Source organism: Roseateles sp. DB2 (assembly GCF_051857535.1).
Classification (GTDB): domain Bacteria; phylum Pseudomonadota; class Gammaproteobacteria; order Burkholderiales; family Burkholderiaceae_C; genus Roseateles_B.
Genome location: NZ_JBPZGY010000002.1, coordinates 170,773 through 396,050, shown reverse-complemented (window position 1 = coordinate 396,050; position 225,278 = coordinate 170,773). Strand labels below are relative to the sequence as shown.

Sequence of the window (225,278 nt, the reverse complement as noted above, 5' to 3'; positions counted from 1 at the left end):
GCCCACACCGGGCCCTGCGCCGAGCGCGCATGCGGTTTTGGTGATCGGTGCTGGCATGGCTGGCCTCGCTGCAGCACGCCGCCTGCGCGATGCGGGTCGAGAAGTGGTCGTCCTGGAGGCCCGACAGCGCCTGGGCGGACGGCTGTTCACCTCCACCCAATGGGCGGATGCGCCGCTGGATGTGGGCGCCACCTGGATCCACGGGGATGGCCCAGGCAACCCGATCTCCGACTTGGCACGTCGGGCCGGTGCTCGCCTGGCCCAGACCAGCTTCGGCCGGGACCAAGCCTTCGAGGCCGACGGCCGCCGGCTTGACGCTGCGGGTGCAGCGCAACTCGACAGCCTGCGCGCCAGCATCCGCAAGGCCATCAGCGACTACCAACGCTCGGAGAGTGACACCACCTTGCGCGACGCCGTCTATCGCGGGCTCGGCTACAGCGAGCGCAGCGGGCTGGAGCAGCAGCGCATCGACTACCTGATCAACACGACCTATGAACACGAGTACAGCGGCGACGCCAGCCAGCTGTCGGCTCTCTGGTTTGACAGCGACAGCCGCTACGAAGGTGTCGAGAGCTTGTTTCTCGATGGCTACCGCGTGCTGATCGACTTCCTGGCCAAGGACCTCGACGTGCGACTCGGACAGGTTGTGCAGAGCATCCGCCACAACGACCAGGGCGTGACCGTCCAGACCAGCCAGGGCAGCTTCTCCGGCGCGGCCGTGGTGGTCACGCTGCCGCTAGGTGTGCTGCAGTCCGGGCAGGTGAGCTTCGATCCCCCACTGCCAGCACGCAAAGCCCAAGCCATCGACAAGCTGGGCATGGGCGTCCTGAACAAGTGCTTCCTGCGCTTCCCCACGGCCTTCTGGGACACCAAGACGGACTGGTTCAACTACATCCCGAGTGCTGAGCGCAATGGCCAGTGGGCCGAGTGGGTGAGCCTTGCACGGCCGACCGGCCAACCGATCCTGCTCGGTTTCAACGCCGCCGCCGTCGGGCAGGCCATGGAGGCGTGGTCAGACCAGGACATCGTCGCCAGTGCCATGCGCACGCTGCGCACGATGTTCGGCGCGGGCATTCCCGATCCGGTCAGCTGGCAAATCTCGCGCTGGGCCTCAGACCCCTTCGCACGTGGCGCGTACTCCTTCAACAAGCTCGGCTCGGCGCCTGGCATGCGAGAGGACCTCGCAGCCGCGGTTGGTCGCACCCTGTACTTCGCAGGCGAGGCAACGGATCCACGCTACTTCCAGTCGGTGCATGGCGCCTACCTGTCCGGGCAGCGCGCGGCAGCAGAGGTACTCGCCCGCTAACGCACACCGGCCGAGTTTCTGGGACACGGCCTGGCCATAGCCTTGACGGCGCCTGCGCTCATTCGTCTACTGATCGAGCCCGCGTCCCTGTCGGGGCCGTCCCCACTCGGGGCTTGAGGCCCTCGATTCGAATGAAAGGTTGAGCAATGAAGCGTCGGACCCTCATGAAAACAGCAGGAATGGGATTGGGAGCCTTCATGGGACTCGGCACTCAGCGGGCGATGGCCTTGACCAGTCGTGCAAGCGACCAGGCCGGCATGACGCCCAGCCAAGGGCCACGCAAGGTGATCGTGATCGGCGCCGGCATCTCGGGCCTCGCCGCGGCCCAGCGCCTCCGGACGGCGGGGCTGGACGTGCTGGTATTGGAAGCACGAGACCGCATCGGCGGTCGGGTGCACACCAGCACGGCATGGCGCGGCCCGGCCATGGACTTAGGGGCCTCGTGGATTCATGGCGCCGGCCCGAGCAACCCTGTTGCCGCGCTGGCCCAGCAGCTCGGCGCGCGTCTGACCTCGACGAGGTCGGAGAACGCGGAAGTCTATGACGGCGAGGGCGGCGAGCTGAGCGACAGCCACAACCGCCGGCTCGAAGCCATTCAGCGCCAAGTCGCCACGGCCATCGCCGAGCGGGATCGTCGAAAGGATCAGTCGCTCAAAGCGCTGGTCTATGACGAGCTGGACTACCAGGACCAACCCGTGCTGGAGCAGCGGATGATCGACTTCGCGCTGAACGGCACGTACGAGCACGAGTACGGCGCCTCTGCCGATCAACTGTCCGCGAAGTGGTTCGATAGCGGCGCGGCCTTCGAGGGGCCAGAGCAACTGTTTCTCGACGGCTATCAGGTGCTGAGCACCCATCTCGCCGCTGGCCTCAACATCAAGCTCAAGCATGAGGTGAGTGCGGTCATCTACCAGGGCCCGAGCAGCGTGACCGTGCAGACCAAGCAGGGCGAGTTTGCCGCGCACCATGTCGTCATCACCCTGCCGCTGGGCGTCCTGAAGTCGGGGCGCGTCAACTTCACCCCGGCTCTGCCCACGAGCAAGCGTGCTGCGATCGAGGGGCTGGGCGTTGGCGTGCTCAACAAGTGCTGTCTGCTGTTCCCCCAGACGTTCTGGAATGGGCGCCTTGACTGGCTGAACCAGCTGCCCAGACAGGGCAAGGCTGGTCAGTGGGCGGAATGGGTGAGCTTCGCCCGCCCCACGGGACGCCCGGTGCTGATGGGCTTCAATGCAGCAGACTTCGGACGCAAGATCGAGAGCTGGGACGACACAGCCATCGTCCAAAGCGCGATGGGCGCCCTGCGGGCCATGTTCGGCCAAGGCATACCCGCCCCCCTCGACGCCCTTGTCACCCGCTGGGCCGCCGACCCCTACGCCCGCGGCGCCTACTCATGCCACGTGGTCGGCTCCACGCCGCAGCAGCGGGACGACCTGGCCCAGAGCGTCAACGGCCGCCTCTTCTTCGCGGGAGAGGCGACCGAGCGGCAGTATTATCAGACGGTCCACGGTGCGTACCTGTCCGGCCTCAGGGCAGCCAATGAAGTGCTGCGGCAGAACACGGGCAGCACGGCCGCGGCGCCGTGGCGTCTGATGGCGTCGCCGTTGGGCTGAACCTGCATCTGGACCCACAGGCGGTGGAGCCGGCTCACAAGGCTGAAGAGGGTCTCCCCCGGGAGCCACTGAAGCAGCTCCCGGTGCAGGCGTTCGGCACCGGCCGCAGGGACGAGCTTGTTCCCGCAATCCGGCTTTCGGTCGCCAGGCCGCATGGGGACTCAGCCCGTGTTTACGACTTTAATTGCCTGTTTACGACTTTAATTGCCAAAAACAGTTGGAGTCAGTGACCTGCCCCCTCACTCCACCGTCACACTCTTCGCCAGGTTGCGCGGCTTGTCCACGTCGGTGCCGCGGGCGCAGGCGGTGTGATAGGCCAGCAGCTGCAGCGGGATGACGTGCAGGATGGGGCTCAGGGCACCGTAGTGCTCGGGCATGCGGATGACGTGCAGGCCTTGCTCGCTCTCGATCTTGGTGTCGCTGTCGGCAAAGACGAAGAGCTCGCCGCCGCGGGCGCGCACTTCCTGCATATTGCTCTTCAGCTTCTCCAGCAGTGCATCGTTCGGCGCCACGGTGACCACCGGCATTTCGGCCGTCACCAGGGCCAGCGGGCCATGCTTGAGTTCGCCAGCCGGGTAGGCTTCGGCGTGGATGTAGCTGATCTCCTTGAGCTTCAGCGCACCCTCCAGGGCAATGGGGTAATGCAGACCTCGGCCCAGGAACAGGGCGTTCTCCTTGCGGGCGAACTCCTCGCTCCAGGCAATGACCTGCGGCTCCAGCGCCACCACGGCCTGCACGGCCACGGGCAGGTGGCGCAAGGCCTTGAGATGCTCGGCTTCCTGGGCCTCTGACAAATGGCCGCGGGTCTGGGCCAGGGCCAGGGTCAGCAGGAACAGACCCACCAGCTGCGTGGTGAAAGCCTTGGTTGACGCCACGCCGATCTCAGCGCCGGCACGGGTGATGAATGCCATCTCGCACTCGCGCACCATGGCACTGGTGGAGACATTGCAGACGGTCAAGGTGTGCGTCATGCCCTGGGCGCGCGCATGCTTGAGCGCAGCCAAGGTATCGGCCGTCTCGCCGCTCTGGCTGATGGTGACGACCAGGGTGCGCGGATTGGGCACGCTGTCGCGGTAACGATATTCGCTGGCGATCTCCACGCTGGTGGGAATCTTGGCGATGCTCTCCAGCCAGTACTTGGCGGTGGAACCGGCATAGAAGCTGGTGCCGCAGGCCAGAATCAGCACGGAGTCGACCTCCTTGAAGGCCCGGTAGGCGCCATCACCGAAGATCTCGGGGCTGATGCCGGTCACGGCGTCAAGCGTGTTGGCGATGGCCACGGGCTGCTCGAAGATCTCCTTCTGCATGTAGTGGCGATAGGGCCCCAGCTCAGCCGCGCCGCTGTGCGCGTGCACGGTGCGGACTTCGCGCTGCACGGTCTCGAAACGCTCGCTGTCAGCCAGGCGATGGGTGATCCAGTAACGACCCAGCTGCATGTCCACCACATCGCCCTCCTCCAAGTAGACGATCTGGTCGGTGACGCCGGCCAGCGCCATGGCATCGGAGGCCAGGAAGAACTCGCCCTGCCCGGCTTCCGTCCCCACGCCCAGCACCAGAGGCGAGCCTTCGCGGGCACCGACCACGCGGTGCGGCTCGTCGCGGCTGAACACGGCGATGGCGTAGGCGCCCTTCAGCCGTTGCACTGCCAGTTGCACGGCAAGCAGCAGGTCGCCCTGGTAGAGGTGGTCGATCAGGTGGGCGATGACCTCGGTGTCGGTCTGGCTGTGGAAGGTGTAGCCGCGGGCCTTGAGCTCGGCGCGCAGCTCATCGTGGTTCTCGATGATGCCGTTGTGGACCAGGGCGATGCGGCCTGCCGCGCCATCCGCGGCATGGGCGCCGTGGGAGAAGTGCGGATGGGCGTTGTGCACTGCCGGCACGCCGTGCGTGGCCCAGCGGGTGTGGGCGATGCCGGTGCCGGAGGCGATGCCGTCCTCGGCCGTCTGGCTGTGCAGCTCGGCCACGCGCGAAGTGCTTCGGGCGCGGCGCAGTTCGCCGTCCTGGTGCACGGCCACACCGCAGGAGTCATAGCCGCGGTATTCCAGGCGCTTCAGGCCTTCGATCAGGATAGGGACGATATTGCGCTTCGAGACGGCGCCGACGATGCCACACATGGATGATTCCTCCGCTGGTGCAACCCCCGTGGGCTGCGATGGGAGCGAATCCTAGGAGGCTGGCACCGGCATGTGCAGCCAAAATTGAGGCAAATGTGAATGAAAATTTCATCAACCAAAAGTTAAGATGAAATCATTCATAAGTGTTGTCATTTTGAAATCTTGATTCAACTCGACGCTACCGATCACCGCATCCTGGGGGTGCTCCAGGACGACGCCTCCCTGTCCAACCTGGACCTGGCGCGCCGCGCCGCCGTCTCACCCGCCACCTGCCTGCGCCGGGTAAAGCGCCTGCGGGAGCTGGGGGTGATCGAGCAGCAGGTGGCCATCCTGAGCCCCGGGCTGCTGGGGGCGGGGCTGATCGCCATCGTGGAGATCACGCTGGAGCGCCAGACTGCCGAAGCCCTCGCCGCCTTCCAGGCCCTGGCGGCGGCACGGGCGGAGGTGCAGCAGTGCTACCAGGTCTCGCCTGGGCCGGACTTCGTGCTGATCGTGCAGGTACCGGACATGGCGGCCTATCACCAGCTGGTACAGACCTTCTACAGCGCTGACAGCAATGTGCGCAATGTGAAGGCCTTCTTCAGCGTGCACCGGGCCAAGTTTTCGCCCCGGCTGCATCTGCCGCCCCCCTGAGGCCCCTCAGCCACGCTGGCAGCCGCACATGGCGCTCAGTCCGAGCACGGCCAGGGCTGGCGTACCCGGCTCGAGGCTATGGCGGCGGATCCGGTCGCAGGGAGTCGGCGCCAGCAAGACCTTCCGGAAATTTCCGTCATTGAACGCCGCGCCCCTGGAGGCCTGCGTCGGAACCCGATCGTGATCGGCCATCACCGAGTAGCCCTCTGAGCGCAAGGTCAAGGGGATGCCCTGACTCGCCCCATTCCTCTGCAGGCCTCCCCCCTGAGCCTATGGTTCAGCGCTTGAGCAGCAGCAGGCCCTTGAGGTACTCCCCTTCCGGGAAGCAGATGGTCTGGGGATGGTCCGGCGTGGCGCCCACGCGGTCGAGGATGAAGCCGTCAACGCCCGCATCCATGCCTGCTCCCGCCACGATCTTGTGAAAAAGCTCCGGCCCCACACCGCCCGAGCAGGAGAAGGTGAAGAGCACGCCACCAGGCTCCAGCAGCTTGAAGGCCAGGCGGTTGATGTCCTTGTAGGCGCGTGCGGCGCGCTCTGCATGGGCGGCCGTGGGCGCGAACTTGGGCGGATCCAGCACGATGGCGTCGAAGGTCCGGCCCTGCTTGACGAAGTCACGCAGGGTCTGGTTGACGTCAGCGTCCAGCGCCGTGTGACGCGCCGGATCGAAGCCGTTGAGCGTGACATGGGCATTGGCCCGAGCCAGGGCCGGTCCGGACGAGTCCACGCTGGTCACCTCGGCGGCGCCTCCAGCAAGGGCGGCCACCGAAAAACCACCGGTGTAGCAGTAGCAGTTGAGTACGCGCTGCAGGCCATACTGGCGCACTGTTTCGGCGAACTTCTTGCGGTTGTCGCGCTGATCCAGGTAGTAGCCGGTCTTGTGGCCTTCCTGCACATCCAGGGTGAGCTTCCACTCATGCTCCTCGATGGTCAGTGTGGTGTGGCCCTCGCCGCGCAACCAGCCGGTCAGCGGCGGCAGGCCCTCCAGCTGGCGCACGCCGGAATCGGAGCGCTCGTAGAGGCGGCTCAGGCCGGTGGCCGCCATCAGGCTGTCGGCAATGGTCTGCTTCCATCGCTCGGTGCCGGCAGACAGGAACTGGGCAACCAAGGTGTCGTCGTAGCGGTCGACGATCAGGCCTGGCAGGCCATCGGCCTCGCCATGGACCAGGCGCCGGGCATTGGAGACGATGGGCATGCGCTCGCGCACAGCGATGGCGCGGCGAACGCGCCGGTCGAAGAACTCGGCATCGACGCGCTCGGACTCATCGAAGCTCCAGGCCCGCACACGGATCATGGAGCTGGGACTGAACGAGGCCCAGCAAAGGAATTGCCCGCTGTCGGACTCCACCCGCACGGTTTCCCCGGCGTCGGCCTTGCCTTTTTCCACGGAACCCTGGAAGACCCAGGGATGGCGGCGGAGCAGCGAACGCTCCTTGCCGGCTCTCAGACGAATGACTTTCATGGCGCGTATTGTCGCCGCGCCGGCCGGTTCAGAGGCTGCCCCACGCGTAGCCGACGGCCAGATTGAGCTGGGTGCTGTCCCCTCCCCTGCCACGCAGGCTGCCCCACTGGCCCAGGCCGGCGCGAAGACGCAGGCGGCTGAGTTCGCCCTGGCCCTGCCACTGCGCCCAGACTTCCGTCTGGCGCAGGGCTCCGCCGCCCAACTGCACGCCACCGCCGCCGCCCGCTCCGGCCAGGATCTCGGCACCCACGCGCCAGCGCCCGTCGGCAAAGGGCTGCGAACGCAGCCCCAGGCCCAGCAGGCCATAGGCATAGGCACCAGCCTTGCCCTGGATGGCCGTACCGGCCTGTGCCAGGCCGTAGAGATGCTCGCCCAGCCCGCGGGTCATGATCAGGCCCTGCTGGGTCATGTCCTGCTTGCTGCCGTCCTTGAAGGGGACCTGGCGCAAGCGCTGCAGACTCACCAACCAGTCCTGCTCCTGCACCGTGCCGGTCTCTATCGCGCCGGCCTGCTGGCGACGCTGCACAGGCTCCAGCGGCAGATCCAGACTGAACCGCGCGTACGGCGCATGGAACGCGCCACGCGACTGCGCCCAGCCCGCATCCAGGCGCCAGCCCCAGCCCTTGGCAGACTGCCAGCGCAGGCTCGGGCCAATCTTCATCAGCCAGCCGCTGCCGGTATCGACATCGCCGCCGCCGGCCAGGCCCAGGGCGGCTTGACCGCCCAGGTGAAAGCCGCTGCGCCCCAGGGCCCAGTCCTGGCCAAGGGCGGCCAGCACTTCCATATAGCCATCAGCCCCGCCCTTGGCCCCGCCTGCGGCCTCCAGGCCCCACCAGGCGCTGGGGGAGATGTACTGGCGCAGGGCCGCGCCCGCCAGCCCCACCTTGCGATTCATGACCTCCCCGCTGCGCCGACGGATGGCACGGGAGGGCGCGTAGGCTCCCGCCACCAGCGACATCTCGTCAAACCCGAGGCCGCCACGATCCCCGGAGGCGCCCTGACGACCGCTGCTGCCGGGATCAAAGGCATGGAACAGGGTCTGCCGGCCCAGCATGAAGCTGAGCTGGGTATCAGCGATATTGCCGCCCGGCACCATGACGCGGGACAGTCCGACCCCGGTGTACCAGGGCCCCACCTCCGTGCGCAGGGACAACTCCGGGCGCCACATGAAGCCGCCGCCAAAGCGCAGCACATCGGAGCTGAGCCCGCCTCCACCACCCACGAACAGGCCTGCAGCCAGGTGAGTGCTGGGCGAGAGGCGCCAGCGCCGCTGGCCGGTGAGTCCCAGCATGAAGATGCCGCCGTAGTTGCCCTTGGCCGACGCGTAGACCGTGGGCCCCAGGCCCCATTCCTCGTTGACGGCCAGCAGGGCGCTCGCGCCGGCCAGCGCCATGCGACCACCCTCCTTGGTGCGCAAGGGGGTCCAGCTGAGCTCCCAGCTGAGGGGCCGCGCCGAACCGGGCACCGCAGGGCCAGCGTCCGGGGACTGAGCATGGATACAGGTGAAACCGGCCGCGAGACTCAGGCACAGCAGGCGCGGCAGCAGGGTGTCAGGGAGAAAGCGAGGCACAGACATGGGCGCCGACCATACCAGGGTTTTGCAGGCCCGCAGGCGTCGTGGTCAGCGCTTGCGGGCGCGTGGATGGGCGGCGTCGTACACCTTGGCCAGATGCTGGAAATCCAGCTTGGTATAGACCTGCGTCGTGCTGATGTTGGCGTGCCCCAGCAGTTCTTGCACTGCGCGCAAGTCGCCGCTGGATTGAAGGACATGCGAGGCAAAGGAGTGCCGCAGCATGTGCGGGTGCACATGACTGGAGGAGCCGGCGGCCATCGCGCGCAGGCTCAGACGCTGGCGCACTTGGGTGGCGCCCATGCGCCCGCCACGCGGGCCGATGAAGAGCGCTGCTTCCGTGCTCCCGGGCGCGAGCCAGTCACCGCGCCACTGCAGCCAGGCACGCACGGCCTCGAGGGCAGCGCGGCCGATGGGGACCATGCGCTGCTTGCTTCCCTTGCCCAGCACATGGGCCTCCGCGGCATCCAGGTCCAGCCAGCCCCGGGCGGCAGCACCCGGCAACAGGTCCAGGCCCACCAGCTCGCTGACACGCAGACCGCAGCCATAGAGCAGCTCGACCAGGGCCGCATCGCTGGCCTCGCGCACCGGGTCTCCGGACTCATCGCGATAGGCGACCAGCTGCACGGCGTCGTCGACTGCCAGCGCCTTGGGCAAGGGCTTGGCGCTCTTGGGAGCACGCAGGCCGTCCACGGGATTCAGATCGACCAGCCCCTGGCGGCCCATCCAGCGATACCAGCTGCGCCAGGCGGACATCATCAACGCCAGGCTGCGCGGGGACAGGTCTTGCCCGTGCAGGCGCGCAACCCAGCGCCGCACCTGCTGGACGCTGACGCGCTCCAGCGCGATGCCCGCCTCGTCAGCCAGCAGGCACAGACGCCGCAGGGCCTGCTCATAGAGGCACAGCGTGCGCAGCGCGAGACGCCGCTCCACCCGCAGATGCTCCAGGTAGCGCCGCTGCGACTCAGGCAGCGGCGACCCGATGGGCTCGCTCTCAGGCGCTGGCGTGGCCATCCGGCAGCAGCCGTGCCAGGGCGGCGCCGGCGAGCTCGCCGATGCGCTGCAGGAACTCGGTGCCCATCTCGGCCGTGTAACGCGTCGGGTCCGGTGAGCCCAGCAGCAGCAGGCCGAAGGGCTCGGCGGCCGCGCCACGGCGCAAGGGGATCAGGGCCAACGAAGCGACGGCCGCGTCATCACCCAGCCAGCGCACAGCCTCGAAGCCGCTGTTCACCCCGCAGTAGGGCTGGGCCAGGCTGGCGGCAAAGCTGCGCAGGTCCTCGCTGACGGCCTGCGCGTAGTCGGCGGCCGCATGCCGGCCATCCAGGCCCCACAGGCGCAGACCGGCGGCGGGGATCAGGAAGTGATGGCGCAGCTCCCGAAGCAGCACCTCGGGCAGGGCCGCGGCCTCGGGCGTCAGCATCAGGCTCAGGGTCCAGGCATGCAGACGGTCAGCGATGGCGACGTTCTCCTGGCCATTGCGGATCATCTCGATCAGCTTGTGCTCCAGGCCCTTGATCTTCTCGCGCAGCATCTCTGCCTGGCGTTCCTGCAGGCTCACCGCCCGCTGGCCGTGCGGGTGGCTCAGTTGCACACTGGCCAGCAGCTCGGCATGGCGCTGGAAGAAACCGGGGTTGCGCAGCAGGTACTGGGCCAGGTCCTGCTCGGTCAGTCCTTGCGGGGCGTCGTCTTGGGTGCTCACAGCGAGATCTCTCCTTCAAACACGGTCTGGGCCGGGCCGGTCATCCAGACCGGTGCCCCCAGGCCCTGGCTCAGGCCTGCCCATTCGATGCGCAACTGGCCGCCGCGCGTCTGTACTTCCACGGCCTCGTCGAGCCAGCCAAGGCGGATGCCAGCCACCACGGCGGCGCAGGCGCCGGTGCCACAGGCCAGGGTTTCGCCGGCATCGCGCTCGTAGACTCGCAGCTTCACATGGCTGCGGTCGATGATCTGAAGAAAGCCCGCGTTGACGCGGCGCGGAAAAGCGCCGTGCTGCTCGACCTGCGGGCCGCGCTGGGCCACCGGCGCATGGTCCGCGTCGGCCACGCGCTGCACGGCGTGCGGGTTGCCCATGGACAGCACGGCGACCTCGCAGGCATCGCCATCGGCCAAGGGCAGTTGCCACAGCGTCATGCCGCCCTCCCGGCGGGCGGTCAGCCCCTCGCCGCTGAAGGGCACGGCGGCCAGTTCGAAAACAGGAGCGCCCATGTCCACGCTGACCCGCCCGTCGTCGCGCAGATGCAGCTCCAGCACCCTGTTCATCGTGCGGACCTTGATGCTGCGCTTGTCAGACAGGCCCTTCTCGGACACGTAGCGCACGAAGCAGCGAGCGCCATTGCCGCAATGCTCGACCTCGTCGCCGGTGTTGTTGAAGATGCGATAGCGAAAGTCCACGCCGGGCTCGTCGCTGCGCTCAATCACCAGGACCTGGTCGCAGCCCACACCGAAACGGCGATCGCCGAGTTGGCGCATCTGTTCGGGGCTCAGGCTCAGGGGCTCGCGGGTGGCGTCAATGACCACGAAGTCGTTGCCAGCGCCCTGCATCTTGGTGAATAACAGCTTCATGCGGCCATTATCAGGGCGTCAGTAGACGGCAGGCTCGCCGGGAGGGCGTGTCTTGAAGCGCTTGTGCACCCAGAAGTACTGGGCCGGATGGCGTCGAACGCGAGCTTCCAGCCAGGCGTTGACGGTCCGTGCGTCGGCCAGTGGGTCGTCACTGGGATAGCCGGGGATGGGCTCGCAGGCCTCGACCTCGTAGCCCTGACCGCCCGGCAGCATGGTCACCACCAGGGGCTGCACCACCATGCCCTGGCTGGCGGCCATGCGGGCCGGGGCCAGCAGGGTGCAGGCCGGCACGCCAAAAAAGGGCACGAAGGCGGAGTCCTTCTCGCCATGGTCAAGGTCCGGCGCATTGAGAAAGGCGTAGCCCTGCTTGATCAGGCGCAGCACCGGGCGGATGCCGTCATGCCTGTCGACGAAGGCGGTGGTGCCGAAGCGGGAGCGGCCGGCCAGGATCTGCGCATCCAGCAGGGGATTGCTCTGCGGCTGGTAGACATCCACGCCGGGGCGCTTCTGATTGAGCATCAGCGCGGGGCCCACCCACTCCAGTCCGACGAAATGCGGCAGCAGCCACATCATGGCCCCGGGGGTCTGCTCGGCCAGGTGGATGTTGCCCTTGATGCGGATCATGCGCTGCAGGCGCTGCGGCGAGGCGAACCACAGCAGGCCTCGCTCCAGCAGGCTGCGGCCGACCATCGCGAAATGCTCGCGTGCCAGGGCTTCACGCTCGCGAGCAGGCAGTGCCGGAAAGCAGAGCTCAAGGTTGCGCAGGGCAATGCGCCGCCGGCTCCCGGCCAGCCACCACAGCAGCCGGCCCAGGCCACGCCCCAGGGCCGCGAGCAGCGCCAGCGGCAGGAAGTGCAGGAGCCACAGCAGGCCGATGAGCAGGCGGGCGCTCATTCGAGCCCGCCCTCGCGCGGCGACTTGTAGCGGTTGTAGCCCCAGAGGTACTGGTCGGGTGCTTCCAGGATCAAGGCTTGCATGGACTGGTTGATGAGCTCGGCCGCGCATTCTGGACTGGAATCAGCCGGGATTTGCGGACCGGGTCGCACATGCACCACATAGCCCCGCCCCCAGGAGAGACGCTCACCCCAGACCAGCAGCACCGAGGCGCCGGTCTGCAGTGCCAGGCGCTGGGCCAAGGTCATGGTGTAGGCAGCCCTGCCAAAGAAGGGGGCCCAGACGCCCTGCCCCTTCGGTGGAACCTGATCAGGCAGCAGGCCCACGGCCTCACCTCGACGCAAGGCACGCAGCATCTGCCGGACGCCGGCCAGCGTGGCGGGTGCGGTGTCCAGACCTGGCCGCTGGCGGGAGGCCGCCACGATCTGGCGCATCCAGGCCTTGCGGGCCGGCCGGTAGAGCACGGTGATGGGGCCGTGGCTCGCGGCAAACTGTTCGGCATAGGCCTGCGCCGTAACCTCGAAACAGCCCATGTGCGGCGTGAGGAAGAGCAGGCCGCGGCCTGGCGGCAGGGCATGGATGTGATTCTCGCCCTCCCAGCGGACCCGGCCCCCCAAGGGGCGATCCGCGGGCCGCAGCCACAACCAGGGCAGCTCGGCAATCATGCGACCAGCCTGGGTCACCGCACCCATGCCCTGCCAGCCCTGCAGGCCGGCCAGGGCCCGGTGGTCCCGGATGCGGCGGCGGTAGGCGGGACTCAATGCCCAGCTCAAGCAGCCCAACAAGGCGCCCAGGCCGTGCAAAAACCACAGGGGACAGCGAGACAGCAAACGCAGCAGGAGCATGTTTCTATAATGAACGGATCGCCGAGTTAACTTGGACAACTTGCGGGGCGATGCGGCTCTCATCGATTGATCGGGAGAGTCGCCGGGCTGAGAAGCTCTACAAATGCCGCTAAAGCGTTCGCCGCCTGACTCCACCAGCACGGCAACGCCGATGGACTAACACACTGGAGTTTAAAAACGTGGCGAACAGCGATTTTCTCTTTACTTCCGAATCGGTCTCGGAAGGGCACCCCGACAAGGTCGCGGACCAGATTTCTGACGCGATCCTTGATGCCATCTTCACCCAGGATCCCCGCTCGCGCGTAGCCGCCGAGACCCTGTGCAACACCGGTCTGGTGGTGCTGGCTGGTGAGATCACCACCAACGCCCATGTCGACTACATCCAGGTCGCACGTGACACGATCAAGCGCATTGGCTACGACAACACCGAGTACGGCATCGACTACAAGGGTTGCGCCGTGCTGGTTGCCTACGACAAGCAGTCCAATGACATCGCCCAGGGCGTGGACCACGCCTCGGACGACCACCTGAACACGGGCGCCGGTGACCAGGGCCTGATGTTCGGCTATGCCTGCGACGAGACACCCGAGCTGATGCCCGCGCCCATCTACTACGCCCATCGCCTCGTGGAACGCCAGGCGCAGCTGCGCAAGGACGGCCGACTGCCCTTCCTGCGCCCGGATGCCAAGAGCCAGGTCACGATGCGCTATGTGGACGGCAAGCCGCACAGCATTGACACCGTGGTGCTCTCCACCCAGCACGCCCCCGAGATGAGCCTGGGCGACAAGATGAAGCCCGAGTTCTACGAGGCCGTCATCGAAGAGATCATCAAGCCCGTGCTGCCCAAGGAATGGCTGCAGGACACGAAGTACCTGGTCAACCCGACCGGCCGTTTCGTCATCGGTGGCCCCCAGGGCGACTGCGGACTGACCGGCCGCAAGATCATCGTCGACACCTACGGCGGTGCCTGCCCGCACGGCGGTGGCGCCTTCTCGGGCAAGGATCCCACGAAGGTGGACCGTTCGGCCGCCTACGCTGCCCGCTATGTGGCCAAGAACATCGTGGCCGCCGGTCTGGCCCGCCAGTGCCAGATCCAGGTCGCCTACGCCATCGGCGTGGCCCGCCCGATGAACGTGACGGTCTACACCGAAGGAACGGGCGTCATCCCCGACGAGCAGATCGCCAAGCTGGTGCAGGAGCATTTTGACCTGCGCCCCAAGGGCATCATCCAGATGCTGGACCTGCTGCGCCCGATCTACTCCAAGACTGCTGCCTATGGCCACTTCGGCCGCGAGGAGCCCGAGTTCACCTGGGAGCGGACTGACAAAGCGGCTGCGCTGCGCGCAGCGGCTGGCCTGTAAAGGCCAGGGGACGCCAAAAGCGGACCAGCCACTTTGGGGCTTCGCTCATATCGCGCAGCGATGTGGGCGAAGACCACAAACCCTCAACACTGCGCGCAGCCGCTGGCCTGTAAAGGCCAGGGGACGCCAAAAGCGGACCAGCCACTTTGGGGCTTCGCTCATATCGCGCAGCGATGTGGGCGAAGACCACAAACCCTCAACGTTGCGCGCAGCCGCTGGCCTGTAAAGGCCAGGGGACGCCAAAAGCGGACCAGCCACTTGGGGGCTTCGCTCATATCGCGCAGCGATGTGGGCGAAGACCACAAACCCTCAACGCTGCGCGCAGCCGCTGGCCTGCAACGGCCAGGGAACACCAAAGTGGCAGCACTACGTGCAGTGCCATGGCTGTAAGCCGACCTCGCCTCAGCGAGGCCTATGTCGTCACAAGCGAAAGCCGCCCGAGGGCGGCTTTTTCATGCGCAAGGCAAGACCCCCTCACGCCATCCCGCACAGCTTCCTGAACGGCCCCAGCACCGCCTCACCCTTGAATGGCTTGACGATCCAGCCAGTCACGCCGATGGCCTTGCCGCGTTCGCGCATGGTCTGGTTGTCTTCCGTGGTCAGCATCACGATGCGGACCTGCTTGTTGCCCAGCTCGCTGCGTATCTTCTCGGCCATGGTCAGGCCGTCCATATTGGGCATGTTCACGTCGCTGACCACCAGGCGGATGCCGGGGTCCTTCTGCAGCTGATGCAGACCGTCGCGACCGTCGGTGGCCACAGCCACCTCGAAGCCGTTCTTGCTCAGGAAGCTGGCGACGATCTCTCGCATGGTGCTGGAATCGTCCACCACGAGAATGTGGGCCATATCGGGGGTCTCCTCGGGAATCTTCGGTCAGTCGCGTTGTTCGGGAAAATCAGTCAGAAGAGTTCCAGCTCGCCCGTGGGCGCCACATCGGGCGGGGCGCTGTCGAACTCTGCAAACTCCTCGGGCGACCAATGCAGGTTGAAGATGAAACGCTGCACGATGGTCAACGGCGGCAGGCCCGGCCGCTTGGGGTCGGAGAGCTGGTAGCGAATGCACAGCTGAGGGTCCTGCGAGCCGAAGGAGATGTACTTGTGCTCGTGGTTGATCACGATGGGCACCTGCGTCTGCTGGTTGGCAAAGGCCTTGGGCGGGATGTAGCGGTTCTTGAAGGCGCCCCAGATCAGGTTGGTGGTCTCGCCCAGCATGTTGTTGAGCTCGCGGAAGTTCAGGTCCCCGCCCACGCCCTCGTAGCCGAAGCCCTGGATCAGGCCCTGGCGCAGGGCGCTCTCCTCGGTCTGCAGCATCATGTAGCCACGGCACCAGGTGCTCTCAATGGCAATCAGCGTGGACACCTCGCCATGAATGATGCGGTCATGCACCACATAGGGCGACTCCGCCATCACCAGCGCATTGGGGAACATGGAGCCCAGCGCCGAGCAGGTCAGTTGCACGATGCCGTTGACCAGGCTGGTCGGGTAGCGCAGGCTGAAGATGGCGCGCTCGACGGCCTCGCGCAGGGGCTCCATCTCACCGGAGCGCCACTCGTGCCGCAGCGTGACCTGCTCCTCGGCACTCAGGAGGCGCTCGCTCGTGCGGCGCAGGAAGATGGGCAGCTCGGGCCGCAGCTTGTGGATGGCGCGGGCCAGGCTCAGGCCGTCCGGGCCGTCGCAAGGCAGGTTCTCAGCCAGCAGCACGCCGCCGAGGTCCTTGTGCTGGGACAGCGTCGGCAGCGCATCGCCCGCCGATCGCGGCAGGGCGACCAGGCCCACCTGGGCGCAAAAGTCGGAGAGCCGCCGGTACTGCTCGGGCTCGTGCTCCAGCAGCAGCACCTTGGCTTCCAGTTGCGTGGTTTCCGTCATGGGCTCAGCAGGGTCGGGCCCTGTCCGCAAAGACCGCCAAGGCGATCGGGCTTGTACGGCGGGCATGCCGGCATGGCGCGGCCAGGAGGGCATGCCCGAGGTTCGAGCGGCGCCAAGCGGCGCCCCACGGACCTCGGTCCATGCTACGCCTGCGGCGGCACTTGAACAGGGGCTGCCTCGTGCAGGATTCACGGCTTTGGTCAGCCCTTCGCGGGCGGCGTCGCCGACAGGCCCCGCCCCCATGACAGCGGGCACGCACAGGCGCTACCCTTGTTGCCTGCCCCCAGCCGGCACCCGCCCATGAGCACGCACTTCCAAGCCGCCCCCCTGACCATCCTGATCGTGGACGACCAGAATGCCACCCGGGTCGCTCTGGCCGCGGAACTGGACCGAGCCGGCCACCGCGTGCTGGAGGCCGACAGCGCGGACTGGGGCGTGCAGCTCTTCGAGCGCTACCGGCCGGACCTCGTGCTGCTGGACGTCGAGATGCCCGGCAAAGACGGCTACTGGGCCGCCCGCGCCATGCGCAGCGCCGAGCCCGGCGGCTGGACGCCCATCATCTTCCTCTCACAGCGCAGCCAGGATGCCGACGTCTGGAAGGGCATTGAGGCCGGCGGCGACGACTACCTCGTCAAACCCGTCACGCCCATGATCCTGCACGCCAAGCTGCGGGCCATGCAGCGGCTCGCGCACATGCGACTGCGCCTGGTGTCGGTGTCCGAGGAGCTGCGTCAGGCCAATGCGCAGCTGCATGAACTCAGCCAGGTCGATTCGTTGACCGGTCTGATGAACCGCCGCGGCCTGGACGGGCGACTGCAGCAGGAGATCGCCGCGGCCCGACGCAACGGCCAGCCCCTGACGCTGATGCTCTGCGACGTCGACCACTTCAAGCGCTACAACGACGCCCTGGGCCATGTGGAGGGGGACCAGTGCCTGCGGCATGTAGCGCGGCTGCTGAAAGACCTCTGCCGCCGCCCGGCAGACTGCGCCGCCCGCTACGGTGGCGAGGAGTTCGCCCTGCTGCTGCCCAACACGCCGCGCTCCGGCGCCATGACCTATGCCCGCGCCCTGCTGCGCACTCTGGCCCAGGGCCAGCTGGCGCATCCGGATTCACCCATCGCCGGCCACATCACGCTCTCCGGCGGCATCACCACCTGCGTCCCCGACGAGACCACCACAGCCGAAGGCCTGCTGATGCGCGCCGACGATGCGCTCTACAACGCCAAGGCCTACGGCAGAAACCGCTTCTTCAGCTACGAGATGCAAATGGACACCGACGAGCAGCGCCAGGCCCTGCGCGGCGGCCGCTGAGCGGCCTCACCCCGGGGCAAACATCACTGTACAAATCCACAGCACTCAAGCAAGCTGCACGGCATTCAGACCGATGCCCCATCACCCATCGTGAGCCGTACCCGCCCGCCCAGTCTCGAGCAGCTCCGCCGCTACGCCATCGCGCGCAGCCTCTTCGCCCCCACCACGCTGCCCCAGGCCATACGCCGCCTGGGCTTTGTGCAGGCCGATCCCATGCGAGCGCCGGCGCGGGCCCAGGACCTGATCCTGGCCTGGCGGGTCAAGGACTACCGCGCCGGTGACCTCGAAGCCCGCTACCGCCGCCTGGCCATCGAGGAGGACTGCTTCGTCAACTACGGCTTCCTGCCCCGCGAGCATCTGGCGCTGATGCATCCGAGGGTCGCCCGCAAGCCCTGGGATCGCCCCACGCAGGCCCGCGCCGCGGAGCTGCTGGCCCATATCGCCGAGGCCGGCCCGCAGCATCCGGCCCAGGTCCAGGCGGTGTTCGACCACGGCCAGGTGCGCGGCTACTGGGGCGGACAGTCCAATGCCGTGACGCACCTGCTGGACGGCATGCACTATCGCGGCCTGCTGCGCGTGCACCGCCGCGACAGCGGCACGCGTGTCTACGAGGCCATTCAGCACCCGCCGCAGGACGACAGCCCGGCGGCCCGCCTGGCCCGCGCCCAGGCGCTGCTGGACATGGTCCTGAAGCTCTACGCCCCCTTGCCCGCGCGCAGCTTCGGCTACCTGGGCACGCTGCTGCGCTATGGCGCACCGCATCTGCAGCCCGAGATCCGCCAGCTGCTCAAGCAGGCCCGGCAGCGCTATCCGCATGCCGAGGTCGAAGGCCAGGTCTGGTTCTGGCCGGCCGATGAAGACCCGCGCTCGCGCCGCCACCAGCCCCATGCATCGCTGCGGCTGCTGGCCCCCTTCGATCCCGTCGTCTGGGACCGCCACCGCTTCGAGCTCTTCTGGGGCTGGCCCTATCGCTTCGAGGCCTACACACCGGCGGCCCGGCGCAAGATGGGCCACTACGCCCTGCCCCTGCTGTGGGGTGAGGAAGTGCCCGGCTGGGCCAATCTGAAGGTGGTGGGCGGCCGGCTGCAGTGCGAAACCGGCTTCGTAGGGGCCCGCCCGCGCGGAGCGCATTTCGAGACCGCGCTGGACGAGGCGCTGGCGCATCTGGCGCGCTTCCTGGGGCTGGAGGACCAGTGCCCGGGCGAAGGCTGAATTGCCGCACCGTCCATGCCCAAATTCACGCACCACACCGCGCGCAGCCCCTACAATCCGCGCTGATCCGAGGAGCGTTGCAACCTTCTTCGCCTGCAAAGGGCGGCAGAAGGCCAGGCTCGGAACCGGTCGAGCGATCCACCCTCTGGATCCCGCCACTCTGCAACCGCGCTCACCCGCTGCCGTCAGGCCTGGGGTGACCGTGTCTTCCTCGACTCCCCGCGCCCGGCGTCAGCGGCTTCAGACCATGAAGGAGCCTGCCCATGAACGCCGCTGCCACCGAAAAGTACAAGATCGCCGACCTGTCGCTCGCCGACTGGGGTCGCAAGGAACTCAACATCGCCGAGCACGAGATGCCCGCGCTGATGGCCATCCGCAAGGAATACGCCGCCAGCCAGCCCCTGAAGGGCGCGCGCATCGCCGGCTCGCTGCACATGACCATCCAGACCGGCGTGCTGGTCGAGACCCTGCAGGCCCTTGGCGCCGAGGTGCGCTGGGCTTCCTGCAACATCTTCTCCACCCAGGACCACGCCGCTGCCGCTCTGGCCGCCCGCGGCACGCCCGTCTTCGCCTACAAGGGCGAGACGCTGGAGGACTACTGGGACTACACCCACCGCATCTTCGAGTTCGGCGCCAAGGGTGAAGCGGGCGAAGGCCCCAACATGATCCTCGATGACGGCGGCGATGCCACGCTGCTGATGCACCTGGGCCAGAAGGCCGAGAAGGACCTCTCCGTGCTGGCCAACCCGGGCAGCGAGGAAGAGCGCATCCTCTTCGCCGCCATCAAGGCCAAGGTGGCGCAGGACCCGACCTGGTACACCCGCAAGAGCGCCGAGATCATCGGCGTGACAGAAGAGACGACCACCGGCGTGCACCGCCTGAAGGAGATGAGCGCCAAGGGCACCCTGCTGTTCCGCGCCATCAACGTCAACGACTCCGTCACCAAGAGCAAGTTCGACAACCTCTACGGCTGCCGCGAGTCCCTGGTGGACGGCATCAAGCGCGCAACCGACGTCATGGTGGCCGGCAAGATCGCCGTGGTGGCCGGCTATGGCGACGTGGGCAAGGGCTCGGCCCAGGCCCTGCGCGCACTGTCGGCCCAGGTGTGGGTGACCGAGATCGACCCCATCTGCGCGCTGCAGGCCGCGATGGAAGGCTACCGCGTGGTGACCATGGAATACGCCGCCGACAAGGCCGACATCTTCGTGACCACCACCGGCAACAAGAGCGTGATCCGCCATGAGCACATGGCCGCGATGAAGAACAACGCCATCGTCTGCAACATCGGCCACTTCGACAACGAGATCGATGTCGCCTCGCTGGAACAGTACCAGTGGGAGGAGATCAAGCCGCAGGTGGACCATGTCATCTTCCCCGACGGCAAGCGCATCATCCTGCTGGCCAAGGGCCGCCTGGTGAACCTGGGCTGCGGCACGGGCCACCCGAGCTATGTGATGAGCTCCTCCTTCGCCAACCAGACCATCGCGCAGATCGAGCTCTTCGCCCACAGGGACGCCTACGACATCGGCAAGGTCTACGTGCTGCCCAAGCACCTGGACGAGAAGGTGGCGCGCCTGCAACTGACCACGCTCAACGCGCAGCTGACCGAGCTGACCGAGGAGCAGGCCGCGTACATCGGTGTGCCCAAGCAAGGCCCCTATAAGCCCGACACCTACCGCTATTGAGCGAGGGCTGCTGCGCGACACGCTGGCGTCGTTGGGCGGTGCTCGGGATCCTCACGACCCGCAAGGTCGTTCTGGTCCCTGCGCTCCGTCCGCCTGGCCAGCGCGCCGCTCGCTACGCCCCGAGACACCGAGCCGGGTTCATCTCGCACCACCGAGCTCTTTGACGACGCCCCAAGCCCCTCACTTCCTCAATGCGCGCCGACCAACGCCTCATGACCCTGCAACTCGCGCCCACGCGCTCGGCCGCCCAGCGGCTGATCGAGCGGGGCGCGGTGCTGCGGGCATCCGGGGCCAAGGTGCGGAAGGCGGGCGAGGACGTGGGCGAGCATGAAGTGCTCGCGGTGACGGACGACGCGGAGCTGCGCTATGTCTCGCGCGGGGGCCTGAAGCTGGAAGGCGCGCTGCAGGCCAGCGGCTTGTCGGTGCAAGGCCTGACTGTGCTGGACATGGGCCAGAGCACCGGCGGCTTCACGGACTGCCTGCTCAAGCATGGCGCCGCCCGTGTCGTGGGCGTGGACGTGGGGCACGGGCAGCTGCACGCCGCGTTGCAAGCCGATGCGCGGGTCACCGCGCTCGAAGGCCTGCATGTGCGCGAGCTGGCCGCATCCGCCCTGTCCTCCCACAGGCCGGACGGCGGCTTCCCGCTGATCGTGGGGGACCTGAGCTTCATCTCCATGATCGGCGCCTTTGCGCAGCTGGACCCCTGGCTGGCGCAGGAGGGTCAGGTCTTGCTCCTGATCAAGCCGCAGTTCGAACTGGGCCCCAAGGCCCTGTCCAGAGGGGGCCTGATCAAGGACCCGGCGCTGTACCCTCAACTGGAACAGCAGGCCCGCACGGCCGCCCAAGAGCTGGGCTGGCTGGTGCAGGGCTACTTCAGCAGCGCCATCACCGGCGGTGATGGCAACACGGAATTCTTTCTGTGGGCCCGCAAGACGAGCGGCCACCCCACAGCCACAGGAAAGGCATCGCCATGAGCCACACGAACACGCCGGCCAAGCCGCCGGTGAGCTTTGAGTTCTTCCCCCCCAACACGCCCGTGGGCGCCGAGAAGCTGCGCACCGTCGTGCAGGAACTCAGTGCCGTTCAGCCGCACTACTTCAGCGTCACCTACGGCGCTGGCGGCTCCACGCGCGAGAAGACCCTGGCCACCGTCAGCGAGATCGCTGCCGCCGGCCACGAAGCCGCACCGCATCTCTCCTGCGTGGGATCGACGCGCGAGAACATCGCCGAGATCCTGGCCACCTACCGCGCGCAGAGCATCCGTCGCGTGGTCGCCCTGCGGGGAGACCTGCCCAGCGGCACGGCCACGGCAGGCGAGTTCCGCTATGCCGCCGAGCTGGTGCAGTTCATCCGCGAAACGCAGGGCGCCGACTGGCAGATCGAGGTGGCCGCCTATCCGGAGTACCACCCACAGCAGCGTTATGCCTCCCGTGACCTGCAGCACTTCGCCGACAAGATGAAGGCCGGCGCCAGTGGCGCCATCACCCAGTTCTTCTTCAACCCGGACGCCTACTTCCACTTCGTGGACGAGGCCCGCCGGCTGGGCGTCACCGCGCCCATCGTGCCGGGCATCATGCCCTTCCACAACTACGGCCGCATCGCGCAGTTCGCGGCCCGCGATGGCATCGAGATCCCGCGCTGGGTCGCGCTGAAGATGGAAGGCTTCATGGACGACACGGCCTCCATCCGCGCCTTCGGGCTGGACGTGGTCACGCGCGTGTGCGAGCGCCTGATCGCTGGCGGCGCACCGGGCATCCACTTCTATACGCTCAACCAGAGCGCCCTGGTGCTGGAGTTGTGCAAACGCCTCGGTCTGGGCGCCTGAGCTTGCGAAAGATCAAGTCCACATAGACACCGAGGACACCGGCTCCCTGGGGTTGCGCCACATCAAGGGATAACCCTGGCGCGACCTCTCCAATAGCTTCATCGGGACACATTCCCATTCTTTGAAGGAGCTATTGAGATGAGCAAGCTTGTTGCACGCACCCTGATCGCCGCCACCCTGGCCGCTGGCGCCTTTGCCGCCCAGGCCGCCGAGAGCCCCTGGATGATGCGCGTGCGCGCCGTGAACCTGGATTCGGCCAACAAGGACACCACGGGCCTGGACCTGAGCGTCAACAACAAGGTCATCCCGGAAGTCGACTTCAGCTATTTCTTCAGCCCCAATCTGGCCGCTGAGCTGATCCTGACCTATCCGCAGAAGCACACCCTGTCGGCCGGTGGCGCCGAGATCGGCACCCTGAAGCACCTGCCGCCCACCCTGAGCCTGCAGTACCACTTCGCGCCCAACGACACCTTCCGTCCCTACGTCGGCGCCGGCCTGAACTACACGATCTTCTCGAACGTGGAATTCGCCCCGGCCGTGGACACCGCCCTGTCGCCCAGCGTGAAGCACACCAGCATGGGCCTGTCCCTGCAGATCGGCTTCGACTACGAGATCAGCAAGAACCTGTACCTGAACGTGGACATCAAGAAGGTGCAGATCGGCACCAAGGTCTACGCCAAGGGCACCGAAGTCGGCAAGTTCAAGGTCGACCCGCTGCTGGTGGGCGTGGGCCTGGGCTTCCGCTTCTGAGCAAGCGACCAGCTTTCTTCTGAGCAATCCTCTTTGTGTTGAGCCGCCGCGCCCTTGGGCACGGCGGTTTTTTTACGTCTGCACACTGCGCACCCTGAGTCGGGCGGTGCAGGCGCCGTGATCGATGGCATAGGATGCGGGGCCATTCACCGCGCCCCGAATCCCCACGCATGCCCGACACGACCCTGCACCAGGCCCCGCAGCCCCCCGCCGGCTGGAACGCATACCTGCAGCGCTTCGGCTATGACGGCTTCCACCTGCGCCAGGAGTGGTCGGCGGTCCTTGGGCAGGCGCTGCGCCATGAGCCGCATTTCCTGTGGCTGACGCGCGGCGAGGCCATCGTCGGTGTGCTGCCGCTGCAACTGGTCGCCGGCCCCATCTTCGGCCGCTACCTGGTCAGCCAGCCCTACCTCAACACGGGTGGCGTGCTGGCCGACAGCCCCGAGGACGAGGCCCGATTGATCGAGGCCGCCGTCGATCTGGCGCGGCGGCTGGAGGTCAAGCATCTGGAGCTGCGCCATGAGCGACAGCTCCAGCACCCGGCCTTCAATGCCCTGGTGACCGAGAAGGTCCATATGCGCCTGCCTCTGCCGGCCACGCCCGAGCTGCTGTGGGAGCGGGGCATCAAGTCCAAGCTGCGCAGCCAGATCCGCAAGCCCCTGGCCGATGCCAGCCTCAGCGTGGTGTTCGGCCGGGAGGCACTGCTGGACGAGTTCTACTGCGTCTTCGCCCGCAATATGCGCGACCTGGGCACGCCGCCCTATGGCCGCGCCCTCTTCGCCCAGATGCTGGCCCAGTTCCCCGCCGAGGCTGAGATTGCCGTGCTGCGCCACGAAGGCCGTGCGGTGGCTGCGGGTTTCCTGCTGCACGCACCGGGCTGCACGCTGATCCCCAGCGCCAGCGCCCTGCGCGAGTACAACCACCTCAGCGTCAACGTGCTGATGTACTGGCGGGTGCTGGAGCGCAGCATTGAGCGCGGCCAGCCGATGTTCGACTTCGGCCGCAGCACCGTGGACAGCGGCACCTACAAATTCAAGCAGCAGTGGGGCGCCGTGGCCCATCCGGCCTACTGGCAGTACCACTCCTTCAAGGGCTCCGTGGGAGACGCCCGCCCCAGCAACGGCAAGTTCGCCCTGCTGGTGCGGGCCTGGCAGAAGCTGCCGGTCTGGCTCAGCAGCCTGTTGGGGCCGCACATCGTGCGCGGCATTCCCTGACCGCAGCCGGGCTCAGGCCAGCGCGGCGAAGGCGTCGCGCGTGAGGTTCTCCGGCGCGCCCTCGGCTCGGCACACCACGTCGTCCTCGATGCGGATGCCGCCGAAGCGGGCCAGGCGCTCCACCTTCGCCCAGTCCACCGCCTTCGCGGCCGGCGTGGCGCGCAGCTTGTTGAGCAAGGTCGGGATGAAGTAGAGGCCCGGTTCGATGGTCACGCACATGCCGGCGGCCAGGTCGCGGGTCAGGCGCAGATAGGGATGTCCCTCGGGCTTGTCCCGCGTACCGCCTGCCTCGCTGGCCATGAAGCCGCCCACGTCGTGCACCTGCAGGCCCAGGAAGTGGCCAATGCCGTGAGGGAAGAAGGTGCTGGTCACGCGCTCCGCCAGCATCGACTCCTCGCTCATGGCCACCAGGCCCTGCGCCTTCAGGATGCGGGCGATATGGCGGTGGGTGCTGAGGTGGATCGCGCGATAGTCCACGCCCTGGCGGACCTCGTCGACCAGCGCCAGCTGGGCGGATTCCATGGCCGCCAGCAGGGCGTCAAACTCGGCGCTGCCGGCATCACCACGGGTCCAGGTGCGGGTGATGTCCGAGGCATAACCGGCCACCTGCGCGCCCGCATCCACCAGCAGGGAGCGCGACTGCGCGGGACGGGCCGCGTCCTGGTACTGGTAGTGCAGCACGGCGGCATGTTCGTTGAGGCCGACGATGTTGCCGTAGGGCAGGTCGCGGTCGGTGTGGCCGGCTGCAATCAGGTAGGCACGATGGATCTCGGCCTCGGAGCCACCCGCCAGGAAGGCGTCGCGTGCGGCCAGATGCGCACGCGCCCCGATCAGCGAGGCCTCGCGCAGGCACTGCAGCTCGTAGGGCGTCTTGCTGGCGCGGGCCCAGTGCAGGCTGTGGATCAGGGCCTCGGGGTTGTTGGGAATCAGGTGCTGCAGGGCCGCATCGGCCTCGCCGACGATGGCCACGCGGCTGATGTCCTTCGGGAGATGCTGCAGGGCCTGCTCGGGTTCGCTGATCACGCGCAGCTCCACCTGATCCACCCAGTAGCCGGCCGGCGGTGCGGGCGGCACATGCCAGTAGTCGTCCGGCTGGTAATACACCAGCAGCGGCTTCACGCCAGGGCGCACCAGCAACCAGCTGTAGGGATGGGCGACCAGGGGCAGCCAGGCCTTGAAGTGTGGGTTGGGCTGGAAGAGGTAGGGGCGGTCATCCAGGAAGGCGTACTTCTCCACGCCCGAAGCGATCAGCAGGGCTTCATGGCCGCTGAGGCTCAGCGCACGTTCGGCACGGGCCTGGCAGGTCTGGATGTGCTCGGCATGAAGCTGGGCGATGCGGGGGTCTTGGGCTGCGTGGCTCATGGCAACGGTGCTGGGCGCGGTGGCGTCCGGTGGCGGTCCTGTGAAGCCCGCATTCTCGGTCAGGCCGCGACGGCTGGCCCCCGGTCATGCCCGTAGTGCGGCGCCGTCAACCTCGCTCGTCCCAGACCACGCCTTCCTCGGTGATCATGGCCTGCAGCGGCACGTCGTGCGGCTCGGCCTTCAGCAGGGGCAGGAAGCCGTGGGCGTATCCCACACCTACGGTGGCCGGGCGCGGCTTCAGCGCCGCGAGCGTGCGGTCCATGAAGCCGCCACCATAGCCCAGGCGCAGGCCGCAGGGCCCGAAGCCCACACAGGGCACGACCAGCAGCTGGGGCTCGAAGACCTCGGTGTCCTTGGGTTTGGGAATGCCGTAGGCGTCTTCCTCCATCGGGCAGCCGGGGTACCAGACATGGAAGCGCAGGGTGCCCTGCGCCTTGTCCACCACCGGCAGGCCGATGCGGCGCTCCTCGTGGGCCTCGCTCCAGCGGTAGAGCGCCGGCAACGGGTCGAACTCGCCCTTGATGGGCCAGTAGGCGCCTATGGTCTGCTCTCGACGCGTCACCAGCCAGACGCGCAGCACCTCCTGCAGGTCTGCCGCGAGTTCGTGACGGCGTGGCAGGTTCAGGCGGTCCTGGATGAGCTTGCGGCGCAGCGCAATCTTGTCATTCAAATCCACAGGCAAGACCCTTGCATGGCAGGAAGCCTGCATCCTAGCCGGGGTCAGGCCTTGCTGCCAGCCTCGGCCTCAGGCTCGGCACTTGCGCCTATCATGGCCCGATGTCCAAGGAACTGCTTGACCACGCGCTGGAGCTGCTGGCTCCGCTGGGGCCCCTGCGCAGCCGGCGCATGTTCGGCGGCTGGGGGATCTATGTCGAGGACCACTTCATCGCCATCATCGCCTTCGACCAGCTGTTCCTGAAAGCGGACGATGTGACCCTCCCCCGCTTCGAGGCGGCCGGCTGCCGGCGGTTCGAGTACGAGCGCGAGGGCAAGGTGGCCGGCCTGCGCTACTTCTGCCCGCCGGAAGAGACCCTGGAATCCCCAGCGCTGATGCGCCCCTGGGCGCAGCTGGCGCTGGAGGCGGCGCTGCGGGCGCGGCAGAAGCCCGCCAAGTCCCCCACGAAGCGTCCGACGCAGCGCCAGGCCAAAGCCAAGAGTCCGGCCACTCCCGCCGTTACGCCATCTGGCCGCAAGCGCTGAGGCCGAGACGAGCGCTGGCTAGGCGCGGCGCACCTCGGTCACATCCACCAGCACCTCTTCCTCGCCGTTCATGTAGAGCCGCTTGCCCTGGTGCGGATAGTCGCAGACGTCCTGCGCCAGGTTCACGCGTGCGGCAAACATCAGGAGCGGCTCGCTGCCGCTGTTGTGGATGCTGTGCGCCTCGCCTCGGGCCGCGAAGCCCAGGAAGTCGCCGGCTTGCAGCGCATGCCACTGGTCCTCAATCAGCACGCGCCCCTCGCCGCTGAGCACATAGAAGCACTGTTCCTCGTACAGGTGCCGGTGGTATTCGGCGGAGGAGCGCCCGGGGGCCAGGCTCATCAGCTGGCAGCCCAGCTGCTGCATTCCTGTGGCCGCGGACAGCAAGCTTGCCTGACGCACGGCGTTGGCATCCAGCAGATGCGTCTTCTCCTGGATAGGCAGGGCCTCGATGGCCGCCCGGCTCAGCAAGGCGAGTGGGGCGCTCGGCGCGGCCATACCCATGCCCGCCTCAGGCGATCACCAGGCCGTGGCTGCGCGTGTCGACCGTTACCGGCCGGCGCTGCACTGCCGGGCAGGCCAGGGGCGGTACCAACAGCTGGAAGCGGGCCTGCGGCCAGGCCTCCAGGACCAGCTCGGCGCCCGAGGGCACGGCCAGGCTGTCGCCGGCCTCCAGCCAGATATCCAGGGCCGGGCGATTCAGGCGGCCGTCGCGAGTCAACCAGACCCGCCCTTCCAGCACCTTCAGCTCGCGCGGGCCTGGGCCAATGGGCAGCTTCAGGGCTTCGCCCTGGGCCAGGCGCCAGTCAGCGCCGTGGTCAGCAGCACGATGGATTGATGCGGATTCTGCGGCAACGATACGGCTCAACATGGTTTTTCCCTCCATCCCCGCCGGCCTGGCATTCACTTGGAGGCCGTAAAAATCGGGAACGTGGAGCGATACTAGGGTCTCTACCGAGCATCGTCCAATGAGATCGCCGCGCCATATTGATGCGTTTCAGTCATGAATCCAAGCCGCCAACGCCCCCTCGCCATCGGCCCGCTGCGAGCCTTCGAGGCTGTCGCGCGCCATCTGAGCTTCCGTGCCGCCGCCGAGGAGCTGCACCTGACGCAATCAGCGATCAGCCGCCAGATCCGCTCGCTGGAAGAGGAGGTCGGCTGCCAGTTGCTGCTGCGCGGCACCCGGCATGTGGAGCTGAGCAGCCACGGCTCCCTGCTGCTGGGCACCGTGCGCGGTGTGCTGGACCGACTGGACACCACGGTGCGGCAGATCCGCCAGAGTCAGGGCCGCAAGGTGGTCAACGTCACCACCTTCGCCTCCTTTGCCTCGCTGTGGCTGCTGCCGCGGCTGGAGGCCTTCCACCGCCTGCATCCCGACATGGACATCCGGGTCTCGGCCCATGACCAGATCATCGACCTGGACGACAGCGAGATGGACCTCGCCCTGCGCTATGACACCACCAGCGCGATGCCTGTCGATGCGCAACGCCTCTTCGGCGAGATCCTGACACCCGTGGCCAGCCCTTGGTTGCTGCAGCAGGCGCAGCAGGGCCAGTTGCCGCCTCTGCGCCAGGCCAGCGACCTGGCCCAGCACACCCTTGCCGAAGAGGACGACCAGCGGCCGTCCGGCGTCTACGTCAGCTGGCGGCGCTGGTTGGCGCAGCAGGGCCAGAAGGACCTGCAGCCGCGACGCTGGATGTACCTCAACTTCACCTACCAGCAGGTGCAGGCAGCGCTGTCGGGCCAGGCCGTCGCGCTGGCCCGACTGGCCTTGGTGAGTGAATCCCTGCAGCGCAAGGAGCTGCTGGAACCCTTCGGCCCGACAGCGCGTATCGATGCGCCCTCGGCCTACTGGCTGCTCATGTCACGCCAAGGCCGGCAGCGGCCTGAGGCGATGGAGTTCGCACGCTGGGTGCAGGAGCAGGCTGCCCTCACCCGCCAGGCCATTGGCGACGGCCCCACGGGCGACGAGGAAGAGGGACTGGGCGGCGACTGAGCACAGGGGCCGCATGCAGGCCGTCAGGGGCCTGTGCCTCAGGGTGCCAGCAGCGCCGATTCCGTCAGGATGATGGTCAGCGCCTGGTCATGGGGCTGCACCTCCAGGGCAATCTCGCCCAGTTGCCAGGCCAGGCCCACCGTGGTCACGCCTGGGTGAGCGGCCAGCCAGCGGTCGTAGTAGCCGCCCCCATAGCCCAGACGATAGCCGGTCGGGCTGAAGCCCACGCAGGGCACCAGGAGGACATCAGGCTGCACGATCGCACCGTTGCTGCTGGGAATGCCGCATTCGTCCTTGATGGCGGGCACTTGCCGGTCCCAGCGACGGAAGTCCATCTGGCGGTCCGCCTTGCGCGCGAAAGGCAGTGCCAGGGTGCAGTCCTCAAGGCCTTCCGCCGCACCGAGCAACGCGGCTGCGTTAAATTCGCCTTCGAGAGGCCAGTAAAGCCCCAGGCACTGCGGCTCCAGTTGCGCCAGCAGGCGCAGCAGGCTCCGGCCCAGCTGCGCTTCGGCGTCGGCATGGGCCGGCGAGACGACGAATTCGCGGCGCTGCCGCAGCAGCTCTTTGCGCAGACTTGCCCGATCGGGCGCGGCATTGGTCGACACGGGACACCCCATCAAGGACACACGTTGAACGCAGTATATGGAGCGCCCGGCACAGCGCCGGGGCGCACGAAGCGGCGCAGGAACGCGGCTCGCCTGGTTTCATGGATGATGGTCGGCCTGCTGGGGCTGACCGGCGCCCAGGCGCGCACGCAGGCCATCCCCCTGCCGCTGAGCACACCGCAGAACGATTTGCTCACCGAGGCACGCGAGGCGCTCAAGACCCGCGACAGGAAACGCCTGCAAGCCGCCGCGCAACAGGCCCACGCCGCCCAGCATCCCCTGGCTGCCTGGGTTGCCTACTGGGACTACGGCCTGCGCCTGGGCGAGCTGAGCCAGGCTGACCTCGAGGACTTCTACGCGCGCTTCCCCGGCACCTATGTGGAAGACCGCCTGCGCAACGACTGGTTGCTGGAGCTGGGCCGCCGTCGCGACTGGGCCAACTTCCAGCGCGAGCTGCCGCGCTTCAAGATGGCGGACGACCGGGAGGTGGTCTGCTACGGCCTGCTGGCCGAACATGCCCAAGGGCGAGAGGTACGCGAGCGCGCCCGAGCGGCCTGGCTCGCCCAGAAGGACGGCGACGAAGGCTGTGCGGCCCTGGCCAGCGCCCTGTTCGAAGCCCGCAAACTCGGAGCGGCAGACATCTGGACCAAGCTGCGCCTGTCTGTCGAGTACGCCCGCCCGCGCGCCATCCGCCAGGCCACGGACCTGCTGCCCAAGCCCGTCCAGCAAGGCATTCAGGACGCGCTGGAGAACAACGCCCGCTTCATGGCCCGCAAGGCGGCCGGCCTGGGCCGCTCGCAGGCCGAACTGGCCACGCTGGGCCTGATCAAGCTGGCCGGCAACGATCCCGCCCAGGCTGCCGACGGCCTGCAGCAGCGCTGGGCCCAGGGCCTGCCACCGGAGCTGGCGGCCTGGGCCTGGGCGCAGGTCGCCAAGCAGGCGGCCTTCCGTCTGCAGCCCGAGGCCGCGGACTACGCCGAGCAGGCGCTCAAGCTGCAAGGCCGCAGCCCGGCCCGCGACTGGAGCGAAGACTCCTGGGCTTGGATGGCCCGCGCCGCGCTGCGTGCCGACCAGGGGCGAGGCCGACCCGCCCTCTTCAACGCGGCCTATGAGGCCCTGCAGGCTTTCGAAGCGAAGGAACCGGTGTGGGCCTATTGGCGCGCCCGCCTGCAGCTGAGCCAGGCACCGGCCGGCGCTGCCGGCGAAGCGCAGCGCCAGCAGGCACGTGCAGCCCTCCAGGCCATTGCCAACCCCCTGCATTTCTACGGTCAACTGGCTGCCGAGGACCTGGGCCTGAAGCTCCCGCTACCGCCGGCCCCGGCACCCTTGACGCCGCACGAGAAGGGCATCGCCTTTGCCCACGGCGGCCTGAACCGGGCCCTGGCCCTGATCAGCCTCGGGCTGCGCAACGAAGGCGTGAGAGAGTGGAACTTCAGCCTGCGCGGCATGGGCGATCGCGAACTCCTGGCCGCGGCCCAGCTGGCCTGCGATCGAGAAGTCTGGGACCGCTGCATCAACAGCAGCGAGCGCACCCGTGGCGAGATCGATCTCAGCCAGCGCTTCCCCCTGCCCCTGCTCAAGGAACTCAGCGCCAAAGCTGCCGAGGCCGGGCTGGACCTGCCCTACGTCTACGGCCTGATCCGCCAGGAGTCGCGCTTCATCCAGGATGCGCGCTCGCATGTGGGTGCCAGCGGCCTGATGCAGGTGATGCCCGCCACGGCCAAGTGGACAGCCCGCAAGCTGGGCCTGGACTACCGCCCCGAGTTCCTGACGGACCGGGACTTCAATCTGCGCGTGGGCACCGGCTACCTCAAGCTGGTGCTGGACGACTTCGGCGGCGCCATGCCGCTGGCGGCCGCGGCCTACAACGCCGGCCCCAACCGCCCCCGCCGCTGGCGTGAAGGCCAGGTGCTGGACGCCTCGCTCTGGACCGAGAACGTGCCCTTCAACGAGACCCGCGACTACGTGAAAAAGGTGCTGGCCAATGCCACGGTCTATGCCAGGCTGATGGGCGCGCCCCATGCCTCGCTGCGCGAGCGACTGGGTGTCACCATCGGGCCGCGAGAAACCTCGGCGCCGCTGTCCAACCAGGACCTGCCCTGAACCTCGACACTCCCCCAACCCTGCCACAGCCATGAACGCCTCCCCTGCCCCGGACACCCGATTGCTGATCTTTGGCGGCAGCGGCTTCGTCGGCCGAGCCCTTTGCCGACAGCTCGTGGCGGCGGGCCATGACCGCATCACCGTGCCCACGCGCCGCCGCGCACATGCCCGTGCGCTCAGCGTGCTGCCAGGCGTCACGGTGGTGGAGCGCTCGATCCATGATGAAGGCGCGCTGAAGGCCCTCGTGGAGCAGGCGGACGTCGTGGTCAATCTGATCGCCATCCTGCAAGGCAGCGAAGAGGCCTTCGAGGCCGCCCATGTGCGCTGGCCGCAGCGCCTGGTGCAGGCCTGCCAGGCGGCCGGCGTGCGGCGGCTGGTCCACGTCAGTGCGCTGGGCGTGGCCCAGGACGCCCCCTCGCGCTATCTGCGCTCCAAGGCGCGGGGCGAGGCGCTGATCCGTGCCAGCGGTCTGGACTGGCGCATCCTGCGCCCCTCGGTGATCTTCGGCGCCGAGGATCGGTTCCTGAATCTCTTCGCCGGCCTGCAGCGCGCCTTCCCTGTCCTGCCATTGGCCGGTTCGTCGGCGCAGTTCCAGCCCGTCTGGGTGGAGGATGTCGCGGGAGCGTTGCGCCAGTTGATCGAGCAGGCCGGCGCGGCTGCCCAGGTGTACGAGGCCGCCGGACCACAGGTGCTGAGCCTGCGTGAACTGGTGCAGTTGGCCGGACAGTTTCTGAGCCGCCCCCGCCCCATCCTGAACCTGCCCGAAGCGCTGGCCTGGCTGCAGGCGCTGTTCATGGAATGCCTGCCGGGCGAGCCGCTGATGTCGCGGGACAACCTCGCCTCCATGCGCATCCCCAACATCGCCAGCGGCCATCTGCCGGGGCTGACGGCATTGGGGCTGCGGCCGCACAGCCTGGCCGCCGTACTGGGCGAGCAACCGCGGGCCGAGCAGCTCAATCGCTGGCGCCGCAATGCGCGCATCTGACGCGCGCGGATGGGCCGTGTCGGCCTGATCCCCCTGCCCCCCGGCAGGCCGCCGATACGCCGCACGCATCAATCCCATGCCGATTTCTCAGCAGTGAAGGCGCCGGCAGGACAGTAAGCTTGCGCGTCCTGAACCCATCGACGCAGAGGAGCGCGCATGAAACTGGTGATCGGCAACAAGAACTACTCTTCCTGGTCCATGCGCCCCTGGGTGCTGGCCAAGGGCCTGGGCATTCCCTTCGAGGAGGTCAAGCTGCGCTTCGACTTCCATGCCGGCTCGCCGTTCTACCAGGCCCTGGCGCAGCACACGCCCGCCGGCAAGGTACCCGTGCTGGTGGAGGACGATGGCTTTGCGGTGTGGGACACCCTGGCCATCGCCGAGTACCTGGCGGAGCGCCACCCGCAAGCCGGCGTCTGGCCACAGGATGCACGGCAGCGCGCGCGGGCCCGCAGCCTCTGCGCCGAGATGCATTCGGGCTTCGGCCAGTTGCGCTCGCACTGTCCCATGAACATCGAGGCGGCGCTGCAGGACAAGGGCGCGGAGCTGATGGCCAGGGAGGCCGGCCTGCGCCAGGACCTCGCTCGCGTCTGCCAGCTGCTGCAGGACGCACTGGCGGAAAGCGGCGGCCCCTTCCTGTTCGGCAGCTTCTGCGCCGCGGACGCCTTCTACGCCCCGGTGGCCATGCGCATCCGCAGTTACGGGCTGCCGGTGCCACCGGTGGTCGGCGCCTACATGGACCGGCTGGCCGCGGCGCCCGGTGTGCGTGAATGGATCAGCGACGCCCTGGCAGAGCACGACTTCATCGCGGACGACGAACCCTATCGGCAAGCGCCGGTGTAAGGCCAGCACGAGGCAGGGCCTCGGGAAGAGTCCTTGCCGGAGCATGGCCGGCAGCGGCCGCTCAGCGTCGCAGGGGATCGGCCTTGAGCCCTGAGGCGGCCAGGGCCGCCCCCCACTCGCTCTGCTGTCGAGCAAACTCGGCCCACTCCGCTGCAGCACGCTCCTGATGATGGGCCGCAGCAGCGGTCTCGCCCACGGCGGCGAAGATCTGAGCCAGTCGGGTGTGCGTGGCCGCGCGGTCGTCGACATCGCACAGCGGATCCAGCTCCACCTCAGCCTCGCGGGCCTGCTGGAGCGCCACCTCGGTCTCGTCACAGTTGAGGCGGCACCAGGCCAGGTCGGACAGCAGACTGCTGCCCAGGCGGGCCAGGCCGCGCGAGATCGCCAGGGGCAGGTGTTCTTCGTAGAGCGCCCTGGCCTGCTGGAAATCGCCCTGGATGGCAAGGATCTGCGCCCGCAGCAGGGGTGTCAGCTCCGCCAGCACCGCTGCGCCCACGGCGGCGTCGTAGTGCTTGACCGAGTCCACGCCAAGCAGCAGCTCAGGCGCCAGCGCGGCAGTGCTGGACAGCGCCTTCCAGCGCACCTGGGCCGTGCGCATCACCGCCATGTTGTACATGAGCGCGGAGATGGTCGCGTCATCGCCATCAGCCGCCGCATAGGCGCGCGAGCGCTGGTACCAGGGCAGTGCCTGGTCCAACTGGCCGGCGTACTGCCAGCACACACCGAGCACCATATGCACGCGCCCCCGCGCCACACGATGCTCGGGCGCGGCCACGCGCAGGCACTCGGCCGCATGGCTGAGCACCACGGGCAGGTCATGCCGCACATAGGCCAGCTGCGTAAGCCAGGCATGCGCCAGGGACTCGACCTCGGACTGACCGATGCTGCGCGAGATGCTGAGGGCGCGCTGGATCTTTTCCTGGGCGCTGCTGCCGAAGTCGGTGTAGTAGCTCATCAGCCCTTCGGCCAGATGCAGCCAGGCGCCCACCTCAGGGTGCGGATGCTGGAAGGCCAGCTGATGCAGCACCGTCAACTGCTCCCGGGCCTCGTTGAGCGCACCATGCCGCGCCAGCAGGATGGCTCGGCGGGCCTTGAGGCAAGCGGCAGGCACCGGGCTCGTGGACGCCGCGATGTCCTTGTCCAGCTGCTTGAGCAGGCGCGACTTGATCTCCATGCAAGACTCCCTCGCTTCGGCGCCCCGTCCGGGGCGCTGGGCGCACCACTGGGTCCGCCGGTTGATTCGATCTGGGTACAGCTTGCCAGACGACGGGCCGCCTGGGCCCGGTCTGGATCAACTTCAGCGCGTCAGGCGTTCCAGGGCTTCCTGGTACTTGGCGGCCGTCTTCTGAATCACCTCGGCGGGCAGTTGGGGCGCCGGCGCTACCTTGCCCCAGGGCTTGCCGTCCACCTGGGCCTGCTCCAGCCAGTCACGCAGGAACTGCTTGTCGTAGCTGGGCGGGTTGCTGCCCACGGCGTAGCTCTCGGCGGGCCAGTAGCGCGAGGAGTCGGGGGTCAGCACCTCGTCCATGAGGGTCAGGGTGCCGTCGGCATCCAGGCCGAACTCGAACTTGGTGTCCGCGATGATGATGCCCTTGGTGAGGGCATAGTCCGCAGCACGCTGGTAGAGCTGGATGGCGATGTCGCGGACCTTCTCAGCCAGTTCACGGCCGATGATGGCCACGCAGCGTTCGAAGTCGATGTTCTCGTCGTGGTCGCCCATCTCGGCCTTGGTGGCCGGGGTGAAGATGGGCTGGGGCAGCTTGGAGGCGTTCTGCAGACCGGGCGGCAACTCGACACCGCAGACCTTGCCGCTGGCCTTGTATTCGGCCCAGCCGCTGCCGGCCAGGTAGCCGCGCACCACGGCCTCGATAGGCAGCGGCTTCAGGCGCTTGACCAGCATGGCGCGGTCACGGACCTGCTCGCGCTCGGCCTCGGTGACGACCGACAGCGGGTCCTCGCCCGTCAGATGGTTGGGGACGATGCCCTGCAGCTTGTCGAACCAGAACAGCGCCATCTTCGTCAGCAGCGCGCCCTTGCCCGGGATGGGCTCGCCCATGATGACGTCGTAGGCAGAGATGCGATCGCTGGCGATCATCAGGATGCGGTCTTCACCGACTGCGTAGTTCTCGCGCACCTTGCCGCGGGCCAGGAGGGGGAGCGAGGTGAGGGAGGAATTCAGCAGGGCAGCAGTCATGGTGGGCATCCGTCGAAGAGGGGACGATTTTACGGGCGCCGCAGGCAAAAAAAGACCCGCGGGTCTGGCGACCTGCGGGTCAAGTTCGTGGAGCTTCGTCTTCGTTAGCGGATCATTGCACGACTTGAGCCAATTCGCCACGCGCATAGGCCTCGGCCACCTGAACAAGGGTCAGGGGCTTGATCTTTGCAGCCTGGCCTTCACAGCCGAATTCCAGGTAGCGGGCCTTGCAGACCTGCTTGGCGGCTTCACGGGCGGGCTTGAGCCATTCGCGGGCGTCGAACTTGTCCGGGTTCTCGAACAGGAACTTGCGCACGGCACCGGTCATGGCCAGGCGGATGTCGGTGTCGATGTTGATCTTGCGCACACCGTGCTTGATGGCTTCCTGGATCTCCTCGACGGGCACGCCGTAGGTTTCCTTCATCTTGCCGCCATACTGGTTGATGATGGCCAGCAGCTCGGCGGGGACCGAGGACGAGCCATGCATCACCAGGTGGGTGTTGGGGATGCGCTTGTGGATTTCCTTGACGCGGCTGATGGCGAGGATGTCGCCCGTGGGCTTGCGCGAGAACTTGTAGGCGCCATGGCTGGTGCCGATGGCGATGGCCAGGGCGTCCAGCTGCGTGGCCTTCACGAAGGTGGCCGCTTCCTCGGGGTCGGTCAGCATCTGGCTGTGGTCGAGCTTGCCGACAGCGCCGATGCCGTCTTCCTCACCGGCGTCGCCGGTTTCCAGATTGCCCAGGCAGCCCAGCTCGCCTTCCACGGTCACGCCGACCTTGTGGGCCATCTCCACGACCTTGCGGGTGACGTCCACGTTGTAGTCGAAGGACGCAGGCGTCTTTCCATCGTCCATGAGAGAGCCGTCCATCATCACCGAGCCAAAGCCCAGGTCGATGGCGCCGGCACAGACCTTGGGGCTGGTGCCATGGTCCTGGTGCATCACCAGCGGGATGTGCGGGTAGGCTTCGACGGCCGCCTGGATCAGGTGTTTGATGAAGCTTTCGCCAGCGTACTTGCGAGCCCCTGCGCTGGCCTGCAGGATCACCGGGGCGCCGACTTCATCGGCAGCCGCCATCACGGCCTGCACCTGCTCCAGGTTGTTGACGTTGAAGGCCGGGATGCCGTAGCCGTGCTCGGCGGCATGGTCCAGCAACTGGCGCATGGAAACGAGGGCCATGATGAAACTCCGAGGAAGTGAAAAATCCTGAGGGCGCGTCTGGCGGCAAGCCTGCGGGCTGTGCAAGCACAAGCATAGGCATGTAACCGCGCCGTAACTGCCCGGGATTCTAGCGGCGAGGGCAGCCAAAACCGGCCTCTCAGCCCGGCAACCCTTGCGCCGGCCCCCGCAACTCGGGTGCGCCCTGAGCGGGTTGGGTCGCTTGCGAAGGGCTCAGGCCCGGGCTAGGCTCGCAACTGGTCCGCCATTGGTGTGTTGCGCCCGCCCCAAGCGTCGGGCTGGACCGCCGCCCCCTCTTGCTGCGCCGCTGCAGGGCGGTTACTTGCGGCGACACTGACAGCCCTCTCATGGAGCGTTCATGACCCGACTGTCCTTCGAGCACCTGACGCTGTGGATCACTGCTGCCGCCCGTGAACATTCGCTGGACCTGCCGGCGCATGTGGAAGAGCGCACCGGTGCCAGCCATCGCGCGGTGCTCTCGGCCCTGCGCCGCCTGGTCGACGCCCAGTGGCTCACGCGCGAGGGCAGCATGCGCCGCCCCGTCTACGGCCCGGGGGTGCTGCGCCAGGTCGTGCGCTCCTACACCTTGCACGGCCTGCAGGAAGACCTGCCCTGGCAACGGGACTTCGCACCCAATTTCGCCCTGCCCAAGCACGTGGCCCGCATGGTGCAGCACGGCTTCACCGAGCTGGTCAACAACGCCGTGGACCACAGCGGCGGCAGCAGCGTGACCGTCTCCCTGCGGCAGACTCCCAGCCATGTGCAGTTGCTGGTATCGGACGACGGCTGCGGTGTCTTCAACAGGATTTGCGAGGCTTTCGACATCACCGATCCTCAGCACGCGATGCTGGAGCTGTCCAAGGGGCGGCTGACCAGCCAGCCGCAGATGCATACCGGGCGTGGGCTCTTCTTCAGCGCTCAACTCGCCGATGTCTTCGACATCCACGCCAACGGCACGGCCTTCCAGCGCCGCGCCTGGGAATCCACCGGCTGGCAAGCCGGTCGACCACTGCCGCGCCAAGGCAGCTCCATCTACATGTCCATCGCACTGGACAGCACCCGCACCCTGGATCAGGTGCTGGAGGCCTGGAGCACGGATGGCTCGGGCATCGAGTTCGACCAGACCAAGATCTACCTGCGCCTGGTGGCCGGGCCGGGCCAGGCCCTGGACTCGCGCGCGCAAGCCCGGCGCGTGGCAGCGCGGCTGCCGCAGTTCAAGCGCGCCGAGGTGAGCTTCGAGGGGGTGGAGGATGTCGGGCACGGCTTCACGGACGAGCTTTTCCGCGTCTTCGCCCGAGCGCACCAGGAGGTGGAGCTGGTGCCCACGCACATGACACCGCGCATCGAGGCCCTGGTGCGCAGCGCACAGAAGTCCTGAGCTGGGGCGAGATTCACAGCTCGCTGTCGACCAGGGCCTGGATGGCAGCGTGCTGGCGCCGCAGCGCCGCATTGAGCAGGGGGAGATGTCGCAGCAGCGGGCTGCCCAGGGCTCCGGCCACATGCACAGGCTCGCTGACCAGGGGCGTGGCGCCCACCTCGATCAGCGCCGAATAGCCGGCCGCACTGCGCAGCCGACGCTCCAGCAGCCAGGGGTCGGCGCTGCGGTGAGTCATCAGCACCACATCACAGCGCTGGGCAGCCAGCATGCGCAAGCGGGTCATGGGGTCGCCATCGGCATACTCGACCTGGAAATCCTGCCCCTTCGCAGCATCGATGGCCGCACCGTAGCTCATGGAGCGAGCCAGGCAGACGGTCAGCCCGCGCAGATCCTCGACGCTGCGCAGGCGCAGACCGCGGTCCCGTCGAACGACAGGCCAGACGCGGGAGCTGAACAGGGGATCACTGTAGGCCAGCACGGCCTCGCGGGCTGCCGTGCGCCCCAGGCCAAAGGCCAGGCTCTGCCCGCGTTCCGCCAGGGCGAGCACGCGGCCCATGGGCGCGAACTGCAGGTCCCAGGCCCAGCCAGCGCCCTGTTGCAGCAGCTGCAGCAAGGGCATCACGAAGGCACGGTTCACATGCTCGCCCACGGCCAGGGGCACTTGCGGCAGGGCCGCTGCACCTGTTGCGCTCCCGACGCCCAGGCCCAGCCGCACGCAAGCGCCCAGCAGGCGCCGCCGCTGCGGGTCTGGCCGCAAGTTCTTCTGGGGGGCGTTCATGCCGGGTGCGTCTCGAACGGTCGCAATGCCGGCCGGCTGAGTCCAAGCATAGTGCAGCGGGGGTGGCCGCCTGCAGGCCGGGCCAGCCGTCGCGCGACTTACTCGACGCGGCAGACCTTCAGCATATTGGTGCCACCGGGGTAGCCCATGGGCTCGCCGCAGGTGATGGCGTAGGTATCGCCGGGCATCAGCACACCGCGCTCGACCAGCAGTTGCTCGGCAGCCTTCAAGGCCACGTCGCGGTCCTCGTACTTGGGCATGAGCAGCGGGCGCACATTGCGGTAGAGCGTCATCTTGCGCTGCGACTGCGGCGTGGTGGTCAGGCCGAAGATGGGCACATGGATGCGATGGCGGCTCATCCACAGCGCGGTGGAGCCGGACTCGGTCAGGGCCAGGATGGCCTTGCAGCCCAGGTGGTGCGCGGTGAACAGCGCACCCATGGCAATCGCCTGGTCGATGCGGCCGAACTGGCGGTTGGTGAAGTCGGTGTCGATGGTGACGAACTCGGCGATCTCGGCCTCCAGCGCGATGGCCGCCATCTGCTCGATGGTCTCCACGGGGAACTTGCCGGCGGCGGTCTCGGCGGAGAGCATCACGGCGTCGGTGCCATCCAGCACGGCATTGGCCACGTCGGACACCTCGGCGCGGGTGGGCACCGGATTGACGATCATGGACTCCATCATCTGGGTGGCCGTGATGGCGACCTTGTCCAGCTCGCGGGCCATGCGGATCATGCGCTTCTGCAGGGCAGGCACGGCGGCGTTGCCCACCTCCACGGCGAGGTCACCGCGGGCCACCATGATGCCGTCGGAGGCCTTCAGGATGGCCTCCAGATGCGGGATGGCCTCGCTGCGCTCGATCTTGGCGATCATGCCGGGCTTGTGACGCCAGGGCTCGCCTGCGACATTGGCCAGCTGGCGGGCCATCTCCATGTCGGTGGCGTTCTTGGGAAAGCTGACGGCCAGGTATTCGCACTGGAAGGACATGGCGGTCTTGATGTCCTCCATGTCCTTGGCGGTCAAGGCCGGCGCCGTGAGACCGCCGCCCTGCTTGTTGATGCCCTTGTTGTTGGACAGCTCGCCGCCCAGCTTGACGATGGTGTGGACCTGCGCGCCGCGCACGGCCTCGACAGTCAGCACCAGCAGGCCGTCATTGAGCAGAAGCGTGTCGCCAGGTTTCACGTCGCGCGGCAGCTCCTTGTAGTCCAGGCCCACGATCTCCTCGTTGCCCAGCTCGGTGCGGTTGGCATCGAGGATGAAGCGGGTGCCGTTGACCAGTTCGATCTTGCCGTTCTCGAACTTGCCGACGCGGATCTTGGGGCCCTGCAGGTCGGCCATGATGGCGACCTCCTTGCCCACCGCCGCGGCCGCCTCGCGCACCATGCGGGCGCGGTCGATGTGGTCCTGCGCCTTGCCATGAGAGAAATTCAGCCGCACCACGTCCACCCCCGCCCGGATCATGCGCTCCAGCACCTCGGGGGTGGAGGATGCGGGACCGAGAGTGGCAACGATCTTGGTGGCACGGGTCATGGGCAGCTCGCTGAAATTAAGTTACAGGAATCGATTATGTGCCGCATTTAGAGCGGGAAGTCGATTTCATGCGGTTACCAAGCGGGGCGGGATGAAGGCATTGACCGCGCGGTGCTTCGAGAGGAGCGAAGGGCTTGAATGCCGATGGCACGACCGCGCATCGCCAGGCTGCACCACCAACACGGCGCCCCTTCAAACAAAGAACCCCGCCGGGGCAACCCGGCGGGGTTCATGCAGAGCGACAGCCGTGGATCCGCCTTTGCCGGGCCGTCGGCTGTGCCCCCTTGAGGGGGCTGAGGTCGGACACAAACGCCCTGGCGTTTGTGACTACCGAAGGGCCGGGTCTCTGGCCCGGTGCGCCCTGCAAGGGGGCGAAGCCGGTAGGGGGTGGTCAATTCCTGGGGTGGTCAACCCTTTCCAGCGCGGACTTCGGCCACGGCCAGCGCCGTCATGTTGACGATGCGCCGCACGGTCGCGGACGGCGTGAGGATATGCACCGGCCGGGCCGCGCCCAGCAGCATCGGGCCCACGGTGACGCCCTGCCCGCTGGTGATCTTCAGCACGTTGAAGAGGATGTTGGCAGCGTCCAGGCTCGGCAGCACCAGCAGGTTGGCCGCGCCCTTGAGGGTGCTGTCCGGCAGGAAGGTGGCGCGCACCGACTCGCTCAGCGCCGCATCGCCATGCATCTCGCCATCGCACTCCACGTCCGGGGCGTGCTGCACGAAGAGTTCGCGTGCACGGCGCATCTTCTGCGCCGAGGCCCGCTTGCTGGAGCCGAACATCGAGTGCGAGAGGAAGGCCACCTTGGGCGGCAGGCCGAAGCGGCGCATCTCCTCCGCAGCCATGGCGGCGATCTCGGCCAACTGCTCGGCAGTCGGGTCCTCGTTGACGAAGGTGTCCGTGATGAAGAGCGTGTGCTGCTCCAGCATCAGCGCATTGAGGGTGGCGAAGTTCTGCACCCCAGCCTTGAGTCCGATGAGGTCGGACACATGCTCCAGGTGCGAATCAAAACGCCCCACCATTCCGCAGATCATGGCGTCGGCGTCGCCCAGCTCGATGGCCAGGGCGCCGATGGTGGTGGCCGAGCGGCGCACCGCCGCCTTGGCCATCTCCGGCGTCACGCCGCGGCGCCCCATGACCTGGTGGTAGCGCTCCCAGTAGTGGCGGAAGCGGGCGTCGTTGTCCGGGTCGATGAGCTGCACGTCCTCGCCCAGCTTCATGCGCAGGCCGGCGCGCTGGAGGCGCATCTGGATGACCTCGGGGCGGCCGATCAGCGTCGGGCGGGTGAGCTTCTCGTCGATGGCCACCTGCACGGCGCGCAGCACGCGCTCGTCCTCGCCCTCGGCGTAGATCACGCGGGCCTGGCCTTCCTGGTACTCGGCCTTGGCGGCGGCGAAGACCGGGCGCATGAACATGCCGGTCTGGTAGACGAAGCGCGAGAGCTGCTCGCGATAGGCCGCCAGGTCGGCGATGGGCCGTGTGGCCACGCCCGACGCCGCGGCCGCTTCAGCCACGGCCGGCGCAATGCGCAGGATCAGGCGGGCGTCGAAGGGCTTGGGAATGAGGTAGTCCGGGCCGAAAGCCAGCTCCTGCCCGGCATAGGCGGCCGCGACCTCATCGCTCATCTCAGCCTTGGCCAGGGCGGCGATCTCGCGCACGCAGGCCAGCTTCATGGCCTCGGTGATCTTGGTGGCGCCGCAGTCCAGCGCACCGCGGAAGATGTAGGGGAAGCACAGGACGTTGTTGACCTGGTTCGGGTAGTCCGAGCGGCCAGTGGCGATGATGCAGTCCGGGCGCACTGCCTTGGCCAGCTCGGGGCGGATCTCGGGTTCGGGGTTGGCCAGGGCGAGGATGATGGGATTGCCGGCCATCGTCGCGACCATGTCCTGCGTCAGCACGCCCGCGGCCGAGCAGCCCAGGAAGACGTCCGCGCCGGCCACCACATCGGCCAGCGTGCGGGCCGTCGTGACCTGGCAGTAGCGCTGCTTGGATTCATCGAGCTTGCCGGCCTGCGCATCGGCGCGTTCGCTCTGGATCAGGCCCTTGGAGTCACAGACGAAGACGTTCTCCCGCTTCACGCCCAGGCCCACCATCACGTCCAGGCAGGCGATGGCCGCGGCGCCCGCACCCGACACCGCCAGCTTCACCTGCCCGATGGCCTTGCCCACCAGCTCCAGGCCGTTGAGCAGGGCGGCGCTGGAGATGATGGCCGTGCCGTGCTGGTCGTCGTGGAAGACGGGAATGTTCATGCGCTCGGAGAGCTTCTTCTCGATGTAGAAGCACTCGGGCGCCTTGATGTCCTCGAGGTTGACGCCGCCCAGCGTGGGCTCCATGGCGGCGATGATGTCGACCAGCTTGTCGGGGTCGCGCTCGGCCAGCTCGATGTCGAAGACGTCAACGCCGGCGAACTTCTTGAACAGGCAGCCCTTGCCCTCCATCACCGGCTTGCCGGCCAGGGGGCCGATGTCGCCCAGGCCCAGCACGGCCGTGCCGTTGGTGATGACGCCGACGAGGTTGGCGCGCGAGGTGTACTCGGCCGCCAGGCTGGGGTCCTCCTCGATGGCCAGGCAGGCATAGGCAACGCCGGGCGAGTAGGCCAGCGAGAGATCACGCTGGTTGGACAGGGCCTTGGTGGGCGTGACGGCGATCTTGCCGCGGGTCGGCGCGCGGTGGTATTCCAGCGCGGCGTCGCGCAGGGCGCGTTCGGCGGGCGACAAGGCCTCTTTCTCAGCCATCCGGGTCTCCTCTTGTTGCTGTGCGGACTGCAGGGCCAGCCAGCTTACTCCCCGGTACATGACGGTTTCATGCGCTGCCGATGCCGAGTCCTTTGCCCCTCATGCACAAATCGCAAACACCGGCCTGACGGCCTTCGCGACGCGGCAAGCGAGCTTCCGCCAGAGCGTCGAGCTGCCAAAGACAAAAGCCCGGACAAGCCGGGCTTTCAAGCAGAGCGAGCCGTCGATCAGCCCTCGGCGCGCCGGGCCAGAATCTCGAAGGCGGGCAGGGTCTTGCCTTCCAGCACTTCCAGGAAGGCGCCGCCGCCGGTGGAGATGTAGCCCACGTTCTTCTCGATGCCGTACTTGGCGATGGCGGCCAGGGTGTCGCCGCCGCCAGCGATGCTGAAGGCGCTGCTCTCGGCGATGGCGCGAGCGATGGTCTCGGTACCGTGCGCGAAGGCATCGAACTCGAACACACCCACCGGGCCGTTCCAGACGATGGTGCCCGCTGCCTTGAGCTGCTCGGCCAGCATCGCGGCAGTCTTGGGGCCGATGTCCAGGATCAGGTCATCGTCGGCCACGTCGGTCGCGGCCTTCACGGTGGCCGGAGCGTCCGCGGCGAAGGTCTTGGCGGTCACCACGTCCACGGGGATGGGCACAGCGGCGCCGCGGGCCTTCATGGACTCGATCACGGCGATGGCCTCGCCCACGAGGTCGGGCTCGGCCAGGGACTTGCCGATCTTCAGGCCGGCGGCCAGCATGAAGGTGTTGGCGATGCCGCCGCCCACCACCAGGCCGTCCACGTTCTTGGACAGGGACTGGAGGATGGTCAGCTTGGTGGAGACCTTGGAGCCGGCCACGATGGCCACCAGCGGGCGCTTCGGGGCGGCCAGGGCCTTGGTGATGGCGTCGATCTCGGCGGCCAGCAGCGGACCGGCGCAGGCAACCTTGGCGAACTGTGCGATGCCGTAGGTCGTGCCCTCGGCGCGGTGGGCGGTGCCGAAGGCGTCGTTGACGTAGATGTCGCACAGGGCGGCCATCTTCTTCGCCAGCTCTTCGTTGTTCTTCTTCTCGCCCTTGTTGACGCGGCAGTTCTCCAGCAGCACCAGTTGGCCCGGCTCGACGCTCACACCGTCGACCCAGTCAGCCAGCACGGGCACCTCACGGCCCATCAACTCGCCCATGCGCTTGGCGATGGGAGCCAGGGAGTCCTCGGGCTTGAACTCACCCTCGGTCGGGCGGCCCAGGTGGGAGGTCACCATCACAGCAGCGCCGGCCTTCAGGGCCATCTCGATCGCCGGGATGGAGGCGCGGATGCGGGTGTCCTCGGTGATGTTGCCGGCATCGTCCTGGGGGACGTTCAGATCGGCACGGATGAAGACACGCTGACCAGCCACCTTGCCGGCGGCCACGAGGTCGGAAAAACGCAGGACGTTCATGAGTCTCTCGGAGTTTGTGTGGAATTCGGGGGCTGCACGGGCAGCGCAAGCCCTCTAGCTTACCAAGCCGCCCCGGCGCGCCCCGGCCGTACCTTGGTGGTACCCGAGCACGCCTCGATTACCAGCCCAGGCCGACGCGCAGGGCCAGCATCACCGCCGTGCCGCTCAGGATGGTGCCCAGGATGCCGCGCTTCCAGAAGAAGTAGGCGGTGCCGACGGTCGCGGCGTAGAGGCGCGCGTCCTGCCAGCTGTGCAGCAACTGGCCGTCCGGCGTCATCACGATCTGGGGCAGCACCACGGCGGCCAGCGCGGCCAGAGGGGCATAGCGCAGGCCCTGCTTGGCCCAGTCGGGCATGGGGATCTCGCGCTCGGGGATCATGAAGAAGCTGCGCGTCAGCACCGTGATCAGGGCCAGGCCGAGGATGGCCAGGGCGGTCATCCAGTCATTCATTTGACAGCCTCCTCGGGCGTCCTGGCATCAGGCATCCAGTGATCCAGCAGCAGGCCCATGGCCACGGCCGCCGCGATGGCCACGACGATGTTGAGCTTCAAGGGCAGGGCGTAGCTCGCAACTGCGGCACAGCCAGCCATGGCGGCAGAGATCCAGCTCTTGCGGTCCGACAGCAGCGAGTAGGTCAAGCCCAGCAGCGCCAGCACGCCGGCAAAGCCCAGCCCCCATTCGGTGGGCACGCGATCGGCCAGCAGGATGCCTGCGATGGAGGGGATCTGCCAGGCGCTCCAGTTCAGCGCCACACCGCCCCAGAAGTAGGCCAGGGCCGGCTCGTCGGCCGGCCGGGGCTCCGGGTAGCGGCGCATGAAGGCCACGTAGTTGAGGTCGGCGGCAAAGTAGCCGGTGAAGAGCCGCCAGCGCAGCGGCAGGTGGCCCAGGTAGTAGCGCCACTGCGCGCTGAAGATCACGAAGCGCAGGTTCACGCAGAAAGCCGTGGCCCATAGCACCCACAGCGGCGCGCCGGCCGCCAGCAGGGGCAGCGCGGCCAGCTGCGAACTGCCGGCGAAGACGGTGAGGCTCATCAGCAGCGCCAGCGGCAATGACAGCCCGCTTTTGATCATGGCCACGCCGGTGACCAGCCCCCAGGCCGAGATGCCCAGGGTGATGCCCAACATGTCGCGGGCGCCCTGGCCGAATTCAGGATGGCGCCTCAACGCCGTCAAAGTGCTGCTCATGCGCGCATTGTCGCCACCAGGCTTTCATCGTGCTGGCACTGGGAGATGTGCCGGCACCCGGCCTGGCTGGACTCAGCCCAGGGCCGACACAACAGGTGGCGCAAGCACAGGCTGCAAGACCTGCTCATCCGCGCCCTCGCCCACGCCCGCCGAGTATCCCGGAGGAGGTGCAGACTCCGCCGCCTGCGGCTGGTACTCCGGCACCAGCAGACGCAACTGTTCCACAGCCCTGGTCACATCGCCGGCCCGAGAGGCCTCCCGGAGCTGGGCCAAGAGGGTGTCCAGCACCTGAGGCTCCAGCATGCGCTCGTGGGCGCACATGATGCGAGGATGGCCGCTGGGCGTCACGCCATCGCCGATCAGCAGCTCCTCGTAAAGCTTCTCGCCCGGCCGCAGTCCCACGAACTCGATGGCGATGTCGCCATCCGGGTGGCTCTTGGTGCGCTCCGTCAGCCCGGACAGGCGAATCAGGGTACGCGCCAGGTCGACGATGCGCACGGGCTCGCCCATGTCCAGCACGAACACCTCGCCTCCGCGGGCCATCGCGCCCGCCTGGATGACGAGCTGGGCCGCTTCAGGAATCAGCATGAAGTAGCGGATGATGTCCGGATGCGTGATGGTGATGGGCCCGCCATCCTGGATCTGCCGCTTGAACAGCGGCACCACGGAGCCGGAGGAGCCCAGCACGTTGCCGAAGCGCACCATCGCAAAAGTGGTTTTGGACTGTGGTGCCGCCGCCGCCCCCTGGAAGATCAGCTCGGCCACGCGCTTGGTCGTGCCCATGATGTTGGTCGGGCGCACGGCCTTGTCGGTGGACACCAGCACGCAGGTCGTGACGCCTGCCGCCGCGGCGCAGCGCGCAACCGCCAGGGAACCGAAGACATTGTTCGTGATGCCTCTCAGCACATTGGCTTCGACCAGCGGCACGTGCTTGTAGGCTGCGGCGTGATAAACGGTATCGACACGATGCTGGCGCATCAGCTGCAGCAGCAGGTCTTCATCCAGCACACTGCCCAGCACCGCCTCCAGGGTGACGTCCTGCGCCTGCGGACGCAGCTCCTGCTCGATGCTGTAGAGCGCGAACTCGGAGTGGTCCAGCAGCAGCAGCACGGCCGGCCGCTGGCTCATGATCTGGCGGCACAACTCGCTGCCGATGGAGCCCCCGGCCCCCGTCACCAGCACGGCCTTGCCGCGGATGTTGCGGCTGAAGAGCTTGGCATCGGGCGGCACCACCTCGCGGCCCAGCAGGTCAGGCAGCGCAACCTCGCGGATGTCGGAGACGCGTACATCGCCCTGGACCAGGTCCACCAGGCCCGGGAGCGTCTTGACCGGCAGGCCCGTGCCTTCGGCCAGCTCGATGATGCGGCGACGCACAGCCGGCGCGGCCGAAGGCACCGCGACCACGATGAGGTCGATCGCCAGCTTGTCGGCCGCGCCACGCAGCGCATCGGCCGGCAGCACGTCCAGGCCGGCCACCTTCTTGCCGCGCAGTGCAGGCTCGTCATCCACGAAGCAGACGGCCCGGTACTCGGGGCTGAACTGCATGCTGTGCGCCAGCTGGGCGCCTGCAGCCCCTGCTCCGTAGATGATGGTCCGGACCAGCGGACGCCCATGCCGCTGCAGGGCCCCCCACAGCAGCGCCCGCGCGAGAAAGCGCGAGATCAGCACGTAGGCAAAGGTGATGAACCAGAAGATCAGCATGGACGAGCGCGGCAGCATGGTGAGGTCCGCGGCTTGCGCCAGCATGTAGACCAGCAGCACCACCGCGGCCAGGGAAGCGCTGCAGCGGGCCAGCACGCGCAGGTCCAGGTAGCGGACCACCGAGCGGTACAGACCTGCGGCGGCCAGCACCGGGATGGCCAGCCACGCGAAGATCACCTGCCCTGCCAGGGCGGTGTGCAGCGCCTCGTCCAGCGTGCCCACCCGCAAGGTCACCGACGCCAGCATGCACAGGGGAAGGAACACAGCATCGACCGCTACCAGCAGGGCGGCCTTGCACCAGGCGGGCAATGCCACCAGGCCACGCAGGCTACGAACGCTCCAGCTACTCATGCGCGGCTCCAGCGCCAGGCCTTGGCCAGTGCGCGCCAGGAGGCTGCCTTGTCGGGGTCCTGGCTGCGGACCTTCGCAACATAGCCGCGACCAAGCACCCAGGCCACGGAACCCATCAGTCCCACGGCGACGAAGCTCAGCGCCAGCAGCCCCAGCCGTGGAGAGGACTTGCGCTCAGGGACACGTGCCACATCGACCTGCTGAAGCGACGGGCTTTCCTTGGCCTCATCCAGCTTGGCAATCTCGTACTGGCGGATCAGGCCCTCCATCAGGGCCTCCTGGATCTTCAGTTCACGTCGGGCACGGACATACTCCACAGCCGCAGCCGGCAGCTTGGCCATCGAGACGCCCACGGCGCTGGGCCCCTGTGCCGACTCGGCCCGCGCCAGTTCCGCCTTCAGGGCCGCCAGCTCGGAACTGAGCTTCACCACGGCCGGGTTGTGCTCGGTGCTGTCCACGCGCAAGACCTTCATCTGCACCTCACGCTCCGTGATAGCGGCCCGCAGCTGGGCCACGCCGATCACGACCGACTCAGCCTGCTTCTCCAGCGCAATCATGCCGGACTTCTCCTGGACGGCACGCAGGCCGGCCTCGGCCTGCACCAGCGCCTCCTTGGCTTCCTTGATCTGCCTCTCATAGAAGACGCGCCGCTGCTGTGCCTCACCAATCGCCAGGCGACCCAGCACCTTGCTGATTTCTTCGGCATGGGCATTGGCCAGCCGGGTCGCGAACTCGGGATCGCGGTCCTCGACGTCCACGCTGATCAGGCCGGACTTCTTGTCAGCCCCGACACGGACGAACTCCGCCACACGGCGGCGCAGGGCCTCATGGCTGCTCACGCCATAGCGTTCACGGAGGCTGAAACGCGTGTCCAGGCCCCGCAGCACGCTGTCACCCGTCAGCAGCGCCACGTACATTTCGTCGGGCGTCTTCACCCCCGCCCCTGCCAGGCCTCCGAGGGAGCCCAGTGCGGCAAGCGCTGCGGCCGAGCCGGCTTGCGGCTGACTTGAAGCCGGCGGCAGGAAGGTCGTGGTGGCCGTGAATTTGGCCGGCAGCACCAAGGCCAGCCCTACACCGAGGACGGCGCAGGCGCCCGCCGTCGCCAACAGGCGCGTCTTGGCTTCGCCCAGCCATGTCAGGGCCTCGAGCAGGGTCACCGCGGGCGCCTCCTGCTCGTCCCATTCATCGCCATAGGCCGCTCGGTCGTCTTGCAAATCTGGATTCATAGCTCGATGAAGGGCTCAGCCCTTGGCAAAAAGATCGCTCAGCACGGCGATCACACGATCCTGCTGCGCTTCCGTCATGTTGGAGCCGGACGGCAGGCAGAAGCCCGATTCGAACAGGTGAGCAGAAACAGAATGCTGCGGCTCGTGGCTGTAGTAGGCCGCCTGCGCGAAGACCGGCTGCAGCTGCATGGGCTTCCAGACCGGTCGCGCCTCGATGCGCTCCGCCATCAGCCGCTGCATGAGGTCCTGGCTGGTCACCCGCGTACGCTCGCTGCGGATGATGCCCGTGCTCAGCCAGCGGTTGGAATAGCTCCAGGCGGGCTCGTCCATCCATTCGATGGCCGTGACGTGCTTGAGCCCGTCCCGGTAGCGCTCAAACACCCGGCGGCGCGCCTGCACGCGGTCCTTCAGCACCCGCAGCTGCCCGCGCCCGACACCGGCGAGGATGTTGCTCATGCGGTAGTTGTAGCCGACGGTGGTGTGCTCGTAATGGGGCACCGGCTCACGGGCCTGGGTGGCCAGGAAGCGGGCCTTCTTGATCAGGGACTCGTCGTCCGACACCAGCATGCCGCCGCCGGAGGTGGTGATGATCTTGTTGCCGTTGAAGGAGAAGATGCCCATGCGGCCCATGGAGCCGCTGGGCCGTTGCTTGTAGCTGGCGCCCAGCGACTCCGCCGAGTCCTCGACCACCGGCACGCCGTAGGCATCGCACAGCTCCAGCAGCGGATCCATGTCGGCGCTCTGGCCATACAGGCTCACCACGATGACGGCCTTGGGCAGACGCCCCTGCGCCTTGGACTCGGCCAGGGCTCGCTCCAGCGCCAACGGCGACATGTTCCAGCTGAAGGGCTCGGAGTCGATGAACACCGGCTCGGCGCCCTGGTAGAGGATGGGATTGGCCGTGGCCACGAAGGTCAGGGCCGAGCAGAACACGCGATCACCCGGACCGACGTCCAGCAGGCGCAGCGCCAGGTGGATGGCGGCGGTGCCAGACGACACCGCCGCCGCATGCTTGACACCGACCTCGGCCGCCAGCTCGCGCTCAAAGGCATCCACGTGCGGCCCCAGCGGCGCGATCCAGTTGGTGCGGAAGGCCTCCTCGACGAATTCGCGCTCGAACTCGCCCAGGTGAGGCGTGGACAGCAGGATCTGCTCGTCCAGCTCCTTGCGTTCCAGCAGGCCGGCCACGCTGCCGGAGTCGTCCAGCACGGGGATGTGGTGGATGGAATGCTGGCCCATCAAGGCCAGGGCCTGCTGGCGCGTGTAGCTGCCGACCTTGACGGTGACGGATGCACGCTGCGGCAGCTGCGTCAGCGTGGACTCCAGCGACGCATTGCCCAGCATCAGGCGGCGCAGGTCGCCGTCGGTGACGGTGCGCTCGAAACAGCCCTCTGCCGACACAAGCAGCAGGAGACCATGGCCGGTACGGTCCAGCCGTGCCAACGCATCCCGGATCGTGCAGCTGCGTGCGACCTGAATGTCCTTCAACAATGTTGCATTATTCATTTCCGTCCCTTTCAGCCCTTGCTAGACAGGCTGTTCATTTCCCGAGCTGGCACGCCAACCACGGTGGCCCCCGGCGCGACATCGTTCAATACCACCGCTCCGGCGCCGATCACCGCTCCGGCACCAACCCTGACTCCTGGCAGGAGGCGGGCCCCCGCACCGACCAGCACCCCGGCGCCCAGCCGGACATCGCCCGCCAGGCTGGCCAGCGGGGCCACATGGCAGAAGTCGTCCAGCACGCAATCGTGATCCACGACCGCGCCATGGTTGAGGATCACGCCCTCCCCCAGCACGGCACTGGGCCCCAGCACCGCGCCGGCGGCCACGAAGCAGCCGAGGCCCACCCGGGCATGGGACGAGACCATGGCGCGCGGATGCTGCACCGTCAGCATCCGCTTGCGATCGAGACCGGCAAAGAGGCGGCGCCGGACCACGTTGCTGCCGATGGCCACATGCACATGGTCGTCGGCCTGGAGCACGGCGCGCAAGGAGCCCAGCACCGGCAATCCGATCAGCGACTGCCCCCACAGGGCCTCGCGATCATCGACAAAGCACAGGGTCCAGGCCGGGCCAGCCGCCTGCAGAGCGTCGGCCACGACCTGGCCCTGCCCGCCCGCGCCCACCAGCAGCGCCCGGGCAAGCGCAGGGTTCCGGGGGCTTGGCAATTCAGTACGCATTGCACTTGTCCATCAGGTCCGGCGTCAGGGCGACTGAGGCCAGGTGGTCGACGATGCGGGGCCCGGTCCGGCCGTCCCCGTACACGTTCACGTGCGGAGGCGCAGGCCTGGGAGGAACGCCGGCCAGGGCGGCACGCAGAGCCGCGGCCTCGATCGGCAGGTCCTGCACGTTCGCATTGCGCTCGCGCATGTTCTGACGGCTGCCCAGATTGATCACCGGGGTGCCGAAGCTCGCGGCCTCGATGATGCCGCTGGAGGAGTTGCCAACCATGACGTCAGCCTGCGCCATCCAGGCGACGAACTCGGGCCGGGGCAGGTGCGTCTTCACGACGAAGCGGCCCGGCGTGGCGAAGGCCTGCAGGGCAGCACGCACCTCGGCGCTGCCGGCGTCGGCGTTGGGCATCAGGGCCAGCACCGCATGGCCCGTGTCGGTCAGGGTCTGGGCGATCAGGCGCATCTGCTCCCCGGCCAGCGCCGCTTCCTGCAGCACCGGGTGGAACACCAGCAGGGCCAGGCGCGCGGCGGGGTCCAACCCTTCCTGCGCGCAGAGCTCAGCGCGACCGCGGTTCGCCAGCGCCGTCAGGCCGTCCAGGCCCGGCGCCCCGACGACGGTGATGCGATCCGGCCTCTCGCCCATTCGGATCAGGCGGTCGCGGGCGTCGGCCGTGGCCGTCAGGTGCAGATGCGAGAGCTTGGAGATGGCATGGCGGACCGGCTCATCCACCGTGCCCGAGCGCTCCCCGCCATGCAGGTGCACGACAGGAATGCCCAGATGGGCCGCGGCCAGGGCCCCCGCCAGCATCTCGCCACGGTCGCCCAGTACCAGCAGGGCCTCGGGGCGGCGCTGCTGCAGGACGTCGACAAAGCCCTGCAGCATCAGGCCGATGTTGCGCGCCATCTGCCCACCGTCCGCGTGGGCCATCTCGCAGGCCACACGGCCCTGGATGTCAAAGCCCTCGGCCTCGATCTCGCGCACCGTCAGCCCGAATTCCGGGGCCAGGTGCATGCCCGTCACCAGCACGCTCAGCGCGAAGCGCGGATCGGCGTCGAGCAGGCGCAGGGTGGAGGCCATCAGGCCGAAGTCGGCCCGGGTGCCCGTCAGGTAGCAGAGGTGTCGCGGTGCGCTCACGGCGTCTCCAGGTCGGCCCAGGCCAGCGTGCTGCCGGCCGGCAGGGCCCGGCTGAGCGCGCGGCCGATCACGGCCTCCAGCTCGGCAGGAGGGATGCCCGTGCCGGGACGCAGCAGGCAGAGGTCCTGGGCGCGCAGTGGCTGCCCCGCAGCCATGTCCCGCGCCAGGCTCACGCTGCGGCGCACCAGCGCACGCACCGGCAGCTCCGACGCCACGGGCGCCTTGACGGCCGAACCCAGCGCCTGCTCGGCGGCACGCACCTGCGCCACCAGCTGGCCCAGTTCCTGCGGATCCAGCGAGGCGGGATGGTCCGGGCCGGGCAGGGCCTTGTCCATGGTGAAGTGTTTCTCGATGACGGTCGCTCCCAGGGCCACGGCGGCCGTGGAGACCGCCAGGCCCAGGGTGTGGTCGGAGTAGCCGACCGGCAGGCCCGTGGCCTGCGCCATGGTCTGCATCGCGCGCAGATTCACGTCCGCAGGACTGGCCGGATAGTTGGAGGTGCAATGCAGCAGCGTCAGCATCTCGCCCAGCGGCTGCGTCAGACCCAGGCGTGCGCGCTCCTGCGCGATCACGGCGACGGCCTGCTCCACCTCCTCCAGCGTGGCCATGCCCGAGGACACGATCAGCGGCACGTTCTTCGCTGCCAGGAAGCGCAGAAAGGGCGTGTTGGTGATTTCGCCCGAGGGCACCTTGATGCGGCGCATGCCCAGCGAAAGCAGGAAGTCCGCCGCCTCCTCGTCGAAGGGGGTGGACATGAACTCGATGCCCACAGCCTCGCAGCGCTGCATCAGCGTCCGGTGCAGCGCAGGCGACATCTCCAGCTGCTTGAGCATGCTGTGCTGATCCCCGTCCCCGGTGGCCTCCTTCTGGTAGGCGGCCTTCTCGGCCCCCTTGCGCACCAGCTTGTCGGCGGTGAAGGTCTGGAACTTGACGGCGTCTGCACCGCAGCGCGCGGCCGTCTCAACCAGCTGCAGGGCCAGGGCCTCGGAACCGTTGTGGTTCACGCCCGCTTCGGCGATGACAAAGGTCTTGGACATCGGAATCACCAGGCTGTCAGGCCGCCATCGACCACGATGTTCTGGCCAGTGACGTAGGAAGACGCGTCGGACATCAGGTACACCAATGCCCCCACCAGATCATCGGCCTGTCCCATGCGACCCATGGGCACGCGCTGGCTGTAGCGATCGGTGAAGGTCTGGTTCTGGCCGCTCTGGATGCCACCCGGCGTCAGGGCGTTGACGCGTACATTGCGCTGCCCCCAGTAACTCGACAGGTAGTGCGTCAAGCCCCAAAGGCCCGCCTTGCTGGCGCTGTAGACCGCCGGGGTGTTGATGGTTCGGCCGAGGTACTCCGAGCCCTCGTAGATGCGCTGGTCCGGCGCCGCAATGCCGTAGATGGACAGCACATTGACGACACTGCCATGGCCTTGCTCGGCCATGACGGCACCGAACTCCTGGCAGCAGACCATGGCGCCCTTGAGGTTCACCGACATCACGTGGTCCCAGTCCTCCAGTGGGAAGGTCTCGAAGGGCTCGAAGAAGTTGGGACTCTTGGTGGCCGCGTTGTTCAGCAGCCCGTCGATGCGGCCATGGCGTGCCATGAGGCTCGCACGGATCTCGGCAATCTGCGCTCGCTCACGGATGTCCGCGCAATGCACTTCCAGCCGGTCCGATGGCAGCTGCTCCCGCAGGGCATCCAGCGCCGCCTGCTGTGCATCGATGGCCACGACATGCGCCCCGCTGTCCAGCAGCTCACGGCAGAACACCTGCCCCAGGATGCCGGCCGCTCCGGTGACCACGACCCGCTTGCCCTCTAGAGAAAAACGATTCATCCCTGTGCTCCCATGCCGGCGGCGCGATCCGCCAGCAGCATTTCAACGATCTTCAAGTCCAGAGGGCTGTCGATGTCGATCGACCGCTCCCGGGGCATCACGTGCAGCTTCAGGCGCCCATTCCACAGGCCCTTCGACAGGGTGTGCCGGTGCCAGACGTAGATCGACGCATTCATCGAGTAGACACGCGGCGCCAGCTGGCGAGCCACGACGCCGCCCTGCTGGTCGCAGACCAGTCCGACATGGCCATCGGCCTTTCTCTCGACCATGTTGAAGTACGGATTCTTCTCGGACTCGAAAGCCGTGATGACGGCGTCCGTCTCGTCGTCCAGCAGCGAGAGGCAGGCCTCGATGTCTTCGATGAGGCGCAGCGGCGAGGTCGGATCCAGGTCGATGAGCCGGTCGAAATGCCCCTCGTTCGCCTCGACCCAATCGCAGAGGTGCTGGATCACCGGAATCTTGGCGGCCGTGCTCGTGGCCAGTTCCGCCGGCCGCAGGAAGGGCACGCGTGCCCCATGCGCCTTCGCGACCTCGGCGATGTCCGGGCAATCGGTCGAGACGTAGACGACGTCAATCCCCGGGACGGCCAGGGCCTGCTCGATGGTGTGGGCGATCAGCGGTTTGCCGCCCACCGGCAGGATGTTCTTGCGAGGCACCCCGACGGAGCCGCCTCTGGCGCAGATGGTTGCAATGGTCTTCATGTTGGGAGGGACGCAGAGGCCTTGGCGCGAAGCACCAGCTCCAGCGAGGCCAGGCCTTCTTCAATCGGTTGAGAGCTTGTCGTACCGGCCTGGATGGCCGACAGCAGCTCCGACATGGCGGCGATGTAGGTCTGGCTGACATCGAAGGCATCCGGCCCCAGTGGCAACTCGCGGCGACCCTGTGCCGTGGACACCGCCACATAGCGGCCAGGCAGGTCCCATTCAGCGCTCGCCTGATCCCCGACCAAGCGATAGCGCCGGAAGGGCTGCCGGCTGACGTAGTCCAGCTGGACCGTCGCCACCGGGCCGCTTGCCGCCTTCATCAGCAAACAGGCGCAGTCCTCGGTCTCGATCTCCAGCGACGATCCGCGCCAGAACTGCCCCGAGACCATCGAAAAGTCGCCCAGCAGCCAGCGCGCCGCATCCACCTCATGGATCAGGTCCAGTGCGACACCACCGCCCAGCGCCGGCTTGGCGCTGTAGCTGGCGCGGTAGTCGCTGGCAGGCCGCCAGTCGGGCAACCATTGGCCGGCCTCGAAGCTGGCGCGAATCACGCGCCCCAGCTCGCCGCTTTCGATCTGCGTCCGCAGGGCCCGCAGTGAGGGCAGGAATCGCAGATTGCAGCCCACCATGCTGGGGACCGTGCCCGGCCGCGCACGGTCGATGCACCGCTTCAGCTCCAGCACATCCGCCTGAGTCGTGAGGACGGGCTTCTCCGCATAGAACGGTATGCGGTGCTCGACGGCCGCCAGCAAATAGCGCAGGTGCAATGCGCTGGGGTTGGCGATGACCATGAGATCGGGGCGCCGGGCCAGAGCCCGGTCCAGATCAGTCACGACCGACACGCCGTCGCCCAGTCCCTCGGTGCTTTGGTCTGCCGCGCGCCCGCCTTCCCGGAGTACGTCGACGAGCAGGTCTCCCCGCAGCCGTCGAAGGCTCGCCAGATGCCGTCGGCCGATCGACCCTGTTCCCACCAGCAGGACTTTCATCACCTACGGTCTCCGTGCGGGTACTTGCATGACGTGAACTGCGGCAAGGCTCGCTCCATCACATGCGGAGGAACTGCCGAACGATGTTCAGCCCGCCATCGCCGCTGCGCTCCGGATGGAACTGCGTGGCCATCACATTGCCGCGCTGCACGGCGGCGCAGATCCGGTGCCCGCCGTAATGGCAGTCAGCCAGCCGATCCTCGTCGCGCTCCGGTGCAGCTGCGAAGGAGTGCACGAAGTACACCGCTGGAGACTGCCCGTCAAAGGGCGCGAGCAGGCTGCCTTGCCACGAGCGCCCCACCGGCGCCTGCAGGTGGTTCCACCCGATGTGCGGCACCCGCTGTGCGGCCCCGTCGACGGTGAGCGCAGGAATCGCTTTGACGCGCCCCGGCAGGATACCCAGGCCGGCGTGTTCGCCAAACTCTTCGCTGGCATCGAAGAGGATCTGCATGCCCACACAGATGCCAAACAGCGGACGCTGCGTCCCCACAAAGTCCTTGATGGCGTCCCCGAAGCCACGTTCGGTGACTTCGCGAATGCTGTCTTTGAAGGCCCCGACGCCGGGCACCACCAGACGCTCGGCGGACAGCGCCTGCCGAGGGTCTTCGGTCACCTGCACATCTGCGCCGCAATGCTCGAAGGCACGCACCACGTTGAAAAGATTGCACATCCCGTAGTCAAGGATCGTGACTTTGGCATTTGAACTCTGGCTCATGGATCAGAACTTTCGAACGGGGAGGCCAGCACCCTGAGCAGCGGTGCGAATCTCTCCCAGTGTGAGGCGCTTGTAGTGAAGCACGTCCGCCATGGCAATCGCGTCGGCCAGGCCCTCCTGAGCCGCCTGAACGAAATGCTGCACGGACCCCATGCCACCGCTGGCGATGACGGGCACCGGAACCGCGGCACTGATCGCGCGCACCAGCTCCAGGTCAAACCCCTGCCGCGTGCCCTCGCGGTCCACCGAAGTGACCAGCACTTCGCCGGCCCCGAGCTCGACGCCCTGAGTCACCCAGGCCAGCACGTCCAGGCCCGTCCGCTCGCGGCCATTGTCGGAATAGGCCTCCCACTTGCCAGGCGCGATCTGCTTGGCTTCGATGGACAGCACCATGGCCTGCGAACCAAAGCGGCGCGCCACTTCGCGGACCAGCTCCGGACGGGCCACCGCAGCGGTATTGATCGCCACCTTGTCGGCGCCTGAGCGGAGAATGTCGCGAGCGTCATCGACCGATCGGATACCGCCCCCCACCGTGATGGGCACGAACACGTCGCGGGCCGCCTTCTTGACGATGTCGCTCAGGTTGTTGCGACCGTACAGGCTCGCCACGATGTCCATGTAGATGAGCTCGTCAGCACCCTCTTCGTAGTAGCGAACGGCGTGCTCCTGGGGATCACCGATGACACGCAGCCCTTCGAGCCGAACACCCTTGATGAGGTTCGGCCCCTTGATGTCGAGGCGCGGAATGATGCGGAGGTTGCTCATGACTTACTTTGTGTCCGGATGCCACACGGCATGACGCAGCTTCCACTGCTCGTCCTCCCACTTCCACAGGTGGGGCGAACGGAAAGAGTCCGCCAGGCGCGTGAAGTACTCGCGCGTCATGATGGGCTGCTCGAACATCTTGCTGGCCTCGGGGAACTCGTTCGCGGGGATGCTCAGGTACTTGAAAATTTCCTCGGCGAAGCGCTCGGGGAACTCATGGTCATAGCGCCTGACCAGCGCGACGCCTTCATCGCGAAGGATGTCTCCCGAGCGGATTTCCTGGGCTGCGTCATAGGTGGCACGGCCCAGGCCAAACTTGACGCCGGTCGTGTAGTAGTGGAAATCGTCGATGCGGTCGTCGATGCTGTTGTACTTGCTGTAGGTGCCGGGCGTGCGCTCAGGCGACGCCTCGAACCCGCCGTGCTCCACCGAGTAGTAGTAGCAGGCCTGAGGGTGCCACTTGAGGTAGTAGCCCAGGTAATGCACCTCGGTCTTCTTTTCCTCAATCTCATTGGGATTCGCCGGCAGATAGGGGGTCAGGTCATGCTGCTCCAGACCGAAGTGCTTCTTCAGGTCCGTGACGGCCACGCCCCCCAGGCTCACCTTGGATTGGTCCTCGGCGGTGAAGTAGGACCAGTCGCGCTTGGCGGACTCAGTGTCGCCGATCGGGTTGCCGTACTCGGCCTCGTTTTCACCGTAGATGACCAGCGGGATGTTGAAGAGCAGGGACATCTTCGGCGCCAAGGCCTTCTGCCCGAACATGAAGGCCTGGAAAGGATGGAAGAGGTTGTCCACGGCCAGACGCGTCAGCAGGCGATGGGCGCGTCCATTCGGGGTCATGAGGTAGTTGTCATGGCCTGCGTGAATCCAGCGCTGGAAATTGCGCCAACCCCACTCGGTGTAGATGTGCGGCGCCCAGGTCACCGTCAGCGGATGCATGCCGTACTTGTGGCGCAGGATGTGCGACGCATAGAAGCTGTCCTTGCCCCCGGAGCCCGGCACGATGCAGTCGTAGCTGCCGTCCTTGCTGCGGTGACGATCCAGCAGATCGCGCAATTGGCGCTCGCGCTCGTCCCAGTCAATGACGCCCTGCTTCTTCTCGGCGAAGCGGCAGGCGTCGCAGATGCCTTCCGCGTCAAAGTGAATCGTCTTCTTTTTGGACTCTTTGGTATGCGAATACTCAACCGCGGAATTGGGACGCTGGTTCGATATCACACACCGCTTGCAGAAAGCCACCTCGGACGGCAGACCATATTTCGTTTCGGTCGCCAAGACGGAGCCAAGATACTTGGACTTATCGATCTCCTGCGGCGCTGCAATTCTTTCCATTCTCACACTCCTTGAAATCAGCAATAAAACATTCAGACCAGGATCGACTCGATGATCCTGACCATCTTCTGGGTCGGGCCGATGTCGGCCATTTCCTCATGCACTTCTTCAGCACCGGCGTGCTCACGCACCTCGGGTGCGATCTCCAGCAGGGCAGCTTCCAGGTCTTCCGGCGCCTGAACCCCGACGGAAATCCCCATACTGCTATAGGGAGCATCCGGCGTGAAGACCGAAGCATCTACAGAAATTACGGGGCGGCCAGCCAGATAGGCCTCCAGGCCCACCGTCGAAGCAGTAACAACCACCATGTCGACGGCATGCAGCAGTGCCGCCAGGTCCTCTGAAGAAGGACTGAAGTCAACACGGTCCTGCCCGGTTGAAAATTCCACCCGCTCGCTGGGGTGATAACGAATCACCAACCGGAATCCTGGATGGCTCGCAACGAAATGCCGCAGTTCGGCTTCGGTCCGGCGGGGCAGCGTGGGATCGCCCCATCGTTCAGCGAACGGATGTTTCTCAGGCTCAATCTGAGAAGCCCAGAGAATGACCCGCTCATCGTCGCCCCAGGCACGCTCGGCACGCAAGGCCAAGCCGGCGCAACGCGCCTGGTCAGTTTGCAGACGCTGGAACGCAGGATTCCCGGTGACGACGACCTCATCTTCACGTCGCCCATGACTCAGGAACATCCTCCGCACCTGCTCATTCAGCACACAAACCCGCTGTCCGTAGCCGGGCTGTCCAATCCATTGCACTTCCTGCAGACCAAAGATATCCACGGCGCAAACCGATGGAATACCCAGGCGCGCAGCAGCGAGAAGCGCCGCCTGCTCGCTGCGCGGTGAATTCGTGGCAATCACCGCGGCAGGCCGCAATTCAGCCAGCCATGACTCAAACAGGTTCACCGGCAGAAATGCTTGCCGCCCTTTGGATGCGTAAAGCGATGCCGCCTGTTCTTGACCATGGGCCCGAACAAGTTCGCGGTAATTCAGCCCCAGATAGGCCACCGTTTCTTCCATGGCCACGGGGCCACCCGCCGGCAGTGACTGGGCCAGCTGATGCCCATAGGCCTGCACATCCTCATCGTCTGCGCCTGGCAGCTGGCGGTAGCCGATGAAGGGAATGTTCAGCCGCGCCAAATGAACGGCAGCCGTCGTCAGCGCCAGAAACACTACCGGCTGCCCCGCGTCCAGCATTGCTTTGGCCACAGGCGCCAGCATGGCAACGTGCCCGCCGCCATAGGAAACAAATAGTATTTTTGACAATGGTGCGCTTCCAGTGTCAATGTTCTTAAAAGCCGTGCTCACCAAAGATGGCGCCATCTGGACGATAGGCGATCCAAAAGGTTTCCCCGACCGGCTGCGAGAGCCCCATCAGCCAGGAAAGCATGCGCGGGGTGCCGGCCTCCGGATCCAAATCCAGCAGTTCGGAAAGCTTCAAGCAAGTGCAAGACTCGCTTTCAACCTGGACGGCCACGGACCGGTCGATTTCACGCCCGAGTATGCGAATCTCACCCGCATTCGAATGGGTCTCCTCGGGAGCATGGGAGTTGTTGCGAAGGAGAATGACCGTGTCATAGCCACCGCCAACGCAACCGTGACCCCAATGACGCCACTTGGCTGGATACACGATCGACTTGGCGCCCGTCGCAATATCCGTGGCGAACCGGCGCGGTGCATTTCGAACGCTGTAGCGATAGGATGCATTGAGCCTTGACGGCACGGAGTCACCCGTCAGATGCAGGACGCGGAACTCCTCGTCCGATTCCAGCGAAAACGTCAGCCCCCTGGACCCAAGCGCCGAAGAAAACTCGAAATGCTGATCCAGTGATGTCAACCGGGCCTCGTTGAATTTCTTGCTGCTCAGGGCAGCCCTGGCATTTCCTTCACAGTTCGTGGGAAACACCTTGACGTCCAGCTCCAGGCCCTCGGCGGTTTGCGCCGCCAGAAACGACGAGGAACTACCGGCTGGCTTATCCGCTCCTGGCACGGGACAGTAATCTGCAAATTCGGAGATCGGGAATGAATGGCCGACCTCAAGAAATTCGATGCTGCGGTGGAAATTCCCGACCACGAGGCGCGGGAAAATATCTCTTGCCGTCAAGGCTACGGAGAGGAAACAGCCCTCCTCCGGCACCTCGTCAAGCGCAAACAACTCGTCGGCATAAAAGATTCGGGAAGAGAACGGTGCCATTGAACCGACGGGCACCGAAGTGGCCGCGATCACCTGCCCGCTTGGGCTGCGCAGGCTGACCTCAATGGTTTCGTCCTGATCCAGAGGCGCCGCCCCGACGAAATAATGGAAGAACGGCACGACCGCATAGCCGTCGGCATTGCGCTCGAACCGGCAGGTCCAGTTCGTTTCCTGCGATTTCAGAGGGCGCTTCAATTCGTCTGCGTTCTTGACGCGGCCGGCAGCATGGACGGCACTGCAGTACCCTGCCGACTGATACACGCCGAGAATTGCCGGAAACGGGAACGCCAGGTTCTTCAGGGAAACGACCTCGACTTCGACCATGCCGTCAAAAGGCGCCTCCACGCCATTGGCCGCGAGGACTTCATCCCGGATCGAGACTTCGTTGTGCAACTCGACCTTCTCAAGGGTCTGCCGCCCAACCAGACGCCCGGACGTGTCATACACGCGCAGGTTGACAGCAACCTCCGGTATTTCCGCCTTGAGCTTCCAGTAATTCAGAAAAACGATCTGCAAGTCGCTTTGCGTCCGAATACGCAATGGAAATACAGCAGAGGCCCGGTGCGCAAAGAAGCTCTTCCGTGCATCGAACGCCTTGGCTAGAGAATTCTGTGTAGTCATAAAAACCCCAAGTATTAGGTGTTGCCGGTCTGCATGGGCTGATTCGCCTGCAAACCGATGCTTCGATTTTTGGATCTCGACTTTGAGGTACGAGTTTCCAGGTCGCGCCTCCATCCAGCGACCAGCCACAGGAGAGGAAAGAAGAGTGCCCACACCCCAGACCCCTCCATGAAAATCCCCGGCAGGCAGCACAGCATCAGGCGAAGCCCCGTCCGAGAGTTGCTCTTGCTCAGCTGCGAGAACAGCTTGACCATGAATATGCTGGCAATACCCAGATATGCAAATGCCCGCAGATGATGGCCCTCGAAAAAGCTCACAATCAATGTGCTTCTACTCAGCACCATCAGCAAGACATTGTCCGTCGAGAACGCATGCGCCGCATAGCCGACATCTGCCCGCGCAAAGCCGTCCATCTTGTCAAGAATGGACGCAGCAAAGGAGAGAAGCAGTATCAGCAAGGCAAAGGTTTTCTGCCTCCGTTGGCCACGAGACATCTTCTTCTCATTTCCCAAGAATATGATCAGAAGAATTGACGCCATCACGGATGCCGAACTCAAATTCACAAACAGTGTACCCAGCCAGAGCGTCCACGAGGGCGCTGAAGGCCTGAGCAAGAAAATCAGAAGATATCCGACCCCAGCTGCGACCAATACGCTTCTTCCGCTCAGCACCAGCGGCAGGAAAAAAGGAAAGTAAATCAGGGGCGATATACCATTTTCGTCCGGGTAGCGAATGAGCGGCACCAGCAGGAGCATGACCAGCGCCAAGGACCCAACCGTACCCACTGCCGTTTCCGCCAGCCAGAAGGGAGAGGCGCTTATCAGACGAGTCAGATGGACCCAAATCAATGGCTCCTTCGTGGAAGCTTCCAGAAAGGTGCCATCAGCGAGCAATAGAGCGACATTGAGTATCTGGGCCTGAAAGCCGTCCTCTGCAGCATCAGCCAGTGGCAGGAACCCCCGATAGAAGAGCACCCCAAGCATCAGAGACACGGCAAGGCCCAGCGCCACACGCCGTGGCACGCCTCGCTGTGGCACCCGTTTGTGCTGGGGTCTGCCTGAATTCAATTGATTCACCAAATGGTTACTTGTTCTGGGACGATCAACGAATCTTCTTTTCTACCAACCCACTGCCTTCAGTCGCCGTTGCATCGGCCGCTCGCCATACATGTCCACCAGAATTGCCAAACCCGCCACCATAGCCGCCGTCACGCCGATCGCGGCGGCCGAATCCATGCGGCCTTTGACGGCAAAATAGATGAGCGGGTGTAGCAGATAGATGGGGTAACTTGCCCCGCCCATCAGCGAGGCCACGGTTGCTGCTGCATCGGGTATATCCAGCTGCGCCCAGGCCGCGACCAAGCCCAGGGAGAAGGCCGTCAGGATCAAGCGCCGCCAACCGGTCACCAATGACAGCTCCGATGCGCCGAGGCTGGCAAACACGAGCACAATTCCGCTGCAAACAAGCAGAAGCAGCGCCGTCATATTTCCCAGCCTTGCACCCTGGCGGCTCAAGCGGTAGATGAGAATGCCGCCAAGAAAGAACACCGCATGATTCGCAGGCTGCACATAGGTACGCCACCCATCCGCCAGAGACGGGAACGGGGACAGGGCCAGAGCATACGAAACCGCAATAAGGGCAGAAGCTAAGAACAGCGCCCAAATCCAGGATCCGAGTCCAAGTGCAACTGGGAATAGCAAATAAAGGACAACCTCGACCCCGATACTCCAGCCACCAATGACAGGCGTGTTGGCAGGATCCACAAAGCCGAATAGAAGCGTCAGATTCAGGACAACATCATGAGGCAAGGGGATGGGGCGACCGACCGCCAGCTTTCCTAGAATGGACGCCAGCACCGTGAGGATGAACAGGGGCGCCAAGCGTCCAATTCGCCTGCGCAGATATGCCAGGAGCGAGTCTCTGTCAATCCCAGCGGAGAACTTGCGCTCATAGGCGAAGGCAAGGCTATATCCACTCAGGACAAAGAATATCGAAACACCATAAGTGCCAATCAGCCCCAGGACCCCCTGCAACTGCTCGCCAATGCTTACATCTGACCAGCGGCAGTAGTGATAAACACATACTCCGAGGGCGCAGAGCCCTCGGAGTATATCCAGGGAGTGAAGGCGACTGCCACGAATCTCGCCATTCATGGGGCAGATTCCTTTTCCGCGCAGGCCCAATGCGACAAGGCAATCACGGCTCGCAGCTCTCGAGTGCGGTTCTCCTGTCCGGCGACATGGGCACTGGCCATGCGCTGCAGCGCCGACGGGTCAAAGACAGGGCTCTCGCCCACTTTGGCGCGGCAATGGCTGTGCACATAGTCAGCCTTGCTGGTCCTGAACCACTCGCCCACCGGCACCGTGAACATCTGCTTGCGGCGGTAAGCCAGATTCTCGCCGATCAGCGGCGCCACGGCCTTCTTGTACAGGTACTTGGTGACCCCGTCCTTGAGCTTGAGCGACCCCGGCATGCGGAAGGCCAGTTCCATCATCCGGTAGTCCAGGAAGGGCGTGCGGGCTTCCAGCGAGACTGCCATGCCCATGCGGTCCGGCTTCACCAGGTTGTTGCCGGACAGCAGGAGCTGCATGTCCAGGTACAGGGCCTGGTTGATTCGGTCCTGGTGGGCGACCTCCTGGAAATAGGGCCGGGCCACGTCGAAGGAATTCACTGCGTCCAGGCGGCGGGCCAGGGCCGGCTCGTACAGGGCCTGCTTGCCGCGGTGGGTGAACAGGGAGATGCTGTCGAAGTAGCGGCGCTGGAACTCGTCGTCGCTCCAGGAGCCGGCCTCGGGCTGGGCGAAGAAGTCCTTGTACTTGTCGTAGCCCGCAAACAGCTCATCACCGCCATCACCGGTCAGCACCACCTTCACATGGCGGGCCGCGAGAGCCGACACGCGGTAGGTGGGCAGGAAGGACACGTCGCCATGCGGCTGGTCGCAGTGGTAGGTGGCCATGGGCCAGAGGTCCAGCATGTCTGGATCCACTTTCTCCATCACATGCTGGGTGCCGAAGCGATCTGCCGCTTCCTGAGCGAAGGCGGATTCGTCGTAGCGCGGATCGTCAAAGCCGATACAGAAGGTCTTCACCGGCTCGGCCATGTGGCGCGCCATCAGGCCCACGATGGTGCTGGAATCGACGCCGCCAGAGAGAAAGGCGCCGAAAGGCACGTCGCTGCGCAGGCGCAGACGCACGGCGTCGTCCAGCACGGCATTGAATTCCTCGATCCAGTCGCCCTCGGAGCGACCATGCTCGGGGGCCACCTCGGCCAGGTTCCACCAGCGGCGCACCTGCGTGCCGGCGGCATCGATCTTTAGCAGATGGCCAGGCATCAGGTGCCGCACACCCTGATAGAGGGTGAAAGGCGCGGGCACATAGTTGAAGCTGAGGAAGTGGTGCAGGGCTTCCTCGTCCATGCCCGGCGTGGGCATGCCCGCCTTGAGCACGGCCTTGATCTCGGAGCCAAAGGTCAGCTGCTGGCCATCGTCATGGAGGTACAGCGGCTTGACGCCGATGCGGTCCCGCACCAGGTACATCGCCTGCTCGCGGGCGTCGTAGATGGCAATGGCGAACATGCCATTGAGCTTGTGGATGAAGCCGATGCCCTCGCGCTCGTAGAGTCGCAGCAGTACCTCGGTGTCCGAATGCGTGCGGCAGGGGTGGCCGGAGCGGGCCAGCTCCTGGGCCAGCTCCACGTGGTTGAAGATCTCGCCGTTCTGCACCACCACGATGCGGCCGTCATCCGACAGGAAGGGTTGGTGTCCGCCAGCCAGGTCGATGATGGAGAGACGCTGGTTGCCCAGGCCGACGCCAGGCGCGCTGAAGATGCCCTGGTCATCCGGCCCACGATGACGGATGGACTCGCCCATGGCGCGCAGCGCGTCGGCGGGCATGGAGTGCCCATCCCGATGAAAGTAGCCAAAAATGCCGCACACCTCAGTTACCGCCTTTTCCAAAAACTTGTTTGAACGTCATCGCAATGATCTGCATGTCCAGCGCAAGAGACGCCTCGCGTGCGTATCGCAGGTCCATCTGTTTTCGCTGCTCGACGGTCGCCTCCGAGCGCAGGGTGGCCTGCGCCAGGCCAGTGATGCCCGGCCGTACGCGGTGGCGCGCCTGCCATTCCTCATCGGTGTACAGCCCGCGCTGGGCAGGCACATCAGGGCGCGGTCCGACAAGGCTCATATCCCCCAGCAGCACATTGAAAAGCTGCGGCAGCTCGTCCAGGCTGGTCCGGCGGATGAATCGGCCCACCCGGGTGATGCGGGGATCGCCGTCGGCCGTAGAGAAGCTCCCCAGGCGCTCGGCATTGAGCACCATGCTACGGAACTTGTAGATTGAGAACTCGCGTCCGTCCCGGCCCACTCGGCGCTGCCGGAAGAGCACAGGGCCGAAGTCGCCGGCAAATACGGCCAGCGCCACACCGAGCAGCAGCGGTGAGAGCAACAGTAGCGCCACCAGGGAGGCGCCCACATCAAGCAGTCGTTTCATTGTTCTGTTCTTTCGAGGCCGTGGGCATCCAATGCAGCGCGCGCAGGCCAGCCGCGATGGCCACGCCAAAGACGCTGCCAGCCAGTGCGATCCGGAGCAGCGCCTGGGTCATCGCCGGCCAGTCCCCGAGGACGGAGATCAGCCAGCCATCCGCCCAGAGGCCCACCGCACACGGCAGGGAGACGGCCAGCAAGGGCGCCGAGATTTTAGAAGCGAAGCGGGACACCCCCCCCATCCAGGGGACACCCAGGGCTCGGGTTAGCAGCAAGACCAGCAGCAGTTGCACCAGCGGTAAGGCCCACATCAGGGCCTGGGCCGAGCGCAACAGCAGGCCAGGCAGGCAGAGCAGCGGGAGCGCCAGCAGGGCCAGGGCCGTGCAGCGCAGCACGGCGCCCGCTTGCTGCTGGGCATTCAGCGCGGCGGCCAGCAGGCCGGACACCCCTACCCAGGGCACGCCCAGCAGCGCAAGCCGCATCAAGCCCAGCACATGAGCCTGCTCCTGCGGCCCCAGCCGGCCATGGCCCAGCAGCAGGGCCACCAGAGCATCGCCGAACTGCCAACCACACAGCACAACAGCCAGGGACAGCACTAGGCTGCGCCGCAGGCTGTCGCCCAGCAAGCCGTCGAAGCCCGCCCGGTTGCCCTGAAGGTAGGCCTCGCTCAGGCGTGGATAGGCCACCGTGGCCAAGGTGGTGATAAGGATGCCTAGGGGCAGCTCCACCAGCTTGATTGCATAGTTGAAGGCTGCCAGTTGGCCAGCCCCAAGCCACGATGCACAGGCACGGATTAGCACCGGCACCAGCACAAGAAGAGAGGCCGAGGCCAGCCCGGCGCCAAAGCTGCGCAGCAGTGTGCGGTCCAGCAGGCTTCGCCTCCATAGGCCCGCGAGCGAATGCCCCAGCTGCGCACGCAGCGCCGCCAACTGGCTCAGCCATCGCAGCATGGCCCCCAGGGCGATGCCCAGCCCCAGGATCAGCAGGGTCGTGGCCGTCTCATAGCCCCGTGTCAGGCCCAGTCCCAGGGCGGCGATCACACATAGATTGAAGACCAGCGTGCCACAACCGGCCACGAAGAAGCGGTCCTGCGCATTCAAGGCAGCACTGCTGACGCCCGACAGGGCCGTCAGCGGCAGGGCAACGGCGATGGCAGCCCACAGCCTGGTCGCCGAGGAAAGACCATCCAGGGACACGCCCGGCGCCAGCAGACCTAGCCACAGCGCCGGCCAGCCGACGAAGGCCAATGCCAGCGCGCCGAACACGGCGGTGACGGCCAGCGAAGCCTGCGCAAACAGCTGGGCATGGCGAACGCCGTCTGCCCCTCGGAGTGCCGGCACCAGGGCCACGCCCAAGCCACCGGCCAGCAGCAGGTTGACCAGCAGATCGGGCAAGGTCAGCAGGACGATGGCGACGTCCGCCTGCGTGGACAGGCCGAAGACCGAGGCGAGCAGCAGTTCACGAGCGAAGCCGGCCAGGCGGCCCGCCATCAAGGCAAGACTCAGCACCAGACCGGAACGCAGCAGACCACGCTGCAGGACCGACATGGCTAGGCCCCGGCCTTTCGGGCGCGCACGGCAGCGACCACGGCACGCACACCCTGCTGCACGGCTTCCCGCCCCTGCTGCAATTCTTCGGGGCCAGCCTGAAGATGCCCAGCATAGGCGGCGCGCAGCTTGGCGACCTCAGCGGGGAAGTCCATCTGCGCCTGAATCTCGGCCACGGAGCTCGCCTGGCGGTGAAAGGTGCGCGACAGGATAGCGCCGGTCGAGCCCAGCCGCGCATGCTCGGAGAGGATCGCCTCCGCAGGCAGCAGGCCCTCGCCGACGCGCGCCACACCACCAATGCCGAAGGGCAGGCCCGCGGCGCGCAGCACGTCGCACAGCTCGTCCACCATGCCGTTGGCCAGCGGCTCGAACATGAAGTCCAGGCCCAGCTCCAGGTGGAGGTCATTCAGGCCGATGTGCACCTCGTCCACCCCCGGCACGCGCACGCAATCCTGAAGATGCATGGAAGCACCCAGCGTCTCCACCAACAGGCAGCAGCGCGCGCGCCCGCCCACAGCGGTGGTGAACGCGGCAACCTCGGCAGGCGTGCGGAACATGGGCAGCATCAGGATGTCTGCCCCGGCTTCCACCACCTGGTCGATCTCCTGCTGGCTACCCGCATGGATGGGATTGATGCGGACCAGCAGCCGGCCCGCCGGCACCACCGGACGCAGCCGCTGGACGTCGGCCAGCTCATGCCGGCTGATGACGGTGTTGAGATGCCCCTGGCGCTCCTGCTTCCCCAGCATTTCCAGGTCGACGAAGATGCGGTCCACACCGCCTTCAACAGCGAACCGGGCGATATCCGGGCTGTCGGTGATCATCATGAACTTCATAGCTGTTGTTCCGGGTGGCTGAGCCACCTCTCCCTTGCGTTTTGATTGGGCCTCTGCCATAGCAGCCACTCAATGCAACTGACTGAACGGAATCACCCGGACCGGGTGGTTGATGCCAGTGATCGCCCCCCAGAACTGCCCGTCAACGAAGAGCGCCACGCGATGGTTGTCGGCGTCGGCTACCCAGATGCGGCCATTGCCTTCATCGAAGAAGCCGTTAGGGGCGTAGAGGGTCTGATCGCCGGCGATGTCGGCGGAGCAGATCTGCCTAGGGGGTGACTCATTCGAGCGAGTGCGGGGCTCTTCGACTTGAATCTGCTGCGGGCGAGTTCGCCAGTCACTGAACAGAGGGGCCGGACAAGACAAGAGCACCTGGCCCCTGTTCCGGTCAAGGTCCCAGTTGATGAGGCGATTCGCGTGCTCGGACAGCACTGTCAGCCTCCCATCGCGCCAATCCAGCATGTTGGGGTAGTACTCAACCAGCCTTTTTCCAATGCGCCAGCCGGCACCCGTCCGCCAATAGAACGCCACCGAGTTTCCGAAGGTGTCTGCCACTGCAAGCAAATCAGGCGCGAGGAAAAGTGCATCACGCGGTGCCGCCATTTCCGTCTGAATCCGGTCGATGATCGACACCTTCGGCCGCCCATCTGCCGTGAAGTCCAGCTGGCCGATCAATATCTGGGCATTGGGCGTGGGATGGGAGTCGGCAATCACAATCCGTCGACCTTGAACACGCACCATGTTCAGGGCAGCCTCACTGCCAGGCGGAAGAATTCGAATCCTGGCAGCCACGCGGCCACTCTGTGGCTCGATGAACAGCAGATCGCTGTCAAAGCAGACGATGGCGTAGCCGTTTGCCATCGAGAGTCCGTAGGCCCCGCCGCCGCCCTTCAGGTCGAGCAACCACCGAGGACGCCCTTCTGGAGATATCCGCGCCAAAGTACGGCTGAACGAAGTCAGCACAAGAAAGTCATCACTCAACGGCCGGCCCCGAGCCGTGAACAGTTGAGGTTCGAACTTTGTATTGTCCCGATTGACCGTCCCATTGGTGGGGCTGAAGTAGGAGTATCGCTGCGGGAAGCGCGCGTCTTGACTGCTTGAGCCATTATGCGGTTCTGCAAACGATATCCCCCCGACCAGCACCATCACAAGGCTGGCCAGGGAGTGAATCAATCGCTTCACGATGCTCAAAGGTCCTTGGCGACCTTGGCCCCGATCAGCATCTGCACCAGCACCTGCGACCAGTCCTTCAGGCCGGTCATCCATGCGGAGGTGAGGCTCAGTCGCACGGGTTCCTCGGGCACGAACACCGTGTCGCCCGGATAGGCCTTCGCCGTGCCGGAGCTGAACATGCCGCTGGAGACATGCTCGGCCATGCCATTGGCACGAATGACGAACAACTCACCCAGGTCCGCCGTGCGCTTGGGTTGAGCGGCACGCACATAGCTGTGCAGATCGCGCCGGCTGTCATAGACGGCGGTCAGGGGATTGCTGACGGCGCCATAGACAGACACCTCGGAAGGCATGGCAGGCACGTGCACGGTGTCGCCGTCTTCCAGGGGCAGATCCGGCAGCTGGGCCAGCTTGGCATCGACCGGAATTTCAAGGGCAACGCGGCCGTCAGGCACCTGGCGGCGCAGTTGGTCTGCCCGGCGTCGGATCTCCTGCGCCAGGCTTTCGTTCAGGGCACGTTGCTCGGCGCCGCCGCTGGAGCTGAGCAGGGCCGCCGACTGCTGGGACACCATGTCCTCCAGCAACTGAGCCGCCTTGCGCAACTGCTGCTTCTGCACGGTCACCTGGCTGCTGCGCGTCAGCTTGAGCCCGTAGAGATAGGCCCGCGTGGTCAAGCCACCAGCGCGCTGCAGGACGTCCTTGAGGGTCTCCCGTGCCGCCAGTTGATACACGCCAGCCTGGCCGACTTCACCCTCAATCTTCACGTAGCGCGTGCGCAGTTCCTCAGGCAGAGCCAGACTTCTGTCGCTGTAGATCACGACATGATCCCCCGGCTGCAGCTCCGGATCATCAGCCCCCAGAGGGTTGGCAAGCGCACGCCCGAGATTGAAGTTGATGAGCTCAACCTGCCCAGTCACCGCATTGAGGCGCTCGACCGAAGCCAGTGTCCAGTTGATGCTTTCCGCCGAGACATGCGATTCCAGCTTCTCGCCAGACAGCTCCTGGCTGTCGTCCTGCACACCAAAGTGGCGCTGCGCGGCATTGGCGCCGCCCGTGCCCGACGTTCCCAGCGCCTGCTGCGTCAGCTGACCGATGCGCTTGCGCGAGCCGCCAGTCTCCCCCATGGCCAACTCGTTGCGGGCCCGGGCGACAGTGGGCGAATACAGGGCCGAGCGATTGGGCACGATGGTCGTCACGCGCATGCCCGGCGTCCAGGGGCGTCGCAAGGGTTGGTAGACGCTGCCGCGCACCACGACCATATTGGCAAAACGCTGCCCCATCTCCTGCAGGCTGACAACGTCACCGTCTTCCAGCTTGAAGTCGGCGCCGGCCTTGGAGAGGTCGACGATCAGCACCTGGCGAGGCGCCTCGGGCCGCTGGCGATCAATGCGATCCACCGTCACCCGTTCGATCCGTGATGAGGCCGAGGCACCGCCGGCCAGTTGCAGCAGGCCGCTCAGCGTCGTGCCGGAGGGCGACAGCTCAAAGATGCCCTGCACATTGGTCGACCCGAGCAGCGCCACACGCCCCCCCGCCGGCGGAATGTGGATGACGTCGCCATTGCGCAGCTGCACATCACCCTCGCTGCTGCCCTTGCCGATCAGTTCGTAGAAATCAAGCTGCGCCACCAGCTTGCCCTGGCGCATCAGGCGAATCGCCCGCAGGGATCCGGTCGGTGCCGCACCTGCGGCAGCGTATACGCCGTTGAGCAGGCTGCTCGTGGCGGGCATGCGGTAGGCCCCTGGACGCATGGCCTGGCCCACCACCAGCACGGAGATGTTCCGCAGCTTGCCAGTGGCGACATGCAGGTTGAATCCGGTGTAGTAGCGCGCCACGGCCTTGTGGATGGCCGCCTGCAGATCATTGCGGCGCACGCCGGCCACCGCCACCGACCCGACTTTGGGCAGGCTGATGAAGCCGGTGTTGTCGACCACCAGCGTGGCATCAAGCTCGACCGGGCCAGTGAGCTTGACGCGCACTTCATCGCCCGGCCCCAGCTCATAGAGCTCGGTCGGCATGGTGCTCACGGGGCTGTCAAAGCCCTGGTCCTCGAAAGAGAAGGAATCGAGGCCATAGACAGGGAGCCACCGGCCGTAGTTGCGGTAAACGAAATCCTGGAAGGCCAGCTCTTGCGAGGACGTCTCCGTCGGGGGCCTGCGCTTGACGGCATTGAGCTCGGCGTCGGGCGCCTCCTTCAGCTGCAGCAAGGTATTGCCGCTGCGATCCAGGCCAGCGCTCGTCGCACCCGGCACCACGGGAGCCGGCGTTGGTGCCTGCTGGGCAAAGGCAGTCGTGCCAAATGCCAGCGTAATAGACAGCGCCACACACGACGCAACCGCGGTCCGAAGCAGACCCATCATCAGCCTTCCCCTCAAAATGTCGCATCCGGTCACAGTCGCGCGGTGGCGTCGCTGTTGGCTTGCTTGCCACCTTGGATACCGAATGAGGGTGACATTCTAGTGTGTCGCAAGTGACACTCTCGGGATTCGCCCCTTGCGTACCCAGCGCAAGGGGCGTTAAGGCTGGCGGATGGAGGCTGGCGTAAAGGCTGACGCAGGACTCGCAGCCCCGGCAAGGGCTCGCTCAGTTGCTAAGCTTGCGCACCTTGCCGCTGCCGGCGGTGGAGAGGCTCAGTTCAGGGTTGCCGACGTAGGCCACATCCCCCGAGCCGGCGATGGAGACCTTGAGCTGCTTGCTGGCTGCCAGTACCACGTCGCCGCTGCCGGCAATGCTGACCTTGGCTTCCTCGACCTGCAGCTCACGGGCCTTGATGTCTCCGGCACCGGCAACCGACACGCTCAAGTTGCCCGCCGTACCGCTGGCGATGATGTCACCGCTGCCCGAGATGCTCATGGCCAAGCGATCGCTCTTGACCCCGTTCAGCGTGATTTCGCCCGAGCCGCTGATGCTGGCCTTGAGTTCGGACGTGTTCATCGGATCCACCTTGATGGTGCCCGAGCCGGCGATGGACACCCCGCGCAGCGTCGGCATCTCGATCTCGATGACCGGGGTCTGCTTGGTGTTGATGTAGTAGCCGCGCTTGGTCTGGATGTCCAGGGTGCGTCCTTTGCTGCCCTCGACCACGCGTGTCTCGATGTAGGGCAGCAGATTGCGCTCGGCACGCAGCTCCAGCTTGTGGCTACTGCCCTGGCGGATCAGCACCTTGAAGCCGCTCTCAAGGGCCACGGCCTCGTAGCCGCTGACATCGCGGCGCTCGCTGGCCACCTCGCCCTCGCCCGTGATGCGCTCGCCGCCGCCCCAGTTCCAGGACCAGGCCTGTGCGGCACCCGTGCCAAGCAGGGCTGCGGCTCCGAGCACGGAGGCGGCGAGGAAGCGGCGCTTGTTGCTGTTCATGGCGGTAATCCTTGTCTCATGCGTTGACGATGGACGCATGATGCAAAGCCCGCTGCACACTGGCGAGCAGGCTAGGACGAACTGCAGGAACTGCGGCACCAGATGCAAGCCCACGGGACTCACGCCGCGGGCCGAAGAAAACAGGCCCTCGGTCCGGCGACTGAAAGCCCGCCACGCAGCGCAGACACTCAGTGACTGGACTTGGCGCCAGGCTTGTCGGCGGACTTGTCTGTCTTGGCGCTCTTGTCTGCAGCCTTGTCTGCAGCCTTGTCTGCACCCTTTTCGGCCCCTTTGTCGGCCGACTTGGCCTCCACGGCAGGCTCCTCGTCCGCAGGTTTGGCCGTCCCCGGCCGCGGCACCACCGGCGCAATGCCCTCGAGCTTGTTCTCCCGCATGTACTCGTCCATCTCCTTCCAGCCCGCGAACACGGCCGCCTTTTGGGCCTTGGGATTGAGCGTGTAGCAGTCCTCGATGGCGCGCTGGGCGTGGCGGCAGGCACTGCCCACAGCCTTGCCTTCGGCTTCCTTGGCGGCCGCCAGCTTGGCCGGGTCATCAATGCCCAGCCACTCGCAGCCAGCCAGCGGCAGGAGCAGCAGGCCGACAGCGAGGCGCCAGCGCAAAAGGGGAGAAATGCGCGTCATGCCCGGCATATCGGCCGATCCGCGGCAGTCTTGAGTCAGCGCTGGCGCGCCAGTTCCATCAGGCGCGCAATGCGCTCCTCGGTAGGCGGATGGGTGGAGAACAGGCTCTTGATGCCGCTGCCGGACAGCGGATTCATGATCATCATCTGGGCCGTCTCGGGGTGGCGCTCTGTCGTTTCCAGGGGGATGCCCTGAGCGTAGCGGTGGATCTTGTCCAGAGCGGAGGCCAGGGCGGCGGGGTCGCCGGAGATCTCCGCCCCGCCACGATCCGCCTCGAACTCGCGGGCACGGCTGATGGCCATCTGGATCAGGCTGGCCGCAATGGGAGCCAGGATCATCACGATCAGGCCGACCAGCGGATTGGTCTGGCGCCCTTCGCTGTCACGCCCTCCGAACAGCATGGCGAAGTTGCCCAGCATGCCGATGGCACCGGCCATGGTGGCGCTGACGGTGGAGATCAGGATGTCGCGGTGCTGCACATGCGCCAGCTCATGGGCCATCACGCCACGCAGCTCGCGCTCGGAGAGCACGCGCAGGATGCCCGTGGTCGCCGCCACGGCCGCATGCTCCGGGTTGCGTCCGGTGGCGAAGGCATTGGGCGCATCTTCGTCGATCAGATACACCCGCGGCATGGGCAGGCCGGCCCGCTGGGCCAGCTCACGCACCATGCGATAGAACTGCGGCGCACTGCTCTCGTCGACCTCCTGCGCGTTGTACATGCGCAGGACCATCTTGTCCGAGAACCAGTAGCTGAAGAAGTTCATGCCCAGTGCGATCACGAGGGCCAGCATCATGCCCTGACGTCCCCCCAGCACCGAGCCGATCGCCATGAACAGCGCGGTGATGGCGGCCATCAGGATGGCTGTCTTCATCATGTTGAACATTGCTCACTCCTTGCGTGGAACAGACAGACAGGGCTGCGGCTGCAGCAAGCCCGCAGCGCTTCAGTTGGGGCTGTGTGCGCCCGATTTCAAGACTGTGCCCACGGTCACCGGCCGGGACTGCAGAAAGACCGCCGCCGACAGGCGCTTGCCGCCAGCGCGCTGCAGCTCCGTCAGGCGAAGGGCTCCCTCGCCGCAGGCCACGAGCAGGCCGGCCGCATCAGCAGCCAGCACCTCGCCGGGCCTGCCCCGACCCTCGGCCAGCCTGGCCTTCCAGATTTTCAGCGGCTCGGATTCCAGCTGACTCAGTCCGCCAGGGAAGGGATCGAAGGCCCGCAGGCGCCGCTCGATCGCCGCGGCAGGCAGGGTCCAGTCGATCTCGCTCTCGGACTTCTCGATCTTGTGGGCGTAGCAAACACCAGCCTCGGGCTGCTGCTCGGGATGGAAGCCCCCGCAGGCGGCCAGCTCCAGGGCCTCGACGATGAGCCGACCGCCCAGCGCAGCCAGTTTGTCGTGCAAGGTGGCCGTGGTGTCGTCCCCAGCGATGGGCAGGCGCTCGATCAGCAGCATGTCGCCGGTGTCCAGGCCGGCGTCCATCTGCATGATGGTGATGCCAGTCTCGGCATCGCCCGCCTCAATGGCTCGGTGGATGGGCGCCGCACCGCGCCAGCGCGGCAGCAGCGAGGCGTGGATGTTGAGGCATCCCAGGCGCGGCAGGTCCAGCACCCATTGCGGCAGGATCAGTCCATAGGCCGCGACGACCATGAGGTCGGGCTGCGCGGCCAGAAGGGCTTCGCGGGCCCCGGCGGCTTCGTCAGGGTACTTGCCATCCAGGCGCAAGCTCAGCGGTTGACTGAGGGCGATTCCATGCTGCTGAGCCAGTTGCTTGACCGGCGAGGCCTGCAACTTCATGCCGCGGCCGGCCGGGCGATCCGGCTGGGTCAGCACCAGGGGGACCTCGAAGCCGGCCTGCAGCAGCGCTTGCAGCGCAACCGCGGCGAACTCCGGCGTTCCGGCGAAGGCGACGCGCAGGTCCATCAGCGACGCTGCTGGTCTTCGCGGGCCTTCTTGGCCAGCTTGGTCTTGATGCGGTCGCGCTTGAGAGAGCTGAGGTACTCAACAAAAACCTTGCCCTTCAGGTGATCCAGCTCATGCTGAACGCACACCGAGAGCAGCCCTTCAGCCGCGAACTCGTAAGGCTGGCCGTCACGCCCCAGGGCGCGCACCTTCACCCGCTCATGGCGGGGCACCTTGTCATAGATGGTCGGAACGCTGAGGCAACCCTCCTCGCCATCGCGCAGATCACCGCCGGTCTCGATGATCTCGGGATTGATCAGCACGCGCGGTTCATTGCGATCTTCAGAGGTGTCGATCACGACCACGCGCTCGTGCACGTCCACCTGGGTCGCCGCGAGGCCCACCCCTTCGGCGGCGTACATGGTCTCGAGCATGTCGTCCACCAGTTGGCGGATACGGTCGTCCACAACAGCCACAGGCTGAGCCACAGTGTGCAGTCGCGGGTCGGGGTAACGCAGGATATTCAGTTTGGCCATCTCGGAGTTCCAATGCCGTGCTGTGGACAATGCACAACGCGGCTTTGTAAGTGCCTGCAAGAGCGAGGACGCTCCTGCGGGATTCATTGCAACGCATGCCCTCTTTGGGGGCAGAATCGTCTCAAGCTGAGGGGATTTTCGCCGATCTGCTGCAGGACTTCAGCGTCCCGGCCGATCGCCCTTCGAGCCGACGCCCTTCGCAGGCACTCTCTCAGGCACACCTCACAGGCAAATAAATGGCGGCTCCGGCGATTCGCAAGACGCGTCGGCACGCCGCAGGAGAACGACCGATGACTTCATGGCCCATGCTGCGCCCCGCCCCTCTCGCCACCGCCCTGTGGGCTGCGGCTGCCCTCGTCGGCACGACACCAGCACTGGCCACGGATTTCCCGGTTACCCAGACCCAGCGCGACACCGCCCAGAAGGTGGCACAGGCCGGCGTCCCCCTGTCGGAGCTGGCCCCGAATGCCCCTGACAGCTACACCGTCAAGAAAGGCGACACGCTGTGGGCCATCTCTACCATTTTCCTGAAGACCCCCTGGCGCTGGCCCGAGCTGTGGGGCATGAACCAGGACCAGATCCGCAACCCGCACCTGATCTATCCCGGCCAGCATCTGGTGCTGGTCAAGGTCGACGGTCGCGCCCGGCTGGAGCTGGCGCAGGCGGTCAGCGGCCCCACGGGCACCGTCAAGCTGTCGCCTCGCGCCCGCGTCGAGCAGCTCGATGACGGCGGCATTCCCGCCATTCCCCTGAACCTGATCGAGCCCTTCCTGAACGAGGCCGTGGTGCTGGACGAGGACAGTCTGGCCACCGCTCCCCGCGTCGCCGCCACCCAGGAGGGCCGCGTGCTGCTGAGCCGAGGCGATCTGGCCTATGTGCGAGGCACCCTGCCTCACCAGGGCGACTACCGGGTGTTCCGTAGCGCCAAGCCGCTGCGTGATCCCCTCACCAAGGAAGTGCTGGGCTACGAGGCCGCCTACGTGGGCACCATGGAGTTCCTGCGTCCGGGCACGCCATCGGACGGCAAGACCCTGGAAGTGCCTGCCACCTTCCGGGTCAAGCAGGTGCGTCAGGAGGTCAACACCGGTGACCGCCTGGCGCCCGTCCCGCCGCGCAACTTCAACAGCTACGTCCCGCATGCGCCGACCCAGCCCATTGAGGGCCGCGTCATTGCCGTCTATGGCGAGGCGGTGAACGCCGGCCAAAACCAGATCGTCTCCATCAACAAGGGCACACAGGACGGCGTGGAGCGTGGCCACGTGCTGGCTCTGTGGCGCACGGGCCAGGATGCCCGAGACACCACAGGCCCCGGGCGCCCCGAGACCATCCGCCTGCCGGACGAGCGGCACGGCCGGCTCTTCGTGTTCCAGTCCTACCGCCGCGTGTCCTACGCCCTGATCCTGTCAGTGCAGCAGCCCGTCAGCGCCGGCGATCGATTCACCCAGCCCTGAGGCCTGCCCCAGTCCTTCCGCATGCCAGCGCCGCTTCGCGACCCCGGGGAGCTGTCGGCCTGGTTGCGCCTGGTGGAGACACCCGGCCTGGGCCGCTCCTCCCTTCGCCGGTTGCTGGCGGTTTTCGGCGAGCCGCGGGCCATCTTCGAACGCTCGCCCGCTGACTGGGCCCGGGTCGTGGGCCCGCAGGGCGCGCACGCGCTGAGCCGCCCTCCTGAGCAACTCGACGCCCTGCTGACCCACACCCGCCTGTGGCTCAAGGAAGACGCACGACGCAGCCTGCTGCTCCTGGGAGACCCGGACTACCCGCCGGCCCTGCTCGAGACCGCCGATCCCCCACTGCTGATGTATCTCTGGGGCCAACGCGAACTGTTGCGTCGACCCATGCTGGCGATCGTGGGCAGCCGCAACGCCACGCCACAAGGTCAGGACCATGCCCTCACCTTCGCGCGCAGCTTCAGCGAGGGGGGCCATTGCGTGGTTTCAGGCCTGGCCCTTGGCATCGACGCCGCAGCCCACGAGGGCGCGCTTTCGGCCGCTGGCAGCACCATTGCCGTGCTGGGCACAGGGCTCAACGAGATCTATCCCCGCCGCAATGCCGGACTGGCGATGCGCATTGCGGAGCACGGCCTCCTGATGAGCGAATATGCTCTGGACACCCCTGCACTGGCACCCCACTTTCCAGTGCGCAACCGCATCATCGCCGGACTGGCCGAAGGCTGCCTGGTTGTCGAAGCGGCCTTGCAAAGCGGTTCTCTGATCACCGCCCGCTTGGCCGGCGAGGCCGGGCGCGAGGTCTTTGCCATCCCCGGCTCGATCCATTCACCACTGAGCCGCGGCTGCCACGCCCTCATCCGGCAGGGCGCAAAGCTGGTCGAGTCTGCCAACGACGTGCTCGAGGAGCTGCCCCGGCACAGTGCCATCCCCCACGAGGCGCCGATGCCCGCCGAGACCGAGCCGGACCTGGGCGGGGCCAGCGAGCACCAGCGCCTCCTGGCGGCCATGGGCCACGAGCCTGCCAGCCTGGATGCGCTGCAGGCCCGCGGCGGCTGGCCCACTGAGCAGCTCCAGGCCCTGCTGCTGGACCTGGAACTGGACGGCCTCGTAGCCAGGCTCCCTGGCGGCCTGCTGCAGCGGCGGACACGGGCCTGAACGCAGGCCCTCGGACCTGGGTGCCGCGTTCAGCAGGGCAGTAAAAGCCCTGCAGCGCCCGCCCGTTTCCGCGCATCGGCGCGTCGGACGCCTGGGGTATAGTCAGCCCATGTTTGACGTCCTCGTCTATCTCTATGAGACCTACTGGCGGCCGGATGCCTGTCCGGATCACGCCCAGCTGACACGCAAATTGTCAGCCGTAGGGTTCGAGACCGACGAAATCCAGGAGGCCTTGTCCTGGCTGGATGGCTTGGCCGTGGCGGCACAGTCCCATCACGGCGAGCAGGGGGCCTTGAGCCTGCGCATCTATTCCAAGGACGAACTGGAGCATCTGGGCGAAGCGTCCGTGGGCTTCATCAGCTTCCTGGAATCAGCCGGCGTACTGCCCCCCCCCATGCGTGAGATGGTAGTAGACCGCGCCATGGCCATTCCTGGGGCGCCACTGGACCTGGAAGACCTCAAGATCATCGTACTGATGGTGTTCTGGAGCCTGGGAGAAGAGCCCGACGCCCTGATCCTGGACGAGCTTTTCGTCGCCCCTGAGGATCGCCTGATCCACTGAAGCGCTCGGCTGAAGCTGGCCCTCGGAGGCTGGCGCCGGCCATCCTCCGCATCTCTGCCAAGGCCTTCTGGCTGCAAATGCCAAGCGCCCCACTGCCGATGCCGCCGGCCTCGCTGGAGCAGCCCGCAGCTGGACTGATCAACCCAGCAGGCGCTCCGGGTCAGCGTCCAGCTTGGCCAGTGCATTGCGGGTGGCCTTGACCGTGAGCGCCTCGTCCTGTGCCGGCAAGAGCAGGCCGGCCTGCAGGAACGCCGCCAGGCGGCTTTGCTGGAAAAGAACGCCGCGCCCCTGGGGCGAAACAAAGAGGATCAGATGATGGCGCAAGCCGCGCCAGGCCAACTGCACCGGCTCGTTGCGCCCCCGGTAGTCCAGCATGTACCAAGAGCCGACCTGCAGCTCCTGCGCCCAGGCCAGCATGGCCGCAGATGGCGGGGCACCACCTTCGGCCACCACTTCCAGCTCCTCGGATTCGTGGCTGGAGAGGTCACGCATTAGCGTCTCGTCCAGCTCGCCGCCAGCGGTGTCAGGCAGCATGGCCTCCAGGGTCTCAAGCTGGCTCATCAGCTCTTCCAGCCTGTCCGGCGGAATGGTGGCCGTCTTGGCCGTGAAGGCTGCGGCCAGCGAGTTGTTGAGGGCCTTGATCTGCTCGTCCTGCTTCTGAATGGACAAGCCCGCATGGCCCATGCCCTCCCGCAGCACCTTCAGCAAGGGTGGCAGGCGGCGGATGACCTCGGCGCGCTCCTCGCGGGACACCTTGGCGGTGGCAGACCAGATGAGGTCGGCCGCGGCACGCTTCATCTGCTTGGTGACCTCGGCCTGCGCGCCGGCGCGCACTGCCGTCACCGCCAGCACGTCAGCCCAGGTCTGGAACAGGAAATCACGCACGCCCTCCTGCACCGGCACCTCGTTGAGCATCTTGCGCAGCTCAATGGTGTACTGAATGGCCAGGGTCTCCCGCTGCTCCACCTGCTGGGCCAGGGAGACCCCCTTGATGCTGGCGCTGTTTTCCTGCTCGAAATAATGGGCCAGGAACTTCTCGAACTCGGTCAGCACCGTCTGGAAGACGCGTCGGCCGGTGTCGGGATAGGCCTCCACCACCTGCACCACGCGCTTGATCTCGCGCTCCACGGCCTCGCCGACATCGCCGCCCGACGAGGTGTTGAACCCCATCACGCAGGCGCCCATGCGGTCGATCAGGCGACGGGCGGGATGGTCGGTGGTGGCAAAGAAATCGGGCTCGCCGATGGCCACACGCAACACCGGCATCTGCAGCCGCGCAAACCAAACGCGGATCGTGGCGGGGATGCGTTCCTCCGTCAGGATGGACTGGAACAGCAGGGCCACCACCTCGATGGTGGCGCGCTCGGCCGGCGTATCCGCCGCCTGCTTGAGCACCTGCTTGACCGCCAGATTGCGGGCCTTGAGTTCCTCCAGCTGCTGAGGCAGCGGAACCTCGCGCACGGACGCGCCGGTACTGGGAGCCGCGCTGGCCGAGCCGGCACCGGCGACACCCCCCGCCTGAGGTTGCGCGCGGTGACGCAGCATCTCCTGGGCATGGTTGATCGCAGCATGCAAACGACCAGTCAGGGTGACAGGGCCTGCCCGCTCACCACGCGGATCGGCAGGCATGGGCTGCGTGGGGGCATTTGACACCTGAGGAGAGCCCGCCATGCCCGGCACCTGGCGGTTGAGCACCCGCTGTAACTGGGCCATCACCTGCTCGGCGGAGTTGCGAACGGCCGACTTCACCGCCCCCTTTCCGCCACCGGCTGCAGACGCCTGCGCGTCGCGCAACATGCCGCCCCCGCCATGCGGAGGCATGCCTTCGGGCATGGCTCCCATGCCGCGGGCGTAGAGCGTGGTGGGGGCAAAGGCAGGATCCTGGGAAGCGTCGGGCAAGGGCGAGACCGAGCGGCTGCCTGCCGTCCTGCGGATATAGGGCCGCAGGTCCACTTCGGGCATGACACCCTGCTGCATCAGCCAGTGGTTGGTCTCGTGATAGGCCTCCAGCAGCAGGTGGGACATTTCCTCGTGCAGCGGCACGAGGAAGAGCTGCCACTCCGCCCGAGTGAGGCCACTGGCGTACCAACAATCCAGGACAAGCCGGCTCAGGGCCTGTGCGCGCAGCAAATCATTCGTCGCAAGATCCTCATGCCCTTCGAGCAGAAGCATGCGGGTGCGCAGGTCGTTGAACTCCCAGGTAGCCTTGTCCATCATGGCCAGAGCCAGGCGCGAGGCCGTGATCTGGCGCTCGATGGTGTCGTCGTCGACCAGGCTCAGACTTGCACTGCCGCTGACAGTGACGTGGTCCGGCACGCCCTGCGTGGATGCGGAGCGCACGGCGTCGCGCAGCATGCTCAACCAGACCACGCCGCGGCGCTGCCAAAGTCCCACGCAGTCCCGGCGCAACACACTCACCGCATGTTCAGCCGGCTGCAACAGCAGTTGCGCGCCCGCCTCATGGAGCGCGGCCCCGGTCGCGGCAATGCCGCGCACCAGGGCCTCGGTGAAGACGCGCCGCGCTTGTGCCGCTTGGGCATGCCGGCGCGGATCGGTGCCGCTCATGGGCAGGGGAACAGGGAGTCGACCATGCGAACGACTCTACACCACCGCCCCGGCGTTCGGATCGTCCGGATCTTCCTTGGTCGAGGAACCGACCTTGACAAGATCCTCGCGCTTGACGCCCAGCCACATGGCGATGGCCGCGGCCACGAACACGGAGGAATAGATGCCGAAGCAGATGCCAATGGTCAGCGCCACCGCGAAGAACTTCAGCGTGGGGCCGCCGAACAGCAGCATGGACAACACCATCAGCTGAGTACAGCCGTGTGTGATGAAGGTGCGGCTCATGGTGGAGGTGATGGCGTGGTCAATCACCTCGTGCGTACTCAGCTTGCGGTACTTGCGGAAGGCCTCACGCACCCGATCGAAGATCACCACGGACTCATTGACCGAATAGCCCAGCACCGCCAGAACCGCCGCCAGCACCGACAGCGAGAACTCCCACTGGAAGAAGGCGAAGAAGCCCAGGATGATGACCACGTCGTGCAGGTTGGCGATGATGCCGGCCACCGCAAACTTCCACTCGAATCGGAAGGCCAGGTAGACCATGATGCCGATGACGGTCATGGCCAGGGCCTTGGCTGCATCAGCGGCCAGTTCGGCACCCACCGAGGGGCCCACCACCTCGCTGCGCGAGAACTTCAGCGGCTCGGCATTGGCAGCCGTGGTGCAGACCTTCTTGCTGATGGCCTCGCCCTTGTCGGACACGGTCTGGCGCTCGGAGACCTGTCCCTGCTCGGCCGTGCACAGCTCCTTGAAGACCTTGTCCACCACCTCGGTCTGCTTGAACTCCTTGCGGGCCGGCAGGCGGATCATGACGTCATGCGAGGTGCCGAACTTCTGCACCGAGACTTCGCCAAAGCCCATGTGCTCGACGGTCGAGCGGGTCTTCTCGATGTCAGCGCTCTGCGCGTACTCGACCTCGATCACCGTACCGCCGGTGAACTCGATCGAATAGTGCAGCCCACGTGTAATCAGGAAGAAGACCGCGGCGGCGAAGGTGAGGAAGGAGATCGCGTTGAAGACCAACGCGTGCTTCATGAACGGGATGTCCCGCTTGATTCGGAAGAGTTCCATATCGGATTCCTGTCAGGGGGGTCAGGCCTTGCCTTCGGTCACTTCGGTGGCATCGGTCGGTGCGCTGCCGGGTTCGGCTGCAGGCTTCCAGACCTGGCCCACGGAGAGGGACTTCAGCTTCTTCTGCCGGCCATACCAGAGGTTGACCAGGGCGCGAGAGAACATCACCGAGGAAAACATGGAGGTCATGATGCCCAGGCAGTGCACAACGGCAAATCCGCGCACGGCGCCCGAGCCGAAGGCCAGCAGGGCCAGGCCGGCGATCAAGGTGGTGACGTTGGAGTCCAAGATGGTGGCCCAGGCGCGCTCATAGCCCGCGAAGATGGCCGCCTGCGGCGTTGCACCATTGCGCAGCTCTTCCCGGACGCGCTCATTGATCAGCACGTTGGAGTCGATGGCCATGCCCAGCACCAGGGCAATGGCGGCCATGCCTGGCAACGACAGCGTGGCCTGCAGCATGGACAGCACAGCCACCAGCATGAGCAGATTGAAGCCCAGCGCCAGCGTGGAGAACACGCCGAAGAGCACGTAGTACATGCACATGAACAGGGCCACGGCGGCAAAGCCCCAGGCCACGCTGTGCATGCCCTTGGCGATGTTCTCCGCACCCAGGGTCGGGCCGATGGTGCGTTCCTCGATCACCTCCATGGGTGCGGCCAGGCCGCCTGCGCGCAGCAGCAGGGCCAGGTCGGTGGCATTCTCGGTGCTGCCCATGCCGGTGATCTGGAAGTCGGCACTCAGCTCGCTGTTGATGCGGGCGACGGTGAGCACCTCACCCTTGCCCTTCTCGAACAGGATGGCGGCCATGTAGTTGCCCACATTCGCGCGCGACATCTCCTTCATCTGGCGGCCACCCTTGGCGTCCAGACGCACGGACACGGCGGGCTGCTGGTTCTCGTCCTGGCGAGGCTGCGCGTCGGTCAGCATGTCGCCGGTGACGATAGCTTCCTTGTGCACGATCACCGGGGCGCCGCGGCCCACGCCGAAGCGTTCGCGGCCGAAGGGCACGGGGCCGGTGCCGGCCAGTGCGGCCTGGGCTTCTGCCGACATGTCGGCGAGCCGGAACTCCAGATTGGCCGTGCGGCCGATGATGTCCTTGGCCTTGGCGGTGTCCTGCACCCCCGGCAACTGCACGATGACCCGGTCCAGGCCCTGCTGCTGGATCACCGGCTCGGCCACGCCCAGTTCGTTGACCCGGTTCTGCAGGGTGGTGATGTTCTGCTTGAGCGCGGCTTCCTGCACCGCGACCAGGGACTGGGGCTTGAAGCTGCCGCGCAGGCTCAGCTCGCTGCCCTCGCCTTGAGACTGCCACTGGATGTCGGGCAGCTTGTCGGACAACAGGCCCAGCGCGGCCGCGCGAGTCTCGGCGTCACGGAAGGCGATCACCAGGTCGTTGCCGTCCTTGCTGATGCCGGCGTGACGCAGATTCTTCTCGCGCAGCATGCTGCGGGCATCTCCGACCAGGGACTCGACCTTCTTGGCAATGGCCGCCTTCATGTCGACCTGCATGAGGAAGTGCACGCCGCCGCGCAGGTCCAGGCCCAGGTACATGGGGAAGGCATGCAGGCTCTTCAGCCACTCCGGCGACCGCGACACCAGATTCAGGGCCACGATGTAGGACGGGTCCGTCAGGTCGGCGTTGATCGCCTTGTTGATGGCGTCCTTGGCCTTGAGCTGCGTGTCGGTGTCATTGAAGCGGGCGCGAACGGAATTGCCCTCGAAGGCCACCGTGTTCGCCTTGACGCCGGCAGCCTGGATGGCGGCCTCGACGCGAGCCACCATGCCCGCATCCAGCTTGACCGTGGCCTTGCCACTGGAAACCTGCACCGCCGGCGCCTCGCCGAAGAAGTTGGGCAGGGTGTAGATCAGACCGATCAGCAGCGCAACAACCAGCAGCGCGTACTTCCACAAGGGATAACGGTTCATGGAGGCATCCTCAGGAGGTCTGGACCAGACCTGGGCATTCGCCCTGAAAACAGGCCCGGCACCGCACAACGGCGGCCCGGGCTGGATGAGTGATGAGCAGCCCCGGACTGCAGGGCTGCCTGGCTGGATTACTTGACCGAGCCCTTGGGCAGGACCTGAACCACAGCCGAGCGCTGCACCTTGATCTCGACGCCGCTGGCGACTTCCAGGCTCAGGAAGTTGTCGTCCATCTTGGCAACCTTGCCCAGCAGGCCTCCACTGGTGACGACTTCGTCTCCCTTGGCCAGGGCCTCGATCATGGCCTTGTGCTCCTTCTGACGCTTCATCTGGGGACGAATCATCACGAAATACAGCACCACGAACATCAGCACCAAGGGCAGCATGCCCATGAGGCTGGACTCAGGACCTTGGGTTGCCGGAGCGGCGGTCTGGGCAAAAGCAGTAGAAATGAACACGGTCAGAACCCTCTAGGAATGATCCATGGGCGCAACAGCGCCATCATGGACGGATCGCGGATTGTATGCGGCAGCCTGCGTCGCCCGCCCTGGGTCCAGCCCAGCCCTCCCCCAGACTCTGGAGAACGGTGATGGCAGTTCGACTGGCAGGCACGGACTCGGGCGACCGTGCAGGCGTCAGGGCGGCGCAGCCATCCATCTGGGGTTGACAGCGTGATTATCAACGAATATTCTGCAAATATATTTCAACAGGAGATTGCTCGATGAGTTCCCGCCCCCTGCCTCAATGGCGCGGCATCTTCCCCGCCGTGACGACCAAGTTCGACGCCAACGAGAACCTGGACGTCCCCGCCATGGAGCGCCACTTCGAGTTCCTGATCGCCAATGGTGTCGATGGCCTCGTGACTGGCGGCTCTCTGGGCGAGGCCAGCACCCTGACGCTGGAAGAGAAGCTGCAGGTGGCCGAGATCGCGGTAAAGGTGGCCGCCGGCCGCGTGCCGGTGCTGGCCAATGTTTCGGAGACCAGCACCCTCGAGGCCCTGCGCTACGTGGACGGCGCCAACAAGATCGGTGTGCAGGGCCTGATGCTCATGCCCGCGGTGATCTACGCGGCGGACGCCCGCGAGGCCATGGCCAATGTGCGCACCATCGCCAACGCCGCGCAACTGCCCACCATGGTCTACAACAACCCGGTGGCCTATCGCGTGGACCTGACGCCCGACAACTTCGTCGAGCTGGCCGACTGCGAATGGCTGGTTGCCATCAAGGAGTCGACAGACAACATCCGCCGCCTGACCGACCTGCGCAATGCCCTGGGCACGCGCTACCAGCTCTTCATCGGCGTGGACGACCTCAGCTTCGAGGGACTGGCCCTGGGTTGCGACGGCCTGCTGGCCGGCCTGTGCGTAGCCTTCCCGGCCGAGACCGTGGCGCTGTACCGTCTGATGCAGGCCAAGCGCTATGACGAAGCTCTGAAGCTCTACCAATGGTTCACCCCCCTGCTGCACCTGGACGTCTCGACCAAGCTGGTCCAGAACATCAAGCTGGTGGAGGCCATGGTGGGCGTCGGCACCGAGCATGTGCGCCGCCCGCGCCTGCCCCTGGTCGGAGCCGAGCGCGAGCGCGTGCAGGCCATCATCCAGAAGGGTCTGGACACCCGCCCGGACCTGCGCCAGTTCTTCTGAGGCTGGCGGCTGTCGCCATTTCGCGTAATCAGGCATAGCCAGGCGGGCATCTGCTGCGAAGATGCGGGCATGAACGCAACAACGTCCTCCCCCATCCCGCACGAGGCGGGCGACGATGCCATCGACAAGCGCCGCGTGGCCGACCAGGCCTATGACGCCATCGAGAACCTCATCGCCACGCTGGCCCTGAAGCCCGGGGCGCCCATTGTCGAAGCCGAGCTGATCGAGCGCATCGGCCTGGGTCGCACGCCCACACGCGAAGCCCTGATGCGCTTGGTCGCCAACGGGTTGATCGTGCAGTTGCCGCGCCGCGGGCTGCTGGTCAGCGACATCCAGTTGGCACAGCACCTGGATCTGCTGGAGGCGCGTCGAGCGCTGGAGCGGCTCATCGCCAGCACCAGTGCCCGCCGCGCGACGCCCCCGCAGCGCGAGGCCCTGCTGGCCTGCGCCGCCGAAATGACCGCTGCTGCCACCGCAGGGAACCTGACGGCCTATCTGCAGGCCGATCAGGCCCTGGACCATGTCAACCACGCCGCCTGCCGCAACCAGGCAGCCGTCGCCGCAGTCATCCCCATGGTGATCCAGTGCCGTCGCTTCTGGACGGCCTACCAGCATCAGGGCGACATGAGCGAAGGCGCGCGCTGCCACCAACTGCTCGCCGAAGCCATCGCCCAGGGGCAGAGTGAGGCAGCGGCGGCGGCGGCAGACCGACTGATGGATTACCTGCGGCAGTTCGCGCAGCAGGTGATCGCCTGAGACCTATCCATTCCCCATGAACCCGATCACGCCGACCCGCATCATCGACTCCCACACCGGCGGCGAGCCGACCCGCACCATCGTCAGCGGCGGCCCGGACCTCGGCCATGGCTCCATGGCGGAGCGCCTGCAGCGCCTGCGCAGCGAGCACGACGCCTGGCGCCGCGCCCTGATGAACGAACCGCGCGGTTCTGACGTGCTGGTGGGCGCCCTGCTCTGCGAGCCCGTCGACCCGACCTGCACTGCGGGCGTGATCTTCTTCAACAACGTGGGCTACCTGGGCATGTGCGGCCACGGCAGCATAGGCCTGATCGCCACGCTGGCCTACCTCGGCCGCGTCCAGCCCGGCGCCCACCGCATCGAGACCCCCGTGGGCGAGATCACCGCCACCCTGCATGAGGACGGCCGTGTGAGCATTGCCAACGTCCCGGCCTACCGTCTGGCGCGGCAGGTGCCAGTGCAGGTCGACACGAGGCGCCTGCATGGAGACATCGCCTGGGGCGGCAACTGGTTCTTCCTCTGCGACGACCACGGGCAAGACCTGACCCCCAGCCAGGCGCAGAACCTGACCACCTTCTCCGAGCAGATCCGCCTGGCCTTGCAATCCCAGGGCATCACCGGGGCAAATGGCGCCGAGATCGACCACATCGAGCTGATTGGCCCAGCGGCCGATCCTGCCAACCACGGCCGCAACTTCGTGTTGTGCCCTGGCAGTGCCTATGACCGTTCACCCTGCGGCACCGGCACCAGCGCCAAGCTGGCCTGCCTGGCGGCCGAGGGAAAGCTCGCGCCAGGTGCCCTGTGGCGGCAGGAAAGCGTGATCGGCAGCGTCTTCGAGGGCTGCTACCAGCCCGCCCCTGAAGGCGCCGAGGGCCACATCCTGCCCACCATCACCGGGCGGGCCTATGTCAACCTGGACGCTCAACTGATCATCCAGCCCCGCGATCCCTTCGCCTGGGGCATCCCCCGCTGAGCCGCACGCCATGCTCCAGGCCGATGTGCTGATCATCGGTGCCGGCATCGTCGGCGCCGCCTGTGCGCGCGAGTTCGCTCGCCGCGGGCTGTCCGTTGCGGTGGCCGAGCAGTCGGCACCAGGCGGCGGTGCCACGGCGGCATCCATGGGCCATCTGCTGGTAGTCGATGCCGAGGGCGCCGCAGACGATCATGAATACCGGCTCTCGCGCCGCTCCATGCAGCTATGGGGCCAGTGGCTGGCCGAATCGGGCGAGCATGAGCATGTGTCCGAATTCCAGCGCTGCGGCACGTTGTGGCTGGCCGCCGATGACGAGGAATGGCAGCTCGCGCAGCGCAAGGCGTGTTGGCTGCAATCCCAGGGCCTGAGCGCCGAGCTGCTGGATGCCCAGGCCCTGCGCCAGGTCGAGCCGCTGCTGCACCACCGACTGGTCGGCGGCCTGCGCGTGCCGGCCGATGGCCGCGTCTACCCACCCAAGGTCGTACAGCACTGGCTGGAAGAGTCGCGCGCCACGCTGATCCGTGGCGAAGTCCGCGAGCTGCAGCCCGGCCGCGTGCGCCTGCAGGACGGACGCCTCTTCAGCGCGGCCATGGTCGTGCTCTGCGGCGGCCTGGCCAGCCAGCGCTTTCTGCCCCCAGGCTGCCTGCTGCCGAAGAAAGGCCAATTGGCCATCACGCAGGCCCGCGAGCAGAGCCTGCGCCACCAACTGGTCGAGCTGGGCTACATCAAGAAGGCGCATCTGGTGGACGAGGACACGGTGTCCTTCAACGTCCAGCCCCGCCCAGCCGGCCAATGGCTGATTGGCTCCTCGCGCCAGATCGGCCGCGAGGACCGCGAGATCGACCTCCCGATGCTGCGACGCATGCTGGCCTGCGCGGCAGACTATCTGCCCTCCCTGCCTCAGCAGAGCCTGCTGCGCTGCTGGAGCGGGATACGCCCCGCCAGCGCCGATGGCCAGCCGCTGATCGGCGCCCACCCAGCGCTGCGCAACACCTGGGTGGCCTGCGGGCACGAGGGCCTGGGCATCACCACCTCGCTGGCCAGTGCCGAGCTGCTGGCGGACCTCAGCCTGGCCCAAACAGCAGGCCTGGACGCCCAGCCCTATGACCCGGCGCGCTTCTACGACGCTGCCCCCGCATGAAGACCCTCACCCTGCACATCAATGGCCGAGCCCACGCCGTGCCCGCCGGCATCACCGTGGCTGCGGCGCTGCGGCGCTGCGAGGTCACCCTGTTCGGCCAGACCATCTACGGCACGGCACGCGACGTGTTCTGCGGCATGGGCCAGTGCCAGGCCTGCCGCGTGCGCATCGACGGGCAGGACGAAGCACTGGCCTGCATGCGAATGGTCGCCGAAGGCATGCGGGTGGAGACGCAGGCATGAGTACGCTGCAAGCGCCCCATCTGGTGATCGGCAGCGGCCCGGCGGGCCTCGCGGCTGTGCAAACGCTGCTGAAGGCCGATGCCGAGGTCCTGTGGCTGGACAACCAGGTCCAGCCCGGCGGTCAGATCTGGCGTGGCGGCCCGGCCGCGCAGGATGCCCATGCGCGGCGCGTGGCGGCCGATCTGCCGCAGCTGCTGACTCACCCGCGGCTGCGTTTTCTGCCCGGACACATGGCCGTCGGCACCACGGCCGACGGGGAAATCCTGGCCCAGGACCTGGCCGGAGGCCGCCTGAGGCAACTGCGCGGAGACAAGACCCTGCTGGCCCTGGGCGCACGCGAGCTGCATGTGCCGGTGCCGGGCTGGGACCTGCCCGGCGTCACCGGCGCTGGCGGCCTGCAGGCCCTGGTCAAGGGCGGCTGGCCGGTCCAAGGCCAGCGCGTGATGCTGGCCGGCAGCGGCCCCCTCCTGCTGGCCACGGCAAAGACCCTGCAGGCCGCGGGCGCAGAGCTGGGCGGCATCGTCGAGTTGCGCCCTTGGCAAGACCTGACCCTCTTCGCCAGCCGGCTGAACCTGGCGCAATGGCAGCAGGCCATAGCCCTGCGCTGGCAACTGCGCCGGGTGCCGTATCGCATTGGCGTGCAGGTGCTGCGGGTGCTGGGTCGATCCAGGGTGGAAGGCGTACGGCTCAGCGACGGCCTGCGCGAATGGGACGAGCCCTGCGAGGCCCTGGGCCTGGGCTTCGGCCTGATTCCCAATAGCGAACTCGCCGCCATGCTGAGCTGCGCCACAGGGGACGACGGACGCATCTTGGTCGACAACACCCTGCACAGCAGCCAGCCCGGCATCTATGCGGCGGGCGAGTGCACCGGCATCGGCGGCATGCGCAAGGCCTGGATCGAAGGCCAGTTGGCCGCCCGGTCCATGCTAGGCCTGGAGATTCCAGGCACGCTGGCGCGTGCGCACCGCCAGGCACTGGCCTTTTCGCACCGGCTAGCTCAGCACTTCGGCCCGACACCGGCGCAGTGGGCGCGTTGCACACCCGAGGTGCGCGTGTGCCGCTGCGAAGGCGTGCGCCTGCGCGAGCTGCAGGGCCATCCCAGCTGGCGTGAGGCCAAGTTGCAGACCCGCTGCGGCATGGGCGCCTGCCAGGGCCGCATCTGCGGCCCAATCAGCCAGCGCTTGCTAGGCTGGCCAGAGGCGCATCCCCAGCGCGGCGTGCGCTTCCCGCTGCACCCCCTGCCGATCGGCAGCCTGCTGGACGAGCGCTGAACGCAGCGATCAGCGTGCCGGTCAGCGCTTGGGCGCCTCAATGCGCACCAGCTGGAAATGCACCTGCTTGCCGCGCTGCTGCAGGGAGACGATGCGATAGGCCTCGGGCTTGCCTGCCTTGAAGAGCAGGCCGCCCTTCTCGGGTTTGTCGTCATCGCAGCCAAGGACCTTGTCATCCTTCTTGCCGCCGCCGGTGTTCTGGCTGCAGTCCAGCACAGGGCCGTACTTGGCGAGCGCGTCCTTGTAGAAGCGGCTGACCGCCTCCAGGCTGTCCTCGCTGGAGAACTTGGTCACCACCAGCTTGAAGCCAAAGGTGCCTCCCCACAGGCCCATGGTGAGCGAGGCCACGTCGTCCTTCTTGTCGTACTGCGGCTGGGAACCGGGATAGGCCGGCAGGCCCACATCGGCAGGCGAGGCCTGCTGCTTGAACTCAATGCCGGCGCTGAAGCCGTTGGAACTCGCCGTGCGCGCGGCCTTGTCCGCCTGCGCATGCACGGCCGGGGCCGACATCAGCAGCGGCACAGACAGCAGCAACGCGGCGACGAGGGAGGACGAGAAGCGCGTGTTCATGGGGCATCTCCTGGACAGATGTTGAAGCTTGCATCCAGGATAGCCAAGCCCCACAGGCCGGCGCCACGGGCGAGCGACAGGCTGCACGAGCGCAGCCCTCAGCGGACTCTCGTGCAGATGAAAGGCGACGGGCGGGCGCTTGGCTCAGCCCGGCTTCTTCGCCGCACCCAGATAGGTCTCGATCACGCGGGGGTCACGGGCCAGGTCGGCGGCCAGGCCCTGCAGGGCGATCTCGCCAGTCTCCAGCACATAGCCGTAATCGGCCACCTCCAGCGCCGCACGAGCGTTCTGCTCGATGAGCAGGATGCTCACGCCGGCATCGCGCAGCTGGGCCACGATGCGGAATACCTCCTTCACGATCAGCGGCGCCAGGCCCAGGCTGGGCTCATCCAGCATCAGCAGCTTGGGGCGGGACATCAGCGCGCGGCCGACGGCAAGCATCTGCCGCTCGCCGCCCGACAACGTACCGGCCAGCTGCTCGCGGCGCTCCTTGAGGCGGGGGAAGATCTGGTAGACGCGCTCCAGCTCCTCGCGCCAGTCCCGCTGGCCCAGGCGCATGGGGCGGAAGCCGCCCAGCACCAGGTTGTCCTGCACACTCATGGTGGTGAAGAGTTCGCGCTTCTCGGGGACCAGGGCCAGACCTTTCATGACCCGGTCCTCCAGGCCGCAGGCCGCCAGGTCCTCGCCATCGAAGACCACCTGCCCTCGCGAGGGCAGCACGCCCATCAGCGCATTGAGCGTGGTGCTCTTGCCCGCGCCGTTGGGGCCGATCACCGTGACCACCTGCCCCTGCGCCAGGTCCAGGTCCAGGCCGCTGAGGACCTCGGCGCGGCCGTAGCCGGCATGCAGTCCGCGCACTTGCAGCAATTGCGTCATCGTCTCTCTCCTGCGCGGGTTCAGTGCTCGGTGCCCAGGTAGGCCGCGCGCACGACAGGGCTGTCCTGCACCTCCTGCGGCGTTCCCTCAATCAGCTTGGTGCCGAACTCCATCACCACCAGGCGGTCGGTCAGGCCCATGACGAATTCCATGTCGTGCTCCACGAGCAGGATGCTCAGGCCCTCGTTCTGCAGCTGACGCAGCACGTCGGCCAAGGCCTGCTTCTCCTTGTGGCGCAGGCCGGCGGCTGGCTCGTCCAGCAGCAGCAGCGCGGGATCGCTGCACAGTGCCCGGGCAATCTCCATCAGGCGCTGGGGCCCTAGGGCAAGGTTGCCCGCCAGCTCATGCATCTGCTCCTCCATGCCGATGCGGCGCAACTGGGCCTCGGCCTCTGCGAAGAGCTGACGCTCCTCGGCCGCATTGAGCCGCAGCATGCTGCGCACAAGGCCTGCGTGGCTGCGCAGGTAGCCGCCCAGCGCCACGTTTTCCAGCACCGTCATGTCGGCAATCATCTTCACGTGCTGGAAGGTGCGAGACATGCCGCGCTCGGCGATCTGGCGTGAGCCCAGGCCGGCCACGGACTGCCCGCGGAACTGCACCCGCCCGCTGGTGGCCGACAGCACACCGCTGATCAGGTTGAAGGTGGTGGACTTGCCCGCGCCGTTGGGGCCGATCAGGCCGATGATCTCGCCGGCCCGGATCTGGAAGCTCACGTCGTTCACCGCCACCAAGCCCCCGAACTGCTTGCGGATGCGGTCCACATCCAGCAGCAGCTCGCCCCGCTGCGGCTTGTCGCGCGCCGGCAAGGGCGCGGCCCCTTCCCAGTCCCGCAGCCGCTGACGGGCAGGATGGCGGCGCTGCCAGGCCGACTGCACGAAGGGCCACAGGCCCTTGGGCGCGTACTTCAGCATCAGCACCAAGATCACGCCCAGCACGATGATCTCGAAGTTGCCATTGCTGCCCAGCAGGCGCGGCAGCAGCTCCTTCAGCTGGTCCTCCAGCAGCTTGACCACGCCGGCGCCCACGAAGGCTCCCGGCACGGTGGCGATGCCGCCCACCACGGCCATGAAGAGGTACTCGATGCCCATCTTCAGAGCGAAGGGACTGGGATTCACCGTGCGCTGGAAGTGCGCAAACAGCCAGCCCGACAGCGAGGCCAGCAAGGCCGCCAGCACGAAGACGCTGAGCTTGTAGCGGAAGGTGGAGACGCCCATGGCCTCGGCCATGGTGGTCCCACCGTTCAGGGCCCGGATGGCGCGGCCGGGGCGCGAGTCGAGCAGATGCTTCACCCCCATCGCCGCCAGCAGTGCACACAGCCAGATCAGCACATACATCGCACGCCCGCTGGCCAGCGAGATTGAGCCGAGCTCCAGCGCCGGCAAGCCCAGCAGGCCGTCGTACTTGCCCAGGAACTCGGTATTGGCAATCAGGTAGTTGAGGCTCAGCGCCCAGGCAATGGTGGCAAGAGGCAGGTAGTGGCCGGACATGCGCAGGGTCAGCAGCCCGAGCAGCAGGGCCACGGCCGCGGTGATGGCCAGGCCAGCGAAGAGACCCAGCCACGGCGACATCCCGTAACGCGTGGACAGCAGGGCCGTGGTGTAGGCCCCCAAGCCCACGAAGGCGGCCTGACCAAAGGAGGTCAGGCCGCCGACGCCGGTCAGCAGCACGAGGCCCAGCGCGACGAGCGCGAACATGCCGACGTAGTTGAGCTGCGTGATCCAGAACTCCGGCACAGGAAGGGCCGGTAGCAGGAAGAACAGCAGCAGGACGAGGGCGGGCAAGACTTTGCTTTGCGACATGACGGTCTCCTGCTCAGTGCTCTTCGCCATGCGGATCGCGCAGGGAGCGCCACAGCAGCACGGGCAGGATGAAGGTGAAGACGATGACCTCCTTGTAGGCACTCGCCCAGAAGGAGCTGAAGGATTCCAACAGTCCCACCAGCACGGCGCCCAGCGCCGCGCCGGGATAGCTCGCCAGTCCAGCGAACACGGCCGCCACGAAACCCTTGAGGCCGATGAGGAAGCCGCTGTCGTAGAAGATGGTGGTGGTCGGGCTGATCAGCAGCCCTGACAAGGCGCCGATGAAGGCCGCCAGCGTGAAGGCCTGCTGCCCCGCCGCCGTGCTGGAAATGCCCATCAGCCTGGCCCCCAGGCGGTTCACCGCCGTAGCCCGCAGCGCCTTGCCGCGCAGGCTGTGCTCGAAGAACAGCCACAGGGCGCTGATCAACGCGACTGCGGCCGCCATGATGATCACGGTCTGGCCGGAAAGACTCAGAGCCCCGGTCGAGAAGCTGGCATCCCAGAAGGCCGGATTGCGCGAGCCCTCCGCGCCAAAGAACACCAGGCCCAGGCCTGTGAGCGCAAAGTGCACGCCCACGGAGACGATGAGCAGCACGAGCACCGAGGCATCGGCCAGCGACTGATAGGCCAGGCGGTAGATCTGTGCGCCCATGGGGGTCACGATGGCCAAGCTCAAGGCAGCCTGCATGGGTAGCGGCCACTGGCGCGGCGCTGCCCAGAAGGCCAGCAGTCCGATAAGCAAGCCCGGCAATGCCTGCAGGAAGACCCGCAGCAGGCCGCGCCCGCCCTGCCTGCTGCGCCAGGCTGCCCATCCGTCAAGAAGAGCCACCAGGGCTGTCATCGCCAGCAGGAAGTGCACCGTTGGCGGCGTCTGACCCTGCTGCATCGCAGCCAGTGTCAAGGCACCAAAGGCCACGAACTCGCCCTGTGGAATGAAGATCACCCGCGTCACCGCAAAGACCAGCACCGTGGCCAGGGCCAGCAGCGCGTAGATGGCGCCGTTGGTAAGCCCGTCCAGCGCGAGAATGCTTGCAATCGTGAAATCCATGGACACCGCCTCTTGTTGCGGCCCACTCTAAACAAAGCGCCTGACACGGCGCTTCGTGCCAACGCGCATTGACAAGGCTCAAGAAATAGTCCGACCGGTCGGTAGATAAATTGTGCGCCCGGAGCAGCAGCACTTAGCATCGACATTGACGCTGCAAGGACATTCCTCAGACCCCGAACCGGACGACCGACGCCGAATATCCCAGTGCAGCACTCGGGGAATATCAAGTGGCATGAGCCCCTACACTGGCTGAGCTCCAGCCTACTGCACCGCCCCATGCCAGCGAACGCCCCCCTCCTGCAGATTGATCAGCACCTCGCACGCATCACCCTGCGTCGACCGCAGGTGGCCAATCGTCTGGAAGTCCAGGACCTGCAAATCCTTGAGCAGCATCTCAACACGGTGAATGCGCAGGGAGAAGTCCGCGTCCTGCTGCTGGAGGGCGAGGGGCGGCATTTCTGCAGCGGATTCAATATCGGGGCCGTTCCCAGCGTGGACGCGGGAGCGCTCTTCGAGCGTCTGACCGATGCTTGGGAGAATGCCCGTCCCGTCACCATCGCAGCCATCCAAGGCGGGGTCTACGGCGGCGCCACAGACCTGGCGCTGGCCTGCGACTTCCGGCTGGGCACCCGCGTCTGCGAGATGTTCGTGCCAGCCGCCCGGCTGGGCCTGCACTTCTACCGCGGCGGCATGGCCCGGTACGTGAATCGGTTGGGGCTGGGCATGGCCAAGCGAATTCTGCTGGCCTGCGAAACGCTGGATGCTCAGGCCATGCTCGATTGCGGCTTCCTTGACCAACTTCATGAAGACGGCGCCCAGCTCCAGGCGCAGGCCGTGGCGCTGGCCCACTCCCTTTGCAGTCTGGCCCCCCTGGCCTTGAGCGGGATGAAGAGGCATCTCAATGCACTGGCTCGCCACGAGTTGGACCCAGCGCAGCTCGCCAGCGACATCGCCCGGGCAGCGGCCTCCGAAGACCTGGCCGAGGGCGTGCGCGCCTGGCAGGAGCGGCGCCCTCCTCGATTCGCCGGCCGCTGACCGCCGAGTTCGACGATCACCTGAGAAATGCTGCCATGCCGCCCCATGAGCGAGGGACTGCGGCGAAATTCTCGCCCCCGGCCCGTGCCGAATGGCGCCTGATGATGGAAAATACGGGGTGTAGAAAGGCCGGTTTCTCGGGCAGAGGAAGCTTGGGAGCCGGATCCCCGTCGTTTACTTACCAGTCAGGACCAGCGTGGCCAAGGACAGTACCAAGACGACCATCGATGCCGATGGTCTGCGCTACCGATCAAAAGCTCCCGGCTCGCCTTTCGCGGCCACCTCTTCCTTTGGCGCGGCCACGATGTCGTGCTTTCTTTGCGGCAAGCATCGCCCCCGCGCCATGCTGAAGTCCAAGAAGTTGCTGGGCAAGTCTCAGCCCGTGTGTGCGCCTTCCTGCAAGGAGCTGGAGGAACAGCTCAGCAACAAGAGCTGAGCCGGTGGCGCCTGGGCTGCCAGGCACGCCAAGCACCCGCACCGGCCTGAGGCATTGCCCAGGCCGTTTTTCTTGCCGAGTCCCCCAGCCGCTCAAAGTGCGGCTTCTGCTCAGCAGGCTTGGCGAAAGCAGCGGCCGCAGACCGCGCGGTAGCGCGCATTCCCGCCAATCTCGACCTGTGCACCTTCGGTGACCTTGCGATGACTCTCATCCACGCGCATGTTCATGGTTGCCTTGCGGCCACAGTCGCAGATGGTCTTCATCTCGTCCATCTCGTCAGCCAGCGCCAGCAGGCTGGCTGATCCAGGGAAGAGTTCCCCCAGAAAGTCGGTACGCAGGCCGTAGCAGATGGCAGGCAGGTTGTGCAGGTGCGCAATCTCGTGAAGCGCATGAACCTGGGATTTGCTGAGGAACTGGGCCTCGTCAACCAGGATGCAGGCAATGCCCGGATCAGCCGAGATCAGGGCCAGGAAGTCCGTCTCCGGCGTGAAGACTTCGGCTGCCCGCCGGGGCCCCAGCCGAGACGTCACATAGCCGCGGCCATAACGGTCATCCAACTGCGCGGTGAAGATGCGCACCCGGTGCCCCCGCTCCTCGTAGTTGTGAGCCACCTGCAGCAAGGCGGTGGACTTGCCGGCATTCATTGCGGCGTAGCGGAAAAACAGTTTGGCCATGGCGGAGACGGGCGCTAGGAAAGCCGGGATTGTGCGTCAAGCCCCCTTCCCCGCGCGCCGGCCGCAGACACCAAGGCATGGGCGGAGCTCCCCTGGGCGTTCAGTCCTGCTTGGCGCGATCACTCACGGCGGAGCCCCGAAACAGGTCCCGAGACTGGACTTCGCGCTCGAAGCGCCGGGCAATATTGCCGCAAACCAAGTCGCAGAGCGCATAGACCGAGTCATCGGCCATGCGGTAGTAAACGCTGTTACCCCGCCCCTCACGCTCCACCAGCCCCTGCTTGGCCAGTTGCGACAGGTGACGGGACACATTGGCAGGGGTCGATGCGCATAGCGCGGCCAACTCGCCGACATTGCGCTCGCCGTCTCTCAGGGCATTGAGCAGCTTGAGCCGGGTCGGCTCAGCCAGCACCTGGAAATAAGCGGCGATCTGCTGAAGCGCTTCAGGCGGCAGGTCTTGCATGGAGGAGGTAGAAAAGCGGGGACATCAAGAGCATCATGATGCATCAAAAGGCGGCCCAGGGACTGACGTGTATCCGCCGCTGCTCGCCAAGCCGCGCCACGCCCCGTGTTCATGGGGGGCATGGATCGAACAACGATGCGCTTTGTGACAAGAGCGTGGGTTTGCGAGGTAGCGGCGGCGCTCGCCGTGTGCCTAAATGGGTACTGAGGGATTTCGACATTCTCGGTTCGCCCTTCACCCTCGCTGTGCATGGCAAGAGGTGGGCCAGGACAAGGACAAGAATGAGCAAAGATACATACACAGCCGTCAGCGAAGACGGCCTGCGCTACGAGTCCAAGCTGGGCGGCTCGCCCTTCCTCGGCAGCGGCCATACACGTTCCTGCTTCAAGTGCGGCAAACATCGCCCACCCAGCGCGCTGCAATCCAAACGAGTCCTGGGCCGCAACGAGGTGGTCTGCAAACCCGGCTGCGCCACCGACACCAAGACCGGCGTCAAGTCCTCGCTCTGAGCGCCTGGGATCACGCGCACCCAGAGCGGATCCGGACGGAAGAATCCGGGCACGGCCTTGGAGCGCAGCGGGGCCCCTCCTGTACCGGCCATCGAGGCGATGGCCGTGTAGGCACTCCCCCCCCCGGATTCAGCCCCTCCAATGGCCGCGCCTCAGACCCTGCACTGATTGATCGAACGCGCGGGACGATTCGTCCCAGCGTTTTACGCCGACACAATGGCCGACGGCACTCTTAGCCATTGCGCGAGATCATGGGCATGTGGTCATCAGCTCACCGCCCCTGGCAAGCAGCAGTTTTGGCCGGCGTAGTCATGGGCCGGCTGTCGGCGGCCAGACAAGGGAGGCCGATCAGGCCTTTTCATCCCCTGTGCCAGGCGTGGCCTGCAATTCAGCAGACACCGCCTGAGCGGATTCAGGGCGAGCGACCGCAGGACCACTGGCTTGCGGGCGAGCGTGCCCGCCCTTACCACCCGCGCCGCGCCCCGACCGACGATCATCTGCCCGCCCTTGACGGGGCCCCCGACGATCCGAGCCCGGCGCGCTACGCCGGTCGCCGGCTGCACCCCGCCCACCGTCCTGGGGACGCGGCCGCGCAGCCCTGGCCTTGACTTCCTCACGGGCCTGAGCCAGCAAGCCATCAAGCTGATCTTCCGCCAGCCCCTTAAGTGCACAGAAATTGGCCCGGGTCAGCGTCGTCGTCTCGAACGCGCGCAGCAACTCAAAGCGCTGACGCTGCGCCGCCTCCTCATGGGCCTGCCGCTCCTGATGCTTGGCTCGGCGCCGGCTCAGTTCGTCGCGCGCAACCTGCTTGTGCTCGGCGGTGATTTCTCCCGCCTCCTTGCCGTCCAGGTCGAAGCGATGGGTGGATTTGATCACCGCATTGAGATAGGCCGTGCTGCCCGTATGGCGACGCAAAAAGCTGGAGAGCTGCTGCTTGCTGAATTGGCCCGGGGCGCGCTCCTGAATATCCGCCTGAATACGCAGCTTCACCGGCTTGGGAGCGCCGGTGAACAGGGCGGGAAACAGCGCCTTGAGCTGCTCGGCACAGGCGGCCTGCAGGGCTTGTTGTTCAGCGCCCGGCTGAGAAGTCGGTTCAGACATGGATTAGATTCAATGGTGCAAAAGGCGAATTGTGCCAAGTCTCGGACGCCGTGCCGCATGGCACATTGAGCAAGGGGGCACAGACCTCCGTCAGATGCGGGACTACCGGCATGGCCGGCGGCAAGAAAAAGGCCCGTGAGCACAGAACTCACGGGCCTCGACTTTCCAAGCATGGTTGCGGGGGCAGGATTTGAACCTACGACCTTTGGGTTATGAGCCCAACGAGCTACCAGACTGCTCCACCCCGCGACTGATCTATCGCCGCTCCATGCAGCACGGTGACTGCACGTACGGCCCCGGCTGGACTCCGGGGAAAAACAAACCGCCAAACACCAAGGCTTTTGACATTGGCCCAGGCTTCTGGCGGCTGGATTGAAGGCATGCAACGAGCTCAAACTGAACTCATATGCATTTCGAATGCTGGTTGCGGGGGCAGGATTTGAACCTACGACCTTTGGGTTATGAGCCCAACGAGCTACCAGACTGCTCCACCCCGCGACTGAAGCTAATAGTGTAGCACGTTTTGGCGGCCCAACTCAAATTCCAGCATCGTCCAGTGATCGAATGAACCTGGCTGCATCCTGGAAGCCGATCACTCGCTTGTCCTGCAGCTCCACCCCTGTCCGGTCAAAAAAGATGGTGCCGGGCGGGCCAAACAGCTTGAAGCGTTTGAGCAGCGCGCGATCTTCCTCATTGTTGGCCGTGACGTCGGCCTTCAGCAGCAGGGCCTTGCTCAGGCGTTGCTGGACCTGCGGATCACTGAAGGTGAAGCGCTCCATTTCCTTGCACGACTTGCACCAGTCGGCATAGAAGTCCAGCATGACCGGCCGACCAGCACTTTTCAACACCGCGTCGAGCTCGGCCACGCTGTGGATCTTCTGGAATACCAGGGGCTGACTCATCGCCCCCGGACCAGCCGAGGCCGCCTGCGCGGGCGAGACCCCAAAGACACCGCGCAAGGGCTTGAGGGGATCGGTACCACCTGCCGCAGCACCCACCCACTGCAAGAGACCGAAGACCAGGGCCGCAAGAGCAGCCGTCTTGCCCATCCATGCGCGAGGGCCGGCATGCGGATGCCAGCTCTTGAAGAGGCCAAGCGCAAGCGCGGATGCCACAGCCAGCCCGCCCATCAACAGCTGCATTGCGGCGTCCGGCAGCAGGGGCTGCACGGTCCACAAGGCCACAGCCAGCAGCAACATGCCGAAGAAGTGCTTGACGCCGTCCATCCACGCACCGGCACGCGGAAGTAAGGAGCCAGCCGAAAGCCCCAGCAACAGCAGCGGCACGCTCATGCCGTTGGCCATGGCGTACAGCGCAGAGCCCCCCAGCACGACATCATGCGTCTTGCTGAGATACAGCAGGGCACTGGCCAGCACACCCGTCACGCAGGGGCTTACCAGCAACGCAGACAGGGCCCCCATCATGAACACGCCAAACAGGCGTCCGCCCTGCAAGCGCTGCGAAGCGTCATTCAGCCGGTTGGCAAAGCGACTGGGCAACTGAAGTTCGTAGGCGCCGAACATGGACAGCGCGAAGAGACACAGCGCCAATCCGAAAGAGCCCAGCACCCAGGGAGACTGAAAGTAGGCAGCCAGGCCCTCGCCAGCCAGACCCGCAGCAATACCCAGCGAGGTGTAGACCAGGGCCATGCCCTGGGAGTAGGCCAGTGCCAGCGCGAAGCCGCGCCCCCGGGACACCTGAGCCCCTCCACCCACAATGATGGAGGCCAGGATGGGCACCATGGGCAAGACGCAAGGCGTCAGTGACAAACCGACGCCACCAATGAAGAACAGCCCAACCACCCACCAGAAGCGCCCGGACTGCAATGCTGCCTCTAGGCCGCCGCCAGCCTTCTCGTTCTGGACTGGCGACGACGCGCCCAAATCTCCACCGGACGCCGCCGAAGAGCCCCCCGGCAAGTCATCACCATCACCGAAGCTACCCAGCCCCTCACCAGGAGGGAGCAGGCTCACCTTCCCGGCGCCGCCAAAGCCCTTCAACTCGACCCGCAAGGGCCGCGTCATGGGTGGATAGCACAGCCCCTTGTCCGCGCAGCCCTGACCTGAGACCTTGAGCTCGAAGCTGGCCGGCGCTTGCGCCACATCCAGCCGGATGCTCAGCCCTTCCCGATAGATCTCGACCTCCTTCTGAAAGGTCTCGTCGAACTTCTTCTTGCCATCAGGCACCCGAGCCTTGAGCTCAACGCCGTCGGAGAGGAACTGGAACTGCTCCCGGTACATGTAGTAGCCGGGCGCGATGCTCACACGCAACTCGACGGACTTCTCCCCTTGCACTCGAGCGGCGAGCTTGAAAGCCTGCTCCGGCTCCAGGAAATCGTCGGAAAAGGCCGCAGAGGCACCGAGCAGCAGGAGTAGCGGCGCGAGCCATGCCCGCAGCCAGCCCGGGACCGCTTGCTTAATCATGTTCATGATGAGTTCTCATTGCGCCAGAGAGGCCTACCACCTGAGGCTGGCAGGCGCCGCAGCGCCCATTGGGAAGCGCGCAGCTTAGCGGCTGCGCGACCTTGCCGCCAGCAGGGATGCGATAGGCCACGGTATGACTGGGCCTGGCCGCGTCTGCCGCATATCTCGCCCTGGAGAATAAAAAAGGCCGGCATAAGCCGGCCTTTCTAAGTGGGCGCGCAGCAGATGCTGCTGCAGCCTGGGATTATTCGGCCTGAGCCGGAGCTTCAGCAGCCTCTTCGGCGCGGTCCACCAGCTCGACATAGGCCATGGGAGCGTTGTCGCCCACTCGGAAGCCCATCTTCAGGATGCGGGTGTAGCCGCCAGGACGGGTCGCGAAACGCGGGCCCAGCTCGTTGAACAGCTTGCTGACGATGTCGCGATCACGCAGCCGGTCAAACGCCAGGCGGCGGTTAGCCAGCGTCGGCTCCTTGGCCAGGGTGATCAGGGGCTCGACAACTCGACGCAGCTCCTTGGCCTTGGGGACCGTGGTCTTGATGGCTTCATGCTGCAGCAGCGAGACTGCCATGTTGCGCAGCATTGCCTTACGGTGTTCGCTGGTGCGGTTCAGCTTGCGGAGGCCGTTACGATGACGCATGGTGCTTTCCTTTCCTACTATGTAATACCAGCAGCCGTATCAGGTACTGCCGGGGCACCGGATGGCGCTTGTCAACACGCCACCCTTTCAAAATACTCTTGCGAAGCCCTCCCCAGCGAAGCTCGTAGATCGGGCATTGCCGCTCTATCGAACTCGCCCCCTGGCGGGAGACGCGTCAGCGCCTAGGGGAGCGCCAGATCAGCGCTTGTCCAGACCTTGCGGCGGCCAGTTTTCCAGGCGGGCGCCCAGAGTCAGGCCACGCGAAGCCAGCACTTCCTTGATTTCGTTGAGCGACTTGCGACCCAGGTTGGGAGTCTTGAGCAGCTCTGTCTCGGTGCGCTGAATCAGATCGCCGATGTAATAGATGTTCTCAGCCTTCAGGCAGTTGGCAGAACGAACCGTCAGTTCCAGCTCGTCCACAGGACGCAGCAGGATCGGGTCGAAGGTGCTGGAGCGCTGGGCTGGTTGATCGAAAGCGTCAACCAGGTCGGTACCCTGCAGCTGCGCGAACACGGCGAGCTGCTCGACCAGGATCTTGGCCGAGGCACGGATCGCTTCCTCCGGCGAAATGGCGCCGTTGGTTTCGATCTCCATCACCAGCTTGTCCAGATCGGTGCGCTGTTCGACGCGGGCGTTCTCAACAGCGTAGCTGACGCGCTTGACCGGCGAGAAAGAGGCATCGAGGACGATGCGGCCAATGGACTTGGTCGGCTCATCGCCATAGCGGCGCATCGTGCCAGGCACATAGCCACGGCCCTTTTCGACCTTGATCTGCATGTCCAGCTTGCCGCCTTGCGACAGATGGGCAATAACGTGCTCAGGATTGATGATCTCGACGTCGTGCGGGGTCTGGATGTCCGCTGCGGTGACGGGGCCTTCGCCCTCCTTGCGCAGCACCAGAGTCACTTCCTCACGGTTGTGCAGGCGGAACACCACGCCCTTGAGGTTCAGCATGATGTGAACCACGTCTTCCTGCACGCCATCGATGGCGGAGTACTCGTGCAGCACCCCTGCGATCGTCACTTCCGTCGGCGCATAACCCACCATCGAGGACAGCAACACACGGCGCAGGGCATTGCCCAGGGTGTGGCCATAGCCGCGTTCGAACGGCTCCAGGGTGACCTTGGCGCGATGACCGCCCAGGGGCTCCACATTGATGGATTTGGGTTTGAGCAGATTGGTTTGCATGAGGTCTTTCTTTCAATACCCTCGGTTCGTTACACCGATAAGGCTGAGGGACCAACCGGATCCAGCGAGAACGCGGGACCCGGACGAGGAAAAGCCGAGCAGGCCCAGGAAGGGCCGCTCGGCAGGCGCGAAAGAATTAACGCGAGTACAGCTCAACGATCAGGGATTCGTTGATCTCAGCGCCGAATTCGTCGCGATCCGGGGCCTTCTTGAAGACGCCTTCCATCTTGGAGGCATCCACCTGCACCCACGCCGGCATACCGATCGACTCGGCCAGCTTCAGGCTGTCAACGATGCGCAGTTGCTTCTTGGCCTTTTCACGGACGGCGACCACGTCGCCGGCCTTCACCAGATAGGAAGCAATGTTCACCACTTCGCCATTCACGGTGATGCTCTTGTGCGAGACCAGCTGACGTGCTTCAGCGCGCGTGGACCCAAAGCCCATGCGATACACGACGTTATCCAGACGGGATTCCAGCAGCGTCAGCAGGTTCACGCCGGTCGAACCCTTGCGGCGCTCGGCTTCGGCGAAATAGCGGCGGAACTGACGTTCCAGCACGCCATACATGCGTTTGACCTTCTGCTTCTCACGCAGCTGCAGACCGAAGTCAGAGGTGCGCTGACCCGAAGTACGACCATGCTGGCCGGGCTTGGTGTCGAACTTGGCCTTGTCGCTGATGGCGCGGCGGGCGCTCTTCAGGAACAGGTCGGTGCCTTCACGGCGGGAAAGTTTGGCCTTGGGGCCGAGGTAACGTGCCACTTTGCGTGTCCTTGTTCAATCTGACGCAAGACCTATGAGGGCGCCTGCGCGAGTCCGGCCCGTTTTTTTGTAGGCTCGAACGGTGGGCTTCATGAGTTGCAACCTGCGTTGCACTCAGCAAAACAGCCGGCGCGGCACTTTCGTGCCCGCCGGCGCGGGAAATGAGTCCGCGATTATCGCAGCAAAATCGCCTTAGATGCGACGACGCTTCTGCGGACGGCAACCGTTGTGCGGGACAGGCGTCACATCCGAAATCGAATTGATGCGGATGCCCAGCGCAGCCAGTGCACGGACGGAGGACTCGCGACCAGGACCGGGGCCCTTGATTTTGACATCCAGGTTCTTGATGCCCTGCTCTTGAGCAGCGCGTCCAGCCACTTCGGCCGCCACCTGGGCTGCGAAGGGGGTCGACTTGCGCGAGCCCTTGAAGCCCTGACCACCCGACGAAGCCCAGGACAGGGCGCCGCCTTGACGGTCGGTGATGGTGATGATGGTGTTGTTGAAAGAAGCGTGGACGTGGGCGATGCCGTCAGCCACGTTCTTGCGAACCTTCTTGCGAACGCGCTGGGCAGCCGAGTTGTTAGGTGCTTTTGCCATGGTGAGCTCTCTTCAGGGTTGCCGCAGGATCACTTCTTGCCGGTCGGCGCAGCCTTGCGCGGACCCTTGCGGGTACGGGCATTGGTGCGCGTACGCTGGCCGCGCAGCGGCAGGCCACGGCGGTGACGGAAACCACGGTAGCAACCCAGGTCCATCAGACGCTTGATGTTGATCGACATCTCACGGCGCAGGTCGCCTTCGATGGTCAGCTTACCCACTTCCTCACGGATCTTTTCCAGATCGGAGTCATTGAGGTCCTTGACCTTCTTGTCGAACGGAATACCGCAAGCGGTGCAGATCTTCTGCGCGGTCGTACGGCCAATGCCGTAGATCGAGGTCAGACCGATCTCCGTGTGCTTTTGCGGCGGAATGTTGATACCAGCAATACGTGCCATTTGCGTCCTCTAATTCGCTCGTGTCGTGCAGCAATCAGCCTTGGCGCTGCTTGTGGCGCGGATCGGTACAGATCACACGCACCACGCCCTTGCGACGGATGATCTTGCAATTGCGGCACATCTTCTTGACGGATGCCGAAACTTTCATGGTCTGCTCCTTGACCTAATCTATTCGCTCAAACAGCGCGTCCGGGGGACAAATTCGCTCACTTCGCCCGGAACACGATGCGAGCACGACTCAAATCGTACGGTGTCAATTCCACAGTCACTTTGTCACCGGGCAGGATGCGGATGTAATGCATACGCATCTTGCCGGAGATGTGGCCGAGAACGACATGACCGTTTTCCAGCTTTACGCGAAACGTGGCATTGGGCAGGTTTTCGAGAATCTCACCCTGCATTTGAATGACGTCGTCTTTCGCCATGCCTCGTTGTCGCTTCGGTTGGTACGGTTGTTAATGGATGGCTCCACTGAGTTGGCACTCAGTTGGCCTTGAAGTTTGCCTTCTTCAGCAGCGATTCGTACTGCTGACTCATCACGTAAGACTGCACCTGGGCCCAGAAATCCATCGTCACCACAACAATGATCAGCAGCGACGTGCCGCCGAAATAGAAGGGAACGTTGTACTTCAGTGTCAGGAACTCAGGCAGCAGGCACACACCGGTGATGTAGATGGCGCCCGCCAGGGTCAAACGCGACAGAATCTTGTCGATGTGCTTCGCGGTCTGCTCACCAGGACGAATCCCGGGGATGAATGCACCACTCTTCTTCAGGTTATCTGCAGTCTCACGGCTGTTGAAAACCAGCGCCGTGTAGAAGAAGCAGAAGAAGACGATCGCGGAAGCGTAGAGCAGCACATAGATAGGCTGACCCGGACGCAACATGTCCGCGATATCTTTCAACCAGCGCATGCTGTCACCCGTCGCAAACCAGCTCACGAGCGTGGTCGGCAGCAGGATGATGGATGACGCGAAGATCGGCGGAATCACACCCGACATGTTCAGCTTGAGCGGCAGGTGCGACGACTGGCCGCCGTACACCTTGTTGCCCACTTGACGCTTGGCGTAGTTCACCAAAATCTTGCGCTGACCACGTTCGACGAAGACCACCAGCCAGGTGACACCGATGACGATCGCCACCACCACAAGGCAGGAGAAGATCGACATTGCACCGGTACGCACCAGCTCCAGCAAGCCACCGATGGCGCCCGGCAGACCCGCAGCGATACCGCCGAAGATCAGGATCGAGATGCCATTGCCCAGGCCGCGCTCGGTGATCTGCTCACCCAGCCACATCAGGAACATGGTGCCAGCGACCAGGCTGCTGACAGCGGTCAGGCGGAAGCCGAAACCGGGAGCCAGTACCAGACCCGGCGAGCTTTCCAGGGCGAGCGCGATGCTGAGGCTCTGGAAGATCGCCAGGCCCAGCGTGCCATAGCGCGTGTACTGCGTGATCTTGCGACGACCGGCTTCGCCTTCCTTCTTCAGCGCTTCCAGGCTCGGAACAACGTAACCCATCAACTGGATCACGATGGAAGCCGAAATGTAGGGCGTGATGCCCAGCGCGAAGACGGTAAAGCGCGACAGCGCACCGCCAGAGAACATGTTGAACAGGCTCAGGATGCCACCCTGCTGGCCCTTGAAGAACTGCTGCAGCTGGACGGGATCGATACCGGGCACGGGGATATGTGCCCCGATGCGGTAGACGACCAGAGCCAGCAACAGGAACACAAGACGGCGACGCAGGTCACCGAACTTGCCGCTCTTGGCCAGTTGATTCGGGTTGGTAGCCACTGTTGCCTGATCCTTGAGCTTTACTCAGCAGCGACGGAGCCGCCAGCGGCTTCGATCGCGGCCTTGGCGCCAGCCGTAGCACCCACGCCCTTCAGCGTGACCTTGCGGCTGATCTCACCCGACAGGATGACCTTGACGGCCTTCGTCAATTCGGGCACCAGGCCGACAGCCTTCAGCGTCAGCAGGTCGATTTCGTCACCGGCCAGGCCTTGCAGATCGCTCAGGGTGATCTCGGCATTGAACGGCAGCGTCAGCGACTTGAAGCCACGCTTGGGCAGGCGACGATGCAGAGGCATCTGGCCGCCTTCGAAGCCGACCTTGTGGAAGCCGCCAGCACGCGACTTCTGGCCCTTGTGGCCGCGGCCGCAAGTCTTGCCCAGACCGGAGCCAATGCCACGGCCCACGCGACGCTTTGCGTGCTTGGCACCAGCGGCGGGCTTGATGGTGTTGAGTTGCATATCTAGTCCTTGATTCGCGCCGTGCTTACAGCACCTGCACGAGGTAGGCGATCTTGTTGATCATGCCGCGCACAGCCGGGGTGTCCTCGAGGACACGGGTGCTGTTCATCTTGCGCAGGCCCAGACCGGTCACGGTGGCACGGTGCGAGGCACGGCAGCCGATCGGGCTGCGCACCAGCTTGACCGTCAGAGTTTTCTTGTCAGACATCTGTCTCTCCAATCCTGGCGACTCAGTTGAAGATATCTTCAACAGTCTTGCCGCGCTTGGCAGCGACTTCAGCGGCCGTGGTCGAGCGCTTCAGGGCGTCCAGGGTGGCGCGAACCATGTTGTAGGGGTTGGTCGAACCGTGGCTCTTGGTCACGATGTCGGTCACACCCATCACTTCGAAGACCGCACGCATCGGGCCGCCAGCGATCACGCCGGTACCGGCAGGGGCCGGAGCCATCATGACGCGCGAAGCACCGTGCTCGCCCACCACGTTGTGATGGATCGTGCCGTTACGCAGGTTCACCTTGACCATGTTACGGCGAGCCGATTCCATGGCCTTTTGCACGGCGACCGGAACTTCCTTCGCCTTGCCCTTGCCCATGCCGATGCGGCCATCACCGTCGCCGACCACGGTCAGTGCTGCGAACGACAGCGTACGGCCGCCCTTCACCACCTTGGTCACGCGGTTCACCGCGATCATCTTCTCGCGCAAACCGTCGTCGCGACCTTCGTCCTGCACGCGGGGTTGAAACTTTGCCATGTTCGTCAATCCTTTATGCGCTTAGAACTGCAGGCCGGCTTCGCGGGCAGCTTCGGCCAGGGCCTTGATACGGCCGTGGTAGGCGAAGCCAGCGCGATCGAACGCCACCTTCTCGACGCCAGCAGCCTTGGCCTTCTCGGCGATACGCTTGCCGATCAGCGTGGCAGCGGCCACGTTGCCACCCTTGCCTTCGCCACCCAGCTGGGCGCGGACATCCTTCTCGGCAGTCGAGGCACTGGCCAGGACGCGAGTGCCATCTTCGGAGATGACGCTGGCGTAGATGTGCAGGTTGGAGCGGAAAACCGTCAGGCGGGCGACGCGTTGCACGGCGATGCGGGCACGGGTCTGGCGCGAGCGACGGATGCGCTGTTCTTTCTTGGTCAACATTGCGCGGCTCCTTACTTCTTCTTGGTCTCTTTGAGGGAGACCTTTTCATCGGCGTAGCGGATGCCCTTGCCCTTGTAGGGCTCGGGAGGACGGATGGCACGCACTTCGGCGGCAATCTGACCCACCACTTGGCGATCGGCACCCTTGATCAGGATTTCGGTCTGGGTCGGGCATTCCACCTTGATCCCAGCCGGCATGTCCTTCACCACGGGGTGAGAGAAACCGATCTGCAGGTTCAGCTTCTGGCCTTGAGCCTGTGCGCGGAAACCCACGCCAACCAGGTTCAGCTTCTTTTCGAAGCCCTTGCTCACGCCGTTGACCATATTGGCCACCAAGGCGCGGAAGGTGCCGCTCATGGCGTCAGCCTCAGCCGATGCGTCCACGGGCGCGAAGCTCAGCTTGCCGCCTTCGTTCTTGATCGCGACCAGGGGGTTGGCTGCACGAACCAGCGTACCCAGGGCGCCCTTCACGCTGATCTGCTCAGCGGAGATCGTCACATCCACGCCTTGCGGGAGTGCGACCGGCATTTTTCCAACGCGGGACATTGTCTGTCTCTCCTTGCGCTTAGGCGACGTAGCAGAGCACTTCGCCGCCGATACCGGCTTGACGTGCCTTGCGGTCGGTCATCACACCCTTGGGGGTGGTGACAATCGCCACACCCAGGCCATTCATGACCTGCGGGATGTCGTGACGGCCCTTGTAAATGCGCAGGCCGGGACGGCTCACGCGTTCGATGCGCTCGATCACCGGGCGACCGGCGTAATACTTCAGCGCGATCTCGAGTTCGGGACGGGCTGCATCGCCACGCACCGCGAAACCGTCGATATAGCCCTCGTCCTTGAGGACCTTGGCGATCGCAACCTTCAGCTTGCTGGAAGGCATCACGACGCTGGCCTTCTCAACGCTCTGGGCGTTGCGAATGCGAGTCAGCATATCGGCGATAGGATCACTCATGCTCATACGAAATCTCCTAAACCTGCCGATTACCAGCTTGCCTTGACGACACCGGGGATGTCGCCCTTGAAAGCCAGTTCACGAATCTTGTTACGGGCCAGACCGAACTTGCGGAAGGTGCCACGGGGACGACCGGTCAGCTCGCAGCGATTGCGCAGACGAGTCGGATTGGCGTTGCGGGGCAGCTTCTGCAGCTCCAGGCGAGCGGCGTAGCGCTCTTCATCGGACTTCTTGGAGTCGTCGATGATGGCCTTCAGTTCTGCATACTTCTTCGAGAACTTGGCGACCAGTTGTTCGCGCTTCAGCTCACGTTGCTTGATCGAGAGTTTTGCCACGGGTCACCTCAGTTCTTGAACGGGAACTTGAACGCGGCCAGCAGGGCCTTCGCTTCGTCGTCCGTCTTGGCAGTCGTCGTGATGCTGATGTTCAGACCACGCAGAGCATCCACCTTGTCGTATTCGATTTCGGGGAAGATGATCTGTTCCTTGACGCCGATGTTGTAGTTGCCACGACCGTCGAAAGAACGGCCGGAGATACCACGGAAGTCACGCACGCGCGGCAGGGCGATGGTCACGAAGCGGTCCAGGAATTCATACATCTGGACGCCACGCAGAGTCACCATGCAACCGATGGGCACGCCGTCACGAATCTTGAAGCCGGCGATGGCCTTCTTGGACTTGGTGACCACAGGCTTCTGGCCGGCGATCTTGGTCAGGTCGCTCACGGCGTGATCCATGACCTTCTTGTCTGCCACGGCTTCACTGACACCCATGTTCAGGGTGATCTTGGTGATGCGCGGCACTTCCATCACGGACTTGTAGCCGAACTTCTCGGTCAGGCCGGGGACGACTTTTTCGCGATAAAACGCTTGCAAACGAGCCATGTCGTACCTCTTAAGCCTTGATCTCTTCGCCGGTCGACTTGTAGACGCGCACCTTCTTGCCGTCGTCGAGCAGCTTGATGCCCACGCGATCGGCCTTGCCGGCTGCAGCGTTGAAAATCGCCACGTTGGATTGATGGATCGGCATCGTCTTGTCGACCACGCCGCCGGTGGTGCCCTTCATGGGGTTGGGCTTGGCGTGCTTCTTCACGACGTTCACGCCTTCCACGATCAGGTGGTCAGCATCGACACGCGAAGCGACAACGCCTCGCTTGCCCTTGTCGCGGCCGGTCAGCACGATGACCTCGTCGCCCTTACGAATCTTGTTCATGGCAGTACCTTTGACTTGACGAGGCTTACAGCACCTCGGGCGCCAGCGACACGATCTTCATGAAGCGCTCGGTACGCAGTTCACGCGTGACCGGGCCAAAGATACGGGTGCCGATCGGCTCCAGCTTGGCGTTCAGCAGCACGGCAGCATTGCCGTCGAACTTCACCAGCGAACCGTCTTGGCGACGCACGCCCTTGGCGGTGCGCACGACCACAGCGCTATAGACCTCGCCCTTCTTGACGCGGCCTCGCGGAGCAGCTTCCTTGATGCTGACCTTGATGATGTCGCCAATGCCGGCATACCGGCGCTTGGAACCACCAAGCACCTTGATGCACTGAACGGACTTGGCGCCAGTGTTGTCCGCGACATCCAGTCGCGATTGCATTTGAATCATGTCTGTCCCCAACTTTTCCCGCCTCCGCCTGCCGCGACCATCGCAGCAGACCGAACCGGTCAGTCTTGGGCCCGTAAGCCTTCAGCACCAACCAACACAGCATGTGTGTCAGCCAACACCTTTGGCGGTTGTGGGCGGATCCGAGGCCGAGACGCACCGCATGATGCGCCCGACATTCGGCGAAGCATTGGATTGTGCCAGCAAAGTGAAAGCAATGTCAAGCTCCCACCGCGCTGAAACTCGGGCGCAGCCCCTAATCGAGGCTACCTACCCTTTGTGGAGGATGCCACGGCCTCGATCGGCCGTCGTCCATCAGGCCCTGAGCTGAGCCAGCATGGTGTCAGCGCCGCTGACTTCGAACTTCCCGGGTGCCTCGATGTTGAGCGTCTTCACGACGCCGTCGACCACCAGCATGCTGTAGCGCTGCGAGCGCAGACCCATGCCGCGCGCCTGCAGGTCCAGGGTGAGGCCGGTAGCGCGGGTGAAGTCGGCGCTGCCGTCAGCGAGGAAGCGTACCTTGCCCGCGGCGCCCAGCTCGCGAGCCCAAGCGCCCATCACGAAGGCGTCGTTGACTGACAGGCACCAGATTTCGTCCGCGCCGGCTGCCTTGAGGGCCTCCGCCTGCTGGATATAGCCGGGCGCATGCTGGGCCGAGCAGGTCGGCGTGAAGGCGCCAGGCAGGGCAAAGATGGCGACGGTCTTGCCTGCAGCCGCAGCGGCAGCATCGAAGCCATTGGGACCGATCGAGCAGCCATTACCCGCCACTTCAACAAATTCCTGGACGGGGGCACTGGGCAGCTTGTCACCGATCTTCAGCATGGGAGTCTCCTCAAAAGGAAAGCCCGGCGCAAAAGGCCGGGCACAAAATAAAAACGGTCGGCCGCCAGTATCACCGGCGTGCCGACCGTTTGCAGGGGCAGCGACGCAAGACCCCATGGATCCTGCGCCTTTGACCAGGGAGGCCTTAGACGGCTTCTGCCTTTTCAACCAGGCGGGTCACGACCCAGCTCTTGGTCTTGGACAGAGGACGGCCTTCGGCGATTTCGACCACATCACCCATCTTGTACTCGCCCTTTTCGTCATGGGCGTGGTACTTGCGGGAACGGGCCACGATCTTGCCGTAGAGCTCGTGCTTGGTGCGACGCTCGACAAGGACCGTGACGGTCTTGGCGCGCTTGTCGCTCACCACGCGACCCACCAGGGTACGGGTGTTCTTTTCTTGAGCTTGCGTCATATCAGGCCCCCTTCTTCTTTTCGGCCAGCACGGTCTTGACGCGAGCGATGTCGCGGCGGATCTTGCCCAGCTGAGTCGTGTCGCTCAGCTGCTGGGTGGCCTTTTGCATGCGCAGGCCGAAGTGGGCCTTGAGCAGATCGGTCACTTCCTTTTCCAAGGCAGCGACATCCTTGCCACGCAGTTCAGATGCTTTCATGGTGATCTCTCCAATCAGAGGCCGACCTGGCGCGCCACGAAGGTGCAACGCAGGGGCAGCTTGGCAGCTGCCAGCGTGAACGCTTCGCGAGCCAGGGCTTCCGGCACACCGTTGATCTCGTAGAGCACCTTGCCAGGCTGGATTTCAGCGACGTAGTACTCCGGATTACCCTTACCGTTACCCATACGGACTTCGGCGGGCTTTTGGGAGATGGGCTTGTCCGGGAAGATGCGGATGAAGATGCGACCACCGCGCTTGATATGGCGCGAGATTGCACGACGAGCCGCTTCGATCTGACGAGCCGTCAGACGGCCGCGCTCAGTGGCCTTCAGGCCGAAGTCACCGAACGACACATTGGCGCCGCGAGTGGCCACGCCAGTGTTACGACCCTTCTGCTCTTTGCGGAATTTGCGACGAGCGGGTTGCAGCATGTTTATTCTCCTTTGGCCTCGCCAGCAGCGGGGGCCTTGCGGACCACGCGCTTGGCGCCGGGCTTGTCGCCACCGTCGGCGGGCTTGTCAGCGCCAGGACGGCCACGGCCACCCGGGGCGCCCGGACGGGCGTTGCGACGCGGACGACGATCGTCTTCAGCGCCAGGGGGCGTGTTGATCACGGGAGCCTCGCCATTGGCCAGGCGGTCACCGCGGTACACCCACACCTTCACACCGATAACGCCGTAGGTCGTCTTGGCCTCGGAGAAGCCATAGTCGATGTCGGCCTTCAGAGTATGCAGAGGCACACGACCTTCGCGATACCACTCGGTACGAGCGATTTCGATGCCATTCAGACGGCCGGCGGACATGATCTTGATGCCCTGGGCACCCAGACGCATCGCGTTCTGCATCGCACGCTTCATGGCGCGACGGAACATGATGCGCTTTTCCAGCTGCTGGGTGATCGAGTCGGCGATCAGCTGAGCATCGATTTCAGGCTTGCGCACTTCTTCGATGTTCACGGCCACCGGCACGCCCAGACGCTTGGTCAGTTCGGCCTTCAGGTTCTCGATGTCCTCGCCCTTCTTGCCGATCACCACGCCCGGACGAGCCGAGAAGATGGTGATGCGGGCGTTCTTGGCAGGACGCTCGATCAGGATGCGCGACACGGCGGCATTCTTCAGACGCTGCTTCAGGTACTCGCGAACCTGCAGATCTTCGGCCAGCATCGTGGCGAAGTTCTGGTTGTTCGCATACCAGCGCGAGGCCCAGTTACGGGTGACAGGCAGGCGGAAGCCGGTCGGATGGATTTTCTGTCCCATAGTCTTCCTCTTGGCCTCAGTTACCGACCGACACGAAGATGTGGCAGGTGGGCTTGCTGATGCGGTTGCCTCGGCCCTTGGCGCGAGCCGAGAAGCGCTTCAGCGTGGTGCCTTGCTCCACATAGATCGAGGTGACCTTCAGCTCATCAATGTCAGCGCCGTCATTGTGCTCGGCGTTGGCGATGGCGCTTTCCAGCGCCTTCTTGATGATGAGTGCCGCCTTCTTCTGGGTGAATTCCAGGATGTTGAGCGCCTGGTCCACCTTCTTGCCGCGGATCAGGTCCGCCACCAGACGGCCCTTATCGGCCGACAGGCGGACACCGCGAACGATTGCACGGGTTTCCATCGTCTCAATCCTTATTTCTTGGCCTTCTTGTCACCAGGGTGACCCTTGAAGGTGCGGGTCAGCGCGAACTCACCCAGCTTGTGGCCGACCATCTGGTCAGACACATAGACCGGCACGTGCTGCTTGCCGTTGTGCACCGCGATCGTCAGACCGATGAACTCGGGCAGGATCGTCGAGCGGCGCGACCAGGTCTTGATGGGCTTCTTGTCCTTGTTGGCCACAGCCTTGTCGACTTTAGCCAGCAGGTGATGGTCCACGAACGGACCCTTCTTGAGGGAACGAGCCATGTTGGTCTACCCCTTACTTCTTGCGACGCGAAACGATGAACGTCTGCGTGCGCTTGTTGTTACGAGTGCGGTAGCCCTTGGTGAGGGTGTTCCACGGCGACACAGGCGCCTGGCCTTCACCGGTACGGCCTTCACCACCACCGTGCGGGTGATCAACCGGGTTCATGGCGGTACCACGGACGGTCGGGCGGATGCCCTTCCAGCGGATCGCGCCGGCCTTGCCGTATTGACGCAGGCTGTGCTCTTCGTTGCTCACTTCACCAATGGTGGCGCGGCAATCGATGTGGACACGGCGAACTTCACCCGAACGCAGGCGGATCTGGGCGTAGACGCCGTCACGAGCCATCAGGACGGCAGAAGCACCTGCCGAGCGCACCATCTGGGCGCCCTTGCCAGGCAGCATCTCCACGCAGTGGATCGTAGAACCCACGGGGATGTTGCGGATCGGCAGGGTGTTACCAGCCTTGATCGGAGCTTCAGCGCCGCTCAGGATGGTCGAACCGACTTCCAGGCCACGCGGAGCGATGATGTAGCGACGCTCGCCGTCGGCGTAGCACACCAGAGCGATGTGGGCCGTACGGTTCGGGTCGTACTCGATACGCTCAACCTTCGCGGGAATAGCGTCCTTGTTGCGACGGAAGTCCACCACGCGGTAGTGGTGCTTGTGACCACCGCCCTTGTGGCGCATCGTGATGTGACCGTTGTTGTTACGGCCGGACTTCTGCTTTTGCGGCTCCAGCAGAGACGCTTCAGGAGCGCCCTTGTGCAGGTGCTTGTGCACAACCTTGACCACGCCACGGCGGCCAGGCGAGGTTGGCTTGACTTTAACGACGGCCATTACGCAGCCTCCCCGGAGAAGTTGAGCTCTTGGCCAGCCTTCAGGGACACATACGCCTTCTTGACGTGGTCGCGACGGCCAACACGGCCGCCAAAGCGCTTGACCTTGCCCTTGGTGTTCACCACGCTCACCGACTCGACTTCAACCTTGAACATCAGTTCAACGGCAGCCTTGATCTCGGGCTTGGTGGCATCACGCAGGACCTTGAACAACACTTGGTTGTGCTTCTCGGCAACCAGGGTGGCCTTTTCGGACACGATGGGAGCCAGCAGCACCTGGGCCAGACGGCCTTCTGCAAACTTCGGGGCGCTCATGCCAGCATCTCCTTGAGTTGCTCCATTGCGGCCTTGGTCACCAGCACCTTCTTGTAGAAGACCAGCGACAGGGGATCGGCGTAACGGGGCTCGACAACCAGCACGTTGGCCAGATTGCGCGAAGCCAGCGCCAGGTTGTCATCCACCTGGTCAGCGATCAGCATCACGGATTCCAGACCCATGGCCTTGAACTTGGCAGCCAGCAGCTTGGTCTTGGGGGCTTCGACGGAGATCGAATCCACCACAGCCAAGCGACCTTCGCGGGCCAGCTGAGAGAGGATGGCGGCCATACCGGCGCGGTACATCTTCTTGTTCAGCTTGTGCGAGAAGTTTTCTTCCGGCAGGTTCGGGAAGATGCGACCACCCCCACGCCACAGCGGCGAGGAAGTCATACCGGCGCGAGCGCGGCCGGTGCCCTTCTGGCGGAAAGGCTTCTTGGTCGAGTGCTTGACCTGTTCGCGGTCCTTTTGAGCACGGGTGCCTTGGCGGGCATTGGCCTGGAAGGCCACGACCACCTGGTGCACCAGGGCTTCGTTGTATTCGCGAGCGAAGACGGTGTCAGGCGCGTCCACCTTGGAGGTGGCCTGACCCTGCTCGTTCAGAAGCTCGAGCTGCATCAGTTGGCCTCCTTCTTGACCTTGACCTTGACAGCAGGACGCACGACCACGTGGCCGTTCTTGGCGCCCGGCACGGCACCCTTGACCAGCAGCAGCTGACGGGCTTCGTCAACGCGCACGATGTCGAGGTTCTGGGTGGTCACGGTCTCGTCGCCCATGTGGCCGGACATCTTCTTGCCCGGGAACACGCGACCCGGATCCTGCGCCATCGAGATGGAGCCCGGGACATTGTGCGAACGGCTGTTACCGTGGGAAGCGCGCTGCGAACCGAAGTTGTGGCGCTTGATGGTGCCGGCAAAGCCCTTACCAATCGAAGTACCTTGCACATCGACCTTCTGGCCGGCGGCAAACAGGGTCACGGGCACCTGAGCGCCAGCCTTGTATTCGGCGGCGACGTCAGCTGCGACGCGGAATTCCTTGAGGATCTCACCGGCTTCCACACCCGCCTTGGCGAGGTGGCCGGCTTCCGGCTTGGTCACGCGAGAGGCCTTGCGTGCACCGAACGCCACTTGAATGGCGCTGTAGCCGTCAGTCTCTTCGGTCTTGACCTGGGTCACGCGGTTGTTGGACACGTCCAGCACGGTCACGGGAATGGCGTCGCCATCGTCCGTGAAGATGCGCATCATGCCCACCTTGCGGCCCAGCAATCCGAGACGATTGCTAAGACTCATGTTTTTTCTCCAGCCCCCTTTGCCGCCAAGCCAAAGCTTCCCAGCGCCAAGAGCCATTTACACATACCCGACAGCGATTGGCCGGGCTGACCAAACACCACTTGGACTCACACCAAGGACCGACCAAAACCGCCCCAAGGCACGCATCCAGGCGATGCACTAAAGCCGCACTGGCCTGAACCAGCGCGGAAAAGTCTGCGAGTATAGCGTCAACCCTGAGCTTTCCGCAAGCAGCGTCACACCGGGGTCAAGAAAAAAGGGCAACCTGCAGGCTGCCCTTCTCACGCTTGGAATGCGGTGCAACTGTGAGCCACCGCATCAGGCCGCAATTACTGCAGCTTGATTTCCACGTCCACGCCAGCCGGCAGGTCCAGCTTCATCAGAGCATCAACCGTCTTGTCGGTCGGGTCGACAATGTCCATCAGACGCTGGTGGGTGCGGATTTCGAACTGGTCGCGCGAGGTCTTGTTGACGTGCGGCGAACGCAGGATGTCGAAACGCTCCAGGCGGGTCGGCAGGGGCACGGGGCCCTTGACGATGGCGCCGGTACGCTTGGCGGTGTCCACGATTTCCAGAGCCGACTGGTCGATCAGCTTGTAATCGAAGGCCTTCAGGCGGATGCGGATCTTTTGCTTTTGCATGACTGTTCCTTCAAAGAGCATGCGGCTGTGAGGCCGCGTAAGTAGTGATGACAGGCGGCCACAGGTGCCGCCCGAGAGTCACGCAGGAATTACTCGATGATGGTCGCAACCACGCCCGAGCCGACGGTACGGCCACCTTCGCGGATAGCGAAGCGCAGACCTTCTTCCATGGCAATCGGAGCGATCAGCTTCACGGTGATGCCGACGTTGTCGCCAGGCATAACCATTTCCTTGTCCTTCGGCAGCTCCACGGCACCGGTCACGTCCGTGGTACGGAAGTAGAACTGGGGACGGTAGTTGTTGAAGAACGGGGTGTGGCGGCCGCCTTCTTCCTTGCTCAGCACATAGATCTCAGCAGTGAAGTGGGTGTGCGGCTTGATGGTGCCGGGCTTGGCCAGCACTTGACCGCGCTCGACGTCTTCACGCTTGGTGCCGCGCAGCAGGATACCGACGTTGTCGCCAGCCTGACCTTGGTCCAGCAGCTTGCGGAACATTTCCACGCCGGTCACGGTGGTCTTTTGCAGATCACGGATACCGACGATTTCGATTTCCTCGCCGACCTTGATGATGCCGCGCTCGACGCGACCGGTCACCACGGTGCCACGGCCAGAGATCGAGAACACGTCCTCCACCGGCAGCAGGAACGCGCCGTCCACGGCACGCTCAGGCTGAGGGATGTAGCTGTCCAGAGCGTCAGCCAGGCGCATGATGGCCTGCTCGCCCAGATCACCCGTGTCGCCTTCCAGCGCCAGCTTGGCCGAACCCTTCACGATCGGGGTGTCATCGCCAGGGAAGTCGTACTTGCTCAGCAGCTCGCGGACTTCCATTTCCACCAGCTCCAGCAGCTCGGCGTCGTCCACCATGTCGCACTTGTTCAGGAAGACGATGATGTACTTCACACCGACCTGACGCGCCAGCAGGATGTGCTCGCGGGTCTGGGGCATCGGGCCGTCAGCGGCCGAGCACACCAGGATCGCGCCGTCCATCTGGGCGGCACCGGTGATCATGTTCTTCACATAGTCAGCGTGGCCAGGGCAGTCCACGTGAGCGTAGTGGCGATTGGCGGTCTCGTACTCGACGTGAGCGGTGTTGATCGTGATGCCACGTGCCTTTTCTTCGGGCGCAGCGTCGATCTGGTCATAGGCCTTGGCCTCGCCACCGAACTTCTTCGACAGCACAGTTGCGATAGCTGCCGTCAGCGTGGTCTTGCCATGGTCAACGTGACCAATCGTGCCCACGTTCACGTGCGGCTTGGTACGTTCAAACTTGCCTTTTGCCATTTCAATTCTCCAAAAAGAGCATTCATCCAGTCTGAGGGTTTAGCGTTTCCGCCGAGGCCTTGATCCCTGCCGGCTGGCAAGCAGGAGGCTCTCGACGAAGACGATTCATGCCCCACCACTGCGGCCCAAGGAAGGCCCAACGGGCCATCACCTTGCATGGAGCCCGAGGATCCGGCTTCGCCGGTCCTACGGGCTCGCCCCCTTGAGGGGGCCGCCGCAGGCGGTAGGGGGTGGTCTTTACTTGGCGCGAGCGGTGATGATCGCGTCGGCCACGTTCTTCGGAGCTTCGCTGTAGTGCTTGAACTCCATCGTGTACGTGGCACGACCTTGCGACATCGAACGCAGGGTGGTCGAGTAGCCGAACATCTCAGACAGAGGAACCTCTGCCTTGATGACCTTGCCACCACCCACCATGTCGTCCATACCCTGGACCATGCCGCGACGGCTGGACAGATCGCCCATCACGTTGCCGGCGTAGTCTTCCGGAGTCTCGACTTCCACAGCCATCATCGGCTCGAGGATGACGGGACTGGCGCGGCGGCAACCTTCCTTGAAGCCCATCGAAGCAGCCATCTTGAAGGCGTTTTCGTTCGAGTCCACGTCATGGTACGAACCGAAGGTCAGGGTGACCTTGACGTCCACGACCGGGAAGCCAGCCAGCACGCCGTTCGGCAGGGAGTCGATGATGCCCTTCTCAACCGCCGGGATGTACTCGCGAGGCACCACGCCGCCCTTGATGGCGTCGACGAACTCGAAGCCCTTGCCGGCTTCTTGCGGCTCGACCGTCAGCACGACGTGACCGTATTGGCCCTTACCACCGGACTGGCGAACGAACTTGCCTTCGACGTCGGTGGCGGTCTTGCGGATGGTTTCGCGGTAGGCCACTTGAGGCTTGCCCACGTTGGCTTCCACGCCGAACTCGCGCTTCATGCGGTCGACAATGATTTCCAGGTGGAGCTCGCCCATGCCGGAGATGATGGTCTGGCCGGATTCTTCGTCGGTGCGCAGGCGGAAGGAAGGATCTTCTGCAGCCAGTCGGCCCAGCGCCAGACCCATCTTCTCCTGGTCAGCCTTGGTCTTGGGTTCCACGGCCTGCGAGATCACGGGCTCGGGGAAGACCATCTTTTCCAGGGTGATCACGGAATCCGGATCGCACAGCGTTTCGCCGGTGGTGACGTCCTTCAGACCCACGCAGGCAGCGATGTCACCAGCCAGAATTTCCTTGATTTCTTCACGCTGGTTGGCGTGCATCTGCAGGATACGGCCGATACGTTCCTTCTTGCCACGGATCGGGTTGTACACGGTAGCGCCGGATTGCAGCACGCCCGAGTACACGCGAACGAAGGTCAGCTGACCGACGTACGGGTCGGTCATCAGCTTGAAGGCCAGCGCGGCGAACTTTTCGCTGTCGTCAGCCTTGCGGGTAGCGGGCTGCTCGTCTTCATCAGTGCCGGTCACCGGGGGGATGTCCACCGGGGAAGGCAGGAAGTCGATCACAGCATCCAGCATGCGCTGCACGCCCTTGTTCTTGAAGGCGGTGCCGCACAGCATGGGCTGGATTTCGGTGGAAATCGTGCGGGTGCGCAGGGCGAGCTTGATTTCTTCCTCGGACAGGTCACCCGTCTCGAGGTACTTGTTCATCAGCTCTTCGGTGGCCTCGGCGGCAGCCTCGACCATCTTCTCGCGCCACTCTTGAGCAACGGAGACCAGATCAGCCGGGATCTCTTCGTAGCCGAACTTCATGCCTTGGGACGCCTCGTCCCAAATGATGGCCTTCATCTTCAGCAGGTCCACGACGCCCTTGAAGTTGTCTTCAGCGCCAATGGGGATCACGATGGGCACAGGATTGGCCTTCAGGCGCGTCTTCATCTGGTCGACGACCTTGAAGAAGTTGGCGCCGGTGCGGTCCATCTTGTTCACAAAGGCCAGGCGAGGCACCTTGTACTTGTTGGCTTGGCGCCAGACGGTTTCCGACTGGGGCTGCACACCACCCACGGCGCAGTAGACCATGCAAGCACCGTCCAGCACACGCATGGAACGCTCCACTTCGATGGTGAAGTCCACGTGCCCCGGGGTGTCGATGATGTTGAAGCGATGCTCCGGATAGGACATGTCCATGCCCTTCCAGAAGCAGGTGGTCGCTGCGGAGGTGATCGTGATGCCACGCTCCTGCTCCTGCTCCATCCAGTCCATGGTGGCGGCGCCATCATGCACTTCACCGATCTTGTGGTTCACACCGGTGTAGTACAGGATGCGCTCGGTCGTCGTGGTCTTGCCGGCATCGATGTGCGCCGAAATACCGATATTGCGGTAGCGCTCGATGGGGGTCTTGCGGGCCATGATCTTGCTCCAGATGCAGTGAGCCGCCAGCGGGTCAGTAGAAACCCGAGGCGGCCAGAAAAGTCGTATTTAGAAGCGGAAGTGCGAGAACGCCTTGTTGGCATCCGCCATACGGTGAACTTCGTCACGCTTCTTCATGGCGCCGCCGCGGCCTTCCGAGGCCTCCAGCAGTTCGTTGGCCAGGCGCTGAGCCATGGACTTCTCGCCACGCTTGCGGGCCGATTCCTTCAGCCAGCGCATGGCCAGAGCCATCCGACGGACGGGGCGAACTTCCACGGGAACTTGGTAGTTCGCACCGCCGACACGGCGGGACTTCACTTCGACCATGGGCTTCACGTTGTTCAAGGCAATCATGAACACTTCCAGCGGATCCTTGCCGGCCTTCTTCTCGACTTGCTCGAGGGCGCCGTAAATGATGCGCTCGGCGACAGCCTTCTTGCCCGATTCCATGATGACGTTCATGAACTTGGACAGATCAACGCTGCCGAACTTCGGATCAGGCAGGATCTCGCGCTTGGGTACTTCGCGACGACGTGGCATGGGTATTTCCTTCTTCGCTTCAGTTGGTCTGGCAATGGCTCGCTGCCATTCGCCGCAACCGGGGATGACCACGCATTCGGGGCATCCACTTACTCGGTCGCTGTGCCCTCAACGGGGTCATGCGCTCCGCAAAAACATCCGACCAGAGCCTGACGGCCGGCCGTGACAACTCAATTAAGCCTTCTTCGGGCGCTTGGCACCGTACTTGGAGCGAGACTGCTTGCGATCCTTGACGCCTTGCAGGTCCAGCGAACCGCGAACGATGTGGTAACGCACACCCGGCAGATCCTTCACACGGCCGCCGCGCACCAGCACGACGCTGTGCTCTTGAAGGTTGTGGCCTTCACCGCCGATGTAAGAAATCACCTCGAAACCGTTGGTCAGGCGCACCTTGGCGACCTTACGCAGAGCGGAGTTCGGCTTCTTGGGGGTCGTGGTGTACACGCGGGTGCACACGCCACGACGCTGGGGGCAAGCCTGCATGGCAGGCGACTTGGACTTCGTGACCTCGGTCTCACGACCTTGGCGCACGAGCTGGTTGATGGTTGGCATAAGTAACTTGTTCCCGTTTGAAGTCACAGACCTCTAGTGACCCGACATGCTTCACCACCTGGTGAAACACCGCTCGAACACCCGTCAACTGAACTTCGCAAGGAAGCACAAAAGCGCGCAACGCCTAAGCGCCGCACGCTGGATTCGAGCTGTCTGCGCCTCTATGGGCGCAGCTAGACCTACTAGAGAGCCTGCGATTGTATGCCAGCGGCCATCTTTTGCACAAGCATCCCCACTCGCAAGCCCGATGGGCAGGGGATTTGCTGAGAAAATGGGCACAAGACAGGGCCTCTCACGCCGCGCTGCGTCACTGGCCAACCGTGCTGCGCCGGGAGCGATCCCGTCTGCGGCATTTCGCGTTCGCACCCGCCCCGCCATAAAGCCATGCTGCCTTGCCGTGACTGCCTCTGAGCTCCCGACAACATCCCTTCGCGCGATTGATCTTCCGGCAGACGCCGAGGCCGCCACGGGCCTCCCCGCGTGCCCCCTGGCGCGCCAGCCGCGTTTGATCCTGGATACACAGGTAGTAATGGAGTGGCTGGTCTTTCGGGACCTCGGCATTCGAGCGCTGGTCGAGCCCATTGAGGCAGGCCAATGGCGCTGGATCGGCTGCCCGGCCATGCGCGACGAACTTCTGCACGTACTCTCCCGAGGGGTGGCGGCGCGCTGGAATCCTGACCTGGAGGCCATCGCCGCCGTGTTCACGCGCCTGTGCCAGATGCAAGAACTGCCGGCCCACGACACGACCGTACCCCTACTCAAATGCCGGGACAGGGACGACCAGAAATTCATCGACCTGGCCTTGGCCCAGCAGGTCGACGCCCTGATCAGCCGCGACGCGGATGTGCTGGCCTTGGCCAAGCGTGCTCGAAAGCAGGGACTCGCCATCCTGAGGCCCGAGCAATGGCTGCAGCAAGTGCAAGGGGCCACGGCTCAGCGTACAGAGGCATGACACCCTAAACAAACCGGCGCCACAAAAGAAAGAGCCGCCGCCCCTTGCGGGTGCGGCGGCTTGTAGGCGCATGGGCCGGGCAGTGCCGGCCTCTGCAGCAGGCCTTACTCGGCGGAACCTTCGCCAGCCGGCTCGTCAAGCGCAGCCAGTTGCACGGCAGCCATTTCCTCGGCTTCCTGCATGGCGATGGCGCGGCGTTCGGCGTCGTCCATCTCCTCCTTGGCGCGGCGGGCCTGGTGGAAGGCCATACCGGTACCGGCGGGGATCAGGCGACCCACGATCACGTTTTCCTTCAGGCCACGCAGCTCGTCGCGCTTGCCCATGATGGCAGCCTCGGTCAGCACGCGGGTCGTTTCCTGGAAGGAAGCGGCCGAGATGAAGGAATCGGTCGACAGCGAGGCCTTGGTGATGCCCAGCAGCACGTCGGCGTGCGTGGCGATCAGCTTGCCCTCGCCGCGCAGGCGGTCGTTGGTGTCCAGCAGCTCGGAACGCTCGACCTGCTCGCCCACGATGTAGGTCGAGTCGCCCGGGTTGACGATCTGCACGCGGCGCAGCATCTGGCGAACGATCACCTCGATGTGCTTGTCGTTGATCTTCACGCCCTGCAGACGGTAGACGTCCTGCACTTCGTCGACGATGTATCGAGCCAGCTCCTCGATGCCCAGCAGGCGCAGGATGTCCTGCGGATCGGCCGGACCGTCGACGATGCCTTCACCCTTGTTGACCACCTGGCCTTCGTGCACCAGGATGTTCTTTTCCTTGGGCACGAGTTCTTCCCAGACCTTGCCGTCCGGATCGGTGATCTGCAGGCGAACCTTGCCCTTGGTTTCCTTGCCGAAGGAAACGGTACCGGTCTGCTCGGCCAGCACACCCTTGTCCTTGGGCGAGCGAGCTTCGAACAGTTCTGCCACACGGGGCAGACCGCCGGTAATGTCTCGGGTCTTCTGACCTTCGACCGGGATACGGGCCAGCACTTCACCAGGGGCCAGGTCCTGACCGTCGCGAATCTGGATCAGCGCGCCGACCTGGAAGCCGATGGTCACCGAGTGGTCGGTGCCGGGGATCTTCACCTCCTGGCCGTTGGCGTCCAGCAGCTTGACCTGCGGACGGACCACCTTGGCGGCGCCACGACGCTTGGGATCGATCACCACCAGGGTGGACAGACCGGTCACCTCGTCGACCTGCTTGGCCACGGTGACGCCTTCCTCGACGTTCTCGAACTTCGCCTGACCGGCGAATTCCGTGATGATCGGGCGGGTCAGCGGGTCCCAGTTCGCCAGCACCGTACCAGCCTTGATGGTCTGGTCGGCCTTGACGTTCAGGGTCGCGCCGTACGGCACCTTGTGACGCTCGCGCTCACGGCCATGCTGGTCGGCGATGATGATTTCGCCGGAACGGGAAATCACCACCAGCTCGCCCTTGCCGTTCGTGACGTAGCGCATCGTGGCGTTGAAGCCGATGATGCCGTCCGACTTGGCTTCCACGCTGGAGGCCACGGCAGCACGCGATGCGGCACCGCCGATGTGGAAGGTACGCATGGTCAGCTGGGTACCCGGCTCACCGATGGACTGTGCAGCGATCACGCCGACGGCTTCACCGGTGTTGACCAGGCCGCCGCGGCCGAGGTCACGGCCATAGCACTTGGCACACAGGCCGAAGCGGGTGCCACAGGTCAGCGGGGTGCGGACCTTGATCTCGTCAACGCCGGCCTGTTCCAGCACGTCCAGGGTGTCTTCATCCAGCATGTTGCCGGCAGGCAGCAGCACGCCTTGCGTTTCCGGATGGACGACATCAATGGCAGCCACGCGGCCCAGCACGCGGTCGCGCAGGGACTCGATGACTTCACCACCCTCGACCAGGGCACGCATATTGATGCCGTTGTCGGTGCCGCAGTCCTCCTCGACCACCACCAGATCCTGGGTCACGTCGACCAGACGACGGGTCAGGTAGCCCGAGTTCGCCGTCTTCAGCGCCGTATCCGCCAGACCCTTACGAGCACCGTGGGTGGAGATGAAGTACTGCAGAACGTTCAGGCCTTCGCGGAAGTTCGCGGTAATAGGCGTCTCGATGATGGAGCCGTCCGGCTTGGCCATCAGGCCCCGCATACCGGCCAGCTGGCGGATCTGGGCCGCGCTACCGCGGGCTCCGGAGTCGGCCATCATGTAGATGGAGTTGAAGGACTCCTGATCCACTTCCTTGCCGTTGCGGTCGATGGTCTTCTGCTTGGACAGCTGCGACATCATGACCTTGCCGACTTCGTCACCGGTCTTGCCCCAGATGTCCACCACCTTGTTGTAGCGCTCACCAGCGGTCACGAGACCCGAGACGTACTGCTGCTCGATCTCCTTGACTTCCTTCTCGGCACGTTCGATCAGTTCGTACTTCTGCTTCGGGACCAGCATGTCGTCGATGGCGATCGAGATGCCAGCGCGCGTAGCCAGGCGGAAGCCGGACTGCAGCAGCTTGTCTGCCAGCACCACGGTTTCCTTCAGGCCGCACTTGCGGAAGGATGTGTTGATCAGTCGTGAGATTTCCTTCTTCTTCAGCGCCTTGTTGATGTTCGAGAAAGGCAGGCCCTTGGGCAGGATCTCGGACAGCAGGGCGCGGCCGACGGTCGTGTCCACCAGCTTGGTCTCGGGGATCCACTCGCCCGAGTCCTTGTCCTTGGTGTACTCGGTCAGGCGCACGCTGATCTTGGCGGTAATCTCGACCACGCCGTTGTCCAAAGCACGCAGCATCTCCGACACGTCGGAGAAGATCATGCCTTCACCCTTGCCGTTGATGCGATCACGGGTGGCGTAGTACAGGCCCAGCACCACGTCTTGCGACGGGACGATGGAGGGCTCGCCGGAAGCCGGGAACAGCACGTTGTTGGAGGCCAGCATCAGGGTGCGGGCTTCCATCTGCGCTTCAATGGACAGCGGCACGTGGACGGCCATCTGGTCACCGTCGAAGTCGGCGTTGAAGGCCGCGCAGACGAGCGGGTGCAGCTGGATGGCCTTGCCTTCGATCAGCACGGGCTCGAAGGCCTGGATGCCGAGGCGGTGCAGGGTCGGTGCGCGGTTCAGCAGCACCGGGTGCTCCTTGATCACCTCTTCCAGGATGTCCCACACCACCGGGGTGCCGGATTCCACTTCCTTCTTGGCCGCCTTGATGGTCGTGGCGATGCCCATGGCTTCCAGGCGCGAGAAGATAAAGGGCTTGAATAGCTCAAGCGCCATCAGCTTCGGCAGGCCGCACTGGTGCAGCTTCAGGGTCGGGCCCACGGTAATCACGGAACGACCGGAGTAGTCCACGCGCTTGCCCAGCAAGTTCTGACGGAAGCGACCGCTCTTGCCCTTGATCATGTCGGCCAGGGACTTCAGGGCGCGCTTGTTGGCGCCCGTCATGGCCTTGCCGCGGCGACCGTTGTCCAGCAGGGAATCAACGGCTTCCTGCAGCATGCGCTTTTCGTTGCGCACGATGATCTCAGGGGCCTTCAGCTCCAGCAGGCGAGCCAGACGGTTGTTGCGGTTGATGACGCGACGGTAGAGGTCGTTCAGGTCGGAAGTGGCGAAGCGGCCGCCGTCCAGCGGCACCAGCGGACGCAGGTCCGGCGGCAGCACGGGCAGCACGTCCATGATCATCCAGTGCGGCTTGATCCCGGACTTCTTGAAGGCTTCCATGACCTTCAGGCGCTTGGAGTTCTTCTTGACCTTGAGCTCGGAGCCGGTCATGTCGTTGCGCAGGCGATCGATCTCGATGTCGAGATCCATCTCCTCCAACAGCTTCTTGATGCCCTCGGCACCCATCAGCGCGATGAACTCGTCACCGTACTCGGCGCGCTTCGCGTCGTAGTCGTCCTCGCTCATGATCGAGAACTTCTTCAGCGGAGTCATGCCGGGATCGACGACCACATAGGCTTCGAAGTACAGGACGCGCTCGATGTCGCGCAGCGTCATGTCCAGCACCAGGCCCAGGCGCGAAGGCAGGGACTTCAGGAACCAGATATGGGCGCAGGGCGCCGCCAGGTCGATGTGGCCCATGCGCTCGCGGCGCACCTTGGTCTGGGTCACTTCGACGCCGCACTTCTCGCAGATCACGCCGCGGTGCTTCAGGCGCTTGTACTTGCCGCACAGGCACTCGTAGTCCTTGATCGGGCCGAAGATCTTGGCGCAGAACAGGCCATCACGCTCGGGCTTGAAGGTCCGGTAGTTGATGGTCTCGGGCTTCTTCACCTCTCCGAAAGACCACGAGCGAATCTTCTCGGGCGATGCGAGCCCGATCTTGATCGCGTCGAAGTGTTCGTCCGGCGTGAACTGCTTGAACAGGTCCAGCAAACCTTTCATGTGTTTCTCCTGTTCCGTGTCTTAGTTGCGCTCGAGCTCGATGTCGATACCGAGCGAACGGATTTCCTTCACCAGCACGTTGAACGACTCCGGCATGCCGGCGTCGATGGCGTGCTCGCCCTTGACGATGTTTTCGTAGACCTTGGTACGGCCGTTCACGTCATCGGACTTGACGGTCAGCATTTCCTGCAGCACGTAGGACGCGCCGTAGGCTTCCAGGGCCCACACTTCCATCTCACCGAAGCGCTGACCACCGAACTGAGCCTTACCACCCAGCGGCTGCTGCGTGACGAGCGAGTACGGGCCAGTCGAGCGGGCGTGCATCTTGTCGTCCACCAGGTGGTGCAGCTTCAGCACGTGCATGTAGCCGATCGTCGTCGGGCGCTCGAACTGCTCGCCGGTGCGACCGTCATACAGATAGGCCTGGGTACGGGTCTCGGTCAGGCCCTTCTTTGCGGCGATGTCGTCCGGGTAGGCCAGCTTCAGCATGCCGCGGATTTCCTCTTCCTTGGCACCGTCGAAGACCGGGGTCGCGAAGGGCACGCCCTTGGAGAGGTTCTGGGCCATCTCGACGACTTCCTTGTCGCTGAGTTCGTCCAGGTTCTCAGACTTACCACCGCTCTTGTTGTAGAGCTCGTCCAGGAACTTGCGCAGCTCGCTGACGGCAGCATGCTGCTGGAGCATGTCGCCGATGCGTTGGCCGATGCCCTTGCCGGCCCAGCCCAGGTGCACTTCCAGGACCTGACCCACGTTCATCCGCGAGGGCACGCCCAGGGGATTCAGCACGATGTCGGCAGGCGTGCCGTCAGCCATGTAGGGCATGTCTTCGATCGGGGTGATCTTGGACACGACACCCTTGTTGCCGTGGCGGCCGGCCATCTTGTCGCCAGGCTGCAGGCGGCGCTTGACGGCCAGGTAGACCTTGACCATCTTCAGCACGCCGGCGGGCAGCTCGTCGCCCTGCGTCAGCTTCTTGCGCTTCTCTTCGAAGGCCAGATCGAAGCTGTGACGGGTCTGCTCCAGCGAGTTCTTGATCGATTCCAGCTGGTTGGCGACATCATCCTCAGCGGGACGGATGTCGAACCAATGGAACTTCTCGACCTCGGCCAGATACTCCTTGGTGATGACCGTGCCCTTGGCAATCTTCTTCGGACCACCGTTGGCGACCTTGCCGTTCAGCAGCTTCTCGATACGGTCGAAGGCGTCGGCCTCCACGATGCGCAGCTGGTCGTTCAGGTCCAGGCGGAAGCGCTTCAGCTCGTCGTCGATGATCTGCTGGGCGCGCTTGTCGCGCTGGATGCCTTCACGGGTGAAGACCTGCACGTCGATGACGGTGCCGGAGGTGCCCTGATCCACGCGCAGCGAGGTGTCCTTCACGTCGGACGCCTTTTCGCCGAAGATGGCGCGCAGCAGCTTCTCTTCCGGGGTCAGGGTGGTTTCGCCCTTCGGGGTCACCTTGCCGACCAGCACATCGCCGGGGCCGACTTCAGCGCCGATGTAGACAATGCCGGACTCGTCCAGGCGAGCCAGCTGCTGCTCGGACAGGTTCGGGATGTCGCGGGTGATTTCCTCGGAGCCCAGCTTGGTGTCGCGGGCCATGACCACCAGCTCCTCGATGTGGATCGAGGTGTAGCGGTCTTCGGCCACCACGCGTTCGGAGATCAGGATCGAATCTTCGAAGTTGTAGCCATTCCAGGGCATGAAGGCGACCAGCATGTTCTGGCCCAGGGCCAGTTCACCGATATCGGTCGAGGCACCATCAGCGATGATGTCCTCGGCCGCCACCTTGTCACCGCGGCGCACGATGGGGCGCTGGTGGATGTTGGTGTTCTGGTTGGAACGCTGGTACTTGATCAGGTTGTAGATGTCGACGCCGACTTCACCGGCCACCGTCTCCTCGTCATTGACGCGGATCACGATGCGGTTGGTGTCGACGTAGTCCACGATGCCACCGCGGCGAGCCGCCACGACAGTGCCCGAGTCCTTGGCCGCCACGCGCTCCACACCGGTACCGACAAAGGCCTTTTCGGGGCGCAGGGTCGGCACAGCCTGACGCTGCATGTTGGCGCCCATCAGTGCGCGGTTCGCATCGTCGTGCTCCAGGAAGGGCACGAGCGAGGCGGCGACGGACACGATCTGCGTCGGAGCCACGTCCATGTACTGGATGCGCTCGGGCGAGGTCAGCACCGATTCGCCGTTCTCACGGGCGGACACCAGTTCATCAACCAGTTGGCCTTCCTTGTTCAGGGTGGCATTGGCCTGGGCGATGACGTACTTGCCTTCCTCGATGGCGGACAGATAGTCGATCTGGTCGGTCACCTTGCCATCAACCACGCGACGGTAAGGCGTTTCCAGGAAGCCGTACTCGTTCAGCTGGGCGTACAGGGCCAGGGAGTTGATCAGACCGATGTTCGGGCCTTCCGGCGTTTCGATCGGGCAGACGCGGCCGTAGTGGGTGGGATGCACGTCACGGACTTCGAAGCCGGCGCGCTCACGGGTCAGACCGCCCGGGCCCAGTGCGGAGACACGACGCTTGTGCGTGATCTCGGACAGGGGATTGGTCTGGTCCATGAACTGGGACAGCTGCGAGGCACCGAAGAACTCCTTGAGCGCCGCGGAAATCGGCTTGGAGTTGATCAGGTCATGCGGCATCAGGGCTTCGGTTTCAGCCTGGCCCAGGCGCTCCTTGACGGCCTTCTCGATGCGGGCGAGGCCCGACCGGTACTGGTTCTCGGCCAGTTCGCCCACGCAGCGCACGCGACGGTTGCCCAGGTGGTCGATGTCATCGACTTCACCGCGGCCGTTGCGCAGCTCGACCAAGATCTTGACCACGTCGAGGATGTCCTCGTTCGACAGGGTCATATTGCCTTCCGGCGTGTCGCGGCCCACGCGGGCGTTGAACTTCATCCGGCCGACGCGCGACAGATCGTAGGTGTCTTCGCTGTAGAACAGGCGGTTGAACAGGGCCTCAACGGCGTCTTCCGTCGGCGGCTCGCCGGGGCGCATCATGCGATAGATGGCAACGCGGGCAGCCAGCTGCTCGGTCGTTTCATCCAGGGCCAGGGTCTGGCTGATGTAGGCGCCTTCATCCAGCTCGTTGGTGTACAGGCACTGGATGTCCTTGATGCCGGCGCTGCGCAGCTTCTTCAGCAGGGCATCGGTCAGCTCGTCATTGGCCTTGGCGATGATCTCGCCGGTATCGCCGTCAACCATGTTCTTGGCCAGCACGCGGCCGACCAGGAAGTCTTCGGGCACCGTGACGTGCTGGGTGCCGGACTGCTCCAGTTGGCGCACATGGCGGGCGGTGATGCGCTTGTCCTTCTCGACCAGCACATTGCCGTTCTTGTCCGTGATGTCGAAACGGGCGACTTCACCCTTCAGGCGGTCAGCCACGAATTCCATCTGGGCACCGGAGTCCATCAGACGGAAGTTATCGAACACGAAGAAGTGAGCCAGGATCTGCTCGGGGTTCAGGCCGATGGCCTTGAGCAGGATGGTGACCGGCATCTTGCGACGGCGGTCGACGCGGAAGTACAGGATGTCCTTCGGGTCGAATTCGAAGTCCAGCCAGGAACCGCGGTAAGGGATGATGCGGGCCGAAAACAGCAGCTTGCCGGACGAGTGGGTCTTGCCCTTGTCGTGCTCGAAGAACACGCCGGGCGAGCGGTGCAGCTGCGAAACGATGACACGCTCGGTGCCATTGACGATGAAGGAACCGTAGTCGGTCATCAAGGGCACTTCGCCCATGTAGACCTCTTGTTCCTTGATTTCCTTGACCGTCTTGGCCTGCGGGCTCTCACGGTCATAGATGATCATCTGCAGGCGGGCACGCACGGCCGCTGCATAGGTCAGGCCACGCTGTTGGCACTCACGGGTGTCAAACGGCGGCTTGGCGATGTTGTATTCGAGGAACTTCATCTCCACGAACCCGTTGTGCGACACGATCGGGAAAGCGGAGAGGAAGGCTGCCTGCAAGCCTTCTGGCTTGCGCTTGGCGGGGGGAAGGTCTTTTTGCAGGAAGGCGACGTAAGAGTCCTTCTGCATGGTCAGCAAATAGGGAACGTTCTGAACGTTCTCGCGCTTGCCGAAGCTCTTGCGGATACGCTTGCGCTCGGTATAGCTGTAGGGGGTTGTTTGCGCCATAAACACTCCGTGGCTAGCCCTCACCTGGCCGTGGCAGGGGCTGCGTCGGCGACTGGCTTCTCAGGCATTGCACCCGAAGCTTGGTGGTTGGCCACTACCAACCGCTGGCGGACAACCCTGGCCGCATGCTCATGCGTAGCCAGAGTCCGACCAAACCGGCTCTCTGCAGTCGGATCAGAGAACACTTGAAAGAACCGCGAATGATACCTCGCGAAGCACTTTCAGCTGTTCTCAATCAAGATAAACCCGCAATGACGAAAAAGGGGAAGCCCAAAGGCAACCCCTTCTCGAATCCAGGTGAACCTGAATTCGTGCGGCGGGCGGCGTAGCGAGCCGGTCGAGGTCGGGCTTGAGACGCGCAGCCGTACTTGGGTACGGCGAGCATCGAAAGCCCGAGATCGGCCGGCGCAGTAGCCGAACGCCGTACGAATTACTTGAGTTCGACCTTGGCGCCGGCTTCTTCCAGCTTCTTCTTGGCGGCGTCGGCGTCAGCCTTGGACACGCCTTCCTTGACAGGCTTCGGAGCGCCGTCGACCAGGTCCTTGGCTTCCTTCAGACCCAGGCCGGTGATTTCACGCACGGCCTTGATCACGCCCACCTTGTTGGAACCGGCTTCAGCCAGCACCACGGTGAACTCGGTCTTTTCTTCAGCAGCGGCAGCAGCACCACCAGCAGCGCCGCCAGCGGCGGGAGCAGCCATGGAAGCGGCGGACACGCCGAACTTCTCTTCGATGGCCTTGACCAGGTCGTTCAGTTCCAGAACGGTCATGCTGTCCAGAGCAGCCAGGAATGCGTCTTTATCGAATGCCATGATGTTTCCTAAATACAGATAAGTTGCAGTTGATGCGGTGATCGTCGTCGATCAGGCAGCAGCGGGTGCTTCGGCTTCTGCGCCGCCACCACGTTGCTGAGCCAGCGCAGCCAGCACGGCAGCGGTACGCTGCACGGGCGACTTGAGCAGGCCGGCCACTTGCGACAGCAGCACTTCCTTGCTCGGCACAGCGGCCAGGGCCTTCACGCCGTTGACGTCCAGGGCCTTGCCACCATAGGCGCCGCCCTTGATCACCAGCTTGTCATTGGTCTTGGCAAAGTCAGCGATGACTTTGGCAGCCGCGACAGCATCTTCCGAAAAGCCGTAGATCAGCGGGCCGACCATGCTCTCCGAAGCGACCTCGAACGAGGTGCCCGCCACAGCGCGACGTGCCAGGGTGTTCTTCAGCACGTGAAGATACACACCTTGGGCACGCGCGGTGACGCGCAGCTTGTTCAAGGCTTCAACGGTGAGGCCACGGTACTCGGCCAGCGCCAGCGTCTGGGCCTTGGCAGCCTGGGCTGCCACGTCCGACACGACGGCTGCTTTCTCGTTGCGATTGAGACTCAAGGTCTACTCCTCACAAAAATGCCTGGGGTCTTTCAACCTTTCGGCACACCGGAATTCAGCGACCTTCTGTCAGGAACTCACACCGGGACAGGCCCGGTACAAAACTTTCCCTTCAGCGGGTTCGCCATCTGCGCTGGCCGCCACGCAAGGTGGCCATTAAGTGTCATCCCCGATACTGCAGGACTTCACGCCAGCGGTCTTGGATGACGCGCCCCCATCAAAAGATGGAAACGCCCCACCAATCTTGTCGCGCGGCACCAGACTCGCGCCGCGCAGATTCTTGACGGCCCGACGCGCAAGGCGTCAGGCCTACACCAACAGCTTAGGCAGCAGCCACAGCGTTGATGCTGGCGATTTCGACGCGAGCGCCGACACCCATGGTCGAGGACACGGCCACCTTGCGCAGGTAGACGCCCTTGCTCGAAGCCGGCTTGGACTTGTTCAGGGCCTCGACCAGCGCGCGCAGGTTGTCCTGCAGCTTGTCGGTGTCGAAGGAGCGACGACCGATAGTGCCGTGGATGATGCCGGCCTTGTCGACGCGGAACTGGACCTGGCCAGCCTTGGCGTTCTTGACAGCGGTGGCGACGTCCGGCGTCACGGTGCCGACCTTCGGGTTCGGCATCAGGCCGCGGGGACCCAGGATCTGACCCAGGGTACCGACGATACGCATGGTGTCGGGCGAGGCGATCACCACGTCGAAGGGCATGTCGCCAGCCTTCACGCGCTCAGCCAGGTCTTCCATGCCGACGACGTCAGCGCCGGCAGCCTTGGCTTCTTCAGCCTTGGCGCCCTGGGCGAACACCGCCACGCGCTTGGTCTTGCCGGTGCCATGGGGCAGCACGACAGCGCCGCGCACCACTTGGTCCGACTTCTTGGCATCGATGCCCAGTTGCACGGCCACGTCGATGGATTCATCGAACTTGGCAGTGGCCAGTTCCTTGACCAGGTTCAGAGCGTCACCCAGCGGGTACAGCTTGGTGGTCTCGACCTTGCCTTGCAGAGCTTTTTGCTTCTTGGTCAGCTTAGCCATGTCACACACCCTCCACGATGATGCCCATCGAACGGGCCGAGCCAGCGATGGTGCGGACGGCGGCGTCCATATCGGCGGCCGTCAGGTCCTTCTGCTTGGTCTTGGCGATCTCTTCCAGCTGGGCGCGGGTCAGCTTGCCGACCTTGTCCAGATGGGGACGCTGAGAACCCTTCTCGATCTTGGCAGCCTTCTTCAGCAGCACGGTCGCCGGCGGCGACTTGATGACGAAGGTGAAGCTCTTGTCTGCGAAGGCGGTGATCACCACCGGCAGCTTCAGGCCCGGCTCATAGCTCTGCGTCTGGGCGTTGAACGCCTTGCAGAATTCCATGATGTTCAGGCCGCGCTGACCCAGCGCGGGACCGACCGGAGGCGAAGGATTTGCCTTGCCAGCCGGAATTTGCAGCTTGATGAAGCCGACAATCTTCTTGGCCATGATTTCTCCTAGAAGCGCCGCGGCGGCCTCGCCGCTGCGCCTGAGTGCTAGCGCCAGGGACTGGGGCTTGCGCCTTTACCCTGGCTCCTCTTGTCCGTGTCTCGTCACAGACTGGCTACGGATGCGTTGTCCAGGCGCCAGAAGCACCTGAAGGGCCGCATCGGGCCCTTGTTCATGACGTCAGACCTTCTCGACCTGCGAGAAGTCCAGCTCCACCGGCGTGGCACGACCGAAGATCGTGACCGAGACGCGCACCTTGGACTTGTCGTAATTGACTTCCTCGATGGCGCCATTGAAGTCGGTGAAGGGGCCTTCCTTGACGCGGACGATTTCGCCGACAGTCCACTCGACCTTGGGCCGGGGCTTCTCGACGCCTTCCTGCATCTGGTTGACGATCTTCATCACCTCGTGCTCGGAGATGGGGGCGGGGCGATTCTTCGCGCCACCCACAAAACCCGTCACCTTGGAGGTATTTTTGACCAGATGCCAGGTGTCGTCGTCCATGAGCATCTCCACCAGCACATAGCCAGGGAAGAAGCGACGTTCGGTCACGGACTTCTTGCCGTTCTTCAGCTCCACCACTTCTTCGGTGGGGACCAGGATGCGGCCGAACTTTTCCTGCATGCCGGCGCGATCAATGCGCTCGCGCAGATTGCGCTCCACGGCCTTCTCCATGCCCGAATAGGCATGGACAACGTACCAACGCTTGGGCAGACCGGCCGGGACGGCTTCGCTTGCGGCGACTTGTTGCTCTTCGCTCATATCAGTCCTTTAGCGCTTCCAACCGAGGATCAGGTCATACAACACCCATTCCAGGGTCTTGTCCGTGAGGAACAGGAAGAGCGCCATCACGACAACAAAGGCAAAGACATAGCCCGTCATCTGCGTCGCTTCCTTGCGGGTAGGCCACACCACCTTGCGCACCTCACGCAGCGAGTCCTGGCCATAGGCGATCAGGGACTTGCCGGACTCGGAGGTAAAGAAGGCCCCCGCCGAGGCGGCCAGCAACACCAGCAGCGCCCCCCACTGGGCCAGCGCACCCTGCTTGGACAGTGCGTAGAAGGCCACCAGTGCGCCGACCAGCAGCAGCACGGCACCGGCCAGCTTGGCCTTGTCGGCGCCGGAGGTGACGGTTTCGACTTGAGGATTGGACATTCGATTCGCTTTCAGCACCCGGATCGGGCAAGGGTCAATGCTGACCCATCAGCAGCAAAGCCCGCCGAGACGAACTCCCGCGGGCTTGGCTTGACCACAAAGACCAACAATCTTGATCAGAGACTGTTGGCAGGGGCAGAGGGTCTCGAACCCCCAACCTTCGGTTTTGGAGACCGACGCTCTGCCAATTGAGCTATGCCCCTGTGGCCTTTTAAAGATTACTCGATGATGGTCGCAACCACGCCCGAGCCGACGGTACGGCCACCTTCGCGGATAGCGAAGCGCAGACCTTCTTCCATGGCGATCGGAGCGATCAGCTTCACGGTGATGCCGACGTTGTCGCCAGGCATGACCATTTCCTTGTCCTTCGGCAGCTCCACAGCACCGGTCACGTCCGTGGTACGGAAGTAGAACTGGGGACGGTAGTTGTTGAAGAACGGGGTGTGGCGGCCGCCTTCTTCCTTGCTCAGCACATAGATCTCAGCAGTGAAGTGGGTGTGCGGCTTGATGGTGCCGGGCTTGGCCAGCACTTGACCACGCTCCACGTCTTCACGCTTGGTGCCGCGCAGCAGGATACCGACGTTGTCGCCAGCCTGACCTTGGTCCAGCAGCTTGCGGAACATTTCCACGCCGGTCACGGTGGTCTTTTGCAGATCACGGATACCGACGATTTCGATTTCCTCGCCGACCTTGATGATGCCGCGCTCGACGCGACCGGTCACCACGGTGCCACGGCCAGAGATCGAGAACACGTCTTCCACCGGCAGCAGGAACGCGCCGTCCACGGCACGCTCAGGCTGGGGGATGTAGCTGTCCAGAGCGTCAGCCAGGCGCATGATGGCCTGCTCGCCCAGATCACCCGTGTCGCCTTCCAGCGCCAGCTTGGCCGAACCCTTCACGATCGGGGTGTCGTCGCCAGGGAAGTCGTACTTGCTCAGCAGCTCGCGGACTTCCATTTCCACCAGCTCCAGCAGCTCGGCGTCGTCCACCATGTCGCACTTGTTCAGGAAGACGATGATGTACTTCACACCGACCTGACGCGCCAGCAGGATGTGCTCGCGGGTCTGGGGCATCGGGCCGTCAGCGGCCGAGCACACCAGGATCGCGCCGTCCATCTGGGCGGCACCGGTGATCATGTTCTTCACATAGTCAGCGTGGCCGGGGCAGTCCACGTGAGCGTAGTGGCGATTGGCGGTCTCGTACTCGACGTGAGCGGTGTTGATCGTGATGCCACGTGCCTTTTCTTCGGGCGCAGCGTCGATCTGGTCATAGGCCTTGGCCTCGCCACCGAACTTCTTCGACAGCACAGTTGCGATAGCTGCCGTCAGCGTGGTCTTGCCATGGTCAACGTGACCAATCGTGCCCACGTTCACGTGCGGCTTGGTACGTTCAAACTTGCCTTTTGCCATCTTGCGCTCCTGGCGATCAGATCAGAAAAGAGAAGGGGGAAGAAAAGCGGTGGTGCCCATGACGCGGATCGAACGCGTGACCTCTCCCTTACCAAGGGAGTGCTCTACCACTGAGCCACATGGGCATCGACACGGGTTTGATGACGAAGCAAGGCCATCAACAAACCGGTGTCGACACGACTTTCAAGCTGCCGCTGGAGCGGGAAACGGGAATCGAACCCGTGTCATTAGCTTGGAAGGCTAAGGTTCTACCATTGAACTACTCCCGCCCGGGAGTTTTCTCTTTGAGCCAGAACCACCGACCCATCGAGTGTGCTTTGCCTTGGTGGAGGAGGCTGGATTCGAACCAGCGTACGCGTAAGCGGGCAGATTTACAGTCTGCTGCCTTTAACCACTCGGCCACCCCTCCGAGGCAAGCCCGCTACTGTAGCACAGCTTTTCAAGCCTTCAAGCAAATTTTGAAAACTCTTTCGAGCACATCTCAATTGCCAAGCCCAATCACTGCACACCAGCCCGCAAACCTGACCCCTGACAGCACCCCAAGCCAGGACTCAAGTCCAGACTCGCTGCACTGCTCGAAATCACGCCTGCATCAGCGGAGCCAATGACTATAGCAGCTTCCAACGCTCCAGATCAAGATGACGCCTGCCTGGCCCGCCTCAGCACTTGAAGACAAACCCTAGCCCCCCCTCCTGTACTCAGACAGCAAGTTCAACAATACCAATCAACTACCAAGGTCACGCCACCCCGCACTGCTCAAGCCCACGTGTCGACCGTTTCACCGCGCAGCCAGACCCGGTCGCAGCAACGCCACAGCAGGGAAAACACGCCCCTCAAAGTGGTAGCAAAGTGGATCTATTGATCGTTATAGTGGCATGGCATTGGTTGCAATTGAGGTGCGTTTGGAGGTGCCTTTGCCTGGTGGAGGAGTCCGCGAGGAGAGGGGCATCGAGTCTTTCAACAGGCCAGACCCATGTTCGCTGGCCACATCGAGGAGCAGTTCATGAAGGTCATCAAGACCCCCGTCGCCGCAGCGGTGAGCATTACCCTGCTGAGCGTTGCAATGGCGGCGCAGGCACAACAGGCAGAGCCTGCCAAGAAGGAAGGCAATCAGCTGGAGCAGGTGGTCGTCACCGGCATCCGCGCCTCCCTGCAGTCGGCTGCCAATATCAAGCGCAACGCCAGCGCCGTGGTTGACGCCGTGACGGCCGAAGACGTGGGCAAGCTGCCCGACTCTGACGTGGGCGAGTCGCTCGGTCGACTGCCCGGCATCACTGTCGGTCGCGCCTTCGGCCAAGGGGCCTCGGTGTCGGTGCGCGGTTCGGACCCGCAGATGACCTACACCACCTTGAACGGCCAGACCGTGGCTTCGACGGGCTGGTATGACCAAGCCACGGTGGACCGCTCCTTCAACTACTCCCTGCTGCCGTCCGAGCTGATCGGTGGCATGGAGGTCTACAAGTCGTCCCAGGCTGACCTCACCGAAGGCGGCATCGGCGGCACCGTGATCGTGAAGACCCGCAAGCCGCTGGACCTGAAGGCCGGCACGGCATTCGCCAGCCTCAAGCTGGGCAAGGGCACCGTCAGCACCGACCTGGCCAAGGACGTGGCCGGGCTCTACAGCTGGCGCAACGATGCCAAGACTTTTGGCGTCCTGGTCGCCGGTGCGCAGGAAAAGAGTGAGTACATCCGCCGCGGCATCGAGTCCGACGCCGGCTGGTCCGGTGACGTGGCACCGGCTACCTTCGTGCAGGATCGCAAGCGCACGGCCATGAACCTGACGTTGCAAGGCAAGCCTGCCGACAACATCGACCTGGGCCTGAACTACCTGAGCCTGGACCTGACGGGCGACAACACGAACAGCAATCTCTACCTGTTCATGGGCCAGAACGACAGCAACTGCAAGCAGAAGAATGCAGCCGGCCTGTGCGTCAAGGCCGAAGCCGGCAATGCAGACCCGGTCAACACCTTCATCCAGACCTGGGCACGCCAGGGCAAGATGAGTTCGGACAGCCTGGTGCTGAACGGCTCCTTCAGGGCGGACACCTTCAAGATCGAGGGCGTGGCCGGCCAGACCAAGGCCAAGGGCGGCACCACGCACACCATGAACTATGGCGTGGGCTGGTGGGACGACGGCCAGAGCCTGCCCAAGTTCAAGGGCACCATCGACGCCACTGGCAAGCAGATCGTGATCTCCCCGAGCGTCCCCATGGACGTGAAGGTGTCCAATCTGCCGTCCAAGCTGGTGCCGACCGGCTGGGCCACCGACCAGCAGCAGCCCAACTCCGACAAGGAGAACTTCGCCCAGGCAGACGCCACCTTCGACCTCGACTGGAACGGCCTGACCTCCTTCAAGGCCGGTATCCGCGCCACCGGCCACAAGTATGAGCAAAGCGCCCTGCGCGCCAAGTTCAGCCCCACCGTTGTTTCGGGCAACACCAGCGACCTGTACAGCGGATCCATCAAGATGGGCCCCAATGGCTGGGAATTCCCCAAGGCCAATCTGGACGCCATGGCAGCGCTTTATGAAAAGAACACCGCCTCCTGGACGCCGCAGCGCTCCAGCTTCGCCGAGATCGAGGAAGACAACCGCGCGGCCTACGGTATGTTCGAGTTCGAGAAGGCCGGTTGGCGCGGCAACTTCGGCCTGCGTTACGTCCACACCAACGTGACCGGCCGCGGCTACAAGTTCGACGGCACGCCGCTGGCCGCCAACGACGTGCCCAACAATGACGGCTGGGGCAAGACCATCCGCGAGGAAAAGGCCAGCTACAGCGACTGGCTGCCCAGCCTGAATGCGGCCTACAACATCGACAAGAACACGGTGCTGCGTCTGGCCGCCTCCAAGGCCATCACCCGCCCCAACTTCGAGTACATGTTCCTGACCAAGCAGGCCGGCTACAACGATGACCGCGTCGGCAACGAGTCCATGACTTTCGGCTCCGTGGGCCTCAAGCCCCAGTCCTCCAAGCAGTTCGACCTGGGCATCGAGTACTACTACGGCAAGGGCAATATGGTGTCCGCCGCGGTCTTCCACAAGTCCATCGACAACTTCGTGACCGCCCTGGTCAAGACCAACCAGAAGCTGGGTGTCGTGGACCCGCTGAGCAAGGTCGACAACTGGACGGTCAACCAGTACGTCAACGCTGGCGGCGGCAAGATCAACGGCTTCGAAGCCCAGATCAACCACAGCCTGGACAACGGCTTCGGCTTCGCCGGCAGCTACACCTACGCTGATGCGAAGGCGCCCGCTTCCAGCTATCCGGACGGCCTGGCCCTGTTCACCCAATCGTCCAAGCACACCGTCAATCTGGTGGGCTTCTACGAAACGGCAGACTATTCGGCTCGCCTGGCCTACAACTGGCGTTCCAAGTACATGATCCGTGAGACGGGCTACTACAGCTATCGCATGCACGATCCCTACGGCTCGCTGGACTTCAGCGCCGGCTGGAACATCAACAAGAACCTGCGCCTGACCTTCGAAGCCGTCAATCTGCTGAAGAAGGACGACGTGCAGTACGGAGCAGCCGGCGCGGCCAACACCGACGTCAAGGGCAGCATGAAGGTGGGCTACCCGGCCTGGTCCTTCATGGGCGAGACGAGCTACCGTCTCGGCCTGAGCGCCAAGTTCTGAGCGACCGAAGGTCTCTGATGTACTCAAGCCCGGCTCTGCCGGGCTTTTTTCCGCCTGGACTTTCCCCGGCCTGCACGGGCCCTCACGCGATCGCCCCATGGATTGCCTGGACTTCCCCCGCATGGCGGTCCTGCGACCGCCAGACGCCCCCGGCAGAGGCGTCAGCGCAATGCCGGGGCCGACTCCGTCGCGAGCCGGATCACCCGGCCCGCGCAATCGATGGTTGCCTGTCTGTGGGCGGTCACGACACGGCTCAGACGTCTGTCAGTTCTTACGGGTCAAAGAAGCGTCCAGGTTTCGGCTCAGGCACAGAAGCACAGCCTCGCGGTCCCAGGGAGGGGAGCGAGGATCCGGCGGGTGCGCGATGAGGTAATGCCGTGAAACGGCCAAGACGGGGCCACCGGCCTCGGCATCGAGGACGCCAGGACCGGGCTCAGCGCCGGCTCAGCGGCCTGCCTGGGCGGCTGCGCGCAGCCCTTCGAGCCATTCCCGGTGGGACGGCAGGCTCTGCGCCAGGCGTCGGGCGCGGGCATCGACCTGCGCCAGCTGCTGCCGGGCCTCCCGGCGCTCCGCTTCAGCGATGGGGAAGCCGCGCGTCGAGAACTTCATGCCATACAGCACATACAGGTAGTTCTCGACACTGAAGAGCTCGAAGCGGCTGCCGAAGTCCGTGGCCTGAGGCGGCGCAACACGCCATTTCTCCAGGCGCTCGCGCAGAACCTCAGAGAGATGGCAAGGCTGCCGGTTGTCCAGCCAGAAGGCCGAATCGCTGCGGTCGGAGAGGTGGTAGTGGAGCTGGACGAAGTCGATGATGCGCTCCCAAGCCTCGCGGACAGCAGCATTGACATGGCGCCGCAGCGGGGGCTCGTCGCTGCGCTGGCGAGGGAAGTTCCTGGAGAGCAGCTGGGCAGAAAAGTCCGTCAGCAGGATGGAGGTGGCCTCCAGCGGCTCGACAAAGCCCTGCGCCAGCCCCAGGGCCACGCAGTTGTGGCTCCAGACCTGCTGGCGGTAGCCTATCCTCATGGCGATCTTGCGGGGAGCGAAGCCCGCCTCCGGACGACCCAGGTAGCGCGCGAAAGCTGCAACAGCCTCGTCCTCGCCCATGTAGGCGCTGGCATAGACAAAGCCGGTGCCACGGCGCTGGGTGACGGGGATGTCCCAGATCCAGCCCGCACGATGCGCCGTTGCCCGTGTGAAGGGCGCGATGGTCTCCTGCGGGCCCAGGGGCACCTGCTGGACCAGGGCCGTGTCTGTCAGCACCTGGTGCGACTTGTCCACAAAGGGCACCTTGAGCGCGCCTTGCGTCAGCAGCGAGGCGAAGCCGCTGCAATCCACGTAGAAGTCGAAGGCCAAGCGCTCACCGGCGGCGGTGCGCAGGGCTGCGATGCTGCCATCCCCCGCACGCTCGGCACCAACGATGGTCGCCACCTGGTGCCGGACGCCGAAGCGTTGTTGCGCATTGCGCGCCAGGAGTTGCGCGAACTGCTGGGCATTGACGTGATAGGCATAGTCCGCCTCGCCCACATAAGGGCCCGATGCGATCTGCTTGGGACTGCGGCCCGCCTCAGACATGCCCGCCGCAACGGATACGGCGTCAAAGGGCAGCTCACCGCCCTGCTCCAGCCAGTACGGCGTCACGTCCATGCCGCCTGGGAAGGGCGACGCGAAGGCGTGGAGGTAGTGGTGATCCGCACCATGCCTGGCCGCGTCCAGCCAGCCCTGGAATCTGATGCCCGTCTTGAAGGTGGTTTCGCAGGAAAGCATCAGCTCGGCTTCGCCGATGCCGAACTTCTGCAGCGACTGCTTGATGTAGGGCACCGTGCCCTCGCCCACGCCGATGATGGGGACCTCATCGGACTCGATGACCGTGATGCTCAGTTCAGGGTCGGCCAGCAACTCTCGCCCCAGGTGATTGGCCGCCAGCCAGCCTGCCGTGCCGCCGCCGATGATCGCGATGTTCCTGATCTTCATGGGACTCCTGCCTGACCTGGGTGAGCGATTGCCCTCGCGGGCCCTTCAGAGCTTGATGTACCAGCGCCGCCGGTCCATCAGCAACACGATGCCCGTCCACACCGCCACGAAAGCCAGGGCAAAGCTGAGGGATTGGATCTCGGGGCCGAAGGCGCTGCCTATCGGCGCAAACACCGTACCGTATAGCGGCGCCATCCAGCCGAAGCCTTCCAGGAACACGGTGCACATCCAGGCCCCCGCATAAGCCGCCATGGCATTGACGCCAAAGGCCCTCCCCAGGGGTGGCAGGCCGCGCCGGTCCACCAGCTCGTAGGCCAGGGCCAGAGCCGCGAAGGCCCAGCCGCCAGTCCAGAGCACGAAGCTGGGGGTCCACAGCTGCTTGTTCCAGGGCACCCACTGCGCGCCCAGGGCCCCCAGCAGGAGCAGCAGGGCGGCGGGCAGCCACAGACTGCGGCCTCGCCCCTGCCGCAGGCGCTCCCCGGCGATCAGGCCCAGCACCGTACTGGCCAGGGCGCCCAAGGTGCTGAGCAGCCCCTCGGGGTCGTGGCCCAGGCCTGTGGCCGCATCCCACTGGTAGTTCCAGCGGCCCAGGATCAGCGTATCCAGGCGCGAGGCAAGATTGGTCGAGGGCTCCCAGCCGCCGCCCCAGACCATCAGGCCGCCGTAGCCCAGCAGCAGCACAGCCACGCCGCCCCAGCGCGCGTGCTCGCTACGCCAGACGGTGCCCAGCAGGGAAGCGAAGGCCAGGCACAGGCCGATGCGCTGCATCACACCCATCAGGCGGTACTGTGGCTTGCCCATCAGCCACCAGGCCAGCAGGTGCAGCACCAGGCCCAGCGCGAAGACCTTGAGCGCGCGCCTCAGCAAAGGCGGCAGCACCACGCCGGCAGGCTCACTGCGGTTCCAGCGCCCCCCGGTGGCCAGGCTCAGGCTGGCGCCGGCGATCAGCAGGAAGAAGGGGAAGATCAGGTCGGTAGGCGTGCAGCCGTTCCAGGCGGCATGCTCGAGCGGCCAGAACACATGGCCCCAGTCGCCCGGGTTGTTGACCAGCAGCATGGCGGCCACCGTGAGGCCGCGCAGGGCATCGACGGATGCCAGACGTTGGGGAGCAGTCATCAGGCTTGCCGGAGGCTTCGGATTCAGAAATCGCAACGGCTCTCGAGCGCCGGCTGCGCAGTGGGCACGGTGTCTTCCCTGCTCCGCCCTTGGCGGCGATAGCTGGCAACGGCCGCCTCGACTTGTGCCGGACTCAGGACCTCGTTGCGTGCATGGAAGACCCAGTCCACGTCCTGCTCGTAGCGCCGCACGGCGCCGCCCGCAGGCAGGAGGCCGCCGGGCGAGAACCACAGGTTGAAGTTGATGGACATGGGCACCACCGGATAGTTGCGCCCACCGTGCTCGGCCACCTGGCGGCCGTCCAGGAACAGCCGCACGCGGCCTCCGCTCACCTGCATCAGCAGCACATGCCAGGCGGCATCGCCTGCACCGAGCGCGCCCATCTCCTCATGCGAGCCGTTGTAGGCCTGCCAGGGCTCGATGCGCACGGTCTGCCAGCTGATGCCGTAGAGCCGCGTCCTGTCGCTGCCCCAGCCGCCATTGGGCAAGTATTCCCAGTCGATCTCGCTGAACTCGGGGTCGAAGTCGTGGCGCAGCGGCGCGACGGCATAGAAGGTCTGGATCACAGGGTCGCCGTCCGCGCCCTGCACCGGCGCGTCGCTGAAGCGCACGCGAGCGGCATAGGTGCCCTCGAAGAACTTGCGCTGCTGGCACAGCTGGGCCTGGCGGGTGCCAGGGCCACTGCCATCAGTCTCTGCCACCAGGCGCAGCAGGCGGTTGCCCTTCTGCGCGGGGTCCTCGAGCAGCCGCAGCTGGGACTCCCCCCACTGCGCCCCCGGGACGCCGGGATGGCCTGGCGCCGTACGCGCCATCCAGCCGGCGGCACGCAGGCCGGCTAGATCGGCCTCGCTGAAATCGTCAAAAAAGCGGCCGGCCCCGCCCTGTGCGGTGGCCGGCCCAAGAGACAAGGCAAGCACAAGGCCTACCACATGAAGAACTGTCGAGCGCATCGCAGCGTGCTCAGTGCCCCGCGGGCAAGGCGCCTGCCTGGGGGGCCGCCTCCTCGGCGGCAGCATCCTGGGCCTGCGGGAACCGGACGAAGAAGTACAGCAACAGGGCCGGCACACCGCAGGCGATGGTCCAGAGGAAGAAGCGCTCGTAGCCCAGGGCCAGCTGCACATCGCCGCTGAAGGAGCGCGCCAGGATGAAGCCCAGCTGCATCACGCCCGAGCCCAGGGCGTAGTGGGCCGTCTGGAAGCGGCCGGGGGCCACCACCTGCATGATGAAGAGGATCATGCCGACGAAGCCGAAGCCGTAGCCGAACATCTCCAGCGCGATGGCCGCGCCGATGTGGACGATATCGGCGGGCCGCGCCGCAGCCAGGTAGTAGAAGGTGACGCTGGGCACGGCCATGGCCAGCAACAGCACCGGCATCGCACGGCGCAGGCTGAGCCTGGAGGTGAAATAGCCGCCCAGGATGCTGCCCACCAGGAAGGCCGCCGTGCCCACGGTGCCGTAGACGCCCCCCGTCTGCTCCTGCGTCAGGCCCAGGCCGCCCTTCTCCCGGGCTTCCAGGAGGAACAGCGGCCCAATGGTCTGCACCTGCCCTTCCGCCAGGCGAAACAGCACGATGAAGAGCATGAAGATCCAGATCCCGGGCTTGCGCAGCAGGTCGGCGATCACCTCGACCAGCGTTTGCCAGACGGCCGACGCCCCGCCCTTCTGGACCTGGGCTGGCAGCGGGTTGGGCAGCGCGAAGGCGTTGTAGCTGGCCAGCAGTGCGAGCAGCACGCCCAGCATCACGAAAATCGTGGTCCAGGCGTTGCTGAGACCGAAGCGCTCGGCCAGCAGGCCGGCCAGGATCAGCAGCCCGCCCTGCGTGAGGAACTTGGAGGCATTGAAGAAGGCGCCCTGCCAGCCCGCATAGGCCGCCTGCTCCTTGTCCGACAACGAGGCCATGTAGAGCCCGTCGCAGGCGATGTCATGGGTGGCAGAGGCATAGGCCAGCACGAAGAACACCGCCAGCGAGGCCCCGAACCAGCTGGGCAGCTGCAGCGCGAGGGCCACGGCCAGCAGGCCGACCGCACCCAGGAACTGCATGCTCACGACGATGCGCTTCTTGCTGGGGATCAGCTCCAGAAAGGGGCTCCACAGCGGCTTGAAGGCCCAGGCCAGGCCGATGAGGCTGGTCCAGCGCGCGATCTGGTCGTTCTCCACGCCCAGCTTCTTGTACATCATGCTGGCGATCAGCATGACCACGAAGAACTGCAGGCCCTGCACGAAGTACAGGCTGGGCACCCAGCGCAGCGGGTTGGCGGCCGGGGAGGCGGGGGCTTGCTGGATCGCGCTCATGGAAGTTCCTTGTTCTCGTTCTGTGCGACTGGCCTCAGCCCAGGCTCACCGGCGCGCTCGCCGTCGCGGCCAGCTCGCCCTGCAGCCAGCTCTTCAGCGCCGCCAGTGCGCCGTCGGCATAGCCCCAGCTGATGACGGTGGGGCCGCGCACATCCAAAGCCTGGAAGGGGTTCCACAGCACCAGGTGCAGGTCCGGCTGCCAGGCTGCGGCATTCGTGCCGTAGCGCAGGCGGTGCGTGGAGGCGACGATAGTCTTGCGGCCGTCCTGCGGCACCTGTGCCCAGTCCAGACCCAGGAGATCGTCCAGCATCACGATCTCGGCGTCCGCGAAGCTGCTGAAGAGGCCGGCGATCTGCGCGCCGGTCGGGCCGGCCTCGCTGACCATGTCGGTGGGCACATCGGTCTGCACATAGACGCGGATGGGCGCATCCAGCGCCGGGGCCTGCGCGGCACGCAGGGCCGTCAGGCCACGCGACCAGGCCTCGGCCATCAGTGCACCATCGGCCTCGCGCACAGCACCGCCGTATTCGTCATGGATCACGGGATAGGCCCGGGCCAGGCGGTCCAGGCGGTCGCGGGCTCGCGCCCCCTGCCCTGCCGTCAGCTCACCGCGGGCGAAGGCCTCCCGCAGCGCGCGCAGGGACTGGCCCTGTTCCTCCAGCGAGCCCTGGGCCAGGATCATGTCTGCGCCGGCCTGCAGGGCCAGCACGGCAGCGCGGTCGTAGCCGTAGCGCTCGCAGATGGCCTTCATCATCAGGGCGTCGGTGATCACCACCCCGTCGTAGCCCCACTCGCCGCGCAGGATGCCGCCCAGGATGGTGGCGGACAGCGTGGCCGGGTACTCGGGGTCGATCTGCGGGTAGACGATGTGCGCCGTCATCACCGCCGGTGCGATCTCGCGCAGGGCGTGGAAGGGGCGCAGTTCCAGGGCGTCGAGCTCGGCACGGCTCTTGTCCACGGTGGGCAGGGCCAGGTGCGAGTCCACATGCGTGTCGCCATGGCCGGGGAAATGCTTGACGCAGCAGGCCACGCCCTCGCGCAAGGAGCCCCACATCCAGGCACCGGCCAGGCGGGTGACCTCGTCGGCGCGCTCGGAGAAGCTGCGCTCGGCGATCACCGGGTTGGCCGGGTTGTTGTTGATGTCCAGCACCGGCGCGAAGTTCCAGTTCACGCCGATGCTGCGCAGGCCGCGGGCCACGGCGGCGCCCACGCGCTCGCACAGCTCGCTGTCACCCGCTGCGCCCAGGGCCATGGCCGAGGGCGCATGCGGCAGGAAGGTGGCTCGCACCACGGAGCCGCCTTCCTGGTCCAGGCCGATCAGGGCGTGGGGGCCCATGACCTCGCGCAGGTCGCGGGTCAGTTGGCGGACTTCCTCTTCCGTGCCCAGGTTCTTGCGGAACAGGCAGACGGCGCGGATCTTGTGCTCGCGCAGGAAGGCCGCGGTGGCCGCGTCCAGGGTCTTGCCCTGGATGTCGACCATCACGAGCTGGCCGGCGTCCTCGGGCGTGAAGGCTTGAGCATGGGTCATGGCAGCAGCTGTCTCAGTGGGTCTTGGTGACCTTGGCCAGATGGCGCGGCTGGTCGGGATTCAGGCCGCGGGCGCGGGCCAGGGCCTCGACCATGGGATAGAAGCTCTGGATGGCGGCGATGGGGTCGAGGTCCTCATTGCCCGTGCAGGCCAGCTCCAGCTCGGCGCCGGGCGTGCCGGCCGGCGCAGCCAGCAGGACGCGGGCGCCGCGGCCGCGCATTTCCTCGGCCAGGGCCACGAGTCCGGCCTGGGCCGGACCACGCGGCGCGAAGACCAGCAGCGGGTAGCCCTCTTCCACCAGGGCCATGGGGCCGTGCTTGACCTCGGCGCCCGAGAAGGCCTCGGCCTGGATGCCGCACGTTTCCTTGAACTTCAGGGCCGCCTCCAGCGCGATGGGCAGGCTGGTGCCGCGGCCGATGACGAAGAGCTTGTCCGCACCGCGCAGCGCTTCCACGGCGCTGTCCCAGCGCAGGCCCGCGGCCTTGACGAGATCGTCGGGCAGCTGCTGCAGCGCGGCGGCCAGGTCTTCGTCCCCTTGCCAGGCGGCGACCACGCGAGCGCCGGCCACCAGCTGGGCGATATAGCTCTTGGTCGCGGCCACGCTGTTCTCGGGTCCGGCGTGCAGGGAGAACACATGCTCGGCGGCCTCCGCCAGCGGCGAGCCGGCGGCATTGACGAAGGCCACGGTGCGCGCACCGCCCTCACGAAAGAAGCGCGTGGGCGCCACCAGGTCGGGGCTCTGGCCCGACTGCGAGAAGGCCAGGGACACCAAGCCCTCGCAGGCGATCTTGCTCTGGTAGAGCGTGATCAGGGACATGGGCAGCGAGGTGACCAGGCGGCCCAGGCGCGCCATCACGAGATAGGCCATGTAGTGGGCCGCATGGTCCGAGCTGCCACGGGCCACGGTCAGCAGGCTGCTGGGCGGGGAGGCGCGCAGCGATTCGCCCAGGGCCGCATAGGCGTTCTGGTCAGCGGCCAACTGGCGCGCCACGGCCGAGGGCGCCGACAGGCACTCTTCCAGCATGCGGGTCTTGATATCAAGCGAGGTCAATTCCATCTCCTTCAACGACCACGCCTTGCACCTGCAAATCACGGTCCAGCACCACAAAATCCGCCCAGGCGCCCACGGCCAGGCGGCCGCGGTCGCTGAGCCCCAGGTAATCCGCTGCGTAGGTCGAGACACGACGTGAGGCGTCCGCCATCTCCAGCCCCAGCCCGACCAGGTTGCGCAAGGCCTGGTCCATGGTCAGCGTGCTGCCGGCCAGCGTGCCGTCGGGCAGGCGCACGCCGCCCATGCATTTGGTGACGCGGTGGCGGCCCAGGCTGTACTCGCCATCGGGCATGCCGGCAGCGGCCGTCGAATCGGTCACGCAGAAGAGGCAGGGAATGGCGCGCAGCGCCACGCGCACAGCGCCCTCGTGCACATGCAGCAGGTCGGGGATGATCTCGGCGTAGCGCGCATGGGCCAGCGCCGCGCCCACCATGCCGGGCTCGCGATGGTGCAGGCCCGTCATGGCATTGAAGAGGTGGGTGAATCCGCCGGCGCCGCGCTCCAAGGCTTCGACGCCGTCTTCATAGGTGCCCAGCGTGTGCCCGATCTGCACCTGGAAGCCGGCCGAGCGCAGCTGCTCGGTGAGGTCCAGATTGCCGGGCAGCTCGGGCGCCAGCGTGATCAGGCGGATGGGGGCCAGGGCGTGCAGGGACTGCACCTCGGCCAGTTGGGCTGCGCGGGCGAAGTCGGGCTGGGCGCCCAGCTTGCCGGGGTTGATGTAGGGGCCTTCCAGATGCACGCCCAGCACGCGTGCTGCCTGGGGCTCGCGCTCGCGGCACACGGCGCCCAAGGCCGTGAGCGCCGTGCGGATCTCCTCCATGGGCGCGGTCATGGTGGTGGCCAGCAGGGAGGTCGTGCCATGGCGCACATGCAGGCGGGCGATCTGCCGGGCGGCATCGCCGCCCTCCATGGTGTCCCGGCCGCCGCCGCCGTGCACATGCACGTCGATGAAACCGGGAAGGATCAGGGGCAGATCCTGAGATCCGTGGCGGACCTCGTACTCGGTGACCGCCTCGCCCTCGATCCGGGTGATGCGGCCTCCTTGATGCTCCAGCACACCGCGGATAAATCCCGCAGGTGTCAGTACGAATCCGTCAGTGCGCTGTGCTTCGGTCATCCATCCCGCCTCATCTCCGCAACGAAGTCGTAGTAGTCGCTGCGGCAGTACGAATGGGTCAGCTCCACAGCCTGACCCGATTCCAGATAGCCCACCCGTGTGATGAACAACACGGCCTGACCCACGGGCACTTCCAGCAGGCTGGCGAGGCGGGCGTCGGCGTTGATGGCTCGAATGTGCTGGAGCGCGCGCACCGGGGCACCGCCCAGGCGGCCCAGGTGCTCGTAGAGCGAGGCGCTGACGGACGCCGGGTCCGGCAGCACCGCCTCGGGCAGCACGCTCACTTCGTAGGCCATGACCACGGCATCGGCCAGGCGCAGGCGCTCCAGGCGCGCGACGCGCTGGCCGGTGGTCAGGCCCAGGGAGAGCTGTTCGTCCGGCGCGGCCAGGGAGAAGCCGCGCGTGAGCCAGCGCGAGCTGGGCTTGAAACCGCGCTGGTGCAGCTCCTCGGAGAAGCTGGTCAGGCGCGACAGCGGCTGCTCCAGCTTCGGGGCGATGTAGTTGCCGGAGCCGCGCTTGCGGATGATCAGGCCCTGCTCGACCAGGCGGTCGATGGCCTTGCGCGCGGTCACGCGCGAGAGATCAAGGGACTCGGACAGCACCCGCTCGGAGGGCAGGGCTTCATCGGCCTGGTAGTGGCCTTCGCGGATCGCCTGCGCCAGCTTGTGCGCCAGCTGCATGTACAGCGGCGAGGCGGCTTCGGGATCAGGCTTGAATTGGAACGGCAGCTTTGTCATCGTGTACCCGTCTTGTCGTTGAGTGCACTGCCGACCAAGAGCAGTGCGCCGTCGGCCGAATCTCCTTGGGACTCGACGCAACGGGCACGAATGTTGCCTGAGAAATGAGCGAAAAGACGCCTGGCGATGCTGCCGGCCAAGGCGAGGGGCAATTCCTCCTGGGGATCGAGGCACAGGGCCAGTTGCTCCAGCGCCGTCACCGCCTGCGCGCGCAGGGCCTGCGCGGCGGCGTCGCCGGCATCGGCCGCGTCCAGCACCAGAGGCGCGAGCGAGGCAAAGCCATGCTGGCCGGCGGCCACGCACCAGGCCAGGATGGTCTCGCGATCGCGCCCCGCCACGGCCCACACCCGCCGGGCCAGTTCGCTGACTGGAACGCGGCCGTCCAGGGCCTGCTGAGCATGGCCCATGGCGCGCAGGCCCAGCCAGGCGCCGCTGCCTTCGTCGCCGGTGATCCAACCCCAGCCCGAGGCGATGGCGCGCGAGCCATCGGCACGCAGCACCTCGCCCACGGTGCCGGTGCCCGCGGCCACCACGGCGCCCGGGCGGCCGCCATGGGCGCCCAGCACGGTGGTGTAGCCGTCGTTCTCCAGCAGCACGGCGGCAAAGCCCGGCTGGGTGCGGATGAATTCTTGTGCGTCCGCCAGCACATTCGCGCCAGACAGGCCGGCGCCCAGCGCGCAGTCCGCCAGGGGCACGGCACCCAGCCCAGCCTGCTCGGCGGCCTGCTGCAGGGCCTGCTGAATGTGACGCCAGGCCTGGGCCACGCCCTGCCCCAGCGCCGAGGGACCAGCCTCGCCCTGGCCCAGCACGCGGCCAACTGCATCAGCCAGCTTGAGCCGCGTGCCCGTGCCGCCGCCATCCACCCCCACGCGGTAGCGCACCGAGGCCAGCGCCTCAGGGCGCGCCAGGGTGTGATGCAGGGGCAAGGGCTGATTCATAGTAATACCAGTTTAGTACCAGAATTAGCCAAGCGTCAATTGGTATTGCACTGGCTTACATGCAACATCGCCTGTCAGTGCAGGTGGCCAGGAAGCCGCCGATTTGATGACGATTTCATGGACTGGCCGACCGTTGCGGAGACGTATTGCCCAAACCGGAACAATACCAGTTTAGAACCAAGCGCGGCATGGGGGCGTTCCCAGGGTCTACCCGGGGCCAGCGGCCGCCAGCCCAGCGCGCAGCGGCGCCCCGGGGCGCGGCCAGGGCCGGCGGTTCAGACCTGCCAGTCCAGGGCCTGCCCGCGTGTCGCCAGCCAGGCTTGGGCGGCAGAGAAATGCCCGCAGCCGATGAAGGGCTGGGGCGGCCGCGTGGCAGACAGCGGCGAGGGATGGTTAGCCTGCAGCACCAGATGCTGCGACCCGGCCGCGGCGATCAGCGGGGCCTTGGCCTGGGCATGGGCGCCCCAGAGCAGGTAGACCTTGGGCGCCGGGTGTGCGGCGGTGGCGGCGATCAGCGCATCCGTCAGGGCTTCCCAGCCCTTCTTCGCATGGCTGCCCGCCGCGCCCTCCTCCACCGTCAGCGAGGTGTTGAGCAGCAGCACGCCCTGGCGGGTCCAGGCCCTCAGGTGGCCGTCGCGCGCAGGCGGCTGGCCCAGATCGCGCTGCAGCTCCTTGTAGATGTTGCGCAGCGAGGGCGGCAGCTTCTGCCCCACCGGCACCGAGAAGGCCAGGCCCTCGGCCTGCCCGGCGCCGTGGTACGGGTCCTGCCCGAGGATCACGACACGCACCGCGTCCAGCGGCGTGAGGCTCAGCGCACGCAGCGGCTCGGCCGGGAACACCGTGGCGCCCTCACGCTGGCGCCGCTCGACGAAGGCGACCAGGGCCTGGCCCTCGGCACTCTGCCGCCAGCGCTGCACCACGGGCTGCCAGCCGGGCGGCAGTGCGGCGTGATCCAGCACCTCGCCCAGCGGGCGCGCCAGGGCATTGGGCGCCGCGGCGCCGTCGTCGTCGTCCAGCAGCGAGCCCTGCATCAGGCGAACAAGGCCGCCAGGGCCTCGCCAGGTTCGGGCGCGCGCATGAAGGCCTCGCCCACCAGGAAGGCGTGGACGTCGTGATCGCGCATGCGCTGCACATCGGCCCGCGAAAGGATGCCGGACTCCGTCACCAGCAGGCGGTCGGCCGGCACGCGATCGAGCAGGCCCAGCGTCGTGTCCAGGGTCACCTCGAAGGTGCGCAGATTGCGGTTGTTGATGCCGACCAGCGGCGTCTTCAGGCGCAGGGCGCGGTCCAGCTCGGCGCCGTCGTGCACCTCGACCAGCACGTCCATGCCCAGGTCCAGCGCACAGGCTTCGAGATCGGCCATCAGCGCGTCATCGAGGCTGGCGGCGATCAGCAGCACGCAATCTGCGCCCATGGCCCGGGCCTCGACGATCTGGTACTCGTCCACCATGAAGTCCTTGCGCAGCACCGGCAACGCGCAGGCGGCGCGTGCGGCCAGCAGGTACTCGGTGGCGCCCTGGAAGAAGGGGCGGTCGGTCAGCACGCTGAGGCAGGCCGCGCCGTGACGGGCGTAGCTCTGCGCGATCTCCGCAGGGCGAAAGTCCTCGCGCAGCACGCCCTTGCTGGGGCTGGCCTTCTTGATCTCGGCGATGACGCCGCTGCGCCCCGCCGCGATGGCGCTGCGCAGCGAGGCGGCGAAGCCGCGCGCGGGCTCTTGTGCCGCGGCCTCCTCGCGCAGACTGGCCAGTGATCGGAGCGCACGCGCCGCGGCCACTTCCTCGTGCTTGACGGCATTGATCTTGTTCAGGATGTCGGACATGGTCTTGGCTCGATTCAGGAATTCAGGAACGCGGCCGTCGCCCTCACAGCGTCAGCCCCTCACGCCGCACCTGTAGGCGCTGGGCCAGGGCGTCGGCGATCTGGCTCACCAGCTGATGCTCCTCGCGGCTGGCGCCGCCGCGGGTCTCCAGCACGCGCAGCGCCTTGCCGCCGTCTTCGTGGCGGAACTCGAGGGCCAGCGAGCGGCGCTTGGAGCCGCCCACGCAGAACAGGCCCCAGCCGGGGCCGTCCAGGCGACGCGGCTCACCATCGACGCCCACGGGATCGAGCTGGCGTGAGGCGAAATCCAGGCGCCAGCCCAGGTGCTCGCGGCGCATGAAGCCCCACGCGGCCATGCCCGCCACGACCAGGCTCAGCGCCAGCCAGCCGGCAGCGCCGCGCATCGAGGCGGGCAGCGCCGGCACGCCCCACAGGCCCAGCGCCGTGCCCGCGAGGCCCAGGCCCCAGGACAGCGGGTGCACCTCCACGCGCGGCAGCAGCACCTGGCCGGTCTGCGGGATCTCGTCCCGCAGACGCCGGAACAGGGCAGCGCTGGACCTCATGCGGCGAGCGCGCGCGTGGTGGCCACGAACTGGTCGAGCTTGGCCCGCGCCGCGCCACTGCGGATGGCCTCGCGGGCGCGCTCGATGCCGTCGGCGATGTTGTCCGCCACATTGGCGGCGTAAAGCGTGGCACCGGCGTTGAGCAGCACGATGTCGCGCGCCGGGCCGGCTTCATCAGCCAGGGCGCCGAGCAGCATCTGGCGGCTGTCCTCGGGGCCCGCCACCTTCAGGCTGCGGTTGGAGGCCATGGCCAGGCCGAAGTCCTCGGGATGGATCTCGTACTCGCGGATCTCGCCATTCTTCAGCTCGCCCACGAGGGTGCCGGCGCCCAGCGAGATCTCGTCCATGCCATCCTTGCCGTAGACGACCACGGCGTGCTCGGCCCCGAGGCGCTGCATCACGCGCACCTGGATGCCGACGAGGTCCGGGTGAAACACGCCCATCAGGATGTTGGGCGCGCCGGCCGGGTTGGTCAGCGGGCCCAGGATGTTGAAGATGGTGCGCACGCCCAGCTCCTTGCGCACCGGCGCGATGTTCTTCATGGCCGGGTGGTGGTTGGGTGCGAACATGAAGCCGATGCCGCACTGCGCCACGCTGGCCGCCACCTGCTCGGGGCTCAGCATGATGTTGGCGCCCAGGGCCTCCAGCACGTCGGCGCTGCCGGTCTTGCTGGAGACGCTGCGATTGCCATGCTTGGCCACCTGTGCGCCGGCCGCGGCGGCCACGAACATCGAGCAGGTGCTGATGTTGAAGGTGTGGGCGCCATCGCCGCCCGTGCCGACCACATCGACCAGATGCGGCTTTAGCCCCAGCGGCACCTTGACGGAGAACTCGCGCATGACCTGCGCGGCGGCGGTGATCTCGCCGATGGTCTCCTTCTTGACGCGCAGGCCGATCAGCAGGGCCGCGGCCATCACGGGCGACATATCCCCGCTCATGATGCGGCGCATCAGGGTCAGCATCTCGTCGTGGAAGATCTCGCGGTGCTCGATGGTCCGCGTCAGGGCTTCGTTATCGGTGATGGGCATGACGGTCCCCGTTCAGGCGTTGAAGTAGTCGCGGACGGCGGCGATGGCGTGGTCCACGCCTGCCGCATCGACGTCCAGATGGGTCACGAAGCGCAGCCGGTACAGGCCGGTGGCCAGCACGCCGCGCTCCTTCAGAAAGGGCAGCAGACCGGCCGCCCGCCCGGCATCGCTCACATCGGCGAAGACGATATTGGTCTGCGGCGCCTCGATGGCAAGACCTGGCACCCCGGCCAGGCCTTCGGCGAGACGGCGCGCAAGGGCGTGGTCCTCGGCCAGACGCTGCACGTGGTGGTCCAGTGCGTGATGGGCCGCCGCAGCCAGCAGGCCGGCCTGGCGCAGGCCGCCGCCGGCCATCTTGCGCCAGCGGTGGGCGCTCTTGATGAAGTCGCGCGAACCGCACAGCACCGAGCCTACCGGGGCGCCCAGGCCCTTGGAGAAGCACACGGAGACGCTGTCGAAATGGCTGCAGATGCGGCGCGCCGCGGCGTACGGGTCTGCCGCATCCACGGCCACGGCCGCGTTGAAGAGCCGCGCGCCGTCGAGGTGGCGGGCCAGGCCGCGACGCTGCGCCAGCTCGGAGGCCGCAGCCAGGTAGTCCATGGACAGCACTTTGCCGCCGATGGTGTTCTCCAGCGTCAGCAGCCGCGTGCGGGCGAAGTGGGCGTCGTCGGGCTTGATATTGGCCTCGATGTCGGCCAGCAGCAGGCTGCCGTCGGGCTGCTGCGGCAGGGGCTGGGGCTGGATGGAGCCCAGCACCGCCGCGCCGCCACCTTCCCAGCGGTAGGTGTGGGCCATCTGGCCAACGAGGTATTCGTCGCCGCGCTGGCAGTGGCTCATCAGCGCGCAGAGGTTGCTCTGCGTGCCCGTGGGCATGAAGAGCGCCGCCTCGAAGCCCAGCAGGCCCGCGAGCTTCTCCTGCAGCGCATTGACGCTGGGGTCATCGCCGAACACATCGTCGCCCAGGGGCGCAGCCATCATGGCCTCGCGCATGGCCGGTGTGGGCTGGGTGACGGTATCGCTTCGCAAGTCGATCATGGGGGCATCACTCCTTGATGTGGTGGCCTGACCTTGCAGCGCTCAAGGCTTCAGGAGCAGGAAGTTCCTCAGCATTGCATGGCCGTGCTCGGACAGGATGGACTCCGGGTGGAACTGCACGCCTTCCAGCGGCGTGGCCGTGCCGGCCAGCTCGCGGTGACGCAGGCCCATGATCTCGCCGTCCTCGCTGCGCGCTGTGACGACGAACTCCTTGGGGAAGGTGGCTTCCTCGACGACCAGCGAGTGGTAGCGCACCACCGTGAAGTCCTTCGGCAGATCGGAGAAGACGCCCTGCTGGTCTGTGCTGATCACGCTGGTCTTGCCGTGCATCTGCGTCTTCGCCCGCACGATGTTGGCGCCGAAGGCCGCGCCCATGCTTTGGTGGCCCAGGCACACGCCCAGCAACGGCAGCTTGCCGGCGAAGTGGCGGATGGCCTCCACGCAGACACCGGCCTCGGCCGGCGAGCAGGGGCCCGGGGAGAAGACGAGATGGTCGGGCTTCAGCGCCGCGATCTCGCTGACGGTGATCTCGTCATTGCGCACCACCTTCACCTCAGCGCCGAGCTCGCCGAAGTACTGCACCAGGTTGAAGGTGAAGCTGTCGTAGTTGTCGATCATCAGCAGCATGTCAGGCCTCTTCTCGTGCGGGGCGGGCAGTCTTGGGATGGGTCGGGGCGCGCATCAGAAGCCCTCCTCGACCAGCTCGGCCGCGCGCAGCAGGGCGCGGGCCTTGGCCTCGGTTTCCTGCCATTCCAGCGCGGGCACGGAGTCCGCCACCACGCCGGCCGCGGCCTGCACGTAGAGCATCTGGTCCTGCACGATGCCGGTGCGGATGGCGATGGCCAGGTCCATGTCGCCCGCATAGCTGAGGTAGCCGCAGGCGCCGCCGTAGATGCCGCGCTTGACGGGCTCCAGCTCGTCGATGATCTCCATGGCGCGGATCTTGGGCGCACCGGACAGCGTGCCCGCCGGGAAGGTGGCACGCAGCACGTCCATATTGGAGAGGCCCGGCTTGAGCAGGCCCTCAACGTTGGAGACGATGTGCATCACATGCGAGTAGCGCTCGACGGCGAAAGCGTCCGTCACCTGCACGCTGCCGGTCTTGGCGATGCGGCCGATGTCGTTGCGGGCGAGGTCGATGAGCATGAGGTGCTCGGCACGCTCCTTCGGGTCGGCCTTGAGCTCGGCCTCCAGTGCTCGGTCCAGTTCGGGCGTGGCGCCGCGCGGGCGGGTGCCGGCCAGGGGGCGGATGGTGATCTTCTCGCCTTCGGGCACGCGCTCGTGGCGCACCAGAATCTCGGGCGAGGCGCCGACGATCTGGAAGTCCCCCATGTCGTAGAAGTACATGTAGGGGCTCGGGTTCAGCGAGCGCAGCGCGCGGTAGAGGCTCAGCGGGGACTCGGTATAGCGCTTGGACAGGCGCTGGCCGAAGACGATCTGCATGCAGTCGCCCGCGGCGATGTACTCCTTGGCGCGCAGCACGGCGGCCTCGTAGCCGGCCCGCGAGAACTCGCGCTGCACCGGGTGCTGCTGCCCGCGTTTCACCTGTGGGGCCGAGACGCTGTAGCTGAGCTTGTCCCGCAATTCGGCCAGGCGTTTCTTGGCCTTGAAGTAGGCCTCGGGCTGGGCTGGGTCGGCATAGACGATCAGGTAGAGGCGGCCGGAGAGGTTGTCGATGACGGCCAACTCCTCGCACTGCAGCAGCATGACGTCGGGGGTGGCCAGGCCGCCCGTCTTCTCTGTCTTGGCGAGGCGGGGTTCGATGTAGCGCACGGCGTCGTAGCCGAAGTAGCCGGCCAGACCGCCGCAGAAACGCGGCATGCCGGGGCGCAGGGCCACCTTGAAGCGCTGCTGGTAGGCCTCGATGAACTCCAGGGGGTTGCCCTCATGGCGCTCGACGAGCTCGCCATCGCGGCGGACCTCGGTACACAGGCCTTCGCTGCGCAGCACGGTGCGCGCCGGCAGGCCGATGAAAGAGTAGCGCCCGAAGCGCTCGCCGCCCACCACTGATTCCAGCAGGAAGCTGTGACGGCCCTGGCCGGCACCGGCGCAGAGCTTCAGGTAGAGCGACAGTGGGGTTTCAAGGTCCGCAAAGGCCTCGCTGATAAGGGGGATGCGGTTGTAGCCTTCTGCGGCCAGACTCTGGAATTCCAGTTCGGTGATCACGTTCAATGCTCTCGCGAATGCATCGGCGCCGGCCAGGGGCACGGGGCGCTCGATCGTTCAGATCAGCTTGGCTCGCATGCCGCGGCGCTGCCAGGGGCAGCACCGGCGCACGGGTTCGCAACAGGATTCGCGGAAGTGTGGGCCCCGGGAACCGGGGCCGGCAAGCAGGCCAGGCGCTTCAGTGGGTGAAGGCGGACGGGCGTCGCCAGGGCCAGGCTCCCCGGTCGTTCGACCCCTTGATCTGCTTGCGCGTGATGAACATAGTGCGGGCGAGTGTAGCAGTGCTACACGAAAACTGAGACTTGTCCCTAGCGCAAGGCTTCGTCGTTCAGACATACTCCTTTTTACAAGTTCTGCAGCTGTCATGCAGACATCCTCCTTGGAGTGAGACATGCGTCGTTTGATTCTTGCAGCGCTGGTAGCGCTGGCATTGCCCATGGGCGCGGGTGCCCAGACCGTCGAGCTGGCGGGCGTGAAGTACGACCCCCAGGCCGAGTTGGGCGGGCAGAAGCTGGTCCTCAATGGTGCAGGCATCCGCTACAAGGCCATCTTCAAGGTCTACACCGCCGGCCTCTACCTCAAGGACAAGGCCGGCACGCCCGATGGCGTGTTCACCATGGCCGGCCCCAAGCGCCTGTCCATCCACATGCTGCGCGAGATCGACGCCAACGAGCTGGGCAAGCTCTTCACCAAGGGCATGCAGGACAACGCCAGCCCCGAGGACTTCTCCAAGTCCATCCCGGGCGTGATGCGCATCGCCGAGGTCTTCGCGGCCAAGAAGAAGATGGTCAGCGGCGAAGGCTTCTCCGTGGACTATGTCCCGGGCGTGGGTACCCTGGTGCTGGTCAACGGCAAGGCGCAGGGCGAGCCCATCAAGGAACCGGAGTTCTTCACCACGCTGATGCGCATCTGGCTGGGCAAGAACCCAGCGGACAGCCAGCTCAAGGACGCCCTGCTAGGCATCCAGCCGCAAGGCCGCAGCCGCTGAGCGGCACGCCGGCTCAGGACGCCTGCGGGCGTCCGATGCATCAGGGGCCGCGGCACCTGCGGGCGCTCGATATGTGATCAGCAGCGCCTGCGGGCGCCTGTCGTCGGGCTCAAGACACCAGCAGGCGCCCGATGTGATCCAACCGATCCAGGTGCGCCAGGGCCGGCACCTCGTCGATGGGCTCGCCGTGGTTGTAGCCATGACGCAGCAGCACCACCGGGCAGCCGGCCGCATGGGCGGCCTGTGCGTCGTTGCTGGAGTCCCCGATCATCCAGGCCTCCTGCGGCGCCACGCCCAGGGCTTCGCAGGTCTTGAGCAGGGGCAGCGGATCGGGCTTCTTGCGCTCGAAATCGTCCCCGCCGAAGACCCGGTCGAAGTAGCCCGACAGGCCCTTGGCCGCCAGCAGGTCGCGGGCGAAGCGCGCCGGCTTGTTGGTCAGGCAGGCCATGGGCAGACCCTGCGCCTTGAGCAGGTCCAGGCCCTCCACCGTGCCCGGGAACAGGTCCGAGGCCTGCCCGTTGAGCTGCAGGTAGTGCGCCTGGTAGCGCGCCCAGGCGGTCTCGTAGAGGCCGGCATCTCCTCCCACCTCGCGCAGGGCCGCGCGGATCAACTGCTCGCTGCCGCGGCCCACGGCCTGCAGCACCCATTCGCGTGAGACCGCCGGCAGGCCGAGGTCGGCCAGGGTCCGGGTCAGCACAGCGACGAAATCGCCGACGGTATCCACCAGGGTGCCGTCGAGGTCGATGAGAAAGGCCTGCGGAGGCAAGGAAGGCGTGAAACGCGCGTTCAAGGCAGGGTCCTGCGCTCAAGGAATGGAAGGTCTTCCATTTCAACACAGGCCAGCACCACCGGACCGGCCGAGCGCAATGACGTGCTTTTCGCCCGTCCGAAACGCATATCGCCGCGGAGCATGGACTAACCAGGTTATGCCAAGGGCGATCAGCGAACAGCGTCCGCCGCAACCTGTAAAGCCTTACATACAGCACAAAACTTTGACACGTCTCAACAGTATTGATATTAGTATCGCGCCCACCATACAGCGGTCATCCCGTTTGGGGGCTTCAAGACCAGCCAGTGTCACGCCACCCATGCGTGCCAGCCAGTGCCTTGCCCATGCGCCCAACATGCCGTCTGCCTGGATTCGCGGAAAGCCAATGCCCTCTGGGAATTGCCGCACGTGCATCGATGGCCACGACCAAGAGGCACCGCTGCGTGAGCAGCCTCTGAATCGACGCCGACCCGTGTTCATCGCCGATTGGCGCGTCAGTCGATAGATCGATTGATGAATCGAAAGGCGATTGGACCGTTCATCTTGAACGTTATCACTCGACGCCGATTCAGCAACAGATCGGCTTTCACAACTGATTTGCTAGGAGAAATGCAAATGACTGATCGTGGCTACTCGTCCACCTCAGCACTTCTGGACCAAGCGCCTGAATACACATTCGGGATGACTTCGTTCATGGAAGCGCCGACCGCTGACCCAACTCAACAGGTCAGCGCCTACCATGAACTTGTCGAAGCTCCCACGGCGGATCCATCGGTGAGTGCATCCAGCTTCCAGTCGGTCGATGAGGCCCCCACGGCCGATCCGACCCTGGTCGCCCATTCCTACCTGGAAGTGGTGGAGGCCCCGACGGCCGACCCCACCCAGAATGCGCTGGGCTTCCAACTGGCAGAAGAGGCACCGACCGCCAATCCCACGCTAGTGGCTTCGGCCTACATGGAGCTGATCGAAGCACCGACGGCCGACCCCACCCAGGCCGCAGCGGCCGAAGAAGCACCGACGGCCAATCCCACGCTGGTCGCCGCGGCCTATGTGGAACTGGTCGAGGCGCCCACCGCGGATCCGACCCAGAACCAGTCCGCCTCCCAGGAGCCTGCAGAGGCCCGCACGGCCAATCCCACCCTGACGGCCGCTGCTGCCGGCACGATCAACGAGGCGCCGACCGCGAATCCGACGCTAACCCCGAACGCCGGCCCCTTCCACGATCTGGCCAGCTTCGAGAACGCATCCCTGGATCGCATGGCCTCGCTGTTTGGCCGCGTCTACGGCGACTTTCCGATGGTTCGCGCCTGATTGATCTGAGCATCCCTTGAGTTCACCGGGTGTGACCCTCCGGGCCCAAAAGCCTTCGGGGTTGCATCCGGTCTTTGACCTTGCAGGCTATTGCGCGCATGACTTCCGAGGATGCGCCAACCCTGCTCCTGGCCCTTGTTCGTTGGAGCGTCCGGCATGACCGTGGCAATCGACATCCCTTCCGGCTCCGCCCTTGCGTCGCAAGCGCGATGGGCACGCTGGCACGCTGACCTTTCCGAAATGGCGTCGGAGCCCCATCCCGGCGACGCGCGACTCGCAGCGGCCAAGCTGGCGCACGTTCACCTTGCCCTGCTGGCCTTGGTCCCCGCGATCCGCAAACACGAGGAGCTCGGTCCCCTGAAGCGCATGTCAGCCTGGATCCGCGATCAGTTGACCGAGGTCAGCGTGGACAGCCTGCATTACCTTGCCAGCGGCAAGGGAGATGCCGTGGAACAGCGGGTCTATCAGCGCATGGCCGAAGGCCAGTCGCAAGCGGCGGCGGCCGTGACACAAGCGCTGCATGATCGCGGCCTGGTGCCAATGGTCGTCAAGGGCGCGGAACTCCGTCATCGCGTCATGGGCGGGCGGGCGATCTCCAGCAGCTCCGATGTGGATGTCCTGGTCGCGCCTGGAGACATTGAACGCGCCCGAAGCACCCTGCAGGAGATCGGCTTTTCGCACTCGGCCTATGATCCCAATACAGGTCGCCTGGTGCCGATTGCCATGGAAAAGGTGCTGGCCCATGAGGCCACCCACCGCGAGCTGTACCCGCTTTGCCGGCTGAGTCCTCTCGCCCTGAGCAGCGATGAAATCCAGTACGCCAGCGCCCGTCGGATGATGCCCTTGTTTGTCTATCAAGGGCAGGCCTTGCTGATGGAGATCATTGACCTCCACAAGAGTCTGTTCATACGCATGGAAGTGGATTCGCTGTTCCAACGTGCGGTGCCCAGTCACTACGCAGGCGCCGTGACGCTCTCCCTCACGGACCACGTCTGGACCACCGCCTTGCGCTTCTACCTCGAAAGCAGCACCATCCATCAAGATCCCAAGCATCGGGACCTTGCCTATCTGGTTGCCTTGCTGAACGAGCCCGGTATCGACTGGAACCTGCTCGTGCAGACAGTGGCCTCTGCCGATTTGCGACCGGCGCTTTTCTATGCCTTGCGCTTGCTGACGCAGCTGGGCGTGGCCGAGGTCCCGAACTGGGTGATGGATGCCCTGCATGTACGCAGAGGGTCTTCGTGCATCGATTTCGGATGCCGCGTCACCCGCGCCCTGGGTCTGGTCGAAGGCCTGCCCCAAGATCTACGGCCCTATTCGCCGCAAGCACTCCTCGCGTGACGCCCATGTCTCAAGAGCCACATCGCCAAGGCACTTCCACAGAGCAGCAGCATGCGGGACCCGGGGGCCACGCGTCGCCAGTCTCGCGCAGCACGCAGTACGGCCCGAAGTTGCAGCGCCTGCTCGACATCCAAGCCGTGGATGCGCTGCGGCCCCTGGTGCCCCCCCTGCTGCCCATTGCCGCCCTGGCTGACTTCAGCGCGCCTGCAAGCCGCTCGCATGCCGAATGCTGCGAGCAGTACGCCGAGTTGCTGCACCGCCAGAATCCCGAGCTCCTGGCCCAGGTCCAGCAGGTCTGCGGCTCGGCGCCGTGGATCGTGCGCAGCGCCGGCGACGAGGACAGTGAGCTCAACAGCAACGCAGGCGCCTACGAAAGCCGCCCCTGTGCCGATGCCCAGGCACTGTTTCTGACTGTCGCAGCGGTGGCCACCAGCGCCTGGCGCCCTCAGACGCAGCAGCAACAGGCCCTGTCAAGCGCATCGCCGCCACCACGAGCGATCGACTGCTTCATCCAGCCCCTGCTCACCGTCGAAACGTCCACACCGGGTAGCTCGCAGGTGCCCTATCTGTCGAAACCCACCTTGGAGCGCATGGAGGCCGTGGCCACGCAGCTGATCGCGCAGTTCGGCATGCAGGCCATCGATTGCGAATGGGGACTGGAAACGGATGCCGGTTTTGTGTCGGCGACCACCATGCTCCCTGCCGATCACAGCCGCATGCACACGGCCCATACCTTCGGATTCGGCTTTGCCAGCGCCCAGACCTCGGGCCAAGGCGCCACCTCCCTAGCCCTGCGCCCCGCGGGGACGCCGCTGCGCCTGTGGCGCGGCAGGCATCTGCGTCAGGTGCAGGTCCGCCAGGTCCATCTGCTGCAGGCCCGCCCTACGCCCCTGGACGAAGCCTACCGTCAGCGTCAGGTGTTGACGAGCCAGGCGCGTGCTCGATTGGCCGCGCAGTACGCGTCGCTCCCCGTCACCCTGCTGCTTCTGGGCCGGCGGGCCTTTGGCCGCTGCCTGACAGCGCCGGATCTGGCTACCGCATGGCGACGCTTCATCGCCATGGACCCCGCCGTACGCCTGGAAATTGACCTGGTGCTGGTTGACGAGGGCAACGCCGAGGAGCATGCCGGCATCATGTTCCGCCAGCAGCAGATGACCTGCGTGCGCGGCAACACGGGGCTCTGCGCACCGGGCTGGCAATGGGCTTGCCTGGACGAAGGGCGCAGTTATATGGGCGACGGCTCGCTGCTTCAGTACGTCGAAACGGAGGAACGCCACGAGTTGGTGCTGCCGGACGAATGCGGCCTGGTCTTCAGCCCGACCCAGGCGGCAAGCCCGGGCTCGTTCGCCAACCAGGATGCCGAAGCTCAGCTGCAAAGCTTGGCCGAGCTGCCCGTCGACGAACGCGTGGCCCGGGAACTTCGGCAAGTGAGTCTCTGGCCCAGCGCCGATCGCTGGCTGGAAGAACGCCCGGGCTTCCTCAGGTCCCCTGCCTTGCGGGCCTGCCAGATCGAAGCCGAGCCAGGATCAGCCTGCGAGGCGCCATTGAGCGGCGACGGCGACCCATCCGGCCTTTGGAAGGACTACACCCGCGCACTCCGCCTGGATGCACAGGACCTGCAACGACTGGCGGCCTCCCTGGCCTGCGAGGCGGCCTCACTGCGGAGCCTCGCCCTCAGCGAGGACCTGCGACTGCGCATGGCCTTGCTGGGCGCACAACAGCAGGTGCCGCTGCTCGGCGCGCCTGAATTGGCGAAGCTCTTCCGTTTCGCGGCGACCCTGGTGCAAGAGGGCCAGCCGGACGCCGCCCGGCTGGCCCTCCTGCTCCCGCAGCAGCTGGCTGACGAGACCAAGCGCCTGCCCCTTTATGAGCCCGCCGAGCTTGCCCAGTGCTTTGCAAGCTGCGTCCAGGCCCTGGCCGATGGCATGTCTCCCTTCGCGCTGGCCGCTGTACGCAGCTTCGGCCTGGCCGCGCCCACCACCGCGCGCTTGGCGCAGTCGCATTCGGCCCATCCCCCGGTCGTCGCTGCGCTGTCTGCGCTGCAGCAGCGCTTTGTCCAGTTCAGGGGTGCCGTCCTGGATCCTCTGGCGCCCGAGCTTGCCGAACTGCTGAACACCGATTTCCAGCGCGCGAGACAGCTGCTGCTGGAAGCCGGCCTTGGCGGCGTCAGCGAGCAGCTGCGCAGCACGCTGATCGAGGCTTATGACGCCACCCTGAAGTCCCTGCTGACCCAGGCGGTGATAGACGGCGATACCGGCAGCTACCACCGCTACCTGCGCATGATGCTGTGCTGGCTGGCATCCATCGCGCAGCAGCATCTGACGCCACAGGAGGAGCAGGTGCTTGCCCTGTTCCGCCATTGGATCAAGGAATGGCAGCAGGGGCCGATGCCGGATTCCTTCGAGATCGATGACAGGAACTGGCGCGTTGAGTTCGACGCCCTGGCCGCAGAGGGCGCCGAGCCGGAGCGCTACGAGAATGCCCATGTCATTCATAACCTTCTGCACCAGTGGTCGCTGGCGACCCTGCATATCGAGAGTGGGCTGCTGCCGGCTCGGGTGCAGGCCCTGGAGCTGCTGTGCTCCACCTTCAGCAGCCGTGCCACCAAGGTGCTCCGTTTCGAGCAGGGTCTGCTTGAAATCCAGATCCCCATGGGCACGCACAAGGCCAGCTTCGTCTTCGGGCCAGAACGAATGGCGGTGGAGTGGTCTGAACCCCCCAACTGCCCCACGGAGGAGATCGCCCGCATCGTGGCCTTCGAGCAGCTCCTGGGCCTGCTGCGTGACACCCAGATTCCCAGTCTGAGCTTCCGACGGGAACGCACGCTGGGCACCTGGACCTTGCTCATCCACGCCAACTTGCAGCCGGGCGGAAGCTGGCGCTTCGAAGACCTGCACCAGTTCATCGCCGCCAACCGCCTTCTGTTTGACGCGGCCTACGACTTCTCCTATGTGCCTGTCGAAGCCGCCGATGGCCTGATGGCCAGCCTGCAAAGACCCGGCTGGGGCGGACTGATGCAGCAGCTCGTCGCGCATCGCTCGCAACTGGAGGATGCCGCCCAGTATGTCGCCTTGCACACGCTGCCGCTGTCGTCGACGGTCAGCGCACTGGCTCAGAGCGCCGTGGTGCGCAGCCTGATGCTGCGAGGGCAACGCGCCGGATTCAGAGCCTGCGTGACCTTGCTGGATCGCTACGCCGCCTGGCTGAACCTCGTGGAGTCGCCCGAGCGCTGGCGCCATCGCCACGAATACCTGCGCCAGCTGTGTGTGCTCATGGGCAGCCACTGGCCTGTCGAGGCACTTGAAACCCTGCGCAGCGCGCCGGCTCTGCATGTGGGCCACGAACTGCTGGCCAGTGTGGTGCTGCAGCGCCGCGACTGCCGGAAGGCTCTGCTGCCCTTGCTGGGCGCGAGTCCGTCGCTGCAGACACCTCTGGCGCAGTGCAGTGTGAAGTACGCGCCTGAGTTGCTCGTCCAGGCATGGGGAGCGCATGCCACGGCGGAGCTGCTGAAGGGCCAAGGCGCCCGCTATCGGCGAGCCAGGCAACTGCTCGTCGCACGCCATGCCGGCGAGCTGCCCATCACCCTTGTGCGGCAACTGCTGACTGACATGGACACCGTGCCCTGGGGTGAGCAAGCGGCGGCTGAGCACCGCATTGCGGAGTGTTTGGCCAAGACCGGCCCCCGCTATCGCTTCGCTCTTTCCAGTGGCGTGGACTGGACAGCCCTGGACCATTGGGCCGACGGGCCCGCCAATGAGCCGGCCCGGCACGAGGAGGTGCAGGCCGTCTGATGCACCTGGGCCGAATGCCGGCCAGGCAACACTAGGCATCCAGTGGGACGTGCTCAGACAGCTGCCCTGGCGCAGCATCGTGCACAGGCTGGATGGATTCACCGTTCAGAGTGGGGAGGATCGCCCATGCGACATCTGCAACTTGAGTTTGAATCTGCGCACTATCCCGTCTGGCTTGGCTCTGACTGCATTGCCGAGCTGTCGTCTCGCCTGCTGTCATATCCCGCCTCCAGCTACCATCTGGTCACCGACGTCACGGTCAGCGCGCTGCATGCCAGCAAACTGCATGCTCACATGGCGGCGCAGGCGCACACGCGCATGTGGGTCATGAGTGAAGGCGAGTCCGTCAAATCCCTGAGCACCCTCGATCGACTCGCTCAGGACATGGTGCGCGCCGGCATCGATCGCTCCAGCGTGATCGTGGCCGTAGGAGGCGGGGTGGTGGGCAATATGGCCGGCCTGCTGGCGGCCCTGCTTTTTCGCGGCATTCGCCTGATCCATGTGCCGACCACGCTGATCGCTGCGGGGGATTCGGTCGCCTCCCTCAAGCAAGCGGTCAATCTCCCCATGGGGAAGAATCTCATCGGCTGCTTCCACACGCCCACGGCCGTCCTCATGGACATCGCCTGGCTGCAGACGCTGCCGGCTGCGCATGTGCGCTCCGGCATGTGCGAGATCATCAAGAATGCCCTGACAGTCGCCTCCGGCAACATCCCGCTGCTGGAGCAGCTGCTCAACCCTGAAGCCCGCTATTCCAACGCGGATCTGCTGGACGTTGTCGAGGCGGGCCTCCAGGCGAAGCAGCACATCATGCGCAACGACCAGCGCGAGCGCCAGCAGGCCGTGGTCTTTGAGTACGGTCACACCGTGGGCCATGCCATCGAGTTGGCCGCGCAGGGTCGCCTGCCGCACGGTGAAGCCGTCGGGCTGGGCATGGTCGTAGCGGCCGAGGTCGCCTGTCGGCTGGGCCTGCTCAGCCAGGAGAAGGTGGCCTTGCATCGACGCCTGCTGGCTCGCAACGGCATTGCCCTTCAACTGCCGCAGGGCGTCACTCTGGCCCAGGTTCGTGCCCTGCTGCTGACCGACAACAAGCGCGGCTACATGGCGGCAGGCGAGAACCAACTGGCCATGATCCTGCTCCAGGACATCGGCCAGCCAGCGGGCCCTGCTGAACGGCCCTTGACCCTGGTGGACGTCGACTTGGTCGAGCGCTGCATCACCGACTGCCTGGCCCCAGCGGGCCAGGCCCTGCAAAGAGAGGGGGACCTGTGTCTTCAGTAGTCATTCCCGTGTGGTCGCCGCGCCCGCGCGCCATCCGCCGCTATCGAAACATCGTGATCAAGGCGCCTTGCAATCTGCGCTGCACCTATTGCGAGGTCAAGAAGGCCCGCGTCGACGTGCCAAAGACCATTCATTCGGTGGGACAGATCCTGGATCGCTTCGACCCCAAGACCACGCTGTTCCGCGTCGAGGCCGATGGTGAGATCGCGCTGTATCCGCCCATCCTGGACTACCTGGCTCAGCGGGTGGCCAGCGACGGCTACCGCATCGAGGTCCTGACCAATGGGACGCGGCTTCCGGAATGCCTCCGAGAGGGCCTGCTTTGGGTCATCTCCCTGGACGGTCACACCCAAGCCATGAACAGCAAGCGTGGACTCAAGCAGGCACAGATCGACATCATCATGGACTACGCCGTGCGCCTGTCTGCCGACCTGCAGTGCGTCTTTCATGACCAGTCCCTGGAGGAGATGAACGCCTTCATCGATGAGCTCAGCCGCCGCGGCTTTGCAGGCCGCCTGCATCTGCTGCCGTTGCTGGCCCTCGGCGGCAAGCCCATTCAGGTGGCCCTGGACTACGAGTCGCTGCACAAGGCGCCCTTCCTTGAAAAGAAGGCCTACTTCGATCGCTGGGAGCACATCCGCAAGCAAGGCAACCGCGGCGACTTTGTCTGCGACCAGCTCATCAATGGCTACAACTACTACGTCGCCGACGATCGCATCGAGATGGTGAAGTGCGACTGCTACGCACCGCCGCCCGCCTTCACCATCCAGGGGCTTGGCGACGAGGTCGAGTTCGAGGAATTTCCCTGCGGAACCTGCCTGTCGCACCAAGAGTTCAACAACCGCCGGCCCGCCATGGGCCTGTGAAGGCCTGTCCCTTGCTTACGCCCACCCGATCGACCGCGATGGCCAGCACCCAGTTGGAGCTCAGGACGGACCTGCTCATGGCACCCTGGGCAGCCGCGCGCTGCGCCGCGGACCCGCTGGACCGGTACCAGCAGACCTGCCTCGGCTTGCAACTGTGGTCGGATCTGCTGGATCTCTGTCTTTCCAGTGACGCTCTCATAGACGGGCAGCTCCTCGCCATGGCGTCGATCAAGGCCTCGCAGTCTGCGGCGATGAGGGCTGCGGAGGCTGCCGCAGCTGCCCTCATGGAGGACACGTCTGAAGCTGTGAAGGTGTCCGACCTTGCCGAGCCCCGCCCCCTGAGCCTGCGCCTGGCCGCGAACCTGTTCCCGCCGGCCTTGCTGGACAAGCTGGTGCATCTGCCCATGCCCGAGTGCTTGGGCTACGACCTGGCCGATCTGGACCGGATCCCGGAGGACGCCCTGGCCTGGCTGGCGCAGCAGCCCGATGACAGTCCCGTGCTCCTGCTTGGCGTGCGTACCGGCGGCCTGTACCTGGCGCCTCTCTGGCATGCCGCGCTGAAACGGGCTTGCGCGAGGTCCATGACCTGGCATACCGTGCGCCCCCAGGCGGAGGGTGTCGCCTGCCTGGGGCTCGGTCCCTGCCTGGATTGGCTGCGGCGACATCCCCAGGCTCACGTGGTGATGCTGGACGACCAGCCCGACACCGGCCGGACACTGGCTCGCGTCGCGAAGGCCCTGCAAGCTCCCCTTGGCTCGCTCTGGTTTGCCAGTCCCGGCAAGATCTGGCGGGCCCCACCGCCCGCGAATCCCCCGGTCCACCGGCGATCTGCCTTGAACCCTCGCCGCGCAGGACGCCTGTGGGAATGCCTGCTGCCATCGGCCCATCCGCGGTTTCTTGAACGCCTGCAGGCCCATGGCGGGCTCGGGCCGCTCCCGCCCCAGCTGAGCCTGGCCGTTCGCTGCTCCCAGGCCGAGCAGCACTATGGGCACGGCCAGGCCTGGCTGCCCTGGGATCATCCGGCACTGGACTCGGTCGAGCGACGCCTGATCAATCCCCGCAAGACGGGACTGACGCTGACCCTGCCCGGGGGACAGGCCTGGGCCCATCTGCGCTTCATTGGCGAAGGGCTGTTCGGCAAATCCGAGTTCCAGCGGGCGCAGCAGCTGGCACCGGACCCACAGTCCTGCTTTCTGGACGGCTACCGTGTGAGCCGGCACCATGAGGGGCTGCAAGCCCTGCGCGATGTACTGCGCGAAGCCAGCGGTCCTCGCAAGGCCCTGCTGCTGCAGGACTGTGCACGGCAGTTCAAGGCACAGGCCGAGCCGGCGCCGGTCACGCTGTCTCGGCTGCCGCCTCCCGGCGGGCTGGTCCATGAAGCCGCCGACGCGCTGCAGGCACAGCTGCAGAAGCAGTTCGGTCCGACCCTCGTCCTGGCGCCCGCGCTTCGGCAGGCGCTGTCCCGCATGCACCGGCCCCTGCCCGGGCCCCTGCAACTCTATCGCTCGGCCCTGCCCTATGCCGGCGCGCACTGGCACTGGCAATGCGACCGTGCCGGCCGGGTCCGGCGCTTTCAGCTGGAGGCCAACTGGGGAGGCCCCAGCTGGATGGCCCTCGAGCTTGCAAGCTTCGCGCTGAGCCAGCAGCTGAGCGCGGCGGATGCCCAACAGCTGGCCCAGCTGTGCGGACTCGATTTCGACCACCTTCGAGCCTCCCTGCCGCAGGCGCTGCAACGCCTGCTGCGCTCCCTGCTGCGCGGCGTCAGACGGGGCAGCCCCGCCGGCACGCTCGCCATGCAGCAGGAGCTGCAGTCCCTGGACAACACCACCCAACACCTGATGGAGCATTGATGGACCAACCCACCCACGTCGTCACCGGCATCTACACCGCCAAGCCACGCCTGCGCGCCACACATTCGGAAGGCGCCAAGGTCACGCTGACCGATGGCCGCCAGTACATCGACCTGATGAACGGCAAGGGCTGTGTCACCTTGGGCCATCATCATCCGGCCGTCGACGAGGCCATCATCCGCCATCTGCAGGGCAAGCTGGCCTCGGCGACCTGCTGGAGCGATGCCCACGAGCAGCTGGCCGACCAGATCATCCAGGACCTGAGCCTGCCCCAGTCAAGCCTGGCCTTCTTCAGCACGGGGACCGAAGCCTGCCGCGCTGCCATGCAGGTCGCCAGAAAGGCCACCGGGAGGCGGCTGGTCCTGAGCGCGGGCTATCACGGCTGGGGACAGGATTGGGACAGCGCCACCGAGCTGCTGAGTCCCAATGCCGCCGGCGTCGTCGACTTCTACTTCATTCCGGAACTGCTGGAGCGTGCGCTGACGCAGTACCGCGGCCAGGTGGCGCTGGTGATGATGTCACCGGACTATGTCCACATGAGCCCGGAGGGACTGGCCCGGCTGGCCAGCATCACGCGGGCGCATGGCGTGCTGCTGTGCTGCGATGACGTCAAGCAAGGCTATCGCTCGACAGCGGCGTCCGCCTTTCCCAAGGCAACGGGCCAGCATGCCGACCTCTACACCTTCGCCAAGGGCCTGGCCAACGGCCAGCGCCTGTCCTGCCTGGTTGGCCTGCAAGCCCTGATGCGCGCAGCCAAAGAGTTCACCTACACCGCCTATTTCGACACCCTACCCATCGTGGCTTCCCTGGCGACGCTGGCCGAGATGCGTCGCGTCAACGGCTACCAGGCTCTGTCGCGCTGCGGCGCCCAGATTGCAGAGGGCATGCGCGAGATTGTGCGCCGTCGCGAACTGCCCATCGCCATCTATGGCGAGGGCCCGATGCTGCAGATCGTGGCTGCCACCGAAGCCATGGACCAGGTGGTCTACACCCACTGCGCAGCGGCCGGCCTGCTGCTGTATGAAGGCGACAACCAGACACCCTCGCTCGCCACCGCCGAGGTGCTGGACGAGCTGCTCGAGCGATTCGACAGTGCACTGGCCTCAGCTGCTCAGCAGCTGGGGCCGATCGGTCCGCAGCCCATCAGCGACCGGCGCCGTTTCCAGGCCGCTTTCTGCATGATGGACGGCGCCACGGATCAGGTGCCCTCGGACGCCGTGCTGCACTGGCTGGAGGAAGAGCGGTGAATCATTCTGCGCTGTCCAGCCTGGCAGGAAGGGACGTGCTGCTGCTCTCCCCCCACGCTGACGACATCGCCTACTCGCTGGGCGGCCTTATCGCCGCCACGGCGGCGCAGACACGCTATGGCATGGTCACGGTCTTCAGCCAGAGCGCCTGGGCCCTGCCGGCCCGGCTGCGCACGCGGCCGCACCCGGAGATCTCAGCGCTGCGACGGGCCGAGGACCAGGTCTATTGCCGCCGGCACGGCATCCGGCATGAGCAGTTGGACTTCCAGGATGCCGCGCTGCTGGGTCTGGACGCACGGCAGGAGCTGTCGATGGACGTGGAGACGGACCCGCGACTGTCAGCCGTCGTCGCCGCCGTCGGCGCCTGCATTGCACGCCACCGCCCCTGGGCTGTGCTGGCTCCCTGCGCCCTGGGTGACCACATTGATCACCAGCTGGTGCGCCGGGCTGCCGAGGCACATTCACCGCAACATCTCTACTACTACGAGGACATTCCCTACGCCAGCACACGATCCCTGCTCGACGTCGAGACCCAGCTTTGCGCCCAGGGACTGGAGCCGTGGGTGACCGTACCCATCGACGAAACCGTGCAACTGAAGTGCGAAGACATGTGGCTTTACCGCACCCAGACCAGCGCACCCACGGTGGCGGAGATGCTGCTGCATGCCGAGCGGGTGCGGCCCCACGGGACACAGCGCGCGGAACGGCTGTGGCAGCGCCGTGCGGCATCGGAGCCCTTCGCATGAGCAGGGGGCTGGCGCTGAATCTGGTGATGCAACGCTATGGCACGGACTTTGACCTGCGCCACGGCGGGGGTGTCGAGCGAGCGATGTATCAGCTGTCGTGCGCCCTGGATCCGCAGGAGGTCCGGCTGCACTGGTACAGCCAGTCCGAGCATCTGCGGCCGCAGGAACTGCTGGCCTTTGCCCGCAGCGTGGACGCGGACGCCGTCATCCCGCTGATCGACACACCCATGCTGCGCTTGGGCTGGCCGATTGACCCTTGGCTGCGTCAACGCCTGATCCGGGTGTGGCACGACTTCAGCACACTGCGGCGCGATGAGGCATCCCCTGCCCCCTGTCCCCTGCACGCCGCCGCCGGGCGCTCGGGCCGCTGCATGCATGCGCCCACGCGCCCGGACCACTTCGCCGCTGACGTCTTCTTCCGCGACGAACCTCTGACCTGGTGCTTCCCGCGGCGTCGCCACATTCCCTGGGCCATGGACCACCTTCCCCGCATCGACTACCGGGACCCGCACGGCCCTGTGCTTCTGCTGGCAGGCAAGAGCCCCTTGAGCCACACACTGCAGGTCGTACAGGCCTGCCGCGAGCTCCACCTCCCGGTCCGCTTGATCTTCTGCCGCTGGACCCGCATGGGACAGCAGGCGCTGGCCCACTTCGCCCAGGCCAGGAACCAGGCGGGCTGCGAAGTCATCACCGACTATGAGCTGCTCCACGACCATCCACGCGTCTTCGGCGGCGTTCGCGCCGCGCTGGTCCTGACGCAGTTCCACGAGACCTTCAACTTTCTGGCCGCTGAATGCGTCCATTTTGGTGTGCCCGTGGTGGCCTACGCAGCCTCGGGCGCCACGCGGGTCTTTGCGTCCGCCATCGTTCCTGGGCCGCAGCAGCTCGCAGACTGGCTGCGCTCGGACTCGCTGCAGGCGCTGCCGCCGCGGAAGCTGCCACCCTGGGGCTGGGCCGATGTGGCCCAGGCCTACACCGGCCTGGTCCGCGAAGTCGCGGCACAAGCGCGCCAGGCCCCTGCCCCGGCCGAAGCGGCCGGACTGAACTCCTGCTGATGAAGGAAGCATCGATGAACAAGCCTTTGGCCTTGCTGGGCGGAACGCCCTTGTGCCAGCAGTCGTGGCCTCAGTGGCCGCAATCCTCAGCCACCACGCGCCGCCATCTGGACGCGGTGCTGGACAGCCATCGCTGGTCCATCAGCGGCCAGTACCGCGGCGAGCCCTCCTGGGAGGAGCGCTTCGGCAAGGCCTTTGCTCAGTACACCGGGGCTGGGCACTGCGTGCCCGCGTCCACGGGCACGGCCAGCCTGACCATGGCCCTGGAGGCCTGCGGCGTGGGAGCCCATGACGAGGTCATCGTCCCCGGCGTCAGCTGGGTGGCCTCTGCATCTGCCGTTCTCGGCATCAATGCCATCCCCGTTCTGGTCGATGTCGACCCCCATACCGGATGCCTGGACCCGGCCCGGGTCGAGCAGGCCCTCTCGCCAAGAACCCGCGCCATCACCGTCGTGCATCTGGGGTCGGCCGTGGCAGAACTGGAGCAGCTGTGCCGGATCGCGAGCGACCGGGGCATCCCGCTGATCGAGGACTGCGCCCAGGCCCATGGTGCGCGCTATGCCGGCCGCCACGTCGGGACCTTCGGTGCCGCCGGCACCTTCTCCATGCAGCACAGCAAGCTGCTGACCAGCGGCGAAGGCGGCGCCGTGATCACCGACGACGCGAGCCTGGCACGTCGACTGGCCCATCTCCGCGCCGACGGCCGGATCCTGGCCGAGACCGCTCCGTCAATCGATGAAATGGAGTTGGTGGAAACCGCCGAACTCATGGGCAGCAACTACTGCCTCTCCGAGTTCCACGCCGCCATCCTGATCGCTCAGCTGGAGTTGCTGGACCAGCAACTGGCAGTACGGCGGACCAACGCGCATCGCCTGGACGCGTTGCTGCGGTCGCTGGGCTTCTTCCCGCAGGAAACCTCGGCCGGCACCACGGCGCGGGCGCACTACACCTACGTCGTCAGGCTGCCCGAGGACCTTCTGGAGCGTGCACCCATCGCCCGCCTTGGCGCGGCCCTCGGAGCCGAACTCGGTCTGCCCTGCAAGACCATGTATGCCTCGCTGAACAGGAACCGCCTGTACCAGCCCGCATCCAGACCCCGTTTCGATCTGGGCCGGGAGTTCGCCGACGCCGTCCGCCCCGAGCGCTACGCCCTGCCGGCCGCCGAGGCCTTCTCCGCTGCCACGCTGGCGCTCCCGCACCGCATGCTGCTGGCGGATGCGCAGGCCATTGAACAGGTGGCCGCGGCCTTCGAGAAGGTGGCGGCGAACGCCCACCAGCTGTGTGATTGAACAGAGCCGACGTGTCAGTGCATCGCTTCACCCTCATCCGCCATGCCCAGGCCGCTTGCAACGTACTTGCGCCTGATTCGCCCTGGACTCCCGCGCTGGATGACTGCGCGCTCACGCCACTGGGTCAGCAGCAGGCCAACAGCCTGGCTGCGCATTGGCCCACCGAGCTCTACGCGCCGAAGCTGTATGTCAGCCCCATGCGCAGAGCCCGGGAAACCGCAGCACCACTCGCCCGGCAGGGCGGGATGCCCCTGGTCCTGGACGAGCGGCTGGCCGAGGTCACTCTGCAGGGCGACGTCACGCGACCGCTGTGGCAGCATGATTGGGATGACATCCTCGAACAGCGCATCCGCCAGCCAGACGAGTCCCCCCTGAGTGGCGTGGAGTCCCTGCGTGCCCAGTTCCTGCGCGCCCAGGGCTTTCTGAAGGAACGGCTGGCCGCTGGCAGTGGCCACCACATGATCGTCTCGCACGCTCAGACACTGGAGCTGCTGATCCTGAGCCTGCTGGGCCTGGCGCTCGAGGACCTGCAGCGCTTCCGATTCCGTCTGAGCAACACCGGTGTTCACATGATCGAGTGCCAGACCGATGGCAGCGCGCCTCGCCTGATGCTGGTGAACTCTCTGGCCCACTTGAATCGCCTGGTCTAGGACCCGGCTCGGAGTCACAAATGATTGAAGTGCTTGGGCTGCAAAAGCGCTACCTGGTGCACCAGCGTGGGCAGGACCTGCGCTCCGTTCTGCGCTCGCTCTTTCACCGGCCCACCGAGGAGGTGCACGCCCTGCGCGACATCTCCTTCCGCATCGAGGCCGGCGAGCGCGTGGGTTTTCTGGGCCCCAACGGCGCGGGCAAGACCACGCTCATGAAAATCCTCTGCGGCCTGCTGCATCCGTCGGCCGGCAGCGCCCGCGTGGATGGCTTCACGCCCTATGAGCGCCACCCGCATTACCTCCAGCGCATCACCATGCTGATGGGTGGCAAGAGCCAGCTGATCTGGGACCTGCCACCGGCGGACAGTTTCGAGATGGTCCAGGCCCTCTACCGGATGCCGGGACAGGCCTTCCGCGCTTCCCGCGACGAGTTGGTGGAACTGCTGCACCTCGCGCCGCTGCTCCACAAGCCCACCCGGCAGCTGTCGCTGGGCGAGCGCATGCGCTGCGAGTTCGCCGCAGCACTGCTGCACCGCCCACGGGTGCTGTTCCTGGACGAACCCACCATCGGCCTGGACGCGGCGATGCAAGCCGCCGTCAGGGACTTCGTCCTGGCCTACAACCGCAAGCACGAAGCCACCGTGCTGCTGACTTCGCACTACATGCAGGACGTTGCCGCCATCTGCCCGCGGGTGCTGCTGATCAACCAGGGCGCGGCCGTCTATGACGGGGACCTCCGCGACTTCGTCACCTCGATCAAGCCCGAGAAGGTCGTCAGCCTGCGCTGGTTTGGCCCGCCTCCGGCCAACGGCTTGCTGCAGTCCTTGGGCCTGACCTGGTCCGAGGACGGCACGGTGAGCGGCCGTATCCCCAGTGAACGGGTGCCGGACACGGTGCGCCGCATGTTGTCCATGCATGAGGCCGCGGACCTCAAGGTCGAGGATCCATCGCTGGACGATGTGCTGCGAGAAGCCTATGGCCAGGGCCAGGATCGGGCGGCCGCATGATGCTCACCCTGGCCCGCATACGCTTCGCCGAGGTCATCGCCTGGCGGGCCGAGTTCCTGCTTTGGCTGATGACGCTGACCATGCCCTTGACCATGCTGGTGTTCTGGCGGGCCGTGACGAGGGACGGCGCCTTCGCTGGCTACACCAGCCAGGACATCACAGCCTACTTCCTGGCCGTGCTGGCCGTCGCCCTGCTCACCGAATGCAATCTGGTCTGGAACCTCAATGAGGACCTGCGCACCGGCGGCCTGTCCTTCTGGCTCATCAAGCCGGCACACCCCCTGAGCACCTATCTCTCCATCACCCTGGCGGAACTCCCGGCGCGAGTTCTGGTGGCCCTGCCGGTGATCGGGCTGGCCCTGCATGCCGGAGGGGCTGCCGAGCCGGTCGGCGGTCGCCTGCTGCTGTTCCTGCTGTCCTTGCCAATGGCCCTGGGCATCAACCAGGCCGTGCAGATCATGGTCGGCAGCCTGGGCTTCTGGATGGACCGGTCCATCACCCTGTTCAAGCTCTACGAGCACGTCGGCAGCCTGCTCTCCGGCTACATGATCCCGTTGGCCTTCCTGCCCGCCGGCGTGCGAGGCGTCGCCGACTGGCTGCCCTATCGCTTCGTCATTTCACTGCCCGTGGAGCTGCTGCTAGGCCAGCATGACGGCACGACGGCCCTGCGCCTGCTGCTGGTGCAGGCGGCCATGCTGGTCGTGCTGAACTTGATGGCCATGAAGGTCTGGGCCCTGGGCGTGCGCCGCTACACCGCGTTTGGCTGATGACACACCCTCTCCACCTCCTCAAGGCCGTCACCTCGCTCGGACTCAGGCGTGCCGTTCAGTACCGCACGGACTTCCTCCTGGAGGGAGCCGCCACCTTGCTGGTGCTCAGCCTCCAACTGATTCCTGTTGAAGTGCTCTTCGGACAGCGGCAGGAGATCGCGGGCTGGTCCCACGGCAGCATGCTGGTCCTGCTCGGCTGGTACATGGTGATGCGAAGCATCCTGGACGGCATCATCACCCCCAGCCTTGCACAGACCATCGCCGGCATCCGCACCGGCAACTTCGACTATGTGCTGCTCAAGCCCGTTGATCCCATGGTGCTGAGCTCCGTCAGCCACATCCGCCCCTGGCAGATCCTGCACACGCTGGCGGGCCTGGGCATCGCCGGCCGCGGCTTGCTGGTGCTGGACCAGATGCCCACGGCAGGCGCCATGCTGGCGGCCGTGCTGATGTCCGTGGCTGCCCTGCTTACCGTCTATGCCCTGTTCATTCTTTGCGTGGCGGGCTCCTTCGTCGTGGTCAGGATCCAGAACATCATGAACGTGCTGGCCTCGTTGCTGGATTTCGCACGCTGGCCTGCGCAGGTCTTCGAGGGGCTCTGGCGACTGGTGTTCACCTTCGTCCTGCCTGTTGCCGTGATCAGCACCTACCCGGCCATGGCCCTGCTGGGCCGTTTGACGGCGCAGCAGGCGCTGACCAGCCTGGCCGTCGCCGCGGGCTTCCTGAGCCTGGCGCGCTGGGCCTGGCAGCGCTCACTGGCCCGCTACCGATCCGCCTCCAGCTGAGGCCCCAGCCGGCTGCCGCCTCGCCGTTCCCATGCCCATGTCACTTGCATGAATCGCCTCTTCGCCACCCTCGTCCTCCCTGCCCTGCTGAGTCTGTGCGGCCCGGCCTCAGCAGTCCGGAGCACCGAGCCTCAAACGGCTCCATCCCCCGGTCTTGCACATCGCGCGCTCAGCATCAGCAAGACCCAAGTCCCTCGCATCGACGGGGATCTCTCGGATCCGGTGTGGCGGGATGCGCCCATCCATGACAGTTTCCAGCAGTTGCAGCCGCGTGATCGCGTGCCAGCGCGCTGGCGCACCACAGTACAGATCCTCGTGGACGAAGACGCGCTGATCTTTGGCATCCGCGCCTTCGACCCGATGCCAAAGGACATCCGCGCCCCGCTGGTCCGCCGCGATCTGGTAGGTCGCAGTCAGGATCATGTCGCCGTCTACATCGACGCCGTCGGCCGCCGGCAATCCGCGCAGTACGTCCGCGTCAGTGCCAGTGGCGTCATTGCCGACGGCATCTACAACGCCCAGGACAATACCGAGAACTACGCACCCGACTTCGACGTCCAGGCAGCGTCGCGGATCACCGAGGACGGCTACGGCGTCGAGCTGCGCGTGCCCCTGGCTGAACTGCGCTATCCGAGGAGCTCCGCCCTGCCTTGGCGCGTCATGGTGGTGCGCAGCGTGCCACGCAGCGAAAGCGCTCTGTGGACCAGCGTCCCCGCCACGCTGGACGACTTGAATCTGCTGACCGAGCTGGCCCCCATCGAAGGGCTGTCCGAACGCATGGAACGCATCGGCGACCAGAGCTTTCTGCGCGTCCGGCCCGAGCTGACGCTGCGCAGCACGCGGACCCAGCAGGATGGCAGCAGCCGCTCGGAGCGGGCCGCCGACCTGGGCCTGTCCGTGAAATGGCGGCCCCGCGCCGACTGGGTGGTCGACGCCACCCTCAATCCCGACTTCTCCCAGGTGGAACTGGATCAACCCCAGCTGTCCAGCAATGTGCGCTATGCGCTGTACCAGGCGGAGAAGCGCCCTTTCTTCCTCGAGAGCATGGACGTCACGGGCCAAGGGCTGGGCAATGACGACGGCGCAGCCCGCGGTCTCGCGGGCTTCTACTCACGCGCCATCGCCAACCCGCGCTGGGGGCTGCGCGCGACCTGGCGCGGCCCCAGCAGCGAGGCCACCGCCTTCGGCTTGCGTGACAAGGGAGGCGGCCTGGTGCTGCGGGCCAACGCCTACGGCACCGATGAGGCACAAGTACTGACGGCCTCAGAAGCCTACTTCATCCGCGGCCGGACACAGCTGAACAGCCTGGGCCTGGCCGGACTCGCGTCTGCCCGCGACTATGGGCAGGGACGTCACAACGTCGTGGGCGGCGCCAGCATCGAGCGTGAGGCCGAGAACGGCTGGCAGTGGCGCGTACTGGGCCTGCTTTCTTCCACCACCGCTGCGTTGGACGATGGGGGCCGCCTGGTCCAGGAGAAAGCGCAACACGGGCACTACGTCTGGCTGGACCTCCGCCATCGCAGCGAAGCCTGGGCCTCGCGCCTGCACCTGGAAGAGATCAGCCCACGCTTTGCCAATGACAACGGCTTCATCAACCAGAGCGGCATACGGCGCCTGTCGTACGAGCTGAATCAACGTGATGGCCCCAAGCCCCTGGGCCTGTTCGAGGCCGACGAGTTCGAGTGGCAGCTGCTGCTCCAGGAAACGCACGCCCTGCGCGACGAGCACCACGGAATTCCTGGCGGCGAGGTGGTCGATCGCACCGTGGCGCCTGGCGTGTGGTTCAGCGGCCCGCGCAACCTGGACGCCTGGGTGCACTACAACACCCGCCACCTGCGCACACAGGGCGGTGGCCGGTCTCATGCCGAGCACAACTTCAACCTGGGCTTCGGCATTACGCCAGGCGCCCGCTTCAGCAGCCTCAAGATGGAGTTCGACTTGGGCCGCATGCTGGATGTCGACGCCGAGCGCGTCGTGCCGGGCATCAATGGCCGTATCGAGGCCCAGTTCCGCTACATCCGGGCGGGCGCCTGGTCCCTGGAATGGAGCCCCTTGCTGAAATGGACCCAGCTGCAGCACCCGGCCGGCGGCCGTTCGTTGGACGAGCAGGCCCTGCGTTCCCTGACCGTGCTGCAACTCTCGGCCGAGGACAGCCTGAAATGGATCGCGCAGCGCTACCGCGCCGTCCGGGCCGAAGAAGCGGACGGCCCCGCAGCCTCGCTGCGCAGCAGCACCGTGCACTCGCTGGTCTACCAGCGGCGGACCGCCCAGGGCAGCCTGCTGGCTCTCGGCTTCACGAACACCCGCAGTCCCAGTGCAGGCACCCGGCAGACCGAATGGTTTCTGAAGTATGCCCAGGACCTGTGGCGCTGAGCACGGGGGGGGCGCGTCGCCCCCTCGCGTCCGTCTTGCCAAGCGCTGGAGGAGCCCTGTTTCGTTCCGAGCGGCCCATGATCGGCCCGTTCGACGCCACGGCGCTGCCTGCGTCCATTGGACGCAGGCAGCGCCACCACTGACCCAAGCCCACAGAAAGGCCCCCGCATGCATGTCACCCTGATCAATCCCGGCGTCGCTTCCGGCGCACGGCTGATGCGCTCCTACTCGGGTGGTTACGGTGATCTGGTCGAAGAGACGGACACCGACCAGATCGTTTTCCCTCCGCTGGAACTGCTGCGCATGGCGACCGTGCTGCGCGCCCAGGGCTTTGAGATTGCCCTGCTGGACCTCCAGGTCAAGCCTGACCAGGCCCTGCCCGATCGCAGCGATGTGGTGGTGAGCACACTGTCGATGCCCACTCTGGACGAGGACTGCGCCAGCGCCGCGGCCTTCAAGAGCCGGCTGGGCGCCACCCGGCTGCTCGTGCTCACCTCCATCGCCGACCAGGCCGTCCTGGATGAAATCCAGGCCCGGTCGGGTGCCGACACGGTCTTCGGGCCTCGTCAGATCGAGCAGGCCGCGAGCCTCTGCAGCGGCAAGGAGATGCCGGCACCCGCTGCCTACATTGCTCCTGATCGCTCGCTGATCGACAACACCTGCTACAGCTTCAGCCCCATGACCGACATGGACCCCGGACTGGGTCTGGTCACGGCAGCCAATGCCAGCTACGGCTGTCCCTACCCCTGTGGTTACTACTGCCCCTACCCCGCCGCCGAAGGCACCAAGTTCCGGCCGGTGCCGCTGGAGACGCTGCTGGACGAGTTGAAGTCCATTGCCGCACTCGGCATTGGGGGCGTGGTCTTCCGTGACCCGACCTTCTCCCTGGACATGGCAAGAACCGCCGAGCTCTGTGATCGCATGGTCGCAGAGGGCATCCGCCTCGCCTGGTGGTGCGAGACTCGGCTGGACCGGCTGGACCAGGAACTTTTGACCAAGATGGCAGAGGCCGGCTGCCGGGGCATCGAGATCGGCGTGGAAAGCGGCGACCCGCAAAGCCAGGCAGCGAACACCCGCAAGAAGCTGGACCTCCAGCGCCTGGTGGACATCCGCGCCTTCGCCAATGCGCTGGGCATCAAGATGCAGTTCCTCTTCATCGTCGGCCTGCCCGGCGACACGCGCCAGAACATCATCAACACCTACCGCTTCATCATCGACTGCGGACTGGGCACCAGCGAGTTCAACCTCTCGACCATCACGCCCTACCCTGGCACCCCCTTTTACCAGGATGCCCTGGACCGTGGCTGGTTCGAATTCAAGCCCAGCCGCATGACCGGCTACCAAGCCAATTCGCGAACCGACACCTTGAGCCTGGACGAGATTGCAACGGCCGTGGACCTGGGCGAGACGCTGCGCGCCAGACTTGACGCCCAGGCTGACGCCGCCGAAATCGGGGCCCTGCTGGAGCGCATGGAGGCCTGGGCCAAGGACGCTCCTGCGAGTCGCATGCCCGCCGTGAGGGTGGAGGCATGATGGTCCAGACCACAGCGCGCCCCCTCACCCTCATCACCGGAGCCAATCGCGGCCTGGGCCATCATCTGGCCCGATTGCTGGCCGCGGCAGGTTCGGACCTGCTGCTGGTGTGCCGCCGCCCCCTGAGCCCCGATCAACGCGCCGCCCTGCAGGGTGGAGGCCAGGCGGTCATCGAGCTGGCCTGTGATCTCCGGGATCCGCAGGCACTGGCCGCAGGCCTGCGCCCGCTGCTGGAAGCGCGGCCACTGCACTGCGCCATCAACAATGCTGGCGTGTTCTCGCAGCAGGAGGAACTGGGCCTGTCCGGCCTGGCCATCGGGGACATCGTCGACATGACCAGCGTGAATGCCACGGCGCCCGCCGTGATCAGCGCCCTGGTCCAGGACAAGCTGCAGCCAGGCGGCGTGCTGGTGAACGTCCTGTCCGACATGGCTTTCCCCCAGACCTGGAATGGCAGCTACCCGCTCTACTGTGCGACCAAGGCCTTCCTGTGGGCGCTGACCGTGAACAGTGCCACTGCGCTAGAGGCGCGGGGCGCCAAGGTCATCGGACTGGATCCAGGCTGGATGAAGACGGACATGGGGGGGGATGAAGCGCCCGACGATCCTGTCGAGGTGGCCAGAGGCTTGCTGTCCCTGCTGGCGGCACCCCAGCGCCTGGACAACGGACGCGTCTATGGCCTGTCCGACTTCGCCGAAGCCTCCGCCATGGCCGCCGAGGCCTGATGGTGCGCCCCGGCCTGCCGCACGGTGGGCCGGTTCTCAGCCGAGTTCGGCCTCGCGAAGAAAGGAGCGCCGGTCATCGGTTTGATCGGCATTGCGCATGAGCTCCGCGCCCAAGATGCGCCCCGGCTCCGCTCGCCCCAGGACCGTCATCGGATCCTCGAAACCATTCACATAGCCCAGAGCAAAGGCGCCGCACTGGTAGCCCATCAGCCGCAGCAAGTCCTCGGGCAGGGTGCGGGCCACTTCCAATGGGCAGGACAGGAACTGGTTCTCTTCCTGACGCACCCAGCCCACCGCGTAGGTCAGGTTGATCGCGCTGCGGACTTGGTCCGACCGATTCTCCCCTCCCCCGTGGTAGACCTTGCCGTCGTAGACAAGCACCGAACCCTTCTCCATTTCGGCAGGCAGGCTGTCGGCGATCTCGAGCTCCAGGCTCCGGCCCAAGCGATGACTACCGGGGACCACCCGGGTCGCGCCCATCGCCTCCGTGTATTCGGTCATCGCCCAAAGGGTGTTGCACTGCACGTGATAGTCCTGTGGCCAAGGGTACATGTCCCAGGCCACTTCGTCCTGGTGCAGGGTCTGGGCGCGCGCCCCTGGGTGTACTGCCACGACCTGCGTGCAATGCAACTGGATAGTCGTCGCGTGGGCCAGGAATCGTCGGCTGGTCTCCAGGATGGTGGGATGCATCACCAGGTCGCGGACGCCCTGTGAACGCGCCACCAGGCCTCCTGTGCGCTTGGTGCGCCGGCCCAGGATGCCGTCCGGGCCGAAGGGCGTTCGGTCCATGAAAGGCGCCAGCTCGCCGGCAATCCCGTCCATATGGTCCGGAGACACCAGTCGGTCGATGATGGCATAGCCGTGTTCCTGCAAGCAGGCCAGGACTTCTTCCGGCCGGACATCACTGGGTAGGTGGATCAAGGACATGGCGACAAGGGTCTGCTGAAGTGAACGATGACGGCGGAGTCCAAGCGCTCAAGCGGCATGGGCAGGCTCGGGCCTGCAGGCCCGGCGGTACAGCTGCAGGGTTCGCTCGGCCAGAACATCAGGCGAGAAGCGCCCCAGCACATGGGATCTCAGGCGATCGGCCTGCAGATCCTCGCGGTGCCGGCCGGCAAGCACCTCCTGAACGCGCTGTATCAAGGCCTGGGTATCCTGCGGAGGCACCAGAAGGCCTGGCGTGACGGCACCGAGGATCTCCCGCAAGCCCCCCACGGCAAATGCCACCACGGGCACGCCAGTGGCCAAGGCCTCGATGCTGGCGCCGCCAAATTCCTCGTACACCGAAGGCATCACCAGCAGGCGGCAGGCCGCCATGGCCTGCGGCACCTCGTCGTTGGGGATAAAGCCGGTGATGGTGACGTTGTCAGCCACGCCGGCGTCTACCAATGCCTGCTGCAGGCGGTCGCGCTGCGGACCGTCGCCAACCACCAGGAGGTGGTAGCCCTGCGCCTGCAAGGCCGCGGCCAGGGGTGCCAGGTGCGTCCAGCCCTTTTCCTTGGCCAGGCGTCCCACAAAGCCCACCACCCGCTCCGGCAGCCGATGGCGTTGCCTGAAGTCCCGGACGGCGGCTTCCGGCGGCGGCGCGAACTGCTGGGTATCCACCACGTCGGGCATCACCTCCACACGCTCACTCCATTGCGACAGCACTGCGGCGGTGGTCTGGGTAAGTGCCATCACCCGCTCTGCCTGCGCCACCACCCGGCGTTCCAGCCAGCGGGCCACGCCGTGCTGGATGCGATCCAACCAGCCATGAGGCGCGTACACCGCCAATCGCGAGCAGTGCACGGTGACCAGCAGGGGCCGCCGCAGCAGGCGCGGCGCCAGCCAGGCCACCAGCAGGGCGGGGATCTGCCCATCGAAGTGGGCATGGATCAGATCCCAAGTGTGCTGCCGTCTTTGCCGCCACAGGCGGAGCAGGGTGGCCACGGCCCAGGCTTCGGTGAGTCCCACCAGGCCGCTGAACTCCGATCGGATATGCGGAATTGGCGCCAACTGGCGCTCCACCCACAGATTGGTCTGGAGGCAGCGCCGCCTCGGCAAGCCTGGAAAGCCGATGGTCATCACATCCTGGTGCACGCCGCGCTCGGCCAACTGCGCCGCCTGCCGCCAGGTCTGAATCTGCATGCCACCCACGGCATCGAAGGAGGCCGGCCAGGCCTTGACATCCGGGTGATGGAAAAACGGCGTGAGCTTGAGCACCCTCATGCCGACGCCTCTGAATGCCGGGCAGGGACCGCGGGTGGCGTCATGGGCGGCGTCGTGATCGACGACCCATCCTGGCCATGCAGGCCTTGTGCACGACGGCCGGAAATGCTGAATGCCCCGACCGCGCAACGGCCCGCGCTGCCGCCGCAGGCCTGCAAACCCAACAGCCGTGCGATGTCGGACAGGAATTCCGCGGCCATGAGCGGCTGGCGCGGCCGGAACACGCCCAGCCGGCTTACGCCCTGAAGCTGAAGCTGGGCCACCCACCGCAGACAGGGGTAGGCCCAAAGGACCCGATCCACCTCGGGGGCAGGCTTCCTGAGCTCGTTCGCATAGGCTGCCAGTTCGGAGGCAGGGATGTCGACGTCGGTCAAGGTCACCGCCCGGCCCGGATCCGCCATGTCGGCAAGCAAGGCCTTCGGGTCTGACAGCGCCAGCAAGGGCCGCACATCCTCTTGCGCCCGGGCATGCAGCAGCAGGCGGCCCACGCCACCCGCCGATGCAGGCAGGGCATGGAGCGCCGCAAAGCCCAGGCGCAGCCGCTTCCAATCCCGCCTCTGCAAGGCACAGAGATCGGCCTGCGCCGGCGTCAGGCTCACCGAGACATGGCGGAACTGCGAGTCCTCGTCCAGCTGCCGCAGGCAATCGAGCGCCTGCTGCAGGGTGGTCTCTGCCGGCCAGCGCAAATCCAGATCCGCTCCGGCGCTGTACTGCCTGGGCGCCAGCTCAGGGAAGAATGCGTCAAGGAAGAGGTGGTACTCCGTGCCTTCGTCGGTGCCATGGATCAGGTTGCGTACCTTGCTCGGCACGCCGAAGTGGCGACGGATGGCACATTTGCAGTCGTAGAAGGCTTCCGCCCCCCCGCCACCTTGCAGCAGGTGCAGGGAGACGGGTCGTGAACACAGATGCTGCACATAGGCCGGCAATGGATGGAGGAAAAGCCTGCGGACACGGGCTTCGTCCAGTTGCACCACGCGCCGCAGCGACTCCTGGAAGCCCGCATCTCGGACGGCCGCCAGGATTTCGTTAGCCAGACCGCGCTCCTGGGCATCCGGTTTGAGCATGGCGATGACGGGCTCATGCATGGCAGGGGCTTGCATGGGCAGGCTCAGTCCGTGGCATCGCCGCCCGCACCATGCACGCGCTGGAACAGGTCTTGCGCCAGAGCGTCAATCCGGACGACACGCTGCCCCGAGCTCAGCAGGCCGGTACTCACGTCCAGAAAGGCTTCCAGGCGGCTGATGATTTGCTCCCAGTCGCGGGTATCCACCTCCACCTCGTCCATCGCGAGGATGTCCTGCATCTCCTCACCGGTAACGGTGCAAAGGGTTTGGACGATGAGCTGGCGTATGAATTGGCGGCTCAGCTGCATGAGGCAGTCCCTTGCGCGGCGGCAGCGGTCTGGAGGGCATTGGCGCTATGCGCCGTGGCGGGGGCGCGGGCCAGGCCACGTGCGATGCGCAGAGCGTTGGCCTGGATGGTGAGCGTCGGGTTGAGTCCACCGGGATAGGGCATGTAGCTGCCGTCCACCACGTGGACATTCTCGACCGAGTGAACGCGACCATCGCGATCGACCACCGAGCTTGCGGGATCGGTGCCTGCGCGGCAGGTGCCATGCAGATGCGTGCTGCCCATGACGTACTGCGAGGGTTCTCGCTGGATGGCATCCGCCCCGGCCGCCCGCAGCCACTCTGCGGAACGATCGCACATGTACTCCAGCCGGGCGGCATCGCGGGCATCGGTTCGGTAATCGATCATCAAGCGCGGCAGTCCCCACCGATCCCGCTCGCTGGACAGCCTGACCCGGTTTGCCGCCGAAGGATGGTCCGCAAGGATGGTCTCGACCCGCAGCAACAAGCCAGGCACCTCCATGGGCTGCCATTCGTCGTGCTTGGTCTCGTAGATGAGCCCGCCAACCCCGGTGGGACAGCGTTCGTCCAGGTAGTGATCCAGCACGCTGACGCCGGAGAAGGGGCCGCGATAGCCGATGGGGTGGCGCTGCACGGCCTCCGGGTCCATGGCGACCACGCCCTGGGTGTACTCGCTCAGCTTCATGCACAGGCCGCGCCCCACCATGTCATGTTCGTTGCCGATGCCCCGGGGCGCATGGCTGGTCTGGGAGCGCAGGAGCAGGGCCGCCGTCTGGATGGCGTTGCAGGCCAGGACGAAGAGACGCCCGCGGATCACCCGTGTGGTGCCACTGCTCAGGTCCAGGCATTGCACAGCGCTGACTTTCCGCGCCGACTCCTGCTGCAGCGAGAGTGCCTTGACCCCGGTCAGGAGGGTCAGATGCGGCGACTCGGCCAAAGGCTTGAGCACCGCCTGGACCACATCGCGCTTAGCCCCACGGTCGCACTGCGCCGAGATGCATAGCGAGCAATGGTCGCAGCGCTGGCGGTCGATCGCCAAGGGCGTTGCCAGCGGATGATGGCCCAGTCGCTGCGCGGCCTGCCACAGGTGCTCAGCCGGGAGGCCAAGCGAGGCCGGCCTGTCCTTGGCGCCAGCAGGTGAAGGCTTGTTAACGTGCAGTAGCGCCTCGATCTCGTCATAACTGGCGGCGAGGTCCGCTCCAGTGATGGGCCAATGCACATGCAGGCCCTCAGCCGTGATCCTGGCGCGAGGGTCGAAATCGAAGTCGGTGTAGCGGAACGAAGCTCCCCCATAGAACACCGTGCCGCCGCCGAGATTGCGGGTGCTCCAAGGCCAGCCCCGGGTCGACCACCCAAGCTCGCCATTGCCGGCCAGCGCTCGCTCTGCGTCGGCATCGACCAGGGCGTTCGCCGCATCGGGACGCAACCAGCCACCTTCCTCAAGGACCAGGGTCCTCAGTCCAGCGCGTACGAACTCGGAGGCCGCGATCGCGCCGCTGGCACCGCTGCCCACGACGACCACGTCGTAGCTGTCATACAAGGCATCTGGCCCGGCGAGACCATGGACATGCGAGGTCCCCAGGGCTTGCCTACGGATGAAACCAGGCACCGGAAATTTCATCGTTGTGTCACCTGTCGGGAGATTGAGGGCACGCGCCCCAGTGCCGGCGCGAGGCAGTCACCAGCCGTTCACCGCTGGCCGCTGTACCGGGACGATTCACGAAGAAGCTGCGCACTATACGGCAGGCGTGCATCACTTCTGGGAGTTATCAAACGCTCTGCGCCCTGTCAAAGTTTGCAGTTGCACCGATCCAGAAGTCCTATGTTGCAAGAAGCTGCCGAGCCATGGAGCCATGGAGCCGGAGAGCACGCGGCACCAGCCAGGACATGACCGCCTTCAAGAGCCCGCCCCGATGCTCGGCTGGGCCATGTGGCGCCACCCCGAAGGGACAAGCCATGACCCCCGCGAGCCCGGCCGGGCCTGAGGAGCCTCCCATTGCAGGCGAGCCGATCGGGCGTGGGCGACATGCGCCCCTGGGTAGATGCGGAGCAGCGACCACACGCAGGCCGGGGACAATGCCGCACCGCCCCCGCCCTCAGGCTCCCAGAGCATTACCCCATGTCCGCCTCCTCCTCGCACCGGGCTTCGCACCCGGCGGTCTATTTCGTCCTCTTCGCCCCCTTCAGCGCCCTCAGCGGCTACCTGGCCATTGCCGCCGCCTATGCACTGGCCCAGGCCAAGGTGCCTGCAGAGGCCATTGCCGGCCTGCTGGCGGTGACCTTCATGCCGCATGCGGTCAAGTTCCTGTGGGCGCCCATCGTGGACCTCACGCTGACGCGCAAGACCTGGTACCTGATCGGCTGCGTGGGCTCGGCCGCAGGCATGGTCATCACCGGCCTGACACCCTACAAGCTCGAGTCCATCCCCTTCCTGACGGCCGTGGCCGTGGCGGCCGGCATTGCCGCCAGCCTGCTGGGCATGTCGGTGGAAAGCCTCATGGCCCACGCCACGCCGGACGAGGAAAAGGGCCGCGCCGCCGGCTGGATGCAGGCCGGCAATATGGCGGGCTCCAGCCTCGGCGGCGGCCTGGCGCTGTGGATGATGGAGGACCTGCATGTCTCACCCATGCTCACCAGCAGCCTGATGGCGGCGCTGACCCTGGCCTGCGCCACCGCACTGCCCCTGGTCCGCGAACCTGCACGGGATGGCGCCGGCAAGGGCTTCGACTTCGTCGCCAACGCCCGCTCCGCGGGCAGGGACCTCTGGGAGGTCGCGCGCTCGCGCATGGGCCTGCTGGCCATCCTGGTCTGCTTCCTGCCCATAGGCGCTGGCGGCGCCAGCAATCTGTGGTCCGTCGTGGCCCCGGACTGGCATGCCAGCGCGGCCACCGTCGCCCTGGTCACCGGCGTGGTCAGCGGCATCGTGTCTGCGGGAGGCAGCCTGCTGGGCGGCTTCATCTGCGACCGCATGGACCGCAAATGGGCCTACTGCCTCTTCGGCGGCCTGCAGGCCCTGTGCGCCCTGGCCATGGCGGCGGCGCCCCACTCCGAGTCCAGCTTCGTCGTCTTCACCACGCTCTACGCCCTGACCACCGGCCTCTGCTACACCGGCTATGCCGCCGTGGTGCTGGAAGCCATCGGCAAGGGCGCTGCGGCCACCAAGTACAGTCTGCTGGCTTCCCTTGCGAACATGCCGCTGAGCTGGATGACGCTGGTGGCCGGCTACTCCCAGACCCACTGGGGCAATAACGGCATGCTGCAGGCCGAAGCCGTCATCGGCGGCGCCGCGCTGCTGGTCTTTGCCTTGGCGGCCAGGGCCGCCCAGCGCCGGGCCGCACCATCGGCGGAGCCTGCCAGCGCCGCCTAAACATTTGTCCAAAATGTCGGACATTTGTCTAGAATGCCCGCATGGACAAGCCACGGCAGCGGCTGCTCGCCCTCTTGCGCGAGCAGCCTTTCATCACGCAGGACGCATTGGCCGCCCAGTTGGGGCTGGCGCGATCGACCCTCACTCATCAGCTGGCCCAACTGACTCGTGAAGGCTTGATCCTGGGCCGCGCCTATGTGCTGGCCGAGCCCCGCCAGCTGCTGTGCATAGGCGCCGCCAACCGCGACCGCAAGCTGCGCACCCAGGGCCCCGCACGCCTGGCCAGCTCCAATCCGGCCTCCCAGCTGGAGAGCGCGGGCGGCGTGGCTCGCAATATCGCCGAGAACCTCGCCCGCCTGGGCCTGCCCGTGCAACTGCTGACCGCCGTGGGCCAGGACCCGGCCGGCCAGGCCCTGCTGGCCGAGGCCGCCTCGCTGGGCATTCGCACCCACGGCAGCCTGCAATTGGCCGAGGTGCCCACGGGCAGCTACACCGCCGTGCTGGACGAACACGGCGACCTGCTCATCGGCCTGGCCCAGATGCAGGCCTGCGAGGCCCTGGATGCCGCATTTCTCCAGTCCACCCTGGCGCTCAGGCGCAGCGCAAGCTGGACGGTGCTGGACCTGAACCTGCCGGCCGCCACCGTCGCTGCCCTGCTGGCCGAGGCGGCAGCCGGCCAGCGCCAGCAGGCTGCCGTGGCGGCCTCCGTGCCCAAGATGGACCGCCTGCCGCAGGACCTGCGCGGGCTGTCCCTGCTGCTGCTCAACCGCGACGAGCTGGCCGCCTGCACCAGCATCCACCTGGACAGCGAGGCCGCCCTGGACGAGGCTTGGTCCCAGTTGCAAGCCCGGGGCCTTCAACGGCTGGTGCTCACCCAAGGCAGCGACGATGTCCGCTGCGCCTGCACGGGCGAGCCCCTGCGACGGGTGCCGGCACAGGCCGTGACGGACATCGTCGAAGTCACCGGCGCCGGCGACGCCTTTGCCGCCGGCGTCGTCGCCGGGCTGCTGCGCGCGCCCCACGACCTGATCGCCGCCTGCCGGCTGGGCCAGCGCCTGGCCGCCCTCACCCTGCAAAGCGCGGCCACGGTATCGCCGCTGCTGAGCCCTGCACTCCTGGAGGAGACCGCCCCATGAACCTGCCTCTGATCTTCGCCCCCGAAGTTGCCCGCGCCCGCGAACAGGGCCGCGCCATCGTCGCCCTTGAGTCGACCATCATTTCCCACGGCATGCCCTACCCGCAGAACGTGCAGACCGCCCGCGAGGTCGAGGCCATCGTGCGCGCGGAAGGCGCGGTGCCGGCCACCATCGCGGTGATGGGCGGCAAGATCCGCATCGGCCTGTCGGACGAGGAACTCGAGCTGTTGGGCCAGAGCCCCGACGCCCTGAAGCTCAGCCGCCGCGACCTGCCCTATGCCCTGGTCAGCGGCCGCGTTGGCGCCACCACGGTGGCCGCCACCATGATCTGCGCGCAGCTGGCGGGCATCCAGGTCTTCGTGACCGGCGGCATCGGCGGGGTGCACCGCGGTGCCGAGACCAGCTTCGACATCTCGGCCGACCTGCAGGAGCTGGCCCGCACCTCGGTGGCCGTGGTCTGCGCGGGCGCCAAGAGCATCCTGGACCTTCCGCTGACCCTGGAATACCTGGAAACACACGGCGTGCCCGTGCTGTCCATCGGCCAGGACAATTTCGCCGCTTTCTACACGCCGGACAGCGGGCTCAAGGCCGACTTCCGCATTGACGACCCGGCCGAGCAGGCGCGCTTCCTGCGCGCCAAGTGGGGCCTGGGCCTGACCGGCGGCGTGGTGATCAGCAACCCCGTGCCGGCCGACCAGGCCATGCCGCGGGAGGAGATCGAGCGCATCACCGCGCAAGCCCTGCAGGAGGCCCAGGCACAGGGCATCCAGGGCAAGGCGGTGACGCCCTATCTGCTGGCCCGCATCAAAGCCCTCACTGACGGCCGCAGCCTGTCCACAAACATCGCCCTGGTGCGGCACAACGCCCGGGCGGGCGCGCGCCTGGCGCAAGCCTTGCTGCGTGCATAAGGTCATGCGCTGACTTCACATCGGGGCAATACGCTGGAGAGTTCGCCGGGCTAAGCTTCGGGACTTCTCTCCAGCTCACCTGCTGAGCCCGCGGCGCGTCCGGGTTCCTTCGCTTCGTGCGTGGAGGCCCTGCGTCCCGGCTCAGGCCAGAAAGACAAGCCCCATGCGCCGCACGCCCGTCGTTGCCATCGTTCTTCTGCTGATCATCGCCGCCGCAGGCTGGCGCTGGAAAGCCACCCAGACCGCCCCCGGCGCCCTGCCGCCGGCCGGCGCGACCTCAACGCCCGGCGCCAAGGGCGCGGCGGCACCCCAGACCGTGGGTGTGGTGACAGTGCAGCGCCAGGACGTGCCGGTGAGCATCGAAGCCGCCGGCACCGTGGCTGCGCTGCAGAGCGTGGACCTGCGCGCCCAGACCACCTCCACCGTGCGCGAAGTCCTGATCAAGGATGGGCAGATGGTCAGGAAGGGTCAGGTCTTGTTCCGCTTCGATGACCGGACCGACCGCGCCAACCTCGACAAGGCCCGCGCCCAACTGGCCCGCGACCGCGCCAGTCTGGCCGACGCCGAACGCCAGCTCCAACGAGCCCGGGACCTGCTGCGCCAGAGCTTTGTCGCCCAGAGTGCCGTGGACACGGCCCAGAGCAATGTCGAGGCCCAGCGCGCCCTGGTGCAGTCGGATGAAGCGGCGGTCCAGGCCGCCAGCGTCAGCCTCAGTTACAACGAGCTGCGCGCGCCGCTGTCGGGCCGTGCCGGCCTGGTCAACGCCATGCCAGGCGCGCTGGTGCAGGCCAATGCCACCAGCACGCCGCTGCTCAACATCGCCCAGCTCTCACCCATCGGGGTCAGCTTCGTCGTGCCCGAGACCCAGCTGCAACCCCTGCTGGCTGCCGTCCGCCCGGACGGCGAGGGCCGGACCGAGCCACTGGACGTGCAGGTGAGCCTGCCCGGCGCGCCGCGCGGCAAGGGCAAGGCCGCCGAAGCCGCGCTGACAGGGCACCTGGGCTTTGTGGACAACCTCGTCGACGCCAGCACCGGCACCATCAAGGCACGCGCTGAATTCGACAACGCCGGGCAGCAACTCTGGCCCGGCCAGTACGTGCGCGTGCGGCTGACGCTGCGCACCCTGAAGAACGCCGTGGTCGTGCCGCAGGCTGCGCTCATCCTGCGCGGCAGCGAGCGTACGCTCTACGTGGTAGGCCCCGACAAGACCGCGCAGTTGAAGCCCGTGCAGCTGCGCTATGGCTTCGGCGACTTCGCCGTGGTCGAGGGCGTGGAGGCCGGCGAGCAGGTGGTGCTGGAAGGCAAGCAGAACCTGCGCCCCGGCACTCCGCTGAAGGTGCAGCCCGCGGCCGTCAACCCGGGTCGCAGCCCGCGGCCAGATGCGCCCGCCAGCGCGGCATCGGCCGCCTCGGGAGCCGGCGCATGAGCCCCGCACGACCGCCCGAAGGGGCTCGCTCCCGCCTGGCGGGTCAGCATGCAGCGCGAAGGATGCCCCAATGAGGCTGACCGAGCTCTTCATCCGGCGGCCGGTGATGACCGTGCTGCTCAATCTCTCCCTGGTGATCGCGGGCCTGGCGGCCTTCTCCAAGCTGCCGGTCGCGGCCCTGCCCTCCTACAACACGCCGGTCATCAATGTGCAGGCCAGCCTGCCTGGCGCCAGCCCCGAGACCATGGCGTCCTCCGTGGCCCTGCCGCTGGAGAAGCAGTTCTCCACCATCGCCGGGCTGTCCAGCATCTCGTCCACCAGCATCCTGGGCAGCACCTCGCTGACCCTGGAGTTCGACCCCAGCCGCAACATCGACGCCGCAGCGGTGGACGTGCAGGCCGCGCTGTTCCGCTCCCTGCGCGCCCTGCCCACGGAGATGAGTTCGCCGCCGTCCTACCGCAAGGTCAATCCGGCCGACGCGCCTGTGCTGATGGTGGCGCTGACCTCGCCCTCGCTGAACCTCTCGGACCTCAACGACTACGCCGAGAACCTCATCACCCCGGCGCTGTCCACCATCAACGGCGTGGCCCAGGTGTCCATCTTCGGCCAGAAGCGCTATGCCGTGCGCATCCAGGCCCGCACCGAGGCCCTCACTCAGCGCGGCATCACGCTGGAGGAGCTGCAGGCGGCCATCCGCTCGGCCAATGCCAACACCCCGGTAGGCGTGCTGGACGGCGCGCGCCAGACCCTCACCATCCAAGCCAACAGGCAGCTGCGGAACGCGAAGGAATTCGGCGCCATCGTGGTCGCCAGCCGCAACGGCCAGCCCATCTTCCTGCGCGACCTGGCCGAGGTGCAGGACAGCTTCGAGACCACCAAGTCCTTCGCCAGCTTCAACGGCGAGCGTTCCATCACCCTGGCCGTGCAGCGCCAGCCAGATGCCAACACCGTGGCAGTGGTCGATGCCGTCAAGGCCATGCTGCCGCGCATGGCGGCGCAGCTGCCGGCCTCCGTGCAGATGAGCACGCTCAACGACCGCTCGCTGTCCATCCGCGAGTCCCTGCACGACGTCTACTTCACCCTGGCCCTGACCGTGGCCCTGGTGGTGCTGGTGATCTTCCTGTTCCTGCGCCGCGCGGTGGCCACGCTGATCCCCACGCTGTCCTTGCCCATCTCGTTGATCGGCGCGCTGACCCTGCTCTACGCCCTGGGCTACAGCCTGGACAACATCTCCCTGCTGGGCATCACCCTGGCCGTGGGCCTGGTGGTGGACGACGCCATCGTGATGCTGGAGAACATCGTGCGCCACGTCGAGGACGGCATGGCGCCCTTCGACGCCGCCATCCGCGGGGCCCGGGAGATGGCCTTCACCATCCTGTCCATCTCCATCTCCCTGGTGGCGGTGCTGATCCCCATCTTCTTCATGCCCGGTGTGATCGGCCTGCTCTTCCATGAGTTCGCGGTGGTGGTGATGCTGTCCATCCTCGTCTCCGCCCTGGTGTCCCTGAGCCTGGTACCCATGCTGTGCAGCCGCTTCCTGCAGCCGCACCACGAGGTCGAGGAGTCGGCCCTGGGCAAGACCTTCGAGCGCGGCTTCAGTGCCGTGCTGGGTGCCTACGAGCGCAGCCTGGACTGGGCCCTGGCGCATCGCAAGGCCGTGCTGGCCGTGGCCGTGGCCAGCTTCGTTGCCACCGTCGTCCAGTACACGCTGATCCCCAAGGGCTTCTTCCCCGAGGAGGACGTGGGCCAGATCCAGGCCAGCACCGAGGCCTCGGAGGACATCAGCTACGCCGCCATGGAGCAGCTGCAGCAGCGCGTGGCCGAGATCGTGCGCCAGCACGAAGCCGTGGCAAGCGTGGGCTCAGCCCTGGGTGCAGGCGGGGGCGGGGGCAATGCGGTGAACAACGGCCGCATGTTCATCAACCTCAAGCCCCGCAAGGAGCGCCAGGCCATGCCCCAGGTGCTGGAGAGCCTGCGCAAGGAGCTTCGCAAGGTGCCAGGCATCGCCGTCTACCTGCGCCCGGTGCAGAACCTGCAGATCGGCGGCCGCCAGAGCAAGGCGCGCTACCAGTACTCGCTGCAGTCCGTCAGCGCGGGCGAGCTCAGCCAGTGGGCGCAGAAGCTGCAGGAGAAGCTTCGCGCCGACCCCCAGTTCCGCGACGTCACCAGCGACTCCCAGCAGCGCGGCCTTCAAGCCAACCTGATCATCGACCGCGAGCACGCCAACCTGCTGGGCGTGCAGATGCAAGACCTGCGCAGCGCCCTCTACGACGCCTTCGGTGAACGCCAGGTCTCCAGCATCTACGCCGAGAGCAACACCTACCAGGTGATCATGGAGGCCAGCCCCGAGGACCGAGGCACCGAGGACGCCTTCGCCAAGATCCAGCTGCGCGGGCGCAACGGCACCCTGGTCCCGCTGCAGGCCTTCGCCACCGTGCAGCGCGGCCTGGGCCCCACGGCCATCAACCACCAGGGCCAGCTGCAGGCTGTCACCGTGGCCTTCAACCTCGCGCCCGACGTGCCCCTGGGCGAGGCCACGGCGAAGCTGGACGGCTATGTGCGCGAGATGCAGCTCCCACCGTCCATCATCACCAGCTATGGCGGGGACGCCGCGGTGTTCCAGGATTCGCAAGGGGGTCAGGTCTTGCTGATCGTGCTGGCGCTGGCGGTGATCTATGTGCTGCTGGGCGTGCTCTACGAGAGCTACATCCACCCGGTGACCATCCTCGCCGGACTGCCCTCGGCCGCCGTGGGCGCGCTGGCCACGCTGGAACTTTTCGGCATGGAGCTGACCATCATCGCCACCATCGGCATCGTGATGCTGATCGGCATCGTGAAGAAGAACGCCATCATGATGATCGACTTCGCCCTCGATGCGCAGCGTGCCGGCGGCATGAGCCCGGAGCAGGCCATCCGCGAGGCCTGTCGCCTGCGCTTCCGGCCCATCATGATGACGACGCTGGCGGCATTGATGGGCGCACTGCCCATCGCCCTGGGCCTGGGCGCTGGCGCGGAACTGCGTCAGCCGCTGGGCCTGGCGGTGGTGGGCGGTCTGATCGTGTCGCAGGCCGTGACGCTGTACATCACGCCGGTGATCTACCTGGCCCTGGACCGCTTCAGCGGCTCGGGCCCGGACATGCGGGAAGTCAGCGAGGCTCGCATGACGGCACACAGCGCCTGAGGTCCGCAGCCCCGCCAGGCACCACCGCCAACGCTCAGGTCGCTGCCGTGGAACGGGTCTTCTGCTCGGCCTTGTCGCGGTACATGTCCTGATCGGCGATGCGCATCAGCCCCTGGGCGTCGTTGGCCATGGCGGGATAGACGGCGATGCCCATGGCCGCACTGACCCGCACGGCCAGGTTGTGCACCGAGATGAAGATGGGCTGCTCCAGCAGCGCCACCAGCTTTGCCCGGACCTGCTGGGCCTGGGCCAGGCTGTCCACGTCGGGCAGCAGCACCAGGAATTCGTCCCCGCCAATGCGGCCCACGGTATCGGCCTCGCGCAGCGAGGCGGCCAGGCGCTGCGCCACGACCTTGAGGACCTGGTCCCCCGCCTCGTGGCCATAGCGGTCGTTGATGGGCTTGAAGTCGTTGAGGTCCACGAATATCAAGGCCAACCCCTGGTTCTTGCGCTGGGCCTGGGCCAGGGCGCGGTCCAGGCGGTCATGCAGAAGACGCAGCGACGGCAGGCCGGTCAGCGCATCGTGGTTGGCCAGGTGGCGCACGACCTGCTCCGCCCGGGCGCGCCGCGCCACCTCTTCCTTGAGTTCGTCGAGGCTGCGCTCCACCGACTCCGCCATCTCGTCGATGGCCTGGGAGAGCTCACCGAACTCAGAGCTGTGGCCCAGGCTGATGCGCTGCCCCTGCTGCTGCCCCTTGCGCACCTGCTTGGCCCAGTGACGCAGCAGTTCGACCGGCCGGCGCACCGAGCGGTCATAGCGCAGGGCCATGAAAACGGCATTGCCCGCCGTCAGCACCAGGCAGACGATGGCCAGCCAGGCCGTGAAGCGCAGATTGTCCTGAAGAGGCTGCAGCCAGGCCTCGTGCCCGGCCTTCAGGGACTGGCGCACGGCACGCAGCGGCCCCATGATCTCGGCCTTGGCATGGCGGTAGGCCGGGCCGTGCAGCATCTCCAGCGCGTCCTTCCAGTCCTCTTCCGCCAAAGGGTGCGAGGAGCCCCGGGTGTCGACCCGACCCATAGCCTGCTGCTCCGTCTTCATCAGCGCCTCGGAGCGACGCAGGGCCTCCGCCAGTCGGGCGTAGTCGTCGGGATCGAAGCCGGCCTCCACCATGCGCTCCTGCATGGAACGCGCCACGGCCGGCCGGCCGGCGGCGCGCGGCTGGTCCAGTGCAAGGTCCCAGTAGACCTCGTCATAGCCCTCCGGCTCAGCCTGCAGGCCGTCGCGCATGCGCGAGACTTCGCGGTAGTGGTCGGCGAACTGAGGGTCGCGGCTCACCACGAACAGCCGCGCCATGCGCGTCAGCTCGTCAGAACTGCGCTGCAGCTGGGCCACCAGTTGGTCGCGCTGCATGAAGAGGCGCTGCTGCTCCATCACGCTGCGGTAGCCCGCGACCAGGTAGCCCATGGCCGCTGTCGTCACCAGTACCAGCACGATCTGGGCGATCAGGTTGAGGGCCAGCTTGGTTCGGAACAGCATGGTGGCGGGGCTTGCGGACATGACCTATCGAGCGCCCGATCGAGCCGTCGACCAGCTGCGCACAGCGAGCTCGATCAGGTCCAGCACGTTCTCGAAGCCCACGGCGCTGCCGAAATAAGGATCGGGCACCTCCTGCCCCAGACGGTCTGGCACCAGGTCCATCAGCAGGCGCAGCTTGTGCTGGTGCTCCGGCGGGCACTGGCGGCGCAGGGCCTGCAGATTGTCCTGGTCCATGGCCAGGATGTGGTCGAAGCGCAGGTAGTCGTCAACCTCGACGCGGCGGGAGCGCCATTTCTTGTCCACGGGATACTTGCGGCGGCTGAGCGCCGCCAAGGCCCGGGCATCCATGCCTTGCGGACGCGAGGACGCGCGCGCGCCCGCCGAGGCCACCCGCCCCAGTCCGAGGGCGGCAGCCTGCGCCTTGAACACCGCTTCGGCCATGGGCGAGCGACAGATGTTGGCCGTGCAGACCAGCAGCAGGGATTGCATGGCGGGCATTATGGGCGAGCGCGCCGCTTCCGGACCGCTCCCCAGCACCTGCAGCCACGGGTAGGGTGACCGCCGTCAAGGCCTGCCCCCAGCGCACGGGCGAAGCCGCGGGCCCCTGCGATCCCCCCGCCCAGCCGCCCTGCCCACCGCGATTCGACGAGGGGCCTGGCACACCTCATCGCCCATCTGAAGAACCGGGGGCGGCGCTCAGTGTTTCGTTTCCCCGGCCAGATATTCGGCAACCGTCACCGGGCGCATTTTCACGATTCTCTCCACCGGCACATTGAAATACCGCGCCAATTCCCGCGCGACACGAAAAAGCACCGGCCGCCCGATTTCTGCTCGCTTGATGGAGGCAATGGAGACTCGAAATCGGCCCTGCTGGCAGCTTTCCGCCATTTCCTCCTGGGTCTGCAGTTTCTCGTTGCGAAGGCTTTTCAGCACGTCTTTGACCAGAAATACCCGCCCTTGCTGGACCATGGGTTCATAACGCACGGCCGGGGCCGGATTCATATTGGCCGCCAGCTGCGCCAGCATGTTTTCATAGGACGGATGCTCGCCTGCATGAGGGGTATTGCCCTCGGCGTGCTGGGGTGCAGCCGAAGACTCCTCATTCAGGCTGCTGTCGATTTCCTTGCTCATGGTGACCTCATCAGATGAGACTGAAGGGGCGGGCCTGCACATGCCGGGGAGGCGGGCGGGCGGCGCGTCGATGCGCGGTGCACCGATGGGTACAACGATAGGAAATCGGGGGGAAAGTCGCCTTCCGGGAACCTTCCGGAGGCTTTTGTGGCGCTGCAAGGGATCAAACCAAGTGTTAACCCTTACCACCACGGCGCCAAGCTGCCCGCGGGCCGACGCTGTAGCCTTTGAGAGGCTGGGGACCATTGTCATGCTGGAGCCTGGCGCTGTCAGCGCCAGGGGCAGGGCAGACAGGCGGCAGCTTGGCATCAGTTCGCCCGAGGACTTGCGGCGGCGGCGGCAGATTGCCGGAAGCTTTGCCGCTCTGTCAGCAGATACCCGACAGAGATTGAGCACATGGCAATACCAGAGCCAGCCTAGCAAACCATCCAAAAAGAAAAAAGGTCGCTCGTGAGCGACCTTTCTTGCTTCCCTTTCAACCTGCAATCAGCAGGCTGGGATAATCAAACCCCATTGTTCTTGATCGTGGGATCGGTGGTCGGCAAGAAGGCCACCATACTGCCCGACGTAGTCGTTTCCGCGAACAGCAGGACCAAGCCACGGGTGGATTCGACGCCGGCACTCCAGGGTACCGTCACGGTATCCGCAGTGGTACTGCCGGAACCCGTGGTCGTGGCATCGAGAAAGTTGTAGGCCTCCATCGTGGGATCGTTGCCAATGGTCTTGACAGCCCCACCGACCAGCCGAAGGGTCGGCTGGCGGGTAAACGTGAATCCCGCTGCCGTGCAGCCCTTGGTCACCGGGATGGGGCTGAGCCCAGGGGGAACGGGCACGCCATTGGCGTCGGTGTAGCTCGGATAGGCAACCCCACCCTGCACTGACACGTTGGTGACGGTGAAGGGGGGGACGTAGATGGTGGTCGCGTCGGACATTAAAGGCCTCCTTTTGGCCGGTGTATGGAATCAGGATACTTGGTCGGAGCCAGAGGCTTCGCTGCGCTGCCGGTGCTCGGTTTCAAGCCATCGTGTCAGTGCCTGGGCCTCCTGAGGCCTGTCCAGGCAACTCAGCGCCCGGGTGGCCAGACGGGTCAGACCTGCATGGACCCTCAGCAGGGGCTGCAACGCGGGGGCACTCAAATCGGTCCATGCGGCCTGGCAGATCGCTTGCTTTTCACCCGCAGAAAGGGCTTCCGCGCGAAACAGCGCCAAATCCAGCGCAGCCTCACGCAAGGGTAGGTCACGCGGGTATTCGTTCAGTCCTGCATTCAGAAGGGCCTGCGTCTGCAGGAGGCGACGAGTGACAAGGTCCGGCGAGTCGCCCTGCCGCAGGCGCAGGCGGGCTTCGAGCTGGACCAGTTCGGCCCGCACAGGATGCCAGCGGATGGACGGCGTCCGCCCGGCCTCCAGCGCTTCCAACCGTGCCAGCAGGCGCTGGACAGCCTCCAAAGTCGGCGCAGCGGTGCGCATAAGGCCAGCTTCCGCGCGAATGGCCCCGGCGGACCAACTGCGGTTGCTGGGGTCGACAGCCAGGAGCTCCCGGAAGGCAACGACAGCTTCTTGGAAATAGGGCGCCGCCCGGCTGGCCTGTGCGCTGCGCCAAAGCACGTCGCCCACCGCATGGGCCGCATTCCCTTGCGACTCCAGCCACGCCTGATCGCCAGGATGCGCCGCATGCAGCGCCCGGGACTGCAACAGGGCCTGCATGAGCACTGCTTCTGCCTGAACGAGGCGCCCCCGCTGAACCAAGGTCGAGCCGAGCCAACTGGTCATATTGGCCTGCTCTCCGCGCAGGCTGTCGTCTCCAGCGCCACGCGCAAGCACTCGATCGATGGCCGCGAGCGCGCGCCGGAACGCCGACTCGGCGGAAGCCAGGGCGCCTTGGTCCAGGAACAGCGTGCCGAGGTTGTTCTCGGCATAGGCCAGCTCGGTTTGCGCCTCCAGGTCCCCAGGCACCGCTTGCACCCAGTCCTCGCTCACCGTCTGGTAGCGCTTCAGCGCTCCCTGCGCAGCTTCGAACTTGCGCTGCGTGTAGTACACATGCCCCAGCCAGAACGCCGCCGCGCCCTGCGCCTTGCGCCAGGCCGGCAGCAGCTCGGCACTGGGTGGCTCGCCTTCCAGCAGCGCATTGGCCTGCTGCAGCGGCTCCAGCGCAGTGTCCAGCTCGCGCTTGGACACCCGCACCTCGCCGATCACGGTCAGCGCCTTGGCACGCTGCAGGCGCTCCATGGGCGTGGCCTCGTCCTTGGCGGCGAGGTGGCTCAGGGTCTTGGCGCCCACGCTGTCCAGCAGCTCCAGACGGCCGATGGGGCGGAGCTTGTCGGCGAACTCCCCCAGCATATAGGTGACCAGGTCATCAGCCTGCTGACGCCGCTGCTGCGCCACCCCCTCAGCCTGCTGCGCGCGCCAGGCCATGCCCGCGGCCAGCACGGTCAGCCCGGCCAGGGCCGCCACGGCACCGCCCTTCAGTCGACCAGCCCAGGCGGCTCGGCGCTGGCAACTGTCGAGAAATCGCTGCTCGCCCTCGGCCAAGGCCAGCAGGCCCTGACGGCGCAGCGCCAGGGCGTCCTGCAACTGTCTGCCCCGGGGCCAAAGGAATTCCACCGCCCGCCCGCCCTGCTCCCATCGCTGCACCTGCTGGCGCAGCCGGGCCCGGGTCTGCAGGTCCTGGCGGTGTTGGGCGATCCAGTCGGTCACGCGCGGCCAGCGGCGCAGCAGAGCCTCATGGGCGACGCGGAAGCCCGGCGCCTCCTGCGCGGACTCGCTGCTGCGCTCACTGACCAGCAGCCGCGCATCGACCAGGGCTTGCACCAGCTCGCGCTCGGCGGCGCTGCGCAGCTCGCTCCACAGCGCGCGGCGACCACCCACAGGGCTGGACTCGTCCTCGCCCACCAGCACCAGCAGGGACAGCACGTGCGGCAGTGCCTCCTGCTGCACCAGGGTGAGGCCGCGGATCAACTGCTCGGCCTGCTCGGCGATCACCCCTTCCAGGCCGCCCATGCCCCCGCTGGCGCCACCCAGGGCCCGGTAGGCGGCGAAGCTGAGCTCGCCATGCGGGCTGCGCTGCTGGTAGAGCTGCTCCAGGGTGTATTGCAGCAGCGGCAGTGCATCGGGGCTGGCCGCCGCGGCATCGCACAGCAGGTCATCCAGGCGCTGGTGGGTGGCGGTGTCGACGCCGAAACTCAGCCCGGCCGCGCGCGCCGGCAGTCGCACCATCTGGGCGATCTCGGCGCGACTGGGCGGAGCGAGGTCCAGATGGCCGCCCTGGGTCTTGTCCCGCATCAGCCAGGCATGCTGGGCCAGTTGCGGGTAGTAGTCGTTGCGACAGGCCGCGACCAGCAGCACGTAGCCGCTCTCGGCCAGCAGCTGCAGCAGGCGCTGGGCCGGCTCGCGCTGCGCCTCATCGCCCAGGGGCGGACGGAACAGGGCTTCGAGACGGTCGATGAAGAGCAGCGCATAGAACTGGCCGGCACCGGCTGGCCGCTGCAGGGCCGCACGCAGCTCGGCCAGCACGGCCTGGGGTGTCTCCGTCAGGGCTCGGGCCAGGTCATGCGCATTGAAGCCGGCCAGCAGGGGCTCGCCCTCGGGCGTCTCCCAGTCCAGCAGGGCAGCCGCCAGCGCCAGGGCAAAGGCTGGCGTGCGTTGGTCCTCCCGGGACTCCTCGGGTGCAGGGCCCGTCAGGTCCGCCAGGTCCAGCTGGCTGTGGCTAAGCAGGTGCCAGCGGCCGGCCACCGGCTCGCGGTACAGGGCGGGGAGCAGGCCAGCGCTCACCAGCGAGGTCTTGCCGGAGCCGCTGGGCCCCAGCACCAGCACCAGGCCGTGCTGACGCTGCAGTTGCTGGCTCGCGCATTGCAGCAACTCCTGCGTGGCCTGCTCGCGGCCGAAGAAGACCTCGGCATGACGGGTGTCGAAGGCCTGCAGGCCACGGAAGGGCGAGCCCCCCTGCCAAGCGCCGCTGCGGGCCTGGCCTTGGCCTCCGCGCACCGGCGCAATGACGCGGTAGCCGCGCTTGCGGATGGTCTCGATGTAGCGGGGGTCGGTGGCGCTGTCACCCAGCGCGCGCCGCAGTTGATTGATGCTCTTGTGGACGGGGTTGTCGCCCAGCCCCCCCTCGGCCAGGGCGTCAGCCCAGCAGCGCTCCAGCAGTGCCTCGGCGCTGACCACCTCGCCCGGGGCCTCGCACAGGGCCAGCAGCACAGCCATGGCACGAGGTTCCAGCGACTGCTCGCCGTCCGGATGCGACAGGCGGTTGGTGGCCGGATCAACGCGCCACTCCCCCAACTCAAAGCGTTCAGCAGGCGGCCTGGCCTGCGCCACATTGCCGCTCTTGACGGCGGCAACGGTCCCCGTGACTGTCATGTCCCTGCACCTGGTGGCACCGCGCAGCCGCCCCGAGAGGGTCAGGTCTTGCGGCGATGGGTCTTTGCATGGGTGCCTGCGGCCCCATGGCATGGCGGGGAGTATAGAAGTCAGCAGGCGCACGGCAGGGACGAAAAACCCAGGGGGGGGCAAGCCACCCGAAACGCGGCCCATGCTAGCGGCACGAGGCGAGCGCGGCGGCATCAGCTGCGCATCAGGCAGCCTTGGGGTGGACCCCGGCCCGGGCGGGCTGGTGGCCGCGTGACGATGCCCCGCCGTTCAATGGCCGTAGCCCAGGTCCCGCACCTCGACGAGCGTCCCGTTCTCGAAGCGCAGCGCCTGCATGAACTGCTGCGGTCCGAAGTTGTAGACCCATTCCTCGATCACCACCGGCACCTGCCGCTCGATCTCCACCGCGCTCTGCACTGGCGGCCCGCCGGCGACGGGCCGGGTCCAGACGGACTCACGCACGCGCTCCAGCCGGTACTCGGTGCGCTGGTCCAGGGTGAACGGGGCGCCGCACTTGCCCAGCACCGCGGCCTTGCGCAGGCCGGGGTCTATCACCCAGCCATTGCAACGGAAGGCCTCGGCAGGTCCATGAAAGGCGCCCAGCAAAGCAAGCAGCGCGGCCAGGCGGCGGGATGCTGGCAGAAGGGGTCGGCGGGATGTCGTCATCCCACCTCAACGCGTCAGGCGACGCGGCGGCTGACCGCCGATGCTCAGCGGGCCAGTTCGGCTCGCATGGCGTCGATGACGGCCTTGTAGTCCGGCTTGCCGAAGATGGCGGAGCCGGCCACGAAGGTGTCGGCGCCGGCATCGGCGATCTGGCGGATGTTGTCGACCTTGACCCCGCCGTCGATCTCCAGGCGGATGTCGCGACCGCTGGCCTCGATGATCTTGCGGGCCTGCTCCAGCTTCTTCAGCGCGCTGGGAATGAAGCTCTGGCCGCCGAAGCCGGGGTTCACGCTCATGATCAGCACCAGGTCGACCTTGTCGATGACCCATTCCAGCACGTCCAGCGGTGTGCCCGGATTGAAGACCAAGCCGGCCTGCTTGCCCTCGCCCTTGATCAGCTGCAAGGTGCGGTCCACATGCGCCGAGGCCTCAGGATGGAAGCTGACCAGGTCGGCGCCGGCCTTGCAGAAGGCCTGGGCCAGGGCATCCACGGGCTGGACCATGAGGTGCACGTCAATGGGCGCGGGCGTGCCGTCGGGCTTGACGGCATGCTTCTTCAGAGCCTCGCAGACCATGGGCCCGAAGGTCAGGTTGGGCACGTAATGGTTGTCCATCACGTCGAAATGGATCCAGTCGGCGCCGGCCGCCAGCACGTTGCGGACCTCCTCACCCAGGCGGGCGAAGTCGGCGGAGAGGATGCTGGGGGCGATGCGGTGGCTCATGGCGGGCAGTGCTCGGGAAGGAATCGGGCCCCGGTCCGGACGGCACCGGGGACAAGAATCAGTGATTTTACGAAAGCGCCCTGCCCCGACAGGCCTGCCTCAGCGCGGCGGCGTGAAAGCCTGCCGCGCGGCGTCCACTCGCGGCCGCCAGCCGCAGCCAGGCGCGTGGTCGTTGATCAGGCCCATGGCCTGCATGAAGGCATAGCAGGTGGTGGGGCCCACGAACTTGAAGCCGCGCTGGCGCAAGGTCTTGGACAGGCGGCGCGAGGTCTCGGACTCGCCGCGCACCGGCACCTCGGTGGCAGCGGTTTCCTCGAAACCCCAGAAGAAGGCCGCGAGCGAGCCGAACTCCTCCCGCAGCGCAGGCACCAGTCGGGCGTTGTGGATGGCCGCCTCGATCTTGCCGCGATGGCGCACGATGCCGGCATCCGCCAGCAGACGCTGCACATCGGCGTCGTCGAAGGCGGCCACCTTGACAGGATCAAAACTTGCGAAGGCCGCGCGAAAAGCCTCGCGCTTGGCCAGGATGGTGCGCCAGCTGAGCCCGGACTGGAAGCCCTCCAGGCACAGCTTCTCGAACAGCCGCTGCTCGTCGCTGACGGGAAAGCCCCATTCCGTGTCATGGTAGTGACGGTAGGCTTCAAAGCCCGGCGCCTCGCACCAGGCGCAGCGGGCGAGGCCGTCCTCGGCGACAAAGGTTCGGGTGTTCATGGCGGTCTCTCCCAGGGTGTCGAGCAAGCCCAGGAGCTTAAGCTGCATCGTGCCCGGTATCGGCCTTTCGCCCGTGCGGGTGACGCACATCGCACGAAATGCGGGGGCTTTACGGCCTGTCCATAGAATGGCCTGCATGGCTCATCTCGAATTCAATTGCAGCGTGCAAGTCGCCGCGCTCCCCGAGCAGACCGACCCCGAGCGCGGCCTGCACGCCTACAGCTACACCATCACGATCACCAACGCCGGTGACTCGCCGGCTCAGCTGATCGCGCGGGAGTGGACCATCACCGACGCCACCGGCGCGGTGCAGGAGGTACGCGGCCTGGCCGTGGTGGGCCACCAGCCACTGCTGCAGCCGGGCGAGAGCTTTCGCTACAGTTCCTGGGCCCAGATCGCCACGCCCCAAGGCACCATGCGTGGCCGCTATCTCTGTGTGAGCGAAGACGCCGAGGTCTTCTACACCGAGGTTCCTGAGTTCTTGCTGGCCGAAGCCAGCCAGCTGCATTGATGGCTGGCCGCCTCTTCCGAAGCGCGGCGGCCTGGGATCTCACCGCCCTGCTCAACGCCGCCGACCCCAAGGCCTCGCTGCCCGCCCGCAATCTGTGGCTGGCCCGCCTGCTGGAATGGCTGCGCCACGCGCCCACCGCAGGCGAGGACGCCCGCGCCGCCGACGCCACCCCCCTGCCGCTTCTTCGCCTGAAGCATCTGCTCAATGTGCTGGAGCGGCATCCGGAGCACCAGGCGGCGGTGCGCAGCCTGATCGCGCGCTGCTGGAGCGAGCTCAACGCCATCGGCCTCTTTGCCGACGTCGGCTTCGCCCCGCGCATGGCCCTGTGGGGCGAGGTCTTCCACCGCTTGCGACTGCGCCTGCTGCCGGGCACGGTGGACACGACCGAACTGGGCGAGCTCTTTGCCCAGCTCTTTCCCGACGGCGCTGACGAAGCTTGGCTGCGCCAGATCGACGCCGCCCTGCTGGCCCGACTGCAGGCGCTGATGTTCCCCTTGGATGAGGATGGCAGCTGGCGCACACCCATGCGCGACGCGCTGACCGTGCTGGTCAGCTCCGTGCGTGCCGCAGGCCTGTCCGGCCCCTTGCGACTGCGCATGGGCACCGACACGCTGGCCGGCCACCCTTTCGAGCAGTTGGCCCGAGCCAGCGAACAGTTCGTCAACGCATTGGACGGCAGCGACGAGACCGCCCTGCGCCAGGCCCTGCAGGTCCTGCGTGCCTTGCTGGACCAGTGTCGCAGCGCAGTGCAGTCCGTGCCCGAGCACCTGGAGACCTATGGCGTCTCGGTGGACATCATCTTCGACGTCGAGCAGCTCACCGAGCGCCTGCGTCGCATCGAGGACCTGCTGGACTGCCTGGTCGCGCCCGAGCCGGGGCCACGCCTGCTGCAGCTCACTGCCGACCTCATCCGCGTGACGCATGAGCGCCGCAGCCTGCGCACGCTCTTCGCCCGCCACTACTCGCTGCTGGCCCGCAAGGTCGCCGAGCGCAGCGCCGAGACGGGCGAGCACTACATCACCCGCGACCGCACGGAGTACCGCGACATGCTGCGCCGCGCGGCCGGCGGCGGTGCCATCATTGCCGGCACCACCTTCGCCAAGTTCGCGGTGATGGCACTGGGACTCAGCGCCTTCTGGGCCGGTTTCTGGGCCGGGGCCAACTATGCGCTGAGCTTCGTGATCATCCACCTGCTGCACTGGACCGTGGCCACCAAGCAGCCGGCCATGACGGCGCCGGCCATGGCTCACAAGCTGAGCCAGATCGCCACGGATGAAGGCCTGGACGGCTTCGTTGACGAGGTCGCGCATCTGGTGCGATCGCAGGTGGCGGGCATCCTGGGCAATCTGGCGCTCGTCGCGCCCCTGGTGCTGCTGGTTCAGGGCGCCTGCGTGCTGCTGGCCGGTGCACCCCTGGTGGGCGAGAAGGACGCCCATTACGTGCTGCATTCGCTCGATGCACTGGGCCCGTCCTGGCTGTTCGCCGCCTTCACCGGCGTGCTTCTCTTCGTCTCCAGCCTGATTGCGGGCTGGGCGGAGAACTGGTTCGTGTTCCATCGCCTGGACAGCGCCATTGCCTGGAACCCGCGCATCGTGGCCCGGCTCGGCCCCACGCGGGCACAGGCCTGGGCCGCCTGGTGGCGCAGCAACATCTCCGGCATGAGTGCCAATATCAGCCTGGGGTTGATGCTGGGACTGGTGCCGGCGCTGCTGCAGTTCGTCGGCCTGCCCGTCGAGGTGCGCCACGTGACCTTGTCCACCGGCCAGTTGGCGGCGGCGGTAGGTGCCTTGGGGCCTGGCGTGGCGCTCACTGCCCCTTTCTGGCTTTGCGTGCTGGGCATCGCGGGCACTGGCGTACTGAACCTGGTGGTGAGCTTCGCCCTGGCCTTCCGGGTGGCCTTGCGCTCGCGCGGCATCCAGTTGGCCGACCGCGCCCGCGTGCGGCGGGCCATCTGGCAGCGACTGCGCAACTCGCCCATGAGCTTTCTGAGCCCCCCTCCTGCAGGCTCCGCAGGCCCCACAGGCGGAACGCGCACCTAGGGCCGGCAGGGCCGCAGGGCAGGATTTCCCCCTACAGGCTTCGCCAGCCCCGAGGGGCGCGCTCGCAGCACCCGACAAAGCCCGATCCTCCAGCGCGGTGCCAGCGCCCCGGGCTACGGCCTCGGGCTACGGCCTCGGGCTGCGGCCTAGGGCGTTCCAGGGTCAGGGCTTCCTGTCCTCGTGCTCGGGGGGAAGTTCGCGCTCGCCGCGCTTGCGGCCGGAGAACATCGTCCACCAGACAATGAAGATCAGCAGGCCCAGGGCCGCCAAGGCCTCCAGCACAATCACGCCCATGTTGTTCGCTTCCTCTTCCTTCCAGGCCCACCCGTCCGCTGCAGCCCCAGTCCGAGAACGGCGTGGCTGGCTGAGCGCGGCGATTCTAGGGCTGCTGGCCGCCTGCAGCAGCACGCAGCTGCCACCGCCCGCCCCCACTCCGCCGCAGGCCCCGGTGGTCGAGACGCCCCCCGACAGCGCCCCCGTGCTGCTGCGCGAACGCTCGCGCTGGGTGCTGGCCAGTTGGTCGGAGCTGCCCGGCTGGAGCGAGGACAGCACCCTCGCAGCATGGCCGGCCCTGCTGCGTTCCTGCAGCAAGCCGGCGCCCGGCTGGGCCCAGACCTGCGCCCTGGCGCTCGCCGCCAATCCGCGTGACGAGATTGAGCTGCGCGCCTGGTTCCGCGAACACCTGCAGCCCTGGCGCGTCGAGAGCCTGGACGGCCAGACCGAAGGTCTCGTGACCGGCTATTTCGAGCCCCTGCTGCAGGCCGCACGCAAGCCGCAGGGCGCCTTCCGTGTCCCCGTTCATGGGGTGCCGCCGGACCTGGCCCAGCGCAAGCCCTTCTACACCCGCGCCCAGATCGAGGGAGACGCCGCGGTGAGGTCCCGGCTCCGCCCCCTGGAGCTGGCCTATGTGGACGATGCCCTGGAGGCCCTGGTGCTGCACATCCAGGGATCCGGCCGGGTCCAGATGCGCGAGCCCGATGGCCAGACCCGTCTGCTACGCCTGGCCTTTGCCGGCCACAACGACCAGCCCTACCAATCCATCGGCCGCTACTTGATCGACAAAGGCGAACTCCGCCCCGGCGAAGCCTCCTGGCCCCAGATCCGCGACTGGGCACGGCGCAATCCCGCGCGCCTGACCGAGCTGCTGTGGGCCAACCCGCGCTATGTGTTCTTCCGCGAGGAGGCACTGCCAGATCCCGAGCTGGGTCCCAAGGGCGCCCAGGGCGTGCCCCTGACGCCGGGCCGCTCCATTGCCGTGGACAAGGCGAGCATTCCCTACGGCACGCCGGTCTGGCTCGATGCCACCGAGCCTCTCAGCAACACGCCGCTGCGCCGCCTGGTCGTGGCGCAGGACACCGGCAGCGCCATCGTAGGGGCGGTACGTGCCGACTTCTTCTGGGGCTGGGGGCCCGAGGCTGAGGCCCAGGCCGGGCGCATGAAGCAAGCCCTGAAGGTGTGGGTGCTTTGGCCGCGCAGCTGAACCGGGCCTGCTGAGACCGTCGGGCGAATCGCCCCGCATCAGTGCCGAATGCAGGCCATCCTGCAGGCAAATAGCCGGCATCAGCTTCGGATCAGGACGCGCACCCGCTCAGGTAGCGCGTCCGCAAACGCACTGGACATCGGCGTTTCGAGGCGTTTCGCCCCTCAGGACGCTTGTCGGGCTGCCTGAATGCCGCTAAGGTGCGGCCATTAGAGCGGGTCTATGCAACCCGATTCCAGGGAGCGTTGGTCATGGCCGTAGAGCAGAGCTTGTCGCCATCCATTGGCGAGTTGCGCGCCGTCCTCGAGCACGCGCCGATGGGCGTGCTGGTGGTGAGTCGCAGCCCCTCGCGCATCCTCTATGCCAACCTTGCGCTGACGCGCATGCTGGGCTATGACGCCGAGGCGCTGACCGGCAAGACGCTGGAACAGTTGCTCCCCGAGGATGCCCGCCCTCACCACGAGGCCTGGATGGCCGCCTTCTTCGCCGACCCTCGCCAGCGCCGCATGGGTGCTGGCGGTGAGCTTTTCGCACTGCACAGCCAGGGCCATGCCGTGCCCGTCGACATCGCCCTGGCACCCATGCATCTAGACGGTCAGCTGTGCGCAGCAGCCTATCTTTCCGACCGGTCCCTGCGCCGCCAGATGCAGCGGCAGTTCGAGCAGATCTTCGCGGCCATGCCGCAGGGGCTGCTCATCGTTGACGAGCAGGGGCTGATCAAGCTCAGCAATCCCGCTCTGGACGCGCAGTTCGGCTATGCCGCCGGCGAGCTGCTGGACCAGCCGCTGGAGGTCCTGCTGCCGCAACGCTACCGGCAGGGCCACGTCCAGCACCGCGATGACTATGCCCGCCAGCCCACACGCCGATGGATGGGCGCCGGGCGCGACCTCACGGCCCTGCACAAGTCGGGTCAGGAGTTTCCGGTGGAGATCGCGCTGGCCATGCTGGACATGCACGAGGGCCGCCATGCTCTGGCCATGGTGAGCGACATCTCTCTGCGAAAGAAGGCCGAGGCCGCGCTGCAGCAGACCAACGCGCAGCTGGAGGAGTTCACCTACGTGGCATCGCATGACCTGCGTTCGCCGCTGCGCGGCATCGGAGACCTGCTCAGCTGGATCCGCGAGGACCTCCCGGAATCGGCGATGACGCCCAGCGTCGTGCAGAACTTCGAGCGCGCCAGCACGCGCATCGAACGTGCGGAGCGCATGATCGACGACCTGCTGGAGTACGCCCGCGCCGGCCAGCGCGACCAGCGCCTGGAGATCGTGACCCCACGGCCGCTGATCGACGAGGTGCTGTCCCTGGTGCACATCCCCCCGGAGTTCCGGGTGGAGGTCGATGTCGAGGGCCAGCCCTTCGCCACGCCCCGCGTCCCCCTGAGCCTCAGTCTGCGCAATCTCGTGGGCAATGCAGTCAAGCACCATGGCGGCACCCAGGGCCTGATCCGCATCCAGATGCGCGAGGAAGGCCGCTTCAACGTCTTCACCATCGAGGACGACGGCCAGGGCATTCCCGCGGGCGCCGACGAACGGATCTTCAAGCTCTTCCACCGGGCCAACACCACGACGGCAGGGCATGGAGTCGGGTTGGCGGTGACCCGCCGCATGATCAATGCCCATGGGGGCGCCATCGTCGTCAGCCGGCAGGGCCTGCTGGGCGGCGCCTGCTTCCGCGTCCACTGGCCACGCATCGCCATGAAGGAGGTCGATGATGAGTAGTCCCGCCGACAGCCCCTCCCCGACGCCGCAAGCCGGCACCATGGCCCCGTTCAGCGTCCTGCTCGTGGACGACGACGACGTGGCGACCGAAGGCGTGCTGCGCAGCTTCAGGAAGCTGGGCGTTCACTGCAACACCGTGACCGCCGAGGACGGCCTGGTGGCACTGGAGATCCTGCGCAACGAGCACCCCTCCAAGCGCCTGGGTGGACCCTTCCTCGTGCTGCTGGACCTCAACATGCCACGCATGGACGGCTTCCAGTTCCTGGAGGCCCTGCGCAAGGACCCGGTACTGAAGCAGACCGTGGTCTTCGTGCTGACGACCTCGGCACGCGACACCGACCGCGCGCGCGCCTACAACGAGAACGTGGCCGGCTTCATGGTCAAGTCGGCCGTGGGCCCCCAGTTCTCGCTGCTGGCCAGCTTTCTCGACAAGTACTCGGCCTCGGTCTGCCTGCCCTGAGCTGGAGTCCCCGCATGGACGCGATAAGCCTTGCAGAGCCCGGTGAGATCTACGCCCTGCTGGTCGACGATGACGACGTGGACCGCGAGCGCCTGGCCCGCATGCTGAAGCGCTACAAGAGGCCCATCCACATCGCCGAGGCCTCGTCCAAGTCTGGAGCACTGGCCGAACTGCGCGAACGCAAGGTCCGCTTCTCCTTCATCTTCCTGGACTTCAAGCTGGACGATGGCGACGGCCGCGAGCTGCTGCCCGACATCTGGGAAAGCGTGGGCGCCGACTGCGTGGTCGTCGCGGTCACGGGAGGCGGCAGCGAGAAGACGGCGGCTGACGCCATCAAGCTGGGCATCCGCGAGTACCTCTCGAAGATGGACCTCTCCACCGACAAGGTCAGCAGTGCCATCGACGAAGGCCTCAAGTGGATACAGGTGCAGGCGCGGTTGCGCCAGGCCGAGCAGGACCTGCTGCACAAGAGCCTGCACGACGCGCTGACCGACCTGCCCAACCGCCATGTGTTCTTTGACCGCCTGGAGCAGTTCTGCATGATCCACCGCCGCAAGGCCGACCCCTTCGCGGTGTTGATGCTGGACCTGGACCGCTTCAAGGAGGTCAATGACATGCGCGGCCATGCCATCGGGGACCGCTTGCTGGTGGAAGTCGCCCGGCGCCTCGAGGACAGCGTGCGCGAGGCCGACACGGTGGCCCGCCTGGGCGGGGATGAGTTCGCCATCATCCTGCACGGGGTGCATTCGCTGGAGGTGGCGCAGGCCATGGGGCAAAAGGTGGTCGGGCAGCTGGAGCAGCCCTTCGCCCTGGGGAGCCACGTGCTGCGCGTCGGCGCCTCGGTGGGCATCGCCCTGTGCCCGCAGCACGGCCAGGAACCCAACACCCTGCTCAGCCGCGCAGACAACGCCATGTATCGCGCCAAGAAGGGCATCGAGAAGGCCATCATCTACGACGACGTGGAGCCCAGGAGCAGCAACCTGATGGACCGCCAGATGCTGCTGGGCGACCTGGAACTGGCCCTGGACCGCGGCGAGCTGGACTGGCACTGGCAGCCCAAGATCGACCTGCGCGACGGTCGCATCCTGGGCTTCGAGGTGCTGGCGCGCTGGGAGCACCGCAAGTACGGCAAGGTGCCGCCGGACGTCTTCATCGCTGCGGTCGAGCCCTCGCCGCTGCTGCCCCGCTTCACGCTGGAGACCTTCAAGCGGGTGCTGAGCCAGTTGGCCCACCTGCCCGCCAGCCCGGACGAGGCCCGGGTGGCCGTCAACATCTCGGCACGCATCCTGGAGTACCCCGATTTCGTCGGGCAGTTGCTGGCCCTGATGCGGCAGCATGCGGTGCACCCCGGGCAGCTGACGCTGGAACTGACCGAGACCGCGCTGATCGCCAACCCCGTGCAGGCCAAGCGGGTTATCGATGCGCTGGCAGCCGAGGGCATCGGATTGTCCATCGATGACTTCGGGGCCGGCTTCACCTCCTTCGGCTACCTGCGCGAGTTCGCCATCAAGGAGATCAAGATCGACAAGTCCTACATCATCACACTGGGCCAGAACCAGTTCGATCTGTCCCTGGTCACCAGCCTGGTGGTGTTCTGCCGCTCGCTGGACATCCGGCTGGTGGCCGAGGGCGTGGAGACGACGGCATGCTGGCAGCGCCTGCTCGAACTGGGCTGCCACTGCGGCCAGGGCTACGGCATCAGCCGACCCATGCCCTTTGACGATCTGGCGGCGTGGCTGGACCGCTGGCAGCAGCGCCACTGAGCAGCGCCCGGCCCGGGCTCACTCGCTGATCTGCACGCCCTTCCAGAACGCCACACGGCCCTTGATGGCCGCAAAGGCTTCGTTGGGCTCAGCGTAGAACCAGACGGCATCCGCATTGAACTCGCCATTGACCAGCAGGCTCAGGTACTGAGCCTGGCCCTTCTCGCTGCTGCTGCGGTGATTGCTGAAGCTGGTGTAGGCCTTGTTCAGCGAGGACTCAGGGAAGTAGTGGTTGCCGTCCACCAGCACGGTGTCGTTGCTTTCGGCGAGGGTCACGCCGTTCCAGATGGCTTTCATGGCCAGGGCTCCCGGATTGAAGATGCCGCGACTATAGGCCGCACCGGCGTGCCGGCGCAGCGCCGACAATCCAGCTCATGTACCAGCCCCTCAAGCGCTTCCAGACCTACCGCGGCAAGGACATCCGCATCACCAGCGGCAGTGCCCGCGAGCTGCCGCCCGGCACCTTCGCCGTGCTGGCCATCGGAGGCGGCGCCGAGGGCTGGGGCCTGGCCCACATCGGCCCGGACGGCGATGCAGCCGACCTCGGCGGCGAGTACTACTTCGCCACCGCGGAGGATGCCCTGGACTTCCTGCACCGCCTGATCGACCTGATGCTGGACGGCGGCGAGCCCGAGGGGCTCTGAGCGAGCCGACTCAGGGCAGTCGGCGCAGGTTCTTGTCCGCCAGGCCCACCAGCAGGGCACGGCCGTCCGGCAGCGCTCGGAATTCGCCATAGGCCGCGGCACGGAACAGCGGCTCCTGGCCCTCCTGGAAGTACCAGGCATCGCTGACCAGGGTCCAGCGGCCGTTGACCGGGCTCAGCTCCAGCAACTGCGTGCCCGGGGCCGGCGCCGCCTGTGGTCCCAGGAGGCGGGCATCGGTGAGCACACCGCGCGCATCGACCTGGACTTCCAGGCGGGGCCGCGGCTGCCAGGGGGCAGCGATCTCGGCCACCATGGGCAGGGGCGGCAGGGCGTAGTTGATGCGCATGTAGTCGCCCTGGATCAGCGAGCGCGGGTCCATGGGCACCAGCTTCACGAAGAGAGGCCGCCCCTGCGCGATGAGCTGCTCTTTCTGCCAGATCAGGCCGTTGACCAGGCCCAGGCTCATGACGCCGCACAGGGGGAAAGCCCAGCGGGCGGCGCCCGCCGGCGCCGTGAAGGCCGCGGGCGGGCGGCGCGCAGCCGTCAGCCACAGCCAGGCGCCCAGCACGGCGCCCGCGGCAGCGAGGACCAGGGCCTTGTCGCTCAACGGGAGGTCCAGCCGGTAGTAGAAGCTGCCCAGCACCCACAGGGCCACACCGGCAGCGCTGAGCGCCAGCACCCCACGGCCGCGGACCATGGCCAGACCGAGGATGAGCAGGCAGGCCCCCAGCGCCGGCAGCACAAAGGCCAGCCCGAGCAGAATCGCCCCCGGCACCAGCAGCCGTGGCCGCTGCAGGGCCGGCCAGGCCCGGGCCAGCGCCAGCATGCCCAGCCCCGCGGCAAGCACGGACAGCGCGGCAGGCCCGAGGCGGCCCGAGCCCCACAGCTGCGCACCAAACGTCGCATGCAGCTCCCGGGCAAGACCTGCCCCCAAGGCGCCGCCCATCATGAACGTGGGGCCGGACAGCCAGGCCAGCACCGGCAGCAGGCCCAGGGCCCAGCCCCGCAGCACGGGCTCCAGCAGGGCCGCAAGACCTGCCCCCTTGGCCTGCAGCCCCTGCGCATGCACCCAGGCCTGCGCCAGGGCCCAGGCACCCAGGGCCAGGTAGACCGACCACCACGCCAGGCCCAGGCCCTCGTTGAACCAGCGATGCCCCGGCACCAGGGCCAGGCTCAGCCAGGCGCCCGCCATGCCCACGATCAGGCGCAGCCAATGCCGCGGCAGGGCCAGCACCAGGCCACCGCAGGCCAGCAGCCCCATGCCAAGGGCGGCGCGGTACGGCAGGTCGCGTGCCAGGGCGTAGCCCAGGCTGCCCAGGCCCAGCAGCAGCAGGGGCAGGGCCAGCTGCTCCAGGAAGCGCCCGCTGCGCCCGGCGCGCAGCAGGCCCACGCCGCCGGCCAGCAGCACAAGGCCGATCAGATAGGCCGTCGGCCCGCGGTCCCAGGCCCGGCCGAACAGCAGGGCCAGAAAGATCAGGAAGGGGATGACAGCCAGCCAGGCGCCCAGGGCCGTCAGCAGCTTCACGGGCCAGGGCTGCTCTGCTTCCGGCCGCCTGGCCTCGGGTGGCAGCAGGCCCTGCTGCCGGGCCTGTGCCATCCAGTCCGTTCGGGAGGGGGTGATCATGGCGCGACCTCCGCTGTGCCACCCTGCGTCCTCACTCGCCGCAGGATCAGCTGCACGCTGGCCGTCAGCAGGCCGGCGGCCACAAGGCCCAGCAGAAGCATGGCGCCGATGGGGTCGCCCTGCTGCCCCTTGAGCATCAGCCGGCCCAGCCCCGCCAGCAGCAGGGTGTCCAGGGCCAGCGCCAGCGCGCTGAGGGCATAGACCTCACGCCAGCGCCAGGCCGCCGCCAGCCCGCCGGCCAGCACCAGCAGGCCCAGAGGGAACTGCGGCAGCACGTGCTCGACGAACAACAGCCCTCCCACGGCGGTGGCCGACAGCGCGACCACGCCCAGCAACACGGCCAGGCGCCAGGCCCAGGGCTGCACGCCGGGCGTCGGCGGCTTCAGCGCCATGCCCACGCACAGCAGGGCCAGCGCCAGGAAGCTGCAGGCGTGCACCGCCAGGGCGCCGGACGAGACGGCCCACTGGAAGCCGGCATGCGCATGCGCCCACAGGCTGATGCCGGTGACCACCACCAGCACCCAGGGCGTCCAGATCAGCTCGCTGCGCGCGCCCCAGCACAGGGGCAGGGCCAAGGCGGCCCACAGGGCAAAGAGCTGCCAGGTATCGGCACCCGTGGGATAGGTCTGGCCGAATAGGGCCAGCAGGCCGCCCAGGCTCAGCAGCGACAGCAGTCCGGCGGCTCCGCGCCAGGCCGGTCGCGTCCAGGCCCCGAGCAGCGTGGTGGCCAGCAGGCCCTGCAGCAGCCCGAAACGCGCGCCGCGGGGCAGTTCGCCCCAGTTCGCGGCCACCCACATCATCACGCCCAGGCCCAGCAGGCCAGCGGCCAGGCCGGCAGCGCCCAGGCGCAGGCGCGCCATCACATCGGCCGGGGCCTGGTCCAGGCCGCTCAAGGCCCACAGGCGCCGCGCACGGGCCTCGTCCAGGCCCTGGTCGGCCGTCCATCGATACAGCTGCTCATGCAGGCTCATGCAGGCCCTCCCTGGCCGCCCCGCATCCCGGCAGGGCCGTGTGCTGCCTTGCCCCATGGCCAGGCAATCCCGACGACGGACGGGTGCAGTGCCCGCCTCTGACAGCCCCGCGACATGGGCGAGGCCGGTGCGATGATAGCCAGGGACAGCCCCACAACAAGGCAGGAGACTCCATGGGACAGATGATCGAATTCAAGCGGCCGGACGGCCAGCACAGCACCGCCTACCTCGCCTCGGCCGCGCCGGGTGCGCCGGGCCTGGTGCTGATCCAGGAATGGTGGGGGCTCAACGAGCACATCCGGGCGGTGGCCGACCGCTTCGCCGCCGCTGGCTTCGAGACCCTGGCCCCGGACCTCTACCGCGGCCGCCTGGCCAGCAGCGCCGACGAAGCCAGCCACCTGATGAACAGCCTGGACTTCCCCGATGCCACGCACCAGGACCTGCGCGGCGCCGTGCTGCACCTGGCAGCGGCCGGCCGCAAGGTCGGGGCCCTGGGCTTCTGCATGGGCGGCGCGCTGACCGTGGCCGCCGCCGTGCATGTGCCCGAGCTGGATGCAGCCGTGTGCTTCTACGGCATCCCGCCCGCCGGCTTTGCCGACCCGGCCCGCATCCGCAAGCCCTTCCAGGGCCATTTCGCCACGCGCGACGACTGGTGCACGCCCGCGGCAGCGACACAGCTGGAACAGGCCATGCGCGGGGCCGGCCAGCAGCCCGAGTGCTACCACTACGAGGCGGACCACGCCTTCTTCAACAGCGCCCGGCCGGAGGTCTTCGATGCCGAGGCAGCTGCACTGGCCTGGCAGCGCAGCGTGGACTTCCTCAGGCGCACGCTGGGCTGAGCAGCACCAGCCCTGCACCAGCGCGACACCAACGCGGCATCAGCGCGGCGCCTGCCCAGCCTGCAAGGCCTGCAGCATCAGCCGGGCGCTGGCCACATTGGTAGCGCAAGGCACGTCATGCACGTCACAGGCGCGGACCAGGGCGTTGATGTCCGGCTCATGCGGCTGCGGGGTCATGGGATCGCGCAGAAAGACCACGGCATGGACCTCCCCCACCGCCAGGCGCGCGCCGATCTGCAGGTCGCCGCCCATGGGCCCGGAGAGCAGGCACTCGACCTGCAGGCCGCATTCGCGCTGCAGCCGCCCGCCAGTGGTGCCGGTGGCCATCAGGGTGCAGCGGCCCAGGAAGTCCAGGAACTCCCGGGCCAGGGCGACCATGTCCTGCTTCTTGCCGTCGTGTGCGATCAGGGCCAGCTTCATGCGGCCCATGATAGGGCGTCGGCGTTACAGCGAGATATCGAGAATGGTCTCGGGCACGTCTTCCAGCCAGGCGGAAAGCTGCTGCTGGACATGCTCCGGGGCGCAGCACGCGGGAAGGTACTCGTCAGCGCCATCGGCCAGGTCGATGACGATGTCCTCGAACTGGTTGCCGCCCAGCATCAGCACCTTGGTGCGCCAGAGGCTGGGGTCGGCCTTGATGCGGCGGCACAGCTCCATGCCGTCGATGGGGCCGGGCATGAAGCGGTCCAGCACCACGGCGTCAGGGCGGCAGCTGCGCGCCAGGATCTCGCCGGTGGCGGCGTCTGCGCATTCCAGGATGTCCACGTCCTCGGACTCGAGGCTGGCCCGCAAGAGGCTGCGAATGTCCGTCCGGGATTCAATGAGCAACAGCTGCTTGCGCATCACGCACCTTTCAAGCTGGATGGCTGAAACGAAACGGGGCGAAGCGTCGCAAAGCTGGCGGCCGTTGACCAAGGGGTTAGTCCTGACACCGGCCTGATTCCGCCTCCTGATGGAACCGAGGCGCGACATAAGTCACGCCTGAGAGGCTCGGTATTTGCCCGGATGCCGGGTGTCAGGTCTTGCCGGGCGGGATCAGACGGCGATGTCAGGCTGCAGCGGCGGCGGCTCGTCAAACCACAGATGCAGCTGCTGGGCCAGGCGCTGCGGGCTGAAGGGCTTGATCAGGTACTCATCCGCACCGGCCTGGCGGCCGATCAGCACATCGTTGCGATGGCCCCTGGCGCTCACCATCAGCACCCTGATGCCGGACACCGTCGGATCCGCCTTCAGCCGGCGGCACAGCTCCAGGCCGTCGAAGGGGCCGGGCATCATGACGTCGAGCACGATGGCATCCGGCCGGCATTCGCGAGCCAGGATCTCGCCCGTGGCGGCGTCCGCGCACTCGAGGATCTCGATGTCCTCGTCCTCTAGAGTCATGCGCAGCAGCTGGCGGATCTCGGACTGGTCTTCGACGACCAGCAACTTCTTCTTCATGGTCAGGGCTCCGGCTGGCGCCAAGGCTAGCGCCGCCGGCCGGCGCGCCGGCTTACACGCCTGGCACGCCGGCAGCCCTGCCGTGAACTATGGGCGCCACAGGCCGCCCTTGTGCGAACCTCAGATCAGGCCGCGACGCTCCTGGTCCTTTTCCAGCGAGCGGAACAGCGCGCCAAAATTGCCTTCCCCGAAGCCCAGGTTGTTCGCGCGCTGGATGATCTCGATGAAGATCGGGCCGATGATGTTCTTGGTGAAGATCTGCAGCAGGTAGCCCTGCTCGTCACCGTCGACCAGCACCTGGTGCTGCTCCAGGCGAGCATGGTCCTCACGCACGCCGGGCACGCGCTCGAAGACCTCGCGGTAGTAGTCGGCGTCGATCTCCAGGGTCTCGATGGGGCTGCCCTTGAGCGCGTCCAGCGAGGCCAGGATGTCCTGGGTCAGGAAGGCCAGGTGCTGCACGCCGGGGCCCTTGTACTCGCGCAGGTACTCGGCAATCTGGTCCTTGTCATCCTTGGGCTGGTTGATGGGGATGCAGAAGGAGCCGTCCGGCGAGCGCAGCGCAAAGCTGGTCAGGCCGGTCTTGACGCCCTGGATGTCGAAGTAGCGAACCTGGGTGAAGCCGAAGATGTTGCGGTAGAAATCCGCCCACTTGTCCTGCTCGCCGGGAGGCACGTTGTTGGTCAGGTGGTCCACCACCAGGAAGCCCTTGTCGGGCTGGACCATGGGCTGCTCCAGGGCCACGAAATCGCGCTCGTAGAGGGACACCAAGGCCGTGCCCCAGGACTGGGCGTCGATGAAGTAGATCAGGCTCTCGCCAATGCCCCACACGGCCGGATAGGGATGGTCCTTCATCTCGGCCGGCACTTCCACGGCGCCGCGGGCCACGGCCGCCTGCAGCGCAGCCTGCGCATCGTCCACGCGCCAGCCCATGGCGCTGATGGCCGGGCCGTGCCGGCGGGCGAACTGGGCCGAATGGCCCTCGCGCTCGCCGTTGAGCAGGAAGTGGATGTCGTTCTGGCGGAAGTAGGCGATGTCCTTGGTCGCGTGGCGGCGCAGCTTGGAGAAGCCGAAAGCCCAGAACAGGGACTCCAGGTGCTGCAGGTCCGGGCCGCAGAACTCGGTGAATTCAATGCCGCGCAGGCCGCAGGGGTTGATCTGGCTCATGGGGTCTCCTGATTTCGTCGGATAGGCGGGGGAATGGATTGACCCTGATTCTTCTAGGGGCTCAAATTCAAAGAAAGCGAATTTCTTTGTGAAACTCCTTCAAGAAAATCGATCATGAAGCTGGACCTGGACGCCCTCGCCGCCCTGGATGCCGTGGTGCGCACCGGCAGCTATGCGCAAGCCGCGGACCAGCTTCACAAGGTCACCTCGGCCGTGAGCTACCAAGTCAAGAAGCTGGAGGAGCAATTGCGCCTGCCCCTGCTGGACCGCAGCGGCTACCGAGTGCGCCTGACCCCTCAGGGCGAAGCCGTGCTCAACGAGGGCCGGCGCCTGCTGCAGCATGCGCACCAGGTCGAGTCCCTGGCCCAGCAGCTGGCCACGGGCTGGGAGCCACGGCTGCTGGTGGTGGTCGACGGCATCCTGCCGCAGGCGGACACCCTGCAGGCGCTGAAGCAGCTGGCCGACGAGGGCATTCCCACCCGAGTCCAGCTCAAGATCGAGTTCCTCCACGGCGTGCAGTACCGCTTCGACAAGGACCATGCTGACCTGATGCTGGTGAAGGAATACGAGCCCAACGCACAGTGCCGGGCCCTGGCGTTGCCGGAGGTTGAGTGTGTGCTGTGCGTGGCGCCCGAGCATGCGCTGGCCCGGCTGGGTCGGCCCGCCACCCTGGCCGAGCTGCAGGCCCATGTGGAGCTCAGCGTGCAGGACAGCAGCGAACGCGGCGATGATCGGCACATGTTTGGTGGCGAGCGTGTCTTCTATCTTTCCGGCTTCATGGCCAAGCGCCAGGCCCTGCTGATGGGCATGGGCTTCGGCTGGATTCCGCGCTATCTGGCGGACGAGCCTCTGGCCAGCGGCGCACTGCAGGAGCTGGCCTACGAGGGCGGCTCGCGCTACCGCTTCACGCCCTGGCTGGTGCAGCGCCTGGACCGGCCTCTAGGACGTGCGGGCCAGCGTCTGGTCGAGCTGCTGGCCCCGACCACCGTGCAGGGAGTGCCGCATGCCTGAGTTCAGCCTGCTGCTGCTGGCAGGCGGCGTCTTCGTGCTCAATGCCATGCCGGCCTTCGCCCCGCCGACGTGGATGCTGCTGGCCTTCTATGCCCTGCAGCAGCCAGGCACGGCGCCGCTGGCCATCGCGGGCGTGGCGGCCGTCTCGGCCACTGGTGGGCGGCTGATGCTGGCCCACTCCGCCCAGCGCATCAGCAGCAGCCGCTGGATGCGCCCCTCCATGCGCGCCAACATGCACGAGGTGGCCGAGGCCATCAAAGGCCACGAGCGCGCCAGCACCCTGGCCTTCCTGGCCTTCGCCGTCAGCCCCCTGCCTTCCAATGTGCTCTTCCTGGCCTACGGCCTGGCCCGCGCGCCGCTGCGCCTGCTGGCCTGGCCCTTCTTCGTTGGGCGCTTCATCAGCTACACGCTGGCGGTGATCGGCGGTGCCTATGCCGGACGCCAGCTGGAGCTGCAGCTCAGTGGCCTGGCAGGAGGCCTGTACTTCGTCGCCAGCCAGTGCCTGCTGCTGCTGGGTGTCTGGCTCTTCACTCGCATCAACTGGCGCCAGGCCCTGCGCAGCCGCTGGCTGCGCTGGTGGCATTGAGTCCCCTCAGGCCGCGCGCTGGCCGAGACGACGGAGCTTGTCCTGCCAGGCCTGCACCTGCGCCGGCCTGAGCTGGCCCACCATGCCGACCAGGGTCTCGTGGATGGGTGCGATGCCCACGAAGCCCAGGATGTTGCGCTCCAGGGACTTGAGGCTGTGCGCACGGAAGTAGTAGCGGTAGACCAGGGCGGGCATGCCCATGGTCACCAGCACGCGTGCCGAGCGGCCCTGCAGCCCCTTGCGGCCAAAGGGATTGGCGCCCTCGGCCTTGAAGGCGAAACCCGGCCGCGCCACCTGCTCCAGAAAGCCCTTCAGCAGGGCCGGCATCTCGCCCAGCCACAGGGGGAAGACGATGAGCAGGTGCTGCGCCCAGGCGATGTCCTCCTGCGCCTGGCGCAGGCGAGGCGGCAGCTCACCATGCTCCCAGTCCTGCTGGGATCGCAGCAGGGGAAAATCCAGGCGGGCCACGTCCAGCTGACGCAGCTCATGGCCGGATTCGCGGGCGCCGGCGGCGTAGGCGTCCGCCAGGGCATGGCAGAGGTGCGGGGCGCTGGCGTCGGGATGCCCTTGCAGGATCAGGATGCCTGTCATGGCGAGCTTCCGGAACGAGAGGCTACAGCATGCACCCTCCCGGGTACCTGGGGGCTTGATCTGCTGCAGGTCGCCTACTCGAGGACCAGAACCACCTTGACACTGCCGTCCACCGCCGACTTCTCGATGTAGCCGACGGCCTCCGGATTGGCGGCCACGAACTTCTTCACCTCGGCGGCACTGGGCACTTCCTTGGGCGGCGTGGCCTTGCCGGAGAAGGTCAGGCGGGACCAGGCCGCCTTCACCTGCGCCGAGGTCTTGCCCGCCGCCTTGCTGTAGAACTGCTCGCGGGCCGGGCTGCCCTCGGGCAGGTCCACCAGGGCGGCAGTGCCTGCCGCGCCGGGCAAGGCGTTGGCACGGCCAAGGAACACGCCGGCCGCTGCCTCGGGCGTGAGATTGGCAAGGCTGCTCTTGGGGTTCACGATGACCGCCACCTGCGCCTGAGCCGCGCCGGCCAGCAGCCCGGCAACCAGCATCAGGACGCCGCGCGCGCCCGACTTTGCTTGGACCATCTTCATCTCCTTGTCTTGCGCTCGCCCCGGCTCAGAACACCAGGTCCCATGAAGCCGTCAGGGCATTGGCGTTACCGGCAAAGGGCTGCGGGCCGCGCTCACGCACCCGGTCCCACTGGACCTTCAGTGCGCTGCTGGCATTGAGTTCGTAGCGCAGCGCGATCAGCAGACTGCGGGTGTCCAGAGGCGCATAGGCGTCGACACGGGCCTTCTCCTTGTACTGGCTCAGGCCCACGGTTGGCGTCCAGGGACCGAAGCGGTGGCCCACCGTGAGCAGGTAGAAGTCCGCGTCGTAGCCGATGGACGGGCGCTTGGAGCGCCCCAGCTCGGAACGCAGCACCCAGTCGCCTGGGTCGGCATTGAGGGCCAGGCCGATGAAGGACTGGCGGCCCTTCATCGAACCGTCCGCCAGCTCGCCCCAGCCCTGGCCATGAAGGCCCTGCTGGAAGTCCGAGCGGATGTAGCTCAGGCGGGCGCTGAACCAGTCCTGCTCTAGCTCCACCACGGCACCCACGATGCCGGACCAGCGCACGTCCAGGGTCTCGTCGGTGACCAGGCGGGAGTAGGGATTCTTGCGGCTGGTCTCACCGCCGTAGAGCCCTTCCAGCCGCAGGTTCCAGCCACCCAGCGCCGTGCGCCAGGCCGCGCTCAGACCGTTGTAGTTGACGACATCCCAGCCGTAGACATCAGGGCTGGGCCGGATGGTGCTGTAGGCGTAGCCGATGTCCTGGAAGTCCGAGTAGAAGTACAGCGGCAGGCGCTTGCGGCCCACCTGCAGCGTCCAGCTGGGGCTGGGTGCGTAGCTCAGATAGGCCCACTCCAGGTTGAGATGCTGGTCGGGCCGGCTGCGGGCCGTGATCTGCGTGGTGGCCGACCATTCCCGCGTCGGCGCCCAACTCAGCTGGAGACCTGCCCGCGACTCCTGCGCAGCGCTCCAGTCCTGGGTGTACACGCCCGCATGGGCCCAGTCGGCGATGTAGCGGGTGCAATCCGCCTGGTAGGACGGGGCCATGCCCGCATCAGCCACACACCCCCCTGTGCTTCGCCCGACGACCAGCGAGGCAAAGCCCGAGGTCTTCCATTCCTGGGCCTGGGCCGCCGGCCCCAGCAGCCCCGCACCGCACAGGCCCAGCAGGCCCAGCGCCACACGCAGATGAACAGCTCGCATCGAGTCCCCCTTCTACAACCGGGATGGCATTCATGAAAGAACCGTCGTCCGCGCCAGGCTTTGGCAAGGGCCAGCGCGCCATGCCATGGTTATAGCGGGGGAGCGAACCGGGACAGATCCGCAATCCAGACTGCTTTGCTCGGGTCGTGGCGGGATCACCACCGCAGCCGCGCGCCGGCCCCACAAAGCGTGCAGTTCCGCACGCCATGCATGGCTGTCGGGGCCGACGTCAGCTTCAGGGCAGCACAGGATGCCCCAGGCCACGATTCATGGCATTGAGCAGCGCCCCGTTGTCCTGGCTCCACTCCCAGGCAAAGAGCCCGGCCAAGCCCTGCGCACGCACGAACTGCCCCTTGGCCAGCACCGCGCGCGGATCGTCGTAACCCATCCACAGCTGCAGGCGCGGCTGGTAGAGCGCGTAGGACTCGGTGGTGGGATCGAACAGCACCTGGTAGCCATGCCGGGGCCGGCCCCGGTCATCAAAATAGCGTCCTGCAAGAGCGCCCCACCCAAGCGCCCCGTCGCCGCCAGGGAATGGCCCCTTCTTGTCAGCCCCATGCCTGGGATCGCGAACGCCGCTGAAACCGCGCCCGTACATGGCCACGCCGGCCACCAGCTTGGACGGTGGCACACCCGCCTCGACCAGGTTCTGCACGGACTGTGCCAGACTGTCGTCAGAGCCCGGCGCCGAGCCACGCAGCGCGCTGTGGTGCCCCAGGCGCTCGGACCAGCCGCCGTGGTAGTCGTAGCTCATCATGAAGACGAGATCCAGAGCGGGAGCGGCACGGCGGTAGTCGATGCGCCGCGTGATCTGCTGGATGGGGTTGACGGCCACGGTCAGTTGATAGAGCCGCCCCGTCTCGGCCGTCAGGCGATCCAGGGCCGCGCGCAGGTCCTGCATGAGATCGGCAAAGCCTTGTCCGTCCGCCGGGCTGCCCAGGGCCACGCCATTGGCACTGCCATTGCCGCCGGGATGCTCCCAGTCGATGTCGATGCCGTCGAAGGCCGGGTGTTCACGCAGGAACTGCAGGGCCGAGGCCACGAAGACTGCGCGCCGCGGCGCTTCATTGGCGAAATGGAAGAAGGGATCCGAGCCACCCCAGCCGCCCACGGAGGCCAGTACCTTCACTTGCGGCGCCCGCGCCTTCAAGGCGGCAAAGGCGGTGTCGAAACGGGCATCGACAGCCCCCCAACCCAGGGCGTGATCGGCACGACCCTCGCACTTGGGCGCGTCCTTGGGCAATTGACCCGGGCCGCAGGCGCGCAGAAACGCATAGAGCACATGCGTCAGGCTGCCCGCGGGCAGGGCTGCCACGCGGCTGGGCGGCTCCCAGTTCGCGACATACAAGCCCAGCACCTTGCCGCTGGTGGGTTCGAAGTCCAGGGCGCCGGGCTTGAACAGGTCTGCAGGTGGCGGCGGCACGGGCCGCGGTTCGGCCCAGGCGGAGGCCACAAGACCGGCCACCAGAACCAGGCACAGGCTGCGGCACAGACGGTGGGGCCGGACAAACGAAAGCATGGCATTCCTTTCACACGAGGCCTCGCAGCCTAGCGCATTTCGAATGCCAATCGAATACCAATTAACAGAAATGCCCGCCAAGCTCAGGGCGCCACCTGGATGCGGACCTGCAGCTCGCGGCTGCTGACAGACTCGGCATCACGGGTGCTGAAGG

213 protein-coding genes, 6 tRNA genes and 1 riboswitch (2 of these 220 only partly in view) are annotated in these 225,278 nt (G+C 66.2%); of the genes, 64 read left to right on the top strand and 155 right to left on the bottom strand.

Features of this window, described 5'->3' with window-relative positions; all coding sequences use genetic code 11:
• Together ACS5PK_RS04265 and ACS5PK_RS04260 are read left to right on the top strand one after the other, a co-directional pair.
• Window positions 1-1,306: the 3' portion of a flavin monoamine oxidase family protein gene (locus ACS5PK_RS04265; protein WP_439439008.1), read on the top strand. 149 nt of this gene lie to the left of the window's left edge; the window shows 1,306 of its 1,455 coding nt (coding positions 150-1,455); the start codon falls outside the window, past its left edge; the stop codon is at window positions 1,304-1,306.
• Between the two features lie 146 nt (window positions 1,307-1,452).
• Window positions 1,453-2,916 (top strand): flavin monoamine oxidase family protein, encoded by a 1,464-nt coding sequence (locus ACS5PK_RS04260; protein WP_439439007.1) that lies wholly within the window; start codon window positions 1,453-1,455, stop codon window positions 2,914-2,916.
• 239 nt (window positions 2,917-3,155) lie between these two features.
• Here the strand turns inward: ACS5PK_RS04260 and glmS are convergent, their stop codons facing one another.
• On the bottom strand, window positions 3,156-5,027 hold the full coding sequence (gene glmS / locus ACS5PK_RS04255) for a glutamine--fructose-6-phosphate transaminase (isomerizing) (protein ID WP_439439006.1): 1,872 nt from the start codon (window positions 5,025-5,027) through the stop codon (window positions 3,156-3,158).
• A gap of 165 nt (window positions 5,028-5,192) precedes the next feature.
• Here glmS and ACS5PK_RS04250 point away from each other — a divergent pair, with 165 nt between their 5' ends.
• Window positions 5,193-5,660 carry an Lrp/AsnC family transcriptional regulator gene (locus tag ACS5PK_RS04250; protein WP_439439161.1) on the top strand — a complete coding sequence of 156 codons (468 nt, stop codon included), beginning with the start codon at window positions 5,193-5,195 and terminating at the stop codon, window positions 5,658-5,660.
• A 277-nt stretch (window positions 5,661-5,937) separates the two neighbouring features.
• On the opposite strand, the gene ACS5PK_RS04245 is transcribed toward ACS5PK_RS04250, so the two are convergent.
• From ACS5PK_RS04245 to ACS5PK_RS04215, 7 genes are read right to left on the bottom strand one after another with little or no spacing between them, the layout of a single operon-like run.
• Window positions 5,938-7,119 (bottom strand): class I SAM-dependent rRNA methyltransferase, encoded by a 1,182-nt coding sequence (locus tag ACS5PK_RS04245; RefSeq protein ID WP_439439005.1) that lies wholly within the window; start codon window positions 7,117-7,119, stop codon window positions 5,938-5,940.
• 28 nt (window positions 7,120-7,147) lie between these two features.
• Complete coding sequence (locus ACS5PK_RS04240) at window positions 7,148-8,695, bottom strand: hypothetical protein (protein WP_439439004.1); 1,548 nt, start codon at window positions 8,693-8,695, stop codon at window positions 7,148-7,150.
• Between the two features lie 45 nt (window positions 8,696-8,740).
• The gene (locus ACS5PK_RS04235) at window positions 8,741-9,703 is read right to left on the bottom strand and encodes a tyrosine recombinase XerC (protein WP_439439003.1); all 963 of its coding nucleotides are present in this window, start codon (window positions 9,701-9,703) and stop codon (window positions 8,741-8,743) included.
• Complete coding sequence (locus ACS5PK_RS04230) at window positions 9,684-10,388, bottom strand: DUF484 family protein (RefSeq protein WP_439439002.1); 705 nt, start codon at window positions 10,386-10,388, stop codon at window positions 9,684-9,686. The genes ACS5PK_RS04235 and ACS5PK_RS04230 overlap by 20 nt, the downstream gene beginning before the upstream one ends.
• Window positions 10,385-11,251: a diaminopimelate epimerase gene (dapF, locus tag ACS5PK_RS04225; protein WP_439439001.1), complete on the bottom strand. Its 867-nt coding sequence runs from the start codon at window positions 11,249-11,251 to the stop codon at window positions 10,385-10,387. Before dapF ends, ACS5PK_RS04230 begins: the two co-directional genes overlap by 4 nt.
• 18 nt (window positions 11,252-11,269) lie before the next feature.
• Window positions 11,270-12,145, bottom strand: a complete 876-nt coding sequence (locus tag ACS5PK_RS04220) for an LpxL/LpxP family acyltransferase (protein ID WP_439439000.1) — start codon at window positions 12,143-12,145, stop codon at window positions 11,270-11,272.
• The gene (locus ACS5PK_RS04215) at window positions 12,142-12,990 is read right to left on the bottom strand and encodes a lysophospholipid acyltransferase family protein (protein WP_439438999.1); all 849 of its coding nucleotides are present in this window, start codon (window positions 12,988-12,990) and stop codon (window positions 12,142-12,144) included. The genes ACS5PK_RS04220 and ACS5PK_RS04215 overlap by 4 nt, the downstream gene beginning before the upstream one ends.
• A 179-nt stretch (window positions 12,991-13,169) precedes the next feature.
• Here ACS5PK_RS04215 and metK point away from each other — a divergent pair, with 179 nt between their 5' ends.
• Complete coding sequence (gene metK / locus ACS5PK_RS04210) at window positions 13,170-14,351, top strand: methionine adenosyltransferase (RefSeq protein WP_439438998.1); 1,182 nt, start codon at window positions 13,170-13,172, stop codon at window positions 14,349-14,351.
• A gap of 474 nt (window positions 14,352-14,825) precedes the next feature.
• On the opposite strand, the gene ACS5PK_RS04205 is transcribed toward metK, so the two are convergent.
• Both ACS5PK_RS04205 and ACS5PK_RS04200 read right to left on the bottom strand, forming a co-directional pair.
• Window positions 14,826-15,197, bottom strand: a complete 372-nt coding sequence (locus tag ACS5PK_RS04205) for a response regulator (RefSeq protein WP_439438997.1) — start codon at window positions 15,195-15,197, stop codon at window positions 14,826-14,828.
• Window positions 15,198-15,250: 53 nt separating this feature from the next.
• Complete coding sequence (locus ACS5PK_RS04200) at window positions 15,251-16,216, bottom strand: chemotaxis protein CheX (RefSeq protein ID WP_439438996.1); 966 nt, start codon at window positions 16,214-16,216, stop codon at window positions 15,251-15,253.
• Between the two features lie 300 nt (window positions 16,217-16,516).
• Here ACS5PK_RS04200 and ACS5PK_RS04195 point away from each other — a divergent pair, with 300 nt between their 5' ends.
• From ACS5PK_RS04195 to ACS5PK_RS04165, 7 genes are all read left to right on the top strand, one after another.
• On the top strand, window positions 16,517-17,527 hold the full coding sequence (locus tag ACS5PK_RS04195; RefSeq protein ID WP_439438995.1) for a GGDEF domain-containing response regulator: 1,011 nt from the start codon (window positions 16,517-16,519) through the stop codon (window positions 17,525-17,527).
• A 90-nt stretch (window positions 17,528-17,617) separates the two neighbouring features.
• Window positions 17,618-18,739, top strand: coding sequence for a DNA glycosylase AlkZ-like family protein (locus tag ACS5PK_RS04190; protein ID WP_439438994.1), 1,122 nt, complete (start codon window positions 17,618-17,620; stop codon window positions 18,737-18,739).
• 63 nt (window positions 18,740-18,802) lie between these two features.
• Window positions 18,803-18,920: riboswitch (S-adenosyl-L-homocysteine riboswitch) on the top strand.
• 82 nt (window positions 18,921-19,002) lie between these two features.
• Entirely contained in the window at window positions 19,003-20,424 is a 1,422-nt protein-coding gene (gene ahcY, locus ACS5PK_RS04185) for an adenosylhomocysteinase (RefSeq protein ID WP_439438993.1), read from the top strand.
• 212 nt (window positions 20,425-20,636) lie between these two features.
• On the top strand, window positions 20,637-21,398 hold the full coding sequence (locus ACS5PK_RS04180; RefSeq protein WP_439438992.1) for a TlyA family RNA methyltransferase: 762 nt from the start codon (window positions 20,637-20,639) through the stop codon (window positions 21,396-21,398).
• Complete coding sequence (metF, locus tag ACS5PK_RS04175; protein ID WP_439438991.1) at window positions 21,395-22,249, top strand: methylenetetrahydrofolate reductase [NAD(P)H]; 855 nt, start codon at window positions 21,395-21,397, stop codon at window positions 22,247-22,249. The genes ACS5PK_RS04180 and metF overlap by 4 nt, the downstream gene beginning before the upstream one ends.
• Window positions 22,250-22,387: 138 nt before the next feature.
• Window positions 22,388-22,999 carry an OmpW/AlkL family protein gene (locus ACS5PK_RS04170; RefSeq protein WP_439438990.1) on the top strand — a complete coding sequence of 204 codons (612 nt, stop codon included), beginning with the start codon at window positions 22,388-22,390 and terminating at the stop codon, window positions 22,997-22,999.
• 170 nt (window positions 23,000-23,169) lie between these two features.
• Window positions 23,170-24,213 carry a FemAB family XrtA/PEP-CTERM system-associated protein gene (locus tag ACS5PK_RS04165; RefSeq protein WP_439438989.1) on the top strand — a complete coding sequence of 348 codons (1,044 nt, stop codon included), beginning with the start codon at window positions 23,170-23,172 and terminating at the stop codon, window positions 24,211-24,213.
• Between the two features lie 12 nt (window positions 24,214-24,225).
• On the opposite strand, the gene pepQ is transcribed toward ACS5PK_RS04165, so the two are convergent.
• Complete coding sequence (gene pepQ / locus ACS5PK_RS04160; RefSeq protein WP_439438988.1) at window positions 24,226-25,575, bottom strand: Xaa-Pro dipeptidase; 1,350 nt, start codon at window positions 25,573-25,575, stop codon at window positions 24,226-24,228.
• Between the two features lie 106 nt (window positions 25,576-25,681).
• A complete protein-coding gene (locus tag ACS5PK_RS04155) occupies window positions 25,682-26,284 on the bottom strand; it encodes a 5-formyltetrahydrofolate cyclo-ligase (RefSeq protein ID WP_439438987.1) in 603 nt (200 codons plus the stop codon).
• A gap of 68 nt (window positions 26,285-26,352) precedes the next feature.
• On the opposite strand from ACS5PK_RS04155, the gene ACS5PK_RS04150 reads away from it, so the two are divergent.
• Entirely contained in the window at window positions 26,353-26,775 is a 423-nt protein-coding gene (locus ACS5PK_RS04150; RefSeq protein WP_439438986.1) for a TfoX/Sxy family protein, read from the top strand.
• Between the two features lie 18 nt (window positions 26,776-26,793).
• Here the strand turns inward: ACS5PK_RS04150 and ACS5PK_RS04145 are convergent, their stop codons facing one another.
• Window positions 26,794-27,270 (bottom strand): cupin domain-containing protein, encoded by a 477-nt coding sequence (locus tag ACS5PK_RS04145; protein ID WP_439438985.1) that lies wholly within the window; start codon window positions 27,268-27,270, stop codon window positions 26,794-26,796.
• A 13-nt stretch (window positions 27,271-27,283) separates the two neighbouring features.
• Window positions 27,284-27,643: a DUF2917 domain-containing protein gene (locus ACS5PK_RS04140; protein ID WP_439438984.1), complete on the bottom strand. Its 360-nt coding sequence runs from the start codon at window positions 27,641-27,643 to the stop codon at window positions 27,284-27,286.
• Window positions 27,644-27,775: 132 nt separating this feature from the next.
• Between ACS5PK_RS04140 and ACS5PK_RS04135 the strand changes: the two genes are divergently transcribed.
• Window positions 27,776-28,768, top strand: coding sequence for a LysR substrate-binding domain-containing protein (locus tag ACS5PK_RS04135; RefSeq protein ID WP_439438983.1), 993 nt, complete (start codon window positions 27,776-27,778; stop codon window positions 28,766-28,768).
• Between the two features lie 38 nt (window positions 28,769-28,806).
• On the opposite strand, the gene ACS5PK_RS04130 is transcribed toward ACS5PK_RS04135, so the two are convergent.
• The gene (locus ACS5PK_RS04130) at window positions 28,807-29,373 is read right to left on the bottom strand and encodes a 5-formyltetrahydrofolate cyclo-ligase (protein ID WP_439438982.1); all 567 of its coding nucleotides are present in this window, start codon (window positions 29,371-29,373) and stop codon (window positions 28,807-28,809) included.
• 105 nt (window positions 29,374-29,478) lie between these two features.
• On the opposite strand from ACS5PK_RS04130, the gene ACS5PK_RS04125 reads away from it, so the two are divergent.
• The 3 genes from ACS5PK_RS04125 to ACS5PK_RS04115 all read left to right on the top strand — a co-directional run bounded on the left by ACS5PK_RS04125 (window position 29,479) and on the right by ACS5PK_RS04115 (window position 33,301).
• Window positions 29,479-31,476: a transglycosylase SLT domain-containing protein gene (locus ACS5PK_RS04125; RefSeq protein ID WP_439438981.1), complete on the top strand. Its 1,998-nt coding sequence runs from the start codon at window positions 29,479-29,481 to the stop codon at window positions 31,474-31,476.
• 31 nt (window positions 31,477-31,507) lie between these two features.
• Entirely contained in the window at window positions 31,508-32,461 is a 954-nt protein-coding gene (locus tag ACS5PK_RS04120) for a complex I NDUFA9 subunit family protein (protein WP_439438980.1), read from the top strand.
• Between the two features lie 156 nt (window positions 32,462-32,617).
• Window positions 32,618-33,301: a glutathione S-transferase family protein gene (locus ACS5PK_RS04115; protein ID WP_439438979.1), complete on the top strand. Its 684-nt coding sequence runs from the start codon at window positions 32,618-32,620 to the stop codon at window positions 33,299-33,301.
• A 61-nt stretch (window positions 33,302-33,362) separates the two neighbouring features.
• Here the strand turns inward: ACS5PK_RS04115 and ACS5PK_RS04110 are convergent, their stop codons facing one another.
• From ACS5PK_RS04110 to fba, 3 genes are all read right to left on the bottom strand, one after another.
• Entirely contained in the window at window positions 33,363-34,475 is a 1,113-nt protein-coding gene (locus ACS5PK_RS04110; protein ID WP_439438978.1) for a hypothetical protein, read from the bottom strand.
• A 123-nt stretch (window positions 34,476-34,598) separates the two neighbouring features.
• Complete coding sequence (locus ACS5PK_RS04105) at window positions 34,599-35,495, bottom strand: phosphoribosylaminoimidazolesuccinocarboxamide synthase (RefSeq protein WP_439438977.1); 897 nt, start codon at window positions 35,493-35,495, stop codon at window positions 34,599-34,601.
• A 112-nt stretch (window positions 35,496-35,607) separates the two neighbouring features.
• The gene (fba, locus tag ACS5PK_RS04100; protein WP_439438976.1) at window positions 35,608-36,672 is read right to left on the bottom strand and encodes a class II fructose-bisphosphate aldolase; all 1,065 of its coding nucleotides are present in this window, start codon (window positions 36,670-36,672) and stop codon (window positions 35,608-35,610) included.
• 358 nt (window positions 36,673-37,030) lie between these two features.
• Here fba and ACS5PK_RS04095 point away from each other — a divergent pair, with 358 nt between their 5' ends.
• The gene (locus ACS5PK_RS04095) at window positions 37,031-38,050 is read left to right on the top strand and encodes an STAS-like domain-containing protein (RefSeq protein WP_439438975.1); all 1,020 of its coding nucleotides are present in this window, start codon (window positions 37,031-37,033) and stop codon (window positions 38,048-38,050) included.
• Window positions 38,051-38,063: 13 nt separating this feature from the next.
• Here ACS5PK_RS04095 and ACS5PK_RS04090 read toward each other — a convergent pair whose 3' ends face one another.
• From ACS5PK_RS04090 to def, 33 genes are all read right to left on the bottom strand, one after another.
• Window positions 38,064-38,828, bottom strand: coding sequence for a substrate-binding periplasmic protein (locus ACS5PK_RS04090; RefSeq protein WP_439438974.1), 765 nt, complete (start codon window positions 38,826-38,828; stop codon window positions 38,064-38,066).
• Between the two features lie 98 nt (window positions 38,829-38,926).
• Complete coding sequence (gene pyk / locus ACS5PK_RS04085; RefSeq protein WP_347605793.1) at window positions 38,927-40,357, bottom strand: pyruvate kinase; 1,431 nt, start codon at window positions 40,355-40,357, stop codon at window positions 38,927-38,929.
• Window positions 40,358-40,764: 407 nt separating this feature from the next.
• Window positions 40,765-43,092 carry an NADP-dependent malic enzyme gene (locus ACS5PK_RS04080; RefSeq protein ID WP_439438973.1) on the bottom strand — a complete coding sequence of 776 codons (2,328 nt, stop codon included), beginning with the start codon at window positions 43,090-43,092 and terminating at the stop codon, window positions 40,765-40,767.
• 227 nt (window positions 43,093-43,319) lie between these two features.
• On the bottom strand, window positions 43,320-44,513 hold the full coding sequence (locus ACS5PK_RS04075; RefSeq protein ID WP_439438972.1) for a phosphoglycerate kinase: 1,194 nt from the start codon (window positions 44,511-44,513) through the stop codon (window positions 43,320-43,322).
• 118 nt (window positions 44,514-44,631) lie between these two features.
• Window positions 44,632-44,964 carry an AzlD domain-containing protein gene (locus ACS5PK_RS04070; protein ID WP_439438971.1) on the bottom strand — a complete coding sequence of 111 codons (333 nt, stop codon included), beginning with the start codon at window positions 44,962-44,964 and terminating at the stop codon, window positions 44,632-44,634.
• A complete protein-coding gene (locus ACS5PK_RS04065) occupies window positions 44,961-45,698 on the bottom strand; it encodes an AzlC family ABC transporter permease (RefSeq protein ID WP_439438970.1) in 738 nt (245 codons plus the stop codon). Before ACS5PK_RS04065 ends, ACS5PK_RS04070 begins: the two co-directional genes overlap by 4 nt.
• Window positions 45,699-45,770: 72 nt before the next feature.
• Entirely contained in the window at window positions 45,771-47,750 is a 1,980-nt protein-coding gene (locus ACS5PK_RS04060; RefSeq protein ID WP_439438969.1) for a polysaccharide biosynthesis protein, read from the bottom strand.
• On the bottom strand, window positions 47,747-48,964 hold the full coding sequence (locus ACS5PK_RS04055; RefSeq protein ID WP_439438968.1) for a hypothetical protein: 1,218 nt from the start codon (window positions 48,962-48,964) through the stop codon (window positions 47,747-47,749). Before ACS5PK_RS04055 ends, ACS5PK_RS04060 begins: the two co-directional genes overlap by 4 nt.
• A 27-nt stretch (window positions 48,965-48,991) precedes the next feature.
• Entirely contained in the window at window positions 48,992-50,467 is a 1,476-nt protein-coding gene (locus tag ACS5PK_RS04050; RefSeq protein WP_439438967.1) for an aminotransferase class I/II-fold pyridoxal phosphate-dependent enzyme, read from the bottom strand.
• Window positions 50,468-50,493: 26 nt separating this feature from the next.
• Window positions 50,494-51,159, bottom strand: a complete 666-nt coding sequence (locus tag ACS5PK_RS04045; protein WP_439438966.1) for an acetyltransferase — start codon at window positions 51,157-51,159, stop codon at window positions 50,494-50,496.
• Window positions 51,149-52,288: a UDP-N-acetylglucosamine 2-epimerase gene (neuC, locus tag ACS5PK_RS04040; protein ID WP_439438965.1), complete on the bottom strand. Its 1,140-nt coding sequence runs from the start codon at window positions 52,286-52,288 to the stop codon at window positions 51,149-51,151. The genes ACS5PK_RS04045 and neuC overlap by 11 nt, the downstream gene beginning before the upstream one ends.
• Window positions 52,285-53,325, bottom strand: a complete 1,041-nt coding sequence (gene neuB, locus ACS5PK_RS04035) for an N-acetylneuraminate synthase (protein ID WP_439438964.1) — start codon at window positions 53,323-53,325, stop codon at window positions 52,285-52,287. The genes neuC and neuB overlap by 4 nt, the downstream gene beginning before the upstream one ends.
• Window positions 53,326-53,330: 5 nt before the next feature.
• Window positions 53,331-54,119, bottom strand: coding sequence for an SDR family oxidoreductase (locus ACS5PK_RS04030; RefSeq protein ID WP_439438963.1), 789 nt, complete (start codon window positions 54,117-54,119; stop codon window positions 53,331-53,333).
• Complete coding sequence (locus ACS5PK_RS04025) at window positions 54,116-54,820, bottom strand: acylneuraminate cytidylyltransferase family protein (RefSeq protein WP_439438962.1); 705 nt, start codon at window positions 54,818-54,820, stop codon at window positions 54,116-54,118. The genes ACS5PK_RS04030 and ACS5PK_RS04025 overlap by 4 nt, the downstream gene beginning before the upstream one ends.
• The gene (locus ACS5PK_RS04020) at window positions 54,817-55,809 is read right to left on the bottom strand and encodes a Gfo/Idh/MocA family protein (protein WP_439438961.1); all 993 of its coding nucleotides are present in this window, start codon (window positions 55,807-55,809) and stop codon (window positions 54,817-54,819) included. Before ACS5PK_RS04020 ends, ACS5PK_RS04025 begins: the two co-directional genes overlap by 4 nt.
• Before the next feature lie 58 nt (window positions 55,810-55,867).
• A complete protein-coding gene (gene hisH, locus ACS5PK_RS04015; protein WP_439438960.1) occupies window positions 55,868-56,524 on the bottom strand; it encodes an imidazole glycerol phosphate synthase subunit HisH in 657 nt (218 codons plus the stop codon).
• Between the two features lie 3 nt (window positions 56,525-56,527).
• Window positions 56,528-57,289: an imidazole glycerol phosphate synthase subunit HisF gene (hisF, locus tag ACS5PK_RS04010; protein WP_439438959.1), complete on the bottom strand. Its 762-nt coding sequence runs from the start codon at window positions 57,287-57,289 to the stop codon at window positions 56,528-56,530.
• Window positions 57,290-57,292: 3 nt separating this feature from the next.
• Window positions 57,293-58,618 (bottom strand): N-acetyl sugar amidotransferase, encoded by a 1,326-nt coding sequence (locus ACS5PK_RS04005; protein WP_439438958.1) that lies wholly within the window; start codon window positions 58,616-58,618, stop codon window positions 57,293-57,295.
• 32 nt (window positions 58,619-58,650) lie between these two features.
• On the bottom strand, window positions 58,651-59,922 hold the full coding sequence (locus ACS5PK_RS04000; protein WP_439438957.1) for a UDP-glycosyltransferase: 1,272 nt from the start codon (window positions 59,920-59,922) through the stop codon (window positions 58,651-58,653).
• Window positions 59,906-61,429: a hypothetical protein gene (locus tag ACS5PK_RS03995; protein ID WP_439438956.1), complete on the bottom strand. Its 1,524-nt coding sequence runs from the start codon at window positions 61,427-61,429 to the stop codon at window positions 59,906-59,908. Before ACS5PK_RS03995 ends, ACS5PK_RS04000 begins: the two co-directional genes overlap by 17 nt.
• 14 nt (window positions 61,430-61,443) lie before the next feature.
• Window positions 61,444-62,505, bottom strand: a complete 1,062-nt coding sequence (locus ACS5PK_RS03990) for a hypothetical protein (protein ID WP_439438955.1) — start codon at window positions 62,503-62,505, stop codon at window positions 61,444-61,446.
• A 42-nt stretch (window positions 62,506-62,547) separates the two neighbouring features.
• Window positions 62,548-63,582 (bottom strand): acyltransferase family protein, encoded by a 1,035-nt coding sequence (locus ACS5PK_RS03985; RefSeq protein WP_439438954.1) that lies wholly within the window; start codon window positions 63,580-63,582, stop codon window positions 62,548-62,550.
• Window positions 63,579-65,363, bottom strand: coding sequence for an asparagine synthase (glutamine-hydrolyzing) (asnB, locus tag ACS5PK_RS03980; RefSeq protein ID WP_439438953.1), 1,785 nt, complete (start codon window positions 65,361-65,363; stop codon window positions 63,579-63,581). Before asnB ends, ACS5PK_RS03985 begins: the two co-directional genes overlap by 4 nt.
• A 1-nt stretch (window position 65,364) precedes the next feature.
• On the bottom strand, window positions 65,365-65,919 hold the full coding sequence (locus ACS5PK_RS03975; RefSeq protein ID WP_439438952.1) for a sugar transferase: 555 nt from the start codon (window positions 65,917-65,919) through the stop codon (window positions 65,365-65,367).
• Window positions 65,903-67,459, bottom strand: a complete 1,557-nt coding sequence (locus ACS5PK_RS03970) for a lipid II flippase MurJ (protein WP_439438951.1) — start codon at window positions 67,457-67,459, stop codon at window positions 65,903-65,905. Before ACS5PK_RS03970 ends, ACS5PK_RS03975 begins: the two co-directional genes overlap by 17 nt.
• A 2-nt stretch (window positions 67,460-67,461) precedes the next feature.
• Complete coding sequence (locus ACS5PK_RS03965; protein ID WP_439438950.1) at window positions 67,462-68,286, bottom strand: aldolase/citrate lyase family protein; 825 nt, start codon at window positions 68,284-68,286, stop codon at window positions 67,462-67,464.
• A 78-nt stretch (window positions 68,287-68,364) separates the two neighbouring features.
• Window positions 68,365-69,477, bottom strand: a complete 1,113-nt coding sequence (locus tag ACS5PK_RS03960) for a hypothetical protein (RefSeq protein ID WP_439438949.1) — start codon at window positions 69,475-69,477, stop codon at window positions 68,365-68,367.
• 5 nt (window positions 69,478-69,482) lie between these two features.
• A complete protein-coding gene (locus ACS5PK_RS03955; RefSeq protein WP_439438948.1) occupies window positions 69,483-71,792 on the bottom strand; it encodes an SLBB domain-containing protein in 2,310 nt (769 codons plus the stop codon).
• Between the two features lie 259 nt (window positions 71,793-72,051).
• Window positions 72,052-72,822, bottom strand: coding sequence for a head GIN domain-containing protein (locus ACS5PK_RS03950; RefSeq protein WP_439438947.1), 771 nt, complete (start codon window positions 72,820-72,822; stop codon window positions 72,052-72,054).
• 188 nt (window positions 72,823-73,010) lie between these two features.
• Window positions 73,011-73,463, bottom strand: a complete 453-nt coding sequence (locus ACS5PK_RS03945) for a hypothetical protein (protein ID WP_439438946.1) — start codon at window positions 73,461-73,463, stop codon at window positions 73,011-73,013.
• Window positions 73,464-73,498: 35 nt separating this feature from the next.
• Window positions 73,499-74,347, bottom strand: a complete 849-nt coding sequence (gene htpX, locus ACS5PK_RS03940; RefSeq protein WP_439438945.1) for a zinc metalloprotease HtpX — start codon at window positions 74,345-74,347, stop codon at window positions 73,499-73,501.
• 60 nt (window positions 74,348-74,407) lie between these two features.
• Entirely contained in the window at window positions 74,408-75,376 is a 969-nt protein-coding gene (fmt, locus tag ACS5PK_RS03935) for a methionyl-tRNA formyltransferase (RefSeq protein ID WP_439439160.1), read from the bottom strand.
• 5 nt (window positions 75,377-75,381) lie between these two features.
• Complete coding sequence (def, locus tag ACS5PK_RS03930) at window positions 75,382-75,897, bottom strand: peptide deformylase (RefSeq protein ID WP_439438944.1); 516 nt, start codon at window positions 75,895-75,897, stop codon at window positions 75,382-75,384.
• Window positions 75,898-76,187: 290 nt separating this feature from the next.
• Here def and ACS5PK_RS03925 point away from each other — a divergent pair, with 290 nt between their 5' ends.
• The 3 genes from ACS5PK_RS03925 to ACS5PK_RS03915 all read left to right on the top strand — a co-directional run bounded on the left by ACS5PK_RS03925 (window position 76,188) and on the right by ACS5PK_RS03915 (window position 79,062).
• Window positions 76,188-77,348, top strand: a complete 1,161-nt coding sequence (locus ACS5PK_RS03925; RefSeq protein ID WP_439438943.1) for a LysM peptidoglycan-binding domain-containing protein — start codon at window positions 76,188-76,190, stop codon at window positions 77,346-77,348.
• Window positions 77,349-77,369: 21 nt separating this feature from the next.
• Window positions 77,370-78,500, top strand: a complete 1,131-nt coding sequence (dprA, locus tag ACS5PK_RS03920; RefSeq protein ID WP_439438942.1) for a DNA-processing protein DprA — start codon at window positions 77,370-77,372, stop codon at window positions 78,498-78,500.
• Between the two features lie 109 nt (window positions 78,501-78,609).
• Complete coding sequence (locus ACS5PK_RS03915) at window positions 78,610-79,062, top strand: DUF494 domain-containing protein (RefSeq protein ID WP_183104031.1); 453 nt, start codon at window positions 78,610-78,612, stop codon at window positions 79,060-79,062.
• Window positions 79,063-79,200: 138 nt separating this feature from the next.
• On the opposite strand, the gene ACS5PK_RS03910 is transcribed toward ACS5PK_RS03915, so the two are convergent.
• From ACS5PK_RS03910 to yajC, 4 genes are all read right to left on the bottom strand, one after another.
• Window positions 79,201-81,627, bottom strand: a complete 2,427-nt coding sequence (locus tag ACS5PK_RS03910) for a DUF1631 family protein (protein ID WP_439438941.1) — start codon at window positions 81,625-81,627, stop codon at window positions 79,201-79,203.
• Between the two features lie 36 nt (window positions 81,628-81,663).
• On the bottom strand, window positions 81,664-82,701 hold the full coding sequence (gene secF / locus ACS5PK_RS03905) for a protein translocase subunit SecF (RefSeq protein ID WP_439438940.1): 1,038 nt from the start codon (window positions 82,699-82,701) through the stop codon (window positions 81,664-81,666).
• A gap of 21 nt (window positions 82,702-82,722) precedes the next feature.
• Window positions 82,723-84,627 carry a protein translocase subunit SecD gene (gene secD / locus ACS5PK_RS03900; protein WP_439438939.1) on the bottom strand — a complete coding sequence of 635 codons (1,905 nt, stop codon included), beginning with the start codon at window positions 84,625-84,627 and terminating at the stop codon, window positions 82,723-82,725.
• Window positions 84,628-84,755: 128 nt separating this feature from the next.
• Window positions 84,756-85,082, bottom strand: coding sequence for a preprotein translocase subunit YajC (yajC, locus tag ACS5PK_RS03895; protein ID WP_439438938.1), 327 nt, complete (start codon window positions 85,080-85,082; stop codon window positions 84,756-84,758).
• Window positions 85,083-85,345: 263 nt separating this feature from the next.
• On the opposite strand from yajC, the gene ACS5PK_RS03890 reads away from it, so the two are divergent.
• The 6 genes from ACS5PK_RS03890 (at window position 85,346) to ACS5PK_RS03865 (ending at window position 90,649) form a co-directional block, all read left to right on the top strand.
• Window positions 85,346-86,266, top strand: coding sequence for a dihydrodipicolinate synthase family protein (locus tag ACS5PK_RS03890; protein WP_439438937.1), 921 nt, complete (start codon window positions 85,346-85,348; stop codon window positions 86,264-86,266).
• A 69-nt stretch (window positions 86,267-86,335) separates the two neighbouring features.
• Window positions 86,336-87,022: a GntR family transcriptional regulator gene (locus tag ACS5PK_RS03885; RefSeq protein WP_439438936.1), complete on the top strand. Its 687-nt coding sequence runs from the start codon at window positions 86,336-86,338 to the stop codon at window positions 87,020-87,022.
• A gap of 16 nt (window positions 87,023-87,038) precedes the next feature.
• Window positions 87,039-87,995, top strand: a complete 957-nt coding sequence (locus ACS5PK_RS03880) for a 4-hydroxyproline epimerase (RefSeq protein WP_439438935.1) — start codon at window positions 87,039-87,041, stop codon at window positions 87,993-87,995.
• Between the two features lie 10 nt (window positions 87,996-88,005).
• The gene (locus ACS5PK_RS03875) at window positions 88,006-89,136 is read left to right on the top strand and encodes an NAD(P)/FAD-dependent oxidoreductase (RefSeq protein ID WP_439438934.1); all 1,131 of its coding nucleotides are present in this window, start codon (window positions 88,006-88,008) and stop codon (window positions 89,134-89,136) included.
• Complete coding sequence (locus tag ACS5PK_RS03870) at window positions 89,133-89,378, top strand: (2Fe-2S)-binding protein (protein WP_439438933.1); 246 nt, start codon at window positions 89,133-89,135, stop codon at window positions 89,376-89,378. The genes ACS5PK_RS03875 and ACS5PK_RS03870 overlap by 4 nt, the downstream gene beginning before the upstream one ends.
• A complete protein-coding gene (locus ACS5PK_RS03865) occupies window positions 89,375-90,649 on the top strand; it encodes an FAD-dependent oxidoreductase (RefSeq protein ID WP_439438932.1) in 1,275 nt (424 codons plus the stop codon). The genes ACS5PK_RS03870 and ACS5PK_RS03865 overlap by 4 nt, the downstream gene beginning before the upstream one ends.
• Before the next feature lie 21 nt (window positions 90,650-90,670).
• On the opposite strand, the gene ACS5PK_RS03860 is transcribed toward ACS5PK_RS03865, so the two are convergent.
• The 4 genes from ACS5PK_RS03860 to ACS5PK_RS03845 form a co-directional block, all read right to left on the bottom strand.
• Window positions 90,671-91,219, bottom strand: a complete 549-nt coding sequence (locus ACS5PK_RS03860) for a hypothetical protein (RefSeq protein ID WP_439438931.1) — start codon at window positions 91,217-91,219, stop codon at window positions 90,671-90,673.
• A 144-nt stretch (window positions 91,220-91,363) separates the two neighbouring features.
• Entirely contained in the window at window positions 91,364-92,095 is a 732-nt protein-coding gene (locus tag ACS5PK_RS03855) for an ABC transporter ATP-binding protein (protein ID WP_439438930.1), read from the bottom strand.
• Between the two features lie 20 nt (window positions 92,096-92,115).
• Entirely contained in the window at window positions 92,116-93,894 is a 1,779-nt protein-coding gene (locus ACS5PK_RS03850) for a branched-chain amino acid ABC transporter ATP-binding protein/permease (RefSeq protein ID WP_439438929.1), read from the bottom strand.
• Window positions 93,895-93,907: 13 nt separating this feature from the next.
• Window positions 93,908-94,942 (bottom strand): branched-chain amino acid ABC transporter permease, encoded by a 1,035-nt coding sequence (locus ACS5PK_RS03845; RefSeq protein WP_439438928.1) that lies wholly within the window; start codon window positions 94,940-94,942, stop codon window positions 93,908-93,910.
• A gap of 276 nt (window positions 94,943-95,218) precedes the next feature.
• On the opposite strand from ACS5PK_RS03845, the gene ACS5PK_RS03840 reads away from it, so the two are divergent.
• Together ACS5PK_RS03840 and ACS5PK_RS03835 are read left to right on the top strand one after the other, a co-directional pair.
• A complete protein-coding gene (locus ACS5PK_RS03840; RefSeq protein ID WP_439438927.1) occupies window positions 95,219-95,977 on the top strand; it encodes an enoyl-CoA hydratase/isomerase family protein in 759 nt (252 codons plus the stop codon).
• A 196-nt stretch (window positions 95,978-96,173) separates the two neighbouring features.
• The gene (locus tag ACS5PK_RS03835; protein ID WP_439438926.1) at window positions 96,174-96,413 is read left to right on the top strand and encodes a hypothetical protein; all 240 of its coding nucleotides are present in this window, start codon (window positions 96,174-96,176) and stop codon (window positions 96,411-96,413) included.
• A 110-nt stretch (window positions 96,414-96,523) separates the two neighbouring features.
• Here ACS5PK_RS03835 and ACS5PK_RS03830 read toward each other — a convergent pair whose 3' ends face one another.
• Together ACS5PK_RS03830 and ACS5PK_RS03825 are read right to left on the bottom strand one after the other, a co-directional pair.
• The gene (locus ACS5PK_RS03830) at window positions 96,524-97,087 is read right to left on the bottom strand and encodes a thymidine kinase (RefSeq protein ID WP_439438925.1); all 564 of its coding nucleotides are present in this window, start codon (window positions 97,085-97,087) and stop codon (window positions 96,524-96,526) included.
• 100 nt (window positions 97,088-97,187) lie between these two features.
• A complete protein-coding gene (locus ACS5PK_RS03825) occupies window positions 97,188-97,550 on the bottom strand; it encodes an ArsR/SmtB family transcription factor (protein WP_439438924.1) in 363 nt (120 codons plus the stop codon).
• 281 nt (window positions 97,551-97,831) lie between these two features.
• On the opposite strand from ACS5PK_RS03825, the gene ACS5PK_RS03820 reads away from it, so the two are divergent.
• Complete coding sequence (locus tag ACS5PK_RS03820; RefSeq protein ID WP_439438923.1) at window positions 97,832-98,059, top strand: hypothetical protein; 228 nt, start codon at window positions 97,832-97,834, stop codon at window positions 98,057-98,059.
• Window positions 98,060-98,407: 348 nt separating this feature from the next.
• Here ACS5PK_RS03820 and ACS5PK_RS03815 read toward each other — a convergent pair whose 3' ends face one another.
• From ACS5PK_RS03815 to rpsL, 38 genes are all read right to left on the bottom strand, one after another.
• Window positions 98,408-99,160 carry a ProQ/FINO family protein gene (locus tag ACS5PK_RS03815; protein WP_439438922.1) on the bottom strand — a complete coding sequence of 251 codons (753 nt, stop codon included), beginning with the start codon at window positions 99,158-99,160 and terminating at the stop codon, window positions 98,408-98,410.
• Between the two features lie 172 nt (window positions 99,161-99,332).
• A tRNA-Met gene (locus ACS5PK_RS03810) sits at window positions 99,333-99,409 on the bottom strand.
• 172 nt (window positions 99,410-99,581) lie between these two features.
• Window positions 99,582-99,658 (bottom strand) — tRNA-Met (locus ACS5PK_RS03805).
• 38 nt (window positions 99,659-99,696) lie between these two features.
• Window positions 99,697-101,589, bottom strand: a complete 1,893-nt coding sequence (gene dsbD / locus ACS5PK_RS03800; RefSeq protein WP_439438921.1) for a protein-disulfide reductase DsbD — start codon at window positions 101,587-101,589, stop codon at window positions 99,697-99,699.
• Between the two features lie 238 nt (window positions 101,590-101,827).
• On the bottom strand, window positions 101,828-102,220 hold the full coding sequence (gene rplQ / locus ACS5PK_RS03795) for a 50S ribosomal protein L17 (RefSeq protein WP_439438920.1): 393 nt from the start codon (window positions 102,218-102,220) through the stop codon (window positions 101,828-101,830).
• Window positions 102,221-102,418: 198 nt separating this feature from the next.
• Window positions 102,419-103,408 (bottom strand): DNA-directed RNA polymerase subunit alpha, encoded by a 990-nt coding sequence (locus ACS5PK_RS03790; protein WP_183104009.1) that lies wholly within the window; start codon window positions 103,406-103,408, stop codon window positions 102,419-102,421.
• Between the two features lie 136 nt (window positions 103,409-103,544).
• Window positions 103,545-104,168 (bottom strand): 30S ribosomal protein S4, encoded by a 624-nt coding sequence (rpsD, locus tag ACS5PK_RS03785; RefSeq protein WP_439438919.1) that lies wholly within the window; start codon window positions 104,166-104,168, stop codon window positions 103,545-103,547.
• A gap of 192 nt (window positions 104,169-104,360) precedes the next feature.
• Entirely contained in the window at window positions 104,361-104,765 is a 405-nt protein-coding gene (rpsK, locus tag ACS5PK_RS03780; protein WP_056194196.1) for a 30S ribosomal protein S11, read from the bottom strand.
• Between the two features lie 29 nt (window positions 104,766-104,794).
• Window positions 104,795-105,160: a 30S ribosomal protein S13 gene (gene rpsM / locus ACS5PK_RS03775; protein WP_439438918.1), complete on the bottom strand. Its 366-nt coding sequence runs from the start codon at window positions 105,158-105,160 to the stop codon at window positions 104,795-104,797.
• A gap of 34 nt (window positions 105,161-105,194) precedes the next feature.
• Window positions 105,195-105,308, bottom strand: a complete 114-nt coding sequence (gene rpmJ, locus ACS5PK_RS03770; RefSeq protein ID WP_035036301.1) for a 50S ribosomal protein L36 — start codon at window positions 105,306-105,308, stop codon at window positions 105,195-105,197.
• A 58-nt stretch (window positions 105,309-105,366) separates the two neighbouring features.
• Window positions 105,367-105,585, bottom strand: coding sequence for a translation initiation factor IF-1 (gene infA, locus ACS5PK_RS03765; RefSeq protein WP_009855680.1), 219 nt, complete (start codon window positions 105,583-105,585; stop codon window positions 105,367-105,369).
• A gap of 58 nt (window positions 105,586-105,643) precedes the next feature.
• Window positions 105,644-106,954, bottom strand: coding sequence for a preprotein translocase subunit SecY (gene secY, locus ACS5PK_RS03760; protein ID WP_439438917.1), 1,311 nt, complete (start codon window positions 106,952-106,954; stop codon window positions 105,644-105,646).
• A gap of 20 nt (window positions 106,955-106,974) precedes the next feature.
• Entirely contained in the window at window positions 106,975-107,412 is a 438-nt protein-coding gene (rplO, locus tag ACS5PK_RS03755) for a 50S ribosomal protein L15 (RefSeq protein WP_183104005.1), read from the bottom strand.
• A gap of 25 nt (window positions 107,413-107,437) precedes the next feature.
• Entirely contained in the window at window positions 107,438-107,620 is a 183-nt protein-coding gene (gene rpmD, locus ACS5PK_RS03750; protein WP_183104004.1) for a 50S ribosomal protein L30, read from the bottom strand.
• Window positions 107,621-107,642: 22 nt separating this feature from the next.
• Window positions 107,643-108,161: a 30S ribosomal protein S5 gene (gene rpsE, locus ACS5PK_RS03745; RefSeq protein WP_183104003.1), complete on the bottom strand. Its 519-nt coding sequence runs from the start codon at window positions 108,159-108,161 to the stop codon at window positions 107,643-107,645.
• A 21-nt stretch (window positions 108,162-108,182) separates the two neighbouring features.
• On the bottom strand, window positions 108,183-108,548 hold the full coding sequence (gene rplR / locus ACS5PK_RS03740; RefSeq protein ID WP_183104002.1) for a 50S ribosomal protein L18: 366 nt from the start codon (window positions 108,546-108,548) through the stop codon (window positions 108,183-108,185).
• Between the two features lie 11 nt (window positions 108,549-108,559).
• Window positions 108,560-109,093, bottom strand: coding sequence for a 50S ribosomal protein L6 (rplF, locus tag ACS5PK_RS03735; RefSeq protein WP_439438916.1), 534 nt, complete (start codon window positions 109,091-109,093; stop codon window positions 108,560-108,562).
• Between the two features lie 19 nt (window positions 109,094-109,112).
• Window positions 109,113-109,508 (bottom strand): 30S ribosomal protein S8, encoded by a 396-nt coding sequence (rpsH, locus tag ACS5PK_RS03730; protein WP_133605050.1) that lies wholly within the window; start codon window positions 109,506-109,508, stop codon window positions 109,113-109,115.
• 23 nt (window positions 109,509-109,531) lie between these two features.
• Entirely contained in the window at window positions 109,532-109,837 is a 306-nt protein-coding gene (rpsN, locus tag ACS5PK_RS03725; protein WP_269632002.1) for a 30S ribosomal protein S14, read from the bottom strand.
• Window positions 109,838-109,845: 8 nt separating this feature from the next.
• The gene (gene rplE / locus ACS5PK_RS03720; protein ID WP_439438915.1) at window positions 109,846-110,385 is read right to left on the bottom strand and encodes a 50S ribosomal protein L5; all 540 of its coding nucleotides are present in this window, start codon (window positions 110,383-110,385) and stop codon (window positions 109,846-109,848) included.
• Between the two features lie 10 nt (window positions 110,386-110,395).
• Window positions 110,396-110,713, bottom strand: coding sequence for a 50S ribosomal protein L24 (gene rplX, locus ACS5PK_RS03715; RefSeq protein ID WP_439438914.1), 318 nt, complete (start codon window positions 110,711-110,713; stop codon window positions 110,396-110,398).
• 25 nt (window positions 110,714-110,738) lie between these two features.
• On the bottom strand, window positions 110,739-111,107 hold the full coding sequence (gene rplN / locus ACS5PK_RS03710; protein ID WP_183103998.1) for a 50S ribosomal protein L14: 369 nt from the start codon (window positions 111,105-111,107) through the stop codon (window positions 110,739-110,741).
• A gap of 312 nt (window positions 111,108-111,419) precedes the next feature.
• A complete protein-coding gene (locus ACS5PK_RS03705) occupies window positions 111,420-111,926 on the bottom strand; it encodes a peroxiredoxin (RefSeq protein ID WP_439438913.1) in 507 nt (168 codons plus the stop codon).
• 145 nt (window positions 111,927-112,071) lie between these two features.
• Window positions 112,072-112,341 (bottom strand): 30S ribosomal protein S17, encoded by a 270-nt coding sequence (gene rpsQ, locus ACS5PK_RS03700; RefSeq protein WP_183103996.1) that lies wholly within the window; start codon window positions 112,339-112,341, stop codon window positions 112,072-112,074.
• A gap of 1 nt (window position 112,342) precedes the next feature.
• Entirely contained in the window at window positions 112,343-112,537 is a 195-nt protein-coding gene (rpmC, locus tag ACS5PK_RS03695; protein WP_285982531.1) for a 50S ribosomal protein L29, read from the bottom strand.
• Between the two features lie 14 nt (window positions 112,538-112,551).
• Window positions 112,552-112,968: a 50S ribosomal protein L16 gene (gene rplP / locus ACS5PK_RS03690; protein WP_183103994.1), complete on the bottom strand. Its 417-nt coding sequence runs from the start codon at window positions 112,966-112,968 to the stop codon at window positions 112,552-112,554.
• Between the two features lie 2 nt (window positions 112,969-112,970).
• Window positions 112,971-113,792 carry a 30S ribosomal protein S3 gene (rpsC, locus tag ACS5PK_RS03685; protein WP_183103993.1) on the bottom strand — a complete coding sequence of 274 codons (822 nt, stop codon included), beginning with the start codon at window positions 113,790-113,792 and terminating at the stop codon, window positions 112,971-112,973.
• A gap of 16 nt (window positions 113,793-113,808) precedes the next feature.
• Entirely contained in the window at window positions 113,809-114,138 is a 330-nt protein-coding gene (rplV, locus tag ACS5PK_RS03680; RefSeq protein WP_183103992.1) for a 50S ribosomal protein L22, read from the bottom strand.
• A gap of 11 nt (window positions 114,139-114,149) precedes the next feature.
• Window positions 114,150-114,425 carry a 30S ribosomal protein S19 gene (gene rpsS / locus ACS5PK_RS03675; protein ID WP_183103991.1) on the bottom strand — a complete coding sequence of 92 codons (276 nt, stop codon included), beginning with the start codon at window positions 114,423-114,425 and terminating at the stop codon, window positions 114,150-114,152.
• Window positions 114,426-114,438: 13 nt separating this feature from the next.
• The gene (gene rplB, locus ACS5PK_RS03670; protein ID WP_269632005.1) at window positions 114,439-115,263 is read right to left on the bottom strand and encodes a 50S ribosomal protein L2; all 825 of its coding nucleotides are present in this window, start codon (window positions 115,261-115,263) and stop codon (window positions 114,439-114,441) included.
• Window positions 115,263-115,577, bottom strand: a complete 315-nt coding sequence (gene rplW, locus ACS5PK_RS03665) for a 50S ribosomal protein L23 (RefSeq protein ID WP_183103989.1) — start codon at window positions 115,575-115,577, stop codon at window positions 115,263-115,265. Before rplW ends, rplB begins: the two co-directional genes overlap by 1 nt.
• Window positions 115,574-116,194, bottom strand: coding sequence for a 50S ribosomal protein L4 (gene rplD, locus ACS5PK_RS03660; protein ID WP_183103988.1), 621 nt, complete (start codon window positions 116,192-116,194; stop codon window positions 115,574-115,576). The genes rplW and rplD overlap by 4 nt, the downstream gene beginning before the upstream one ends.
• Window positions 116,194-116,865: a 50S ribosomal protein L3 gene (rplC, locus tag ACS5PK_RS03655; protein ID WP_183103987.1), complete on the bottom strand. Its 672-nt coding sequence runs from the start codon at window positions 116,863-116,865 to the stop codon at window positions 116,194-116,196. The genes rplD and rplC overlap by 1 nt, the downstream gene beginning before the upstream one ends.
• Before the next feature lie 329 nt (window positions 116,866-117,194).
• Window positions 117,195-117,506 (bottom strand): 30S ribosomal protein S10, encoded by a 312-nt coding sequence (gene rpsJ / locus ACS5PK_RS03650; protein WP_130434746.1) that lies wholly within the window; start codon window positions 117,504-117,506, stop codon window positions 117,195-117,197.
• Between the two features lie 89 nt (window positions 117,507-117,595).
• Window positions 117,596-118,786 (bottom strand): elongation factor Tu, encoded by a 1,191-nt coding sequence (gene tuf, locus ACS5PK_RS03645; RefSeq protein ID WP_183103973.1) that lies wholly within the window; start codon window positions 118,784-118,786, stop codon window positions 117,596-117,598.
• Window positions 118,787-119,023: 237 nt separating this feature from the next.
• On the bottom strand, window positions 119,024-121,126 hold the full coding sequence (gene fusA, locus ACS5PK_RS03640) for an elongation factor G (protein ID WP_439438912.1): 2,103 nt from the start codon (window positions 121,124-121,126) through the stop codon (window positions 119,024-119,026).
• A 69-nt stretch (window positions 121,127-121,195) separates the two neighbouring features.
• The gene (rpsG, locus tag ACS5PK_RS03635; protein ID WP_183103985.1) at window positions 121,196-121,666 is read right to left on the bottom strand and encodes a 30S ribosomal protein S7; all 471 of its coding nucleotides are present in this window, start codon (window positions 121,664-121,666) and stop codon (window positions 121,196-121,198) included.
• A gap of 174 nt (window positions 121,667-121,840) precedes the next feature.
• The gene (gene rpsL, locus ACS5PK_RS03630; protein ID WP_183103984.1) at window positions 121,841-122,218 is read right to left on the bottom strand and encodes a 30S ribosomal protein S12; all 378 of its coding nucleotides are present in this window, start codon (window positions 122,216-122,218) and stop codon (window positions 121,841-121,843) included.
• A 46-nt stretch (window positions 122,219-122,264) separates the two neighbouring features.
• On the opposite strand from rpsL, the gene ACS5PK_RS03625 reads away from it, so the two are divergent.
• Window positions 122,265-123,170 (top strand): putative toxin-antitoxin system toxin component, PIN family, encoded by a 906-nt coding sequence (locus ACS5PK_RS03625; protein WP_439438911.1) that lies wholly within the window; start codon window positions 122,265-122,267, stop codon window positions 123,168-123,170.
• 104 nt (window positions 123,171-123,274) lie between these two features.
• On the opposite strand, the gene rpoC is transcribed toward ACS5PK_RS03625, so the two are convergent.
• The 13 genes from rpoC to ACS5PK_RS03560 form a co-directional block, all read right to left on the bottom strand.
• On the bottom strand, window positions 123,275-127,498 hold the full coding sequence (gene rpoC, locus ACS5PK_RS03620; protein WP_439438910.1) for a DNA-directed RNA polymerase subunit beta': 4,224 nt from the start codon (window positions 127,496-127,498) through the stop codon (window positions 123,275-123,277).
• Window positions 127,499-127,519: 21 nt separating this feature from the next.
• On the bottom strand, window positions 127,520-131,641 hold the full coding sequence (rpoB, locus tag ACS5PK_RS03615; protein ID WP_439438909.1) for a DNA-directed RNA polymerase subunit beta: 4,122 nt from the start codon (window positions 131,639-131,641) through the stop codon (window positions 127,520-127,522).
• Between the two features lie 430 nt (window positions 131,642-132,071).
• Entirely contained in the window at window positions 132,072-132,452 is a 381-nt protein-coding gene (rplL, locus tag ACS5PK_RS03610) for a 50S ribosomal protein L7/L12 (protein ID WP_439438908.1), read from the bottom strand.
• 51 nt (window positions 132,453-132,503) lie between these two features.
• Window positions 132,504-133,022 (bottom strand): 50S ribosomal protein L10, encoded by a 519-nt coding sequence (rplJ, locus tag ACS5PK_RS03605; RefSeq protein WP_183103978.1) that lies wholly within the window; start codon window positions 133,020-133,022, stop codon window positions 132,504-132,506.
• Between the two features lie 322 nt (window positions 133,023-133,344).
• The gene (gene rplA / locus ACS5PK_RS03600) at window positions 133,345-134,052 is read right to left on the bottom strand and encodes a 50S ribosomal protein L1 (protein WP_439438907.1); all 708 of its coding nucleotides are present in this window, start codon (window positions 134,050-134,052) and stop codon (window positions 133,345-133,347) included.
• 1 nt (window position 134,053) lies between these two features.
• Window positions 134,054-134,485 carry a 50S ribosomal protein L11 gene (gene rplK / locus ACS5PK_RS03595; RefSeq protein WP_241299436.1) on the bottom strand — a complete coding sequence of 144 codons (432 nt, stop codon included), beginning with the start codon at window positions 134,483-134,485 and terminating at the stop codon, window positions 134,054-134,056.
• 180 nt (window positions 134,486-134,665) lie between these two features.
• Window positions 134,666-135,247 carry a transcription termination/antitermination protein NusG gene (nusG, locus tag ACS5PK_RS03590; RefSeq protein ID WP_439438906.1) on the bottom strand — a complete coding sequence of 194 codons (582 nt, stop codon included), beginning with the start codon at window positions 135,245-135,247 and terminating at the stop codon, window positions 134,666-134,668.
• 9 nt (window positions 135,248-135,256) lie between these two features.
• The gene (secE, locus tag ACS5PK_RS03585; protein WP_439438905.1) at window positions 135,257-135,640 is read right to left on the bottom strand and encodes a preprotein translocase subunit SecE; all 384 of its coding nucleotides are present in this window, start codon (window positions 135,638-135,640) and stop codon (window positions 135,257-135,259) included.
• Window positions 135,641-135,767: 127 nt separating this feature from the next.
• A tRNA-Trp gene (locus tag ACS5PK_RS03580) sits at window positions 135,768-135,843 on the bottom strand.
• Between the two features lie 15 nt (window positions 135,844-135,858).
• The gene (gene tuf / locus ACS5PK_RS03575; protein WP_183103973.1) at window positions 135,859-137,049 is read right to left on the bottom strand and encodes an elongation factor Tu; all 1,191 of its coding nucleotides are present in this window, start codon (window positions 137,047-137,049) and stop codon (window positions 135,859-135,861) included.
• 50 nt (window positions 137,050-137,099) lie between these two features.
• Window positions 137,100-137,174 (bottom strand) — tRNA-Thr (locus tag ACS5PK_RS03570).
• A 70-nt stretch (window positions 137,175-137,244) separates the two neighbouring features.
• Window positions 137,245-137,318 (bottom strand) — tRNA-Gly (locus tag ACS5PK_RS03565).
• A 54-nt stretch (window positions 137,319-137,372) separates the two neighbouring features.
• Window positions 137,373-137,458 (bottom strand) — tRNA-Tyr (locus ACS5PK_RS03560).
• A gap of 564 nt (window positions 137,459-138,022) precedes the next feature.
• On the opposite strand from ACS5PK_RS03560, the gene ACS5PK_RS03555 reads away from it, so the two are divergent.
• Window positions 138,023-140,683 (top strand): TonB-dependent receptor, encoded by a 2,661-nt coding sequence (locus tag ACS5PK_RS03555; protein ID WP_439438904.1) that lies wholly within the window; start codon window positions 138,023-138,025, stop codon window positions 140,681-140,683.
• Between the two features lie 444 nt (window positions 140,684-141,127).
• Here the strand turns inward: ACS5PK_RS03555 and ACS5PK_RS03550 are convergent, their stop codons facing one another.
• The 16 genes from ACS5PK_RS03550 to trpE all read right to left on the bottom strand — a co-directional run bounded on the left by ACS5PK_RS03550 (window position 141,128) and on the right by trpE (window position 158,043).
• Window positions 141,128-142,654 carry a tryptophan halogenase family protein gene (locus ACS5PK_RS03550; protein WP_439438903.1) on the bottom strand — a complete coding sequence of 509 codons (1,527 nt, stop codon included), beginning with the start codon at window positions 142,652-142,654 and terminating at the stop codon, window positions 141,128-141,130.
• Between the two features lie 45 nt (window positions 142,655-142,699).
• The gene (locus ACS5PK_RS03545) at window positions 142,700-143,770 is read right to left on the bottom strand and encodes an acyltransferase family protein (protein WP_439438902.1); all 1,071 of its coding nucleotides are present in this window, start codon (window positions 143,768-143,770) and stop codon (window positions 142,700-142,702) included.
• Between the two features lie 23 nt (window positions 143,771-143,793).
• Complete coding sequence (locus ACS5PK_RS03540; protein ID WP_439438901.1) at window positions 143,794-144,720, bottom strand: glycoside hydrolase family 16 protein; 927 nt, start codon at window positions 144,718-144,720, stop codon at window positions 143,794-143,796.
• Window positions 144,721-144,730: 10 nt separating this feature from the next.
• Window positions 144,731-146,062, bottom strand: coding sequence for an MFS transporter (locus ACS5PK_RS03535; protein WP_439438900.1), 1,332 nt, complete (start codon window positions 146,060-146,062; stop codon window positions 144,731-144,733).
• Between the two features lie 34 nt (window positions 146,063-146,096).
• Entirely contained in the window at window positions 146,097-147,590 is a 1,494-nt protein-coding gene (gene nagZ / locus ACS5PK_RS03530; RefSeq protein WP_439438899.1) for a beta-N-acetylhexosaminidase, read from the bottom strand.
• A 13-nt stretch (window positions 147,591-147,603) separates the two neighbouring features.
• The gene (locus ACS5PK_RS03525) at window positions 147,604-148,647 is read right to left on the bottom strand and encodes an SIS domain-containing protein (protein WP_439438898.1); all 1,044 of its coding nucleotides are present in this window, start codon (window positions 148,645-148,647) and stop codon (window positions 147,604-147,606) included.
• Window positions 148,628-149,758: an N-acetylglucosamine-6-phosphate deacetylase gene (gene nagA, locus ACS5PK_RS03520; RefSeq protein WP_439438897.1), complete on the bottom strand. Its 1,131-nt coding sequence runs from the start codon at window positions 149,756-149,758 to the stop codon at window positions 148,628-148,630. Before nagA ends, ACS5PK_RS03525 begins: the two co-directional genes overlap by 20 nt.
• A complete protein-coding gene (locus tag ACS5PK_RS03515; RefSeq protein WP_439438896.1) occupies window positions 149,755-150,495 on the bottom strand; it encodes a GntR family transcriptional regulator in 741 nt (246 codons plus the stop codon). Before ACS5PK_RS03515 ends, nagA begins: the two co-directional genes overlap by 4 nt.
• The gene (locus ACS5PK_RS03510) at window positions 150,492-151,421 is read right to left on the bottom strand and encodes a BadF/BadG/BcrA/BcrD ATPase family protein (protein ID WP_439438895.1); all 930 of its coding nucleotides are present in this window, start codon (window positions 151,419-151,421) and stop codon (window positions 150,492-150,494) included. The genes ACS5PK_RS03515 and ACS5PK_RS03510 overlap by 4 nt, the downstream gene beginning before the upstream one ends.
• A gap of 287 nt (window positions 151,422-151,708) precedes the next feature.
• Window positions 151,709-152,464 carry a uracil-DNA glycosylase gene (locus ACS5PK_RS03505; RefSeq protein WP_439438894.1) on the bottom strand — a complete coding sequence of 252 codons (756 nt, stop codon included), beginning with the start codon at window positions 152,462-152,464 and terminating at the stop codon, window positions 151,709-151,711.
• Complete coding sequence (gene trpC, locus ACS5PK_RS03500; RefSeq protein ID WP_439438893.1) at window positions 152,464-153,252, bottom strand: indole-3-glycerol phosphate synthase TrpC; 789 nt, start codon at window positions 153,250-153,252, stop codon at window positions 152,464-152,466. Before trpC ends, ACS5PK_RS03505 begins: the two co-directional genes overlap by 1 nt.
• A gap of 43 nt (window positions 153,253-153,295) precedes the next feature.
• Window positions 153,296-153,814, bottom strand: a complete 519-nt coding sequence (locus ACS5PK_RS03495) for a hypothetical protein (RefSeq protein ID WP_439438892.1) — start codon at window positions 153,812-153,814, stop codon at window positions 153,296-153,298.
• Window positions 153,811-154,842 (bottom strand): anthranilate phosphoribosyltransferase, encoded by a 1,032-nt coding sequence (gene trpD, locus ACS5PK_RS03490; RefSeq protein WP_439438891.1) that lies wholly within the window; start codon window positions 154,840-154,842, stop codon window positions 153,811-153,813. The genes ACS5PK_RS03495 and trpD overlap by 4 nt, the downstream gene beginning before the upstream one ends.
• A gap of 12 nt (window positions 154,843-154,854) precedes the next feature.
• A complete protein-coding gene (gene ltaE, locus ACS5PK_RS03485; RefSeq protein WP_439438890.1) occupies window positions 154,855-155,877 on the bottom strand; it encodes a low-specificity L-threonine aldolase in 1,023 nt (340 codons plus the stop codon).
• 42 nt (window positions 155,878-155,919) lie between these two features.
• Window positions 155,920-156,504, bottom strand: a complete 585-nt coding sequence (locus tag ACS5PK_RS03480; RefSeq protein ID WP_439438889.1) for an anthranilate synthase component II — start codon at window positions 156,502-156,504, stop codon at window positions 155,920-155,922.
• A gap of 54 nt (window positions 156,505-156,558) precedes the next feature.
• A complete protein-coding gene (gene trpE, locus ACS5PK_RS03475; protein WP_439438888.1) occupies window positions 156,559-158,043 on the bottom strand; it encodes an anthranilate synthase component I in 1,485 nt (494 codons plus the stop codon).
• Window positions 158,044-158,434: 391 nt separating this feature from the next.
• Between trpE and ACS5PK_RS03470 the strand changes: the two genes are divergently transcribed.
• Window positions 158,435-159,031, top strand: coding sequence for a chalcone isomerase family protein (locus tag ACS5PK_RS03470; RefSeq protein WP_439438887.1), 597 nt, complete (start codon window positions 158,435-158,437; stop codon window positions 159,029-159,031).
• Window positions 159,032-159,140: 109 nt separating this feature from the next.
• Here ACS5PK_RS03470 and gph read toward each other — a convergent pair whose 3' ends face one another.
• Entirely contained in the window at window positions 159,141-159,821 is a 681-nt protein-coding gene (gene gph, locus ACS5PK_RS03465) for a phosphoglycolate phosphatase (protein WP_439438886.1), read from the bottom strand.
• A 753-nt stretch (window positions 159,822-160,574) separates the two neighbouring features.
• Here gph and ACS5PK_RS03460 point away from each other — a divergent pair.
• From ACS5PK_RS03460 to ACS5PK_RS03380, 17 genes are all read left to right on the top strand, one after another.
• On the top strand, window positions 160,575-161,111 hold the full coding sequence (locus ACS5PK_RS03460; RefSeq protein ID WP_439438885.1) for a hypothetical protein: 537 nt from the start codon (window positions 160,575-160,577) through the stop codon (window positions 161,109-161,111).
• A gap of 156 nt (window positions 161,112-161,267) precedes the next feature.
• Window positions 161,268-162,452, top strand: coding sequence for a nucleotidyltransferase family protein (locus ACS5PK_RS03455; protein WP_439438884.1), 1,185 nt, complete (start codon window positions 161,268-161,270; stop codon window positions 162,450-162,452).
• 110 nt (window positions 162,453-162,562) lie between these two features.
• A complete protein-coding gene (locus tag ACS5PK_RS03450; protein WP_439438883.1) occupies window positions 162,563-166,243 on the top strand; it encodes a hypothetical protein in 3,681 nt (1,226 codons plus the stop codon).
• Window positions 166,244-166,369: 126 nt separating this feature from the next.
• Window positions 166,370-167,524, top strand: a complete 1,155-nt coding sequence (locus ACS5PK_RS03445; protein ID WP_439438882.1) for an iron-containing alcohol dehydrogenase — start codon at window positions 166,370-166,372, stop codon at window positions 167,522-167,524.
• Window positions 167,512-168,390 (top strand): hypothetical protein, encoded by an 879-nt coding sequence (locus tag ACS5PK_RS03440; RefSeq protein WP_439438881.1) that lies wholly within the window; start codon window positions 167,512-167,514, stop codon window positions 168,388-168,390. The genes ACS5PK_RS03445 and ACS5PK_RS03440 overlap by 13 nt, the downstream gene beginning before the upstream one ends.
• Window positions 168,391-168,701: 311 nt before the next feature.
• Window positions 168,702-170,240, top strand: coding sequence for a hypothetical protein (locus tag ACS5PK_RS03435; protein WP_439438880.1), 1,539 nt, complete (start codon window positions 168,702-168,704; stop codon window positions 170,238-170,240).
• Window positions 170,240-171,487: an aminotransferase class III-fold pyridoxal phosphate-dependent enzyme gene (locus tag ACS5PK_RS03430; protein ID WP_439438879.1), complete on the top strand. Its 1,248-nt coding sequence runs from the start codon at window positions 170,240-170,242 to the stop codon at window positions 171,485-171,487. Before ACS5PK_RS03435 ends, ACS5PK_RS03430 begins: the two co-directional genes overlap by 1 nt.
• Window positions 171,484-172,233, top strand: coding sequence for a PIG-L deacetylase family protein (locus ACS5PK_RS03425; RefSeq protein ID WP_439438878.1), 750 nt, complete (start codon window positions 171,484-171,486; stop codon window positions 172,231-172,233). The genes ACS5PK_RS03430 and ACS5PK_RS03425 overlap by 4 nt, the downstream gene beginning before the upstream one ends.
• Window positions 172,230-173,288, top strand: a complete 1,059-nt coding sequence (locus ACS5PK_RS03420) for a hypothetical protein (RefSeq protein ID WP_439438877.1) — start codon at window positions 172,230-172,232, stop codon at window positions 173,286-173,288. The genes ACS5PK_RS03425 and ACS5PK_RS03420 overlap by 4 nt, the downstream gene beginning before the upstream one ends.
• A 14-nt stretch (window positions 173,289-173,302) precedes the next feature.
• The gene (locus tag ACS5PK_RS03415; protein WP_439438876.1) at window positions 173,303-174,577 is read left to right on the top strand and encodes a DegT/DnrJ/EryC1/StrS aminotransferase family protein; all 1,275 of its coding nucleotides are present in this window, start codon (window positions 173,303-173,305) and stop codon (window positions 174,575-174,577) included.
• Window positions 174,574-175,227 (top strand): histidine phosphatase family protein, encoded by a 654-nt coding sequence (locus ACS5PK_RS03410; RefSeq protein ID WP_439438875.1) that lies wholly within the window; start codon window positions 174,574-174,576, stop codon window positions 175,225-175,227. Before ACS5PK_RS03415 ends, ACS5PK_RS03410 begins: the two co-directional genes overlap by 4 nt.
• Before the next feature lie 20 nt (window positions 175,228-175,247).
• Window positions 175,248-176,234, top strand: a complete 987-nt coding sequence (locus tag ACS5PK_RS03405) for an ABC transporter ATP-binding protein (RefSeq protein WP_439438874.1) — start codon at window positions 175,248-175,250, stop codon at window positions 176,232-176,234.
• Window positions 176,231-177,001: an ABC transporter permease gene (locus ACS5PK_RS03400; RefSeq protein WP_439438873.1), complete on the top strand. Its 771-nt coding sequence runs from the start codon at window positions 176,231-176,233 to the stop codon at window positions 176,999-177,001. Before ACS5PK_RS03405 ends, ACS5PK_RS03400 begins: the two co-directional genes overlap by 4 nt.
• Complete coding sequence (locus ACS5PK_RS03395; RefSeq protein ID WP_439438872.1) at window positions 177,001-177,789, top strand: ABC transporter permease; 789 nt, start codon at window positions 177,001-177,003, stop codon at window positions 177,787-177,789. Before ACS5PK_RS03400 ends, ACS5PK_RS03395 begins: the two co-directional genes overlap by 1 nt.
• 48 nt (window positions 177,790-177,837) lie before the next feature.
• Window positions 177,838-180,162 carry a DUF5916 domain-containing protein gene (locus tag ACS5PK_RS03390; protein WP_439438871.1) on the top strand — a complete coding sequence of 775 codons (2,325 nt, stop codon included), beginning with the start codon at window positions 177,838-177,840 and terminating at the stop codon, window positions 180,160-180,162.
• A 168-nt stretch (window positions 180,163-180,330) separates the two neighbouring features.
• On the top strand, window positions 180,331-181,695 hold the full coding sequence (locus tag ACS5PK_RS03385) for a radical SAM protein (protein ID WP_439438870.1): 1,365 nt from the start codon (window positions 180,331-180,333) through the stop codon (window positions 181,693-181,695).
• Window positions 181,692-182,420, top strand: coding sequence for an SDR family NAD(P)-dependent oxidoreductase (locus ACS5PK_RS03380; RefSeq protein ID WP_439438869.1), 729 nt, complete (start codon window positions 181,692-181,694; stop codon window positions 182,418-182,420). The genes ACS5PK_RS03385 and ACS5PK_RS03380 overlap by 4 nt, the downstream gene beginning before the upstream one ends.
• A gap of 36 nt (window positions 182,421-182,456) precedes the next feature.
• Here ACS5PK_RS03380 and ACS5PK_RS03375 read toward each other — a convergent pair whose 3' ends face one another.
• The 5 genes from ACS5PK_RS03375 to ACS5PK_RS03355 form a co-directional block, all read right to left on the bottom strand.
• Window positions 182,457-183,293 (bottom strand): phytanoyl-CoA dioxygenase family protein, encoded by an 837-nt coding sequence (locus ACS5PK_RS03375; protein ID WP_439438868.1) that lies wholly within the window; start codon window positions 183,291-183,293, stop codon window positions 182,457-182,459.
• 102 nt (window positions 183,294-183,395) lie between these two features.
• Window positions 183,396-184,628 (bottom strand): glycosyltransferase, encoded by a 1,233-nt coding sequence (locus ACS5PK_RS03370; protein ID WP_183103926.1) that lies wholly within the window; start codon window positions 184,626-184,628, stop codon window positions 183,396-183,398.
• Window positions 184,625-185,728 (bottom strand): hypothetical protein, encoded by a 1,104-nt coding sequence (locus tag ACS5PK_RS03365; protein WP_439438867.1) that lies wholly within the window; start codon window positions 185,726-185,728, stop codon window positions 184,625-184,627. Before ACS5PK_RS03365 ends, ACS5PK_RS03370 begins: the two co-directional genes overlap by 4 nt.
• A gap of 8 nt (window positions 185,729-185,736) precedes the next feature.
• Entirely contained in the window at window positions 185,737-186,000 is a 264-nt protein-coding gene (locus tag ACS5PK_RS03360; protein ID WP_183103924.1) for a DUF6137 domain-containing protein, read from the bottom strand.
• Window positions 185,991-187,619 carry a GMC oxidoreductase gene (locus tag ACS5PK_RS03355; protein ID WP_439438866.1) on the bottom strand — a complete coding sequence of 543 codons (1,629 nt, stop codon included), beginning with the start codon at window positions 187,617-187,619 and terminating at the stop codon, window positions 185,991-185,993. Before ACS5PK_RS03355 ends, ACS5PK_RS03360 begins: the two co-directional genes overlap by 10 nt.
• A gap of 498 nt (window positions 187,620-188,117) precedes the next feature.
• Between ACS5PK_RS03355 and ACS5PK_RS03350 the strand changes: the two genes are divergently transcribed.
• From ACS5PK_RS03350 to ACS5PK_RS03330, 5 genes are all read left to right on the top strand, one after another.
• A complete protein-coding gene (locus tag ACS5PK_RS03350) occupies window positions 188,118-189,365 on the top strand; it encodes an MFS transporter (RefSeq protein ID WP_439438865.1) in 1,248 nt (415 codons plus the stop codon).
• Window positions 189,366-189,406: 41 nt separating this feature from the next.
• Window positions 189,407-190,501: a PfkB family carbohydrate kinase gene (locus ACS5PK_RS03345; protein WP_439438864.1), complete on the top strand. Its 1,095-nt coding sequence runs from the start codon at window positions 189,407-189,409 to the stop codon at window positions 190,499-190,501.
• Window positions 190,498-191,409 (top strand): pseudouridine-5'-phosphate glycosidase, encoded by a 912-nt coding sequence (locus ACS5PK_RS03340; RefSeq protein WP_439438863.1) that lies wholly within the window; start codon window positions 190,498-190,500, stop codon window positions 191,407-191,409. The genes ACS5PK_RS03345 and ACS5PK_RS03340 overlap by 4 nt, the downstream gene beginning before the upstream one ends.
• Window positions 191,410-191,572: 163 nt before the next feature.
• On the top strand, window positions 191,573-192,835 hold the full coding sequence (locus tag ACS5PK_RS03335) for an efflux RND transporter periplasmic adaptor subunit (protein ID WP_439438862.1): 1,263 nt from the start codon (window positions 191,573-191,575) through the stop codon (window positions 192,833-192,835).
• A gap of 70 nt (window positions 192,836-192,905) precedes the next feature.
• Window positions 192,906-196,016, top strand: coding sequence for an efflux RND transporter permease subunit (locus ACS5PK_RS03330; protein ID WP_439438861.1), 3,111 nt, complete (start codon window positions 192,906-192,908; stop codon window positions 196,014-196,016).
• Between the two features lie 34 nt (window positions 196,017-196,050).
• Here the strand turns inward: ACS5PK_RS03330 and ACS5PK_RS03325 are convergent, their stop codons facing one another.
• The 8 genes from ACS5PK_RS03325 to ACS5PK_RS03290 all read right to left on the bottom strand — a co-directional run bounded on the left by ACS5PK_RS03325 (window position 196,051) and on the right by ACS5PK_RS03290 (window position 205,087).
• Window positions 196,051-197,514, bottom strand: coding sequence for a diguanylate cyclase domain-containing protein (locus ACS5PK_RS03325; RefSeq protein ID WP_439438860.1), 1,464 nt, complete (start codon window positions 197,512-197,514; stop codon window positions 196,051-196,053).
• Between the two features lie 3 nt (window positions 197,515-197,517).
• Window positions 197,518-197,982, bottom strand: coding sequence for a low molecular weight protein-tyrosine-phosphatase (locus ACS5PK_RS03320; RefSeq protein WP_439438859.1), 465 nt, complete (start codon window positions 197,980-197,982; stop codon window positions 197,518-197,520).
• A gap of 207 nt (window positions 197,983-198,189) precedes the next feature.
• Window positions 198,190-198,624 carry a hypothetical protein gene (locus ACS5PK_RS03315; protein ID WP_439438858.1) on the bottom strand — a complete coding sequence of 145 codons (435 nt, stop codon included), beginning with the start codon at window positions 198,622-198,624 and terminating at the stop codon, window positions 198,190-198,192.
• Window positions 198,625-199,127: 503 nt separating this feature from the next.
• A complete protein-coding gene (locus ACS5PK_RS03310; protein ID WP_439438857.1) occupies window positions 199,128-199,556 on the bottom strand; it encodes a hypothetical protein in 429 nt (142 codons plus the stop codon).
• 30 nt (window positions 199,557-199,586) lie between these two features.
• Window positions 199,587-202,979, bottom strand: a complete 3,393-nt coding sequence (locus ACS5PK_RS03305; protein ID WP_439438856.1) for an nSTAND1 domain-containing NTPase — start codon at window positions 202,977-202,979, stop codon at window positions 199,587-199,589.
• Window positions 202,980-203,258: 279 nt separating this feature from the next.
• Window positions 203,259-203,654 (bottom strand): DUF2845 domain-containing protein, encoded by a 396-nt coding sequence (locus ACS5PK_RS03300; RefSeq protein WP_439438855.1) that lies wholly within the window; start codon window positions 203,652-203,654, stop codon window positions 203,259-203,261.
• Between the two features lie 44 nt (window positions 203,655-203,698).
• Entirely contained in the window at window positions 203,699-204,376 is a 678-nt protein-coding gene (rpe, locus tag ACS5PK_RS03295; RefSeq protein WP_439438854.1) for a ribulose-phosphate 3-epimerase, read from the bottom strand.
• 99 nt (window positions 204,377-204,475) lie between these two features.
• Window positions 204,476-205,087, bottom strand: a complete 612-nt coding sequence (locus ACS5PK_RS03290; RefSeq protein ID WP_439438853.1) for a DNA-3-methyladenine glycosylase I — start codon at window positions 205,085-205,087, stop codon at window positions 204,476-204,478.
• A gap of 136 nt (window positions 205,088-205,223) precedes the next feature.
• Between ACS5PK_RS03290 and apaG the strand changes: the two genes are divergently transcribed.
• Together apaG and ACS5PK_RS03280 are read left to right on the top strand one after the other, a co-directional pair.
• A complete protein-coding gene (apaG, locus tag ACS5PK_RS03285; RefSeq protein ID WP_439438852.1) occupies window positions 205,224-205,598 on the top strand; it encodes a Co2+/Mg2+ efflux protein ApaG in 375 nt (124 codons plus the stop codon).
• Window positions 205,598-207,637 carry a site-specific recombinase gene (locus ACS5PK_RS03280; RefSeq protein WP_439438851.1) on the top strand — a complete coding sequence of 680 codons (2,040 nt, stop codon included), beginning with the start codon at window positions 205,598-205,600 and terminating at the stop codon, window positions 207,635-207,637. Before apaG ends, ACS5PK_RS03280 begins: the two co-directional genes overlap by 1 nt.
• 162 nt (window positions 207,638-207,799) lie before the next feature.
• Here ACS5PK_RS03280 and ACS5PK_RS03275 read toward each other — a convergent pair whose 3' ends face one another.
• Window positions 207,800-207,931 (bottom strand): hypothetical protein, encoded by a 132-nt coding sequence (locus tag ACS5PK_RS03275; protein WP_439438850.1) that lies wholly within the window; start codon window positions 207,929-207,931, stop codon window positions 207,800-207,802.
• Between ACS5PK_RS03275 and mltA the strand changes: the two genes are divergently transcribed.
• The 4 genes from mltA (at window position 207,930) to ACS5PK_RS03255 (ending at window position 213,058) form a co-directional block, all read left to right on the top strand.
• Window positions 207,930-209,117, top strand: a complete 1,188-nt coding sequence (mltA, locus tag ACS5PK_RS03270; RefSeq protein WP_439438849.1) for a murein transglycosylase A — start codon at window positions 207,930-207,932, stop codon at window positions 209,115-209,117. The two genes, ACS5PK_RS03275 and mltA, sit on opposite strands and share 2 nt — an antisense overlap.
• 269 nt (window positions 209,118-209,386) lie before the next feature.
• The gene (locus tag ACS5PK_RS03265; protein ID WP_439438848.1) at window positions 209,387-210,835 is read left to right on the top strand and encodes a sensor histidine kinase; all 1,449 of its coding nucleotides are present in this window, start codon (window positions 209,387-209,389) and stop codon (window positions 210,833-210,835) included.
• Entirely contained in the window at window positions 210,825-211,295 is a 471-nt protein-coding gene (locus ACS5PK_RS03260; RefSeq protein WP_439438847.1) for a response regulator, read from the top strand. The genes ACS5PK_RS03265 and ACS5PK_RS03260 overlap by 11 nt, the downstream gene beginning before the upstream one ends.
• A gap of 14 nt (window positions 211,296-211,309) precedes the next feature.
• Window positions 211,310-213,058: a GGDEF/EAL domain-containing response regulator gene (locus ACS5PK_RS03255; protein WP_439438846.1), complete on the top strand. Its 1,749-nt coding sequence runs from the start codon at window positions 211,310-211,312 to the stop codon at window positions 213,056-213,058.
• Window positions 213,059-213,076: 18 nt separating this feature from the next.
• Here the strand turns inward: ACS5PK_RS03255 and ACS5PK_RS03250 are convergent, their stop codons facing one another.
• Window positions 213,077-213,355, bottom strand: a complete 279-nt coding sequence (locus ACS5PK_RS03250; RefSeq protein ID WP_439438845.1) for a DUF427 domain-containing protein — start codon at window positions 213,353-213,355, stop codon at window positions 213,077-213,079.
• Between the two features lie 77 nt (window positions 213,356-213,432).
• Here ACS5PK_RS03250 and ACS5PK_RS03245 point away from each other — a divergent pair, with 77 nt between their 5' ends.
• On the top strand, window positions 213,433-213,702 hold the full coding sequence (locus tag ACS5PK_RS03245) for a hypothetical protein (protein WP_439438844.1): 270 nt from the start codon (window positions 213,433-213,435) through the stop codon (window positions 213,700-213,702).
• Window positions 213,703-213,712: 10 nt separating this feature from the next.
• Here the strand turns inward: ACS5PK_RS03245 and ACS5PK_RS03240 are convergent, their stop codons facing one another.
• Window positions 213,713-215,326, bottom strand: coding sequence for a GDYXXLXY domain-containing protein (locus ACS5PK_RS03240; RefSeq protein WP_439438843.1), 1,614 nt, complete (start codon window positions 215,324-215,326; stop codon window positions 213,713-213,715).
• Complete coding sequence (locus ACS5PK_RS03235) at window positions 215,323-216,297, bottom strand: DUF2157 domain-containing protein (protein WP_439438842.1); 975 nt, start codon at window positions 216,295-216,297, stop codon at window positions 215,323-215,325. Before ACS5PK_RS03235 ends, ACS5PK_RS03240 begins: the two co-directional genes overlap by 4 nt.
• 173 nt (window positions 216,298-216,470) lie before the next feature.
• Between ACS5PK_RS03235 and ACS5PK_RS03230 the strand changes: the two genes are divergently transcribed.
• The gene (locus ACS5PK_RS03230; RefSeq protein ID WP_439438841.1) at window positions 216,471-217,136 is read left to right on the top strand and encodes a dienelactone hydrolase family protein; all 666 of its coding nucleotides are present in this window, start codon (window positions 216,471-216,473) and stop codon (window positions 217,134-217,136) included.
• Between the two features lie 39 nt (window positions 217,137-217,175).
• Here the strand turns inward: ACS5PK_RS03230 and ACS5PK_RS03225 are convergent, their stop codons facing one another.
• The 4 genes from ACS5PK_RS03225 to hppD all read right to left on the bottom strand — a co-directional run bounded on the left by ACS5PK_RS03225 (window position 217,176) and on the right by hppD (window position 219,737).
• Window positions 217,176-217,565, bottom strand: coding sequence for a methylglyoxal synthase (locus ACS5PK_RS03225; protein WP_439438840.1), 390 nt, complete (start codon window positions 217,563-217,565; stop codon window positions 217,176-217,178).
• A gap of 15 nt (window positions 217,566-217,580) precedes the next feature.
• Complete coding sequence (locus ACS5PK_RS03220) at window positions 217,581-217,979, bottom strand: response regulator transcription factor (protein ID WP_439438839.1); 399 nt, start codon at window positions 217,977-217,979, stop codon at window positions 217,581-217,583.
• Window positions 217,980-218,171: 192 nt separating this feature from the next.
• Complete coding sequence (locus tag ACS5PK_RS03215; RefSeq protein ID WP_439438838.1) at window positions 218,172-218,573, bottom strand: response regulator transcription factor; 402 nt, start codon at window positions 218,571-218,573, stop codon at window positions 218,172-218,174.
• A 120-nt stretch (window positions 218,574-218,693) separates the two neighbouring features.
• Complete coding sequence (hppD, locus tag ACS5PK_RS03210; protein WP_439438837.1) at window positions 218,694-219,737, bottom strand: 4-hydroxyphenylpyruvate dioxygenase; 1,044 nt, start codon at window positions 219,735-219,737, stop codon at window positions 218,694-218,696.
• Window positions 219,738-219,851: 114 nt separating this feature from the next.
• Here hppD and ACS5PK_RS03205 point away from each other — a divergent pair, with 114 nt between their 5' ends.
• Window positions 219,852-220,748: a LysR family transcriptional regulator gene (locus ACS5PK_RS03205; RefSeq protein ID WP_439438836.1), complete on the top strand. Its 897-nt coding sequence runs from the start codon at window positions 219,852-219,854 to the stop codon at window positions 220,746-220,748.
• The gene (locus ACS5PK_RS03200; protein WP_439438835.1) at window positions 220,741-221,334 is read left to right on the top strand and encodes a hypothetical protein; all 594 of its coding nucleotides are present in this window, start codon (window positions 220,741-220,743) and stop codon (window positions 221,332-221,334) included. The genes ACS5PK_RS03205 and ACS5PK_RS03200 overlap by 8 nt, the downstream gene beginning before the upstream one ends.
• A 6-nt stretch (window positions 221,335-221,340) precedes the next feature.
• Here the strand turns inward: ACS5PK_RS03200 and ACS5PK_RS03195 are convergent, their stop codons facing one another.
• The 5 genes from ACS5PK_RS03195 to ACS5PK_RS03175 all read right to left on the bottom strand — a co-directional run.
• Complete coding sequence (locus tag ACS5PK_RS03195) at window positions 221,341-221,925, bottom strand: NAD(P)H-dependent oxidoreductase (RefSeq protein ID WP_439438834.1); 585 nt, start codon at window positions 221,923-221,925, stop codon at window positions 221,341-221,343.
• 74 nt (window positions 221,926-221,999) lie between these two features.
• A complete protein-coding gene (locus tag ACS5PK_RS03190) occupies window positions 222,000-222,437 on the bottom strand; it encodes a hypothetical protein (RefSeq protein WP_439438833.1) in 438 nt (145 codons plus the stop codon).
• A 31-nt stretch (window positions 222,438-222,468) separates the two neighbouring features.
• Window positions 222,469-223,605 (bottom strand): hypothetical protein, encoded by a 1,137-nt coding sequence (locus tag ACS5PK_RS03185; protein ID WP_439438832.1) that lies wholly within the window; start codon window positions 223,603-223,605, stop codon window positions 222,469-222,471.
• Between the two features lie 235 nt (window positions 223,606-223,840).
• A complete protein-coding gene (locus ACS5PK_RS03180; protein ID WP_439438831.1) occupies window positions 223,841-225,124 on the bottom strand; it encodes a glycoside hydrolase family 18 protein in 1,284 nt (427 codons plus the stop codon).
• Window positions 225,125-225,207: 83 nt separating this feature from the next.
• Window positions 225,208-225,278 carry the final stretch of a hypothetical protein gene (locus ACS5PK_RS03175; RefSeq protein ID WP_439438830.1) on the bottom strand. 613 nt of this gene lie beyond the right edge of the window, so 71 of the gene's 684 nt are visible here — the last part of the coding sequence; its start codon lies off the right edge, out of view — the gene reads right to left on this strand; its stop codon occupies window positions 225,208-225,210.

Bases quoted from the DNA above. Each gene is read 5' to 3' on its own strand.
- ACS5PK_RS04260 (WP_439439007.1), top strand. From the start codon at position 1,453: ATGAAGCGTCGGACCCTCATGAAAACAGCAGGAATGGGATTGGGAGCC.
- glmS (WP_439439006.1), bottom strand. From the start codon at position 5,027: ATGTGTGGCATCGTCGGCGCCGTCTCGAAGCGCAATATCGTCCCTATC.
- ACS5PK_RS04245 (WP_439439005.1), bottom strand. From the start codon at position 7,119: ATGAAAGTCATTCGTCTGAGAGCCGGCAAGGAGCGTTCGCTGCTCCGC.
- ACS5PK_RS04240 (WP_439439004.1), bottom strand. From the start codon at position 8,695: ATGTCTGTGCCTCGCTTTCTCCCTGACACCCTGCTGCCGCGCCTGCTG.
- ACS5PK_RS04235 (WP_439439003.1), bottom strand. From the start codon at position 9,703: ATGGCCACGCCAGCGCCTGAGAGCGAGCCCATCGGGTCGCCGCTGCCT.
- dapF (WP_439439001.1), bottom strand. From the start codon at position 11,251: ATGAAGCTGTTATTCACCAAGATGCAGGGCGCTGGCAACGACTTCGTG.
- ACS5PK_RS04220 (WP_439439000.1), bottom strand. From the start codon at position 12,145: ATGAGCGCCCGCCTGCTCATCGGCCTGCTGTGGCTCCTGCACTTCCTG.
- ACS5PK_RS04215 (WP_439438999.1), bottom strand. From the start codon at position 12,990: ATGCTCCTGCTGCGTTTGCTGTCTCGCTGTCCCCTGTGGTTTTTGCAC.
- ACS5PK_RS04205 (WP_439438997.1), bottom strand. From the start codon at position 15,197: ATGGCCCACATTCTCGTGGTGGACGATTCCAGCACCATGCGAGAGATC.
- ACS5PK_RS04200 (WP_439438996.1), bottom strand. From the start codon at position 16,216: ATGACGGAAACCACGCAACTGGAAGCCAAGGTGCTGCTGCTGGAGCAC.
- ACS5PK_RS04195 (WP_439438995.1), top strand. From the start codon at position 16,517: ATGAGCACGCACTTCCAAGCCGCCCCCCTGACCATCCTGATCGTGGAC.
- ahcY (WP_439438993.1), top strand. From the start codon at position 19,003: ATGAACGCCGCTGCCACCGAAAAGTACAAGATCGCCGACCTGTCGCTC.
- ACS5PK_RS04180 (WP_439438992.1), top strand. From the start codon at position 20,637: ATGACCCTGCAACTCGCGCCCACGCGCTCGGCCGCCCAGCGGCTGATC.
- metF (WP_439438991.1), top strand. From the start codon at position 21,395: ATGAGCCACACGAACACGCCGGCCAAGCCGCCGGTGAGCTTTGAGTTC.
- ACS5PK_RS04170 (WP_439438990.1), top strand. From the start codon at position 22,388: ATGAGCAAGCTTGTTGCACGCACCCTGATCGCCGCCACCCTGGCCGCT.
- ACS5PK_RS04165 (WP_439438989.1), top strand. From the start codon at position 23,170: ATGCCCGACACGACCCTGCACCAGGCCCCGCAGCCCCCCGCCGGCTGG.
- pepQ (WP_439438988.1), bottom strand. From the start codon at position 25,575: ATGAGCCACGCAGCCCAAGACCCCCGCATCGCCCAGCTTCATGCCGAG.
- ACS5PK_RS04155 (WP_439438987.1), bottom strand. From the start codon at position 26,284: ATGCAGGCTTCCTGCCATGCAAGGGTCTTGCCTGTGGATTTGAATGAC.
- ACS5PK_RS04150 (WP_439438986.1), top strand. From the start codon at position 26,353: ATGTCCAAGGAACTGCTTGACCACGCGCTGGAGCTGCTGGCTCCGCTG.
- ACS5PK_RS04145 (WP_439438985.1), bottom strand. From the start codon at position 27,270: ATGGCCGCGCCGAGCGCCCCACTCGCCTTGCTGAGCCGGGCGGCCATC.
- ACS5PK_RS04140 (WP_439438984.1), bottom strand. From the start codon at position 27,643: ATGTTGAGCCGTATCGTTGCCGCAGAATCCGCATCAATCCATCGTGCT.
- ACS5PK_RS04135 (WP_439438983.1), top strand. From the start codon at position 27,776: ATGAATCCAAGCCGCCAACGCCCCCTCGCCATCGGCCCGCTGCGAGCC.
- ACS5PK_RS04125 (WP_439438981.1), top strand. From the start codon at position 29,479: ATGATGGTCGGCCTGCTGGGGCTGACCGGCGCCCAGGCGCGCACGCAG.
- ACS5PK_RS04120 (WP_439438980.1), top strand. From the start codon at position 31,508: ATGAACGCCTCCCCTGCCCCGGACACCCGATTGCTGATCTTTGGCGGC.
- ACS5PK_RS04115 (WP_439438979.1), top strand. From the start codon at position 32,618: ATGAAACTGGTGATCGGCAACAAGAACTACTCTTCCTGGTCCATGCGC.
- ACS5PK_RS04110 (WP_439438978.1), bottom strand. From the start codon at position 34,475: ATGGAGATCAAGTCGCGCCTGCTCAAGCAGCTGGACAAGGACATCGCG.
- ACS5PK_RS04105 (WP_439438977.1), bottom strand. From the start codon at position 35,495: ATGACTGCTGCCCTGCTGAATTCCTCCCTCACCTCGCTCCCCCTCCTG.
- fba (WP_439438976.1), bottom strand. From the start codon at position 36,672: ATGGCCCTCGTTTCCATGCGCCAGTTGCTGGACCATGCCGCCGAGCAC.
- ACS5PK_RS04095 (WP_439438975.1), top strand. From the start codon at position 37,031: ATGACCCGACTGTCCTTCGAGCACCTGACGCTGTGGATCACTGCTGCC.
- ACS5PK_RS04090 (WP_439438974.1), bottom strand. From the start codon at position 38,828: ATGAACGCCCCCCAGAAGAACTTGCGGCCAGACCCGCAGCGGCGGCGC.
- pyk (WP_347605793.1), bottom strand. From the start codon at position 40,357: ATGACCCGTGCCACCAAGATCGTTGCCACTCTCGGTCCCGCATCCTCC.
- ACS5PK_RS04080 (WP_439438973.1), bottom strand. From the start codon at position 43,092: ATGGCTGAGAAAGAGGCCTTGTCGCCCGCCGAACGCGCCCTGCGCGAC.
- ACS5PK_RS04075 (WP_439438972.1), bottom strand. From the start codon at position 44,513: ATGAACGTCCTGCGTTTTTCCGACCTCGTGGCCGCCGGCAAGGTGGCT.
- ACS5PK_RS04070 (WP_439438971.1), bottom strand. From the start codon at position 44,964: ATGAATGACTGGATGACCGCCCTGGCCATCCTCGGCCTGGCCCTGATC.
- ACS5PK_RS04065 (WP_439438970.1), bottom strand. From the start codon at position 45,698: ATGAGCAGCACTTTGACGGCGTTGAGGCGCCATCCTGAATTCGGCCAG.
- ACS5PK_RS04060 (WP_439438969.1), bottom strand. From the start codon at position 47,750: ATGAGTAGCTGGAGCGTTCGTAGCCTGCGTGGCCTGGTGGCATTGCCC.
- ACS5PK_RS04045 (WP_439438966.1), bottom strand. From the start codon at position 51,159: ATGCGTACTGAATTGCCAAGCCCCCGGAACCCTGCGCTTGCCCGGGCG.
- neuB (WP_439438964.1), bottom strand. From the start codon at position 53,325: ATGTCCAAGACCTTTGTCATCGCCGAAGCGGGCGTGAACCACAACGGT.
- ACS5PK_RS04030 (WP_439438963.1), bottom strand. From the start codon at position 54,119: ATGAATCGTTTTTCTCTAGAGGGCAAGCGGGTCGTGGTCACCGGAGCG.
- ACS5PK_RS04025 (WP_439438962.1), bottom strand. From the start codon at position 54,820: ATGAAGACCATTGCAACCATCTGCGCCAGAGGCGGCTCCGTCGGGGTG.
- ACS5PK_RS04020 (WP_439438961.1), bottom strand. From the start codon at position 55,809: ATGAAAGTCCTGCTGGTGGGAACAGGGTCGATCGGCCGACGGCATCTG.
- hisH (WP_439438960.1), bottom strand. From the start codon at position 56,524: ATGAGCCAGAGTTCAAATGCCAAAGTCACGATCCTTGACTACGGGATG.
- hisF (WP_439438959.1), bottom strand. From the start codon at position 57,289: ATGAGCAACCTCCGCATCATTCCGCGCCTCGACATCAAGGGGCCGAAC.
- ACS5PK_RS04005 (WP_439438958.1), bottom strand. From the start codon at position 58,618: ATGGAAAGAATTGCAGCGCCGCAGGAGATCGATAAGTCCAAGTATCTT.
- ACS5PK_RS03995 (WP_439438956.1), bottom strand. From the start codon at position 61,429: ATGACTACACAGAATTCTCTAGCCAAGGCGTTCGATGCACGGAAGAGC.
- ACS5PK_RS03985 (WP_439438954.1), bottom strand. From the start codon at position 63,582: ATGAATGGCGAGATTCGTGGCAGTCGCCTTCACTCCCTGGATATACTC.
- ACS5PK_RS03975 (WP_439438952.1), bottom strand. From the start codon at position 65,919: ATGAAACGACTGCTTGATGTGGGCGCCTCCCTGGTGGCGCTACTGTTG.
- ACS5PK_RS03970 (WP_439438951.1), bottom strand. From the start codon at position 67,459: ATGTCGGTCCTGCAGCGTGGTCTGCTGCGTTCCGGTCTGGTGCTGAGT.
- ACS5PK_RS03965 (WP_439438950.1), bottom strand. From the start codon at position 68,286: ATGATGATCACCGACAGCCCGGATATCGCCCGGTTCGCTGTTGAAGGC.
- ACS5PK_RS03950 (WP_439438947.1), bottom strand. From the start codon at position 72,822: ATGAACAGCAACAAGCGCCGCTTCCTCGCCGCCTCCGTGCTCGGAGCC.
- ACS5PK_RS03945 (WP_439438946.1), bottom strand. From the start codon at position 73,463: ATGACGCGCATTTCTCCCCTTTTGCGCTGGCGCCTCGCTGTCGGCCTG.
- htpX (WP_439438945.1), bottom strand. From the start codon at position 74,347: ATGTTCAACATGATGAAGACAGCCATCCTGATGGCCGCCATCACCGCG.
- def (WP_439438944.1), bottom strand. From the start codon at position 75,897: ATGGCCAAACTGAATATCCTGCGTTACCCCGACCCGCGACTGCACACT.
- ACS5PK_RS03925 (WP_439438943.1), top strand. From the start codon at position 76,188: ATGACTTCATGGCCCATGCTGCGCCCCGCCCCTCTCGCCACCGCCCTG.
- dprA (WP_439438942.1), top strand. From the start codon at position 77,370: ATGCCAGCGCCGCTTCGCGACCCCGGGGAGCTGTCGGCCTGGTTGCGC.
- ACS5PK_RS03915 (WP_183104031.1), top strand. From the start codon at position 78,610: ATGTTTGACGTCCTCGTCTATCTCTATGAGACCTACTGGCGGCCGGAT.
- ACS5PK_RS03910 (WP_439438941.1), bottom strand. From the start codon at position 81,627: ATGAGCGGCACCGATCCGCGCCGGCATGCCCAAGCGGCACAAGCGCGG.
- secF (WP_439438940.1), bottom strand. From the start codon at position 82,701: ATGGAACTCTTCCGAATCAAGCGGGACATCCCGTTCATGAAGCACGCG.
- secD (WP_439438939.1), bottom strand. From the start codon at position 84,627: ATGAACCGTTATCCCTTGTGGAAGTACGCGCTGCTGGTTGTTGCGCTG.
- ACS5PK_RS03890 (WP_439438937.1), top strand. From the start codon at position 85,346: ATGAGTTCCCGCCCCCTGCCTCAATGGCGCGGCATCTTCCCCGCCGTG.
- ACS5PK_RS03885 (WP_439438936.1), top strand. From the start codon at position 86,336: ATGAACGCAACAACGTCCTCCCCCATCCCGCACGAGGCGGGCGACGAT.
- ACS5PK_RS03880 (WP_439438935.1), top strand. From the start codon at position 87,039: ATGAACCCGATCACGCCGACCCGCATCATCGACTCCCACACCGGCGGC.
- ACS5PK_RS03875 (WP_439438934.1), top strand. From the start codon at position 88,006: ATGCTCCAGGCCGATGTGCTGATCATCGGTGCCGGCATCGTCGGCGCC.
- ACS5PK_RS03870 (WP_439438933.1), top strand. From the start codon at position 89,133: ATGAAGACCCTCACCCTGCACATCAATGGCCGAGCCCACGCCGTGCCC.
- ACS5PK_RS03865 (WP_439438932.1), top strand. From the start codon at position 89,375: ATGAGTACGCTGCAAGCGCCCCATCTGGTGATCGGCAGCGGCCCGGCG.
- ACS5PK_RS03860 (WP_439438931.1), bottom strand. From the start codon at position 91,219: ATGAACACGCGCTTCTCGTCCTCCCTCGTCGCCGCGTTGCTGCTGTCT.
- ACS5PK_RS03855 (WP_439438930.1), bottom strand. From the start codon at position 92,095: ATGACGCAATTGCTGCAAGTGCGCGGACTGCATGCCGGCTACGGCCGC.
- ACS5PK_RS03850 (WP_439438929.1), bottom strand. From the start codon at position 93,894: ATGTCGCAAAGCAAAGTCTTGCCCGCCCTCGTCCTGCTGCTGTTCTTC.
- ACS5PK_RS03845 (WP_439438928.1), bottom strand. From the start codon at position 94,942: ATGGATTTCACGATTGCAAGCATTCTCGCGCTGGACGGGCTTACCAAC.
- ACS5PK_RS03840 (WP_439438927.1), top strand. From the start codon at position 95,219: ATGCCAGCGAACGCCCCCCTCCTGCAGATTGATCAGCACCTCGCACGC.
- ACS5PK_RS03830 (WP_439438925.1), bottom strand. From the start codon at position 97,087: ATGGCCAAACTGTTTTTCCGCTACGCCGCAATGAATGCCGGCAAGTCC.
- ACS5PK_RS03825 (WP_439438924.1), bottom strand. From the start codon at position 97,550: ATGCAAGACCTGCCGCCTGAAGCGCTTCAGCAGATCGCCGCTTATTTC.
- ACS5PK_RS03820 (WP_439438923.1), top strand. From the start codon at position 97,832: ATGAGCAAAGATACATACACAGCCGTCAGCGAAGACGGCCTGCGCTAC.
- ACS5PK_RS03815 (WP_439438922.1), bottom strand. From the start codon at position 99,160: ATGTCTGAACCGACTTCTCAGCCGGGCGCTGAACAACAAGCCCTGCAG.
- dsbD (WP_439438921.1), bottom strand. From the start codon at position 101,589: ATGAACATGATTAAGCAAGCGGTCCCGGGCTGGCTGCGGGCATGGCTC.
- rplQ (WP_439438920.1), bottom strand. From the start codon at position 102,220: ATGCGTCATCGTAACGGCCTCCGCAAGCTGAACCGCACCAGCGAACAC.
- ACS5PK_RS03790 (WP_183104009.1), bottom strand. From the start codon at position 103,408: ATGCAAACCAATCTGCTCAAACCCAAATCCATCAATGTGGAGCCCCTG.
- rpsK (WP_056194196.1), bottom strand. From the start codon at position 104,765: ATGGCAAAAGCACCTAACAACTCGGCTGCCCAGCGCGTTCGCAAGAAG.
- rpsM (WP_439438918.1), bottom strand. From the start codon at position 105,160: ATGGCACGTATTGCTGGTATCAACATTCCGCCGCAAAAGCACACGGAG.
- rpmJ (WP_035036301.1), bottom strand. From the start codon at position 105,308: ATGAAAGTTTCGGCATCCGTCAAGAAGATGTGCCGCAATTGCAAGATC.
- infA (WP_009855680.1), bottom strand. From the start codon at position 105,585: ATGGCGAAAGACGACGTCATTCAAATGCAGGGTGAGATTCTCGAAAAC.
- rplO (WP_183104005.1), bottom strand. From the start codon at position 107,412: ATGCAACTCAACACCATCAAGCCCGCCGCTGGTGCCAAGCACGCAAAG.
- rpmD (WP_183104004.1), bottom strand. From the start codon at position 107,620: ATGTCTGACAAGAAAACTCTGACGGTCAAGCTGGTGCGCAGCCCGATC.
- rpsE (WP_183104003.1), bottom strand. From the start codon at position 108,161: ATGGCAAAGTTTCAACCCCGCGTGCAGGACGAAGGTCGCGACGACGGT.
- rplR (WP_183104002.1), bottom strand. From the start codon at position 108,548: ATGTTGACCAAGAAAGAACAGCGCATCCGTCGCTCGCGCCAGACCCGT.
- rplF (WP_439438916.1), bottom strand. From the start codon at position 109,093: ATGTCCCGCGTTGGAAAAATGCCGGTCGCACTCCCGCAAGGCGTGGAT.
- rpsH (WP_133605050.1), bottom strand. From the start codon at position 109,508: ATGAGCATGAGTGATCCTATCGCCGATATGCTGACTCGCATTCGCAAC.
- rplE (WP_439438915.1), bottom strand. From the start codon at position 110,385: ATGGCTCGTTTGCAAGCGTTTTATCGCGAAAAAGTCGTCCCCGGCCTG.
- rplX (WP_439438914.1), bottom strand. From the start codon at position 110,713: ATGAACAAGATTCGTAAGGGCGACGAGGTCATCGTGCTGACCGGCCGC.
- rplN (WP_183103998.1), bottom strand. From the start codon at position 111,107: ATGATTCAAATGCAATCGCGACTGGATGTCGCGGACAACACTGGCGCC.
- ACS5PK_RS03705 (WP_439438913.1), bottom strand. From the start codon at position 111,926: ATGCTGAAGATCGGTGACAAGCTGCCCAGTGCCCCCGTCCAGGAATTT.
- rpsQ (WP_183103996.1), bottom strand. From the start codon at position 112,341: ATGACGCAAGCTCAAGAAAAGAACACCCGTACCCTGGTGGGTCGCGTG.
- rpmC (WP_285982531.1), bottom strand. From the start codon at position 112,537: ATGAAAGCATCTGAACTGCGTGGCAAGGATGTCGCTGCCTTGGAAAAG.
- rplP (WP_183103994.1), bottom strand. From the start codon at position 112,968: ATGCTGCAACCCGCTCGTCGCAAATTCCGCAAAGAGCAGAAGGGTCGT.
- rpsC (WP_183103993.1), bottom strand. From the start codon at position 113,792: ATGGGACAGAAAATCCATCCGACCGGCTTCCGCCTGCCTGTCACCCGT.
- rplV (WP_183103992.1), bottom strand. From the start codon at position 114,138: ATGGAAACCCGTGCAATCGTTCGCGGTGTCCGCCTGTCGGCCGATAAG.
- rpsS (WP_183103991.1), bottom strand. From the start codon at position 114,425: ATGGCTCGTTCCCTCAAGAAGGGTCCGTTCGTGGACCATCACCTGCTG.
- rplB (WP_269632005.1), bottom strand. From the start codon at position 115,263: ATGGCCGTCGTTAAAGTCAAGCCAACCTCGCCTGGCCGCCGTGGCGTG.
- rplW (WP_183103989.1), bottom strand. From the start codon at position 115,577: ATGAGCGCCCCGAAGTTTGCAGAAGGCCGTCTGGCCCAGGTGCTGCTG.
- rplD (WP_183103988.1), bottom strand. From the start codon at position 116,194: ATGCAGCTCGAGCTTCTGAACGAGCAGGGTCAGGCCACCTCCAAGGTG.
- rplC (WP_183103987.1), bottom strand. From the start codon at position 116,865: ATGAGTCTTAGCAATCGTCTCGGATTGCTGGGCCGCAAGGTGGGCATG.
- rpsJ (WP_130434746.1), bottom strand. From the start codon at position 117,506: ATGCAAAAGCAAAAGATCCGCATCCGCCTGAAGGCCTTCGATTACAAG.
- tuf (WP_183103973.1), bottom strand. From the start codon at position 118,786: ATGGCAAAAGGCAAGTTTGAACGTACCAAGCCGCACGTGAACGTGGGC.
- fusA (WP_439438912.1), bottom strand. From the start codon at position 121,126: ATGGCCCGCAAGACCCCCATCGAGCGCTACCGCAATATCGGTATTTCG.
- rpsG (WP_183103985.1), bottom strand. From the start codon at position 121,666: ATGCCACGTCGTCGCGAAGTACCCAAGCGCGAGATCCTGCCTGATCCG.
- rpsL (WP_183103984.1), bottom strand. From the start codon at position 122,218: ATGCCAACCATCAACCAGCTCGTGCGCCAAGGTCGTGAGACCGAGGTC.
- ACS5PK_RS03625 (WP_439438911.1), top strand. From the start codon at position 122,265: ATGCTTCACCACCTGGTGAAACACCGCTCGAACACCCGTCAACTGAAC.
- rpoC (WP_439438910.1), bottom strand. From the start codon at position 127,498: ATGAAAGGTTTGCTGGACCTGTTCAAGCAGTTCACGCCGGACGAACAC.
- rpoB (WP_439438909.1), bottom strand. From the start codon at position 131,641: ATGGCGCAAACAACCCCCTACAGCTATACCGAGCGCAAGCGTATCCGC.
- rplL (WP_439438908.1), bottom strand. From the start codon at position 132,452: ATGGCATTCGATAAAGACGCATTCCTGGCTGCTCTGGACAGCATGACC.
- rplA (WP_439438907.1), bottom strand. From the start codon at position 134,052: ATGGCTAAGCTGACCAAGAAGCAAAAAGCTCTGCAAGGCAAGGTCGAG.
- rplK (WP_241299436.1), bottom strand. From the start codon at position 134,485: ATGGCCAAGAAGATTGTCGGCTTCATCAAGCTGCAAATTCCGGCTGGC.
- nusG (WP_439438906.1), bottom strand. From the start codon at position 135,247: ATGAGCGAAGAGCAACAAGTCGCCGCAAGCGAAGCCGTCCCGGCCGGT.
- secE (WP_439438905.1), bottom strand. From the start codon at position 135,640: ATGTCCAATCCTCAAGTCGAAACCGTCACCTCCGGCGCCGACAAGGCC.
- tuf (WP_183103973.1), bottom strand. From the start codon at position 137,049: ATGGCAAAAGGCAAGTTTGAACGTACCAAGCCGCACGTGAACGTGGGC.
- ACS5PK_RS03555 (WP_439438904.1), top strand. From the start codon at position 138,023: ATGTTCGCTGGCCACATCGAGGAGCAGTTCATGAAGGTCATCAAGACC.
- ACS5PK_RS03550 (WP_439438903.1), bottom strand. From the start codon at position 142,654: ATGAAGATCAGGAACATCGCGATCATCGGCGGCGGCACGGCAGGCTGG.
- ACS5PK_RS03545 (WP_439438902.1), bottom strand. From the start codon at position 143,770: ATGACTGCTCCCCAACGTCTGGCATCCGTCGATGCCCTGCGCGGCCTC.
- ACS5PK_RS03540 (WP_439438901.1), bottom strand. From the start codon at position 144,720: ATGCGCTCGACAGTTCTTCATGTGGTAGGCCTTGTGCTTGCCTTGTCT.
- ACS5PK_RS03535 (WP_439438900.1), bottom strand. From the start codon at position 146,062: ATGAGCGCGATCCAGCAAGCCCCCGCCTCCCCGGCCGCCAACCCGCTG.
- nagZ (WP_439438899.1), bottom strand. From the start codon at position 147,590: ATGACCCATGCTCAAGCCTTCACGCCCGAGGACGCCGGCCAGCTCGTG.
- ACS5PK_RS03525 (WP_439438898.1), bottom strand. From the start codon at position 148,647: ATGGAATTGACCTCGCTTGATATCAAGACCCGCATGCTGGAAGAGTGC.
- nagA (WP_439438897.1), bottom strand. From the start codon at position 149,758: ATGACCGAAGCACAGCGCACTGACGGATTCGTACTGACACCTGCGGGA.
- ACS5PK_RS03515 (WP_439438896.1), bottom strand. From the start codon at position 150,495: ATGACAAAGCTGCCGTTCCAATTCAAGCCTGATCCCGAAGCCGCCTCG.
- ACS5PK_RS03505 (WP_439438894.1), bottom strand. From the start codon at position 152,464: ATGCAGGGCTCGCTGCTGGACGACGACGACGGCGCCGCGGCGCCCAAT.
- trpC (WP_439438893.1), bottom strand. From the start codon at position 153,252: ATGTCCGACATCCTGAACAAGATCAATGCCGTCAAGCACGAGGAAGTG.
- ACS5PK_RS03495 (WP_439438892.1), bottom strand. From the start codon at position 153,814: ATGAGGTCCAGCGCTGCCCTGTTCCGGCGTCTGCGGGACGAGATCCCG.
- trpD (WP_439438891.1), bottom strand. From the start codon at position 154,842: ATGCCCATCACCGATAACGAAGCCCTGACGCGGACCATCGAGCACCGC.
- ltaE (WP_439438890.1), bottom strand. From the start codon at position 155,877: ATGATCGACTTGCGAAGCGATACCGTCACCCAGCCCACACCGGCCATG.
- ACS5PK_RS03480 (WP_439438889.1), bottom strand. From the start codon at position 156,504: ATGCTGCTGATGATCGACAACTACGACAGCTTCACCTTCAACCTGGTG.
- ACS5PK_RS03470 (WP_439438887.1), top strand. From the start codon at position 158,435: ATGCGTCGTTTGATTCTTGCAGCGCTGGTAGCGCTGGCATTGCCCATG.
- ACS5PK_RS03455 (WP_439438884.1), top strand. From the start codon at position 161,268: ATGACCGTGGCAATCGACATCCCTTCCGGCTCCGCCCTTGCGTCGCAA.
- ACS5PK_RS03445 (WP_439438882.1), top strand. From the start codon at position 166,370: ATGCGACATCTGCAACTTGAGTTTGAATCTGCGCACTATCCCGTCTGG.
- ACS5PK_RS03430 (WP_439438879.1), top strand. From the start codon at position 170,240: ATGGACCAACCCACCCACGTCGTCACCGGCATCTACACCGCCAAGCCA.
- ACS5PK_RS03420 (WP_439438877.1), top strand. From the start codon at position 172,230: ATGAGCAGGGGGCTGGCGCTGAATCTGGTGATGCAACGCTATGGCACG.
- ACS5PK_RS03415 (WP_439438876.1), top strand. From the start codon at position 173,303: ATGAACAAGCCTTTGGCCTTGCTGGGCGGAACGCCCTTGTGCCAGCAG.
- ACS5PK_RS03405 (WP_439438874.1), top strand. From the start codon at position 175,248: ATGATTGAAGTGCTTGGGCTGCAAAAGCGCTACCTGGTGCACCAGCGT.
- ACS5PK_RS03400 (WP_439438873.1), top strand. From the start codon at position 176,231: ATGATGCTCACCCTGGCCCGCATACGCTTCGCCGAGGTCATCGCCTGG.
- ACS5PK_RS03395 (WP_439438872.1), top strand. From the start codon at position 177,001: ATGACACACCCTCTCCACCTCCTCAAGGCCGTCACCTCGCTCGGACTC.
- ACS5PK_RS03390 (WP_439438871.1), top strand. From the start codon at position 177,838: ATGAATCGCCTCTTCGCCACCCTCGTCCTCCCTGCCCTGCTGAGTCTG.
- ACS5PK_RS03385 (WP_439438870.1), top strand. From the start codon at position 180,331: ATGCATGTCACCCTGATCAATCCCGGCGTCGCTTCCGGCGCACGGCTG.
- ACS5PK_RS03380 (WP_439438869.1), top strand. From the start codon at position 181,692: ATGATGGTCCAGACCACAGCGCGCCCCCTCACCCTCATCACCGGAGCC.
- ACS5PK_RS03370 (WP_183103926.1), bottom strand. From the start codon at position 184,628: ATGAGGGTGCTCAAGCTCACGCCGTTTTTCCATCACCCGGATGTCAAG.
- ACS5PK_RS03365 (WP_439438867.1), bottom strand. From the start codon at position 185,728: ATGCAAGCCCCTGCCATGCATGAGCCCGTCATCGCCATGCTCAAACCG.
- ACS5PK_RS03360 (WP_183103924.1), bottom strand. From the start codon at position 186,000: ATGCAGCTGAGCCGCCAATTCATACGCCAGCTCATCGTCCAAACCCTT.
- ACS5PK_RS03355 (WP_439438866.1), bottom strand. From the start codon at position 187,619: ATGAAATTTCCGGTGCCTGGTTTCATCCGTAGGCAAGCCCTGGGGACC.
- ACS5PK_RS03350 (WP_439438865.1), top strand. From the start codon at position 188,118: ATGTCCGCCTCCTCCTCGCACCGGGCTTCGCACCCGGCGGTCTATTTC.
- ACS5PK_RS03345 (WP_439438864.1), top strand. From the start codon at position 189,407: ATGGACAAGCCACGGCAGCGGCTGCTCGCCCTCTTGCGCGAGCAGCCT.
- ACS5PK_RS03340 (WP_439438863.1), top strand. From the start codon at position 190,498: ATGAACCTGCCTCTGATCTTCGCCCCCGAAGTTGCCCGCGCCCGCGAA.
- ACS5PK_RS03335 (WP_439438862.1), top strand. From the start codon at position 191,573: ATGCGCCGCACGCCCGTCGTTGCCATCGTTCTTCTGCTGATCATCGCC.
- ACS5PK_RS03330 (WP_439438861.1), top strand. From the start codon at position 192,906: ATGAGGCTGACCGAGCTCTTCATCCGGCGGCCGGTGATGACCGTGCTG.
- ACS5PK_RS03325 (WP_439438860.1), bottom strand. From the start codon at position 197,514: ATGTCCGCAAGCCCCGCCACCATGCTGTTCCGAACCAAGCTGGCCCTC.
- ACS5PK_RS03320 (WP_439438859.1), bottom strand. From the start codon at position 197,982: ATGCAATCCCTGCTGCTGGTCTGCACGGCCAACATCTGTCGCTCGCCC.
- ACS5PK_RS03315 (WP_439438858.1), bottom strand. From the start codon at position 198,624: ATGAGCAAGGAAATCGACAGCAGCCTGAATGAGGAGTCTTCGGCTGCA.
- ACS5PK_RS03310 (WP_439438857.1), bottom strand. From the start codon at position 199,556: ATGTCCGACGCGACCACCATCTACGTCCCCCCCTTCACCGTCACCAAC.
- ACS5PK_RS03305 (WP_439438856.1), bottom strand. From the start codon at position 202,979: ATGACAGTCACGGGGACCGTTGCCGCCGTCAAGAGCGGCAATGTGGCG.
- ACS5PK_RS03300 (WP_439438855.1), bottom strand. From the start codon at position 203,654: ATGACGACATCCCGCCGACCCCTTCTGCCAGCATCCCGCCGCCTGGCC.
- rpe (WP_439438854.1), bottom strand. From the start codon at position 204,376: ATGAGCCACCGCATCGCCCCCAGCATCCTCTCCGCCGACTTCGCCCGC.
- ACS5PK_RS03290 (WP_439438853.1), bottom strand. From the start codon at position 205,087: ATGAACACCCGAACCTTTGTCGCCGAGGACGGCCTCGCCCGCTGCGCC.
- apaG (WP_439438852.1), top strand. From the start codon at position 205,224: ATGGCTCATCTCGAATTCAATTGCAGCGTGCAAGTCGCCGCGCTCCCC.
- ACS5PK_RS03280 (WP_439438851.1), top strand. From the start codon at position 205,598: ATGGCTGGCCGCCTCTTCCGAAGCGCGGCGGCCTGGGATCTCACCGCC.
- mltA (WP_439438849.1), top strand. From the start codon at position 207,930: ATGTTGTTCGCTTCCTCTTCCTTCCAGGCCCACCCGTCCGCTGCAGCC.
- ACS5PK_RS03275 (WP_439438850.1), bottom strand. From the start codon at position 207,931: ATGGGCGTGATTGTGCTGGAGGCCTTGGCGGCCCTGGGCCTGCTGATC.
- ACS5PK_RS03260 (WP_439438847.1), top strand. From the start codon at position 210,825: ATGATGAGTAGTCCCGCCGACAGCCCCTCCCCGACGCCGCAAGCCGGC.
- ACS5PK_RS03255 (WP_439438846.1), top strand. From the start codon at position 211,310: ATGGACGCGATAAGCCTTGCAGAGCCCGGTGAGATCTACGCCCTGCTG.
- ACS5PK_RS03250 (WP_439438845.1), bottom strand. From the start codon at position 213,355: ATGAAAGCCATCTGGAACGGCGTGACCCTCGCCGAAAGCAACGACACC.
- ACS5PK_RS03245 (WP_439438844.1), top strand. From the start codon at position 213,433: ATGTACCAGCCCCTCAAGCGCTTCCAGACCTACCGCGGCAAGGACATC.
- ACS5PK_RS03240 (WP_439438843.1), bottom strand. From the start codon at position 215,326: ATGATCACCCCCTCCCGAACGGACTGGATGGCACAGGCCCGGCAGCAG.
- ACS5PK_RS03235 (WP_439438842.1), bottom strand. From the start codon at position 216,297: ATGAGCCTGCATGAGCAGCTGTATCGATGGACGGCCGACCAGGGCCTG.
- ACS5PK_RS03230 (WP_439438841.1), top strand. From the start codon at position 216,471: ATGGGACAGATGATCGAATTCAAGCGGCCGGACGGCCAGCACAGCACC.
- ACS5PK_RS03225 (WP_439438840.1), bottom strand. From the start codon at position 217,565: ATGGGCCGCATGAAGCTGGCCCTGATCGCACACGACGGCAAGAAGCAG.
- ACS5PK_RS03220 (WP_439438839.1), bottom strand. From the start codon at position 217,979: ATGCGCAAGCAGCTGTTGCTCATTGAATCCCGGACGGACATTCGCAGC.
- ACS5PK_RS03215 (WP_439438838.1), bottom strand. From the start codon at position 218,573: ATGAAGAAGAAGTTGCTGGTCGTCGAAGACCAGTCCGAGATCCGCCAG.
- hppD (WP_439438837.1), bottom strand. From the start codon at position 219,737: ATGAGCCAGATCAACCCCTGCGGCCTGCGCGGCATTGAATTCACCGAG.
- ACS5PK_RS03205 (WP_439438836.1), top strand. From the start codon at position 219,852: ATGAAGCTGGACCTGGACGCCCTCGCCGCCCTGGATGCCGTGGTGCGC.
- ACS5PK_RS03200 (WP_439438835.1), top strand. From the start codon at position 220,741: ATGCCTGAGTTCAGCCTGCTGCTGCTGGCAGGCGGCGTCTTCGTGCTC.
- ACS5PK_RS03195 (WP_439438834.1), bottom strand. From the start codon at position 221,925: ATGACAGGCATCCTGATCCTGCAAGGGCATCCCGACGCCAGCGCCCCG.
- ACS5PK_RS03190 (WP_439438833.1), bottom strand. From the start codon at position 222,437: ATGGTCCAAGCAAAGTCGGGCGCGCGCGGCGTCCTGATGCTGGTTGCC.
- ACS5PK_RS03185 (WP_439438832.1), bottom strand. From the start codon at position 223,605: ATGCGAGCTGTTCATCTGCGTGTGGCGCTGGGCCTGCTGGGCCTGTGC.
- ACS5PK_RS03180 (WP_439438831.1), bottom strand. From the start codon at position 225,124: ATGCTTTCGTTTGTCCGGCCCCACCGTCTGTGCCGCAGCCTGTGCCTG.